Below are 230,686 nucleotides of genomic sequence, written 5' to 3'. Positions count from 1 at the left end.
TGGCGCTCGCCGAGCAGGCGGAGGATGTGCATCTCTTCGCTGCGAGGTTGGTCAGGAAGTACCGGGGCACTGAGCCGGAGTTGGCTGAGCAGGTGGCGCTGCTGCTTCGTGCCAGCCCGCATCGGGCGGGTGCGCTGCTGCGCAGATGAACTCGCCTTTGCTGCCGGACGCGGGGCCATGATGGCTGCTCATCCTGCTAGCGGCGTAAGCGTGACCGCATTAATAAACATATTTGCAATAGAATTCAATTAAATTTCCTGGCAAATGAATTAGAGTGGAAACGTGAAATTAAAATTTAAGGAAATAAAATGCGGGCAATAAAATTAAATAAGTTATCTTTAGGTTTATTAGGAATTTTCAGTCTGACGTTAATTCCTTCCCTTAGCATAGCTAAATCTCAAGAGGGCCAAGTTCTATTTAAAAACAGAATGACCGGCAGCCATGTGTTATCTGAAAATGATGTTGGAGTAGGTATTAATTTTTCTGATCAAGAAGCAGAAGAAGCTCAGCGTTATTGGACTCCAGAAAGAATTGCTTCAGCAATACCATTAGATTCAGATCAAGATTTGAGTGCTGAAAAGAACGTTAAAGAATATTTGAATGAAAATAAAATTAATAATCAAGGAAGCTATGAGGCGGTTTACTGGATAGGCCGGATATATTTTGATGTCCGCGGTCGCCAATACTCTTGTACAGGTGCGTCAATTGAATCCGATTCAAAAAGCATCGTCGCAACCGCTGCACATTGCCTCTATGAAAAAGGAGAATGGTCAACTCGTGTAGTTTTTATACCTGCATGGGATGGTGTGAATAAACCTTTATTAACTTGGGGAGCTATCTATTATCAAGTCTCGCGTGTATGGAGATATGAAGAAGACCGTGGACATGATGCAGCTTTCATTAAGTTTAGGCCACTTAATGATTGGTACGGCAAGAAAGAGTATCTTGCTGATAAAGCGGGAGCTCAAACGCCTAGCTTTTCATTAGGGAAGTCAGGGCTACATTATCAAGCATTTGGCTATAAAAACTTAAGTGGATTTAACAATACTCCACTTTTCACTTGTCAAGGTGAAGGCAGGCATTTTTGGGGAATATCGAAATATCCAGAGCTAGAGATACCGGGTTGTACTGTTCCTGGGGGATCTTCTGGTGGACCCGTTTATCACACATCTAAAGAAGGACCTAACGGAAATCAGGTCGGAGTGATCACGGAACAGAGAAAGGCAAAAGATGGGACTCCCTTGCTAATTTTCGTTCCTTGGGGAGAGGTTGAGTATAGTCTTTATAAAACGGTTGATGATTTTGGGAGATAATAAAATATCCTTTGTAAAACATAAGATTTGTAATCTCTGCATTGTTGTCATAATTAAGCTTGATGTTTAAGGTTACCCGCACAATGGACCAACAACGAATGGGAATACTGCATGCTAATTGGTTTGGCATCTAATGGGGTTTCTCCTGTTTTTCCCTGTGCACGGCGTCTTTATTACCTCAATAAAACTGATGCAGTCGTATCCTGCCGGACGCGGGGCCATTGAGGCCGCTCAACCCGCGAGGCGCTGGAGCAGCGCCTCTACCGGCACCTCGCCACTACCCAATACAACCAGAGGGGCTATATATAGGGGGCTATATAGTCTGTCAGACCACTTAAAGCTTAAATTTGAATCAGACATCTCAGGATTTTTTTGTGTTGTACTTGTCGTAATTCGAAACAAAAAAGTCCTATTTCAATGATGAGAATAATACCTTGGCTATCGATTTATCGGCTTCTGTTATTTCTATTGATCTCTGGAGGGTTTATGAGTCAGTTTCAGAAAAATCCGTTTTATTTTGGTAATACAGTTGTTTTTACCTTGCTTGTGTTGTTGTCCCTGGGAGTCCAAGCAACGCCAAGGGATGAGGTAATAGTGAAATCAATTTCTAAAGAGGAGCAAAGTGCTGCTCTCAATTATTGGACGGATGAGCGGATTGAACAAACATTGGCACAAAATAAAGCCTATGATTTCAAACCAGATCGGGTTGATCCCGCTGGAGGTACCGAGATGATGTCGACAGGGCGACTATTTTTTATTCGTAACGGTCGTAATTCGTTTTGTACTGCGAATGCTGTGGAATCGGCGACGAAAAGCGTTATTGCTGACGTGTTAAAATCGAACATTTGGTATTTTTAGCCCACTATCGTAAAGGGGAGTGGGCTGGACGTTTTCCTATACGTAATGTCTTTACGGTGGTCGGTTGGGATGCACGTGAAGAAGATGGATTTGACTTTGCTTTTTTGAGTGCTGCATACGATAACTACGGAACTAAGGTCGGAAATCTCGTTATGGCATCACCAATTCGATTCTTCGCCCCACCATTGCTCGGTAACTTCTATATGTATGGTTATCCAGGTGCGATCCAAGGAGGCGAGTTTCCTTACAAATGCTCAACAGTACATCCCATTGAAAATCCAGTGCTCAGGCCAGGCCCGGAGTTGCGTATTGGTAGCAACTGTAGAGATTTTTCTGGTGGGACTTCGGGGGGGCCTGTGATGCAGACATTACCAGACGGAACATATCAAACAGGAAATGTGAAATCCTACATATCAAGTTCTGGTTCGGTTGCATTTACTTATTGGGAGACTGCTGCTCATGGTGCTTGGGATCGGGCCCAACACGACGAATAGTTTTGTAGGATATACCACCAGCGGCAAGTACGTTTTGACTGTCTTTTCCCTCATATTCCCTCATATCTTTAGTAATCATGTCGGAACGTGCTTGCTTTAAACATTATCCGCTCACTCTATCATTACTGTTCCACCTCATAACCTAACCAATTTAATGTGTGTAATTCGAGTCGCCCCTCCAAACTAGGTGCGACTCCCATTGTTTGTCTCTAGTGGGATTGTTGGCAGCAGATAAAAACTTTCTACTGTAAGGGGTTGCTCATTGGCCTATTTCCAGTAATCCAAGCAGGTTAGATCGTTAGAAATCTCACCATATATCCACAAGCCAGATACTGAAACCCCTTACATCGCGTTGCCGCATCTTCTGATATCAGCGCCCCCGCTTCATGCGGCATCTTAACCCTGCCGGACGCGGGGCCATTGAGGCCGCTCAACCCGCGAGGCGCTGGAGCAGCGCCTTTTCCGGCAGCTTAGCCGCTTTGATTAACGAAATATTTTTGTAAAGAAATCACGTTAAACGAAACTCGCTCTTGATATTGCGTTTATTAATGAATTGGCCGTGAGTTTTACGGCTATAACTCAACGTTGCAGAGAGATTGCAGCAAGGTGCCTTAAATTATTTAGAGCGAGCGCTATTTCTGCGAAAGGTCCGCGCGATGCGGAGTTATATGGGGTTGCCTTAGTGATTCAGTTAACTAGAAAAAACAAGGGAAAATAAAGCCAACATGTACCACTACACCGAATCAGGCCTAGGTAATGTGTGGTTACGCAACGGGTTTACGGTGCACAAGACACCCTATGGTGACGGCATTGCTATTGATAATTTACCAAGTCTTCATAGAAGCCTTTCCCTAGCGCTGGCGCTAAAACCGGCCACCCTTTCAGGTTCCGAAATCCGTTTTATGAGAAAGGAACTCGAGCTATCGCAGCCCGAGTTCGCGGCTCGTCTGGGTACGAATGTTCAGACGGTTGCGGCCTGGGAAGAGGGGAGGGCGGCGCTTCCAGATGCCGCAGACAAAATGATCCGCGTTCTAATCAATGCGCATTACAAAAGGTGATGGGTGGATCGGTTAACCCCAAACCCCACGGGGGGAATCCAAAGGCGTTTCCACTCCGCAATTTCTCATTTCCATCAAAAATCCCCTGAAAATAACAATTAGTAATTTTACTCATTGCGGAGTGAAAATTTGTATAAGTGATTGATTTATAATATTAAATAAATACAGTATGCATGTATGAATCCCAACATGCCGATACTCCACACGTACTCGAAGCCATCATGCAAGTTTTTCCAGAGGTTGCTGTGCTTGTTGATTGGGCCAATCAGAACATGAAGTCCAAGACTTGGGATAACAGCAAAATTACCGCCCATCACGGCATTATTTTGACCATTCTGTCCGAGAAAGAGCGCAACATTTACGACTTAAATGTCGTGACCCGTAACGGTTGGCGTGACGTGTACATTGAGGCCGAGGAAGAAGCCTAGGGTGAGTCTGTGTCTGGAAGCAACAACCAGGTGTTACCAAATATGCAGAATGGTGATGTGGTGTCATGCGTAAAGGCGACACGCATGGATGCTAAGACAAAAGCCCCAAGCCGTTTCACCGAGGGCACGGTGAAACGTGCTATGGAGAATATCTACAAGTATGTTGTGGATGCCGGGCATAAGAATCGGCAAAAAGACTGGTACCAATTTCTGATCGTGCAGTGGCTATCTCACTTACTCGCAAACGTATCCCGACGCCAATGGAAGACCCTAACTACACCATCCAACGTAAGGAGACATGAGTATGAACATTCCAAAGATTTATAACGAAAAAACTGGTTCTGATGACGCGATGAACGTAACGGACAATTTCCGTGAAAAGTTGATCAATGCCGAGACTCCAGGCTTTCAGGCCGAATGTGATCCGAACGAGGCAGATTGCGCAGGTGTGTTTGTAGAGGACGCATTGAGCGAGGAAGATGCGCTTGATACTGCTATTGATCTAAACGACGCACAAAGTGGTGATGTGCCGGTGTTCATTGAGTACGGCGAAGGTCTTGATGTTCCCAAGAACTTCACCAGAGTCAATGCGTATGAGCTGCTAGGCAAACGGCAAGGAGAATCCGTCAAAGATGCCTTGGAGCGTTCAAATCCTCAATGACAATCATGGCGTGGGATTTTTTGCTGATAGTCGTTGTAACCTTAGTGAAGGTAGTCCTTACGGACGGATATTTGCGGTTTCTGTCTAGATTTAAAACTGTTCACCGGAAGGTAGATGGTGCCATCTGACTGTGTGGTCAGTTGAGTAACACCAGCATCAATCCCTCGATTAAGGTTGGAGGGGTGAACCGGTTCAGTGATTTCATCGGCTGTTTGGATGCTGACATACCACTTGCCGCATGACTGGTTGACGGTAACGTCCTTCACCGTGCCCAAGACATTACGGCTGTTGCGATAGCGTATCTTCTTGAAACGTTGGAAATCGGTCCGTTTGGCGAAGAGGTTGGCGTAGGCATGTCCCCAATCCTTGAGTGACTGTTGCAGGGATGAACTGGAGCATCAGTGCGCCATGCAGTAAGCCGCTTGCACAACCCAGCATAGCCAAGCTTCTTCTAACCGCTCGACTTACCGTCTTGTTGAACATGAAACGGTACGAGCCATGCAACGCATGTGCGGCTCCTGATGGCTATTTGGCCTGAGTTCGTATTTGAAGGTTCTCGGATGACTATAAAATATTTAGATTGGTAAAAATAAGATTTTTTCATAATTATAATGTGAATTATATCACATAAAAATGCATGAACTAAAGAGTGTTTTTGTTATGTCGATTAAAGGAAAAAATTGAGGAATAAATTATGCAAAAGATTAAAAATAAATTTATTGTTAGAACGATCTTGGCAACAACCGTAACTACTGTCTTGAGTGCCTGTGGTGGTGGATTAGTTCGTATAGATACACCTACACCGACACCCACACCTACACCCACACCGACACCCACACCGACACCCACACCGACACCCACACCGACACCCACACCTACACCCACACCGACACCCACACCGACACCCACACCGACACCCACACCTACACCCACACCTACACCCACACCCACACCCACACCCACACCTACACCCACACCTACACCCACACCTACACCTACACCCACACCTACACCCACACCTACACCCACACCCACACCCACACCTACACCCACACCTACACCTACACCCACATTGCCCCCACTGCAACCATCATTAGCTGCGAAGATCGGGCGGCATCTTGAATTGACTAATACAGAAGCCGCGCATGCGCTTGGTTTGACGGGCAGTGGCTTTATTATTGGTATGGTTGACACCGGCGTGAATCGTAACAATATTGCGTTACAGGGGAAGGTGATTCGCAACGGTGTCTATAATTTCTATACGGATTATCACGCCCCCTCGGCTCCGGACGATGTTGACGATCATGGCACCTTAGTGGCGCAGCTAATTGCTGGTAAACCGGTTGAACACTGGCCTGGTGGCATCGCACCAGGTGCCTCCATCTTCTCAGCGCGTGTTTACCCGTCTGAAGAAGAATTTGAAGCATACATCGAAGAACAAATGGCATCCTCACACATCGTGGATACTTATGAAGCAGAAGCATCGAAGATAAAGCTTATTAATGCTGACATGATTGCTGCGGGAGTGCGCATCCAAAACAACTCATGGGGCCATTCGAGGGCTGGAATGTGGACAGATCCAAAGATCACGAATTTGTTCGCGGACACATACCGTGACTTTGTGATCGGCAACAATGGTTTGGTGGTATTCAGCACTGGTAACGAAAAGCTATCACAACCAAACGGACTTGCCAGACTGCCGAGCTTGCTTACGGCGGAGGGCTCCCCATTGGCCGCCGATCTGGAAAAGGGATGGTTAGCCGTCGCTGGACTGGACAGTTTTGATCACCCCGACCAGTTGGGTTCCTACTCCAATCACTGTGGTGTTGCAATGCACTATTGCTTGGCAGCCCCAGGTAATGTCCTAGTCATTGATTCCAACGTGACTACCACCCCTATTGGCAATGATGAATACAAAGAACAACGCGGCACGTCCTTTTCAGCGCCTTTGGTATCTGGTGCAGCGGCCTTGGTGTGGGAGGCATATCCATACTTCACCAATGACCTAGTGCGTCAGACATTGCTTGGGACGGCCACCGATCTTGGTGCTCCTGGTGTGGACGAAGTATTCGGGTATGGCGCCCTGAATGTGGGCAAAGCGGTGCGTGGGCCCGCCAAGTTTGATTGGGGCGATGTTAAAGTCAGCTTCAATGACAGCCGTTCGACCTGGTTCAATGATATTAGCGGCGGCGGTGGTTTGATCAAAGACGGTACAGGAACCTTGGTGCTTGCTGGCAGCGCCAACCAATATAGTGGAGCGATCCAAGTGCTTGGAGGCACACTCCAGGTAAGCAGCCTAGGTGAGTCGGCGGTGAGCATTGCCCACAGTGCGACCTTGATTGGCAGTGGTCGCTTTGGTGGTGCAGTGAGCAATGCAGGCACCTTAGAGATTGGTACAGATGGCCTAAAGGTTCAAGGCGATTACACCCAGTCTGAGACAGGGCGTCTTGCGTTGAACGTGGGTGATCAACTGAGCGTTGCAGGCCATGCCACCCTCCAAGGGGGTGAACTTCAGGTGCTGGGCAAGCGCGATTATGTGAGCTTGAATACCTCCTACAGCGTGTTACATGCGGATGGTGGTTTGACCGGGACGTTCTCGGGGTTGACCTGGGGTCCGGCGGTGCTGCTGGGAGAAGGTCAGCTTCACTACGGTGCCAACGATGCTAACGTGACCCTGCAGCGCCTGGACGTCAATGCGGCGGCTCGTGCATTGGGGATTGTTGATACTGTTGCGCAGGCTTCTGCCCGACGAGTTGAGCAAGCGTTCCGTGAAATTGACATTCAGCAGGCCCAAGGCCGCGGTCAGTTATCGACTTCCTTTATGGCGGCGGCGGCGGCCCTGCAACAGTCTGGGAGCGCACAAATGGCATCGGCTTCGCTGCATAGTTTGTCCGGTCAAGGGCATGTTGCGGCAACGGCGTCCAGCTTTGATGTTGTTGATGCGGGACGACGCAGCCTTGCCACCCGTCTGGGTGAGCGCCCATTGGGCGAACGTACGGTGACGTGGCGTCAGTCATTGGGTGGTTCTGGTCATGATGGGACTGCTGGAGGCACATTTGCACTGTCTGGCTGGTTGCTTGGGCGCGATACACAACTGGCCTCTGGCGACATTGTGGGTTTTGCTTTTGGTCAGTCTGAGGCCAGTCCATCCGGCAGCGTGTCAGGGCTACGTGGTCTTGACAGACAAGTGCAAGGGCGTATGTATGTACAGCGTAGCCAAGGCCCCTTGTATGTATTGGGTCAGCTTGGTTTTGGCAGTTTTCAACGCCGTCTGGACCGGCAGTTGCAATTGGGTCATTGGAGTGACTGGGCAAGCAGTCGCTACCGTGGTCAATTTTTCAGTGGGAGTGTAGAGGCTGGGTATCATTGGCGCCGTGGTGCATGGGCCTTGACGCCGTATGTGGGTGTAGATCAAACGCAGCTGAAGACGGATGGATTCCGTGAGCAGGGAGGGGCGGGCTTTGGCTTACAGGTACAGGCGTCCCAAGCTATTCGGAGCCAGTTACTGGCTGGTGTTCGTACTGAATTAGGGTGGCGTGGAGTGAAGCTACGTGGCTATGGTGAGTGGCAGCAGACCTTGCGTCAGAGTGGGTTGAATCCACAGGCTAGCTTTACGGCGACATCGTCATGGACGCCCTTGGTGGCATCCCCCTGGTCTAGTCGTTCTGGCGGACTTCTTGGCTTATCAATGGTCTGGCCCGTGGGGATGACGGCAGGAGAGTGGAGCATGGGTGTAGAACACTTCTTTGGTGCCCGTAAACGCAGTGATAGCTTGGGTTTGCGTTATCAGCTGAGTTTCTAGTCTGAGTATGGAAGCCGATGCACGGTAGTGCCGTGCATCGGCGGTGTTTAGTAATGCGTGTGCTAGACAGAGCTGTACATTGCGTGCCTCGCGTGCGAGTAGCCCATAATGGCCGTTTGAAATCCAGCGCATCATCAGTTGCTTCAGTTACATCTTGGAGGAATTTTGTGCGTGTTTGACGGCTCTGCTGATGGTACTTCCGCTACCACAGCCCACCGTCTTTTGCACCACACTCCACGTAATGCCGCTTCAAGGTCGATCCACATGTACTACGCCCAAGCATATTGGGCAACGGGTACAACGAGTTGCCGATCTAAGCAAACATGCAGTAGCCATTGAGACCTTGCCTTCACTCCACAAGCACCCTTTCAGGCGATCGGGCATCACGCTATTCACTGCGGATGCGCGTGTCTCTGAATATCCAGGCCCAATTCAGCGGGTTTAATAATCAAAGCAGCAAACTAGCGATAAGTGTCCCCTCCTGATCGAACCGCGGGCGAGGGGCTCCTGGCCCACGCCATCTCAAGATGGTGGCTGGCTAACACGATTGTTGGGTCTACCCCAAATAACAAGCAAGGCTTAGCGTGCTTTATTTTCCGTTTTCTGAGACGCCCCCATCGGCGAGAAAATTTTTTTTAATTCTTTACTTTTATTTAACACATGAATCACATTTAATGCATTAAAAATGCACTTGACATCTATAGTTCTAATGAGAGTTATAGGCTCATTAGATCACCATAGAGGGCGAACTCAAGTAAAAAACCCTTAACACATATGGAGTTGTGACAATGCGTGAACTCAACGTTGCAGAGCTTTCGTTAGTGGCTGGTGCTGGTGCTCCTGAGCATAGCTGGTGGGACGATTTTAAAAACTGGGTAAGTCAGAACTCTATGCAGGCCAGTATCAGTCCTGGTGGAGGAGGGGGAGGAGGGGGAACAGCTAACATTTACGATGCTATGATCGCATGTACTAACCAAGGTGGATCATTCCAAGGAAGTTCGTTTAATACCTCAGTATCTGCTGGTGTTGGTGGGCGTCCGGGAGCTTCGGCTAGCGTAAACATCGGCTATTCCAGCGGATCGTGCATAATGCCGCAGCGGCGTCACTGAGAGCACAGCGTAACGTCAGCTTTGTTTTTAACCTGAGTGGCAAGCCACTCAGGTCATTTCAGATAGATATTCTGAGACAGATAAAAGTGCGATGGCTGAGTGGACATCGTTATCTCTGCTTTGAAATTTCATTTCTCAAAATCGTAGTCATCCATGGATGACGGGACATATGCGAATAAAAACCGGAATAAAAAAAGCACTGATCCTGATGCTTTCTGTAGTGCTGGTGTCACTGGTTGCAATCGCCGCGCATCGGTTTTATATCCGCCTTCCACAGTCCAGACTGTTTTATGCATGGAAAAAAGTGGATGAAGTGTATTACGACAGAACGTTTGCTGGCTTTGACTGGCCTGCCGTCTTAGCGACCTATAAAAAGCATCTGCCTCGGTTCGACTGGGATGGGAGAGAAACCTCTCCATTTATTCACAATATGCTGTCGCTCCTTGAAGTCTCTCATTTGCGGCACATTCCAGGTTTTATGGCTCCAGAAAAAATTAAGGAGGAAGCTGTATTAGCAAATTATTTCCCAGAACTGCGTGATATATCAGGAATGGTTCTGGTGCAAGAAACATTATTCAAGATGTCAAAAGTACTCTCCTTAGAGACCTGGTCCCCACTGTATGCGCATGGCGTCCGTGTGGGCGACCGTATTCTTCTAGACACACTTGATACTGATATTTCTGATAAGAATAAACCTGTGCGGCTGTATTGCTATCACATTAATACAGCAGGGGTAAAAAAAGAATTTGAGTTCGACCTCCCGGCACCACCTCTTGGCGCGCAACAGACTGCGGTGCCTGCGGGGGATCATGTGCTGCACATCGCACGCTTTGCACGCTTTGATCAGGGCGAAATACAAGCGCTTAAACACGTGATCGAGGATCGGAATTCACCGATGACCCAGTTACATTATATTCCTTTAGGGGCCGTTACTACGCGTCCTCACCTCATCAGAACTAAAGTCATTGATGTGGTTAAAGATTCAGAAGCCGATAAAGCAGGTGTTGAAATCGGATCCTTCATTGGGGACGGAACCGATCCTAAAACAGAGTCTAAAAATATAGGCGGGAAAACAGTCGTAAAAAGCAATGGTATTTATAAAATGATCCTCCCTGATGGTAAAAAAGTCACTTTCTCTATTAATAAAGAAATTACATTGAGTAACTTTGAAGGAATCCGTTCCGCACAGCTGATCGGCCAAACACTGGTTATCGCATTTAATGAGATGACCGATGAAAATACCCAATGGGCATTGCAACAGATCAAAAATACCCCTGCAACAGCGATCGTTCTGGATTTACGCGACAACACCGGAGGTTCATCCATCGCAGTACCGAAGTTATTGGCTGGATTTTTAGCTTCTGGAACCCGCATCGCAACCGAAATACGAGGTAAAAAAACCAATGAAATAAATGTCCCTACCGGATATACACCGACTGATAAACCCATGGCGGTGTTAATTGGTCTAGTCTCTGCCAGTGGGGCTGAAGTGACGGCAAGAACCCTGCAATTTCACCGCCGTGCGCGTATTTACGGCGCCCAATCCTCGGGACAGGTACTCATGTCCCGTTTTTATAAACTGACTGATGGCTCTTATATACAAATTCCACATGCAAATTTACTAGATCCAGCAGGGAAGCCGCTTGAGTGGTATGGCGTCATGCCGGATGTGAAAAAATGGAAAACCTTAAGTGATGTGCGTGCCGGGCGTGATCCAGTGTTGGAATGCGCCTTAACGGACCTGTCCGGCGGACAATGTCACTAATCCTGCGCATACTGAGTACCTCCACACCCAGCTGTGATCTCACTCAATGCAGCGGTATGTAATATCGGCACTACATCTCCGGAAGTTTATTTATTAAATAATAGGAATCCATGGATGAAGGGGCATATGCGAATAAAAACCGGAATAAAAAAAGCACTGATCCTGATACTTTCTGTAGTGCTGGTGTCACTGGTTGCAATCGCCGCGCATCGGTTTTATATCCGCCTTCCACAGTCCAGACTGTTTTATGCATGGAAAAAAGTGGATGAAGTGTATTACGACAGAACGTTTGCTGGCTTTGACTGGCCTGCCGTCTTAGCGACCTATAAAAAGCAGCTGCCTCGGTTCGACTCGGATGGTCAGAAAACCTCCCCCATCATTAATGACATGTTGTCGCTGCTTGAAGTCTCTCATTTGCAGCACTTCCCAGCGTTTCTGGTTCCAGAAGAAAAAAAGAAGACAGCTGTATTAGCAAGTTATTTCCCAGAACTGCGCGATATATCAGGGATGGTGATGGTCATGGATATGTTACCCAGGATTTCTAGAGTACTGTCTCTAGAAACCTGGTCCCCACTGTATGCGCATGGCGTCCGTGTGGGCGACCGTATTCTTCTAGACACACTTGATACTGATATTTCTGATAAGAATAAACCTGTGCGGCTGTATTGCTATCACATTAATACAGCAGGGGTAAAAAAAGAATTTGAGTTCGACCTCCCGGCACCACCTCTTGGCGCGCAACAGACTGCGGTGCCTTCGGGGGATCATGTGCTGCACATCGCACGCTTTGATCAGGGCGAAATACAAGCGCTTAAACACGTGAGTGAAGATCGCAATTCATCCATCACCCAGCTGCATTATATTTCTTTAGGGGCTGTGACCACGGCGCTTCACCTCCCTAAAAATAAAGTCATTGATGTGGTTAAAGATTCAGAAGCCGATAAAGCAGGTGTTGAAATCGGATCCTTCATAGGAAATGGAACCAATATTAAAGCAGGCCCTGAAAATATCGGTGGGAAAAAAGTAATAAAAACCGATTCGAGGTATGAAGTTGTCCTCCCTGATGGGAGAAAAGTCACCTTCTCTATTAATAAAATAATTCCTAAATTGAATGACATTGAGGGAATCCGTTCCGCACAGCTCATCGGAAAAACACTGGTCATCACATTCAATGAGATGAGCGATGAAAATACCCAATGGGCATTGCAACAGATCAAAAATACCCCTGCAACAGCGATCCTGCTCGATTTGCGCTACAACACAGGAGGTTCAGGCATCGCAGGAGAGAAGTTATTGGCTGGATTTTTAGCTTCTGGAACCCGCATCGCAACCGAAATACGAGGCAAAAAAACCAATGAAATAAACGTCCCTGCCGGATATACACCGACGGATAAACCGACGGCGGTGTTAATCAGTCTGTTGTCTGCAAGTGGCGCGGAACTAGCGGCAAGAACTCTGCAATTTCACCACCGTGCGCGTATTTACGGTGCCCAATCTTCGGGACAGGTACTCACGTCCCGTTTTTATAAACTAACGGATGGGACGTATATGCAAATTGCGGATACCAATTTACTGGACCCAGCAGGGAAGCCTATTGAGTGGTATGGCGTGATGCCGGATGTGAAAAAATGGAAAACCTTAAGCGATGTGCGTGCCGGCCGTGATCCAGTGTTGGAATGCGCCTTAACGGACCTGTCCGGCGGACAATGTCACTAATCCTACTCATACTAAGTACCTCCACACCCAGCTGTGATCTCACTCAATGCAGCGATTTTATTTATACGTTCTAATCTAAAAATAAATTTATTTTTGATGATTGGAAGAAAATTTAAGTGATAAGTAGGGTAGGGATGTAAGCGGTTTCAGTGGGTGTGGATCGCAATGTTTATCCTATGGCTGATGTATTCAGGGGGATTACAATGGCAACGTTTTTTAGTCAGCCATAAGGGCCAGCCGGTGTCATTGATCAAACAAGAAGACTTTATCCAGTCCATCGCTGATGCGCTGCAATACATCAGTTACTACCATCCGGTCGATTACATCAAGAATCTGGCTTTGGCGTATGGGTGCGAGAAATCGCCCGCCGCTAAAGATGCAATGGCGCAGATTTTGATTAACTCACGTATGTGTGCTGAGGGGCGCCGCCCGATTTGCCAAGATACAGGGATTGTCACGGTGTTCCTTAGCATCGGGATGGATGTACGTTGGGATGACGTCACGATGGATGTGGAAGAGATGGTGAATGAGGGGGTTCGCCGTGCCTATCGTCATCCGGATAACACGCTACGTGCGTCTGTGCTTGCTGATCCTGCCGGCAAGCGCTGCAATACGAGGGACAATACGCCAGCAGTCGTTAACGTCAAGGTTGTTTCTGGGGGCCATGTTGAAGTGATTGTTGCTGCCAAGGGAGGGGGATCTGAGGCCAAGAGCAAATTTGCAATGCTAAATCCATCGGATTCCATCGTTGATTGGGTTCTGGACACTGTGCCAACCATGGGGGCTGGCTGGTGCCCACCAGGGATGCTTGGGATTGGTATCGGTGGTACGGCTGAGAAAGCGATGCTGCTCGCTAAGGAAGCGTTGATGGAACCGATTGACATCCAGGATTTGATGGTACGCGGCCCTTCCAATCGTGCTGAAGAATTACGCTTGGAGTTGTACGAGAAGGTCAATGCTTTAGGGATCGGTGCTCAGGGGGTGGGCGGTTTGACGACGGTATTAGATATCAAGGTCAAAGATTATCCAACGCATGCTGCCAATTTGCCGGTAGCGATGATCCCTAATTGTGCGTCCACACGCCATGCGCATTTCACATTGGACGGTAGCGGTCCTGTTGTTCTGGAACCGCCGTCATTAGAGGATTGGCCTAAGTTGAGCTATCTCCCGGAGTCTGCACGGCAGGTGGATTTGAATACGATCACCAGGGATGAGGTGGCGCAGTTCAAGCCAGGTGAGGTGTTGCTACTCAGCGGCAAATTGTTGACGGGACGAGATGCTGCGCATAAGCGCATCGTTGAGATGCTCAACAAGGGGGAGACATTACCAGTTGATTTCACGAATCGCTTTATCTACTACGTGGGTCCAGTGGATCCTGTGCGTGATGAAGTCGTCGGTCCTGCGGGTCCAACCACAGCAACGCGTATGGATAAGTTTACGCGTCAGATGCTGGAGCAGGGCGGGTTGCTCGGTATGGTGGGCAAGGCCGAGCGTGGTCCTACTGCCATCGCTGCAATCCGTGACAACAAAGCCGTGTATCTGATGGCGGTGGGAGGGGCGGCTTATCTTGTCTCCAAGGCGATCAAAACGAGCCGGATACTGGCTTTTGAAGACCTTGGCATGGAGGCAATTTATGAGTTTGAAGTCAAGGAGATGCCTGTAACAGTGGCGGTTGATTGCAACGGTGAGTCGATACATACAACTGGGCCGCGTGAGTGGCGAAGCCGGATCGGGAAAATTCCGGTTGTTGTGGAGTAGGAATGGCGCAACGCTTGGAAGCACTGGAACAGTGGGTTCATTGTCAGGTGGTGCGTTCTCTACGGTGTTGCATCGGGTTGGTGCGTCATGTGGGCGACAGGGTGAGGCTGGCCACATGACGCGTTTTATGAGGCAGGTCAGCAGGCGAGGCTGGGAACACAATGGTCGATGTGAGATGCCATGTGCTCTGCATTGTTGTGTTGATGAGATATTGCCCGGGGAGGAGTCCCCGGGTCCAATGTTCTGCTTTTAGCCGTTATGCAATTGGTTGGATATGGGGAATCAAGCAATTACGGATCGCCTCTATTGTTTTTGCATCATGGCGTGAGTTTCTTCGTTATCACATGGATCTCAGAGAGTTGCTCTTCCGAGATGGGGGAGGGTGCATCGGTCATCAGGCATTGTGCGCCGGTGGTCTTTGGAAAAGGAATAACATCGCGGATTGATTCAGTGCCGGCGATCAGTGCGGCGATGCGGTCAATGCCAAAGGCAATCCCTCCGTGTGGTGGGGCACCATAATTCAGTGCGTCAAGGAGGAAACCAAATTTGGCGCGTGCTTCATCTTCAGTAATGCCGAGTAGTTCAAAGACTGCACGTTGCATTTCCGGACGGTGAATACGGATAGAGCCGCCGCCAATTTCGTTGCCATTGAGTACCATGTCATAGCCGCGGGACAAGGCTGTCCTGGCGTGTGTGCGTAATTCGTCAATATCGTTAATGGCTGCTGGTGCAGTGAAGGGGTGATGTAAGGCAACGTAACGCTGCGCTTCTTCGTCCCACTCAAACATTGGAAAGTCGGTGACCCACAATGGGCGCCAGTCTGCGGTGATTAGGGCGAAATCTTTGCCGGCTTTCAGGCGTAACGCGCCCATGAAGTCGGAGACTTTGTTGTAGTTTCCAGCACCGAAAAACACGATGTCGCCTTTCTCCGCTCCGATGTGTGAGAGTAGTGCAGCAAAGGCATCCTCGGAAAAAAATTTAGCGATTGGCGAAGTGATTTCGCCTGTAGGGGCGAGTTTGGCGTAAGCAAGTCCTGTGGCACCATACTTGGCTGTGTAGGCGGCATATTCATCAATTTGCTTGCGCGACAATACTGCGCCTCTGGGGATACGCAATGCGGCAACACGACCGTTGGGATGCGCAACGGCATTGGTAAATGGGGTGAAGGTGCTGTCAGCAACGAGTGCGGCAACATCAATCAGTTCTAGATTGATGCGCATATCCGGTTTGTCAGAGCCAAAACGGCGCATTGCTTCCTTCCATGTCATGCGGGGGAACGTTGTATCAAGCTCGATCCCGGCGACCTCTTTGAAAACTCTCCGAATCATCTCTTCAACAAAGTCCTGGACGTCACGTTCGCTTACAAAAGCAAACTCCATATCAAGTTGGGTGAATTCAAGTTGGCGATCCGCACGCAATGCTTCGTCACGGAAACAGCGTGCGATTTGATAGTAACGATCGAAACCAGCCACCATTAGTATTTGTTTGAAAAGCTGTGGTGATTGCGGTAAGGCGTAAAATTCGCCCGGGTGCATTCTGGCGGGAACAAGAAAGTCACGGGCTCCTTCAGGGGTTGCTTTCGTTAGGATTGGCGTTTCAATGTCTTGGAAACCGTGCATGTCCAGATGGCGACGTAGTGCCTGTACCAGTTTGATACGCGTACGTTGCATACGCTGCATTTCCGGGCGGCGCAGATCCAGGTAGCGGTATTTCAGACGTATATCTTCGCCTGGGTTTTCGTGAGCATGGAACGGTAAAGGTGCAGCCTTATTGAGTATCTTGATTTTTGTAGCAATCACTTCGACCTTGCCGGTCTTGATCTTATCGTTGACCGCATGACGGGCGTGCACAACGCCTTCAACTTGTAGTACATCCTCATAACTCAAGCCACTAGCAACCCTGAACAGTTCTGAGTTGTTTTGGTCGATGGCACGTGAATCTACCGTGATTTGTACGATCCCTTCGTGGTCACGTAAATCGATAAAGCAAACTCCACCCAGGTTACGGGCCACATCGGTCCAGCCAGCAAGGGTAACGGTGTGGCCGATCAATGTTTCATTAATCAAGCCGCAGAAATGGGTACGCATCGGAATTCCCCAATGAACGATCGACTCAGAATGAAGTCGGATAGCTGCATATTCTGCGGCTCACGCTTCACCTCGGCAAATTCTGGCTGGTGTCTGGGGCGCAAAACATGGGTATCTTTGAAAATAGGATAGGCTTAAATCAACTAAAGGGAATGCCCGCCGTAATCTTGGGGATTCTTGAATATCAAAAAGATCACTTACTTTATGCGTTGAGCGTCACACATTATCGTTATATACGTGTTGGCATCCGGTCATTTGCTATCTGGTGCTGTTCCCGTTGGTAGCCTAGGTCATAAATGAAATGCTGCCAAAGGGCTTGTTAATACAAGCAATATTGGAAATGAAGCTGATACAACAACTGCAATGCTGATAGACGCCTGTGCTCTTTGAAGTTCGTTATCAAGTTGAAACAGCTTATTGTCATAGCGACGTTTGCTTATGATTGCTGTTAGATGTTTCTATCCCTCTTGTTTCTATCCCCCTGATTTTTCAAACTTTGACTCTAAAGTTTCTATATGAAGAAAGCTGTTATCTTGTTATCCGGAGGTATGGACTCTGCTGTGGTCACCGCCATCGCCCAATCGCAGGGATTTATGGTGCACGCTTTAAGCATACGTTACGGTCAGCGCCATACTTCCGAGTTGGACGCAGCCGTACGGATCGCCAGGGCGCTAAACGTGGTTGCACATAAAGTTGTGGACGTGGATCTACGCAGCATCGGTGGTTCGGCACTGACTGACGACATCGAAATACCAGACGCAGGTGGCGAGGGTATTCCCGTGACCTATGTGCCAGCACGTAATACCATCATGTTGTCACTCGCATTAGGTTGGGCTGAAGTCATCGGTGCGGCCGATATATTCTGCGGTGTTAACGCCGTTGATTATTCAGGTTATCCCGATTGCCGCCCGCAGTTCATCACGGCCTTCGAAACGCTGGCTAATCTGGCAACCAAAGTCGGCGTTGAGGGGACTCAGTTACACGTACATGCGCCATTACAGTTTCTCAGTAAAGCGGAGATTGTTCATGAAGGTCTGCTGCATGGCGTGGACTTTGGATTGACCGTGTCTTGTTATCGTGCAGATGTCGACGGGCGCGCTTGCGGGCGCTGCGACGCTTGCAAACTACGTGTGGCCGGATTCGCTGATGCTGGTGTTGTCGACCCGACTCGCTATATGGAGTTACCCTGCTCGTTACTCTTGCTGTAAAATAGACAGCTGCATTTCAATGTGCGGAAGATTGTGGTCTTGGGCCGTTAGCTCAGTCGGTAGAGCATCGGACTTTTAATCCGCTGGTCGCTGGTTCGATTCCAGCACGGCCCACCAGTTTAATTGGCTCGTTCGCAGAGTCCGTTGTTTCTACTTTTGCCGTTGCATTTATCAGGTTTAGTATTGATTGCCATACCTGCCTCTGTGCTCTTGTTTCTGCTTGTTCTTCCAGCACTTTTACAACTATCTCGCCATTGAGTTTTGCTATGGCTGCTAGTTCTGCTGCGTGTTTTTCGGTTATCACTCCGCCTTTTCGCCATTTGCTAACTGCTGATCGGCTGACACCTATTTTTTTTCCTAGCGTTTCTCCATTTGCCGGAATGCACATTGATATTGCTTTGTCAAGTAGTATTTTTTTAGCTTTCATGTGGATTGGTAGTTGACGCATGTTGAATTCTAGTTTACAACGTAATTGTGGAGTGATACTCCACATCACCTCCTCATTCATCCTACCCTGGATGGGGAGGTATTCTAGGCAGGGTAGGAGTGTTGAGATGTTGAAAACTTTTAAGCGTTATCCAGCTGAGGGGGTGTCTTTTAAGTCTTTGGGGGATCAAAGCCAAGTATCTGCGGCTTCTAAGGTTTCTGTTACTGATCAGGAGCGGGCTTCTAATGCGTCTTCGGGTATTGGTTTTTTTAATTGCTGGTATTGAAAAAGTATTAGGTGACTTGATTATAGCTCAAAGGAATTTTGACACTTTAGGTTTTCGGGAATGTGATATAGGGATGTTTCATAGAAGGCGTGATATTACTGTTTGTATTCTGGATGCTTGTAGCAATTTAGAGTTTCTTCTTAAGAATATAAGAGAGTATAAATAGTCTGTTTATTCAAGGCGCTTTCGCATGTCTAATCTATCAGTTTTTTATAGTGATTCTCTTTCACCTCAGCAGTATATTTCTCTTATGACTGCATCTTTTTCTACTATTGAATCTAATATTGAGATTATTCAAGGTGTTTTAGTGCGCATGTATCGTATTACTTCTAAGGTTTCAAATGAGTTTATATTCGATAAGATCCATTTAATGTATATTAATACAATGGATATTGTTTCTGAGCTTGAAGAATTGAAACACCGTTTATCTTCTCTTTCTTATGCGGATTACTGACACTGAGCGGGGTGCACGTATGGCATTAAATATTGCTGAGATGTACGTTCATCAGTTGGAACTTTGGCCAGATAGTTTGTCTCAGCAGTTTGATTTTTGGATGTCTGTCCGTGCTGCAGCATTAGAACAACTGGATGAGTGTTACTTATTAAGGCAATCATTAGTATGATTAATGTCTTTATTCTTTTTTTAGTGGTTATTTCCGGTATTCTTAATCTTTGTGCTGCACGTTTTTTAACTAGAGAGCGTCAAGTCCATGTTTTTGTTTTTATCTCTTCCTTTTATTCTCTTATTGTAGCTGCTGTTATTTTGTGTTTTGAAATTTTTAAAATTCTTTGGTTTCATCAATGATCAATTTATGGAATTGCGAGAAGCTGAGTTTTGAATGTCTCTTTTTGGTTAGGGTGGCTATTGTTGCAGTTCTTTCTATTCTTTGTGGGGCCTTGGCATGCTTTTTCATCTATCTAATTGTTTGGTTGTTGTTTTCTCCCTTTAGCTGGGTATTAATTCCCATATCGTTCGCTTTTTTTTGTCTATTACGTTATTCAAAGCATTCATAATCAAATATAGTTTTCTTGGGTGAATTTTTGATGGTGCATTTTATTCGGAGTGTGTATTCAAAATATGCTTTGATTCGGTCTTTTTTTTATTTTCCGTTTGCTACGCTTTTTATTAATTTTCTCTTTTCGTGTTTTTTGTTGATGTTGGCGTGTGTTTGTTTGGTTTTATTAGTTCTTGTTCAGCCAACTTCTGGTTTTCAGGATTATTTTTTTGCATTCTGTGTCTCATTCTTTGTCTTCACCTGTTGCTTCATTGTGTCTTTACACTTTTGCTTTTTCTCTCTGCAATTGTGTTTTTAGAACCTGTCATCTTCTCTGTTGGGGATTATGGGGGCGTCGTGATTCTTTGGCCTTTAATCGTTCTTAATTTTTATGTGGAGGTGTTTAGTGTCTCGTCGCTCTTCTTCTTCTGATTCTGCGGTTTATGTTAATTTTTTGGAGCGTGAGCGTCGTGCTGATGTTGAGAAGGCTGCTCGCTTATATGAGACGCGTCGCGATCGTGTAGAGCCGTCTTATGTGTTTCCTGCTCCGTCCGGTGAAAAGAGGGTTGGCCCGAACAGTAATACGGGCCAAAAGGGTGTTGTTGGGTCTTATCCTGTTTCTATCGATTATTTGACGGTTGTTTTTAGTTATGCCCGTTTGGCAGAGGCGGGTTATTTTGATGAGCCTCGTTTTCTTCTTTACTTGTTATTTGGTTTGAGCGTTGATGATGTCATCGTGGGTTCTCATACCTCTGTGCGTTGGCATTTTTATAATTCAAGTGCTTCTATTATAGATTCTAATGGGGATCTGGTTGGCAAGATTGGTTGGGATGGCAATGCGGATTCGTATTGTATTAGTTTGACGGGTTCGGCTTGCCGTTATATTCATGATTGGTCAAAGGTGAAACGTTCATTGGCTTCTTTGGATGCGCGGATTACTCGTTGTGATGTGGCTTATGATGACTATGACGGTATATTGGGGACGGTTCGGCATCATGAGGCCCTTGCGCGTGAGCATTTAGCTCCTGCGGGTGGTTGTTTGTTGTTTTCTTCTGGTGGGACTCCTCCGCGTACGCGTTTTCTAGATGATCATGGAGGCGGGTCTGGGTGTACGTTGTATGTGGGGCAACGTGGGCATAAGCAATTGTGCATTTATGAGAAAGGCAAGCAGCTTGGTGTGGCTGAATCTCCCTGGGTGCGTTATGAGGTGCGTTTATATGCCAAGCATGCTGTGATTCCTTTTGACTTATTAGAGGAACCCATGCGTTATTTGCGTGGTTCTTATGATTATTTGTGCCAGTTATTTTCTTCTGTTGTTGTTTCTCCTGTGAGTCGTATTCGGACGGTGGTAAAGCATGTGGAGGCGACAGGTGAGGCGTTGGTTCGCTGGCTGCGTCGTCAGGTCGGGCCTGCGTTAGGGGTGTTGCGTCAAGCGTTGGGGTGTGGGTTTTCTGATTTTATTGTTGATCGTGTGGAGCGTGAGGGCTTGCCTTCTCGTTTTCGGCGTATTTGTAGGGGAGGGGATTTGCTTGCGTATTTGCGAGAGACGTTAATAGATTGTTCTGTGGGCGTGTGTGTGTAAGTCATTATGGATTTCTTTAAATTTAATTATTAGGTGATTTATGTCTATTGTGAGAGTGAAAGATAATGTTCTTATTGAGCGTTCTGTAAATACTAAGACGGGGCCGCAGATTTTTCGGGAACAGCGTGCTGCTGTGGTGATGGGGGGCGCATATGAAACTGTATTTAGCTTGAAGTTGGGTTCGGCACCTTTGTATCCCCCTGGTGAGTATTTAATCCATCCTGATTCTTATGGGATAGATGATTATGGAAACTTGGTATTAAGACGTCTTAAGTTGATTTCTTTATCTTCTGCATTAAAGGAGTTTGCTAGTAAGGAACCTCTTTCTGTTGTTTCTTCTAAGGTGTCCTGATTAGTGTCGTGTTATCGTTTTTTGTTTTAGTTATTTCTTTGTTTTTGTGTTGGTGTGTAGAGTTTTTTTTTGTTGTTTTTTGTTGATTATGTTTTTTTTCTTGTCTTGGGAATGTTTGTTAAGTCATGGCCCTCTGCGTCTCTTTAAAAGCTGATGGTACCTTGGTAGCTACAGGTCAAGGTGTGTCTGACTGTACGGGGTATGTATTGGTCAGCGGGTCAGAGTATGGGGTTTATCAGTTGGTGCAACGTGTGTTTGAGGTGCCTGATATAAAAACTGTTATTCAGACCTCTACCACTGTGGCTTTTACTGTGATTGGTTGGTATGTCGTGGCGCGTATTATCGGCACCGTTGCGACATTTTTTGATAGCCGATAATCAATAAACGAGGTGATGTATGGCTGATATTTTATCTGGACTCGATGTTAAATCGGCGGCGGCGGCTCTCATTGGTGCTGCTGCTTTAATTGCATTGGTAGGTTTTACTAAGTGGGGTGCGAAAAAAGTCGCTGGTTTCTTCGGTTAAATTATTGGAGCGACACTTTTTGTGTCGCTCTTCACCGGCTGGTGGGGGTGTGTGCTTTGATGATTACTTTATTCTCTTGTTTCTTGGGTGCTTTATGCGGATGGGCTGCTGTTAAGGGGCTGGATGCTTCATGAGTATTTTTCGCATACTCGTTTTTTTTGTGATTCTTTTTATTTCTCGTTTTAGTTTTGCTTGCGAGATTGGTGAGCCGCATTGGGACCCTGGTCAGTGTTTAGATAGGGGCGAGGCTTATGCTATCGCTAGTGCAAGTTATCAGATGTGGCGTTCTAATCAATTGAAGGATAGTAATATTCCTGGTTTGCAGGTGGTTGATTGTCCTATGACTGATGATGGTCATATTATTGGTTTTGGGGGGTATACCACTGCGCCCGGTTATCCCTCTTCTGATAGTTGTAGTAATAGTCTGGTCTATTTTCAGCGGGTTTATCCTGAGGGGAAAACTTGTCTTACGCGTTCTCCTAAATCACTTCTTGGTTTAACGCTTCCTTCTGGTGTGCGTGTTCCGTCTACGGCTTGTTATGATGGTTGTTCTTATGATTTGGATCGTTCTCATGGGATTATTGGTGTAGGACAAGATGACGGCAAGGTTAGGTATGTTTTGCCTGGTATGACCCCTAATGGGAATTTGTGTGTTCTTTCTCCGCCAGGTTCTTCTTCTGAGTCTAGTCAGGATACGCCTCCTGTTCAGGATGTCGTTAAAGATGAATGTACACATATGGGCACATTAACGCAGTGTGTGAGGCCGGACGGTAAATATTGTGCTACTTCATCGACTGGGCATCAGTATTGTTGGAAACCAGGTGAGGTGGGAACTCAGATTGCTTCTGATGGTAATCATGCAGCAACATTGAATAAAGTTGATGTTCCAGTTATTGCTCCTGTGGACGCGCCTAAGGATAAGGGTGATTGGCGTGTAGATGGTAAGGGCACATCTACTCAGATTATTAATAATACTTATAACAATTATAATACAACTACATTTGCTTCTACTGGTTCTTCTGGTGGCGGTTCTAGCGGTGGTTCTAGTAGTTCTGGTGGTCAGAGTAGTGGCGGCGGTAGTGATAAGTCGGGTGGCGGTGATAAATCAGGTGGTGATAAGGATACACCTGGTAGTGGTTCACCTTCAGGGACTGGTGTTCTTTATAAACGTAATGGTAAGACATTGGATACCGTCGTATCAGGATATCAGGCTAAGGTAAATGATCTTCCTTTTATTTCTGGTATTTCTTCCTTTTTAACCATTTCCGCATCTGGGGAATGTCCTATATTTACGTTGTCTGCTTCTGCGTATTGGCCAGAAATGACATTTGATTATCATTGCAGCGGTGTTTTTTTGAGTTTTTTGAGGTCCGCTGGTTATATTATTTTTGCGATTGCTTCTTATTTTGCTGTTCGTATTGCTACCTTGCGTTAGGTTGGAGGAATCATGTTTATATTAAGGGTTGCGTGGTTAACTGATCTTACGCAGTGGATTTGGGATTTAATCACTAAGATGTTTCTTGCTTTAGCTGATTTTGTCTCTGATGTTTTTGTTTTGTTTTGTGATTTTTGTTTTTCATTGATTTTATTTGTTGTGGGTGTATTGCCTTGGCCTGATTTTCTGAAGCAGCAAAGCTTGGGGGATATGTTAGGTAAGGCTGGTAGTACAGTCGTGTGGTTTGCTGACGTATTTCAGTTATCTAATTCTATGCGCGTGATTAGTGCGGCGATTGTTTTTTCTATATTTAGGCGTTTGTTGACTTTAGGTATTTGGTGATGTTGGTCTTTAATGAGGGTGTGCCTCGTTCTGGGAAAAGTTACGATGCAGTGAAGCATCATATTCTTCCTGCTCTTCGTGAGGGGCGTCGTGTTTATGCACGTTTGAATGGTTTGCGTGATGTCAGAGGCTCGTATTCGTGAACTTCTTTTTGTTGTCAATACGGATGATGTATTAAATACATTCGTTTGTTATCGTGATGAAGTTGACGGCGAATGGTGTATTGAAGATAGTTTTAAGGATGTGTTGATCGTTATTGATGAGGTGCATGAGTTTTATGTTGAATCTCGTGCACCGTTAGCGCCTCAGATAGAGAATTTCTGGGCGTTATTGGGTCAGAATGGCGGTGATGCAGTGCTGATGACGCAGTGGATTAAGCGGATGCATCCTGCGATTCGTGCACGTATTGAACGTAAGCATAGTTTTCAGAAATTGACGGTTGTTGGTCTCAAGAATCGTTATCGTGTGACGTATTACCATACTGTGGCGGCAGGTAAGTTTGAAAAGGTGGGGAGTCAGACGTTTAAATATGATGCGTCTATTTTTCCTCTTTATGATGGGTATGCCCCAGGGGCACGCAATACGGAGGTGTATTCTCAGGGTAAGAGAACAGTCTGGGCAGTGATGCTAATAAAGGCTATTTTTTTCTTGGCAGTTGGTGTTGTGGGGTTTCATTTTTATTCTCGTTTTTTTCGGAGTACTAGTCTTTCTGCTCATGATGTTTCTAGTTCTTCCTCTTCGGGTGTAGGACAAGTGTTTAAACCTGGTCAGGTTGTTTCTGGTCCTGTGCATCAAGACGTGTCTGCTCCTGTGGTACCTCCTGTTGATCCTTTGTCAGATTTGGGGCCTGAGCAACGTTATATTTTTGATCTTAATGCTAAGGGTCGGTTGCGTTTGGCTGTGCTTGCCCAGGTGGGGCATGAGTATCGTGCTTGGGTGCAATGGATTAATACGGAGAATTTGGTGATTGAGCAGCTTGATTTAGAACAGTTGCGTGCTTTGGGTTTTGATGTCTCTGTGCATTCTTATGGGGTTCGTATTTCTGTCCTTAGTCATGTTTTGGTAGCGACAGCATGGCCTTGGCGGGAGCCTGTTCGTGAGACGGACCCGCGTTTATATAATTTATCTCGTGATCAACAGGGCGCAGGGAGTATTGCGAGCGCAGCGAGTGATGCGAGCGGAGCCCCTGCCGTTCAGGGAAGTATGATAGAGAAGGGGAGCGTGCTATGGGGACGTTTCCGGAATCACCTGGCTATGAGCATCGTGATGATTTAGGGCGTGTTTCTTCGTTTTCGCGTTAGTTTTTTGGTCCCTATAAAAGATTTTCATTCATATTTTTATTCTTCTGTCAATAACGCAACTATCATGCCATTTATGATTCATTCATAATTCATTTATTTTATATTCATAATTGTATATGCAGGGGAGGGCAGCCTGATTTTTTATTGATGTAGTTCTCAGATTAGTGAAATAGTTTGATAAATAAGGTTGCTGCTGTCGCTCCTGCTGCAATCAGGCTACTAGCTACTACTACTGCATACCATTTTGATTCTGTTGTGAGTTTTAGGGTTTCTTTCATCATTTTTTGTGTGTGTGCGTTTACTTCGTGAATTTCAGCTTGGATCTTTGCTGTTTCTGAGATCAATTTTGCAATTTGTATTTTTTGCTCATCTATGATCTCTGCGTTGTGTTCTTTTTGGGTCATTTTCATCTTTTCTAGTGTTTTCTTTACATAGTGTAGATCACTAAGGGGGTGTAGGGGGCTAGCCCCCTACGGAGACGTTTTGTGCTTTTGTTGGCGTTGTATCAGCACTTGCCTTAATTGGATGATCGACGCGGTTTCACTGGCTGTGTGCCTTCTTTTACGCAAAACCGTTTTTTTTGAGGTGCGTTAGTGATGCGCTGCGGATCGGACGCGGCACAGCCGCCTTGTGGAGCTGCTGCTCGCGCTTCCTGGTGTGACTAGCTTTCCGTTGATGAATGCGAATCCTGTCCAGTTTCCTGTGAGGACTTGGTTGGGTATTTCATCCTTTATGTGGCTGTCTGTATGGCTTGTATGTTTTTTAAGCTGTTTAGTTTCTTTTGTATCCCTTTTATTAGTGCGTTTTTCTTTTTTTTCTTTTTTCTTTTTTCCCTTTTTCCCTCACTTCGCATAATGCATATTATGTCCGCTGGAGAAGATGGGTACGAGAACTAGCAATTAGTCTCAAAAAGAGACATACAGGGACACCACTAGCGCACGCACAATGACTAGCAATGAGATTCCAAATCAAAAACTAACAGGAAACTGGACAGGATTCGCATTCATCAACGGAAAGCTAGTCACACCAGAAAGAAAAGCCATTGAAGAATGGCAACTGAGATGGTTATCGCTGACCTGCTCACTAGCGCAAGAATGGCAAAAAATGATGGAAGAAGCGCGAGCGGCAGCGCCACAAGGCGGCTGTGCCGCATCCGATCCGCAGCGCATCACTAACGCATCTCAAAAAACGGTTTTGCGTAAAAGAAGGCACACAGCCAATGGAACCGCGTCGATCATCGTATTAAGGCAAGTGCTGATACAACGCCAACAAAAGCGTAAAGCGTCTCCGTAGGGGGCTAGCCCCCTACACCCCTCAGTGATCTACACTATGTAAAGAAAACACTAGGAAAAATGACAATGACCCAAAAAGAACACAACGCAGAGATCATAGATGAACAAAGAATACAAATTACAAAATTAATCTCAGAAACAGCAAAGATTCAAGCTGAAATTCACGAGGTAACCACACACACCCAAGAAATGAACGCACACATCAATGAAATGAATGCACGTACACAAGAAATGAATGCACGTACACAAAAACTAATAGAAGAAACACTAAAAGTATCTAAAGAATCAAAATGGTATCCAGTAGTAATAGCTAGCGGACTCATGGCAGCAGGAGCGACAGCAGCAACTTTATTTATCAAACTATTTCACTAATCTGAGAAATACATCAATAAAAAATCAGACTGCCCTACCCTGCACATACAATTATGAATATAAAATAAATTAATTATGAATGAATCATAAATGGCATGATAATTGCGTTATTGACAATCCATCAAAAGTATGAATTACTTTTCAGATTATGAACAATTCATAAACTATTGACAAGATGTAAGATATATGCATCTATTGACATCGACAATAAACTATGGTAGCAAAATCTCATGGAAGCGACCCCGCAGAAGAAAAAGACACACTACGCACCTCAGTATTGACAGGCATCACCGGACCAGATGAACCAGACTGCTGCACCGCAGCACGATCCTGAACACGTTCACGATACGGATTGTAAACAGGCCCAGAGCGTGCAATACGCCGACATTCAGCCTCCAAAAGATCATATAGCGTGCCCTGCTCCGTGTAACACGTACAAGATGCCCCCTTATAATGCCCCTGGGCATCCAAACCTTCACCGCCAGACATACAGATCAATTGAGGGTCCGCCGTCAAAGAACGACTGTCAAAAATAGGAGCCGTCCACGGCATCGTAGGAAAACGCGGCAAATGATCTCGCGCATAAGCAACAGCTGTTGCCCAGCGCGGAGCTTGCCCTCCTCCTACAGTCCCCCCAGATGACCGGCTGGCAGTCCCCACCGGCTTCGCAGGCTCCGCCTTTTGTGGGGACTGCTGGCCAAACAACGTGGTGCCAATAGCATCAGGACGCAAACTACGCCAGGCATTCCACACACAAACAAAAAACAAAACAGCACACAAAGGAATGAGAAGAAGCCGCAAGGGAATACGAGACTTGATCGTATGAATCTCAGCAGACTCATACAAACTATAGACATGCTTAGGAAGTGTACGCACCTGGTGGCGTGAAAACTCACGATTAGAGACAGAGTTCACATTCTCCACCATCTCATCCCACTCCCACACATCAAGAAAACGCGTACCAAAACGACGCTTAATAAAGGTATGACGACCAATTAAACCGTGAACAAAAGAATAGAGCTGCTTATGAGCTTGCTGTGTTGTCCATACAAAATCCAAACCGCGATGACGATGCTCGGCAAGCGCCCGCACATGATCTGGCGTAGTCTGACGCATACCGCTACCACCATACTTCATACCGAACCACTTCCATGCTTCATCCACAAAAACTAGAGAACCATCAGGAACAACATAATTGCCATAAGCATCCTTAGCATTCCACTGTGAAGGATCATCAAGCACAGTAGCAAGACCAGGCTGAAGACCATCAATACCCGCCGCAAATAACGGACGTGCACCAATCTTGGCTTCTGCCTCTAGCATCTCAACCATAATGGCTGTTTTCCCACCACCAGGAAGCGCAGTAATAACATGAATAGGCATAACATTACCCCGCTGGTGGAATAAACGGCTCATGCTTTGGAGAAGCTGGAGGAGCCACTCCATAACCTCGCTTAAACAGATACAACCGGCCATTGAGCATGGCAAACCTACTCACATACGCAGAAATAATCATCGTCAAAGCACGATCAAAGTTAAGAAGACCCAAAGCCCTTAAAGCTAGTTCGCCAAACCGCCCGCCAGCAGTCCCCACACTATCGACGTACGTATATAACTGCTCAACTAGGGGAGAAATTACAAAATGATAAGACCCCCAATTAATGCCCAACCAGACAAATGCAGTAGCCACAAAATAGCCCAGCTTGGACTTGCATAAATTAAACAGCCCTGTTAGCAGAGCCGCCAAAAAAGTAGGCATTACCGCTACTCCTTAGAAATACCGCTAATAATCCGAAAACTAGACAGCGCAGAGAATAAAAGAACCAGCCTGCCACCTACCTGAAAAAACTGGCACAAAGGCGAAAGATCAATCGTGAGCTCACTGCCGAACACATCCACAGTTAAAGGCTCAAAACACGAGCGGGAATACCCCCGCCCCTGGTCATCAAACTTTGAAGCGTCCTTGTCATCACCTCCTGCTGAAGACCCATCCGAAAAAGCTGAAGATGGCTTGCCCTCATCCCCCGTATCAACAACACCATCCTTCCCTGTTAACGCATCTTTTATCGCTGCCACATTGGGATCCCTATCACCACTACCGCCCGAGGCTACTCCTGTAGCACGCTCCACAGCGCACGCCGTACGCCACTGCAAAACTAACGAACTGTACTCCATCGCATCGCATTTCTTGCCAGTACATACCGGAACAGAGTCACACCCGCCACCGCTCACCTTTACATCAGGACGCAAATTGCACTCAATACGCCACTGAATACGCACTTGACCACACAGCACCGGATCACCAGAACACGACGGAGCAACATCACACCCACCAGACCACGAAAAAGAAGACCTCCCCTCATCCCCATCCTTACCGGATTGCTCATCATCTGGCTTACCATCGCCGTCTTTATCCCGCTTACACGCACCATCTGCACCGCGAGCCTGACCACTAGGACACGAGTCAGAAGTTTTCACGCAAGTCCCATCAGGAGCACGCATCTGGCCCAGAGGACACTCCTTACGATCAAATTCGCACTCATGCCTAACAGGGTCCTCCAACATCCCATCAGGACATTTATCAACACAGACACCGCCTACGTTTTTCTGATCCAAAGAACATTGAGGCTTTGCCGGAACACAATCCCCATATCCTTCCACAGCCGAAACGGCACCAGACCCGCCCGATTTATATACATAACCAGGATGTGAAAGACAGTCGTCCTTATAATTCAACGCATCACATACTGTTCCTGTATGAACCGCAATAATTCTATGCGTCGCAGCATCAGCATGCATCACAACTTCACAAGATGACGAATTTGCAGACGGCTTCCAACCAACAAAACAAGAACGCGTGCCATTATTAAAATTAGAATAATAATTATCAGAAAAGGTATAGACATCATTCTGCTTTTCAGAACAAGACGTATAATAACTATAATAATCGACAACAGCAGAAGGACTATCCAAGACAACTACATATTGCCTATCACCAGTCTTAACACGCCCAGTATTTGTATAGCCACTCATACAAAGCTGATACTGAAGATTACTTTGAGCAGCCCCATAGGCTTCTGCTTGATCTGAAAATATTCCAGATGCAGGAGTAGCAATAGGAGCAGAACACTTAGGCGCGGCGAACACACTAGAACAAAAAACAAGAAAAAAAAGAAAAATAACACGACGCATCGCGGCTAGTCCCAAAAAATAATCATGCCCGCAATACACAACGCGAACAAAAATATAAAACCAAACACGATACGCCCCCTTCTCCCTGGGAAGGGGCATTATTCAAAACACCCCTTCCCCGCCCACCTCAACACAAACAAAAAAAAATAAATACGCCTTAAAATGCCTTTCTAATCCATTTGTAAACATGAAGAAGCACAGTAACACTGAGAACGGCAATACCAATTTGCCCCACAGGGCCTATTGCTGCCTTAATTGCCTCGATAATTGCACCTACATCAATTCCAGACCCGCCCGCATCAGCCGCAAAAACAGCAGGCGAAAATAACAGAGAAACAAGACCACCCCAAATAACCGACGGCCTAGCTACAGATAACACACGTTTTAACATATTCAACCTCAAAATAGTCTACGTAACACACGAAACACATACGCCACAGCCCATAACAACAAGATAGCAGCACCGATGGATTGCGCATCGGCAATACTCAACTCAGGGAACATCGACGGCTGAGGCACCCACACGACGGCAGCACATTTGCCGCTCACTGCATCTATGTCCACATCACGACATGCAGGAACAAGCAACACTGCCACCGCCATGTTCAACTCTCCTAAGCGACCTTAGAAGAAACAAGAGAAACGGATTCCTTACTAGCAAACTCCTTTAATGCAGAAGATAAAGAAATCAACTTAATACGTCTTAATACCAAGTTCCCATAATCATCTGTCCCATAAGAATCAGGATGGATTAAATAATCACCGGTGAAATATAATGGATCAGTCCCCAACTTCAAGTTAAATACAGTTTCATACGCCCCTCCCATCACCACAGAGGCACGCTGTTCCCGAAAAACCTGCGGCCCCATCTTAGTATTCACAGAACGCTCAATAAGAACAGTATCTTTCACTCTCACAATAGACATAAATCACCTAATCATTAAATAAAATAAAATAAACCCTCACTAACTCACACACACACGCCCACAGAACAATCCACTAACGTTTCTCGCAAATACGCAGGTAAATCCCCTCCCCTACAAATACGCCGAAAACGAGAAGGCAAACCCTCACGCTCCACACGATCAACAATAAAATCAGAAAACCCACACCCCAACGCTTGACGCAACACCCCTAACGCAGGCCCAACCTGACGACGCAGCCAGCGAACCAACGCCTCACCTGTCGCCTCCACATGCTTCACCACCGTCCGAATACGACTCACAGGAGAAACAACAACAGAAGAAAATAACTGGCACAAATAATCATAAGAGCCACGCAAATAACGCATAGGTTCTTCTAATAAATCAAAAGGAATCACAGCATGCTTTGCATATAAACGCACCTCATAACGCACCCAGGGAGATTCAGCTACACCAAGCTGCTTGCCTTTCTCATAAATACACAATTGCTTATGCCCACGTTGCCCCACATACAACGTACACCCAGACCCGCCCCCATGATCATCTAGAAAACGCGTACGCGGAGGAGTCCCACCAGAAGAAAACAACAAACAACCACCGGCAGGAGCTAAATGCTCACGCGCAAGGGCCTCATGATGCCGAACCGTCCCTAATATACCGTCATAGTCATCATAAGCCACATCACAACGAGTAATCCGCGCATCCAAAGAAGCCAATGAACGTTTCACCTTTGACCAATCATGAATATAACGGCAAGCCGAACCCGTCAAACTAATACAATACGAATCCGCATTGCCATCCCAACCAATCTTGCCAACCAGATCCCCATTAGAATCTATAATAGAAGCACTTGAATTATAAAAATGCCAACGCACAGAGGTATGAGAACCCACGATGACATCATCAACGCTCAAACCAAATAACAAGTAAAGAAGAAAACGAGGCTCATCAAAATAACCCGCCTCTGCCAAACGGGCATAACTAAAAACAACCGTCAAATAATCGATAGAAACAGGATAAGACCCAACAACACCCTTTTGGCCCGTATTACTGTTCGGGCCAACCCCCTTTTCACCGGACGGAGCAGGAAACACATAAGACGGCTCTACACGATCGCGACGCGTCTCATATAAGCGAGCAGCCTTCTCAACATCAGCACGACGCTCACGCTCCGAAAAATTAACATAAACCGCAGAATCAGAAGAAGAAGAGCGACGAGACACTAAATACCTCCACATAAAAATTAAGAACGATTAAAGGCCAAAGAATCACGACGCCCCCATAATCCCCAACAGAGAAGATGACAGGTTCTAAAAACACAATTGCAGAGAGAAAAAGCAAAAGTGTAAAGACACAATGAAGCAACAGGTGAAGACAAAGAATGAGACACAGAATGCAAAAAATAATCCTGAAAACCAGAAGTTGGCTGAACAAGAACTAATAAAACCAAACAAACACACGCCAACATCAACAAAAAACACGAAAAGAGAAAATTAATAAAAAGCGTAGCAAACGGAAAATAAAAAAAAGACCGAATCAAAGCATATTTTGAATAGACACTCTGAATAAAATGCACCATCAAAAATTCACCAAAAAAACTATATTTGATTATGAATGCTTTGAATAACGTAATAAACAAAAAAAGCGAACGATATGGGAATTAATACCCATCCAAAGGCAGAAGACAAGCACCAAACAATTAGATAAATGAAAAAGCATGCAAAAACCCCAGCAATAATAGAAACAAGTATAGAAATAGCCACCCTAACCAAAAAGAGACATTCAAAACTCAGCTTCTCGCAATTCCATAAATCAATCATACTAATGATTGCCTCAATAAATAACACTCATCTAATTGATCTAATGCCGCAGCACGCACAGACATCCAAAAATCAAACTGCTGAGACAAACTATCTGGCCAAAGTTCCAACTGATGAACGTACATCTCAGCAATATTTAATGCCATACGTGCACCCCGCTCAGTGTCAGTAATCCGCATAAGAAAGAGAAGATAAACGGTGTTTCAATTCTTCAAGCTCAGAAACAATATCCATTGTATTGATATACATTAAATGAATCTTATCGAATATAAACTCATTTGAAACCTTAGAAGTAATACGATACATGCGCACTAAAACACCTTGAATAATCTCAACATTAGATTCAATAGTAGAAAAAGATGTATTCATAAGAGAAATATACTGCTGAGCAGAAAGAGGATTATTATCAAAACCTGATAGCCCAGACATATCACACATCCTTAGACACAAGAGATATATCTATAGATGGTATTTTATTAACAAGAAACTCCAAATCATCACGAGCATCTAGAAAACCAACAACAATATCAAGCCATTTGAACAACACTTCCTTATGAGTGTCAAATCCTGAAAAATCTAAAAGGTGAAAGTTATCTAAAGCTGAGTTCAAGTCATCCATTACTTCCTTAATACCAGCAAGTAAAGGACCGACTCTAGGGGACAGATCACAAGAATCAGCCTGATCAGTCACCGGAACACCAGAAGGCGCAGATATTTCGCTTTGATCACCCAAAGACTTAAAAGACATCCCTTCAGCTGGGTAATGCTCAACAATTTTCAACATTTCAACACTCCTACCGTGCCCTACCCTGTCTAGAACACCTCCCCATCCAGGGTAGGATGAATGGGAAGGTGATATCACCCTATAGGTGATATCAGATAACGTAAACTAGGAGGTGATGATTGTCAACAGGCAGGTGATATGAGTACACTAAATAAATTGCTTGACAAAGCAAAAGAATCATGCTCAAGAAAAAGCGACGCAGCCATAGCAGAAGCACTAAAAGTATCGGGACAAACAATAATGCAATGGCGAAAAGATGAGCGAAGAATTACAGATGAACACCTAATGGCAGCGATAAAACTAGCGAAAGAAGACCCATCAATAGCAGTACTAATACGCGAAGAAACGGCAAGAACAGAAGAGGAAAAAAAAGCATGGAAAACACTATACAAACGACTAACAGCCACTGCCGCGACACTATTAATAGGCGCAGGAATCACCTGCCCTAACCCATCTCAAGCACAGTCAATAAGTGAAAAATTCAGCAATGAAAATTCACATAATGCATATTATGTCCATCAGGTGGGCGCTTATAAAGCGCGATGTTTAGCTTCACCAAAGAACGGGGTGTGATGACTGCAATCGTTTAAGCGTACTACTTGTAGTTGGTCAATATTCTTTCCTTCCAAGAGGTTCAGCGTAGTCGGTGCTTGATGGAAGCGCCATAAATGAGCCAATGGCAATCCCAGCACTCGACATAGGATCACTCGGTTGACTGCATCATGCGCAACGACTAATAAGATATCGTCAATCCCTAATCCAACAGCGGCGGTTGTTAAACCACGCCAGCTGCGTTCTAGGACTTGGTGCAGTGATTCACCGTTAGGCATGATGACTGTCTCAGGTGCTTTACGCCAAGCGTGCAGCCGTGTGGGATCCATTGCATGAATCTCAGTATCTAAAAGGCCCTCCCAGTCACCGTGGGCAATTTCTTTCAGATCCGGCTCAATCAATAACTGTGCTATGCGGCTTTCACCCAAGGCCAGTTGTGCAGTGTATTGGGCCCGTAGTAAGGGGGACGCCACGGCACGAGCAATGACTACATCCCGTAGGCGCTCACCAAGGGCACGCGCCTGAGCCTCACCAACAGAAGAAAGAGGAATATCAATTTGGCCTTGATAGCGACCTTCAGCATTCCAAAGTGTCTCTCCATGCCGAGCAAGCAAAATACGCATGCTATAAAAAGTCTCTTAATGATGGGAAAGCCGCCATCACCGCAATGACGGCGGCTGAAAGAATATCTGCTGTATTTTGCAGCAGTTTAACGATACAAATTCAATTCCTTTAGTAGGCGTGGTGCTGGTGCAACTTCAGTCATGATCCACTGTACATAACGACTATCAACTGCAATTGTTCGAGTCATCACAGGATCAAATACCCAATTACTACTGACAGACTCCCAATTACCGTCAAATGCTAAACCCACCAATTTTCCGTGGGCATCTAAGACTGGCGATCCGGAGTTGCCGCCAGTAATGTCCAAGTCAGATAGAAAATTCACAGGGACAGTGCCAATACGCTGATCAGCTAAATTAGCGTAGCTCTTTGCCTTTATCGCATCAATCAGTGACTTCGGTGAATCGAACGGCTCGACACCTGTATTCTTTGCCATGACACCCTGCAGTGTCGTAAACGGTGTGTACTGGACGCCATCTTTGGGTGAATAGCCTTTCACGTGGCCGAAGGTAATACGTAATGATGAGTTGGCGTCTGGGTAAACAAATTTGCCATGACTCTTGTTGTAGTCAGCTAAGGCTTGCAAGTAGATCGGACGCGCTTTAAGTAGTTCTCCAGTACGGATTTTATTCTGACGTTCAATCTCCAGTAATGCTGGCATGATGGCCACCGCATAACGGATCGCTGGATCTTGACTGCTTTCGAAGGCTGCACGGTCGGCATTAAACCACTTCAGCCTTTCCTCAGAACTGCTTAATTTGGTGTCATCCAAGCGCTTGAGGGTTGCTGGGATGCCATCTCCCAACCAAACATCAATTGCAGCCACACGCTGTTTGACAGGAAGCTTGTTGTATTCGGTGAGCCAGTATTGCTGCATCTGGCGATCCATTTCCGGTAAGTAACGTCGCTCCATCTGCTTTAAGTTGCCTTCAATGGTTGGCAGATCGCGCTCCTGATATCCCGCTTCACGTTGGGCATCAGATTTTGTGCGCTCGATTGCCAAGCGATATAGGTTCACCGCTACACCAATGACACCACTTCCGTTGAACTGACCCAATACAAAATCACGATCCTGATTTGCTTTGTATTGTTCTGTCAGATCAACCAATGTTTGATGCGCAGCCAATGCTTCGTGTCCACGTATGCCCTGCTGTTTCAACCAAGCTAATACTGCTGTTTCTTCACTCTGTTTCTGACCTATAGCATTAATGCGTCGGAAGCCATCCAATTGACCATCAAAGTTTTTCGATGTGTTATTCAATCCAGCTAAAGTGCTCGCATATTTCACTTGAATTTCTGGATTCTGTTTGCCAGCCGCCTCGATCAAAGCAATGAGATTCTTGAAATGCTGGCCAATCACCGGATAAGTCCACTGAGCAGTATTCTCAAATTCGGCCACCAAAGCATAACGATTGGTACGTCCTGGGTAACCAGCGACCATCACGAAGTCACCATCACCTAATGGTTGATCGCTAAATTTCAGCCAGTGTTTGGGACGGTAGCGTATGTTCTCTTTAGAGAAGCTCGCTGGTTTACCGTCTTTACCGACGTAGGCACGGTAGAAAGAAAAGTCACCGGTATGACGCGGCCACATCCAGTTATCGACGTCGCCCCCGAACTTACCCACACTCCCCTGCGGTGCGTAAACCAAACGCACGTCTTTGATCTCCAGGTTCTTGAACACTCTGTAGGTATTTCCACCAGCGAAACTGAAGAATTGGCAGCGATAACCCTGCTCTTCCTCGCATTTGGCGATTTCTTGTTTGCTGAATGTCTCCAATGCCGTCGTACGCTTGAAGGGGTCATTACCGGCAGCAGCCAGAGCAGCTTTAGCTTGAGCGGTGACATCGGTAATCTGCTCAAGCACGTAAATACGCGCATTCGGACCGGCACTGACTTCATCAGCCTGAGTCAACGCATTGAACCCTTCTTTGATTAAGTTCTTTTTAGGCGTGGAGTTCAACTGAATCGCACCATAAGCGCAATGATGGTTAGTGATCACAAGTCCTTCTGGTGAAACCAGACTCGCGGTGCAATTGCCGAGAGAGACCACTGCCCCCATGGGGTCACCTGTCAAATTGGACAATTGTTCTGGTGACAGTTGTAGGCCAGCCTGCTTTAGAGGGCCAGCAATTTCCGGAAGCTGTTGTGGAACCCACATGCCCTCGCCCGCATGAGTGGAGTCGATAGCTATCAATGTAGCTAAAACGAAAAGCGACAACAGGTTAAAACGCATCAGTAATCACTCCATGGCACACAGTAGGTATTGCAATAGTGTAACTCTGAGCGGAAGTCCATTGACTGCGAAGATATGAAAAAGTGGGCTGTTGGCTGAAAAAGATTCAACTGATTCAAGGGATTCGAGTTTGCTGAAACTACCGAGAAAAGCTTACTGAAGATAACATCTTCAACTATGTCGCTTAGAAGTATTTACTTTCATTCGACGTTTAATTTAGCCACACCTCATCCAGTTTTGTTCACTGTTATGTTCTAATTTACTTTGAAGCGGGGGTACCGTAGCCAAGCTGCGGTTGAGACACACCCTTCGAACCTGATCCGGTTTACACCGGCGTAGGAAAGCTTCGTGGACCGCGCCGCATGGCCACCCTGGCAGGCGTAAGGTGCCGCGCCGCCGCTTCGTCCCGTCACTCTCTGGACGAACCATCGTGAACATCACCACTGCCCTCCCCCTTCCCACCCACTTGCTGTCGGAGAAGGTGACTGCACCTTTACTTGGCGCACGCAAAATTTACGTTACCGGATCACGCCAAGATATACGTGTGCCAATGCGCGAAATCGCACTCACACCCAGCTCAGCTCGATACGGCGGAAACGAGAATCTATCACTGGTGCTCTATGACACTTCGGGAATTTACACTGATCCGCAAGCTACGATTGACTTAGCGTGTGGTCTACCTCGATTACGCACTGCTTGGATTGATGAGCGTGCCGATACCGTAGAAGCTAAGTTGCATTTCAAAGTACCTGAGTCGGTATCTGTCACCGCACCGCCTTTTCCTACACCGCCACAGCCACTGCGTGCACGTGACAATGTCGCGGTAACGCAACTGGAATATGCACGACGTGGTCTCGTCACTCCAGAAATGGAGTTTGTCGCTATCCGTGAGCAACAACGCCGTGAACAAACTGTCGAAAATCTTCGCGGCCAGCGCCATGCGGGTGATGCCTGGGGGGCTTTGGTTGGCACACCCATCACTCCTGAATTCGTACGTGATGAAATCGCGCGTGGCCGGGCCATTCTTCCTAATAACATCAACCATCCTGAAAGCGAGCCAATGATTATTGGCCGCAACTTTTTGACAAAAATCAATGCCAATATTGGAACATCAGCCCTGTCTTCCAGTATTGCCGAAGAAGTGGAGAAGCTGGTTTGGGCGATCCGCTGGGGCGCAGACACAATCATGGACCTCTCTACTGGCCGTGACATCCATGCTACTAGAGAATGGATTCTGCGTAATTCACCTGTTCCTGTGGGGACGGTGCCAATTTATCAAGCGTTGGAGAAAGTCGATGGACATGTTGATGCTCTGAGTTGGGACGTGTTTCGTGACACTTTGATCGAACAGGCCGAACAAGGTGTGGACTATGTCACCGTGCATGCAGGAGTCCTTCGAGACTTTATCCCACTGACTGCTTCACGTTTAACAGGAATCGTCTCGCGTGGCGGTTCCATCATGGCTAGATGGTGTCAGGCACACCGCAGCGAAAACTTCCTATACACGCATTTCGAGGAACTCTGTGAAATCATGCGTGCCTACGACGTGGCATTCTCTCTGGGTGATGGATTGCGCCCAGGCTGCATCGCTGATGCGAATGATGCAGCTCAATTTGCTGAATTGGAGATTCTTGGCAAGTTGACCCACATCGCCTGGAATCACCAAGTACAGGTGATGGTAGAAGGTCCTGGACACGTCCCAATGCAGCTAATCAAGGCCAATATGGATAAGCAATTAGCCGCCTGTGGTGAGGCACCTTTCTACACGCTAGGTCCATTAACTACAGATATCGCCCCAGGTTACGACCACATTACTAGTGCAATTGGCGCGGCAATGATCGGCTGGTATGGGACAGCGATGCTATGTTACGTGACTCCCAAGGAGCACCTTGGCCTGCCTAATTTGCAAGATGTCCATGATGGCATCATCGCCTACAAAATTGCGGCACATGCGGCTGATCTTGCCAAAGGGCATCCAGCGGCACAGGCACGTGACGATGCACTCTCTAAAGCACGCTTTGAATTCCGCTGGCAAGATCAATTCCATCTCAGCTTGGATCCAGAAAAAGCACTGGCACTGCATGATGAGAGCCTCCCTAAAGAAGCGCATAAACGAGCAGCATTCTGTTCGATGTGCGGACCGCAATTTTGTTCAATGAAAATCTCTCAAGAGGTCCGTGACGCTTCCTCCAGCGAATTGTCAGATGCAAATACGGATATCAATACCAGCGACGGCATCTAGCATTCACTGTGTCTTTGGCATCGGAACGAATGATCTTTTCCGGTGTCAATCACTTTATGTTCTAGATTGACTCTCATTGATGTTCATTACACTAAAATTTCTACCCTTTCCTACCCTAATTTTTCTCGAAGAACGCACACCATGTCTCCCGCCTTCGGTACCGAAACGGTGATCCATGTCCATCACTGGACCGATGCCTACTTCAGTTTCATTACTACCCGTGACACTGGATTTCGCTTCGAAAACGGCCAATTTGTAATGATTGGTTTGGAAACAGAAACAAGACCGCTTTTACGCGCTTACTCCATTGCAAGTGCCAACTGGGAGGAGCAACTGGAATTTTTAAGCATTAAGGTAAAAAACGGCCTGCTGACCTCACGGCTACAACACATCAAACCTGGAGACAAAATTCTGGTTGGTAAAAAACCCACCGGCACACTATTGATTCACGATTTACATCCGGGACGCCATCTGTATTTACTGGGGACTGGTACTGGGCTTGCACCCTGGCTCTCAATCATCAAGGACCCAGAAACCTATGAGCGATTTGACAAAGTCATCCTGACTCATGGTGTGCGCTACAGTAAGGATCTTGCTTACCGTGACTACTTCGAAAAGGAACTACCGCAGCATGAATTGCTTGGCGAGACGATTAGCAAGAAGCTTCTCTATTACCCTGCGGTAACCCGTGAGGACTTCCCTAACCGTGGCCGCTTAACCCACCTGATTGAAAGTGGCGCGATGCAAAAGACGCTTGGTTTACCAATCATTGATCCGGCCAACGACCGTTTCATGCTATGTGGAAACCCGCAAATGCTGGCTGATCTACGCACCTTATTGAACGCACGTAGCTTCAATGCCTCAGTACGTATAGGTAGCCCCGGCGATTACGTATTTGAACGTGCTTTCGTTGATCAATGAGTATTCCCTCCCCCTTCCTCCCCTAAGGCACGAACGATATGCACCTCCAATTGCTCCGGTGACTTGATTGGCGAATAACGGGCAATGGGTTGCCCGTTGCGTCCGATCAGAAATTTAGTGAAGTTCCACTTAATCGCGGCCACACCGAACAAACCACGGCGGCGGTGCTTCAACCATTGCCAAAGTGGATGTGCATCTGCTCCATTGACTTTGATCTTCGCCGCCATTGGGAAATCCACCCCATAGGTCAGCGTGCAAAACTCAGCGATTTTGGCCTCATCCCCAGGTTCCTGCCCAGCGAATTGATCGCATGGAAAGCCAATAACAATCAAACCTGCATCGCGGTAACGTTGCCATAGCATCTCCAACCCAGCATATTGTGGAGTAAAGCCGCAACGCGATGCCACGTTGACCAATAACAGTACTTGTCCACGCCAATCTGCTAATGCTTGAGGCCGTCCGTCAAGACGTGTGAAAGTGAATGTGTAGATACTGCTCATAGGAAACCTATCTCACGATAGAAGTGACAGTTTGCTAGCAAAAGTATGGCTTACATGTGTGTGCATCCTGGTTGAGTTATTCTGAACTCTAACAACCGCCAAGCATGTTTAGTTCAGTGGATATATAAATAATCTCAGTACGTTGCAACAGCCTAAAACGACATCACCAATACAGATATCATGCCCTACTGATTGTTATTCATTTATGCGAGAAAGTCATAGAAAACGCAGGGTCAATATTGGAATTCATTCATCCATGTATTACTTATTTTCGTAAAAAATTTATCGTCAAGATGAGTTTGACATGAATCTCATCTTTGGTGATGCTCATGTTTTATTCATATAAATCAGTGACCATTCCTTTTCATCCTGAATATACGAGAGATCTTCAATGAGCGTCGACACTACCGTGAAAAACAGGGTGTATCCTGCGATACCACCAACACAGCTTCCAGAATTTGAAACTATTTTTGGCCATCCTAAGCCACTCTGGATGTTATTCATGGCCGAGTTCTGGGAAAGATTTGCGTTCTATGGCATCCGTTGGGCACTCACACTATACATTGTCACTCAATTCTTTGATGGAAATGCTATTGGCGAAGGGAATGCAAACAGTACATATGGTGCTTATTTAGCGTTGGTTTATGCCAGTGCGATCTTTGGCGGCTTTATAGCAGATCGAATTATTGGTTATCAACGTTCAATTATTATTGGTGCCGTTATCATGGCTTGTGGACTATTTCTGATCACAGTACCAAGTAGAACCATGTTTGAGATAGGCCTAGCGACTATCGTGATTGGTAATGGCCTTTTTAAACCCAATATTTCGTCGTTGGTTGGGCAATTATATGCTGAAGGTGATACACGTCGTGATCGTGGTTTTACCATTTTTTATATGGGCATCAATGCTGGTTCTCTTATCTCCCCACTAATAACGAGTTGGCTTGCAGGACAAGTATTCGGTACACCGATGCAACAAAACTACAAAGTGGTGTTCATCGCATCAGGAATAGGTATGTTTTTAAGCCTATTGTGGTTCTGGATAGGAAAGCGTCAATTAAAAGGGATCGGTTTATCACCAAAAGGTGGGGAAAGTATATTCCGGACGTTTTTAATCGTCTTTGGGGCACTATTGGCTATTCCACTAGCCTATCTATTATTAGCCAAATTAAACGCTACAACACTGGCATGGATTCTTGGCCTGCTTTTTGCTGTTTTGGCAACATTATTGATAGTAACCGCATTACGTAATGGGAAGATTCAAAGAGATCGTGTCATCGCAATGCTGATTATCTTTGTTTTTAATGTCATGTTCTGGATGTTTTTTGAACAAGCAGGAAGTTCTTTCAACTTTCTTGCAAAAAATATTGTGGATCGACAAATATTAAGCAATTGGGAGTTCCCTGTTGGATGGTTCCAGTCAGTGAATCCACTTGCCATTATTTTACTTGCTCCCATCATTGCGGTTATTTGGTCATTACTTGATAAATATAGAATAGAACCCTCGATTCCACGTAAGTTTAGTTTTGGTCTGATGTTTAATGGATTCGGATTCTTAATCCTAATGTATGCACTATCTAACCTTTTGAATGCATCTAACATGATTCCCTTCTGGTCACTCATCGCTGTCTACGTTATACAGACAGTAGGTGAATTATGCCTTTCTCCTATCGGTTTATCGATGGTGACCAAATTGGCACCGGTACGTTTGGTCGGTTTTGCAATGGGCGGGTGGTTCTTATCCACTGCAATAGGTAACAATCTTTCCGGTGTTTTCGCAAGTTTTGTGAGTGGTGAAGAAGGGATGACTGTCAGTTCAGCGTTGCGTGGCTATACCTTCGGTTTCTGGTCACTCATTGGTTCCGGAATACTGCTTTTTCTAATCTCTCCTCTGATTAATCGCTTGATGCATGGAGTTAAATAGTCGAATAAAACATGATTCGACGATCTTCGCTTTGATGAGCACTCGCACCTACAATTCTTCTGTAGGTGTGAGTACCGGCATCGTTACAAATCACAGGTAAAACGCGTAATGAAATGGTGTTGTGTTGTGGATACCTAAGATATTTTTTCACCAGGGGTATTTTATAGTAGGGACGGTAAGTCACTGACGATTTTTTGACCACGTCGCGATGCCAGACGATCCGCTTGCCGAGTGGGTTCTGGTAGACGATAGCCGGTAAGACAGCGCTGGGTCCATGTAAGCGCGCTATGAAGTGAAACTTTATGGCCTGGTGAAATAATCAGCGGTTTGCAGTGCATCTTGCTGCGCAATGCCCAGCCAACCTGGGTCCCATGTAATAGGATCGGAGTGTGCTCACCGAAGGCGGTACCTGGTTCGACAAAGTCGCCAACGAGGCGCTTTTTAGCTACGCCGATACAAGGTAGGTTGGTCACTAAGCCAAAATGCGCGGCGATCCCGAGCCGACGTGGATGCGCGATTCCATGTCCATCTACAAATACAAGTGCTGGAATTCGTGACAATTGGGTCAGAGCTTGCAGGAGTGCAGGCAACTCGCGAAAGCTGAGGAGTCCAGGCACATAGGGCATTGACGTTGGTACACGTACGACATGGGTTTCTAACAACCTTAAATCGCCTGCATTCATTAAAACAGCAGCAGCCCGTGTCGTGCGTCCTTCGTCCTCAAAGCCAACGTCAAAACCAGCCAGTAATGTTGGTTCAGACAATAGATTAGGCTCGTCCTTAAGCACAATGCGTTCGGCCATATCGCTTTGCAAGCGTCGCGCCTCGGTAATACTGCCATCCCAGGCTGCAAAGATAGAATCAATGGATGAAATCTTCATAAATACCATCATGCCTATATCAGATATTAAGAGCGTATACAGGCAATCTCGACCTGACGTTACAATCATGTTTTAGATACTTTCAATTCAGGAAAGCCGCATGACTCGTAAACTTGTATTGCTACGCCATGGACAGAGTCAATGGAACTCAATGAACCGTTTTACTGGCTGGGTGGATATAGGGCTGACCGAACAAGGTCATCAAGAAGCCACTATGGCTGGTCATCTGATGAAAAAAGAAGGACTAGAGTTTGATGTCGCTCATACTTCTTTACTTAAGCGGGCGATCCATACATTACAAGACGCACTTAAAGCATTGGACCAGGACTGGTTACCAATTTATAAAAGCTGGCGTCTCAATGAGCGTCACTACGGTGCTCTACAAGGCCTTGATAAAATAGATACCGCAGCTAAACATGGTGAAGAGCAAGTCAATATTTGGCGCCGCTCCTATGACATCCAGCCGCCACCGATTGATCTAGATGACCCAAGCCATCCAATGCGAGACCGCCGTTACGCCGCTTTGGACCGCAAAGTATTACCTGTGAGGGAATCGCTGAAAAATACACTCGAACGAGTATTACCGTACTGGAATGATGCCATCGCACCACAACTAAATGACAACAAGACGGTACTTATTAGCGCCCACGGCAACTCATTGCGTGCGTTGTACAAGTACCTTAATAAAGAAAGTGATGAGAAAATCCTAAATGTCAATATCCCTACTGGCATTCCACTTCTATTTGAACTGAGCGATACACTACAAGTAGTGAGTTACCGTTACCTTGGCGATCCAGATGCAGCACAACGCGCTGCCGAAATGGTAGCAAACCAAGGTAAGGCGAAGTAATACGCAGTTTTTCACGATCACAATAAATACAGGCGTACTACCGAAACGCTAGACTGCAATAAAAACTTTGACTAAGCAGTTGTGGTAGGTATCGGAGTATTTTGCAGTTTCCAAAAGGAGTAGTGAATCACCTCAGCGTCCCGGCTCGTCGTTCCATAACAACTTGTGTAATTGCAACTGGAAGCGTACTCCTAGACGGTCGGAAATAATCCAATCAGCGAGTAAAGTGGGTGCTATGTCTTGCTTGCTCGGAGAAAACCAGACCATACAACGTCGTTCTAATTCATGCTCAGCAACACAAGTACGTGCCCACTCATAGTCGACACGGCTGCATAGCACAAACTTGATTTGGTCGTTGGGGGTTAGTAACGTCAGATTGGGCCAGTGATTGCGATGTGCCTCTCCAGATCCAGGAGTTTTAATGTCGACTACACGCGATACCCGTGAATCAACTGCAGCAATATCGAGCGCACCTGAGGTTTCTAATGAAACCTCAAAGCCGGCATCACATAATTTTTCAAGTAATAGCAAACAACGTTTTTGAGCAAGTGGTTCACCCCCAGTGACACAAACGTGACGCACACCATAACTGCGCACCTCATTAACAATAGTGTCGATACTGCGCCACTCACCGCCGTGAAAGGCATAAGAAGTATCGCAGTATTGACAGCGCAGTGGACAACCCGTCAGGCGTACAAATACTGTTGGCCAACCAACGCTATTAGCTTCGCCTTGGAGGGATAAAAATATTTCGGAGATCTTTAACTGTGACCTGGTGGCATTCATTAATTGATTATTATGCCGCTCTGGTCATTCAAAGCGATGAAAAAAAGATACGATTATTCAGCGCATTGCCTGACTTAACTTCATTGATTGTAAGCGCTCTTGTGCTAGACGCGCCGCATCGGTACCTGGATATTGGGATAAAACCTGCTCTAAAGAATGCTGTGCAGCATCATTTTTCCCCTGATTAGCTTGGCATAAGGCCTCTTTAAGTAAGCTTCCTGATGCTTTATCGTGGGTTGGATAACGGCTAAGTAAAGTGCGAAACTGAGCTTCAGCAGAGACGAAATCATGCATGGCATAGTAACTCTCCCCAAGCCAGTAAAGAGCATTAGGGGTGTAAACTCCATTCGGGTAGAGCTGTAAGAAACTCATAAACAACTCGGCGGCATCAGCGTATTTACTGTTCTTTAAAGCGTCAAACGCAACATTGTAAGCAATGCGCTCTTCGTTACTGATGGTTAATGCACTCGCATCGCCATGTACGTTAGGCGATTGCTCGCTCATTGCTATAAGTTGATTAGAGTGAGATGGGGAAACTTGAGAAACCGGGTTAGCTGGAACCCTAGATGGCTCTCTGACTGAACCACTTTCAATAGGCTTCAAGCGACTGTCTAAATCCAGATACTGATCCTTGGATTGTTGCTTCAGCTGCTCATAGCCATGCTGCATCTCTTCAATGGAACCTTGCATCTGACGAATCTGCGAGCGCAAATCATTGATTTGGTTAATTAGATCGATATTAACTTGCGGGTCAGAAGCGCGCTGCTCTAGTGCCATGACACGGTCGGCCAAGCTGGACATCTGAGCAGAAGAGGGCGCGACGGTCCCGAGGGCCATCGCGACGACACAAAATGTAGATCCCCCCAAACGCATGGCTTACTTCGCTGTATAAACGATTTCAACGCGCCGGTTACGTGACCAGCAACTTTCTGTTGATTCAGTGCAAACCGGACGCTCTTCACCGTAACTAACAACGTTCAACTGCCCCGACGAAGCACCATTCGCCTGTAATGAATACAACACAGAGTTACCCCGCCGTTCACCTAGAGCTATATTATACTCACGCGAACCGCGCTCATCGGTATTGCCCTGTAATGTGATGTGTGCAGAGGGACGGTTGCGAAGATATTTTGCATGGCAACTAAGAACCGTCTGAAATTCTTTTTTCACATCATCTTTATCAAAGTCGAAATAGACGACACGTTGACGCAAGCAAGCATCGGTATCTAAGTCAGCAGCTGTGTAAAGCCCAGAAGAATCGGTTGGCGCCGTAGCGGTGGGTGGTGTGGGCGTAGAAACAGTTGGTGCCATAGGTTTGACAGGCACATGTGGTTGCTCCTTAACTTTTTTTGAACAAGCGACAAGCGCGCTGGTAGAAAGCAATGAGATTAGGAGAAAACGTGTGGAATTATTCATAAAGATACCTATGGTAGCTCCCAAGCCAATGAGTGGTTAACACATCAAAATATTAACATTATTTATTAATGTACGCTCCGGTAAGGCCCCCAAGCAGGCTCTCTTACATCACTATCAACCGATACTAGGCGCTGGCGCACACGCGCATCCGCAGAGACTGCATAAAGTACTCCACGGCCTCCTTCACGTGCTGCATAAAGGACCATACTTGCATTGGGAGCAAAGCTCGGAGATTCATCCAATGAACCAGTAGATAAAGTGTTCCAAACCGTAGATCCCGAACTTTGGTCCATCATTGCAATTCGGTATACGTTACCGCTCCCTTGTGCTACGACAATCTTCTTGTCGTCATAGGAGACGCTAGCACTAGCATTGTAGTTGCCTTGAAATGTAACACGTGTCGCTGCGCCTCCAACAGAGGCGACTTTATATATCTGTGGACGCCCACCGCGGTCAGAAGTGAAATAAATAAATTTCCCATCTGACGACCAAACCGGTTCAGTATCAATTCCGAAACTATTGGTCAACTGAATTAACTGTTTGCTAACCAAGTCCATGACGTAGATTTCAGGATTACCACTTCTTGACAGAGATAAAGCGATTCGATGGCCATCGGGAGCAAACGATGGTGCAGCATTGATACCCCGGAAGCTTGACACCAATTCACGGGAACCTGTAGCAATGTCTTGAATGTAGATTGAAGACCCCCCTTTCTCAAAACTAACGTACGCCAGTTTCTTACCATCAGAGCTCCAATCAGGTGATAACAGTGGTTCGGCTGAACGCACGATGGTTTGTGGATTGTAGCCGTCTGAGTCAGCAACCATCAGTGCGTACCGCATTGCTCCGTGTGAACCACTGGCAGTGACATAAGCAATGCGGGTAAAGAATGCACCGCGCAAACCGGTAATTTTTTCGTAGATTGCATCGGCCATTTGGTGTGCAACGTCACGCATCGCGCTAGCGCGTGCAGTCATCGCCAATCCAAGCATTCGTTTGCCGTTGCGAACATCGAATAGTTCATACTCGACACGGTAAGTCCCTTGCCTGGCATCAAGCACACGACCAACCACGATGTAGTCCTGTTTCAGTGCTTGCCAAGTCGGAAATCGAATCTCGCTTCCATGAGTAGGGCGCTCAGTAATTTGCCCTAGAGGCAACGTACGGAACTGACCTGAACGGTTCAAGTCAGCAGCAACAACACCCGAAACATCCGTAGCTGGAGCACCTGCACTGTCATGATAAGGCATAGGTAAAACTGCAATAGGAGTCGCTGCGGTGTTGCCGCCAACGATATCGATCGTCAACCCCTGTTGCTGCGTCAGAGCTGATAAGGGGAACAATAAACCGACCAACATGGCCAGCCAGCGTGGAAATTTCGTCATGTGTAGATCTATAACTTTAAGAAAAATAATGGATGAAAATTTAAACGGATGCCCCAGAACGAATATTTTAGCAATCGTTAACAACAAAAGCGTGAACGCAGCCATTGGAAATGATGACCAAGATGTGCAAACGCGACAAGTAGAGATCAAAGTCAGTCACTAGCTAAAGAATATCGTTACTACATATCTCAGTATCTTGTTTATAGGGAAGATTCAACTGCCTGGCCAGCATCCATCGTTTTGCAAGAATGAGAACAGAAGGCAAGCTCAATGCAGCGAGTTTGCCTGTATCGAAGTCGCACCCAGTAGAAATGCAAACATTGCTAGAGATTACGGATTTATTCAGTGGTCTTCAGGAATAAATTTGAAATACACATCACGCTCAAATACCGGTTCAAAACCACGATAAGGTAGCGGCTGTGCGCGCATCACCGCACTCTCAATCGAACGCCGTCCTGCATCATCGTACGGACAATCGGGTGCGACCTCAGCACTAAGTACACGCCCACCAGGTAACTGGGTAATGTGAATCATGCACTTCTGACCGAGAGGAACGGAGGGGGGGCGGCTCCACTGGCCACTCACTGCCTGCTGAATTGCTGCCTTGTACTTATCACGCAGCCCTTTATTGTCAACGTTTTTCCCAGATCCCTGCACCCCGTTTGTGTTGTTGACTGGAGAGGGAGAGGATTGCTGAGAACGTTCAGCAGCTAGCTGACGCAACTTTTGTTCGGCTAGATCGGCCTGTTTAGCGTCGCTTTGTATCTGTGTTTCCAATTGCTCACGACGTTTACGCAATTCAGTCAATTTTTTCAGGCGATCAATCTGAGCATGCTCCTCAACCTGCTTCCGCATGATTTCTTGTTGCTGGCGGGCCAAACGCAACTTCTGCTCGGCTTGTTGCTGACGTTTGCGTTCCTCAGTGAGATCGATCTGCTCCTGACGATGCTTGGCTTCCTGCTCCCGTTTAGCCATCTCTTGCGATTCAGCGAGTGCGCTAACTTGTTTCTGATCAACCTTGTCAGGTTGGATAATGCGCTCCTGTGCCTCAGTCTGAGGTGAGGTAAGCGCATTCTGCGGCTGCGACGCAAAAATTGGTTGTGGTGGAGTTGTATCTTGCAGTGGTAGTTGCATCGGCATAGGAGCTTGAACTTGCAAGTTACGCAACGCTTGACGTGCAATACGGGTATCGTTAATGGATACATCCAAACTTGCTTCGATACTTGAATCAGCATCAGAAGAAGACACCTTATGTTGCGGGGACCATAACCAAGAAAGCAAAAACACCCCCCAATAAAGGCATGTAGCAATAGGGCCATCAGCACGGGCAACACAACCCCTTCGCGGCGCCGTGAGCGGCCCAAGCGTGAGTCAGCGTGCATTGGCCTCTGCTTGAGTCAGTAGGCTGACTTTCTCAATCTTGGCATCCTTGATTGCATTCATTGCGGCAATCACGTCCTTATAAGCAACAGCCCCATCAGCGGCAACCACGACACGCACGTTCTTGTCTTGAGAGACGACTGAAGTCAATTTTTTACCCAACGCATCCACATTTATGTTTTCAGGCTTACTTTTGGGTAACTGCAAAGCGAGCTTTCCATCACTATTGACGATGACTACAATCGGATCCTGCTTATTCTCCAGTGCCTTGGCGTTTGCAACTGGTAAATCTACATTGATGCTCAATGTCAACAGCGGTGCGGTGACCATAAAAATGACCAGCAATACCAACATCACGTCGATATACGGCACAACGTTAATCTCAGATTTGAGCTTGCGGCGTTTACGGCGATACATGCTGAACACTACTATCAGGCTCCTGCGTCGTGTGCGATATGGTTATTCGTCGATACCAACCTGCCGTTGCAGGATAGCGCTGAATTCCTCGGCAAAAGTTTCATAACGCACAGAAAGACGCTCCAAACGAGTGGTAAAACGGTTGTAAGCCCACACCGCCGGAATCGCAACAAACAAACCAACTGCGGTGGCAAACAGCGCTTCGGAAATACCAGGGGCAACCGCAGCAATACCTGCTTGATCGCCACTACTGATCATGTCATGCATAGTGACCATGATCCCAAACACTGTACCGACCAAACCAACGTAAGGTGCAGTGGAACCGATATTTGCCAGCAACTCCAAGTTCCGTTCTAGCTGATCCATCTCGCGCATGAAGTTAGTGCGCATCACCCGCTGAGCACCTTCTATTTGGATGCGTGGATCGAGTCGACGACGCTCCCGCAAGCGCGTGAATTCCCGGAAGCCGCCTTCAAAGATGGCTTCCAATCCACTAACCATGTGTTTACGACTGTTCGTGGAAGCATAAAGCTTACTGAGGTCAGTCCCAGACCAAAAACGATTTTCAAACTGATCGGCCTCACGGTTGGCCTGCTTAAATACCCGTGCTTTGCGAAAAATAATCAACCAGCTAGTGAATGATCCAAGCAACAACAACAGCACAATAATTTTGACGGGAATACTGGCTTTAAGCATGAGATCGATATAGTTGATCCCCCCATGCGTTGTTCCCGCGAGTGCTTGAGTTGCTACCCCGGTGATGTCTTGCGGCAAAGCTTCCACCGTATCCTGTAAGGCCAGGAGCCATGTCATCATCCGTTGTTCCTCGGTAATTCAGATTATGAGAGTTCTAAAGACTTCAATCGATCATATAGCGCACTGTTGATCGCACGAGGACGGAAACGTTTAGCCGATAATGCTGCAAGCTGAACTTCCGCCTCAAGTAACAACTCCCCGTCACGCCGGATCGACTGTGCCAACAGTAAGCTAGCATGCTTACAATGGATCAACGCCACAGACACTTCCAGCGCATCGTCAAGATACGCAGGGCGGAGAAAATCCAGACGCATCGCACGCACAGCAAACACCAAATCGTACTCTTGACGCATACGCTCTTGTCCATATCCCATCGTTCGCATCCATTCAGTCCGTGCCCGTTCGATGAAAGCCACGTAGCGAGCATGATAAACAACACCGTCAGCACCTGTATCTTCCCAGTAGACACGGGTCATCCAACTGAACTGTGGAGTAACAGTGCTACTCATAGTGGAGTTCTCATGGTTCAAAACAAATCTTCTGGATCAGTGAAAGCCGAAACTCGCTCACGAGGCTGCAGAGCGAGATGCTGGTAGGCCTTATCTGTGGCCATACGTCCACGTGCAGTACGTACCAAGAAACCTTGTTGAATTAGGTAAGGCTCAACGACATCCTCAAGGGTACCACGCTCCTCCGACAACGAGGCAGCGAGTGACTCGATTCCGACAGGACCGCCGTCGAAATACTCAACGATGGTGTGAAGCAAGCGTCGGTCTAGTTCATCAAAGCCTCCTTGATCAACCTTGAGCATCTGCATCGCTGCTTGCGCCACCTCAATTGTAATCTGCCCATCCGCCTTAACCTCGGCATAATCGCGTACCCGCCGCAACAAACGATTAGCAATGCGAGGCGTACCGCGTGCACGTTGCGCAATCTCAGCTGCACCCTCCGTAGTACAGTCGATATTGAGAATGCCTGCCGAGCGTCTTACGATCCTAGCAAGATCCTCAGGACTATAGAACTCCAAACGCTGGACGATACCAAAACGGTCGCGCAGCGGCGCAGTCAGCAAACCTGTACGAGTAGTAGCACCTATGAGAGTGAAAGGTGGCAAGTCGATCTTTATCGACCGCGCAGCCGGCCCCTCGCCAATCATAATATCGATCTGGAAGTCCTCCATTGCTGGATATAACACCTCCTCAACCACTGGTGATAGCCGATGAATCTCATCAATAAACAGCACATCGTAAGGCTGTAGATTGGTAAGCAGTGCGGCCAGATCTCCTGCTTTCTCGATCACTGGACCAGAAGTCACACGTAGCTTGACCCCGAGTTCGTAAGCAATGACATGGCTCAAGGTGGTCTTGCCCAATCCAGGTGGACCAAAAATGAGTACGTGATCCAATGCCTCAGCACGCGCCTTAGTGGCTTGGATGTAGATATCCATCTGCTCACGTACAGGTTGTTGACCGAGATAATCAGCCAAACGCTTGGGACGAATACTGACCTCAATCGCTTCATCCTCACGGGTGGCTGCGCTGTCGATGATGCGATCCATAAATAAAGTAAGGAAAGGTAGGAGAGTACGGAATCGGAAATGCTAGAGAATAAACATTACTCAGATTTCCACTTGCGTACCAAGTTCAACCAAACGGTTTCCTGGGATTCTGAAAAATGCGTTCGCTGGTGCCGCATTACGGTGCATCAATACGAATAGCTTGTCGCGCCAGATCGGCATGCCTCGATTAGCACTAGGAATAACGGTTTCGCGGCTGACGAAAAACGTCGTATGCATCGGATCAAAGTCAATTCCTGCATGATCCTTTGAACACATTAGCGCTGATGGCACATCCGGTGTTTCCATAAAACCAAAGCGTATATGGACGCGATAAAACCCGTTGCTGATCGGCTCGATCTTCAAGCGCTCACTGTTGGCAGCGTAAGGTATCTTCAACGTTTTAACAGTCAAGAACACATTGCGCTCATGCAATACCTTGTTGTGCTTAAGGTTATGCATCAACGCATGGGGTACCACCGTTGAATCAGCAGTCAAGAATACTGCAGTACCAGGCACCTTTACTGGCGGAGCAAGCATCAATCCAGGCAGAAAGTTGTCCAGATTGATCCCATCTTTGCGCATCTCCTCGTGAAGCAACTTACGACCACGCAACCAAGTGCGCATAAAGGTGAATATCACCACACCAAGCAATAATGGAAACCATGCACCGTCCATGAACTTGATAATGTTAGCGTAGAAGAACGCACCATCTACTGCGATGAACACAATAGCAATCATCAACAGCATCAGACGCGGCACGCGAGGATTAGCGCGGGCATAGATAATCATTAAAACGGTAGTAATCATCATTGTTCCAGTGACTGCAACACCGTAGGCACTCGCCATTGAGGTCGAGTCGCCAAAACCGATCACTGTTAAGATGACCAGCATCAGAAGAGTCCAATTGACCGTTGGTACGTAGATTTGTCCAATTGTGGACTGTGAAGTATGACGAACATTCATGCGCGGGATATAGCCAAGTTGCATCGCTTGACTGGAAAGCGAGTAGGACCCTGTAATCAATGCTTGCGAAGCAATCACGGCAGCAGCGGTAGCAAGCGCAATCATCGGATACAGCCCCCAATCTGGTATCGACTGATAAAAAGGATTACCGATCGCCGTGGGATTGCTTAGTACCAATGCACCTTGCCCAAGATAATTCAGAGCCAGCATCGGCAGCACAACATACATCCAAGCATGGCGGATTGCTTTAGCTCCAAAATGGCCCATATCCGCATAAAGTGCCTCACCCCCAGTCACTGCAAGAACAACAGCGCCAAGCACAAACATTGAATGCCAACCGTGTTCTAAGAAGAAATGCAGTCCCCACCAGGGATTAATCGCATATAGTACCTCTGGGGCCTGAATGATGTTGTATACGCCAACCACACCAATGGCAATGAACCAAAGAAAAGTAATCGGCCCAAAGGTTTTACCGACACGTTCAGTACCGAAGCGCTGACAAAGGAAAAGTAAGATCAATACTGCCAGAGTAATCGGCACTACGAACGCTTTCATATGAGGCTCAGCCACTTCCAAACCTTCAACTGCTGACAACACCGAGATCGCCGGAGTAATGATCCCATCGCCAAAAAACAATGAAGTACCAAAGATGCCCAAAATACCCACAATGTAGATCGAACGGCTACCAAATGGCATCGTACGCTGAGTCAGTGCAGTCAACGCCATGATGCCCCCCTCACCGTCATTATCGACGCGCATAATGACAGTCACATACTTAATTGTTACCACTAACATCATTGCCCAAAAGATTAACGACAGAATACCCAAAACCGTGTCATGGTTTGGAGCCAAGCCATAGTTGGGTGAAAACGCCTCCTTCAACGTATATAGCGGACTAGTACCGATATCACCAAATACGACACCGATTGCTGAAAGTATGATGGTACTATTGCTATTAGAGGTGATTGCTGCGCAATCACCTGAATGAGAAGAGGTAGACATGGCTAATAAGTAAAGTTAATCATTAATAACGTGAATGTAGAAAATAAACCAAGATCAACGTAATACGGTTTGAAGCGCTTTTTTGATGACAATAGCAACATCATCGCTCTCAGTACCGGCATCACGTGCCATACGTGCAGCCTCAGCTGGCTTATAACCGAGTTGCTGCAAAGCCAAGGCAGCTTCAGATACCGTATCAAGATTGAGCTTGCCTGAGGTGGAAATACCATTGTTGAAGTCTGCAGCACGGTCTCTCAACTCCACCAGCATACGTTCAGCGGTTTTCTTCCCAACTCCTGGGATAACCGTTAATGCATTAGCGTCACCAGCCTGGATTAACCCCGCAAATGTATCCACGCTGACGCTGGATAGAATCGCCAAAGCGATCTTGGTACCGATACCACTCACCCGCTGCAGGTGGCGGAATAGCCGCCGCTCACTTTCGCTCAGAAAACCGTACAACGCGGCACTATCATCCTTCTGCGTATAGTGAGTAAACAAATTCACCTCGTAACCGACGTCTGGCAATTCGCAAAAAGTGCTCATCGGCACCTCTAGTTCGTAGCCAACTCCACACACATCAACCACGAGCCACGGTGGCGTTTTGCTAGTCAAAACCCCTCGCAAGCGACCAATCATACGTGATGCTCTTTACAAAAAGCCGTATGCTCATCACAGGTCGCCGCTCTAATGAGGAGACCCCAAACCACCCACAGGCCTTTAATCATTTCCGGCTCCACGCCTGCTTCGTACTGACGCCTAAGCGCTGAGCAGTAGCACTCACATGAGCATGCGTAATAGCGACCGCCAATGCATCTGCTGCATCAGACTGTAACCTACCTTGCAGATTCAGCATGACACCAACCATATGCTGGATCTGTTGCTTGTCGGCACCACCGCGACCAACCACAGCCAGTTTGATTTGCCTAGCAGCGTACTCATGCACAGGTAAATCACGTAGCACTACCGCACTGATTGCCACACCGCGCGCCTGACCAAGCTTAAGTGCTGAATCAGCATTTTTAGACATAAACACCTTCTCAATGGCCACTTCCTTTGGGCTGTACTCCTCAATCACTGCGCTCAGACCCAACAACAACTGCTTCAGTCGCCCCGCAAAACTACTCTGACCTAGTAGTACCAATGGTGCATGGTAGACATGGTGACTACATCCATACTCATCGACATCAATGACACCAACTCCAGTGCGCTGTGATCCAGGATCAATACCGAGGATACGCGTCATCTGATAAGCGATACGAGAACACATTAAGACAAAGTGATCAATGATGGAAGAACAGTTAAGACAAAGATGGAGCGTATCCATAGCAATCAACATTGCGATGGATCTTGTAAGTATTCATCTCAACGCTTGCCCAACGTCACTTGATCAACGTTGGAATACACGTCCTGAACATCATCCAAGTCTTCCAGTATATCCAGGAGCTTACGTACCTGTATTGCAGTATCCCCATCCACCACAATGTCACTATCGGCACGGAAAGTAATCTCAGCATGATACGGCATCAAACCTAACGCAGCCATCTCTTCCTTAACACGTGAGAAAGCTTCTGGAGTAGTTATGACCTCAATCTCATCATCTTCTATGTAGACCATTACATCTTCAGCACCAGCATCAATTGCTGCCTCTGTGATACGCTCTTCATCAGCAATGGCATGAGCGTAGCTGAGTACCCCCAAACGCTTGAACATGAAGGCAACCGAACCTTCAGTCCCCATATTACCTCCACATTTGGAGAAAGCATGGCGCACATCAGACACAGTACGCAGCCGATTGTCAGTCAGACAGTCAACAATGACTGCAACTCCCCCTGGAGCATAGCCCTCGTAACGTACTTCCTCGTATTGAACGCCCTCCATCTCACCAATAGCCTTCTTTATTGCGCGTTCAATAACATCCTTGGACATATTCGACGCCAATGCCTTGTCTATCACCACACGCAAACTTGGATTGTTAGAGGGATCACCACCACCAGCACGAGCAGCGACACCAATTTGACGAATGATCTTAGTGAAAATCTTGCCGCGTTTGCTGTCAGAAGCATTTTTACGAGCTTCAATTGAGGGGCCTCGACCCATGGCCTTCAGGAGTGCGTTGATAATGGAAACGTAATTATAGCTGCCCAAGTATCTATGCGGTGTAAGAACTGCTCAGGCCACCTCCGCATCCTTCAAAGAACTCGTCATCGTTACGCTTCTTTTCCTTTCTATGTCACTTTTATAGTTCCTGGACTATCAATCGAAGTCGCTTCCAAAGTCACTTTAAAAGTATTGCGAATCTGATCAGTAGAAGGAATCGCACTTACATCCCATCGAATTAACCGTAATCCCGCATTTTCAATAGCTTTACTTTTATCAAAATCAGCCTTCTTGCGTGACTCTCTCAAATGTGTAGCATCATCCAATTCAATAACAGCTATAACGGAAGAATCCTTAGCGCACACAACAAAGTCTGCGCTCTTTTGATTAATACGATTGAACCAATGCCGTTGATGTCCTCTGCGGACACCGAGAAACCTAGATAATTGAACCTGACATAACACGATACGATCTGGCAATGCTTCGATTAAACGCCAATATAAAACTTGCTCAGGATCACTCATTACACGTTTAGGATAAAAAGGCCATTCAGAAGATTCGGAAGATAAAGATTCTTTCTTTGAAGACCCTGATGATTTTTTATTAAAAACAACAAAAAAGAATATTAATAATATAAAAAATAATAGAATTAAGATTATCACATACGCTCCAATCAATAATATAAAAAGGTTTCATATAACAATAATTTGACGCATCAAGCGTCAGGTTCAATATACCCTTCAGGCTTGGCGGCGCTGCGCTCAAATAAGAACTTATTGAGTTCCTCTTCAAGGAATGCCCTATGGCTTGGATTACGTGGAGATAACCTGTTTTCGTTGATAAGCATGGTTTGATGCGCCAACCAAGCAGCCCAGCCAACCTTGCCGATACAGGCAAAAATCTTTTGGCCCAGCTCACCAGGATAAGGCACGAAGTCCAAACCTTCGGTATCGCGTTTTTCGTATTCACAGAAGATGATGCGCTGCATAGGAGAATGTGTAGCAGTGACTGTTAATAAAAGCTCATAGCTCATTGAGCAATTTGCGGATTGGAGCGGGTAATCCAAACATGGGTAGACTCGTCCGTGTGACCCAACGTAAACCATCCGTGTTTTCCAATCCCCGATGTAAGGCAACTTTACGCATGTAACGTGGCTTCAGATAAACGCGGTAGTGACTGAAAGTATGCACGATTGGGTCCAGCACTTTGGCTAGGTCATAGTCTGCATTGGTATGCTGAGCGCACCAAATACGCAACTCCGCTTCAGTATCAGCCTGCGGCAAAGTCCAAAGTGCAGCCCAAATTCCATTCAAGGGACGCCGTTGCAATAGAATTGCGTCATCATCATTTTGTAACAGCAACACAACGGCTTCACGCTCTGGCAACACTTTACTGGGTTTGGGCGTTGGTAAGGTCTCAGTCAAACCCTCACGCCAGGCTACACAACCATCTTGCAATGGGCAGATTAAACATGCTGGCCGCAACCGGGTGCATACCGTAGCACCGAAATCCATCTGTGCTTGAGTGTAGTCGGCAAGACGTCCTGTTGGTGCTTGCAGCACATACGCTCCGGCTAGTTCCCAAAGCTCTTTTTCGATCATTGATTGACCTGACCAACCAACGATGCCATGCAAGCGTGACAGTACACGCTTGATGTTGCCATCCAAAATCGGAGCACGGTCGTTCCATGCTTGAGACAGAATTGCAGCCGCAGTACTGCGGCCAATACCGGGTAGTGCTTGCAAAGCATTCTGGTCATGTGGTAGGTCGCCACCATGCAGCTCAACACAGCGCTTGGCGGCGACATGTAGATGACGAGCGCGGGCGTAGTAACCTAAACCAGCCCAATGTGCCATGACAGCATCGGTATCTGCTGCTGCCAACTCGGGCAGCGTTGGAAAGCGTTCTAAAAAGCGTAGAAAGTACGGAATGACTACGGAAACCTGAGTTTGCTGCAACATGATTTCCGAGATCCATACCCGGTATGGCGTACGAGGGTGCTGCCAAGGTAGATGATGGCGTCCATATTGATCGAACCATGTCAGCAAGCGCTGGGCGTAGAGGGCAATCATGTAGGCTGGCCTGCGAGTGGGTAAGCTAAGTGAGTAGGGACTCTATGGCATTACCTGAAAATGTGCGGGCTTGCATGCGGGAAGACGTGTCCAGATATCTTAAGCATTTCCTAATGTTTTTGGCAGTAGCGCGTCTACGAATGCCTCAGGGTCAAAAAAATGCATATCTTCCAGCTGCTCGCCTATGCTGATGAAGTGGATTGGAATGCCAAATTCACGTGCCAACGTGAAGACTACCCCGCCCTTGGCAGTGCCATCAAGCTTGGTTACCACAATACCAGTGACGTTCACGGCAGCATGAAATTGGCGTAATTGCGAAAGCGCATTTTGCCCAGTAGTACCGTCAATCACCATCAGTACTTCATGTGGTGCGGTGCTATCAAGCTTACCGAGCACACGGCGGATTTTGCTCAACTCGTTCATTAAACCAATTTGGGTATGCAGGCGGCCTGCGGTATCGGCGATGAGCACCTCAATGCTACGCGCCTTGGCTGCTTGCAGCGCATCATAGACTACCGAAGCAGCATCTGCATTCGGTCCTTTTTGTGCGATCACCGTAATACTATTACGCTCGCCCCATGCCTGTAACTGCGCGACAGCGGCAGCACGGAAGGTATCACCGGCAGCCAACATCAAGCTGTAGCCATCCCTCTTGAACCACTTCGCCAACTTGCCGATTGTTGTAGTCTTACCAACACCATTGACACCTACAACAAGAAACACAAATGGAAGTGCATCGCGTTTGACGATCAGTGGTTTAGAAACAGGACGCAGTATCGTGATTAATTCATTACGTAATGCAGCTAACAGTGTTTGGATATCAGCGAATTCACGTGCTTTCATACGTTTACGCAAACCGTCAACTATTGCATTAGTCGTAGACACGCCTACATCAGCCGTAATCAACGCGGTTTCAATCTCATCAAGCAGATTTTCATCCAAACGCGGGTTATTCGAGAATAAAGCATTGATGTTCCGCGCGAAGAGACTGCCACGTAGGCGCTCACGCCAATTGGGTTTATCCACCGAAACTGTTGGGGTACTCGCCCCCGATGTGTCGTTGCAAGTGGAGATTACTAGCTCTGTAAAGGCACTACTCGTAGAGTGGGTCAGTAACGCAGGCTGATCTGCTGAAGATAGCAATGGCGTGGTGCTAGTTTGCCCTTGGTCTGGAGCCTCATCCAACGAAGGAGCTTTTGGAAAGGCAGCAGCCATCTCTTCAGCACTGTATTTGCTCCGCTCGTTGTCGCTGATGGCATTGGTGGGCTTCTTGCGGCGTAGAAAGCTTAACATTGAGCAGATGCATATGCGGACTTAAACAAGCCACCATGGTATCACTCACCGGAGGTCTGCACCTCGCGACAACAAATAAAGTCTTATAGATTTTTGATCAATATCAGAAAAAGGGTTGATCCATGATGATTTGTACATACTGATGGTTCGAGATAGCGATTACATAAAATCGGTTAAAAAATAAAATTTTCAAGTACGTAAATTGAAAATTAGTTTTGTGATTTTATTAATTATTTAGATGAATTTTGTTTCATGAATATGTGCCAACTAGACCGCAGTTTGAACCCATCAACGGATGCTAAGAAAAAGAGGCCAAACTACTTTTTGATAACAAAAAGACTATAAGATTCGTAAGATTCGTTTAGTCGTAATCAGAAAAGGTTAAGGATGGATACTTAACTAAACCCTTATTATGGAATTCTCAATACTAGACAGAGTCTAGCCTCAACAACCCGTACCACAATAAACCTATAATTTCATAGTCTTTTTAACAGAGACAACTAAATCGCTTAAAAAGCTCTATCGAGTAATCTATTAAAATTCAACATCATTACTCCCTAGGAATTAATATCATGCGCTTTGCCATTAATCTGATCGTAAGCATGCTGTGCGCACTACTCCTGGCCGGATGTGGGCCGGTGCGTCGTATTTCCGAACCCACTGTTAACATCCAACAGTTGAGCGTAGACAAGAAAGACATCTGGTCGATAGATCTACGCCTACAAAATTACAGCAATGTCCCCATGCACTTCCAACGTGCGATGCTGTCACTGGAAACGGGCAGCCAAGTGGCTGGTACTTTGGATGTAAAAATCAGCTTATTGATTGGTCCAGAAAGCGTGGATGTGACTAGCATTCAGCTGCAGCCAAGCGCTCTAGGGAAGATTGCCGTCGCTGATGCTCTAGCTGGTAACCATTCGCTTCCCTACAGGCTGAAGGGCAAGGTATGGGCAACATTGGAAGGCAGCAACAAGCCACGTGAGTTCGAGATTGATACGCGCAACATGCTCAACATGGCCCCCGGCCTGCCTGGTGTGCTTCGCTAAAGCTTTAGAAGGTTTGATAGCTGGAATAATGACAAGCTGAGTAAATCAAATCTATTGCGCACTTATTGATCATCTCTGTGATGATCCAAGCGACGCCGTTGGGCGTCTCAAGAATCTAAAATAAGCCCCTGCCCTGCTGACACCTCGCTAATCATGACATGAATGAAATTAAAAAAATCCGATAGCAAAAATGCCGTAAGAGATACATAAACTGCCACTAATCGAGTAGAAGCATAGTTCTCCTTATGCAGCCAGACATTCAGACTATACGCGCTGATCGACGCAGAGCTTAACTATAGTTACTGTGCTAAGTGTTTCTCCCCTATTGCAATCTCCCAGTAGTGCTTCAATGCGTTTCCTTTCACTAGATGCTTATGGCCGTGTACTCGACTGGATCAGTTGGCAAGACGCTGCTTGTTTGTACGTGCGCAATGCTGTGTCTTGGACTCTTGGGGATCCATGCCTGTCAATCCACGGTGGCATTTCGCGTTTGACTGGTAAACGCAGCGTGATCGCGTTGCATCCAATCATTGCTTCACGCGGTCACGCACGTACGTACGTACCGGTTCCAACCCCAGCACTGACCAACCAAGCCCTGTTCGCCCGTGATGACCATCTATGCCTGTATTGCGGTCAGCAATTCAGCAGGTTCCAGCTGACGCGCGACCACGTTATTCCGATTTCCAAAGGTGGCTTAGATACATGGGAAAACGTGGTCACCGCCTGCTTTCATTGTAATTCACTCAAAGCTAACCGTACCCCACAGCAAGCAGGTATGCGATTATTGGCAGTGCCATACCGCCCGAGCTGGATCGAACACCTGATCTTGTCTAACCGTAATATTCTGGCCGACCAAATGGCCTTTCTGAAGGCACAGTTACCCAAGCGTTCCAAGTTATCCCGCAACTAGCAAGGCCGCAGTAACCGGATGGTCGGGTCCGTTTTCATGCTGGAGTATTTCAGCTTGACAAAGAGATACCAGCATTCAGAAACAGCGATGGGATCCGGAACAGGAACAGGAACAGGAACAGGAACAGGAACATTGCAGCATTCAGTAAACGCGAATAAAAACCGACGACCTGATGCAGAACTTGAATGTTGTATTCGAGAACGTGGCCTAGGCTCATCCTCATGAACCGGAACCGGCTTCCGGAAGACTGAAGAATTCACGTGCGGCGACTGTACTACGAGCGGCGCAGGTAACCACATCTTCCCCACGGTTGCGCGCTAGTTCGGTAACGATATGAGGGAGAAACGCCGGCTCATTACGGCGATCCTTAGGCAACGGTCGTAATGTACGTGGAAGCAAATAAGGTGCATCCGTCTCGATCATCAAGCGTTTTTCTGGAATATGGCGCACCAATTCCCGCAGATGCATGCCACGGCGCTCATCGCATAGCCAGCCAGTAATACCAATGTACCAATCATGATCTAGGTAATCGAACAGCTCCTCATGCGTGCCAGTAAAGCAATGCACAACAACCGGGCCGAGACGACCCTCAAAGCCACGCATGATCGCCATAAAATCGTTATGCGCTTCACGTTGATGTAAAAACAACGGCTTCCCATTCTCACTAGCCAATTGCAATTGCCGCTCAAACGCGTGTTGTTGGGTCCGATACGGACAAAAATCTCGGAAGTAATCCAAACCGCACTCGCCAACTGCCACTACTTCCTTATGTGTATGCAGCATCCGTAATTCTGCGTCGCATTCATCGGTATATTCAGCAGCACAGTGCGGATGTACCCCCGCAGTGGCATATAGCAAGCCAGGATGACGCTGCGCTAATAGCAACGCAAGAGATGAATGTGTGCGATTGCTCCCGGTCACTACCATCTGCACTACACCTGCCTCATAGGCACGCTGTAACACTGCATCGCGATCGTAATCAAATGACTCGTGGGTAAGATTGGCGCCGATGTCGATCAATTGCATCTAACAAATAAAAACCTGAACACAGAGTCGCAGCATTGTACGGCATGCTTTAGGTGCTTTCTGCTATCCATAGTGAAGTAGGAGCGTGCTGTTCTAAGACACAGAAGATGAAGTTGATCAGCATTATCGAGAATGCTCGCACCACCAACCGTAAACAGAATGCACATTCGCGCTTCTCCTTATCGTCCTCGCCTGCCATCTGCAACACGAGCTTAGCAATTCCTTTGGCTTCTAACGAACAGCTTGGGTAGATCGACCACCCCATGAAGAAAATTAGTTTGGGTAGTTGAATTAACATGTCATACTGATGTACCGTTACACAATATCATTATGATCAATTTATTCTTTAACCATGATTAAAATACTAACAACTACTACAGATGTACCTCTAGATGGAAGTGATCTAAGAGAAAATGCCTTTTTAATCTATCGAAAACTGTTAAAAAATTTTGATAGCGATCAATTGATGCTTTTAGAGTCTTTGGGGATAAATTCGGTTGACTCTCGAGTTTCGATGGTAGGCATAAACCCGATAATTACTGTTAATGTAAAAAATAAGACGATATCAATACACAGCAATCCTAATCACTGTCCGTCTATCAACTCGTCGATAAAAAGATGGTATGGCAATTCCTAAAGGAATTTGAGAAAAACTTTTCTCAAGTACCGACGCATCAATGCGGAATTATGGCTTTCTCCTGCTTTTCTTATGAAACCATCCATTACATAGAAACAATTCCAGAAACTGAACTCAACGATCAAGATGACCATGATATAACTTTAATACTTTACCAATCACAATTAGTAATTGAACAAAACAAGGCTGAACTTATCACCTATTCTTTCCCTGGTGTTGAGGATTTTTACGTTGCGAATATTATTGATGCAATCACATGCATGACTGATGTTGAACAAGTACAAGATAAAAGTATTGATTTTGAAGTAATACAAGAAACAACACGTCATGACTACCTTGATAAAGTAAGAAAAGCATTACACCATGTTACTGTCGGAGATATTTACCAAGTACAAATAGGACAGAAGATCCAAGTAAAAGCAGAGACCACACCACTTGATGTCTATCGGCGATTACGGATATTAAATCCTTCACCCTAAATGTATTTATTTAGTATAAACGGTCAGACAGTCATTGGCGCCAGCCCTGAGTTATTTTTGCGCATCAGTACGGATGAAGAAATTCTCATGCGTCCGATTGCTGGCACATTAGGAAAAAGAGAGGGACGCACTCTTCATCATGCAACACAACATTTGCAAGCTGACAACAAGGAAGTTGCTGAGCACATGATATTAGTTGATTTATGTCGTAATGATATATATCGCGTCTGTACTCCAGAATCACTCAAAGTTTCAGGCGTATTGGAGATTGAAGAATACTCGCATGTATATCATATGGTTTCGACAACCAAAGCAATGTTAAAACAAGGACTCGACAAATACGATGTGATGATCGCATCGTTTCCAGCGGGAACCATGACTGGAGCACCGAAGGTTCGGGCCATGGAAATCATCTCAGAGCTTGAGGATAGCCAGCGCGGTAAATATGCCGGTGCGCTCGGCATCCTAGGCATTGGATCCAACTATATCAATACTGCACTTTGTATCCACTCTACTGTCTTAAAAAACCAAGTCTATACCTTGCGCGCATCTGCAGGGATTGTTTCCGACTCTCAAGAACAGTCTGAGTACTTAGAAACACTTCACAAAATGGGATCTATGTTTAAAGCAATTACTGGGGAAGAAATTTCATGCCATATCGAGTCATCGTCGTAGATGCTTATGACAGTTTTGTTCATATCTTGGTCTCATATTTTGAGCAGCTCGGTTGCAAAGTCACTGTATTGAGAAAAGATGATCCAGGATTGTTAGCACTTATTGACCCACTTTATAGCGACATAATCGTACTAGGACCAGGACCAGGACATCCATCACAATCAGGTTACGATATCATCCTAAATAAAAATTCAGGACGATTACCTGTGCTTGGAGTATGTTTGGGCCATCAAGCGATTGGCCTATATTATGGGTGCATTATAGAATATGCTAAAAATCTGATGCACGGCAAAACAAGTCTGATCAAACACGATGGTCAAGGTTGTTATGTCTCCTTAAATAGTAGAACGTTGAAAGTCATGCGTTATCACTCAATCATTGTCGCAAACAAAGATATTCCAAGTCATATGGCCGTGACGTCTTACTCAATAGACGATAATTACATTATGGGGTTACGACATCAGAGTTTGCCAATCGAATCAGTACAATTTCATCCGGAAAGCATTGCTACCGAATGTGGCTTGGATTTGATAAAGAACTTTATTACTACTTATACTTTTAATAAGAAAGGATGCAAATATGAAGAACTACACTAATCGTGAAAAATTGAACGCATTTCAAAAGCGTTATGACCCTATTACTACAGCTTATCGTGACCTAACGCTGACAGAAAAAACTCTTCAAAAGTGGAAAGAAGAACAACTCAAAATTGTTATTGCACATGTAAAAGAAAACTCTCCTTTTTATCGTGATCATTTACGTGATATAGAACCATCAAAGCTCACATTGAATATATTACATAAATTACCATTCACAACTAAGAATCATCTACGTGAACAGATGCAGCAGATTCTTTCCGGCTCTCTGAATGATGGCCTATACTACTACGAAACTACAGGAACTACGGGCGTAGCGACACCTTGTCCACGTGATCAAAAAGAAAGCTATGCAAGTAATCTCCAACTATAATATGCCTATGAAGATATACTTAAAGAGATTTTCCCTACCGATCATAAACCAATTCTAGGTATTCTCGGCCCAACTGAAATCCATTCATTCAGCGATACATTGGGTTCTATCGCTTTAAACATTGGCATCTGTCACGCTAAGATCTGGCCAGGCTCCCCTGTGATAGGTTTTGACAAATGCCTGAGCCTCATACGAGACCTCAAGGTAGAGATTATTGCTACTTCACCTGGACAGGTAATGACTTTGGCAAAGGAAGCAATGAAACGTGGGTTAGACCCGAAAAAAGATTTTCACGTTAAAGTCTTTATGCTGAGCGGTGAATTATGTACACCGGAGCTAGCTGAAAATCTGGAAAATTTATGGAATGCAAAGATTTACAATAGCCTGTACGGCTCTCAAGAAGCCTTTGTCATTGCATCTTCAACACCAAGTGGTTTGTTACGTCCACATTTACCTAACTATATCTTCGAGTTAGTTGAACCAAACACCGATAAATATCTTGGTGAGACTGGTGAGGGTGAACTAGTTGTGACTTGTTTAGTTGATGGTCTTAAACCACTCATGGTCTTAAACCACTCATCCGTTATCGCACTGGTGATATTGTGTCAATTAAGAGTGTAGCTAATAAACCATTTTTTGAAAAATATACAATAGATGTGGTGGGACGTGTAAGTGACTCTATCGAATTAAATGGAAAACATTTTAATGCAGCTCAAATAGAGTCTAGTCTTATAAAAAAGCATACGTGGTTGTCTTGGTTACCAAATTTTGCTCACTCGTTCCAATAATAATAAAGATTCAATAGTTGCCAAATTAGAGATACCTAATTTATCTCCACAAGAGCGACAATTATTAATAATAAAAAAACAAAAAATATTTTAGAGTACTTAGGTTGTCAGAGTACCGTGATGATTGTAGAAGATTTGTCTGACCATGTTAACCTTGGTGGTTGGATTAAATGGAAAGCTGCACGTTTAGTAGATACACGTCAGATAAATGGAAATTTAGAGCCTGAGGTTGAATTAAGTACTGGGCAATTAATGGAAAGACTTAACTCCTTATGAATATAGTTGTTCAAAGTGTATATGACAACACTCAAGAGTTCGAGATAATAAAAAAGTGGCGCGAGAATTATATTGGTATAAATCCCGCTAACGGAAATGATTTTGAATATTGGGAGTCTATTAGGGAGGATTGCTCTTATTCTTTTTATTTTTATTATGAAGATCAATTGGTTGGGGGAGTTCGTTTAACACCTTTAGGGCATGGAATAACTATGGGAGAAAGACAACTAGATCTGTTAAGATTTATTTCTGTACCGCTTGAAACTTTAGAGGTCAACAGACTTGTTATTGAAGAGCGAGCACGCGGAAAGAAAATTATGTATGAATCATTGCAATATTGCTTCCATTGGGACTCACGCAATACAACTCATTCTGAATTAATAGCGCTGTGTTTACCACATATGGTTCCCCTATATCGTCAAGTAGGAGCAACAATGATACATGACAATCTGCAAAGTAAAGAAATGCCAGAAAAAGAATATTCACTAATCAGCATTAATCTGAAGGGGTTATAATATGCCGAATTTTAAAAAACAGCTTGAGAATTCAGTTTCTCGTGAGTGGCAACATATTAAGAATGGCACTTTCTGGAAAAAATAATTTCTGAACCTGTTGATCCAAGACTCTACCAATTGATGATGGAACAAATATACCATTATACCCGTCATAATTCAGTGAACCAAGCGGCTGCAGCCTATAGTACTGCTCCAGAAAATCGCAGGTTGTTACGTTTCGTCTATAAACATGCATTAGAGGAGTTAGGGCATGAGCAAATGATAGTTCATGACCTGAAAAGCATAAATTTGTATAATGAAGGATTTGAGAATCATCGTCCTTTACCTGCAACTCAAGCTCTGATTTCATATTTATATAAAGTTGCGCTCGATAAAGGGGCGGTGGCTAGGCTTGGATATAGTTATTGGGCTGAAAATTGTTACGGTCATATTGATCCGTTACTTAGAAAATTTTCTAATGACCTCAACCTAACTGAAAATAATATGAGTTTTTTAGTTGCACATTCATAAATTGATTCTAAACACTCTGATGAAGTTAATGAAGCTATTTCATTTAGTGAACTTACAAAAGACGAGGAAGAGGAAATTATCAACACTGCTGTGACTACGCTCTATTTGACTGGTCAGATACTCGAACAGGTGGCTCATGAATATAGTCTTACTAGTGCTAAACATAAAGAACTTATCATAATTTGATTTCAGATAATGTTTACCGCAACCTGGCTAGGTGAGCGGCATACAAACTCCTCAAGGTACACAAAATGAAAATTTGCATCCTAGTAGGATCTAATCGACGTAATGGAATTAGTAGACAAGTCTGTGGGCTAATAAAGCAATATATCAATTGCCGAGCAATCGTTTCCTTCATTTTTCTGGCAGAAAAACGTATAGAGTTATGCGATGCTGATAATAATTGTTCTAACAAGAAATGCTCCCTAAATGATGATATGGAATATATCATTAAACAGATGATTGAGGCAGATGGCATCATTTATATGCCGGTGATGCATGCGTACGGTACTAACAGTTGCTTTAAAGCATTTTTGGAGCGATCTGGTTATGGGTATTTTCGTACAATGGGAAGACCATTAAAGGACAAGGTAGCGTCAGTAATTGTTATTGGTCGTCGTTACGGACACACTGCGGTTTACTCTCAGATCGTCCTTAACATCATGCTTAATAAAATGATCCTTGCTGGGTCAGGTTTCCCCGTCCTATTCATGGGTATGCTTGGTCAGGCATCAGAGGATATTGAAGCTCTTGAAGCTCTTGAAGCTCTTGAAGCTCTTGAAGCTCTTGAAGAAACGCTCAACCGAATGATTTCAATTTCCTATAGGCTCAGGGTAGGATTGTTCATGGAGGCTCCTGCGTATGCTTAGTAACTGAATTTTTGGAATATTATTAATCCTTATGCTGATTTTTTCTCTACAAATTCTTAAGTCTAATTATAAAAAATTAACGTACAAAAGTCTTTATTTATAGACTTAAGATAAATTATCTTAAAAACTCATGAGCAGCATCACGTATCGTCATTAACTTACCAATGTTGTATCACCTCAAACCGATAAGTTAGTAGCTTATTTTTTTTCTAAGAAAATCTTTTATATTATTATCCTGAAGATTGGCTGCTCCTCTTGTTATCTTTGTAATGCTTACTCCTAGTTTACTGGCAACTTCACGTTGTGAGTTGCTAGTGTTTAGAAGCTCATTATAGATACGAATACGGTCAATGAGGTCCTCCATTTCGCTCCTAGTTAGAATGCACTCCAAAATGAGTTTCATATCGTCAGTAGAATCTGTCTTACACAAAATTTTAATCAGCATTTCAAATGCTTGTTCACGTGACATAATCGACACCTTCTGAGATATAAATATAAAAATCTATTTTTTAATAGCTTTAAAAAAATAGATAAAGCTAATTATTCTAAAGATATTATAATCATATCGTAAAGTCGTTCCTGGCACGCTCAGGGATTCAATAGCCAGGAAGCATCTGCAGAACAATCTGAATCGAAAGAAATGCGTGAAAATGATCACATATTTTGTTTTCATCTGTATTTTGCTTGACAGGGTGTTAGATTCTGTACTCCATCGCAACCAGATGATCTTTGGAGAGATAGCATGTTTTTTTTGAGACAAGGTCACTTAACACTCTGCTTGATTGCTGCATTGCTTGCTTCGTCCCCATCTTTTGCTTCGACACAACCACAAACCGCGCCGTTCACACTACCGCCACTCCCCTACGCTGTCAGCGCGCTGGAGCCGGCGATTGATACGCAGACCATGACGTTACATCACGACTTCCATCACAAGGCCTACGTAGATAACCTCAATGCTGCAATCAAGGATATACCGACACTCTCCGGAAAAACGCTGGAGCAACTTCTGGCCATCGCATCCACGTTGCCGCCAGTGGTACGAAACAACGCCGGCGGCCACTGGAATCACAGCGAGTTCTGGAAGATGATGGCTCCGGTTGGCAAGGGAGGGAAACCATCGGCAGCGCTGGAAGCACAAATTAAAAAGGACTTTGGTTCACTAGACGCTTTCAAGGAGCGCTTCAACAAAGCCGCAACAGGTCGTTTCGGCTCGGGCTGGGCTTGGATGATATTGACCAGTAGCGGACTGCAGATCACATCAACACCCAATCAGGATAACCCACTGATGGATGTGGTAGAGGTACGCGGTCAGCCATTGCTAGCCTTAGATGTTTGGGAGCATGCGTACTATCTCAAGTACAAGTACAAACGTGCTGATTATCTGAACGCTTGGTGGACAGTTGTGAACTGGAATGAGGTCAACCATTTATTCGAAGTGGCAAAAAAGGATCAACATAAGCGAATCATTAATCCCCAGCATTAACACTGAACAACACAGAATGATTGCTCTATCTTCAAGCAAACTCGGACTTTCATCCTGAGTCAGACATGCAATCACCAGGCGGCCGATCATAGTATCAGGCCGCGTTGGTGCCTAACCTGACTTCACGTAACATCTTTTCTACCCCTGTTTGCGCTTTCTTCCTCATTACGGAGACAATGCGAGTCATCACCCGTGATAGATACGGTAAAAGCAATAATAGAAAATACGAAATAACTTGTGTTCCCTGGAATTAATTCGAAAAAATAATACTTATCTGAAATTATAAATATCCATTTCATAAAATACTGACTTACTCATGTCTGGGTGCTCTAAAGCACTGCTGCTTAGCATTAGCCTCACGTTGATGCATACATAACGTCAGAAGCAAGTCATATCGACTTCTTGGAAGAAGCGCATAATATGCGTGAAATTAGCATAAGGGAGATCGTAGTGAACCACGCCGTTTTATCTTCGTGTATCGATAAATGCGGCGACTGTTTCGCCTCAGAAGCAGCGCGTATAAAGTTTGACAATGACATTGAGGCGATCTTCGAACTCAAACGCAAACGAAACGCTGTCATTCTTGCGCATAATTACCAAACTCCAGAGATCTTTCATGGTGTTGCCGACATTGTGGGTGACAGCCTCGCATTAGCCCGTAAAGCAATTGATGTCGATGCCGATGTGATCGTCCTTGCCGGAGTGCATTTCATGGCAGAGACCGCAAAACTGCTGAATCCAGAAAAAACCGTATTGATCCCCGATAGGGAGGCAGGTTGCTCTTTAGCGGAGTCGATTACACCGGAAGACGTAGCCTTATTACGTCAGGCGCATCCTGGCATTCCTATTGTCACCTATGTGAATACTTCAGCAGCCGTAAAAGCGGCTTCAGATATCTGCTGCACCTCAGGTAATGCCAAAAAGGTGGTGGAAGCACTTGGTGTTCCCAAAGTTCTGATGATTCCAGACGAATATTTAGCACGCAATGTTGCCAAAGAAACGGAAGTCCAGATCATTTCATGGCATGGCCATTGCGAAGTCCATGAACTTTTCTCAGCCAGCGATATCTTGCAGCTTCGCGAAAATCATCCAGGTGTCACCGTACTCGCCCATCCCGAATGTCCGCCGGATGTGGTGGCAGCAGCAGATTTTGCAGGCTCCACAGCAGCGATGTCCGACTATGTCACTACTAAGCAGCCCAAGCGAGTCGTACTTCTCACAGAATGCTCAATGAGCGATAACATCGCCGTCCATCATCCAGATGTTGAGTTCATCAGCTCCTGCAATCTTTGCCCGCACATGAAACGGATCACGCTTGCCAATATCCGAACCGCCTTGGAAGAAAACCGTCACGAAGTCACGGTAGATGCAAAAATTGCAGACCCCGCACGACGCGCCGTTGAAAGGATGTTGGCGATATGACCAACGAGCAAGATGGCTAAGATAGTGGACTGTTTTGCAGACCGCCCCATCATCGTTGGTAGCGGGCTTGCTGGTCTGATCGCAGCACTGACCATTTCTCCTGAACCCTCAGTGCTTGTCACGCGCAGCGCCTTGGGCGCAGAAACATCAAGCGCATGGGCTCAGGGAGGAATGTCGGTCAGCCTTAGCCCAGATGACAACCCCAGCCTGCATCTTGCCGACACCTTGGCGGCTGGCGATGGTCTGTGTGATGCAGTCGCTGCAGAGAGCATCATCTTGGAAGCGCTTGACGCTTTTCATGTCCTACAACACTTTGGCATCCACTTCGACCAAGATAGCAACGGCCATCTGGCGCTTGGACTGGAAGCAGCCCATTCCCGTCGCCGTATCGTGCATGTTGGGGGCGATAGATCGGGTACAGCGATTGTCCAAGCATTGACTGCGTGTGTTCTCAACGATCCCTCAATCACCGTGCTTGAGGGCCTCGAAGCACGACACATTCTGATGGCTGATAACGTGGTCTGTGGCTTGCTGCTTGCCAACCCGACATCCGAGATTGTGTTGCCTTCGTCAAGAATTCTTCTAGCAACAGGCGGCATTGGCGGGCTTTATGATGCGACTACCAACCCAGTGAACAACTTTGGTCAAGGTATCGCGATGGCTGCACGTGCTGGCGCCGTGCTGGCTGATATGGAATTCGTACAGTTCCATCCGACGGCCCTCCATTGCCACAACCGCCCGCTGGCGCTCGTCAGTGAAGCTGTCCGTGGTGAAGGTGCAGTCCTCATTAACGAACGTGGCGAACGCTTTATGGCGGATATTCCTGGTGCCGAACTTGCAGCTCGTAACATCGTTGCACAGGCAATCAGCGCCGAAATAACCCGCGGCGGCCAAGTATTTCTCGATGCCAGGCAAGCATTGGGAGCACGCTTCAGCACCCGCTTTCCAACCATCACCGCACTCTGCCACAAAGTAGGTATTGACCCTGTACACATGCCGATTCCAGTCTGTCCCGCTGCTCATTACCACATGGGCGGTATCGCAACCGATCGCCAAGGCCGCAGCAGCATTCCTGGCTTATGGGTTGCGGGTGAAGCAGCGTCTACAGGCTTACATGGAGCAAATCGGCTTGCGAGCAATTCACTGCTTGAGGCCGTCGTCATGGGGACACGTGCAGCCCGAGATATCACATCCCACAACACACCCCACCCCCTCGGAACAATCCCTATCACCCCTAAAAAGCCTGATACCACACTGATCCGGCCGATTGTCTCTCAGTGCCTTGGCGTACTTCGCCATGCCGCGGATATGCATCGTGCTATTGCTGCCCTCTTGCCTTTTGTGGAAGGCGAAGAAGAATCTTCAGATCCCGCCATCGTTGCATTGCTGATCGCCATCTTTGCACATCTTCGCACCGAATCACGCGGTGCCCATGCACGCACCGATTTCCCTCTCAAACATGACACAACACAGCGGCGCAACATGACACTTGAGGATGTTCTTGAAATCGCCCACTCCCGTATTGCACAACGCAAAGAAAAGATCTCCTGACATGAACCTCGTTTCTCTTCCACGTATCATCATTGAACCGATGGTACGCCATGCGCTTGCAGAAGATTTAGGACTTGCAGGCGACATTACCTCAGCCGCAGTTATCCCTGAAAAACATCGTTCCACAGTGATCATCGTGGCGCGTCAGGCGGGAGTCATCGCGGGATTGGATATGGCCGAGCTGGCATTCCAGCTCATTGATGCCGAACTTGTCATGATGCGGCATGTGCATGATGGCATGAAAGTAGAACCGGGCGATGTGATTGCTACCATCACCGGTTGCTCACGGGCATTGCTCACTGCCGAACGTACAGCACTCAATTTTCTGAGCCATCTCTCAGGCATTGCAACAGCGACTGCATCGATCGCTACAGCCATTGCAGGAACAAAAACAATCGTTGTCTGCACACGTAAAACGCTCCCGGGAATACGTACCTTACAAAAATATGCAGTCCGGGCCGGTGGTGGCATGAACCATCGATTTGCTCTGTACGATGCGATGTTGATCAAGGACAACCATATCGCAATTGCAGGCAGTGTCCGCGAAGCACTGCGCCATGCAAAAGCCATGGCCGGTCATCTGGTGAACATTGAGATTGAGGTCGATACTCTTGAACAGCTACATGAAGCGATGGAAATAGGAGTAGACGCGGTCTTACTTGACAATATGCAGCCCTCCGAATTGCGAGAGGCGGTGAACATTGTTGCAGGGCGAGCGATCACCGAAGCATCTGGACGCATTACTCCAGAAACAGCGATCAACATTGCCGCTTCTGGTGTCGATCTGATCTCTGTCGGCTGGATCACTCATAGCGCCCCCATCCTTGATATCGGCCTAGATTTTAAGAGTGCTGCATCAGATCGATAAAATCGAGGTCGAAATCCTATTGGATTCTGGTATTAACTAGTACGGTGCCGTAGGCATTACCACCGACAACACATATCCCTGCCCTTCCCTCTTGATACAACATGATTGCTTTGCCATCCGATGAAGGCAACATTGATACGAACCCATCGGTCATCTTGGTGTCCTCTCAGAAAACGGAAAATAAAGCACACTAAGCCTTGCTCGCTATTTCCAGCGGCGACGGCTCTGGCTAAGTACGAGCTAAGTCTGCCTGCATAGCTTCTCCCCATCCCCATCCCCATCCCCATCCCCATCCCCATCCCCATCGCCATCGCCATCGCCATCGCCGCAACCGGCATGGTCGCCTACGCCACCAATAGCGGCATGGAAAACGCCCCCTTGGCGATCAACAAGGCCAAGATTGTGATCACTCAGGCCGTCATCGTTGCCGAACAACACGCCAACGGCAAGGCATCACGCGCCGGGCACGAGAACTCGGAGCAGATCTGGGTCTATGACGTGGAAATGGAATCACTCAACCAAATTCTTTTTCTCTCCATCAATGCCCCGGAGCATCCCGGCGCCCTGACATTGATGGTGCCTATTTCCCTTGGCGAGTGGTTCATTTGGACGGTGCCACTCCTGATCGGCATCGGCTGGCTACGCGACAGTGAGAACACCTGCAAGACGATGCTTGTCGCAACCGCATCGGGATTGCTCGGCCTATTCCTCATTCCCAAGCGATCACCTGACCCTGTGCTAGGCAATTGCTTTTAGCCTCGCGCTGCAAAGAGGTCCGCGAATCGCAGGCACCGGGTTGACCTTGTTAGGTATTCCCATTGCTTGGGCACGCATCTACCTTGGGGTTCACTTCCCGTTCGATCTCAGCTTGTACATCAGCACCTGGGGATTCGCTTCGGCTTCCAGCCATTCACGAGGAGCCACTACCGACAGGCCGTCCAGTTGCTGACCGAGCTGACCAGGCAGACCAACAAGGGCATCGTGCTGAGCAGTATCTTGATCGAACACTTGCGGCGGCAGTTGAGCGGGCAAGCGCCGAGGCAATCATCCGCGCGAACCGGCGCATCTACGAAACATTGGCCGAACCGCTGGCGGAGGTGCATCGTCAGCGCCTTGACGATCTACTCAAACGCTGCGACAACGGCAAGATGACCTGGCTTCGCGGCACATGCTGGAACACATCGAACGCCTCAAGGCATGGCAGACACTCGACCTGCCGACTGGCATTGAGCGGCAGCTCCATCAGAACCGGTTGTTGAAAATTGCCAGCGAGGGTTGCCAGATGACGCTTGCTGATCTGGCGAAGTTCGAGCCGCAGCGTTGCTATGCAACCCTGGGGCATGGCCACTGTCACTGACGAAATCATCGATCTGCACGACCGCATCCTGGGCAAGTTGTTCAACGCCCCCAAGAACAAGCATCAGCAGTAGTTCCAGGTGTCCGGTAAGGTGATCAACGTCAAGGTGCGTCTGTGCGGCCGCATTGACCAGGCGCGGATCAATGTTAAGCAAGCAGGCCGCGATCCGTTTGCCGCCATCAAGGACCGTCATTGTCCTGGGATGCCTTTGTCGAGAGCGTCACCAAGGCGCAGCGGCTCGCGTAACCGGAAGATTTCGATTTTCTACACCGCATCGGCGAGAGCGACGCGACGCGCCGAAATTCCTCGACGTGCTCAAGCTGTGGGCTGCACCTGCCGCCAAGGATGTGCTCGACGTCATCGACGTGCTGCACGGTATGAACAGCGACAACGCGCGCAAGATGCCCGCCGATGCGTCGACCGGGTTTATCAAGCCGCGCTGGCCGAAGCTGGTGATAACCGACACAGGCTTTGACTGAGGTTACTAGGAGCTGTGCGCGCTGTCATAACTGAATTCGCTGCGCTGCGGCAACATCTGGGTGCAAGGCTCGCACCAATTCAATGACTTTGAGGACTACCCGGTGCCGCCCGCGACATTCGCCAGCCTCAAGCAGGCCAGCGAATTGCCGCTGGCCGTGGCCACACTCCTCACTTCGCGCACCTGAAATCGGGCGACCAGGCCAAGGACAAGAGCCTGCTGCTGAGCACGATCCTGGCCGATGTGATCAAGCTGGGCTAGACCAAGATGGCAGAATCCTGCCCCGACACCATCTACGCCAAACTGGCTTGGCTGCAAGCTTGGCACATTTGCAACGAAACCTATGGGGCGGTGCTGGCCGATCTGGTCAACGCGTAATTCCGGCATGCATTCGCCGAACACTGGGGCGACGGCACCCCGTCATTATCGGACGGCCAGAACTTCCGCACTGGCGCAAGGCCGAGAGCACGGGCCGCAGCAACCTGAAATACGGCAGCAGCCCAGGGTGGATGTTCTCTATACCTACATCTCCGATACCCGCGTCAGAACGGCCTGGCCGTGGTCCTGCGTGAGCTAGGGCGCATTGAGTGCACGCTACTGGCTGCAAAACGTGGAGCTGCACCTGAGCACATCAATCTGAATGGTGATTACCTGTGGCGCAACAGCGCAAAGATCGGCGCTGGCAAGTTTAGACCACTACGACTGTTGCAACCGGATTAGCGTGCTTTATTTTCCATTTTCTGAAGCAACCGTCGATGTATTCATTGAACTGCCCCTGTTGAATAAAGCGTAGTGTTGAATAGGGAGCAGATTGGTTTGTAACGATTTCTATCTTCTCTATTGTTGGTGATCCTAAAAACCACGCGATGCAATCGTGAATTGAGTCCATAAGAAAATGTAGTGACTTGGTCCGATGCTCGCAGTGCATCGCGTGGTTTGCCTCTGATTGAAGGGAGCGCGATGTGTGGCAGGCTTACCACAAGGAAGCATTTTGAAAAGTTGTAGGGAAAATGGAGGCTGTTGGGCAATCACCGGTATCCAGTCTGTGGTGTATGTGGCTTGTTGCAACGTTGTTTGGCACGATGCATATCCATGATGAGGATGGGTAATCCATAGACCAATCATGATTGCGGTATCGGGCAGATACCAGACAAGTTAATTTTTCGTGTCGGTCATGGGGATTGAGGGATCAGTAAGGGTTACTGCGCCTAGGGTTGTAGGTAGGCCAAGTAGATAAGAATTACCTGGGATGTGGGCTGTTTTTATATGAAATCAATTTTTTAATATGAAAATGCGTATTGCAAGTTGGAACGTTAATTCACTCAATGTACGTTTGTCTCAGTTGCAGCAGTGGCTGGTGGAGGCTGCGCCTGATGTGCTTGGCCTTCAGGAAACGAAGTTGGAGGACCATCAGTTTCCAGAAGCAGCGTTGGCGGCATTGGGCTATGTCAGTGTGTATGCGGGGCAGAAGACGTATAACGGTGTCGCACTTCTGGCACGCGTGGCGTTGGAGGATGTGCAAGTCGGTATCCCGGAGTTCGAGGATGTGCAGCGACGGGTGATCGCTGCAACTGTGGATGGGATACGCGTTGTCAATCTATACGTGGTTAATGGTCAAGAGGTTGGGACAGACAAGTACGCTTACAAATTAAGCTGGTTAGATGCGGTGTACCACTGGCTGGCCGAGGAGCTGCAACGCTATCCCCGCCTTGTGGTTCTGGGTGATTTCAATATTGCTCCTGATGCCCGGGACGTCTACGATCCGCAGGTATGGAATGAGGATCATATTCTCACTTCGACCACGGAACGTGCGGCACTGGATAAGCTGTTAGGACTGGGGTTGCATGATGGTTTTCGCTTGCATCACCAGGATGCGGGGATATTCAGTTGGTGGGATTACCGGCAAGCTAGTTTCCGGCGCAATAGGGGCTTACGTATTGATCTCACGCTTGTTTCGGAGGCGTTGCGCGCGCAGGCGGTGGCTTCTGGAATCGACCGCGTGCCTAGAGGCTGGGAACGACCCAGTGATCATGCTCCAGCGTGGATTGAATTAGCTTTGGCGGTGTCTTCATCACCTTAGGCGTTCGGTGTTGAGAGACCGCCCGAAAACGTCAATGGGAGGTGTGTTATCTCACGCAATAACGACCACGTTTTGATGTCATGCAAGTGCGGTAAGTACGGTGTGTGAGCGTTACTGGCAATGGGGCAATGTACGGTTGTGGCTGCGCGGGCGGACGCGTTGTGAGCGGGGGGAGCCGCAGGCACGGCTTGTCTTCAGCAAGGCATTAGGGTGGGATCCAGAGGCACTGCCGTTAGGCAGGGATGTGCGTGGCCGTCCTCGTTTTGCTGGACCTTTGTCAGTCTGGGATATCAGTTGGAGTCATAGCGGCGACTATTTGCTATTGGCCTTGGGTTATAGGGGATGTCTGGGCGTGGATTTGGAACGTGAGCGCTTTCGGCCACATTTGCTCGATCTGGCGCAGCGTTTTTTCCATCCGAACGAAACGGCGGTATTGGGTACATTGGATGAGCCAGCACGGCAGGCGTTGTTCTTCCGCTTGTGGTGTGCCAAAGAAGCCATTCTGAAGGCTCACGGTGCTGGTATTGCGTTTGGTTTGCACCGCTTACATTTGGCTGAGGATGAGGGACATCTGATGTTGGTGGAGTGTGATGCGGCATTGGGCGCAGCCATGGCGTGGAGGATATATGAGTGGCAGGCTGCACCGGGCTATCGTGCGGCATTGGCTTGGCGTCCGTTTGCCACAATTGAGTAGAATTGCCCATGTCGAACAGCGCTGCACTAGGCATTTAGAAAATTATCCGCTTGTTGCAGGAGCGGAATAACATGCGATCGCGAGAAGCCAGCTGTATTTCAGGAGATGGGAGCGGCAAGGTGCGCCACTGTCATCCATAGCTTCCTCAATGATCTCTTTCCGTGTGCTCGATATAGGATCTCCATGTTTTTACTGGGGCATGTTCTAAAACGAAGCCAATTTACCGATGAATGATTCTTCTCTTTCCCCAGAAGTGACAGCAGACTTGGAATATGGTCTGGATATCTTGGAACTGGACCGTGCCTATGTTGTTCCGCTGTTGGCCTATTTGACACTGCTCATACGCTGGAACCGTACCTACAATTTAACTGCGATCCGTGATCCACGGGAGATGGTGGTCCGTCATTTGCTCGATTCGTTGGCGATACAGCGTTATGTGACTGTCGGCCGCCTTGCTGACCTTGGCTCTGGTCCGGGATTGCCTGGGATTCCGCTAGCGATTAGTTGCCCGTCTCTACAGGTGACATTGGTGGAAAGCAATGGCAAGAAGGCGCGCTTTCTACGGGAGGTGGTGCGTCAACTTGGTTTGAGTAATGTGGGTGTGTCTGAGGTGCGTGCCGAGGCGTTGGACGAAGCTCTCATGTATGAGCATCTCACTGCACGTGCCTTGGATACATTAAACGGCATTGTTACGGTTGGCGGGCATCTGCTCAAATCTGAGGGGACGTTGCTGGCGATGAAGGGTGCCTATCCTCATGAGGAGATCGCCATGTTGCCACCCCATTGGGTTGTCGAAGCAGTACACCGATTGCAAGTCCCCAAGCTAACCGGAGAGCGGCATTTGGTGATAGTACGGAAGAGATAGTGTTGTCTCAGCTCTTCCACATAGTGCCTTTGCGACTTCGACCACGTGTTCTGCAGTGATATTAAAATGTTTGTACAACACATCCGCTGGGGCTGATGCACCAAAGGTGTCCAGGCCAATCACGGCACCATGTAACCCTACGTATTGCCACCAAAAACCAGTGACGCCAGCTTCTATTGCAACACGCTTGTGGACTTTCGATGGGAGGACCGACTCACGGTAGGTGGGGTCCTGACGTTCAAACACATTGGTCGATGGCATCGAGACCACGCGTGTTTTTAGCTGCATCGCATCAAGTGTCTTTTTCGCTTCGATCGCTAGGCTGACTTCCGAGCCGGTCGCGATCAAAATGATGTCTGGGATGCTGCTCGCCGCGTCAGCCAAGATATAGCCACCGCGTGCAATCTGCTCAAGTTGTGCATCATGGCGCGGTTGGTGCGGCAAGTTTTGGCGGCTGAACACCAAACAGCTCGGGCCGTTATTGCGAGTGATCGCCGCCTTCCATGCCACTGCAGATTCAACTGCGTCACAGGGACGCCACACGTCATTGTTCGGGATATAGCGCAGTGCGGCTAAGTGTTCAACAGGCTGATGCGTTGGACCGTCTTCGCCAAGTCCGATTGAATCATGTGTGTAAACGTGAATCACATGTGCTGGGATCAATGCACTCATACGCACTGCGTTGCGGGCGTAATCACTGAATACTAGAAATGTCGCGTCGAAGGGGATAAAGCCGCCATGCAATGCAAGTCCATTTGCGATGGCACTCATCCCAAACTCACGTACGCCGTAATAGGCATAGTTGGCGTTGGGGGCGTCGCCAACAACTGTTTGGCTCCCTTTCCACAACGTTAGATTGGAATGTGCCAAGTCAGCCGAGCCACCAATTAACTCGGGAAGTAAAGGTGCAAATGCTTCAATCGCCATCTGCGATGCTTTACGGGAAGCAATGCAGGGCCCCACAGCGTGAACTTTGGCAATGTAAGCATCCAATTGGCTGAGAAAATCAGTAGGTAACTCAGCGTGGGAGCGCCGGGTTAATTCAGCTGCTTCCTTAGGATACTGTCGGGCATAGTTGTCGAACGCCTGCTCCCACTCAGCTTGACGTAGCATGCCTGTGCCGTTAGCACGCCAACCATCGTAAATCTCGGACGGAATCTCGAACGGGCCGTATGGCCAATCCAACATCTTACGCGTGGCCTCCAGTTCCTCCGCTCCTAGTGGGGCACCATGCGAAGATTCTTTACCAGCTTTATTTGGTGAGCCAAATCCGATCACGGTACGGCAGCATAGCAATGAGGGCTTGTTCTCTTGAGCAACGGCGGCTTGGATTGCGGTTGCGATTTTTTCCGCATCATGGCCATCAATATCGCGGATTACATGCCAACCATAGGCTTCGAATCGTGCTGGAGTGTCTTCGGTAAACCAACCCGCAGTATTGCCATCAATAGAAATATTGTTGTCATCCCAGAAACAAATCAATTTGCCTAAGTTCCAGGTACCCGCCAGCGCGGCTGCTTCATGTGAGATACCTTCCATGAGACAGCCGTCGCCCATGAACACCCAGGTGCGGTGATCGACAATGAGATGTTCCGGACGGTTGTAGCGTTGCGCTAGAAGTTTCTCGGCCAAGGCAAAACCCACTGCGTTAGCAAACCCCTGACCAAGCGGCCCAGTAGTCGTCTCAATCCCTGGGGTCTCGCTACGCTCAGGATGACCAGCTGTTTTGCTATGCAGCTGACGGAATTGCTTGAGTTCATCTAACGGCAGGTCATAGCCACTTAAATGCAGCAATGCATATTGCAACATCGAGCCGTGACCGTTGGAAAGAATGAAGCGGTCACGGTTAAACCAGTTCGGGTTGTTAGGGTTATGGCGTAGGAAATCGTTCCAAAGAACTTCAGCGATATCTGCCATTCCCATCGGCATGCCCGGGTGCCCAGAATGAGCAGCTTGTACTGCATCAGCGGCAAGGAAACGGATTGCGTTGGCCAACTGGCGGCGTGTGGGTTTGGTCATGATGCATCGACGGTAGAGAAAGGGGCATCGTGAAAGTCATACGATGCCCCACTATTGTCCCACAGTGACACGATCTCAGATCAAGGCCCACTGATTCCATAAGCCACTAAGCACTTCCTTCTGCCTGAGGCTCGCCTCTGCACACCAATGTAGTCAATGCTAGATCGCCAGTCACATTTAATGCAGTGCGGCACATGTCCAGGAAGTGGTTCACCCCCAAAATCAGCCCAATACCGACAGGATCAACCCCGACCATGGCACAGATGAGTGCCACCACTGGAAGCGAGCCGGACGGTACACCAGCGGTGCCGATGCCACCCAGGATGCATACTGCCATGACCATCGCTTGCTGACTAAAACTGAGGTCCACACCAAAAAATTGCGCCAGGAAAATGACGGTCAAACCTTCAAACAATGCCGTGCCATTTTGATTAGCAGTTGCACCAATGGTCAGTACGAAACGCGAAATTTTTTTCGGTAGCTTCATATCGTCAGCAACACGCAGCGCGGTTGGCAAAGTGGCATTGCTAGAGGCTGTAGAGAACGCCATCAAGGTTGCTTCTTGAGTTTCGCGGAAAAAACGCAGCGGTGAACGCCCCGCCCACCATACTGCTAAACCATAGGTAACAAACATATGCAGCGACAACCCCAGGACCACAACACCGACATAAGCCGCCAACCGTATCAACAACTCTAGGCCGAATAACGACGTCAAGTTGAACATAAAGCAGGCTACTGCATAGGGTGCAAGACGGATCACCAGTCCAATCAAGACCATCGAAACTTCAAATACACCCTCAATAGCACGCTTCAGTGTCTCTACCTTCTCCTGCGGCACCAGAACCATACCAATGCCAAACATGATCGTGAAGAACATCAGCGATAAAATGGCATCGTTGCTGGAAGCCGCTGCGACTACGTTGCTCGGTACGATTGATAACAGCATATCCATGCCGTGGATTTGGGTATCTGTGGAATCGACGATCTGGCGGCTACGCTCCGCATTTTCACTAAGCAGCTGCTGCGCCAACTGCGGATCGACACCCACACCTGGTTTGAGTACGTTGACAAGCACCAATCCGATTAACACAGCCACGGATGAGAGCACAACGGTATAACCCAGGGTACGCCAACCGATGCGACCGAGTGCGCTGATGTCCCCCATTTCGGCCACGCCGACCACGAGTGCCGAGAACATCAAGGGCACAATCAGCATGAAGATCAGATTGAGGAATAACTTGGAAAACGGTGTGGTGAGATAATGGGTGGCATGTTGCACCCAAACGACATCAGCACCAACCCAATAGTGCGCAGCCAAGCCGATTAGCAAACCGCCAAGAAAACCTATGCTCATCTTCCAGTGCATTGGCAGGCCGGAATGAGAAGCAGCAGCAGATGAAGTCATCAATTCTAGCCTCTCAGGCAAAGATGGAAGCGAAGAGTAGCAAACATTATCGCTAAACCACACACGCAATCACACTCACACTGATACAACAAAGGCAGGATTAGGAATAATTTTGTCGGTACAGGGAATGATTAAAGGTTTGAAAGCCACAGTGTTGCTTGCCTTGCATGCGGTGTACTTGGGCATCCGCAAGCAAGATGATGTGAGCTTCATCATCCTAAAGAACTAGAGGAAGCTACCGCATGTGTGCGTGGTAAAAAGCAATGCTGGCTGTGCCAAGAGTATCCATTTGCTCTCTTCCTGGGCTTCAGCATCCAAAATGAGTTTGCACTATGAAGTCGCGCTAATCTTTGTTTTTTTTATGATCGCTATGTTGCAGATAAAGCAAATTCTTTCCAGATGCTGATCAAAGTGCCTTGTGCCACTGCTGAAGTTTCTATATTTATGATTCCCCTGAATGTTTAGATCGAATTCAAAAAATGCGGCATACCAAAAGTATGCGATGGCTGGCTCTTTTCACTCCACCATTGCAATTCAAGGACTGGCTGGCCGCATGTACCTGAGCCTGTGGATATGGAACTCTCTATATCGCCACTCAAACCTGCAAGCGAATCGCGCAGGTCACTCCAGTCCCTCCCAGTCCGCAATAGCCGTTGGGATGTTTTGCAAGATATTGTTGGTGCTCATTCTCAGCATAGTAGAAAGGTGGTGCCGGATGGAGTATCTCTGTCGTAATTGCAGTGTAACCAGCAGTATTTAGTTGTTGCTGGTAAACCTCTCGGCTGGCTGATGCTGCAGCATATTGCTCAGATGTAGTGCAATGGATCACAGAACGGTACTGGGTACCGATATCATTGCCCTGGCGCATCCCTTGTGTGGGATCATGGGATTCCCAAAATGTCTGCAACAACTGCTCAAATGAAATAACAGTGTGGTCATACACTACCAAGACAACCTCTGCATGCCCCGTCTCCCCAGAACAGACTTCACGATAAGTCGGATATGGCACCCCGCCGCCAGCATAACCTGCTGCTGTACTGAATACTCCAGGCAATTGCCAAAACAGACGTTCTGCACCCCAAAAACAACCTAATCCAAATTGGATCAGCGCCAAACCCGGGAAGGAATCGCATAGTGGATGGCCATTGACGTAATGGCGATTATCCAATGGCAATGGTTCAGTACGTCCTACCCGAGATTCATCAACGCGCCCTAGATGCTTGAGGGCTTCGATTGTCATTACCATGATGTAACCTCGATCGAATATGTTCATGCTGTGCAGCAATGTGCAGACAGGCTTGCAAACCCTGTTACAACGCGAAACGGAAACACGGCACAGATACCGACCATTAGGGGCATTTACCCTCTGGCATCGCTGAGCTATGGTGATTAACGATCAGCCACTTTCCATCACTCTTAGTGTAAGCGAAGCTGTAGCGTGCCTGCACGTTACGTTTGCTGCCATCCTTGTTGGTCAAAACGAAGGTATAGACACCAGCATCCAATGCATTGTTCTTGTCCAGAAGATTCACTTTACGGTAGTTAATGTATCCGTGAGGTTTAAATTCTAAAAAGTACTTAAAGTAGTCAAGAATTTCAGCTGGAGTGCTACGGACCTGGTTAGACATGGTTGGCAACAGCACAGCATCTGGTGTGTACAACTCAGCAACATTATTTGGATTTCCTGTGGTTAAGGCAGCATTCCAACGATCAAACAGTTGAGCAACCTCACGTTCCTCAACGTTGGAAACCAATGGCGCATTTCCTTTGTAGCACTTTACGTTGCCTGCAAAAACCGGAAAGGCAAAGAATGAAAGTGATAGAGAGAGCAAGATACGATACACGGGAGATCACCCTGAATTATTTATCGTAATTAGCTTAGCTAAAAGATTTAACGTTTTCCAGAGCACCAAATTAAGATTAAATCCAATCCAACAACACTAGTACTCCTAATTAATTTAGTTAGGATATGCATATTAGAGGTTGTATATATGCAGAAAAAAATTTCAATACCGCTGCACATTAGCAATCGCTTTATAGGAAACAAGCACCAAGTCGAAATTAACGTATGAGGTATCAGTACATCTCACCTGCCCAATCAAGATGAACTTCGGATAGGTCGATGAGCACTCACTAAATATTATGGGCATGTTTCCCCTCAGCATCGGCACGCTGATGGCACACCACTTGGCAATCTGGAGTGCAGTAGCATAAAGATGAGTCGTGTTACAACTGGATATAATGCGATGTTGTAAGTCAAACATCATACGTTTCCTGTAATGTGTTTTTTTTTTCAAATAGGCTTGATAGCGGCAATGCGACTGAGTTATCTCCAATGGATGGTATTGATGGTGCTATTCTTGTACGTGTACATGCGTGGTTTCCAGCAATTGTGCCGCTGGATTTGTTATCGTCTTTACTATGAACCTATTGGCTCCCATCTACAGTTACCCTACATTATTGCGCTTGCCGATCTACGGTGTCGGCAAGACCCAACCACCACTTGATTTATGGAACAGGACACCATGGCAAAAATCGCCAAGAACGTGAAGGCTGCTCCGAAGAAGGCAGTGAAAAAACAAACCGCTAAGCCGGCCACCATCAAACCGATCAAAGAAACACTGAGTAAATCTGCTTTGGTAGCTCACTTGGCTGAATCCAGTGCATTGGCAGCCAAGGATGTACGCACTTTACTGGGTGCTCTGGAGAATACCATTCATGCCTCACTGCATAAGAAGGGAGTTGGTAGTTTCACCCTACCAGGTTTGTTGAAGATCAGTACGGTCAATGTGCCTGCCAAGCCAAAACGCAAGGGAATCAATCCTTTTACCAAAGAAGAGCAATGGTTTGCTGCCAAGCCAGCTTCGGTAAAGATCAAGACCCGCCCGTTAAAAAAGCTTAAAGACGCGACACTTTGATGACTTACGCAGTAAAGCGATTGGGGCGGTCTTGGCCATCTCAATTGCTTTTGAGGTCACCTTGTCCTCTGCAAGCGCTGTTTTTTTGTATATGAATTTTATTCTAGTAAAAACTGCTCGCCGTTAAATTTTGTGTAGAGAAGAAACAATTGCACAAAAAAATACATGAGAAATTTTATATGAGTTCATGAAATAAAAAATAATAGTGATTATAAAATAATAAAATCTTATTTCTTTTATATGCTATTCTAAGAAAAATAAAAAATCACTTAACCTGCTTCAGAGCAAGAATAGCTTATAGCGCGAATTTAATTACAAATTTGGAAACAATGGCCACATTTAAAAACTCAATTCAATTGTAGAACTTAAAGGTAGTCGTTATATCAGTTGCACACTGCACACGGTTCACATATGGGTTTACCGATGGTATTGAAACGAAGTATGGTAAGTCCAATAGATCATGACCTATTATTACGTTATGTGCGATTTTTTGAATGGGCTTTCAGAAATGAGTTCACTAGTTGCAGCAAATGCTATTTCAGTGATGATAAAGTCGGTCCCTGCATCAATCATGCTGCTCTGGCACCTTATGCTAGGTTACTTCAATGGCACATGACACTGATACAAACATCTGGTTAAGATTTCCAGCTGATTCCTTTACCTAATTATTCTTGGAGTTTTACGTGATCTCGCGTACCGCCATTTTGGCTGCTGCCATTAGTCTATCGCTTGCTGGTTGTTCTTCCAAAGAATCTTCCGCAATCCCTGAGAAAACTACAACCACACCTCAAATGCCAGTTACTACCAGCAATCCACTGTTAACGGCCAGTTCCTTACCGTTCCAAGCGCCACCGTTCGATAAAATTAAGGACAGCGATTATTTGCCCGCGTTCGAGGAGGGAATGAAGCAACATCTGGCTGAAATCACCAAGATTGCTGAGAATCCCGATGCACCGACCTTCGAAAACACTATCGAAATGCTGGAGCACAGCGGCACAACCTTGGATAGGGTCTCACGAATTTTTTTCGGTCTAGTACATGCTGACACCAATGATACGCGCCAAAAGATTCAGGAAGAAATCGCGCCTAAGCTGGCTGCACACCAGGATGAGATTTATTTGAATCCCAAGCTGTTCACTCGGATCAAGTCAATTTACGATCAGCGTGACACGCTTAGTTTGGACCCATTACAGAAACGTTTGGTCGAACGTGATTATGAAGGATTCGTACATGCCGGCGCTCAGTTGCCTGAAGCAGATAAAACAACTTTACGTAAAATCAACGTAGAAGAGAGTACTCTGTCCACACAGTTTCACGCTAAGCTAGTCGCCGCCACAGCGGCAAGTGCCATTGTGGTTGATGAAAAAAATAAACTTGATGGACTGAGCGAGGGCGACATTGCTGCAGCAGCGGAGGCTGCCAAGGCGCGTAAGCTCAATGACAAGTACGTACTCGCATTACAAAATACCACTCAACAACCTATATCAGCTTCGCTGAAGGATCGTGAATTACGTGCTCTGGTGTTACAAGCTTCAGAAACTAGGGCCGAAAAAGGTGACGCTAACGATACCCGCCAAATCGTGCAGCGCCTAACTCAGTTACGTGCACAAAAAGCCAAGTTACTCGGTTTCCCAAACTATGCCGCTTATAACTTGGCAGATCAGATGGCAAAGACCCCTGAAGCAGCGCTAAAACTACTCAACGATACCGTGCCTGCGGCTACTGCAAAAGCACGTAAAGAGGCTGCCGAAATTCAAAAATTGATTGATAAGCAACGTGTCAATACTAAAGCGAATCACTTTGAGTTGGTTGCCTCTGACTGGGATTTCTATGCGGAGCAGGTGCGCAAAGCCAAGTACAATTTGGATGAAGAGCAAATCAAACCGTATTTTGAGCTCGACAACGTGCTGCAAAACGGTGTTTTCTACGCCGCCAATCAGTTATACGGGATCACTTTTAAGGAGCGCAAAGATATACCAACTTACCATCCGGACATGAAGGTTTACGAGGTGTTTGACCATGACGGCGGCTCGTTGGCACTGTTCTACACTGATTACTTTAAACGTGACAGTAAATCCGGTGGTGCTTGGATGGATGTGTTCGTTGAACAAAATGCGATCACCGGGACCAAACCCGTGGTCTACAACGTTTGCAACTTTACTAAGCCTGCACCTGGCCAGCCGGCACTATTGAGCTTCAAAGACGTGACCACCCTCTTCCACGAGTTTGGCCATGCGTTACACGGGATGTTTTCGAAAGTGAAGTATCCTTCGTTGGCAGGCACCTCAACATCACGCGATTTTGTTGAATTCCCGTCGCAATTCAACGAACACTGGGCCTCTGATCCAAAGGTGTTTTCACATTATGCCAAGCACTACCAAACCGGTGAGTCCATGCCACAGAGTTTGGTGGACAGTATTCGCAAGGCAAAAACTTTCAACCAGGGTTACGCAACTACCGAGTACCTTTCAGCCGCACTTCTAGACTTGGCTTGGCATACCTTGCCAGCCGATGCGCCACTGGAGGATGTGGACAAATTCGAAGCCGATGCACTGAAGAAGTACAAGGTCAATCTGAAAGAAGTGCCGCCACGCTATCGCACTAGCTATTTTGACCATATTTGGAGTGGCGGCTATTCGGCAAGCTATTACGCTTACTTTTGGTCTGAAGTGTTGAGTGATGACGCATTCGAGTGGTTTAAGCAGCACGGTGGTCTAGACCGTAAGAATGGCGATATATTCCGCGACAAAATTCTCTCGCGTGGCAACAGCATTGAGTTGGGCGATTTGTATCGGCAGTTCCGCGGCCAGAATCCGAGTGTGCAACCACTGTTAGATAACCGTGGGTTAAAATAAATGAGCTAAGTGCTCGGCAGGACGAGATGGTATCCATCTCGTCCTGATTTCTAAATATGATCGGACAGCAAAATTTCTAACTTCAATTTAAGTAGAAATTCACACCACTATTAATTGAGCAATTATAAGAAAATTTAGATTTCTGAACGAAAGTCGGAACGTCATATAGGTACGCTTCAAAGTGAACATTGCCATTCTTATACACAGAGTATCGCATGACTTGCTGAATCGGTTTGCCAGTAGTTTGTTCAACAACTAACTTAGCTTCGGCGAATGACAAAACATCGTTGGTGAGCCGATATCCTTCGATAGGTGAACCACCACGCGTGCTACTAGGAAGCGTACCAACCTCCGGAGTACAGTAGGATAGGTCGATCGAAAATGAAACAGGAAGGCCATGATCAAGCGCTTTAATGATTTCTGATTGCTTATTAAGTGGTAATGGAAATGGCAGTGCGATAGCCGAGCTTACAGGTAACAACGATAACAATAATGGGCAGAAAAAAGTAATGCGTTTCATCAGGACATTTCCTTAAATTTTAGTTAGGTGGTGACATAAAAGCAGTTCACCGAATTTAAGAATATATAAACTCAATGATATTCCCATGTGAATCTTTAATTAATATTTTTATTGCGCGTAATAAATCACACTCCTTCTGAGATAAACATAAAAATTATTAAATGAAGTAAAAATGAAATAGTAATTTAAAATTCAAAAAATTAAGGGGATTGAGGGGCTGAAGCATATTATCCAGGACACTTTATTAATAATTTTCATGATATTTCGTAGTTAAAGATGATCAAAATAAAAATCCATTTTCTAGTAAATTCTAATTAAAATTATAGATTTATTGCATCTTATTGAAGTTTTGAATGAAATAGCACACTAGTGGCAACCTATACAATCACCCTCAACTAGAACAAAAAAGTACGTTATTTAAATCTCTCCTTAAAGGATCATAGGGCTATAAGATTAATAAATATCCACTCAGATAATAACCTTTTACCTCATGTATTTTTCAATGAATAATAAATCTTATTTTTGATATTTATTGAGCTATTAGTGCACAGTAAATTCTTTGTCTTTCTACGGAACTGGAATATCCACTTATTAAAAAAGGAAATCGTGATTCGTGACGCATAAAAAAGGGGCCAAAAAATAATTTCCATTAAAGAATTCTACCTTTTTACTAAAAGGTATATAACAATCAGCTGCGTTTGTCTTACCTATGGCTGTTAGTCACCATGACTGCACAAAAAACTCTTTCCGAATGGCTTGCATATATCCAACAACAACACCCGCAGTCAATCTCTATGGGCTTGGAGCGCGTGAGCGCTGTGGCCAAGTCAATGGGGTTGGTCCATCCGGCGCGGCACTGCATTGTAGTCGGAGGGACTAATGGCAAAGGGTCGACAGTAGCGTTCATTGAGGCGATAGCGCGCGCGGCAGGTTGGAAAGTCGGCACCTACACCTCACCCCACCTACTGCGGTACAACGAGCGAGTACGCATTGATGGCAGAGAGGTTGATGATGCACTCCTGGTCGAAGCTTTCTCCAGGGTTGAAGTAGCACGCAAACAAACTGAACTGACTTTTTTTGAGTTTGGCACTTTGGCTGCTTTCTGGTTATTTTCGCGCGCCGTGCTTGATTTGGCGATACTGGAAGTGGGACTAGGTGGGCGCCTGGATGCAGTCAATTTAGTCGATGCCGACGTGGCTGTAATTACCACTGTGGACATCGACCATACCGAATGGCTAGGTAGCGATCGCGAGGCCATCGGTAAAGAAAAAGCTGGCATTATTCGAAGTTGGAAGCCAGTGGTGCTGGGTGAGCTTGACCCGCCATCAAGCGTTCTGCGCCATGCCTACTTACTTGGTGCCAATGCGATCCGCGCTGGTAGCGATTTTTTCTACGAAAAAATCAATGAAAAGCACTGGCGCTGGTGGGATGTTTCACTATGCATGGAGTTACCCTTGCCTGCACTCAGTGCACCAATACAGCTAGCCAATGCAGCCTCTGCAATTGCTGCGTTGCGTGCGCTGCCACGAACTCTACCATTTGAAGCTTGGAGCGACGGTATAGCAAAAGCAACGATTGCTGGACGGTTACAAGCATTCCAGATAGGAGCTATTCAAGTCTTGCTTGATGTCGGTCACAACCCGCAAGCTGCACAGGTACTCGCTTCTGCGCTGCGTACTCAACCGATACAAGGTAACGTTACCCATGCAGTCTATGCTGCGCTGGTCGATAAGGATGTGCTAGGAGTCGCTACTGCTCTGGCTGAGATAGTGACACATTGGCACTTGGCTGGGCTGGATTGCTTACGTGGGCAATCGGCTGAATGTTTGGCTGGACGACTTGCAGAAATATCAGTGGTACCTTCCAGCCTTTCCGGAAGCGTTACCGAAGCATTACAGCAAACGTTACAAACTGCGGCTCCAGGTGACCGGGTACTTGTATTCGGCTCGTTCCATACCGTAGCTGAGGCTTTGCTACTGCTTGGTTCATTTGACAAGAGTGAAGCATTGCCAGTAGACGTATAATCTATAACGCTTTAATTTTAGTGTGGTGCTTTCCAACAGTGGACATTGCTTTGAAACAGCGACTGATCGGTGCCGTCATTCTAGTGGCGCTCGCCGTAATATTCTTACCGTTGCTGATCAGGGGGCCCGCCCCTGATAGTGGTGTGGCCGATGTGCCCCTAAAAGCGCCATCTGCCCCCAACGACGCCAAGTTCGAAACTCGTGAATTGCCTTTACCCTCACCCACTACTACAAGCAATACCACGCAAATAGGTAATGCACCACTGCAACCGCCCCAAAACATAGTAAAAGAAAGCTCAGATGTCCTTGACGCAAAAAGAACATTGCCACCTGACGTCGCAGCCGGTAACTATGCGGTTAACTTTGGGGCCTACTCCAGCCCTATTGATGCTAATAAGGTGATTGTGCGACTTAAACAGGCTCAATTGCCGGGATTCAGTGAAAAGACTCAGGTCAACGGTGCCGCTGCTTGGCTCGTACGTATTGGCCCATACGCTGACCAAGCACAGGCCGAAGCAGTGCGTCTGGAGGCAATCAAGATACGAAGCGACGTTAACGCACGTGTGGTTGTTTTAGACGCAAAGGCGGAAAGTCCCGTCGCTAAGCCTCAGGTGTCAAGTACACCTTCACAATTTAAATCAACCTCTTCTGTACCGGTACAAACTCAAACTTCTAAACTACCGGTGAAACACACTCAACCTCCTGCTACTGGCGCTACCGCAGCTGCTACTAAATCGTCCTCCTCACCTACCAAGACACCCGTAACATTCCCCATAGCACCTAAGACTAGTATCGGTTTCGCCGTGCAATTAGGTGCATTTGTTCGACTCGAAGACGCTAATGCCTTGTGTGATCGTGCGCGTGCAGCTGGTTTCAATGCATTCGTCGAGCAAGTCAACACTGATCAAGGTTCACTACACCGTGTCAGAGTTGGACCAGTGCCTAAACGGGAAGCTGCGGATCAACTTAAAGCGCAAGTGGCGGCTAAAATCGGCATTATCGGCATGGTACGGTCACACCCTTGATTACCAATGTCCCTACAACTCCATGAAAGGCATTCGTACATGATCGGCTACAGTTCACCGTTATTAAAGCTGCCGCGATGATTGATCTGATCCTAGCCATCATCATCTTGGTTTCCGCATTATTGGGCCTATTACGTGGCTTTGTCAGCATTATAATAAGTACCTCCTCCTGGCTACTGGCCAGCTGGGCGACATTTGAGTTTGGCAATACAGCGAGTCATTGGCTAGCAAGCCATGGTATTCCATCGACTACTGAAATATTGTGTGGTTATGCGTTGGTGTTCATCGGGACTTTGATGACAGTTGGCGCAGTGGGTATGCTGATGCACGCTGGGATCAACGCAATACGTTTAAACAACATAGACCGCATATTCGGCTTTGCCTTAGGGACGTTTCGTGGCGGCTTCATTGCTTGCTTACTGTTACTGATGATTGGCTACACTCCATTGGCGCATGAACCTGTTTGGCGCAACTCGCGATTGGTACCATTACTACAACCTGGAGTCTCATGGATGCGTGCTAAGTTACCGCAGCGTTCATCTCCATTAACACCGCAGCGGTTGCCATTGACAAGGCCAATGATAAACAGGATGGGTTCAATCAACATATCAGTATCAGACGATAATCAACTGATCAGCCGTGTATTCCCCCCTTTGTCTAGTAATGAACACGATAAATCGCATTACGTCCCAGTCCAACCTATCATCTACAAGCCAACAACCACTTATTAGTAACTATATGTACACTGGAGAACATAATCTCCTGAAAATCTAAAGTTCACGGCCCAGCACCTACAAACTCACAGTAATGCAGTCCCAAGAAGCTGCAGCGGAGAACTCTCAATCATGTGCGGTATCCTCGGTATCGTTGGCAATCAAAACGTTGCTGGCCAACTCTATGACGGTTTGACTGTTTTGCAACATCGTGGACAAGATGCTGCAGGCATTGCCACGGCCAGTGGCACTCGCTTGCGCGTTCAAAAGGCCAATGGTTTGGTACGAGACGTATTCGATGAGCAGCGTATGGCGGTCCTTGATGGGTGTATTGGGATTGCTCATTGCCGTTATCCAACTGCTGGTTCTGAGGGGATGGATGAGGCACAACCTTTTTACGTCAACTCACCGTACGGCATTGCTCTAGCACATAATGGAAACCTTATCAACACAGAGGCGCTACACCAACAGGTGTTCGAAGCGGATCGACGTAACATCAACACCGACTCTGACAGCGAAGTATTACTTAACGTATTCGCATATGAGTTAGATGCGCAGCGTATGCTCACTCCAGAAGCGGCAATTCGTGCTGTAGCAGGAGTACATCGCCGCTGTAAGGGCGGCTACGCCGTAGTGAGCATGATATTAGGGCTGGGACTTGTTGCATTCCGCGATCCACACGGTATCCGTCCGTTGGTGCTGGGAAAGCGTGTACATACCGAAGGTGATGAATATATGGTCGCTTCCGAATCAGCTGCACTCGATATCCTAGGGTTTATACGTATACGCGATGTACGTCCAGGTGAGGCTGTGGTGATTACTGCACGTGGCGAACTGTTTTCAGAGGTCTGTGCTACACCTACCAACCATACTCCATGCATTTTCGAGTACGTTTACTTCGCACGTCCGGATTCGATGATCGATAATATTTCAGTACATAAGGCACGCATGCGTATGGGTGTGAAGTTAGGTGAAAAGATCCTGCGCTTGCGCCCGAATCACGATATCGACACCATTATTCCGATACCGGATACCTCGCGGGATGCAGCGCTGGAAATATCTAACGTGCTCGGCGTAAAGTATCGCGAAGGTTTCGTTAAAAATCGCTACGTTGGCCGTACTTTTATCATGCCGGGACAGGGAGAGCGAGTTAAGTCAGTACGTCGTAAACTTAACCCAATCCATCTGGAGTTCCGAAACCGCGTGGTGCTGTTGATTGATGATTCAATTGTTCGCGGTACCACCAGCCGCCAGATTGTCCAGATGGTAAGAGATGCTGGTGCACGCAAGGTGTACTTAGCAAGTGCTGCGCCACCTGTGCGTTATCCAAATGTGTATGGCATTGATATGCCAGCTGCAGATGAATTAATCGCACATGATCGGACTGAGCAGGAAATACAATCCCTTCTTGGCTGCGATTGGTTGATTTACCAAGATTTAGAGGATCTAGAAAACGCTGTGCGTGAGGGAAACCAAGAAATCAAGCAATTTGATTCCTCATGCTTCAATGGTCATTACATCACTGGAATTGAACGGGGCTATTTAGATCGCATCCGTCAACTACGCTCCGATGAGGTAAAGCGAAAATAATACAATTAATATATTTTTCGATAATAAAATTAGTCTAAAGCTAATTACCTATCTCAAAAAAAGCGGCGAACCCAGCCCCCCGGCATGGATCCACCGCAAAGAAATATTATTCTTATATTAAGAATAACTATGTTTCTAAAAGGCTATGCTATATCGCTATATTAATAATTGGAGATCCATGAATCCTGGGGAAATTAAAGTATATATACTTACCCTAATGATTATACGTGGTCTCATCGAAGAATCAATAGTTCATCTCATCAACTCAAGAGATTAGAGGGCTTTAATTATTTCTTTAGCAGGTGTTTAGTGTCTAACTCTCGTTCCATAAAGCGAGTAAGAGCAAATCAATAGCTACGAGTGCAAAATGTATATACCGAGAGACAATCTTTTATTTGTAAAACGAAAAAACACACCCTGAAAAAACACGCCCTCTTGGTAATCTTTTCAATTACATAGAAATTCAAAACACATTCATCCCACCACATGTTAAATGTGGCCACAAACATTGCGTAAGGCATTTTCAATTGTATCTAGATCAGGCAATAGCGCTTGAGTTTCACTAAGAAGTACACGCATATGTACTCCCTGCGGTAATATCTCCTCAGATGCATCCGCAAGTAGGCTGTCACGTGATACCGAAATCAACTGAGGGAATGAGCCAGTAAGTAAAGCAAAATAAGGCAGGTCAGAGTGACAGCCAAGCGCCTTCATTAGGATCACCTTATTACTCTGGGTAGTCACTTCCTCATCCAGGCCGATAAAGCGAGCAAAGGAAACCAACGGTACCTTCCAGGCGTACCAAACAATTTTGCCAACTAACCAAGAAGGCACATCGTTCAACGACTCGACCGACACGCCCGACATTACCTCAGCCACCACCGCATTTGGTAATAGCACTCGTTCGCTACCAGTCTGTATAAGAATTCCATGGATTTCATCTTGGTTGATATAGCTCATTGAAGGTAGTTTCCTTACATATCAATGTTTAGTCGGCCAACGTGCACTTAAAGCATGTGCTAGTTGGGTAGGATTACCGGAAAATTGTCCATCAAGCTCGATAAGCGACGCTGCTGTGGGATCGTAACAGCCGGCACTTGCCTGACCTGCAACCCATCCCCCCAGATTGGCAAACGCTAATATATCTGGAACCACGGTCGGACTAGCACCACTAAGCAACAGCACTGCGCTATTCGTAGGGGATAATTTTTCTACCAGGAGGGCCGTTGAATTTTCTGAGGACATACAGAACACAAAGACATCGTTGCTCAATGAGATGCCCAGATTATCCCGAAGCACATAAATACGCCCATCTTGAATGCGATGACCAGATTCAGCCAGATCAACTGGCAAAGTGGAGACTCGTCCCATTTGGCGGACTAGATTAATGTATTGACCACCATCCAGCCCATCCATTTTTATCAACACTGGATGTTTGAAACCAGCGGGTAATGCGGCGAGTAGGCGCCGGATCGCATCGGGCCCACCGATACCAGCCAGCACTAGCACAGCACCGAATGAAGGCGGCGGCACACAACTCTGAGCTAGACTAAATGTCTCGGAGCGAGTTTGGTCAACGATGACTTCATCGACCAATTGCCAACCAAGCGTCCAAGATCCTAGTGGTGCTAATGGAGCTGCTGGCAATGGTGCTAGTACCGGTTCCTTTGTTGAAAATGAGGTCATTAATTGTTCAGTATTTGAGGCCAACTCGGCATCATCAGTGGGTATTTCCAGGGATATCTCTGCTGAATCATCGACATGCAAATTTTCCAGGTTAGGTGCTAGATCCATTGCAGGATTTGCTTCAACATTAATAGCTTGTGGCAATGCATTGTCTTGACCTTGTAACTTCGCTAGCAAGTGCCGACTCCAACGTTGTGCCTCCCAACCTTGACGACGAGCAATCAATTCGGCCTCATCGAAAATCACAGTCAAGCCAGGCTGCTGCAGCACCACATCTAACGTCTCTAGCGCCTCTTCTATTACTGGTTCAAGGGCGATTACCACAACTTCTGGTGTGACCCCAAGCAAAATTCGTATGTCAAGTACACGAGGATCCTCCTCAAGTACAAGATCAACACCTGCTTGTATTAACACTTCACGCAAGCGCTTTCTCGCCGAGCCAGCACACCCCAGTAATGCAACCAACTTACCTTGGACGCTATCATTCTCGGACACGAACAACCCCTAATAAATCATATACATTTTTCATCAAATCAAATTCTTGGTAAGGTTTCCCAAGATAGCGCTGCACACCAATTTCAAAGGCACGTTGACGATGTTTGTCACCGCTGCGAGAGGTAATCATTAGAATAGGTATACTCTTGAAGCGATCATCAGCGCGCATAGCAGCGACTAGTTCGTAACCATCCATGCGTGGCATCTCAATGTCCAACAACATCAAGTCTGGGATGCGTTCTTCAAGCAGTTCCAGTGCTTCAATACCATCGCGAGCAACGCTAACACTGAAGTTATGGCGTTCCAATACGCGGCTAGTTACCTTACGCATGGTGAGCGAATCATCGACTACCATGACCAATGGCATCTGAGACTGAGTAACCGGTGCTTCTTCAACCTCCAAATGTATCGGCTGATTTAAATAGCGACGCACCAAAGGCGCTAAATCCAGAATAACAATCACACAACCATCACCAGTGATCGTAGCTCCATAGATCCCTGGTACCGAAGCGATCTGCAATCCAACCGGTTTGACCACAATTTCCCGATTGCCAAGCACCTCGTCGACTGCTACTGCAACGCGCAAATCACCAGTGCGCACCAATAATAATGGCACCTGTTGGCGATCAGCATGAATTCCAGGCTGCCCAATCAGGAAACCTAGGTCATACAATACGTACTGTTCTCCATCGTAATGGTAGCTTTCATGGTCAGATTTGTAGCGCTCATGTGCAATCCGTCCGATACCAATCACTGAAGCCACCGGAACTGCAAAGGTGCTCTGACCAATCCGAATGAATACTGCCTGGGTCACAGCTAGTGTCTGCGGTAGACGCAGAGTGAAGGTTACGCCGTGACCGCGTACTGAGTTGATGCTAACCGAACCACCGAGCTGACTCACTTCGCTACGTACGACATCCATACCAACGCCACGACCAGCAAGCTGATTAACCTCATCATAAGTAGTGAACCCAGAGGTGAAAATAATTCCATCCAACTCTGCATCACTAAGATTGACATCTATCGGAATCAAACCACGCTGCTTGGCACGACGCTGAATCGCATCTCGATCCAAACCAGCTCCATCGTCGGAAACCTTTAACAGGATTTCAGAACCTTCGCGTTGCAGCTGAATCGTGATCTTACCCTCATCAGCTTTTCCAGCAGCGCGGCGTTTCTCAGGCATCTCAAGACCGTGTGCTACCGCATTGCGCAGCATGTGTTCTAATGGCGCTACCATACGATCTATCACGTTGCGATCCAACTCACCGTGAGTACCTTCCAGCACTAAATGCACATGCTTGTTAGTATCGGCTTCAGCTTGACGCACCACACGACGCAAACGCGGCAAGATGCTATTGAAAGGCACCATGCGTGCACGCATCAGCCCATCTTGTAACTCTGAGCTAACCCGAAATTGCTGCTGAAGTAGGCCATCGTATTGACGTGCCAGCTCGTCGAGTACCCCTTGTAGACCCGTCAAATCAGCTGCAGATTCGTTTAACGCACGACTGAGTTGTTGCAAAGTGGAAAAACGGTCCAATTCCAATGGATCGAAGTCACGTGAAACTAGGCTTTTTTCGTGTTGGTAACGCGCTACAATCTGCGCTTCAGTTTCCAAATCAAGTCGACGTAACTGATCGCGCAGACGCGTGTTGGTACGACCCAACTCAGACATCGCATTACGGAAAGCACTTAAACGCTGCTCCAACTGCGAACGATAGATAGCAACTTCGCCAGCATGGTTGACCAAGCGATCAAGAAGATCAGCACGTACGCGTACCTGCTCCTGAACCAAACGTTCCAGAGAGCTGTCCTCGTCTTGACCTTCCAAAGGGATTGGCAACGACAGCGGAGGGAGTATGGCAGGCGTATCTGGAAGAACCTGTGATTCTTTATCAAGAAGAGTATTTGAAGAAACATCAGCAATTAAGGAAAGCTCGGCAACCTCACCAAAGTTTGACATGCCATCATGCGTAGCACCCTGTGTACGTGCTTTGAGAGTTGCGACCAGATCGCTGGGCATTGTCACAACGCGATGTTGGCGCGTCTGTGTCAACATCTGATGCAAATAATCAAAGCTGTATTCCAGCAAGCGCATATCATCACGATTGAGCATAATGTAATCAGCCATGACTGATTCCAACATCGATTCAATGCTATGACCCAGATCACCAATCGCATTGATCCCAGCCATACGTGCTCCGCCCTTAAGCGTATGCAAGTCACGTTGTAAACCAACCAATAACTCACGGTCTTGTGGAGCTTCATGCAGCTTTGCTAATAAATTGTCACAATGGTCAAGCAGGTCGCTACTCTCCTCAACGAAGAGATCGACCAACTCAAAAGCTGGTTCATCAAAAGCCAGCAACCCAAGTTCATCAGCAGGTGACTCGTTACCAGAAACAAGGTCGTATTGATGTGCTGCTACATCTAAGTTGCTGTCAGCTGCCACCACATCACTCATTGTCGATGCGGCCACATTGTTGTATTGATGCGCTACCTCATGCTGAGGTCTATCAACAATATGCTTTTCTGGCTCGACTACAGCACTTAATGGCTCAAGCACATCCAAGTTAACACTTAAATCGTATACATCAGTCAATACATCGTTACTTAGCGACACATCCTGTGTTTGCTCCGGGACACTTTCAAGGTTTTGTTCTGCCACACTTTCAAAGTACTGCTGTTGCGACTGGCCACCATCAGGCATTGTCGTCACTAATTCAGACAAGCATGAGACCAAAGACACAAACGAAGGAATACGCGGTGAATCACTCCGCAACGCAGTCAAGGTATCGGCAATCGCTGTTGCCATTGCCGATAACACACCCACCCCTTCAACGCTTGCTTTTTGGTGCTTAGTAAGCAGGCGCTTAATATAAGTCTCCGCAGACTGCATAACCTGGGTAATTTCCGGCATCTTAGTCATAGCGAAAGCACCATTCAACGTGTGTACGGCACGTAGTAATGACTCGTTGACTGAGTAAGATTGGCCAGCAGCAGTATTTAACCAATCCTTGATAGTATCCAAATGGTTAGCAATCTCGGCTTCAAGGATTTCACGCAGTACACTGTCCACGAAAAAAGGCGCGCCCCCCTCAATCAGCTGAGGTACCAACTTTAATGTGGCTGAGTCGTCAGCAATGCTATCTGGCGACGTATAGAACGCCTCCTCACCTGATGCAACCAAATCAATCAGCGCCTGAGTTGCTTCTAAATCAGTGCTGATCGAAGCCTTACCACGTAAAGCGGCATTCATCTCCGGAAGTACCACTTCACAGGCACGTTCGACCAGTGCGACAACAGCCGGACTCGCTGCACGTGAACCATCCAGGACACGATTAATCAGGTTCTCGATCTTCCACGCAAAATGACCCAAGGTGAGAGCCCCAACCAATCGGCCACTTCCTTTGAGGGTATGAAACACACGACGGATCTGACGCAAACTGTCCATGTCATCCGGCGCAGTACCCCAGATCGTCAGCAAGCGCCGTAGATTACCCTGCTCTTCATCAAGCTCCTCAAGAAATACATCCCGGATATCACTGTCGATAATCACCCCAACATCATCTTCGAAACCTCCAGACGATAGCGGTGCAACAACAGTAGGTATACTTTGGATAACCGTCTCATCGTCAGGCATGGATTCAGTGGGCAACTCGCTGCGTCGATCTCCTTCGTATAGATCAGTAACAATGGGCTGCATCGGCTCCCCCAGCGATGCGTCGAAGATGTCGGCGCTTTCTGGCTCAACTAATGTAAGTAATTCTGATACCGCCTCCTGAAAGGTAACCGTTCCATCTTCAACCACAGTCAGTTCTGGTAGCGCTTCGTTAGGTGACATAGATTCTGTAGCCACAGCAGATAAAGTCAGCACATCTGTACTCTGTTGGGAACCAACGCTATCCCCCTCTTCAGCAGGGATGGGCCAGTAAGAGAGTGCTTCCAGACTGTTACGTGTGATTTCGAGTATGTCCTCACGTCCAGGACGTCTCTCACGCAACGCTTCTAAGTAGTATTCCAAACTGGCCATCGCATCAGCCAGAGTGTCCAGCTGACGAGCAGCAGGCACACGACGCTTGGTAATTAGCTCACACTCGATATAACGGCGTACACCCTCCAGATAGCTTGCAGCTTGTGACAACTCAAGAATTGACAACGCACCGCCAACTTCGCTGAGCAAACCTGGGACCTTAAGCAAGCGCGCTTGGTCCCAATTACTCTCAATGAAAGCAATAAAGCATTCACGGGCTGCAGTAAAATTGCTAATCGCCTCATGCGCCAGAACATCTAACGTCCGACGTGTTTCTGCGTTTGCCAGAACCACATCCGCATCAGTCTCTGCACCCAAGTTGGCGACTTGGTTGTCCAAGGAAGCATCGACATGGAGCAATGCGCCAGCGATCTCCAACAACAGCGCCTCATCAGCTTTCTCATCAGATTCAACAATACGCAATAACGCATCACGCTGTTGCAGGACCAAGCTGCCAGCCATGCCCAAACCCATCATTGCTAAAGTATCAGCAACACTACTCAGTACGGTAATCTGCGTCCTTAAATCAGTAACATCGCCACCGATACGCAGATACAGATCCAAAGCTTCTTTGACTCGGAGCAACTCTTCCTTGACTGCACTGGCAGCTGTATCCAACAGTTGGCGATTACATCCAGTCAGACTGCTACGTGCATGATCAAGTTCAACCTCAGTGGCATTGCGCACCTCAGGGTCGAAAGCAAATAACACATTCTCATTCAATCTTGATTCGCCACGCGCAGCACGGATCTCGTTAAGCAGAGGCAGAAGAACAATTGGAATATCACGATGACCGTTCTGCAAGCGTTCCAGGTAATCAGGCAGCAATAGAGTGCCGCGCATCAGTACTGCACAGGCTTCCTCGCGATCATTGACTCCATCGACTTGCATCACCTTAGCTAGCCGTTCCATTTCCTCGGCCACCATTGCGGGAGCATATAATTCAAGCATTCGCAAGGTACCCTGCACCTGATGCAGGTAATCAGCGCAAGAAAGTATCCGACTAGTGTCTACAGGGTTCTCAACGAATAACTCAATCTCCTGGCGTGCTTGGCCCAAAGCTTCATCTAGATCAGGCTTTACCCAGCCAAGCACAGCATGGCTCATCGCATCACGAAGTGCGTTCATCGAAATTCCCCTGCCACGCCACCGTTCAAAGAATGAGGTGACCACATATTTCGCTTTGATATGATGCTGTACTTCAATCTGCTCATCCTTTCCAAGCCGAGAAGCATTCAAGCTGGCAATTTGAAGTTGGCTGCTGATCGACGCAATTCAGCAGCCAACCCAGCTAAACGACCGATCGATTCAGCAGTCTTCCCAGCACCTTGTGAGGTCTGAGAAGTAATTTGGCGAATTACACCCATCGTTTGAGTGATGTCAGTAGCAGCAGCTGCTTGTTGATGAGCAGCAATGGAAATGTTTTTAATTAAATGGTTAAGCGTGTTAGATACGTGTTCAATCTCAATCAATGCAGTACCTGCATCTTCAGCCAAGCGCGCGCCAGATACTACTTCAGCAGTCGTCTGCTCCATTGAGCTAACAGCCTCGTTAGTGTCAACCTGAATTGCCCGTACCAAACTCTCGATGCGACGGGTTGCACTAGAGGTGCGTTCAGCTAAACGCTGGACTTCATCGGCAACAATGGCGAAACCACGTCCTGCTTCGCCAGCAGAAGCTGCTTGCACTGCTGCATTAAGCGCCAAAATATTGGTCTGTTCAGAAATATCGTTAATTAATTCTACGATTGAACCAATCTCTTGAGACGACTCACCCAGACGCTTGATACGTTTTGAGGTTTCCTGGATCTGATCGCGGATTTGGTCCATGCCCTGGATAGTTTCACGGACTACACCAGCACCCTCTGCTGCAATCACAACAGAACGCTGCGCTACTTCTGCCGATTCTGCGGAGTTGCGTGACACCTGTTCGATACTAGCCGCAATCTCGCTAATTCGCTCTGAGACTGTGGTGATTTGATTGGCTTGATGGCCTGCGGCCTCCGCCAAGCGCATCGCAGTGGTTTGAGTTTCATGCGCCGATACCGCAACCTTAGCCGAAGTAGTATTGATCGTGGCGACCAATTGACGCAGTTCATCAACAGCACAGTTAATCGCGTCGGCTATCGCCCCAGTCATTTCCTCGGTGACCGAAGCCTTCACGGTTAGATCACCTTCACCTATGGAAATAATCTCTTCCAGCAATCGCATGATTGCCTGCTGGTTACGGCTATTAAACTCCACCTGAGCTTGATAACGCCGCTCTTGTTCACGTGATCGGGAAATCACCGTACTCCAGGCCAGACCAACAATCGACACTACAGACAGCAACCCAAATATCACAGTGAGCCAGAAATTGGGGAAAATACGTTTATCACGTACCGAGCCAACCCCAAATGTCGAAAACGCATTAAATAATTTATTACTGTCCTCCAATAATTTACCTGAGCCATTCACCAATGCATCGACAGAAGATTGCGCAGCAAATAGTTGATGCGAAGTCGCCAGGATATTATCAACGTCCTTTTTCATTGTTATCCACAGGGACTGCGACTTTGTCAGTGCTGACAGCGTGGCATCATTGCGAACAGGGGATATCCCTAACTCCTGATTGCCATTGCGCAAACCTTCCAGCATCCTTGTGAACATCACAGAATCCCGCGCCAGCGCATCGCCGGCTGCGGCTGCCCCAACCCCGGAAGCACGCATCTCAGCGACACGCCGCGCCATAGTGCCGGCCACTACTACCTGCTGCAGTGTATTGTAGAACTGCGAGGGTGGCGCGCCACTAGCAGTCATCGCACGTACCACCTCGTTTAATTGTGCCTGAAGCTGAGGCACATTACTCACGAAGCGATCAGCGTTACTCGCTAAAACCAATGTTGCCGATTCGCTATCAATTAACTGCTTTGCATTCTTACTCAAGGGCTCCCAAGTATTTTTCAGTTGGAACAAAGCATCAGAAACCGAACTTTCATTGTTATAGCGGGCCTCAAGCTTCTTGACAGTATCTTCAATCTTGCTTTTGATTTCCTTAAAATTGGAAAACGCTTTTGAATCTCCAGCGACCGCTTCGCGCCCCTGACTAACCAACTGCTGCGACAACACCTGCAAGTTAGCCACATCGGCACTGGCCCCAGCAAGCCGCCTGCCTTGCCAAGTTGCCACACCGATATTGGCGCTAAATACAATCATCGACAATAAGAACAAACCAATCCAAAAGTTGGTACTCGGGCCGTCAAACTTTTGGCTGTTGCGGACATTCGGGGAGCTACCCATGTTCGACCTCAATCTAAATATGCAAGACGGGACCGCCAATCAGGCAGCAGCCTGTCTAAATTCAGGTGTCCGCGATAGCAGCGAAAGCGAGAACACGCACCAGGACTGGCCGTCAACCAAAAACACACGTTCAATAAAATGAGCATAACGCCCTTGGGCGAGATCACCGATCTCGATGGCATTACTCAATGAAAAACTACGCTGTCCATAGAGGTCATCGATAACCAGTGCTGCATTATCAATCCCTAAGCGCATGATGAGGACACGCTGCCCCTCACGTAATACGGTACGCTGTCCTTCCAAAAACTGTTTAAGATCAATCACAGGTAATAGACTACCTCTCAAATTACCTACGCCTAACAACCAAGGCTGAGCACCCGGCACTAATGTCACCGTAGGCATTGGGACAATCTGAACAACCTCACTAAAGTCAGATACTAAGTTTCTGCTTCCAATACGATAGCCAACACCGCGCCAAATATCGACCGAAAAAGGCTTTTCAGGCAACTGCATGCTGTGTAAGAGACTACGCCGTTCGTAATCATCAAGAATATCGAATGGGAAACGCATCAGATGAACAGTCAGGTTAAACAGCTAATTTTAAAGGATTAACATATGTACGGATGGCACTTAACAACTCCTCGCGTGTAAAAGGTTTGGTCAGATATTGTTCGGAACCAACCACACGACCGCGCGCCTTATCGAATAAGCCATCTTTAGAAGAAAGCATGATCACTGGAGTCGACTTAAACAAGTTATTGTTTTTTATCAACGCGCAAGTTTGATAACCATCCAAGCGCGGCATCATAATATCGACAAAAATAATCTGCGACTTCTGATCAGCAATTTTCGCTAAGGCTTCAAAGCCATCAATAGCGGTAACCACCTCACACCCTTCACGCTTAAGAAGCGTTTCAGCGGTACGTCTTATGGTTTTTGAGTCATCAATGACCATCACCCTAAGACCTGCGAGTTCCTTGCCGCTAGCAACACTTTTAATCATTGCCAATATCCTCATGCGCACAGCGCTCTGAATCTAAATACTGTGTACTGCAATAGCAGACGCAAACAGTAACCGTGAATGAAAATGTGCTGACAGTCAAGAAAAACAACTAAAAACTGGCAAGCACTGGCAATTGCCGTATAAACGAGGAACCTAGCATCGCATGCAAGCACCATATAGGGCAAAACAGGCACACTATTAGCTCCCTAAACTCGCTAACATCGGCATCTCTGTTTCAAATCAGGTTGACCTTTAATGCCGTTGGACGTCGTTGTTGTGATGGACCCCATCACAGGTATCAAAATCGCCAAAGACACCACCTTTGCATTGCTGCTGGAGGCGCAGCGTCGCAGCCATCGCCTTCATTATGTGCACCCTGGTAGCCTCAGCTTAAATGAGGGGCGTACCTTCGCGCAAACCGCACCGCTTCAAGTACGCGACAACAAGACCGACTGGTACACCTTGGGGGAGTTCAGCGAGACTCAACTCGGCCAAGGGCAAATAATCCTGATGCGTAAAGATCCTCCAGTCAATGCTGAATTCATCTACGACACACAGTTGCTTAGTATCGCCCAAGCCGCTGGTGCTCAAGTGATTAACCACCCACAGGGCCTACGCGATCTCAACGAGAAAATAGCCGCGCAGCTATTCCCACAATGTTGCCCACCAACTCTTATTAGCCGTGATATGAGAGCACTGAAGATGTTTGTTCAGAAGCAAGAGCAAGCGATTCTCAAGCCACTAGACGGGATGGGTGGGCATTCGATATTTCGCAGTAGCAACGGCGACCCCAATCTCAATGTGATCCTGGAAACGTTGACAGATGGCGGACGCACACTGGCAATAGCGCAACGCTATCTGCAACAAATTATCGAAGGCGACAAACGCATCCTACTGATTGACGGAGTCCCTATAGACCATTGTTTGGCTAGAATCCCACAAGGTGACGAATTCCGCGGCAACATGGCTGCTGGAGGCCGCGGTGAGAGCCGCCCCCTCAACGAACGCGACCGCTGGATCGCCGCTCAAGTCGGGCCAGAGATGCGACGCCGTGGCATGCGTTTTGTCGGAATCGACGTGATCGGCGACTACTTGACTGAGATAAACGTCACAAGCCCCACCTGCCTACGCGAATTAGACGCACAGTGCGGCCTGAACATCGCTGGACAACTGTTCGATGCAATTGAAACTGGAGGCTGATATGGATGCGGTCAATACAGCCCAAATCCGGGAACGTCAACGTCTGAACACAACACTGGTTCTGTCGATTCTCATACACCTTGCGCTGATTCTAGGAGTAGGCTTCGCAGTCACCGACAAAGCTCCCTTAGTCCCCACCCTGGATGTCATCTTTAGCCAAACAAGTACCCCACTGACGCCCAAGCAAGCTGATTTTCTAGCTCAAGCTAACCAGCAAGGCGGCGGAGATCAAGATAAAGCGCAACGCCCGCGCGACAGCCAACCTGGCGTGATACCCCAAGAGCAAGTGGGAATCGCCCCACAAACACAACGCGCAACACAAGCACGCGCACCAGAACCAATCCAACCGAACGTCATCACCAGCCGTTATGGCAAACAACCGCTTCCAGTACAGCAAACACGTCTTCAAGATCGACATTCACAGCCTAACCCCACCGATGCAAAACGTGAACAACGGAATGCAGAGATGGCACGCTTAGCTGCTGAAGTAAACCTACGCTCAGAAGAGTATGCCAAGCGCCCAACTCGCAAATTTATCTCAGCCAGCACACGCGAATACGCTTATGCAAACTACCTGCGTGCATGGGTTGATCGTGCCGAACGAGTCGGCAATCTGAACTACCCGGACGAGGCACGGCGACGTCGGCTCAGCGGCCGTGTGATTATCACTGTGGGCATACGCCGTGATGGCAGCGTAGATAGCAGCAGAGTACTGATTTCTAGCGGCTCCCCACTGCTGGATGCGGCCGCATTACGCATCGTCCAACTAGCACAACCATTCCCGCCACTTCCCAAGACACAAGACAATGTCGACATCCTACATGTGACCCGCACTTGGCTATTCCTACCTGCCGGCAGCTTGCATGACAATCACTGACATGACACGCATCCATGCGCATTTATTTATCATAAATTTATTACGATGCTTGACCATGCCAATGCCACTTTTATAAAACCTGTAACCTTTGCAGCCTCTGACATCGTTCCAGGGCGCGTAAAAAATGAAGTTTTCCAAAGATTTCTTAAGCCGTTCTTATGGAATAACCAGCATTGATATGATTCAAATGGATTCTATTCTTTCAAGAACAACTCACCTCAATCCCCATAAAATAAAATTACGTTGAATCCAATAGTTTGAATCGCACAGGCATAGAGGCCAATGCTAATTTTTCATTAGAGAGGAGAATACTCGTGGATTATGTAGATATATTGTCAGAAAAAACGATAACGATACTAATCTTTATATGTTTACTCGTTTTTTCTGCTATCTATATCTCTTGGCGAGTAAACTCTTTCTACCCTATTCATATGCGCTTACTACGCTTATTTATCAGCAAGAGTGATATTGAGGACGCAGTTATCAGCAAACACTTATCGAATCAAGCGGCTTTAATTACTTTTCGTATGGCTTTTGGTATTCAGTCTCATACCTTGCGTGATGCAAAAAAAGTAGCAAATTTCGCAGAAAGTAAAAATATATCATTGAATCTTATTGGGAAAGCGGGTGCAGCATTTGATCTGAATACGTGCAGCATCAACAAGAAAAAAGTACCAAAGAGAATTTCATGTGTTTTATTATTCATACTCTCAATGATTTTAATCTTTGCAGCACTCATGTCTGGAGTATTCGCAACAAGCAATCGTCTTTTGGGTCAACTAAATGAAACAGGCACTTGGATTTTATTATCTGAGAATGAAGCGAAAATCGGATCTTCTTTTTTTAATTTACTTGGAAGAAATGAAACTATAAATATACAAAATTGCAACGCTAAAGAGATCGTTACAGAAAAAAGACTCAATAACAGAGACCATCAAATCATTTGCGGCATATGGAATAGTGCATCCATAAAAAAGTCACTCCAGAAAAGTATCAACGGGCAGCAGAAAGCCCTGATTATTTTGATGATAGTACTCCTTTGGTTCTTTATAGACTTAATCAACACCACAAAAAATTGGTATTGTGCAATTCAACTAAATTCCATATTGGGCAGTAAATCATAACCATCCGTTTTACAACTTAAATAGTTACCAAGCCAGGCCAGCCAAGCTTTCATTAAAGAGCGCCTAAGAAACGCCGCATCAACGGCCCCGCCTTCCCGTTGCACTGTCGCTCATCCAAGGAAGAAATAACAGGGTGGGAACCATTTGAGACATGCGCAAAAAATTAGACATGCATCTCAAAAAATCATCAAAATAAAGCTATATCAATCCACTTAGAAATACTGAATCACAGTGCTTATAGACCTCATCTTGAGACCCAAGCTATACATACTTTTGACCCCATAAAAAACTGCAACTCTCAATCAATTAGACAAGTGTTCAATGGCCGCAACACAACACAGATACTCCCCTAAGCGTTGCAGTAACGCTAAGCGGTTAGCACGCAGCATCAGATTTTCATCGTTAACCATCACCTTGTCGAAGAACTCATCAATGGGTGGCCGTAACCGTGCCAGACATGTAAGGACACTGACATAATTTTTGCAATCTAATGCACTGCGGGTATCGGTGATCACACCTTCCAACGCCACGAGTAACCCACTCTCTGCTGGTTGATCGAACAATGTCGCATCGACTGATGCTGGAATCTTAATTTCAGCCTTACGCAAAATATTACGGATACGCTTGTTGGCAACTGCCAGCGCCTCTGCCTCTGGAAGAGCAGCAAATCTGCCGATTGCATCAAGACGGCGATGAAAATCGTATAAAGAGACAGGTTTAAGCTCAGCGACTGCATTAAAGTGCGTTGTTGGAATGCCCTTATCCGCATAGTAACCACGCAAACGCTCTACGATGAAATCGTAAAGCTCTTCAATTCTTGCAGATTTCTCATCACTGACCTGGGGCACCGAATGCTTAACAGCCGCTTCTTTTTTCGACTGTTTCACTGATTCCTGTGCATGACGCTCCTGCTCAATCGTCGTCGCAAACGCGACCCAGTCTGACGCTTGATCCAGTAGCACTTTTAAATCCAGATCGAACCGACTCTCAATAATTGTTCTTGCCAATCCCAACGCATTGCGGCGTAACCCAAAAGGATCCTTGTTACCAGTTGGCTTCATTCCCACAGCAAAACCACACGCCAGCGTATCCAGACGCTCGGCGAGTCCGAGCACCTTACCCAACGGCGAACGTGCGATCTCATCACCAGAAAAGCGAGGCCGATAAGCATCCTCAATCGCCATTGCGACCTCGGGTAACTCACCACTAATCAAGGCATAGTGATGACCCGCAACTCCCTGCAATTCCGGAAACTCATTGACCATGCGAGATTGCAAGTCGTTTTTACTGAGCAACGCAACACGCCTGGCAAGCAATGGATCTACCCCAATCTGTGGCGCAATCGCTTCAGCCAGTACCAGAACTCGCGCAACCTTGTCAGCCAGCGTACCTAACTTCGCATGATAGGTGACCGTCCTTAGTCGCTCTCCCATTGCTTTCAAACCTTGCTTGAGATCCTCATTGAAGAAAAACTTAGCATCAGAAAAACGCGGACGGATCACACGTTCATAGCCCTTTGCGACCTCAGCAACATCATTGGACTCAATATTGGCAATACCGATGAACTTCTCAGTCAACTTCCCCAAACTATCGAGTACAGGAAAAAATTTCTGATTCACCTCCATTGTTTGGATCAACGCCTCCTGCGGCACCTCAAGAAACACACGCTCAAAGCTACATAGCACCGCCGACGGCCATTCCACCAAATTCACCACCTGCGCCACATTATCTTCAGTGATCCGCGCGACTCCACCAACCTGACGCGCTACGGCCTCAATCTCAGCAACAATGCGAGCACGACGTGCGGCAGGATCCACCAACACATAAGCAGCCTGAAGAACATCAATATAATTCTGCGGACCACTCAGCGACACCGGCTTGTCATACAAAAAGCGATGACCACGACTGATACGACCAGCCTTCACCCCCATAATCTCAGCCTCAACCACATCCTGCCCAAAAAGCATCACCAACCAATGGACTGGACGTGCAAATAGATATTCATGAGCGCCCCAGCGCATCGGCTTGGGAATAGGCATCCCCGCAATTGCTTCAGTCAATATTCCTGGCAACAACGCATCCGTACGCTCGCCAGGCACCACCACCCGATGTACGAAACGCTCGCCCTTGGTATCACGAATACGCTCCAATGTCCTCCAATTGACACCACATTTAGCAGCAAACCCCTCCAACGCCTTCGTGGGCTTACCTTCGGTATCAAACGCAGTATTCAGATAAGGGCCAAACAATTCGCGATACTGCTTTGGCTGCTCCACTGCCACAGCCGTGAGTAACACAGCAAGCCGACGCGGAGTCGACAGAGACTTGGCCTCACCATGATCGACCACAATGCCGCGCCTCTCCAACCCAGCCAGCACCCCCTCGAAAAATGCTCGCGACAAGTTCGGCAAAGCATTGACCGGCAATTCCTCGGTCCCAAGTTCGATCAGCAGTGGTTTTAGTTCAGTCATGACAATAGGACCTTGGTCTCCGTTTCTTCCGCGAATGGCAACTAGCGGCGCACCACAGTGATTCGAAACGGAAAACGGATAAAGGAGGCAACTAGCGCCTCAAGTTCGGAAAACCCAGTTTCTCACGCTGAGCGTAATAAGCCTTCGCCACCTCTTGTGACAGTGTACGTATCCGAAGAATGTACCGCTGGCGCTCAGTGACAGAAATTGTGCGACGCGCATCAAGTAAATTGAAGCAGTGACTTGCCTTGATCACCTTCTCATAGGCAGGGAGTGGCAAAACAGCCTCGACCAATGATTTAGCCTCGCGCTCGCAAGCATCGAAAGTGTGGAGTAACTCAGTCACATTTGCGTGCTCGAAATTGTAAGCGCTCTGCTCCACCTCGTTCTGGTGGTAGACATCGCCATACGTCACTGGCGTACCATCCGGGCCATACGTCCACACCAGATCGTAAACGTTATCGCAGCTCTGCAAATACATACACAGCCGTTCCAACCCGTAAGTGACCTCACCCAAAACGGGCTTACATTCCAGCCCGCCAGCTTGCTGAAAATACGTAAACTGCGTCACCTCCATGCCATTGAGCCAGACCTCCCAACCAAGGCCCCAAGCGCCCAATGTCGGGGACTCCCAGTTGTCCTCAACAAAGCGCACATCATGCACCAACGGATCGATACCCAAGGCCTGTAATGAAGCCAAATACAACTCCTGAAGGTTGTCAGGGTTGGGTTTCATTGCAACCTGATATTGATAATAACGCTGCAAACGATTCGGATTTTCCCCATAGCGGCCATCGGTCGGACGCCGACTAGGCTGCACATAAGCAGCATTCCACGGTTCCGGACCCAACGCACGCAAAAAGGTGGCCGGATGAAATGTCCCGGCCCCTACTTCCAGATCTAGCGGTTGAACCAACACGCACCCCTGCTCTGCCCAGTACCGATTGAGAGTCTGGATCAAACCCTGAAAGGTTGTGCTGGTAGAAATAGACAGTACACCCCGAGAATCAGACATGCAGCAAACGCCTTATGAAAGCAGGACATTAGTATACTCACCGAACTGCTGCACTATTTCATGACCAAGATACTTATTGAGTCACTCCCAGCCCATGCAGAGAGCACTGGTATCACCCCTAAAATTCCGACCGACAACCGTACATCATCAATGACTGTAGAGTCTGAACCTCAATGAAGCACTCAGGCTCAGAGCGAGATCAGAACAACTCACCTGTTGATCTCACGGACGACTCGCATTCCTACTAAAACGCATCATCTCTCACAGCATCGCAAACCAACCACGCCCTTCAACACGCCCGCTCCCTCCCCTAGCCACGATAAGCGTTGCTAATCGGATAACGTCGCTCTCGTCCAAACGCACGCTGAGACACCTTCGGACCCGGCGCTGCTTGATGACGCTTCCACTCATTGATCCTTACCAAATTCAGCACATAGTCAACGACACCCGCCGCATAACCAGCGGCGATGATGTCCTCACGTGACTGCTCTTGATCCACATAGAGAGACAAAATGCCATCAAGCACCTCATAGGGTGGCAGCGAATCCTGATCAGTCTGCTGCGCCCGCAACTCCGCCGAAGGCGGCCGATGAATCACCCCAGGAGGGATCGCTAATACATCGCTAACCCTATTACGCCACTGAGCCAACTCAAACACCTGGCTCTTATAAATATCTTTCAACGGCGCATACCCACCACACATATCACCGTAGATCGTCGCATAACCAACCGCATATTCACTTTTATTGCCCGTCGTCAACAACAGCCCACCGAACTTATTGGCCAACGCCATCAAAATCACCCCACGGCTTCGCGATTGCAGATTCTCCTCCGTCGCATCTGGAGCCATTCCCGCAAACAACGGCCCCAATGCGGCTAACAACCCCTCAAATACCGGCTCAATCGCCACCGTTTCCAGCCTAACCCCCAAACTATGACACTGCTCCGCAGCCAAATCATTGGACAACTCAGCCGTATAACGCGACGGCAACCGCACCGCAGTCACCTGATCAGCACCGAGCGCATCGACAGCGATCGCAAGCACCAACGCCGAGTCGATCCCCCCCGACAGCCCCACCCAAACCTTAGAAAAACCATTCTTACGGCAATAATCCTGCACCCCACGCACCACCGCACGCCACACGAGCGCATTGATGCTCACCTCCGACTCCACTACCCATTGCAACGGGACGAAACGGCGCTCAGAACGCATATAGTCCACCACGAGCCACTGATCGGAGAACGCTGCCGCCGCAGGATGCACCCGGCCATGACCATCAACCACTACCGAAGCACCATCAAAAACCAACGCATCCTGACCTCCCACCACATTGAGATATGCAATCGCTGCACCCGTCTCACGCGCACGCTCGGCTAACAACGCATCACGCTGCGCGTGCTTCCCGCGCTCATAGGGTGAAGCATTCGGCACCAACACCAACTCCGCACCACCACACACCGTATCGGCCAGCGGCTCAGAGAACCATAGATCCTCACAGATCAACACCCCAACCGGCACCCCTTTTACTTTGAACACACAACGACTGCCATTGGGATCAACTTCAAAATAACGGCGCTCGTCGAACACCGCATAGTTGGGTAACTCACGCTTCCGGTAAGTCTGCTCAACCTGGCCGTCACAAAGCACACTGGCCACGTTGTACACCACACTCCCCGCACTTTGCGGCCAACCAACCACTGCAACAATACCGTGCGTCGCCGCTGCGATGCGTTCAATCGCCACCTGACAATGCGCTAGGAAACCCGGACGCAACAGCAAATCTTCCGGCGGATAACCACTGAGCGCCAACTCTGGGAACATCACCACATCAGCGCCGTGCTCATCCCGCGCCTGCTCAATCAACGCGATGATGCGCTCAGCATTTTGCGCCACAGCACCCACAGGAAAATCAAACTGCGCCATCGCAATACGCAGAAATTCGGACATATCTCAATAACCTTATGCATATCCCTCTTGCACACCGGCAAGAACAGTCAACGCCCACTGAATGAATAGAGCCTGCACACCCACCACTTAGTAAAGTCACAGAACTAAACGGACCCACATTATTTCAGAAGCCCAGGCAAAGTCGCTCCATCTACATCAATGGCACGACACCCTATGCAAAAATAATCCAAGCCCCAGCATGTCCCATCCCGCACTTCACCGACACAGCGACTACAAAAATGATGATATGACCGCCCTAATCACCTCACACCAAACACCCTATGGCCTACATACAGCGCACAAGCCACAACACCTTGCCGATAAAACATCCCTCTGCCTCAAGAGCAAGCATGAATAGATAAATGACCAAGCATCTACACCTAGGTTACTGCGCACCGTATCCCCTCTCTGACACACCATGCGACTAAACCTCAATCGCCACATAGATCACCTTATGGCTGCTCGGACGCAGACATACCCCACTCATGATTGACTCCACACGACACAGCAGCAGACAGCTTTGATTGATCACACACTGCCGCGCCCACCAACCCATACCGCTGAAACCTGCAACCCATTGCAAAAACCACATTCCAGCAACTAAAAACTGCCAGCACAGCTATCACTCTCATGCGTAACATCGCCAGCCAACACATGGCAGGCCAATCATTGATCACCGCTAACACCGGAAGACATCACACACGGCATAACAAAAATTAGAGAATAAAACGCATCACCGCATCTTTAAGAAAACATACCCAAGTGAAACCACGCAACGCACAACACCTGTCATAACCTCATCGTGCTTGTATGAAACAGTGATTGCCTCAAAATACTGCACCACTGAGCCATCCACACCATAAACACTGGATTCCCATGCCGCATCCTTGCCTCTCCTGTGGCGCCTGCTGCGCTTACTTCCGCGTCAGCTTTCATTGGAGCGAAGCCGATCCGGCACTAGGCGGCAATGTCCCGATAGAACTCACCGAACCACTGCGTATCCACGAACGGGTCATGCACGGCACCTCACAAACACATCCACGCTGTATCGCACTGGATGCGCAGATCGGGTATCGCAGCCGCTGTACGATCCATGAGCGGCGTCCCTCCGTATGTGCTGCCGTCCCTGCTTCCCTGGAATTCGGCACACGCAGCCAACAATGCGACACATCACGGCGAGCACACGGACTACACCTGCTGACCGAAGCCGACTGGGCAGGCGTGACCAACGCAGAACGCAACCCACTGCCGAACGAGTAAACAACATCACCGCAACCGCCAGCAACACCCGCAGGATGATCCAATCATGCCCCTCCCATGTGCCTGCTTTTCAAAAAAATAGCGACCCACAATCACGATACAAGCAACACCAACACCGGCAATCAGTCATGCCCCTTGATCCGCAAGCACCAATACGGCGGCGACCTTCCCAGCACCGCACCACAACACCCAGCAACGCAATACAGGCAAGCGCCCTTATCCCTGATCGCGACTTCCTGCCTCCCCCTACCTCTTGAGCCTCACTACACACTTACTTAATCACGACACTGCATGGCGCGGCACACAAGCACTACCGACAGGATTGCCCGCAAATAAACACAATCCGCCACACATGCAATTGCACCTATTACTATGGGTGCGCATCAAGAAACGCACGAATCGCCGGCACCAGGACACTGCTCTTATCTTCCAGAACATAGTGACCGGCATCATCAAAAACTTGCACCTGCGCACCCGGCAAAGCAGCGCAGAATTCATCCAAAAAATGATGATCAAACACAATATCCTGCATCCCCCAACCAATGAACGCAGGACGATCAGCAAAGTTGGGCAGTGCCTTGCCGGTAGCCTCTAACAACGGCCAAGCACGATCACCTGGAGCACACGGAATATCCTGCATAAAACGGATGATCGAAATCCGATTGGCCCAACTGTTATAGGGTGCCAAATAGGCACGGCGCACCGCACGCGGCAACCGTGTTTCCACCCCCAACCAGGCCGCACCCAGTGCAAAAGCATTCAACCCACGAACCATCCATTCACCAAACCTCCAATCACGCCCCAAGGCAATCTGCCACGGCATCTTCTTAGACATCGGCATCGGAAATACTGCCGTGTTGGTAATCACCAAGCGCCGCACTTGCACAGCATGCGCCAACGCCCAGCCAAACCCGATCATGCCCCCCCAATCGTGTACTGCCAGCGTCAACGGCGTGACATCGTCAATACCCACATGACGCAACAACGCATCCAAATCATCCACGCGAGATTGCAACGTGTAATCGTAACGTGGCACCACACCCGGCGCGTCCCCCGGCTTATCTGACAGCCCCATACCAATGTGATCCGGAACGATACAACGATACCCATCACGCAACGCTGCCACCAAGTGACGCCAGTAATAACTCCACGAAGGATTGCCATGCAGCATGACCACCACCGCTGCGTCACGCGGACCTTCGTCCAGATAACGCATCCTGATTCCCGGACGGACCTCAAAACACTGCGAGAGAAAGGGGTAATCGTGATAGCTCATACGTGACGTAACCGATCCAATGTGAAAACGCCGTCTGTTTCTAGACGATGCTCTAATACTCGCAAGTGATGGAACACCCGCTCACCGCGCTGTCGGCCCACGATAAACACCCGGCCATACTCCGGATGGACCGCAGCCGCTTTTTCTACCTCCCGCGGCTCCCCCCACAGATGAGCCCCTTTGACTTCCAACAATGCAATCTGTCCATGCGTATTACGCTGCGTCATGGCCACAACAAAATCAGGGTAAAACCCTTCCCCATCGTCCCAACGATACAGCGCCACCGATTCGGGACGGCGTACAGGATTACGGTGCCACCAATGCACCAATGGGCTTGCATCAAGTTGCTGCGCCACTGCAGTTTCATCTTGATTGAGGCCCTGTGGAAATACCCCATACAGCCCGCGCTGCGCCCTCTGTAGAGGCATATCGCTATGCAACTCAGCCGGCAGCGGCACTGCGACATCAGCGACTTGAGCATGGCGGAAACGTCGGTAGGCCACTCGTAGCAACCCAGGATGACGGATCAATACCAGCTCCAATTGCTGCAACAGCAGCTCCTCATCCTCCGGAGGTTCAGAACCGCTCTGCTCAATGGCCTGACGAAACTTCTCCAGCAAACGCAACTGCAACTCCCGGTCATTCGCCTCAGACAAACGTAACCGTATCTGCTCCGCCTTTTCGGCGACCGCTACCGGAGCCAGCGTCGCCCAAAGATCAGTCTGGCACTCCTCCTCACTGTGCTGCACGCCGGAGAACAGCGCCGATTCAACACGCATCACACGCTCACGGACACGAAAACGGCTCGCCAGTACAGTGTCATTAAAATCGATGAAATCCATTAGCTGTGCCTCAAAATCTGCAGGAGGATCAGGCAAGCGTTCACTACGCAACATGGCAGGTGCATCTTCACGACGTCGGTAGTGTTTGAACACGCCCTGCCCCATACACAGTAATGCGTTTACAGTCGATGTTGTTGATGCGGCGGCATCCTTTCGCGGGTGTCCCGGCTGAGCGCCGACCCATTCCAATATCCCCTGAGCGGCACGCGTCCAGGGTTCCCATCCTTCCTCAATGAGTGGGTCACCGAGCGCATCCGGCGCCATCTGTGAAGTGCGCTCCACCGCATCCAACGCCACGCCCTGGGGCGAAACCAGCAGACTCAATGGTTCACCACTACGCACCACTTGTACGTGCGAGTGCTCTCCAATGACAGTAACCACGGTCTGCGTGCCCAGCTCGGGACTCTGGGTCGTCAATGTATTGATCTGCTGCCCTGCGTCTAGCAAGCCTTCTTGAGACTGCGCATTAGATAAGAAAACGTATCCGTAATCCAACGACTCCGGAAGAGTCACGCGCCCTTGCAGCAACGCATGCTTGCGCACGATACGGCCAATCACCTGGATACCAAATGCAGGGTCCCGAGCACCACGCAATGCTGCCAAGGTAAACGCACGTGGCGCATCAAATCCCAAGGCCACCGCCATCTTAAAAATCAGCACTTCCACAGTAGGATCGTTGGCCAGGGATAACAACGCTGGATCCGGTTCATCGGCCGTATGTATCCGTACTGCTTCGTGATCAAAGTGCAATTGCTCCGTCAAAAAACGCCGTGCCTCGTCTTGTGCCGCACGGCCATCCGGCACCTGCACCAACATCAGCGGCGTCAACGCCACACCAGCATCAGCCAGTAGACGCTTGATCATCCGATGTGTTTCGGCACACTGACGCAAGGCCAGGTGTTCAAAGTCAATCAATTGTGCCGCATCCCCATCTTGCGCAATGAAGCGCACCATACGCACGCCGTATTTGAGCAACCCAGCCTGCACCGCATCGAAACGGCTGACCATCGCCCACTCTGCCGCTTGGCCTACCATGTAACCCGTCGCACGCTCAAATGCCATCACATCTGCATCACGCGGCGTGGCCGTCATCAGCAGCGCGTAATCTGGCGCCAGAACAGACTGAAAAAAGAGACGCGCTTGATGGCCAGACAGCGCCGTATGGTGCGCCTCATCCACCACACACCCAATGCGGACGCCCTCTTCACGCGCCAACGCAAGCAACACATCCAGTGACATACCGCTGTCGCCGTGGGTTCGCGCCCGACGGCCTTCCGTATTGCGCACCGCCACAGCGGCCCAGGTGACGACAAAAACACCACCACTACGCACCGTTTCCCAACAACGATCTGACTGTAGATCGAACACATCCAGTTCCGGCGCCTGCGCCGCAATGACCTGACGCGACTGCTCCACAAGTCCAGAGAACGGCGCAAACCAAAACCACAGAACGCGCTCACCTGTGGCGGACACACGGCGCATTGTTTCCACCGCGATCAATGTTTTACCCGCACCGGTGGGGGCGCACAGCACGGTTACGGCATCGTTGCAACGTGCCTGAGTCCATTGCTCCGGTGGCGCACCGGCAAGCTGTTCGTACAAACGACGTACTTGGTTAAAACGGGCAACGATCCCCGCACACAAGGTTTCCTGAAATTCTTTAAGCGTGGCAGGCATGATTAATCTCCGAAGCATCACCGCAGCGAGGGAGGAACCAGCAAGCAAGACACTCTGCACAAACGGGCAGTGATGCTGGCATGCGGTGAAGAAATGTTTTGGGTTGATCGTGGCGGTGTTTCACCATGTCGCTCAGTACGATGCGGTCATCAGCAACGATGCAGGGATCCCGAACATTGTTGAGCATGGCAGGCCTGTTCAACGTCCGAAGCGTGCGCGCAAATATTGGGGAATCGGCAAGCAAGACAGCCCCCCGATGCGTTCGGTTAAACGCTCCGGCGCCCAGCTATACAGCATAGCCCCAGCTGTCGCACCAGCCAGCCATGCATCCAACCTTGTGATGGAAGACACGCGGAAATCCGCCAAGTAAGCCAGGACATCGCCAGATTCACCATCCACAGTAAAACCACATGCCGGCCACGGTGTCAGTGGTTTGCCATGCAGCAGTTGCAGCGCATGCCACACTTCGGCATGGTCCAATTTCATAGTAAGACGATGCCGCGGAATCCGGCGTGCCCGCAGGTAAGCAAAACCACCGCCCAACCCGGGGACTGCCTGCCCCTTGGTATTGGTATAGCCGCCCAGCACGCGCCGGAGGCGCTCAGCGCAAACATCACGGCATAGATTTTTGTCTGGTTGTGCTTGCGTCGCTTCGGTGTTGCTGATCAGGATGAATTTGCGGTGACCGCCATCTTCGGCGTTGAGTTTGGCGACGGCCTGCCCAAATGTTCCAGATCCTGCAAAGAAATCGAGCACTGTATCTCCAGGATTACTGGCAATACGCAAAATCCGCTCCATCAGTTGTACTGGCTTTGGCGTAGAGAAAACATCACTCGAAGACTCAAACTGCAAGACATCAAGCAATTGTTTTTTTGCATCCTGTGTGTGTCCCACATTGCTGTAAGTCCAAAGCGTTTGAGGAACAATGCCTTGCTTGACTTCATTAAGAAAACGTTTGAGCCGTGGCGTGTTATTACCATCCTTTCCCCACCAGATGCGATTGTCGGCATCAAGCTCAGCAAATTTTTCTTTTGATATCCGCCAATACATCCCGGGTGGCGGGCCTGAAATTACCCGATTTGAAGGACAGGTAATCGGATAAGTTCCTAAACTGTAGAAATTCCTTGCCGATAAATCGCCAGAAGTCCAAGGGCCACGCGGATCGTTGTCTGGGTTTTTGTATGCCTTATCCTGCGTCTCGCTACGCGGTAATGGATTCGATCTCCATAAAGTACGGTTTCTTGCAAAAACGAGGATGTATTCGTGATCATCAGAAAAATGTTGAGCTGTATTCTTTGGAGAAAAAATCTTCTGCCAAATTACATTGGCGATGAAATGATCATGTCCAAACACCCGGTCCATCAACATCCCCAAGCGGAATAATTCGTTGTCATCAATACTGACAAAAATCACGCCATCATCGGCAAGAAGTTCCTTGGCCAGCTGCAAACGGCGATAGATGAATTCCAGCCACAGTGAATGGCGGTAACGGTGCGTCTTGTCAATGAAACAGTCGTTGTAGACAAAGTCGCGGTTGCCGGTGTTGTACGGGGGATCGATATAGATACAGCGGATCGCACCGCGGTGCGTCATGCGCAGGGCGCGTAAGGCGTCAAAGTTATCGCCCTCAATAATCAGGTTGGGCCAGGGGGCAGCGCCGTGGCTCAGGCTGGTATCCAATGACAAGGCTACGTAATCATCGTTCACTGCCGCATCTGCTTCGATCTCGTCGCGCTCCCACACCAGTCCCAATTGACGTTCGGCGTCTCGCCGCTGTAGCAAGCGGATCAGTGCGTCGCGATCCAGATGGTCGTATTGACTCGGCATTGGGGTGTTATTTCACTCAGGCCACCTGACAGGTGGGCAGTTAAGGAACGTCGTTAGATCGCAAGGTGAATCAAGGGGTGATCAATGCACAGCGTTTGTTCTGGTGCCGCTGGCGGGCGTATCACATGTATCTCATCTGGCACGTTGAGGGGAAAGCCACCGGAGAAGTCATGTTGTCAGCCTTAAGATCTTCTGCATTACATCATGTCCTGGAGTGTTGCTAGCGTGGCTTAACAAGTACCACTTAGGAGTACCACTTAGGGGATGGGGATCGCAGCAACACGCCAAAACACCAAAGCTGGTTTATGCAGGATGCACTGTTCTCCGGTGCACCGCTGCATTTTGAAGGATGCTCTAAACGGTTCCAAGGAGGCGCAAGCAACATCGGTATGGTGCAGATCCGTACAGAGAAAATGACTTGCCTGGATCCAAGCCATCGAAACGCCTGTCTTGAGGTGCCACCACATTTTGATTTCCAAGGCAGCAGAAGTGCGGAGGTGGCGCCCAGATACGCTTGAGAACAATGTCTTGAGGTGGGCACGACTGTATTTTCCATGCGTGCGGTTGCATTGAGCATTGATCTGTAAGGAATGAACATGCTGGGAAAATCCGAAAGATTCTCAGTCATTTCTACAAGATCAAGTGCCTATCGGCCCATTTTGGAATCACCACACAACTTCTGCCATAGAACAATTCAGCCCCGAACCAATACCCAGCAAGGCAATGCGGTCACCTTTTTTGAGACGGCCCAGTTCCTTGAGCTTACTCAGCACAATCGGCACAGAAGCGGGGCCGATGTTGCCGTACTCACGGAAAATGGTCATCACCTTGGCGGGATCAATACCGAATGACTTGATAAACGCCTCAGTGTGTGGGCGGCTGACCTGGTGGATAACAAACTGATCCAACTCCTCCACCGCCCAACCCAGCACTTGTTTGGCGACAACAAAGGTTTTCTTTGCTAGTTTGATCCCCTCAATGAGCATCAAGCGGGTGTCAGTAACCATGCGATCCAGATTCCCGCAACATAGCTTGTTCCATTCAGTCGCAGAGCGGGTCACTCCCCCTTTGTATTGAGGTGCATCAGGCACCAAAGCGGTACGCGCCAGTACCATCGCCACCGCACCGCACCCCAGGGTTAAGGCCGCCATTTCCTCGCGGAACTCCTGCTCGGTAACACCTGGGGCACTCATCCGCTCAAGCGTTTTTTCATAAACACGGTTAGCAGTCTCGGCGTTAACCACCAAGGCATAATCAATGTCCCCACGCTCCAGCATTTGTCCCGCAATGTCCATGCCGTTTAGGAAGGCCAGGCAGGCATTGGCCACATCGAAGGCAATGCATTGCTCGCCAACACCAAGGTTGCCGGAGACAATCGAAGCAGTGGACGGTTCTAGGTAATCGCGACTCACCGAAGTGTTGACCACCAAGCCGATACGGTCCACAGCCACCCCTGCATCCTGCAATGCTTTACGCGCTGCCATCGTTGCAACATCGGAGGTCTGTACGTTGGTATTCCACAACCGGCGTGCATTGATGCCGACAATATCGGCGAAGACATCGCTTTTAATGCCAATCCGCTCAAGCATCGGTTGCAAACGGGCGTTAATTTCCTGCGACGTGAGTGTACACGGGGCATCAATGTGAGCCAGTCCCGCAATCGAGACATTATTGAAGAGCATAAAATGAGTACGCTAAAGTAAATAAAAAAATAGAGCCAGATTCCAAAAAGAGGTTTCCGGCAGTTTAATTAAAAGTTACTTTAGCGATTAAACGCTTTTAATGCACCTTGATAGTGTTCCAGACTAGTGCCACTACCACCTGTGCCGCGTTGTGACATCAGCGACCACCGCAACGGAACGCCACAAATCGCTGTGTACCGTCAACAGGCTGGCCCAGCGCTTGAACTGTATTGGCGTTGATTGAAGGGGCTTCATTACGCGCCAGGGTTTCCAACTCATCCTGCACACGTAACGCATTCCGTGTATAGAACCCAATTTTATTCTTGACGGATACCGTAATTTCACCCTGTGATTGGCAGTCACTCGGCACCGTCCCCCAGGGCAATACACGCACTGTTTTTCCAACTGATTCAATCGGGACCCAGGTGCAGGCAGAAAGAGTGGTCACAAAACACAAAGCAAGGATCAAAACACGCATAGGACAGTTCTACAATAAATGCATCGAAGTGTTTGATTGTGCCGTAATCGTCGAACTTGGCAATGGTGGTATTACCTGTGGTTAGAGAATTCAAGCTCAAACCTTCAGAGCGTCACCATCATTGATGCGTTACTCTGCTCATTAAGATGCGCCGAACAAATTAAACAGTGGCTGCCTCGACGCTGACGCTACACTGATCTCATGTCCATGCCTCTCTACGATGTGCTGCTGTACCAGCCCGAAATACCCCCCAACACCGGCAATGTCATCCGCCTGTGTGCCAATACTGGCGCGCGGCTACATTTGATCGAACCACTCGGTTTTGATCTGGATGACCGGCAACTCAAGCGTGCTGGATTGGACTATCACGAATACGCCCGGATGCAGGTACATCCCAACCTGAGCAGTGCACTGGCTGCAATCGCACCACGACGCCTATTTGCGCTCAGTACACGTGGCCAAGTGCGCTATGACACCCCGACTTTCCGCACGGGAGATGCTTTTATTTTCGGTCCGGAAACCCGCGGTTTGCCAGACACTGTGTTGCATACCATCCCGGAGTCTCAACGCCTGTATTTACCGATGCAACCACAAAGCCGCAGCTTAAACCTCTCCAATGCCGTCGCGGTGATGGTATTTGAGGCATGGCGGCAACAGGGTTTTCAATGACAATGACAATGACAATGACAATGACAATATTGTGCTGATCTTGCTCATGAGCAACACTACGTTAAGCCAGTGAAGCTAAGAGCGTGCTTTTATTAACTATTCCTAAATAAGATGATGTTTCAATAAGTGCATGACTAAAAATTTGCAGTAAAATTTCCCTAAAAAAAATATATAATTAGAGAGTAATAATGAAATCAGAAAACGACAATGCTGATTACAGCATTATTCTCTCTCAACTGAGAATCGCGAGACTTTTTGGGCACAACTTACTGGTTCTTAAAGATAATTCTGGTAAGTTAATATCAGAAATAGACGGACTGGCAACCAGCAAAAACGGGGAAACAAAACCTGTTGGGTATTTGCCTTCTGACAGACTTAAAGCGTTTGAGTTCAAGTCTGCGTTATTATATAAAAGCTCACAGGCGCAGATAGCATTGATCAATGCGAATAAGGAAATCTGTCTGAATAAATGGAATGTTGCATTAAACGCAATTACTCTTATCAATACAAAAAATCTCCCCTATCCTATATTTGGGCTCGGTAAAAATAGTAATTCAGTAACCAGTACACTGATAAGATGTATGGATCTGCATGAACCCCAAATACCCTCCGGGGGGATTGCCCCATTTTCAGGGGAAATACTGCTTAGCGAAGCAGAAATAGAAAAACTCCAGAGCGCGTTGATCTCAAGGTAAAAACAGGAAAACGCAAATTGCGGACACAGACTGTTCAGGTACCCCTTAGAAGCTGAAGCACTGGTAAGAAGTAGATTGCTACGACCTATGAATTAACTTCGCTGCTGCATATTTGTCGACACTCACATCTGCAGTGAGTAGCCTGATGCCATCGACAATAGCCTGTGACATCAAAAGCATCTTCATGTAGTGGAGGCACAAGGTGACAATGGCCAACGCAAGATTGCTGTAGATCGGCAACTGGTTGTACCCGTTCTCCAACAAGCTTCTGCAAAGTACACCTGGACCCATCTTGAAATCGTTGCGGTCCAAACCCCAAATACGGCAATCGCTTTCACTTAAAATTGGATCAGGCGGACGTGACGCGCCTGAAAAAGCATATCAAGGCAACTAGCCTCAACCATCACTCGTCTTTCAGAATATCTCCTACTTGGCCTACCCATCGGCTTTGGAATAACTTTCAAAGCGGCAATAAACCTTTGTTCTTCCATAAAACAAAACCGTTTGACCTGGAAAGAGTCCGGTGCGTTGAGAGCAATGACCCAGGCATTCCAGGATCCCATCCTGACACTGGGAAGACCTACAATGCTACCTCACTCCACTCCCGGCGGTTTTGCTTTATGGCATCCGATTTTCTGCCCGTGCATCGTGCACTGTTATCTGTTTCCGACAAAACAGGGTTGGTCGAGTTGGCACGCGTGCTGCTGGCCTACAACATTGAATTACTGTCTACCGGTGGGACCGCGACAATCATCCGCGAGGCTGGTCTCCCAGTGCAGGATGTGGCCGACCTGACAGACTTCCCGGAAATGATGGACGGCCGCGTAAAAACACTGCACCCCGTGGTACACGGTGGTTTGCTCGGACGTGCCGGCATCGACGACGCCGTGATGGCCAAACACGGCATCGCACCAATCGACCTGCTGATAGTGAATCTGTATCCCTTCGAACAGATCACTGCCAAAAAAGATTGCACGCTGGCCGATGCAGTGGACACCATTGATATTGGTGGCCCGGCGATGCTGCGCTCGGCGGCAAAGAATTTCGCGCGTGTGGCTGTGGCAACGTCACCGGATCAATATCCTGATCTGCTTGCTGAACTGCAGGCGCACCACGGCCAGCTTTCCGCCGAAAAGCGTTTCGCATTGGCCGTGGCGGCGTTCAACCACGTTGCCCAGTACGATGCGGCCATCAGCAACTATCTTTCGAGCGTGTCCGACATGCACACAACGTTGCCGTTGCGCCATGAATTCCCAACTCAGTTAAACAATACCTTCGTAAAGATGACAGATCTCCGTTATGGGGAAAATCCGCATCAAAGCGGTGCGTTCTACCGCGATGTACATCCGCAACCTGGGACGCTGGCCACCTTCAAGCAACTCCAAGGCAAGAGACTCAGCTACAACAATCTGGTCGATGCCGACGCCGCATGGGAATGCGTACGTCAATTCGAAGCGCCGGCCTGCGTCATCGTCAAACATGCCAACCCTTGTGGCGTCGCAGTCGGGACGGCGTGCAGTGATGCTTATGAAGCAGCGTATGCCACTGATCCGACGAGTGCATTTGGCGGCATTATTGCTTTTAACCGCACGTTAGATGCGGTCACTATGCAAAGCATTCTAGACCGTCAATTTGTCGAGGTATTGATTGCGCCGTATTACGATGCAGACGCCCTCGCCTATGCGACCAAGAAGGCCAATGTGCGCGTGCTGCGTATCCCCAGCACTGGCGCGATGAATCGCTATGATTTCAAACGGATCGGCTCTGGACTATTGGTGCAAAGCGCCGACAGTCTGAACATCCATTCGGGTGCACTGAAGGTGGTCACTCAGCTTGCTCCCACCTATGCACAACAACGTGATCTGTTGTTTGCATGGCATGTCGCCAAGTATGTCAAGTCAAATGCCATTGTTTACGCCAAGGATAATCGCACGATTGGTATTGGCGCCGGACAAATGAGTCGCGTGTATTCAGCGCGTATCGCTGGTATCAAGGCAGCCGATGCACATTTGGCTGTCACAGGCTCAGTGATGGCCAGCGATGCGTTCTTTCCATTCCGCGATGGCATTGATGCCGCTGCCGCGACTGGAATCAAGGCAGTGATTCAACCGGGCGGTTCGATGCGCGATAACGAGGTGATCGCGGCGGCTGATGAACACGGCATTGCCATGGTCTTCACAGGGATACGGCATTTCCGGCATTGAACGGAAATGGGTTCCGCGGATGCTTGACAATGTGTTTTTGGCTTGAATAGCTGCATATGACACAAGTACTGCAATGCATCCGATGCAAATAGCAAAACCAACCGTGACAGACCAGGACGCTTCCCACAACACCATTGATGCGAACGCCATGCTGCAATCCACTTCTCTCTCCATTCTTTCATTTCATTCCCTATGAAACTCCTTGTTATTGGTTCTGGTGGCCGTGAACATGCGCTGGTCTGGAAACTCGCCCACTCTCGACGTGTCTCTGAAATCATCGTGGCGCCCGGTAACGCAGGCACTGCTACAGAAACTAAATGCCGTAATGCACCCGTCCAGGTCACCGACCTGGACGGGCTGTTGGCGTTGGCACAGCGTGAAGCGGTGAACATCACCGTGGTAGGTCCTGAAGTGCCACTAGTAGCGGGCATTGTTGATTGCTTCCGCGCCGCCGGGATGCGTATTTTTGGGCCGACAGCCGCCGCCGCACAGTTAGAGGGCAGTAAAGCCTATGCAAAAGACTTTATGGCTCGTCACGGTATCCCCACGGCGCGCTATGCGGTGCATACCAATGTCGACGCTGCAATCAGCGATGTGCGGCAGCAGGGTGCCCCCATCGTCATCAAAGCCGATGGGTTGGCGGCAGGTAAAGGTGTCATTGTGGCGATGACCGTGACCGAGGCTGAAGCGGCCATACGTGACATGTTGTCCGGCAATGCGTTCGGTCATGCAGGGGCACGGGTGGTCATTGAGGAATATCTTGATGGAGAAGAAGCCAGTTTCATCTCAATGGTCGACGGCACACACGCGCTGCCGATGGCCACCTCGCAAGATCATAAGCGCGTCAGTGATGGCGACATAGGCCCGAATACGGGGGGCATGGGTGCTTACTCACCAGCACCAATCATCACGGACGAGATCCATGCGCGGGTGATGCGTGAGATCGTTAACCCAACCGTGGCGGGGATGATCGCTGACGGTACGCCGTTCATGGGATTTCTTTACGCTGGTCTGATGATTGATGTCCATGGCGCTCCCAAAGTCATTGAGTTCAATGTACGTTTTGGGGATCCGGAAACTCAACCGGTAATGATGCGTTTGCAATCAGATCTGTTGGATCTGATTGAAGCGGCACTCAATGGCGATCTTGACAAGGTGCAGGCGCAGTGGGACCCGCACCCATCGCTAGGTGTGGTGATGGCGGCACGGCCGTATCCTGAAATGCCTATCACCGGGGAGGTCATCTCTGGCTTGGACGCGCTCCCAGCCAATGTGAAGGTATTTCATGCGGGCACCGCTCTCGACGTGGCGGGACGCGTCGTCACGGCAGGTGGGCGTGTGCTTTGTGTAACCGCACTCGGAAGCAATGTGTCCGAAGCACAGCGGCATGCCTATGGCGGTGTGGCATCGCTGCATTGGGCCAACGCATTCCAGCGCAGTGATATTGGCTGGCGCGCCATCATGCGGGAGCACACTGTACGTTGAGCGTCCATGGCCCTGCGTGACTCAGGAGCAGAATCGGTTTGTATCTATATAGGACCTGGGAACGGCTTGCTCATGAACGCGCGCTGGCTAGCAACACTACCCTGTCCAGCGGCGCGCTTTGGACTGTGTCCGATGTTGTTAGCCATTGTTAGCAGAGAAATGATCACTCCATCTTAGGCAAGCACAACGGTATCCATAAAGTGCACAACCCTAGCTGCGATCCCAATCACAATGCCATCCAGATTGAACTGAAATTCTGCCTAGTAACAGATGTATTGCTGTGGCTTACATTGAGGCATCACGCGATACTATTTCCACGCCGTCACAACGAGACTACTTAAGAGGCTCATTTTCTGGAACTGTAAGTATGAAAATTGAGTGCATCGGCCTGAAATACGCACAACCGTTTTACAACGCCCATCTCAAGAACACATCAGCCTTCCTCGTTCGTTTTCAGAGTCAAGAGATCAGGGAAACACGGGTTTTCTCCTTTCCGGTTTTCTTAGTCCCTCTATGCGATTTGAATCCAAATTTCTGGAAAAACCGGTTTGAGCAACTCCATTAGATCCTGGATAAGTAACCTTAAGTTCGGGTTCAATCATCTGTGGACACATGAGAAAACCAGCTACTTCCTGCGCGTGCTGATCGCACTGTCGGTCACAGTTGCTATGTGCTGGAAGACGAACCACCTGGATGCAGTCGGAAGCCTTTTCTTGGGAATCATTGCCAGTGCTATCGCAGAGACTGACGATAACTGGTTAGGCCGTAGCAAGGCGGTGTTGCTATCGCTTTTGTGTTTTGTTGGCGCCGGTGCCAGCGTGGTGTTTTTATTCCCGCATCCAGGATGGTTGGTGCTGAGTATGGCGATCTCAACGTTCACGTTGACTTTACTCGGTGCACTCGGCGAGCGTTATGCCTTGATCGCTCAAGCTACTGTGGCTTTAGCCATCTACGCAATGATCGACGTTGACCGTGGCGGGGATCAGCCGTGGCATGGTGTCACGTTATTGATGATCGGTGCTACTTGGTATGGTGTGCTATCGATTCTATGGGTCCTGTTATTTGCCAACCGCCCAGTGCGCGAACGGCTGTCACGATTGTTTGAAGAGTTAGGCCACTACCTACAACTTAAAGCCGATTTACTGGAACCAGTGCGGCAAAGCGATTTATATGCCATACGCTTGGCGCTGTCTGAGCAAAACGCACGCGTAGTCACCGCACTGAACGATGTAAAAGACGTGATCATCTCTCGGTTCGGTCGCTCTGGTCGGCCCGGCATGCGCTCTGGGGTGTACTTTCGACTGTATTACATGGCTCAGGAGTTTCACGAACGCGCTAGCTCCTCACACTATCCTTATGAAGCGCTGACCGAGGCATTTTTCCACAGCGACATCCTGTATCGCTGCCAACGCCTGCTCAGCCTTCAGGGGATACTCTGCGCCGGATTGGGGAAAGCAATCCAGCTCGGTCGTCCGTTTATTTATGGTGATGATACGAGTCTGGCCAGCGAAGATTTATACAAGTCGCTAAGCTTCTTAAAAACCCGCACCAAAGCAGCACAAAAGCGCTTACTGGGTGCGCTGGATCTGTTAGTAAGCAATCTGCAAACAATCGAGCGACGTCTCTTTGAAGCTGCACAGTTGGATACCGCCACCGAGCAGATGGACATGCGCTTAAGCGATTCATCCCCACACAGTTTGAACGAAATGATGACACGCCTGGGGGAGCAACTCACCCCCAATTCGATACTGTTCCGACACGGTCTACGTATGGCCATCGCATTAAGTGTCGGCTATTTGGTGGTCCATTTGATGACTACCATCAATGGCTACTGGATTCTATTAACGACTGCCTTCGTCTGCCGCCCCCACTACGACGCGACGCGGCTGCGCTTGATACAGAACATTCTGGGTACGTTGCTTGGATTGCTGGTTGCCTGGGTGTTAATGCAATTGTTCTCCAGCATCACATTACATTTGCTGTTTGCTCTGCTAAGTACGCTTGTCTTTATCCTCACCCGTACCGAACGTTATATGGTTGGCACGACTGCGGTTACAGCGATGGCGCTGTTCTGTTTTAGCCTCATCGGCGATGGCTTTGTAATGATCTGGCCGCGTTTGTTGGATACCTTGATCGGCTGTGCGATTGCTGCTGCTGCGGCATTCTTGATCCTTCCTGACTGGCAAGGCCGACGGCTGCATAAGATCTGCGCTCATGTGATTAACACTTGCAAGAATTATCTGGAAAAAGTCCTCGAATATTATCGTGATCAGCCCGTTGATGACCTGGAGTACCGTATTGCACGTCGCGATATGAATAATGCGGATGCGGCCTTATCAGCAGCGCTAGCACATATGCTGCGTGAGCCTGGGCGCTATCGCCGCAACCTTGATACTGGATTCCGCTTCCTGGCACTTACCAACACGTTACTAGGTCATCTGTCGGCGCTAGGGGCACATCGCGCACCACTGGCAGACATATCAAACACAGCGCAGTTAGACGAAGCGAGTGCTTATGTAGGAGAAGGATTACAAGCCATAGCACGTGCATTGGAGAAACGCAAAGCCCCTTCTATTATGAAAGAAACACAGATCGAACAAGAGTTGATTGATGCACTGGAAGCCATCAAGGAATCTGAAGACCGCACCCGTCACTTGCTCGCGATTCAGTTGGCGTTGCTATTGCGATTGTTACCGCAACTACGTGCCGGAGTCACTGCACTGATGCAGCCGGCACCGACTGAAGACAATCCGGATCTGGCCACCACGTAAACCATCTGTTCAGCACCTGATGGAGGAATAATGCTCTGCATCACTGATCAAAAGCGACTGTATGGCTTTCCCACTCCAAGGGTGCTGAGAAGATTGGAAAGTACTCGACCAGGAACGCCGATAGGTGACGATAGACATAAAGTGTTTGATCAGTATGCCTAATACAGTCAAGTGAAGCAGCTAACAATCACTAGCAATATCAGTAGTGCGATCCACAGCAACAGCACTCGCCACACCAGGTTCATTGCATCGCGCAACTCAGGCAGGTGCCGCCACACCGACACTAAACCAGAGTTGTCATAGTCATCCAATTCCTCGCGCACCTCGCCGCGTACGCTGGCGCGCGCCACATCACCGAGGAAAGCAAGCCCAAAATTAAAACGGTTGCCGCCTGCTTCACGCCAAGCACGAAACACGGTATCAAAGTTACCTACAAGCGCCATCGACAGTGCCATTAGCTGCGCCACTGGCCATTCCATCATCGACAAAAAACGACTCGCCCCGCGTCTGTTAGCAGGAGACAAATAGGCCGACAAACGACTCTCCACCGCCAGCGCAGTCAATCGGTACAAGACCGCACCAAAAGGCCCCAGCAACAGAAACCAGAACAACAGTGCCAACCAACGTCGTAATGCGTTGAGCACCACAGCTTCAACCAACGAAGGGATATCCTCATACAAGCTCCCCCCGGCTGCCTGTAGTTTTTTCACTGCCAAGTGTCGAGCTGACGCATCGTTGGCATCAATCACTGCTTCAACATCGCGATCCAGATCACGGGGGCCCCAGGTCCAACTCACCACAGCCACCCCAAACAGCAATGAAAACAGGCCATGCCAAACACCGTCCAACCACCATTGCAGCATCATCACCCCAAATAAGAGTGGTGCCAATGCTAACCACAAGCCGTATGAGGTCTGCCATAGGTCATATGTCTGGGGCAGACGACCAATCCAAGCCAGCCAGCGGCCGAACCAGTCGAAAGAACGCAATGCTGCTACCTGGACGGGAATCAGATGCCCCAAGGCAAGCGCGACAATCACTGCTATCACTGTAATGAACATAGATGAAGTTCCTCCTGGCACGATTCTAGCTGAGCTATCTACGACAACCATCTCCTAGGATTCATAGCTGTCTGCACATTCAGCCAGATATGCATTACGCAGGCATACCACAGGAGCAGCAGGCACAATGAAAACCGACAGCAGTAAAGTAATTATCCAGAGGCCTTCAGCACTGTATCCGTGCTTGCATTCATAAACTTAAGGCCCTACTTTCGCGAAGATCACAAGCCCAACTAGCCTGATGCTCGTTCACCACTCACTCACACTCTCTGCCTGTCATCACGTGCTCAGAGAAATCCTGTAAAAAACAGCTATCAATCAATCTTGCGATCTCTTTCCAAGTACTTAAGAGAAGAAGATCTAGAAAAGATCACCGTGAGAAGCAACACAACATGCCTTACCAAATGTCCGATTGGCTTTTCTCACCAAAGCCGATTGCATCGTTTCAGCACAATTATGGCAAGCAATGCGCCGAAGTCAGGATCAAGGATCATTAAGCCCTTTGCTACACGTTGCTGAGCAAACAATATGAACCTTTAGCTATATCACCCGAAATTAGATTCAAGTAATGCTACAGAAGATCAATCAAACGACACAATTCCCGTTGCCAATTTGAAACATCTCGACTAGTAAGTACGACAATAGGTGCAATTCATTACAGAACCATGCACCAAAAAAATAGGACGGGGGAAACTACCCCCCCGTCCTAAACGTTTTCATTGCTGAAAACCTGTATTTACCACTGATAACCCACACCTGCACCAATACCCACTTGACTACGGGTATTTGCACTACCGCTGAACTTGAATACCCAACGTCCGCTTTCAGAAACCGAAGAAACACCCACCGCAATGGCAGATTGCCCTCGGTAACTACTAACGCCTACGGAGGTCATCCCGCGTCCCGGAATATAAGCCTGTGGGAGATTTGCTGTTGCAATTGCTGCCGCCACACCACCGTCAGTATCCCTACGAAGACTCCCTACAACCCCATCCGTATACTGTTTGGCAGTGATCAAGCCTTGATTGAGTTGGCTTACATTGACCGCATCAGTATCAGCAGTGCCAGCGGCTACATTCGTCACCTGCCTCTCAGAACCAGCCGATCCCACAGAAACAGTGTTTGCACGGTCGGCTACTGAATGGTTACCAATGGCAACCGCATTGTCAGCAGACGCACTGGCTTTATTACCCATTGCAATGCTATCGGCACCAGAAGCGGTGGCACCGACACCAATCGCTGTTGCATCGACTCCAGCTGCAATAGGAGTGGCACTATTGTTCACGCTGTTCACCTTAACGAAAGTCTGCCCTTCGCTAAGGCTTTCTATCTTGTTATCAACATAACGATTGGCATCTTGAGCCACTTGATCAAGCTGACGCAAATTCACCGCATCCGTCGCTTCTTTGGCATCAGCCACATTACTCACTGTGCGGGTTTCACCCTTGGAAGCATCACCTACCGAAACAGTTCCCACCGTATTGTTCTGTACGCCTGAATATTTACCGGTGTAACTCTCTGCCCCACGCGCACCATCTTTTGCACCATCGCCCAAGGCCACGCTACCATCAGCGCTGGCAACTGCGTTACGACCGATCGCCGTGGAGCCTTTCCCACTAGCCGCCGCCCCTGAACCGATTGCTGTCGCTCCTTCAGCGGATGCAAGCGTGCCAACACCAACGGCTATAGACCCAGTGCCTGTCGCACCATCACCATTGTAGTTACCTCCTTGGGTACCACCATCATATGTACTGTAGTAATGGACTGATTTAGCGCCGGAGCTCGCCATTGCAGTATTAAGTTGGCTAAGATTAACAGCATCCGTGTCCGCAGTACCTGCGGCAACATTCGTTATCTTTTGGCTGCCAGCATTAATACCAGAACTGGTCACCGAGGGACCATCCGTAATAACTAATCCCATCGAACCCAACGTCACGCCACTCCCCACTGTCACACCATTGGTCGTCATCACCGTGTCGCCAACGGTCAATTTGTCCAGCTTCAAACTGCTGGACAGATTGAAAAGCACATCATTGCTGCCGCTTTCTTTGCTGATAACGATGTTTCCATCGGTATTCTTCAGGTCTACCGACTCACCCGGCGCCACATTACTACTGTTGGCTCCAGAAGCCAGCAAATTCCACCCCTTACTGGCCGTACTGCTCACCGCTTGCAACTGGCTAAAGTTGACGGCATCGGTATCTGCAGTACCTGCGGCAACATTCGTTATCTTTTGGTTACCGGCGCTAATGCCCGAGCTGGTCACAGACGGACCATCTGTAATAACTAATCCCGTCGAGCCCAACTTCACGTTACTACCCACCGCCACACCATCGGTCGTCATCGCCGTGTTGCCAGTGGTCAAACTGTCCACTTCTAAAGCAGTGGCCAAATTAAAAGTCACATCATTGCTGTCGGTTGTTTTGGTGATTAAGAGGTTCCCATCACTATTCTTCAGATCCACCGACCCACCCGGCGCCACATTACTACTGTTGGCTCCAGAAGCCAGCAAATTCCACCCCTTACTGGCCGTACTGCTCACCGCTTGCAACTGGCTAAAGTTGACGACATCGGTATCTGCAGTACCTGCGGCAACATTCGTTATCTTTTGGTTACCGGCGCTAATGCCCGAGCTGGTCACAGACGGACCATCTGTAATAACTAATCCCGTCGAGCCCAACTTCACGTTACTACCCACCGCCACACCATCGGTCGTCATCGCCGTGTTGCCAGTGGTCAAACTGTCCACTTCTAAAGCAGTGGCCAAATTAAAAGTCACATCATTGCTGTCGGTTGTTTTGGTGATTAAGAGGTTCCCATCACTATTCTTCAGATCCACCGACCCACCCGGCGCCACATTACTACTGTTGGCTCCAGAAGCCAGCAAATTCCACCCCTTACTGGCCGTACTGCTCACCGCTTGCAACTGGCTAAAGTTGACGGCATCGGTATCCGCAGTACCTGCGGCAACATTCGTTATCTTTTGGTTACCGGCGCTAATGCCCGAGCTGGTCACAGACGGACCATCTGTAATAACTAATCCCGTCGAGCCCAACTTCACGTTACTACCCACCGCCACACCATCGGTCGTCATCGCCGTGTTGCCAGTGGTCAAACTGTCCACTTCTAAAGCAGTGGCCAAATTAAAAGTCACATCATTGCTATCGGTTGTTTTGGTGATTAAGAGGTTCCCATCACTATTCTTCAGATCCACCGACTCACCCGGCGCCACATTACTGCTGTTGGCTCCAGAAGCTAGCAAATTCCAGCCCTTGCTTGCTGTATCGCTCACCGCTTGCAGCTGACCGAAGTTGACGGCGTCTGTATCCGCAGTACCCGTTCCAACATTGATGATCTTTTGGCCGGCAGCATTAATGCCCGAACTGATTACCGAGGGACCTTCCGCAATCACTAATCCTGTCGAATCCAAGGTAACTCTCTTGCCCACCGTCACACCATCGGTCGTCATCGCCGTGTTGCCAGTGGTCAAACTGTCCACTTTTAAAGCAGTGGCCAAATTAAAAGTCACATCATTGCTGTCGGTTGCTTTGGTGATTAAGAGGTTTCCGTCACTATTCTTCAAATCTACCGACTCACCCAGCGCCACATTACTGCTGTTGGCTCCAGAAGCAGTCAAATTCCAACCACCACCCACAGATTCAGCAAGCAACTTCAGCTGGGCAACATTCACCGCATCCGTATCTGACCTACCTGCCGCCAATCCTGTAAGTTGACGTGTCTGGGAGGTGCTAGAGGTTATATTACCGATACTGACTGCCCCCAGCGTGCTTCTCCATATTGAAGTGGAAAGAGTCGAGGTGCTCTTGGTGACCGGATCATAGCCAGTAATGCCAGAAGCGGTCGCAGCCAGCGAGCCTTGTCCCAGTGCCACACCTCCTCTTGTGGTGACACTGCTTGATGCACCAAGCGCTATCCCATTGGCAATTGATGTCAATGCTCCATTACCTATCGCTATCGCAAAATTGCCTGTAGTGGATGCACCGGTCCCTATAGAAATCGCATCTTGAGATTGCGAACGGGCCGTAGTACCAATCGCAATCGAACGCAGTCCCTGTGCTACAGTGGCGCCGCTGGTATTCCCGTCCGTTTGGGAACCTTGCCCTGAACCGATGGCAATCGAATCTATGCCAGCCGAGCCATTCATGGTAGCAATGCTGCCTAGGCGCATAGAATAAGTTGCACCAGAAATATCGACTAGCCCGAGTTTACCCTCATTGACATATAAGGACCCACCAAGAACCAGGTTTCTATAGTCATAAAACAGGGAATACTCTGTTTGTGTGAAATCTGGCTTGCATTTATCGTTAGAAGCACTATGAATGAAGGATGTCTGACTACTGTCGCCCAGTATTTCTACGCAATTTTCAGTCGAGTCGGAATTTACATAGACTTGAGCTGATACTTTCCCCGTATATCCCGTTGAGGCTGCAAGCACTGTCAATAAGACAATATGCAACTGCCTCCGGTCGTGCGGTTTCGCGCTACGCTTAGCTGTCATCGCATTGTTGGAACGTCGTGGCTGCGTACCTTTTTTACTTGAAGCTGCTGATGTCATCACTGCGTGTTGCAGCGACCGACCGATCTTGTATTTCGGCAAAAATAATGGATCAACACCTTCGATTCCACCCAACCGAACCATGGGCAGTGCAGTATGAATTTGCATAACAATACTCCTTAACTTTGGCTCGGCAACACCGAGCATTTGAGACTATGAATTACTGTGGATTTTAAGAACTGCCAATAGAATTAAGATTGAGCAAATTTATGGAATTGATTTTCGTTGCCTATATGGCTCTCCTAAACATTGCAATTGTACACAAATAAATGTGATGAATGTACGATTTTAGTATCGAGCTGTTAATTGGTGATACAAGAAAACAATTACTGAGAAATAGATCTTAAACAGATGTACGCTTATAAGATTGACCATAACAACCACTGCTTATAGTTATCGAGAAGTCAAAAGTAAACACGAGTCGCAACACAGCAATCTACAAGCAGGCGATAGCTTAATTATCAGATAGAAATAGACCAACCACTCTCAGCATCCTCAACAATATAATCACATCCACCAACGTAGAATACTGCATCATCAATACCACAAGGTCAGTTTGAAAAAATCCCGTACTGATACAAATATAGTCAGTATTTAAATTGACATTTTCCAAGGATCTCCCTATTCCAGCCACTTACTTAGATCACCTTTCCAGAAATCGGTATGAAGCCTTCTCAGATTGCTTATTCTTTTGCGATCCATAAACTATTTCATGAATATTTAATTCATCTCCAAATCAAACGCATTTTCAATGTGACATTATTGTTTTTATATAGTATTCAGGTTGATCCGTCGTTGAATACCTGATCAAAAAATCCATGAAAGTGAAAATAACGTCAAAATATTATTAATAGTAATATACCTGCACGAATGAGGTTCACTTGACTGGATCTGTCATAAACACAACCTGCCATCTATAATCAGCACTTCTAAAATTCATTATCAGCCGTATTTAACATGTACCCCCTTACCTTTCAAAGAGAGTGAGTTCAGGTACCATGCATGTTACACATACTGTTTGCTCATCATGGACCATTCCAAACAACAAAACGCATCCATCACCCAAGCTCAGGCAGAAGAGGCCGTACGCACACTTCTACGTTGGGCCGGCGAAGATCCCACTCGTGAAGGCTTGCTCGACACACCACGCCGTGTCGTTGAAGCATACGGAGATTGGTTCAGCGGTTACCGCGAAGATCCTCATGACTACCTGCAACGCACTTTCGAGGAAATCTCTTGCTACGACGAGATGATCGTACTACGTAACATTACCTATGAAAGCCACTGCGAACATCACATGGCACCCATCATCGGTAAAGTTCACGTTGGCTACTTGCCAAACGGCAAAGTCGTCGGCATCAGCAAATTAGCACGCGTTGTTGAATCCTATGCGCGCCGCTTCCAGATACAGGAAAAAATGACTGCGCAAATTGCAGCATGTATCCAAGACACATTGACCCCACGTGGCGTCGGTGTCGTGATTGAAGGTGCACACGCATGTATGACTACCCGAGGTATACACAAGCGTGGTGTATCAATGGTCACCTCAAAGATGCTCGGCACCTTCCGCGAAGACGCACGCACCCGCGCCGAGTTCTTACAGTTCATCGAAGTAGGTACCAACGTGATCGACTTATGAATGACTGCGGCCACATCGGCAGCTACCGTTCCCTTCGCTACCAAGCACTCTAGAAGCTGTGGTTTCTGCCGATCAGGTTCCTAAAATCATCGGATTTTTTTAGGAATCTTTTACTTGTTATCCGGCAACGTGCGCCACCTGGCTGCTCGTGTACCTCACGTGCGGCCACAGCACATTGACTAATTACATTAAAAACTTAAAAACGCCATAACTTTTCTCCGTATGACCATGCACCACACAATTCGATTCAGGTGTAGTGGCCACTCAGAAGACGCAACCTTGAGTACACGAGAAACACAACAAAACCGCTACGCTACCTACATCACCCAAGAAGACTACAGCCATACAAGCAGCAGTTCGAATGCAAAACTATGGACATAACGCGATCACGTGCAAGCCAAAAGCAACATCAACGACACACTCAGACAACAGCACAGCCGTGCAACAGACAAACGTATGAAAGCACCAAAGATCGAATACACACCTCCCCAATGACATCAAAACAAGCCCGCATATTCAAACCACAGCACACCATAAAAAAATACCGATATATCTCAGCTTAGAGAGGCATACCTCAAAGTATCGGCGTCACTTCGGCTTCACTCCTGCTGCACGCTATGATTCATTGCCTGACCGCATCCATCTGGAGTACACATGAACCCGATCCGCCCATTCCTGGACAAGACACCACAACTGGGTTGCACCGTATACATCGATCCAACCAGCACCGTGATTGGTGATGTCGTCCTGGGCGACGATGTCTCGGTATGGCCACAGACAGTCATCCGTGGCGATGTCAACCAGATACGGATTGGCGCACGCACTAACATCCAGGACGGCACCATCATCCACGTCAGCCACCACAGCCCCTATAACGCTGCCGGATATCCAACCCTCATTGGAACAGACGTCACTATCGGACACGGCACCATCATCCATGCCTGCACCATTGAGAAGCTATGTCTCATCGGAATGGGTGCCTGCATCCTGGATGGAGTCACCATCAAAAAATACGGCTTCGTCGGTGCCGGAGCTGTCATCAGCCCCAACAAAATCGTGGGTGAAGCAGAACTTTGGCTCGGTAACCCAGCACGCCTAGTACGCAAGCTCAGCGACAAAGAAATCGAAAGCCTGCACTATTCGGCGCAGCATTACGTCAAACTGAAAAACCGCTACTTAGATTTAAGCGCAGAAACCACGACTACCCCCTCTGCCTAGCACTCACGCCACATAATACCCTCATCACTGCCACACCCAAGGCTCCATCACCGACAGCCGCTTAAGGGGAACATCGCTGTAGGTCGATTCAGATTCCCGATACATCCACACATTCATGAGCAATGGAACAACGCCTCTCCTCGCAACCGCCAAAATCCAAGCACCACCACAGTTTCTCCACAGCATGCGCTCAGTCACACACACTGCATTGCGCCCCATCGAACGGTGTCAGTGTCTCCCCCATTCTTGAGAGACCAAGCCACACATCCAACGCCAACACCTCCGGATACGATATGTCCATACCAACAGGCCACCAATGCCACGGAAATAATACCCTGCACCGATTCGGACATTTTCAAAACAAAGCCATCTGCGGCGCAAAGAAAAACATAGCCGAACGCTTATTCAAAATACATGACGACAAACATTGCAGCAGTAATTACCTATCCAGCTCAATGACATTTGAAGATCCCAAATACCGCGACATTTGCGCGAAACGTGCATCTCAAACACTCAACAAACTTTCAAAACCCTTAAACTAAAGTACGTTGGCGGACTGCCTCAAACAACGTGACCCCTGCTGCCACCGAGACATTCAAACTTTCGACCTCCCCTGGCATTGGAATCCGTGCAAGCACATCACAGTGCTCACGCGTCAAACGACGTAAGCCGTCCGCCTCGCCACCCAACACCAACGCCACGTTGCCACGCAGATCCAATGCATACAACGAAGTCTCCACCTCGCCCGCAAGCCCATAGATCCATACATCCTGCTTCTGCAATTCGCGCAAGGAACGTGCCAGATTGACCACCGCAATGACTGGAAGACGATCCGCCGCACCAGACGACGTTTTGCGTACCGTCGCATTGATACCAACAGACTTATCTTTGGGGATGATCACCGCCGTCACCCCAGCCGCTGCGGCACTACGCAGACAAGCCCCAAGATTATGAGGATCCTGTACTCCATCCAGCACCAGCAACAATGCTTGACCTCCAGCCGCATCAACTAAATCTTTTAGATCATGCTCCTCCCAGAGACGAACAGCCGCATAACGCGCGGCCACCCCCTGATGGCGTACCCCACCTCCAACCCCATCCAACGCTTGCGTAGTCACCCGGCGCACCTCAATTCCCTTGCGCCGCGCATTTTCCTCAATATCAAGCAACCGTGAATTCTTACTGGCAGCCTCAACCAGCACCTCACGCACGTGCTCAGCATCATTCTCAATAGAAGACACGACGGCGTTGATGCCAACAATCCATTGGTTTTTCTTATTCATAGCGTAATGAGATCCAGAGCTGAAAAAAACGAACTATCGTAAGCATTGATCTCCACTAGGACCAACAACAGCGCGCATCTAACGGCCTTTACTGCCCATCACAAAACAAAAACTGATATCAACCACACTGCATGCCACATTCAAAAAACAATTGGAAAATCTTCATCTCAAAAATAGCAGCGGCACTCTTGCTTCTTTTTGACTCCAACGGACTGATCAGGACTACAAGCTATCCAAGAAGGCTGCCTTGAACAGCCAACAGGAATATGGAGAGACCAGCGGATCGTCCCGCCGCACATCCACACCCATCCAACATCCCGCGATTAGCGACACTCCAAACCACAGTAACGCCTCCCCTGCTCGCCAAGTGCGACACAGCACCTTCAAACCAACTGCGGTCAGCCCCAAACATCAATGTGACGTCACATACAACCGCTTCGCCCGCAAAACCTCAACAGATCACCGCGTCTTGACGCCCTTTTTACGCTTGGTCGTCGCCTTGCCACGTAGCACCGGAGGCGACACCTCCCGCGTAACCTGCTCATGCATTGACTGGTCAACCAACCGGAAATCGATCTTACGCTCCTCCATACTGGCTTTAAGCACCAAGACACGCAGGCGATCACCAAGCCGGAACACACGGCCACGACGCTGACCAACCAGCACCTTGCGAATCGGATCAAAGGAATAATAATCCTGCGGCAATTGGGTCACATGGACCAACCCTGTGACCTTAGACTGCTCCAACTCCACGAACAAACCGAAACTGGTGACACCACTGATCACACCATCAAACTCACTGCCAACATGCCGTTCCATCCATGCAGCACGATAGCGCTCATCCACCTCGCGTTCCGCCTCATCGGCGCGACGCTCACGACTAGAACACACCAATGCCAATGCGACCATGTCACGCGGCGTATACAGGAAGCAGTCCGGTGCAGCACCACTGAGCGCATGCTTGATCGCACGGTGCACCAAAAGATCAGGATAGCGCCGAATTGGCGAAGTAAAGTGCGCATAGCCATCCAGCGCCAAACCGAAATGGCCGCGATTGTCAGCCGAATACACCGCCAAACTTTGGCTGCGCAACAACACCGACTCCAGCAATGCCGCCTCTGGACGCTCCCGAACCTTTTTCAGCAACTTAGTAAAGTCACCGGGCTGCACCTTCCCCCACGCCGGCAAACTGAGCTTAAATTCTTTGAGAAACTCCAACAAATCGGCGTATTTACTTTCCGGTGGCCGCTCATGGATGCGATACGGTGCCTGTACCCCCGCATTGAGCAAAAAATGCGCGGCCTGCACATTGGCAACAATCATGCATTCCTCAATCAACTTATGCGCATCATTGCGCATCAACATCCCGGCCTGAGTCACCTCGCCGCGATTGTCCAGCACAAAACGGACTTCCGATGACTCAAATTCAATCGCCCCCCGCTGAGCGCGCGCCTTGGCCAGCACCTGATACAACCGATGCAACTGCTGCACCTGCGGCAACAACGTACCAATCTGCGCCTGTGCCTGCGCATCCTCCTCACCCACGGCCTTCCAAACCTGCGTATACGTCAGACGCGCATGCGAGTTCATCACCGCCTCGTAGAAGGATGAAGACTTGACCTCCCCCTTGCGATCGATCTGCATCTCACACACAAAACACATCCTGTCCACATTGGGCTTCAACGAGCAGATTCCATTGGACAACGTCTCCGGCAACATCGGCACAACAAAGCCCGGGAAATACACCGATGTAGCGCGCGTGAGCGCCTCTTCGTCCAGCGGCGTCCCTGGACGCACATAATGCGAAACGTCGGCAATCGCCACGACCAAACGAACCCCCCCACGATTGGATTCGCAGTACACCGCATCATCAAAATCTTTCGCATCCTCACCATCAATTGTCACAAGGGGCAGCGCACGCAGATCCACACGTCCGCCAAGCATCCCTGGAGTTACCGTCAACGGCACCGCCGCCGCCGCATCCAACACGTCCTGTGGAAACACATGCGGCAACTGATGACCATGAATAGCTGTCTCAACAACCAACGACGGAGTCAACGCCTCACCAAGCACCGCCAAAATGCGCCCAATCGCCGGACGGCGTGTGTCTGGAGGCACAACCAATTCACACACCACCAATTGCCCTTCCGATGCACCGCCGATGTGCTCCGGCGGAATCTGCACGTTACGCTGCAAACGCTTATCGTCCGGCTCAACATAAGCGATGCCAAGTTCATAGAAAAAACGTCCGACCAGACGGCTCATCCGACGTTCCAACACACGTGCAATCATCCCCTCACGGCGACCGCGACGGTCAATGCCCGTGAGATTCACCAGCACCCGATCACCGTGCATCACCTTGCGCATCTCGAAGGGAGGTAAAAACAGATCGTCCCCTCCCTCATCCGGCTTGAGGAAGCCGAAACCATCCGGATTGGCAATCACCGTACCAGCGATCAGATTAGTATGTTGCACCGGCGCAAAACCACCACGGCGGTTCTGCACTAACTGACCATCACGTACCATCGCACCCAGACGGCGCCCAAGAATCTCAATGCGATCAGTCACCCCGAACCGATCAGCAATCTCCTCCGCCGTCTGTGGGCCATCGCACGCATCCAGCAAATCAAGGATCGCCTCACGACTCGCAATCGGCTCAGCATAGCGTTCGGCCTCACGCGCCGCATGCTGATCCTGAAAAGGCACTGATGCTGCAGCCCGAGCTGAACGTACTGATGCCTTCTTAGTAGAAGGCGCTTTGGGTGCCTGCTGCCTGGGAGCATTCGGTTGACGTAACCGCTTTACTGGCGACAACTTGGCATCTTCCTGTTGCTTAACGTCAGCACCCTGCTTCTTCTTGTTCGAAGGCACCTTGACCTTGGATTGAACCGAGACACGCTGACGCTTTGCAGCAGCAGACGTAGTGGTAATTGCAGTATGTGGCGCTTGAGCGCCCTTAGTGGTTTTTTTCTTCATGACCACCCATGTTACCTGTGAGCACGCATCACGTCCGCTGAAACAGTCACCTTAGATAGGCTAATTCAGTAAAAATCATTCACAGCCTTCACTTGTTCAAGCTGTGGAATCAATACACACTCCAGCCTCAAAAGACTGTACGTGCGCTATAACCCCTAGGATATGCCTATTACAAACACTACTGGTCTAATAACGGCGAATCCTGAGCCACGCTTTGAACCGCACTAGATGGCGCCGAAAGTAAGCGCAACCCCAACTGTTGCTCAACCTCATCGGCCAGTGTCACCAATGTTCTTAATCGTGATTCATACAACCGGGTAAACCCCGTATGCAGCGGCCGCAATGCCTCAACATAACCAATATCGTCACCTCCCAGACTGCTCAACAAAGGACATAACAACAACAAGTACTTATCAAGCCTTACCTGAGAATCCTCTGAGACGATCACCTGTGCAGCACGCACTAGCCAATCACAGATGCGCTTCCGATACTCAGCCGCCTGAGCATACGCAACCTCGACCTGATCCAAATCCATCTCCGGATTCCAAGCCAGCACCAACACCAACTGAGCAAGCGCATCCAATGCCTTCACCTCCCTTCCCAAATCATGCAACAGATGCAACAGACTCCACTGCATATGCGCCTGCTTCCGCTGCACCTCCGGCAAGACCTGCAATGCCAACCACAAGCGGCGCGCGAACACCCCTGGGACATCATTCAACACCAATGGGCCTTGATCGACACCAAGTAACAGGCACTCAGTGCGCAGCATAAGAACATCAGGAAGACTGCCATCATGCAGCGGACGACTCACACCATGATCAATTAATACCAACACCATCTCTAACCAATAACGTCGCTGCTGCTGTTGTATCCGGCGCTGGCTAGCCTGCTGCCAGGATTCACGTAACTGCTCCAGTCGATTGATACATGCCTGAGCATCCAATGTCTCCCAAGGAGCACATTGCGCAGTGGCAGGATTCAAGTCTTCCGCAATCAACAAACCACCACAAAAACGCTCCCAAGATGCATCGTGGCACGCCAAGACACTGTGCGAAGCATGTGCTAAAGAAGGGAGTGCGGTTTGAATGCACAAGCTGGCCCTGATCCAATCAGGGGGGAGACGGGGAAGAAACAGCGCCTGTAAAAGACTGCGTCGGCAGTACCACAGTACAGCACCCAACACACTCAAACAGACGATCACGATCCCCACCCATAGCATCATGCTATCCCCACGCGGCAACAACCCACGCGCGCGTGCAACATTCCACAGCAAGCAACCACCAACAGCCATCACCAACAGCCAGCCAAGAATGAGGCCATACCACTCACGCATGGCCCCTTTAGACAACCTCAACAACGCAGGTTCACGATCCTTGAAATCAGTCATGAGCGTTCCCCTAATCACTACTCAAACAAGATGCTATGCCGAGTAACCCGCCAGGGGCAGCCAAGTCTACAGAAAGCACTTTGGGATTTATCAACCACTCACCCAAATATGCCATCGCGTATACACACCCAAACGGGCGCTGGATTCAGGACAGAAACTCTACATTCAGACTAAATACAAACAAAAACAAATAACCAGGTGATTTCTGTTAACTGAATCAATTCCATGCCATCCTTGGCCTTCGCGGCAACATGCACACATAGAGAGGACGGCATCCAAGCACTACACCGCAACAATCCACAAGAAACACACCGAGCCATCAACCGGCCTTACCCATTGTGCCGATCACTCCTTCAACATCCCGAGCGGTAATCGAACCAAGGAATTGCTTAGCGACAGTACCATCAGGAGCAATTAAATAACTCATTGGCAAACCACGCGGCACCGCGAAATCTTTAGGAGGGTTCGAAACATCAACGAGAATGATCGGATAAGCAACAGGATGCGACCGTAAGAACGTCAGAATCTCCTCCGGCGTACTGTCCTCGTAAGCAAGTCCAACCACTTCAACGTCCCTCCGCCGCCGGTATAACGCCGACAACTCGGGCATCTCCTTCAAACATGGCTCACACCACGTAGCCCATACATTCACCAATACCCACTTACCACGATGCGCAGCCAGATCGTATGGTTTGCCAATGACCGTCTTCCCCTGCAATCTCGGACGGTGAGCCATGCGCTGCTGCGTGGCAGGATCTGCAACCCCTGCGCTGGACACCTTCTGCACAGCAGACACAGCCGATGCTTCAAGCAAGCCCGGGCAAACAACGCACAACACCGCGTAAACGACACCCAACACACGTAAGTTCATACAGTATCTCCACAGCATTGACAGAGACCATTCACCATACAATGGTCGAATAATACGATGCTTCCATCGTCCCAAACCAAATAATACAAACAACCACTGCTACTACTTCCGACTGTACAGCAATACCGAAGAGACAAAACGCACGCATCAAGCGTTAGTGCAGCAAACTTCCATCACCGATACAAAATTAGAACAAAATAATAAGAACGATTTATTCGGATCGACAGCCAAAGACCAAGGGCAAACATCCCAGAAAGACACCAAACAATACTCAGACCACGTTGCATAAAATCCACAACATATTGAGGCAAGTCGCGGCAGTGAGTGTGTTGGAGCGACGGAAATTAGCAAACATAAAATTTGGCTATTTATTATGTTTACTTGCATACAGATAATCGTTATTCGCATCCATGAAAAACTCCGCTGAAGCGGGATGGGCTAGTTCATAAATCACCGATAACAATGCATCCAATGCAGGGTTTGACGCCGTACGAATCCTTGCCTCTTTCATTGATGCACCGATTAAAGAATAGTTTGGTGTGACGGTTGAGATTCATCTGTATAGGACTGTGCATCTTAGTCGCTTTGAAGCATAGCGATGTACGCATTCGCTATCTGATCGAATAGGGAAGGATCGTAGTGTTCTGAAAGCGGAAGTCCGGCTGAGCTGGGCTGAGGCACAATAAATGTTTGATAGAAGTTTTGGCGCTGTTCCGGCGTTGCAGCAGAGGGACAACAAATCGCTCAGCGAGTGTATCAATGCGTAGACGAAGTGGTGAAGCCAACGCAGTGAGTATTAACGTAGGCAACTTGCAAGGTATGATGCATGCATAATCATTTATCGATAGGTCTGCATTCCCCTTTCTGTTCCGGCCACAGAGAATGCCCCATCATCTCAACACCTTAAGTGCAGACTGACGACCAACATCGAAAATAATCACTCTTGCACACGGCCTAACATACACACAGCAGTTGCCAATACCGCTGCCCTCTGGATTCACTCATGAATACTCCCACACACACTCACCCACATCCGTTCGGCTCCACGGCAACGATCCGCTGCGAACGTGCCGCTGCCGAACTGCGTACTGGTCGGCCTGTCCTGTTGATTGATGCTCATGCGCGTCGGCATGCGGTCATGGCTCTGGATAGCATGACCGCTCAAAGCTTTGCGACATTTGCGAACGCTGTCGGCAACACTCACTACCTATTCCTGACTCCAGTACGCTCCAACGTGCTCGGCCTGGAGGCTCCCCAAGGCGCACGCATCCCACTGGCGACCCTGTCCTACGACAGCCTGGCCAAGCTCGCCTACCTGCGTCAGCCAACACGCCCAACAGCATGGGCGCCTGGAGACATCATGGATGCAGCAGCGACAGAGATCACTCGACTTGCCCTGCTCCTGCCAGCAATCGTCGCCGCCCCATTAACCCAGCATACCGAACATGCCTTTGCAGATTGCCAAACACTTGACTTAGCAGATCTCGATACCGCTGCCGCGTGCGCCTCCACAACAGAGTACGAATTGGTCACACGTACTCCGGTGCCACTACGTGATCTAGGCATGAGCGAATTCATCGTATTCCGTGGTGGCATTGCACAGCGCGACCAAGTTGCGATCCTGATCGGTCGACCCGACCTAAGCAGTGCAGTCCCCGTGCGCGTGCATTCCTCCTGCCTAACCGGTGACCTCTTTGGCTCGCTCAAGTGTGACTGCGGCGACCAATTGCGTCATAGCTTGGCCACACTAAAAGCCCTTGGCGGTGGTGTGCTGCTGTACTTGGACCAAGAAGGACGTGGAAACGGAATTGCCGCAAAAATACGCGCCTACGGCTACCAACATGTAGGACTGGATACGATCGACGCAGATGCACAGCTCGGATTCGGTCCGGACGAACGCCGCTACACCGGTGCAGTGATGATGCTACGCGCGCTAGGCATCACCCGGATACAACTGCTATCCAATAATCCCGCAAAAGCAGAGCGCTTACGCGCGGCAGGAATCATCGTCAAGCAACGCATCTCGGTGATAGGACAGATCACCAAACAGAACGAACACTACCTGCGCACCAAAGTCAGCCGTGCCGGCCACGACCTGGACATAGATGCCTTAATCATGACATCACAGAGACCTCAAGACCCATCGGAAACTGTCGATGGAGAGACCGTAAAACCCATCGCAAAAACCGGCCACGCATAATGCACCTATATTCCCTTCCACCCTGACGATAAACACCATCTCATCTCCTTGGTGACACTCGACAACAGCATTACCGTGGCATTGCCTGCACATACTGCCGCTGTACAACCACACCAAGTCACCTCATTCACCCATGCTTATGCTCTGCTGATGATCTAAGAAGTCACACGCCAGCGCCCACAGCGACCGTACCCACTTACCACAGCAACAGTAGGTACGACATTACGATTCATCGACAGTCGTCGCACTACATGCGATTGCCACAGTACATGAACTGTAGCGGCGCATTGATCGCAGCACGACGTGACATCGTTTGCACGACTGAGCATACGGACGCACACGCATCACGCACTCCACATACACACACCAACAACAGACAGGTAAGAGCGCAAACATCTCTCGTAACATCAAAGCACACAGCAACACTCACAGCCACGCAGGCCCCCAATAGCCGATGCGTTTACGCAGCTTGAACTTACGCCATAGATTCAACGGCTTGGTGCGGCGATTACGTCCTCCCTCAGCGACGAAGGCATCAATAGCCTCAAGGACGCGCTCACTAGAACGGCCATCCCAGTATGGATGGATCGCATCCGCATAGGCACGGATGGCAGACAGCAGTTCCGGCGGACGGGACAAGGCACGCCGGATCGCCGACTCAAACTGAGCGGGATCATCAATATCGATCAGTTGTGGCCCAGGATTCCTGTTTTTAAACGTTACAACTGGCTTGCAGGTCAACAGGAACTCGTTCAGCGCCGAAGAAGTGTCGGAACACATCATGTCGACATGCGGAAACAGCTCAAGAATATTGTCATTATCGGAAAAACACAGATGCTCGCTCTGCAGCGCACGATAGCGCGCGACCACATCTGGATTCATCTTCGGATGGAACGTCACAATCCAACGCCACTCACCACGCAACGACAAACGCTTGATCTCATCGTAAAGGATGTCAGCTGCGCTCCACGATGGCGAGAACGTCGAATGATAGAGAATCACTGGTGGCTGGCGTACTGGAACCAATGCTTGGCTCATCTCACCCATAAACGGATCGATCTTTGGCCATCCGGTCTGCTTCACTGCAAAGTGGCCGAGCCTGTCGGCCAGCTCACCGAACGCAGCAGTATCACGCGGGCCAGTAGTGCAATACAGATCAAAGAAACCACGGCTATAGACATGACGCGGTTTGCCCGCATTGAAGCCATGAAACACCTCAACCTTCACACCTGGAAAAAAATGCGGCACCGCATTACTACTGGTGATCACCGCGTATGGCTTCCAGAGACGCACCTGCGCCACACTGAGTAACTGCTCGTCAGCCGCAAGGTCCTCTGCGCCTGGACCATCGAAGAACCATGCTGCCTCATCACCACGCGCCCGAATCGCTGCCTGTAGCGGACGCAGAATCGCCAGTGCATAGCGTTCTGATCCGTACAACAAATAGTGCTTCTTGTTCATTCATGCTCCAAACGATGCTTACACAATTGTGTGCGCGCCTGTTGGATCGAATCAGGATTGCGCCGCATCTCGTAGTAACGCATCCGCTTATAGAGCGCATAACTGGCAGCCGTCTGCGCCACCACAAACCCACGCCAACCATCGAGTATCGCCAAGCGGAGCACATAATCCTTTAAGAAAGCAGCCACAAATACCAACGGCGCTTGCCACATACGCGCCGACCGCGCTTTGCTATTCCAGTCCAACGCTTTTAACTCGGCATAACGCAACACCTTCAACTGCTTGTGCACCAACGTCGGATTGTGCAGATGATGGAACGGAGCAACAAACTCAGCGCTGCGACCATCAAAACACAGCGATTCATGAACACGCACTTCAGTCCAAAAGGCGCGGCGACGATGATACACACGGGCCAAGTGCTCCCCCACCATCGGCCGGTACCAACGCATCGGTGCCCCCATGTACCAGGTACTGCGGCGCAGCCAAATTGCGGCTAATGGCTTCTCACGACCTTCATCCAACAGCAACTCCGGCAAACGCCGCAAACATTCTTCACGTAGCAAGTGCGACAGAAATTCGTCAGCATCAAGGACTAAGATCCAATCATAGGTCGCTTGCTCAGAAGCAAAATTGCGTTGCGGTCCAAACCCCAACCACGCCTGCTCGACCACACGAGCGCCATGAGCGCGTGCAATCTCCACCGTTTCATCCGTACTGCCACAATCCACCACGAGTTTTTCGGAAACAAACGGCACACTGTCCAAGCAACGTGCGATATTGGCCGCCTCGTTGTAGGTCATCACCACCAAACTCATGGGCAACAACACGGCAGACTCTGCCTGGGGACTGTGATCCTCTCGCTCCATTCGCATCTATACTCTTTTCAGGCTGTTCTGATAAAGAATCAGAATTATAAAGCGCCCCGCAACTTCACCTCACGCAACGCCAAACCAATACACACACCAACTGCCACCGCATAAAAACTTGTACTCATCTGATGCGAAAACATCGACTGGGTCATACCACATAACATGTAAGACACCACCAGCATCACTCCAGTCGCTGCTGGGCCACGAAAACTCTTACGGCCACCCGCCGCGTACAGACGCAGTAGCAACACAAACGGCACACCATAAATGGCCAAAATCGCCAACAATCCAGGGACCCCCTGAGTCGCCGCCCATTCGGCAAGATCATTATGAGCGTGCCGTAGATGGCAACGCACCAACCACTCATCACCACGGCATACCGGTAACAAGGTCATCGCACGATCAAACTGCCCGATCCCAACACCCATCAATGGTTTGCTCAAGAACGTGGCATAAGCAACTTGAAGGCGCTCCAGACGCGCGCCTGTGGAAGAATCACTGTCACCGCTCTCAAGTCGGCGTATATCGGCCTGGAACTCCACCAACCGCATCTGCTCAGTGACTTGCGGTACCTCCAAAGCCAATGCACCTCCACCTAGCACCAAACCAGCTAGCAACAATAAACGAACACGCAAGCTGGCCCAACGGACACTCATGGTCAACACAAGTAACACCACGGCCATTGCTAACAAAACCCCACGGCTACCACTGAGCACAATCACAGCACTGCACGCCAGTAACACCAATGACGGCAGTAACCAACTTTGCTTAGGGCGCGCGAACACCACCACAATGGTCAGTGCCATAGTGACGTCGGCAAGCACAATGGCATTCACCCAACCTTCTGCACGCGTCTCGCCACGCAATATCTGAATCACTGCCAGCAGCAGAACCCCAAATACACCTAGAGCAGCGCCACACCACAACCATTGCTTGCGAGGTCGCAACGCATACACCCAAAGAGCGGACCAAGGCAACAGAAGAAAGCGTGTCCTGATATCTAAATCACGCAACCCCAGGTGCATGACGATGATAGACAGCAACGACAACAGCAACACACTCAGGGCTAATAAAAATAAAGTGCGCAGCGGCGCCGCAATTTCCGACGTGGCACGACGCAATCGGCCAAAGTACAACACACTCGTTGTCACCAGCACGAAGCCAAAAGGGGCAAGGCCGACTGGCAGACAGATGGCTAAAGCACCAAATAAAAATAAGCCAAGCTCAGCACCAATACGCGCCCAAGCCAAGCCACGCTGGGATTTTAGCATTGTAAACGTCGTCAACAGAGGAGGATCCCGGTTAGGGCGTAACTAAGTGAATAATCTCACAAAAAAAGCCGCTTACACTGTCCATCATATAGCCACTACAGCAAGACCGTATAATCTTAAATAGATAGAAAATCGTAGTAACGGTCAGTCAAAACACGCTCCTTTAACAACCGTTCCAAGCAAGCAATCAGTAACACCCAAAGGTGTCTTGCTCCAGAGACTGAAGAAAGATCACTTACAGCACATTCCTGACCATACCAACACCATTTGATTCCCACATCTGCACACAGCCGCACACCATCAAAATGCAATATTCTCGAAAATAGGCCCCGCTTAAACAAGCGACAATGGCGCTGTGTTGTTCGGTCTTGAAGCATCAGTTCACATAACACATTCAATTGAATTGGATAGTAACTTGATGCCCCTGATAGATAGTTTCACTAACTTAATCACAATAGAAAGCAGTGCGAACACACCGCATCGAATGTAAGCGCTATATCTGCGCCCTTTCATACGAGAACAGTGTACGTGAGCAAACTTTCCGAACGCGTTCGTGAGGCACGCAATCTATGCAGTCTGACCCAGGAGGCATTGGCCAGTGATCTTGGGGTTACACCCAGTGCGGTTGCCCAGTGGGAGATGGAGCAAGGGACCAAGCCATCTGTAGAGAACCTGATTGCCTTGGCGCGCCGTACCGGTATGGCTTTTGAATATCTTTCCACAGGTCGAGGCAAACCTGATTGTGGGAAACCGATCAGCAGCATCTCCGAACCAACACCGACCTACCAGAAATTCGATTCACAACAAAAGCTGTTGCTGGAACAATTTGCCAAACTCACGCCGCGTCAACGCAGCGGGCTGCTCGAATTGCTGGGAACCCCATTTGACACACTGCGCCGATGAGGCCGGAACATGATTCAATAGGATTTCGGAACCCTCCATCATCACACTTCGATGAATCAGCTCCCACCATCCCTGGTTAGATTTCTCCGCCCACAACCACCCCCTTCGCCAACCACAAACAATGCACCATTGGTCGAGACGGGAATAGCAACACCCTCTCCTGAAACAATGCCTCAACAGGTCTACTCGCACATACCAAATGCAAGCCCTGCTGAAGCACCAACCTTTGCACATCCAATAGAAAACGTCTTGGCGACGCAGCGTAACCGTCGCCTGAACGCTCTACTGATCACCGTCTTAACCTTCACACTGGTGTTGCAGTTATTACTTGCTGACCGCGCACGTTTGGCCAGCAATGCTGCATGGCGGCCCTTGCTTAACACACTCTGTACCGTTCTGCGGTGCTCATTGCCGGCTTGGCATGAACCGACAGCCTTTACAATGCTGCAACGTAATGTCCAACCCTTACATGGGTACCCTGGTGTCCTGGAAATAGAAGCGACCTTCCGCAACGATGCACGCTGGGAACAGGCTTGGCCGTACTTGCAACTATCGCTGTCCGATGCCGACGGAAAAATCATCGGCAGTAGCACCTTCACGCCGACAGAGTATCTAGGTCACCCTCCACGTCCCAATGAGAGGCTAACCCCCGGTCAAAGTGCCCATATCGTTTTCCGTGTACATGAGCGGGAAGCAAACACTGCTGCCTTCACCTTTGAATTTCGCTAAAACACACGTGGCATAAGCAACGGTCACGCGCTAGACTTGCCCTCCGCAAAGCGCCTGCCAGACGTCCAAAGCCCGGAAATTTCCGTTGAACGTAGTACCCTCCCGTCCCGAAGTCAGCCGTGGCTCCCCAAAGTCCCCCCTACGTGAACATGTAGCTCAAGTGGTGCGCCGTTATTTGCGTGATCTTGATGGCTGCGATGCCAATGATCTCTACAACATGGTGCTGCGCGAAATGGAGATTCCTCTCTTGGTAGAAGTACTGAACCATTGTGAAGGGAATCAGAGCCGTGCTGCTGCACTGCTTGGCATTCATCGCGCCACACTACGTAAGAAACTCAAAGAGTACGGATTAGTTTGAGGTGGTTCTGGATACGATGTTCAAAACTGTAAAGATACACATGCAGCTCTGTACCATCGGTTCGTTATGTTTCTCCATCGAACAAAGACGGGAGCAGCAGCAGAGCCCCCATGCATTGCCCGCATTGCAGCCAGCCAACGGCATCAAGTCACCGAAAAGGATAGGAAGCGAAAGTAATTTATTCCTTCAAACACGTCATCCACCCATAACGGTCTGGCAAACGGCCGTACTGGATGTCGGTCAGTTCCTTGCGCAACGACAGAGTAACTTCGCCAGGTGGTGCGTTGATGTTTCCGACCGAAAAACCCTCCGCTTTCAATTCACCAATTGGAGTGATCACAGCAGCCGTACCGCAAGCGAATACCTCGCTGATCGCACCGGAAACCACGCCCTCTTTCCACTCCTCAATTGCTACCTTACGTTCCTCAACACACATCCCTCGATCACGAGCAAGCTGCAAGATACTCTCGCGGGTGATACCTTCGAGGATGCTGCCAGACAACGCTGGTGTGACCAAGGTGCCGTCTGTGTAGACGAGAAACACATTCATCCCTCCCAGCTCCTCCAGGTATTTGCCCTCAACCGGATCAAGGAACAGTACCTGAGAGCATCCCTGGGTCTGCGCGACCTGTTGCGGCAGCAAGGAGGCGGCATAATTGCCACCACACTTCACCGCGCCCGTGCCCCCTAGGGCAGCACGGGCACAGTCTGTCGACAACCAGATCGACACGGGAGTAACGCCTTTAGCGAAATACGGGCCAGCAGGGCTGGCGATCAGGTAGTAAGAGGCGTGCTGCGCAGCACGCACGCCTAAGTACGCTTCTGTGGCAATCATGAAGGGACGAAAATAAAGGCTGGTTTCTGGTGCTGAAGGAACCCAGCGGGCATCCACTGCAATGAGTTGACGCAAAGATTCTGTAAACAGTTCCACCGGCAACTCTGGCAGCACTAATCGTTTGGCCGAACGCTGCAAGCGGCGAGCGTTGGCCTCCGGGCGGAACGTCCAGATCGAACCATCAGCATGGCGATATGCTTTGATTCCTTCGAAAATCTCTTGCCCGTAGTGCAGCACAGCAGCGGCAGGATCTAGCAACAATGGCCCATAGGCGCGCACCTGGGCGTCGTGCCAATCATTGTCCTTATCCCAGGCGATAGCAATCATATGATCAGTGAAATGAACACCGAACCCTGGCGCTTGCAGGATCATAGAGAGCTCTTCATCAGAAGTGGTAGACAATGAGCGGGCAATATCGAACGAAATGGACACTAGAAAATTCCTGTTGAAGCAGAAGCAAAAGGGCAGAAGGAGCAGGCAGCAACGGATCGGAGCAGGCAGCAACGGATCAGGGAAATCTAGATTTCAAAACATACCTGTCTCAAGACGCGCACTTTCAGACATCATGTGACGGCCCCAAGGCGGATCAAAGACAAGTTCGACATTGGCTTCAACAACCGTTGGAATCAACTCCAATTTGGAACGCACATCGTCAACCAATATGCCGCCCATACCGCATCCCGGAGCCGTCAAGGTCATTTTGACCTGTACGGTACGTTGGCCATCGTCGCGATGTCCCAACATTGCTTCATACACCAAGCCTAAATCAACAATATTGAACGGTATCTCCGGGTCGAAACAGGCGCGCAATTGCTGCCACACGAGTTGCTCTACTGCTGCGTCACTGGCATCGTCAGGAAGTTGCAACCCTGGGGGTGGCTCTTTGCCAATCGCATCGCCATCTTTACCAGCAATACGGAATAAATTGCCATCGACAAACACTGTATAGCTACCACCCAATGCCTGAGTGATGTAACCATAGCTGCCCGCTGGGAGGGTGACGAAATCCCCCTGCGGCACCATCACGGCTTCACAATCACGTTCAAACTGAACAGGTTCGCTGCTACGGGAATACATACATGGATAGAGAGCCACGCCATCAAGAGGCAAGAGAGCGATTGTATCGTGTTCGCGCGCCTTACTCGGCAGTGTATGTCCGAGTCCGAAGGGAAACACCGTATCCTAAGCTTTCTCCAAGGAAGTCATGATGCCCCCACACTCCACGCCCAACAGGGCCGTACACTGGCTTTGGCCTCCCCTATTGCTCCTTGGGTGCAGTATTGCCCTCATCGCCTGGATACTGATTGCCCTTGTCAGTGAACATCAAGCCGGCTGGTTCGCATTTGCTGTAGCGCTTGATGTGGCCGGCATGCTCCATCTAGGTACGCTGCGTAGAGGTTGGTTGCGCCTTAGTGTGGCGCTGACCGCAACCCTGGGAACGATCTTGGCCGCAAACTGGGGTATCGCCGCAACTCAAATCGGTATCGTCATGGGCTTAGATCCATGGTCTTCTGCATTGAAGATGGGCCCACATCTTGCATGGACCTTGTCAACATTGGCCAATCAGAGCTTTGACCTGATTTGCTATGCCGCTGCCTTCCTATTGAGCTGGGGTTTGGCACGTCGATAAGCCCAAACGCAACTAGACACACCAACCAGCGAAGACACTGACGGATTGTTGAGAAACTGTAACAGGCCGGTGCTATACCCCATGGCCATTCTCCCCACACATCCTGTGTCTCGGGAATGCTCGCTTCAACATCGAACCAAGTCCCCACCTCCATCTTACAAAAGCGGTTGGCATCAACATCATCGAATTCCCCCATCAGGCTCCACTGCTCAAATTCAAATTGCACTCTCCGGTGAAGATAGAGAGCAACAAGCTGATCTCAGGAATGGTCTAAAAACGATTTCTCCACGTTTCGACAATCTCCTGCAATGTGTCATACAGGAGAGTAATCGCCAGCTTTACGGCATCCCCATGCAGACCGAGGCTACCGAACGTTTTCAGTAACCCCTGTTGAAATACATGTAAACAAGATTTGGCAACGATCCGGCGACACGTTTCAGCCAGTTCATCAACGCCTGTCCTATTCTCGCACTCATGCAACAGAATCATTGGCAGATAATGCTGCCAAAGCTGACGTATGAACTCCTCATCGCACGCGGCAATTAGAAGGCCATTCAAATGTTTGTGCAATTCCTTTCCAGCAAGGAGATGCGCCGTTGTGTTTCAGCAATGCGACGCTCCACAATCCCGACCTGACATCGGTGTTGCATCAGGAACTCGAGAAACGCCTGCTCCAAGCTCAAAAAGATCGAAAATTGTGCTTAAAGTCGGACATCAGGCGCTTAACGATCTCTTCGACCTTCCCCATGAGTGCTAGATCAACAGGAGTGCTACCAACGTTAGTATCGCAGGCATCAGTCAATGCATTAAGCAAACACCTGACCGGGGGAGTCTTTCGCACGAACACTCCGTCTATTAATGAAATACGCCAATAATCGATCTAACAGCTTCTGGGGATGTGCTTCTACTTGGCTTGCAGCAACGACAGCACAACAAGTATTTCGTGTTGACTCAGCAGCCGCTGCGCAACGTCAAAGGACTTTCCCGCGCCGAGCACACGTCTGCTGTAGTAACCCGGGCAACGTCTCCAATAACATCTCCTGATTACCGTTGAGATGTCCGCAAGAAACATCTTCACACTCATGCAGGCGGTAGGCAACCTGGAACCACTCACGATTGCGTTCCCAAAGTTCCATGAATTCCAACGCGCAAAAAAAGGCGTATTGTTTACCGTGTTTCTCCGGCTTCGCCCCTGCCTCAACGGAAAAATACTTGTCTCCTGCATCACTGGTAATGGCGGTCTGAAAATTTGCGCCAGGTGCTCAATCTTAGCCAACTGTTTGTCGAATATCCGATACACGCGTACGAGCGGCTCTCACAGATCACGCTCACACCGCCGATGCCAGCTCACAAGCGCCCAAAGCCTTATACACTGCCACACCGAGATGCTTAGGACCGAACGGATTACAGTTGGCATCCAGTTCGACTTCCCCCAGAAATCACCCCAAGCGCCAGTCCAAACAAGCCAGAAGTTGCGTATATTCACGCGACAACGAAGCGAGCCACCTCAGCACGTTCAAACAAAACCGTGTCAAAGCACTTGATGCAACGAACGAAAACATTAGCGATCCTCAGCAAGGCCAAGACACACATCTGCTCCAACAATCGGCTCACGCTCGACAATACTACAAAAACTGGACGTAACCTTTATGCAGAAAGGCTCCCCCAGCGTAGCAGGCGTCAATAAAACCAACTAATCCAGCATCCCCCCCCTATGCATGGGAAGCAGAGTCATCAACTCATCAAAGAATCTCCAGCACGGTGCAAACGTAACCGCCCTAAGCACATCAATGTGGAAAGCTCCTCTGGAGCGGTCACACACAAACGTCGACCACGATGATTAACAAACATCAATCGTCCTGAAATTGGGCTAACCCAAGATAATTGGCCACTTTGGATACGACCATCAATGCCAATAAAGTCTAACCAGGTCCCCAGGGGAAGCTCACGAAAATAGGAAGGACTCGCAGTATTCAACTCGGATGTAGCCGACGTATCCGGTACTGAGATGAACGTATCAAAACTCTGAGTCTGCGTCGATGTGGCAATCACTGACGATTGTGGCGTGGCCGCCGCCAACACATGCTGCAAATTGGCAAACCCAGCTTCAGCTTCAACCAGAGTCATCCCAGCAATACAGAAAGCCTCCAATATCCCAGCACGCTCCTCATACAACCAAGGTCGTTCCGGGATGCTTCCCTCGCTGGCCTGACGCCACTGGACCAGCAATGCATCTCCCAATGCCAGGACTGCCTTAAGCGCTTGGCCGTTATCATCATTAAGCAACGCAACCTGCTGTACATGAGCACACCAGATGCGCCTAAGAAAATGTTCAATCTGTTGAGGCAACACATGTCCCAGAAGGCACTGCTTCAGTGCATCATCAGCAACCCGTTGAGCCTGTTGACGTCGCTCTTCGGTGATCTCACATTCAGCCACATGACGCTGGGTATTCCGCGTTTTGGCCACATACTGCTCATAATGCATACTCAATGCGGCTTGCTGCGTCTGGAACAAAGTCACATCATCATCGAATTCACGGACTACCGTCTCTACAGTCTCGCGCACCTGCATCAATAACGCATGCTCAGCTGGATCCTCCCCCTTGTTGCCATTGCAAGCATCGACTAACAACATCAGTAACCGCCATACCGGATGGTGATCAGTCTCTAATAAACAACTGTCACGCAATGCAACCTTCGCAACCGGCACCAACAAGTGCCCAATCCACACACGCGATTGTGGATATAAGCAACTATCACGCAACATCGCCTCGAACAGCCGTCCGACCACATCAAGCCTATGTTCATCCTCAGGTTGGATGTATATCCCGGATGGATCTGCCACACCAAGTATGGCCGCCGCCTTCAGAATCTGCTCACGCAAACCCCTCGCCAATCCTAGACCAGTCTCGACCACCGCCTGATAACTCGCCTGTGCCGAAGTCTGCAAGAGAGAAAGCGCTGATAGCAATTCACACGGAAACAATACGCGCGCGCCCTGCGACACCTTGTGCGATGCTTGCCGCACATCGCGCAGCTCCTGCAACACATGGCTCAACTTAGTCGACATCTAGTGGGCATCCTGAAATATTTGCAACTTCCACGCCACCGCTCCAAACAAGCAGACGTACTCCTCAATTCAATCGGCAAAGGCATGCTAGATGAAGTCCTACTGATCTCAGAAACGAAAAACTTGTTCATGTACTCCTGAACACATCCAAAGAGACGGAACAACAAGTCCGTCTATACTTGAGTAAATCGACACTCAATAATCGAGACAATGAACACACTTTATCCCCTACACGCTTTGGATGCACGTCGCTCAGTACCCTCACGCCAGCTCAGCGAGCCAGGTCCAGATACGGCAACGCTGCGACGGATCCTACAATCAGCAGTACGTGTCCCCGATCACGGAAAGCTTGTGCCATTTCGGTTTCTATCTATTACTGGTCACGCACGTGAAGCGCTTGGTGAATTTTTGGTACAACGGACCCTGCAACGCGATCCAGATGCGCCGCAGACCATACTGGACAAAGAACGCGAGCGCTTTTGCCATGCGCCTGTAGTCATTACGGTAGTCGCACGGCTACAACCCACTCATCAAGTACCTAAACAAGAACAACTACTGACAACAGGCTGCGTTTGCTTTGCACTGCTGCAAGCCGCACAAGCCTACGGCTTTGGTGCTCAATGGCTCACCGGCTGGATGGCCTATGACCGCACCGTCGCCGAGTATCTCCATCTTGGTCCACACGAGCACATCATCGGCTTTATCCATATCGGCACACCACGCCTAGAAGTCCCTGAACGTGAGCGTCCGGATGTGGACGCATTACTCCATAACTGGACACCGTAAGCGGAACCGCATCATTTTTGACAAACCATGCCACGCATAAATTTGCCTACTCAATCTGAGTACACGTACATATCCGCAATAGCATTACCATTCAGGGACAGGCCCTGTTAACCAGCAGTGCCCTGCACGCAACCACGCACGTTCAAACACATGCAAGCAGATTCCAATATGATGAAGGTTATGTGCGTAGCATGATTCTTTGACCCTATGACTTTACGGCCACTCTGACAAGCAACCGCTCTGATCCCGTGCTCCCCTTCCTCACTCATCAAGATTTCACAGCAATGAATTCATCCAACAACACCCCACGCGTGCTCTTCGAAGGAAAGTACCAGCGCATGATCGTGAACGGCACTTGGGAATACTCTGAACGCGTCCACCCTGGTGGCCTGGCTGCAATTATCCTGGCAGTCATACCGGAAGATCGGATTATCTTCGTCGAACAATTCAGAATCCCCATACAGCAACGCACTATCGAAATGCCTGCGGGATTAGTCGGCGACATTGATGCTGGAGAATCGATTGAGCAAGCAGCCATCCGCGAACTAGAGGAAGAGACCGGCTGGACCGCTGACCATGCGGAAATATTGCTCATCGGCCCAGTATCGTCCGGAGCCAGCAGCGAGCGTATCGCTTTTGTACGCGCCACTGGATTACGTAAAGTCAGCTCCGGAGGTGGTGACATTGACGAAAACATCGTTGTACACGAAATCCCAAGTACACAAGCCGCAGCGTGGTTAGTGGAAAAGATGCATGCCGACTTTGCGATGGACCCAAAACTATGGGCGGCCCTATGGCTGATTGATCACGCCCTGGACGGCACCCCCATCAAATAAGCCCCCTACTCAATCCCCACACCACCGCAAGAAGCAACAATAACCCGAGTCGCATACGGGAAAAGACTGCTCATATACTCAAACATTTAGTTTTGCGAATGCCCCAGCCACATCAAACACTTCTCACTGCACCGCAGCCATCTCCGCCTCGATTTCATCAGCTGAGCGTGGTAACACTCCTGTCAGCACACAATGCCCATCTTCCGTAATCAATACATCATCCTCGGTACGTATACCAATGCCGCGCCACTTCGGGTGGACAGTCGTATCGTCCGGAAGAACGTATAACCCTGGCTCAATCGTAAATACCATGCCAGGCTCAAGTAATCGAGACTTACCATCAATGCGATAGTCACCAACATCATGCACGTCCAAACCCAACCAATGCCCAGTCTTGTGACGATAAAAGCGCTTGTAACTCTGATCAGCCAAATTATCCTCCAACGTGCCATGCAACAGACCAAGCCGCAGCAACCCCTCAGTCAATGTCTGCACCGCAGACAAATGACCAGCCTCATATGGCAACCCAGGCCGCGCCTGCGCTAATGCAACATCATAAGCAGCACCGACCAGATCGTATAGCGCACGCTGGGCAGGACTGAAACGACCGTTGACAGGAAAAGTACGGGTAATGTCAGCAGCATAACCGCGGTACTCTGCACCGGCATCAATCAACACTAAATCCCCATCACGACTGCATTCCGCATTGGCACAGTAATGCAATACGCACGCATTAGCGCCAGCAGCAACAATACTTGTATACGCCGGACAACTGTCAGCAGCTCGGAACACACGCTCAAGCTCAGCCTGCAACACATATTCAGAGACGCCAGGATGCGCATAGCGCAACGCGGCAAGATGCGCTTCGACACTGATATCAGCTGCACACTGAAGCAACACAATTTCATCATAAGATTTGAACAAACGCTGCTCATGCAGCAGATGCCCCAGGTCTATAAACTCGTGTGGAGAATCCGCAGCGTAGCGCACCTGATCACGCACACGATTGACCCAACCAATCAACCTTAGATCAAATTCAACATCACGACCGAAATGATAATAGACATGGGACCTACCTTCGAGCAGACCGGGTAAGATTTCGTCCAAATCATCAATCGGATACGCATCATCCATGCCGTACTGCTCGATTGCGCCATCGTACCCGGAACGTGGACCATCCCATGCCTCGCGCTCAGGATCGCGTTCGCGACAGAACAGCAGGACTTGACCATGGCAACGCCCTGGCACCAGCACCAACACCGCATCGGGCTCGGGAAAGCCGCATAGGTACCAAAAATCCGAATCCTGACGGTACGGATAATGAGTATCACGGCTACGTACCCGCTCAGGCGCAGCAGGCAGCACAACGATGCCCTGGGGACCAACCATCTTCATCAATTGACGGCGACGACGCCCATATTCGGCAGGGGCAATGCCTGTATGTTTCTTCACGATTCGATTCAATTAAGACGCTGAGGAGCGCACGGACCAATCAAACAGTCCCCATGCAGCAACAACACTGCCACACGCACGAATTCTTCAATCTCTTCCAATGACCCATCCTCCTTCTCTTCATTCATGTCGAAGTCGTCGACTGATGCTTGGGCCAACTTAGCTAGATCACGCAGGATCTCATCACCTTCCGCAGACAGTACCGAACGGCAGTGAGCCGCCAAGCCAAAGCCACCCAGAAAAGCACGACACCACTCAAATAGAGCGTGGGCACGTGCGGCCAAAGTCGCTCCATCATCGGCCAACAGTAATTGAAAGGCGAAATCAGGATCCTCCAATTGCGACGCAGTGGCCTGATAGAGCCGTTCAAGCACACTCCCTTTGGGAGGCGCAGCCACTCCCGCATCGGCTAGAATCATTGCCAACCAATCAGGCCCATTGCACCCTCCACCGGCTAACAAACCGGATAGGCTGCCATGAAGCTCTGGAGCAGTGACAGACAAACCCATCTGCTGGCTTTCTTGTTCCACCGCAATCACTTCAGGAAGATGCATGGGAGATTCCATTTAAAGCGGGCAGTAAAGATCTTTATTTAAGCTCATGATACTGCAGACTCTGAAGATTTCCAGTGTAACAACTTTTACATGGACATACGCAGGCCTACTCGTTTCTTGAAAGCTAATCGAACGACAGATAGAGGGCACTCCCCACACGTGCTTGACCAACACTCCAAACGGCACCTAGTCTTGCACGCATGGATCAGCCTGATGCCCTCACCGAACTCCACTCTCTAGCAGCGCAGCTAGAGAGGCTGATCGAATACTGTCAACGTTTAGCTGAGGAAAATCACAATTTGCGCTGCCAGCATCATCAGATGATGCTTGAACGTCGCGAACTTCTAGCAAAAAACGAACAAGCACGCTCGCGCGTTGAAGCAATGATTACACGTCTTAAGACCCTGGAGCAGCACACGTGAGCGATACTGAACCGGTCAGCATACGCATCCTCGACCGTGAATATACCGTCGGAGTTGGCATCGAAGAACGCAAGGGCTTAATCTCTGCAGCACAACTGCTCGACGCACACATGCGTGAGATCCGCAGCAGCAACCGCATGGCATCCATAGATCGCATCGCAGTACTTGCAGCACTCAACTTAGCTCACGAGCTGCAACAACTACATGAAAAACACGCGGATAGAGAGCGTGTATTGCTGACAGCACTGGATACACTGCAACAGCGCCTGAAGAATGCGATGGATACATCCCATTGACTGTTAACGTCAAAAGCTATCATTTAGCTCAATGTAAAATAGACTACAAAAATGCTTCACGATGGATATAATCACTAAGCGTTCTCTGCTGTGAACGACGGCGCGTGCAAACATTTAGCCTTGTCCCTTAATCACGACCAAGGAGGCGCGACGATACCGGGAGTGCAAGTCTGCCTTAGGAGCGGAAAGCCCAATGGTATTTCAACGCCGCCACTTGAACCACTGGTTCAAGGTCGTTTCGCGAGCATCGTCATAGCGGAGAATGCAATGCTTGCTTACAAACAAAATTTTGTAGGTGGCTCTTCATTTTTTGAAAAAAATTCTCCATTCATCTGAAAATTAGTTAAATCAAGCTGAAGCATTCACCATCTGACTCAACACTATTGGAACACTCATCCCTATCGTATCGCCCCCCAAAGCCTCCAAAGTCAGTCAAGCCATCTGAGATTTAAACCCAATCAGACAGTTGTTGTTTGCTCCAAACATCCAAACCGATGACTGACAACCGCTCCATCCTCCGTCAACACATGCGCGCACGCCGACATGCAATCCATGAACACGCACGTCTGGCCGCTGGTGTAACACTGGCAGAACACCTACTAACACTCCCATTCGCACCCCAATCCGGCGCAGTAGCCGGTTACTGGGCGATGAATGGAGAGATCCCCTTGCATCACTGGCAAACCAGACTCCCTACACAAGTACGCTATTGCTTACCAATACTGGCAGGTAAAACATTGCGCTTTGCACCGTGGCACCCCGGACAACCCCTGAAACAAAACAGCTACGGCATCCCCGAACCAGACGTGACACTGGATGAAACCCTAACTCCAGAAACGATGACACTGGTAGTCACACCGCTGGTCGGCTTCGATACTCAAGGACATCGCCTCGGAATGGGCGGTGGCTGGTATGACCGCAGCTTCGCATTCCGCAATCGCCAGTCGCCCCCTCCCTGGCTTGTTGGTGTTGGCTTCACAGTACAGCAAGTCAGCGCACTGCCAACTGAAGCCTGGGACATCCCCGTCGATGCGATCTGCACTGAACTGACCACACTCCTATTCACCACTACTGTGTCCACATGAGCACACGTCACTACTGGTTAATGAAATCCGAACCAGATGCTTTCTCAATTGATGATCTACAGCAGGTTGGTACCGAGCCATGGAACGGCGTACGCAATTACCAAGCACGCAACTTCATCCGCGACAAAATACATATCGGCGACGGTGTGTTGTTCTACCATTCCAACTGCAAGCCCCCGGGAATCGTCGGCCTCGCCAAAATAGCAAGCGCAGCCTATCCGGACGAAAGCCAATTCGACCCAAACTCCGACTATTACGACCCCAAAGCCAATCGAGAGCAGCCCCGCTGGTACTTGGTAGACATCGCATTCGAGCGCAAACTAGCACGCACCATCACACTTGAAAATATCAAACAATATGCCAAAACCCTCGGTGAAGGCTTTCCACTGATCACACGCGGCAACCGGCTTTCCGTATTCCCGGTCACTACGAGCCAATGGAAATTGCTACTGTCACTAGAGTGAACTCAACACAGCCAGCCAATGCCTGTGCGCCTTCCCACATCCCCATCATCATTGATAACCCCATGAGCGAAGCAAAACGGCGCGCCGCCGAAAAGGCCATCGAATACGTCGAGAACGATATGATTATCGGCGTCGGCACCGGCTCAACAGTCGCCTACTTCATCGACGCACTAGGACACACCCCAAAACGCATCAAAGGTGCAGTATCCAGCTCCGAACAGAGCACAGCACATTTAAAACAACACGGAATTGAAGTCCTGGAACTCAATCATACCGGAACACTCCCACTCTATGTGGACGGTGCAGACGAGTGCGACCCTTACAAACGCCTTATCAAAGGAGGCGGCGCATCATTAACACGCGAGAAGATCATCGCTGAAGCAAGCAAACAATTCATTTGTATCATCGACCCAAACAAACAGGTAGCAACACTAGGCAAGTTCCCACTACCCATCGAAGTGATCCCAATGGCACGCAGCTTGGTTGCAAGGCAAATCATGGCACGTACCGACGGTCAACCAGTATGGCGTGAAGGGGTCATTACAGATAACGGCAACGTTATCCTGGATGTACATCACTTATGCATCACCGACCCGGTAAAGCTAGAGCAAGAACTCAATCAAATCCCAGGGGTCGTCTGCGTCGGCCTGTTCGCCCGTCGCTGTGCGGACCTAGTTATCATCGGCAGCGAACCGCCGCACATACTCTGAACCCTCCCCCATCGTCTTAAACACTATCCCCATATAATGCATAAACGATCTATAGCAGTGAAAAGTACGCGCTGCGTTCAATGTCAAATCCCTGCAAAGCAAACCACTAATTAATTGAAACGGATTGCTCTGTCAGGATCTAATACACCAATGAACCCCATAAACAGACTCATACCCCGAAATACATTCACCATCATTGCAACCCACGATTAACACACCACCATTGCATCGTATTCAGGCATACCTACCACCCTCACTGCCCCAGAAATAGAACACTGCCTACATATTCCTCTTCTTACCTGGAAAAAAATGAAATGAGGGGTAGGGGGTACTGCATATAAATCAACATTGCACAGCCGCTCAAAATGCTTCATTGCCATAACGCACCTCCAGACCAAGCATTGAACACAATGTCAACATAGCCTCATCATCACGGCTCAGCGCAATCCAACCAGCATAACTATTTCCATCCGTATCCCAATTCCACAGCGTATAACCATGCTCACGTAAACAATCATAAGCAAGGGCCATCAATTGAGGAACATCGCTAACAGTAAAAAAATCGTCGTCATCTAAATCCCCTCCCCAATCAATACGCAAATTCCAACGCGCGACCAATTCATCCACCGCGTCTACGAAAGATTTAATGTCCTTTCCCTCAGTATAAAATCCTGAGCGCCAGTCGATCACATCCTTCAATGCCCAAAGCCAAGCCTGAACACAATCACTGCCCAGATCGAGATCTGCCACTCTGTCCCGCCACGCATTGAATTGACTGAACACAGCATCCCGATCCCCAGGATTGATCAACACCAGCAAATTCCAAACCCCAACGGAATCATCATCGGTATCGTCAAAATCCTGAAGCAGGCTATCCTCATCCTCATAATCGACACTGTTATCAGGCATCAGCGTACTCCACAACAGAGACATTGCAGCCTGTCCACCGCAACGACAGACCCAACAAATACAACGATCTTTTGCTTTCTTCCGCACCGTTGAAAGCAGTCATTTAACCTGCTACCAACGATGCAAAAATGGCAAGCACAAGACACATCAACACCAATCAATACTCGTCGCACGTGACACCTCAACGACACTAAAGCAGGCAACCGCAACGTACATTTCAACAACACTAAACACGACACCATCAAAGAATGTGTGTTATCGATAAGACATCTACAGCCATTGCACCCAATGACACCACAACTCAAACATCAAACTCCGCGCTACTACCTTGCAACAACACAGATGCATTCCATCCAACATAGCCCCCTGTTCAACTAACTGCGCCTGCGTGCCTCAATCAAATCCAAATTACGCACCATCCGTTGCAACAACTCATCGGAAATATTGTGCTCACGTGCCAACCTAAACAACTCATCACGCTCAGCGGCCAAACCCACCTGACGAAAGCGCCGTACAACCTGCTCGAATACCTTGGTTTCTTGTGGATCGACATTGGCCAGATCAACGGCCCCAAGCTTGCGTTGATACAATTGGCTGACCTGATGAGCAGCCTCATTGTAGCGCTCAGCATTAGCACTATCCTCAACCAACCTCTGACGTAGCCGCTCCACTGCCTCAAGTGCAGCCTGAGCCGATACTCTACGCGCGAAATCCTCTTCCTTGTCATAACTACTCTTCTCGGGAAGCTCCAAACCACGCAGCAAATACGGTAAAGCCACACTCGCCAGTAACAGCGAAACCAGAATGACTGAGGCGGCCAAAAAGATTACCAACTGCCGTGCCGGCAACGGCGTACCATCCGGCATCAACAACGGCAATGTCAGCACCCCGGCCAAAGTAACCGCACCACGCACCCCAGACAACGACATCGCCACCACAATCTGCCACGGCGGACTGATACGCTGCTTGCCGCAACACACCGCTTTAAACAAATTCCACTGCAATGACAACCACACCCATAAAAAACGCAACAACATCAATCCGGCGCTAATCACAGCAACGTCAACCAGTAACCATCCCACATTCATATACCCAGCTTGCTGTGCACTGTGAACGAGATCATCAAGGATTCCAGGCAATTGCTCGCCGAGCAGCACGAAAATAATGCCATTGAAAGTAAACTGCACCGTTTCCCACACCGCCCAGCGCTGTACCCGTATCGTCGCCTGAGCATTCCCACTCAACTCGACATAACTCATCGTGATTCCGGCAGCAACTGCCGCCAAAATTCCCGAAGCCTGCATACTCTCAGCCAACAGATAGGCAGCAAAAGGAGTCAACAGATTGAACAGAATCGCCGCCGCCGGCTCCCCGCCAAAATGACGCCAAACCCACCTCTGTACTCGACTGAGCACATACGTTGTCGCTATACCCAAACTCAAACCGACCACAAGCACCCAAACAAAAGTCAGCGAAGCAGTGGCCAACGAAAAATGCCCAGTCAACACAGCCGCAACTGCAAATTGGAAACAGACCAGCCCAGTCGCATCGTTAAGCAGCGACTCGCCTTCCAAAATATGCATCATGCGCTTGGGAATGGGCACCCTTGAAGTAATCGAAGACAGCGCAACAGGATCGGTAGGCGACAAAATCGCCGCCAACGCAAAAGCCAGCGGCAGCGGCATTGTCGGAATCATCCAATGAATCAGAAAACCGATACCCAATACAGTAAAAACCACCAATCCCAGCGCTAACTCGAGAATCACATTTTTATCGCGGAATAAACCTTGCTTAGGAATGCGCCAACCATCCAAAAACAGTAGCGGCGGCAAAAACAGTAAGAAAAACGCCTCAGGCTGTAACTCATAACCACCATCAAAGACACCAGAGATCACCGCACCAAGCGCAATCTGCAACAAAGGCAACGGCATTGAAAATGGAATAATACGTACCAGGTAACCACTGGCTGCCACGACTAGCAACATCGCAAGAACGATTTGAATCGAATGCATGCAAGAAACCATGAATTGTGAAAAAAATGTCGCAGCCATACCACGCATAGCAGCCGCCAACATTAGCGATTCTGCTATCCCCAATCATTCAGATGACACCATATTCATCTTTCTGATTGAACCACTGCACCGAAGATAATCACCACGACTGATATCACTCCATTCTCATTCAACGCACTGAAGATATAACCTCAGCAACCACCTCCATCATGAAGCATCTTTATGAAAACATCGGTGATGTCTCGCTGAACCTCGCCCTCTACATCACTACAGAGACTCTACATACACCGCCATCACTCTATGTGACTCACATCAATTGATGCATATACCTGTCTCAAGTAAGCAATCACACTACATTTATGCTGATCAATAGGCATTCAACACGCCACCTTGCCCCTTGCACTGATCACATCTTCGACCAGTCCACCACTGAAGCAGCCCACGACATGATGGCTCCCCAATGTACAGAAGGCGCGCATGTGGAGAAGTTCATGACATACCCATTCCCCATCCCTGCTTACAAGCTTGGGACGTTCACGATGACTATGCGTTGCCCAACATTACCCTGACTCATACCAAACGAACAACGAGGCCAGACTCATCACCAAACGCACGCCAGATGCAAGGTACCTGAACCACAACTGACAGAACAAATTTTCCCGCTTACCACTACACCCAGGCAAAGAAACACCCCATTGCGCATCAATAGCTGGCGCCCAGTATGACCACTATTGTTCAGACAGCTATTCAACAAGAAACGGGACAGCAAACAATCCAATAAGAGGCATACAGTCAGAATTTCGACCAATCCATCGTCCCACCTGAAACAGGCTAGATCTACAACGTAAAGAGCGCCCAGCTTATCTCTATTTGCAGCGCTGCTGCAGGCGGGCCACTCTTATAACAAGGTCACTCTATGAGTAAAAAGCTTGATGCATTCAAGCGCAATAACGAGCTTACTGTGTTGGCTGCATCGGCAAGTGAATGTGAGCAGAGTTTGGGGCATTTGATCCGCTTTCCGATGATGCTGCTGGATAAATGATTTTCCAAAGAACTGCACGTCGGCCTTTTGCATCCGTTGAAGAAAATCCTACGGCAATGGTGCCATCAGCGGAGAGCGCCTCAATTCCGGATGATCCTGCATTATCACTTTTAAATGTTCCCAAATCCGTTTTAGTTTCCCAATTCTCCCCTGACCAAATGATTGCATGAATGGTTTTAGAGTCAGTTTCGGAATATCCGGCGGCGATCTTCCCATCAGCAGAAAGTGCAATCACTTGCGAGTTACCTAAATTATCGCTTCTTAGTGATCCTAAGCGTGTTTTTGTTGCCCAGTTTTCTCCTGACCAGATGGTTGCTTGTTGGTAAACCTCTTTGGTAACAGTATCAATCTCAGAAGTCCCTGCTGCAATTTTTCCATCATTAGAGAGTGCATTGATCTGGGCCTTTCCTAAATTATCTTTTCTTAACGTTCCGACGTCGATTTTCGTTGCCCAATTATCACCTGCCCAGATGACTGGGCGTTGATAAAAATTACTAGTTACATCTTCTTTAAGATCAGACTCAGAGTTTCCTGCAGCGATTTTCCGATCAGAAGAGAGTGAACTAACAGAAGAACCACCAGAATTATCGTTTCTTAGCGTTCCAAGATCTGTTTTTGTCGCCCAATTGTTACCTGACCAAATGGTTGCACGTTGAAAGGGGGTTGCTGATTCAGAAGTTCCCGCAGCAATTTTCCCATCGGCAGAGAGTGAGAAAACAATAGAATTACCTGCATTATCGTTTCTTAAGGTTCCTAGGTCAGTTTTGTTCTCCCAATTTCTTTCTGACCAGATCGTTGCGTGTATGTATGCTCCTCCCTCTTTCTTAAAGGATGAAAATCCAGCGGCAACTTTTCCATCGTTAGAAAATGCCCAAATCTCAGATCTGCCTAAATTTCCAAATATTAATGTCTTGACTTTTGTTTTTATGCTCCAATTTTTCCCTGAGTGTATAGTCGCATTGGACTGGGAAGAGGAAGGGAAAGCACCAGATGGCCCTGTAAAATCATAATTCCACGCCATGGTCTTTCCATCTCTGGACATTGCATTGGAAATGGCATCCACAGTCTCCTCCGACAAAATAAGCTTCTCTGATACGTATGGCTGAGTTGCATAAACGGCACCGGCACTTCCTATCAATAAAACGGAGATAAGTGTTGCCAATATTATTTTTTTATAACCTTTTCTTTTCATAAAATATCCTTGAGCATTGTGCGCCTTCCAATCAGTGATTCTGAAAAATAACTAAGATGTATATGTAATCATCTTGAGACTAATATTTCATAATAATCCAATGTTATCTAACTGCCAGCTTCCTGATTACTAAGCGGCGTTGCAATACCATTACTCCACGCATTCCTCTCCACAGATCCTACGCACGATGCCGCCCAGCTTTCTGTTCTACGACTTAGAAACTTTCGGTCAGGACCCCCGTCGTACCCGCATCGCACAGTTTGCCGCAGTACGGACGGACACCCAATTAAACGTCATCGAAGAACCAATTAGTTTTCTCGTCAAACCCGCCGATGACCTGCTCCCCTCACCCTACGCCACACTCATCACCGGGATCACTCCGCAACACGCACAACGTGAAGGCATCAATGAAGCAGCAGCCTTCGCGCACATTGCAATGCAGATGACACAACCACACACCTGCTCACTCGGCTACAACACCCTACGTTTCGACGACGAATTCATCCGCTACGGGCTATTCCGTCACTTCTACGACCCATACGAACGCGAGTGGCGCAACGGCAATTCACGGTGGGACCTGCTGGACATGCTGCGACTCATGCACGCAGTACGCCCAGAAGGCATCCACTGGCCAACACGTGAAGACGGTGCCCCCTCATTCAAACTCGAACACCTAGCCCTTGCCAACCATGCACGCGAAGGCACAGCACACGAAGCATTATCAGATGTTTATGCCACCATCAGCATGGCGCGTAAATTCCGCGCCGCACAACCGCGCCTCTGGAATTACGCACTGCAACTGCGTGACAAACGCTTTTGCGCCAACCTGCTCGACATCACCTCAATACAACCAGTACTGCATATCTCACAGCGCTATCCTGCCACACAACACTGCGCCGCCGCCGTGCTGCCACTGACCACACACCCACACATCAACAACCGCATCATTGTTTTCGACTTGAACGGCGACATAGACACACTGCTGCGCCTGTCTGCAGAAGACATCGCCGACCACCTGTACACCCCAGCCCTGGATTTACCCGAAGGCGAGCAACGTATCCCACTGAAAGAAGTCCACCTCAACAAAGTACCGGCCCTGATCGCCTGGAACCACCTGCGTGCATCGGACTTCACACGCCTTGGCATGGACCCGAGCATGCTAGAAACCAAAGCGGCACAACTGCGCGCATGCGGACCAGATTTGGCCGAAAAAGTCCGCAACGTTTTCAGCCATACCTACAACACCGCCAACGACGCTGATGCTTCACTGTACGACGGCTTCCTCACCGAAGAGGACCGCCGCCTCCTGCCACAACTACGCGCCTCCTCTCCTGACACCTTGGTAACGTTCGAACAGCGCCTTCGCGATCCACGTCTCATCGAACTGCTGTTCCGCTACCGCGCACGTAATTTTCCAGAAACCCTCTCTTGCGACGAACAGACACGCTGGGACACCTATCGGCGACGCCGTCTGACCACCGACACCGGCCTATCAGAACTCACCTTCGACCAATACCACGCCCAAATTGCGGAATTACGGATAACGCACTCCCAAGATGCCACCAAACAGACCCTATTGGACCAACTCGCCGCCTGGGGCTCCGAACTATCCCGAACCCTATGACCACATACTTCACCGACAACAGCTTCAAGTACTTGCAGGAACTGGCACACCACAATGACAAGATATGGTTTACCGCACACAAACCGCAGTACATCGAACATGTACAGACACCCTTTCTACGTCTCATCACTGACTTGCAACCCTGCCTGGCTGACATCAGCGAACACTACCGCGCCGATCCACGTCCCCAAGGTGGTTCCCTATTCCGTATCTATCGTGACGCACGCTTCTCCAAGGACAAGTCGCCATACAAAACCTGGCAAGGTGCACGCCTGTTCCATGCCCGTAGGCGCGAAGTGCCAACCCCCTCCTTTTACATACAACTGCAACCGGACGAAAGCTTCGTCGGTGGCGGAATATGGCAACCAGCATCAGACACACAACGCCGTATCCGCCAATTCATCTTTGACAATCCCGCCAGTTGGCACACCTCTGCACACGCCCCCCAACGACGCCGTACATTTACCCTGTACGAAGACGAAAAACTCATCCGGGCACCACGCGGCTTCCCCAGCGATTTCGCCTTTCTAGATGACCTCAAGCACCGCAGCTGGGTACTTTGGCGACCGCTGGAAAACACCCTCATGACCGGACCGCACCTGCGCCGCACCTTGGAAACAAGCTTGCACCTACTGGCACCATTCATAGACTACCTCTGCGCCGCACTGGACCTTGAATTCTGAGATCAAAAGAAACCGGCCTACTTCGCCATCCAGTCTGGCACAGACCAGCTCGCCGTAAAGGCACCTCACACCAGCCCCCTTCGGACCATCAGTGACATCCCTCGATCACTGTCCACAACCATCACTGCCCCATGCCACATAACCGCTACTATCAAGGCCCATTAAGCGACCACTTCGACGGCCTACGCTTCTTCAATCCAGGCCAACCCAACACCGACAAACCATTCAGCGATCTGTTGCGCTGGCGCTGGGAGAGTCGCCACCTGCCCCCTTGGCGCGACGTACCACCCACCCACGTCGCTACCCCCATCGCACGCAGCCAGCACCCCATCATCACCATGATTGGCCACTCCAGCGTGCTGATACAAATTGCAGGACTCAACCTACTCGTTGACCCCGTATGGTCCGAACGGGTCAGCCCACTCTCCTGGTTGGGTCCGCGACGTTGGAACTCCCCTGGTATCGACTTCAACGCATTACCGCCCATTGATTATGTACTCATCACCCACAACCACTACGATCATCTGGACCTGACCACCCTGGCACGCCTCCAGATAGCTCATGCCCCCCAAGTGGTCACCCCACTGGGCAACGATGCCATCATCCGCAAGCGCGTCCCTGACCTGCATATACACACCCTTGATTGGTGGGATTCAATACAACTGACAAACGAACCCACCAAAATCAGCGTCGTCCCCGCCTACCACTGGTCGGCACGCGGCTTACGAGACAGGCGCATGGCACTGTGGGGCGGCTTCCACCTACACACACCCCAAGGGAGCCTCTACATTGCTGGCGACACCGCCTATGGGAATGGCAGCATCTTCCACGCAATAGCGCAACGCTGCGGTGCTCCAGATCTGGCCATCCTGCCTATCGGCGCCTATGCGCCACGCTGGTTCATGCACAACCAACACATCAATGCCGTAGAAGCCGTGCAGATTATGTGCGACGTAGGCGCACACCAAGCCTTGGGAGTGCATTGGGGCACCTTCCGCCTGACCGACGAAGCCGTAGAAGAACCACCTACCCTCTTAGCTCAAGCCCTAAAAGCCAAAGGCATTCCTGCAACCCGCTTCATTGCGATGACACCCGGTCAAATAAATCGGTGGAAAGCTTCCGAACGCTAATAATGCAGTTGATTGGGATAATGCTGCCCAATGTTGGTATGCAAATCCTGGAGCTGATCTTGATAAGTTGAAGCCGTGGATTGCTACGGAGATCATGAGTCGGCAAGTTCCGGCACTTTCTCCAGAAAAAGAATTTGCAGAGACGTTACGAAGCATGGGATGTCTCGTGAGTGGTGAACATCCCTTCATGGACGCTAAGAAATACCGTATTGAGGTCGAAGGAGACAAAAAGGGGGGAAAGGCTGGTTTTTATGTCGCTTACCTCGACGGTCACCCATACGGCTATATCAAGAACAACCGTACTGGCATCGAATTGAAGTGGAAAAGCAAAGGGTACTCGCTTGATCCAGAGCAAAAGGCCGCAATGCAAGCGGAGGCAACCGCAAAATTGGCTGCACGCGCAGAGCAGCAGCAGCAAGAACAAGAGGCTGTCGCGCAACATGTCGTAAAGCAGATGGATGATCTTGTGACTGTTATCGAGCCGACGCCCTATCTAAAAGCTAAAGGCATTACGCCACAGGCTGGTATATACACTGACAGTGATGGCCAGAAGACCTACATTCCAGCTATCGATTCGGATGGTAAGCAATGGACGATGCAATACATCCAAGAGGACGGTACAAAGCGATTTGCAAAAGGGGGGCGTAAGGAGGGTTGTTTTCACCCCATAGGGGGTCTTGCTGCTATCGCAGCAGCGCCCGTGATCGTCATTGGCCAGGGCTATGCCACTGTGGCGCAAGTGTCTCAGGCATTGGGTTATGGGACCGTTGCCGCATTTGATGCTGGCAATCTGGAAGGTGTTGCCAAAGCATTGCACAAGTCTTTCCCAGACAAGCCTATTCTGATTGCCGGTGACGATGATCAGTCTTTACCTAACAATCCAGGAAGGACCAAGGCTCAAGAGGCAGCGCGTGCTGTAGACGGTACGGCGTTCTTCCCAATCTTCGCGCCAGGTGAACAGGCGGATAATCCGAAAGGCTTCACCGATTTCAATGATCTTGCCACTAAGAGTGCGCTCGGTATCGAAGCGGTTGAACGGCAGGTACATGCGGCTGTTAGCAAGGCTATCGATAATCATCAGAAACGTGTTCAGAAGCAGACTCAACAACAAGGGCAACAAGGGCAACACGAGCAGAAGCAGGAACGTCGACGGCTTCGCGTTCGCTAGCAGCCAGCCAAGAGGTGGGGGAGCAGCCGACCGGCGAAGAAGTGCGCGAGGTGTATGTATCCGATCAAAATGCAAAAGTGCATCATTGGATAGATGTATGGTCTTCTGCGCGGCTGAAATGGGTTTACGCCCCTTGTACTTGCCCGCATCCTTGGCGCGGGCTACGCCCTCACGCTGGCGCTCCAACATCATCTCCCGCTTGAACTGCACCACGCCACCCAGCACGGTCAACATCAGCTTGCCCGTGGGTGTGTGGGTGTCCATCCCTAGGTTCAGCACGCGCAACCCAACTGACTTGCCATCCAGCGTCTGGATCACCTGCATCAGATCTGCCACCGACCGCGCCAGCCGGTCGAGCTTGGTGACCACCAGCACGTCCCCCTCACGAAGGAACTCCAGCGCCGCCTCCAGTTGCGCACGTTTGCCCACCGCCCACCGAGGAGACTTGCTCCTGGAACATTTTCTTGCATTCAACGGCTTTAAGTTCTTGGAGCTGGGCATCAAACCCGGCCATCTGGTCAGCCGTGGACGTGCGCGCGTAGCCGACAATCATTTTTCAATCACATGAGTTTAAGATGTTGTGATGGTTTACCGATCAAAATTGATTTCCGGTTTCAGTGATAGGTAAATCGCGGGGTTCCAGGCCCTATCTTCTGTGGCAAGGCATGATCTTACGTGTACAACTAAAAGCTATGCTTGCTTGAATGACTCGAAGGTTCAATCCAGCATGCCCAGCTCCTCACATTGAACATGCGTTCTTGCAAATTCATCGGACTCCAGCACAACCACACATCGGCATACAAAACAAGGGATCGAAGAATCCTATATGCCGTCCCTGAGAGTAATTAGAGACTCTGAGTAAAGACACGATCAGCCCTTATTGGGAAGGGCCTTGGCTACAAGTATGCTGCAAAATAAAACTAAGGATGCAACACATCAAGCTCAGGAAGCATTATTACGCTTTCCTGGTCATTTGGATCACTACGTGCGACCAGTACAACGGCTGGTTCATTAGAATTGTTATAAGGCTGATGTGGTACACCAGCCGGTATGTAAAAAAAGTCGCCCGGCGCAACAATCGCATGTTCCTCCAATCTTGAGCCATACCAGACGTGCGATACACCCGTGAGCGCATAGATTGCTGTTTCGTGGCCTGCGTGCATGTGGGTCTTTGCTTTTGCACCAGGAGCAATGGTGACGAGCTGAAGATTGATTACCGTGGCACCAACAGTCTCGGCAGAAATCCCAACTGCATAGTCAAGCCCTTGTTTTCCGATGAAAGGCTGCTGTGCACGCAACAACCTGCAAGTAGAACGTGTTTCTCCAAGGTGAGCCTTCATCAATGAACTCCGCAGATGTAAGTATCGCAACGATTGTAAAAAGAAAAATAAAACATACACCGAACGAACAGGATAATCATTTAGATGACCCCAAAAGAAATGGATAGCACATAATAAAAATCATCGAGCCATTATCGTCTGTCAGCACGTGACTCATGCGTCGTTACGGCAACACCAAGCTCTCACTATGATTACCAAAAGCGTTCAGTTTTCCGTGATATACAGATACATCCCACCCACTTTACAGAACGCGTACAGCTTTCACTGTCTTATGATCCCAAACCCCTAGCATGCAGCTAGAGCAAGTCTTAACAGCGGCTCATCCCGGATCGTTGGCAACGCCATGCGGAACATGCCCTGCCGCCACACTTTGATGCTGGTGGGCACTGTCAATATTGTGCTGCGAATCGTCGAAGAAAATATCCGCCCCAAAAGCTTCCAGAAATGGCCCCTTATGCCGTCCCCCCAAAAACAGCGCCTCATCCAAACGCACGCCCCACTCCCGCAGGGTGCGGATGACCCGCTCATGCGCCGGCGCTGAGCGCGCGGTGACTAATGCCGTACGGATCGGTGAAGCTTCACCGGATGGGAATGCAGCCTGTAATGCTTGGAGCGCAGATAAAAAATTACGGAACGGCCCACCGGTTAACGGCTCACGTGCACGTTCACGCTCATAGCGACCAAACGCCTCCACGCCTTGCTCGCGAGACATACGCTCCCCCTCATCACCAAAGATGACTGCATCACCATCAAAGGCAATGCGCAGTTGCACTGGTAAGGAACTACACACGTTGTCGGTAACAGCCGCCGCCTCCACACGTTCACCCAGCCTGCGGGGCATGATCGTTGCTGCAGCAATACCATGCTCCAACGCACGCCGTACTGATACCGGGTTGGCCGATAGAAACAAATCCGTACCAAAGGGTTTGACATAAGGCCATGTCGCCTCACCAGAGGTGAAAGTGGCACGCACAATTCCAAGACCGTAGTGCTGAATGGAATTGAAGATACGCAAGCCAGTGTCAGCAGAATTACGCGACAACAAAATCACCTCAACCCGCGGAATATCGCCCCCTTCTCCCCAATTCAATGCCAGTAACTTACGGACGACGGGGAACGCGACACCAGGTTGTAGGACATCATCCTCATGTGCGCGTTGATAGTGAGCATACGCATCGACACCATCGCGCTCAAACAAGGCATGCCCCTCTTCGAGATCGAACAAGGCACGTGAAGTCACCGCAACGGTCAGCAACCTATGAGAATGATCTGGCATATACAACGTTCATGATGTGGAAAGAACAACTCAAACATTCCCTTCTTCCTGAACTGGCATCCTGGTCAGAGAGGCGAGAAATGGCTCAGAAAGCAAACTGCTCGCTGAAGATACGCTCCTCAAGATTATGCTCAGGGTCAAACAGCAACGTCACGCGCTGCTCGGTCGATTCACGGATCGTGACCTCAACAACATCGCGAATTTCATGGGAATCGGCGGTCACACTGACGGGACGCTTATAAGGGTCCAATACACGCAAACGAATCTCCGTATCGGCCTTAAGGATCGCACCGCGCCAACGTCGCGGCCGATACGGAGCAATCGGTGTCAACGCCAACGTATGCGATCCCAACGGCAAAATGGGGCCATGTGCGGAATAGTTGTAAGCGGTGCTACCGGCCGGAGTCGCAACGATGACACCATCACCGGTCAATTCATCAATCCGAGTTTGGCCATTGAGATCAATACTGATATACGCCGCCTGATGCGTTTGACGCAGCAACGACACCTCGTTATAGGCAAGTGATTCGACACTGACACCAGATTCTGTCTGTGCCATCATCTGTAACGGACGCAGTTTGGCCGGTTCAGCACGCTGCAAGCGTTCCAGCAGGTCATCATGATATTGATTCATCAGAAAACCGACTGAACCAAGTTTCATACCGTATACCGGCTTACCGCTTGCCCCATGACGATGCAAAGTCCGCAACATGAAGCCATCGCCTCCCAAAGCACACAGCACATCGGCCTCTTCAATCGAACAATCACCATAACGGGCCATCAACTCCTGGCGTGCCCGTTGTGCCGGTTCAGCGGTACTGGCCAGGAACGCAATGCGAGGTGCGGCAGTCATCATCATCTCCAAAGATCAAGCCCTTCAGCATACTGCAAGCACACGACCCATTTAGAATTAAAGAGCACAGCAGCGGCCACGCACTCAAGCACCATGCGCAGCAAGCTGCCCTAAACGCTGTACCGCAACCGAGAGCGTTGGGTAATCCAGCGTCTTCTGCTCGTTCAATTCAGCCAACATCGACAGTGTGAAACGCAAACTGCTGTCATCACGCCCAATCCATTGGTCAACCTTTTCCTCAGCACTCATTCCAGGCATTGCCAACACATGCCCGGACAAAGAGCGCTGGTGCGCTGCCAACTCATCACGCAACACGCCGCGCGCAATCGCCTGCCAGCGGCCAGTCACTTCCAGTGCATCAATGTGTGCAAACAACCAGGGCAACCCCAATGCAGCACCCAAACAGAAATGCACCTTGGAAACCTCCACGGGGTGAAGCTTGGACATATGTGCTAATTCAATCATGTCAAACGCCTGTCCCAAGAAACACAGTTCAGACAGTTGCTGAGCCAACGTCTGGGAAAGCCCCTTCTCCTTCCAGTCCTGCAAACTAGCCTCGTACGCCGCACGTTGCATCTCTGGCAACACGGCAGCCACCGGACGGATAGCGTTGAACGCCCCGCGGTAACGCTCCACCACCACAGCAATATCCGGCATCTGGCCAGGACGCAACAGCAACCAACGCACACATGACCACTGCAAACGCCAGATCACCTCTAATGCATCCATCTGCACCGACTCGGGGATCCGTCCATCCAATGCATCAATCTCAGCCCACAAGGCACGAACACCCAACGTCTCGCGGCTCATCGTGTAGGCTTTGGCAACCTCGCCAATACTGCGCCCGGTGTCCTCCTGCATCCGCATCAGGAACGTTGCTCCCATGCGATTAATGGTCGTATTCGTTACCGCCGTCGCGATGATCTCGCGTTTCAAACGATGCTGCTCCATCACATGGGCATAAGCCTTCTGCAACGGCTCCGGAAAGTAGCGTTGCAATTCCTGTGACAGATAAGGATCTTCAGGCACATCAGATGCAAGCAATTGCTGAAATGCAACCAGTTTGGAGTACGACAACAACACCGCAAGCTCCGGCCGAGTCAAACCCAAACCACGTGCCTTACGTGCTGATAACTCAGCGTCCGATGGTAGGAATTCGATCTGCCGATCCAACAATCCCTGCCTCTCAAGGGTACGGATAAAATGCTGTTTGGAACCAAGACGCTTGACACTCATCCGTTCCATCAAGCTCAACGCCTGATTTTGACGGATGTTGTCCCACAACACTAACTGCGCCACATCATCAGTCATTGACGCCAATAGCGCGTTGCGCGCATCGAAACAGAGCGTCTTGGCCTGCACGACATCATTCAGCAGAATTTTGATGTTGACCTCGTGATCAGAGGTGTCTACGCCGGCAGAATTGTCGATGAAATCCGTGTTGAGCAACACACCGCGCTGTGCCGCCTCAATGCGACCAAGCTGGGTTAACCCCAAGTTGCCGCCTTCACCGACGACCTTGCAACGTAGCTCAAGGCCATTGACGCGTAGAGCATTATTGGCACGATCACCAACATCGGCATGCGTCTCGCTGCTCGCCTTGACATAGGTACCGATGCCACCATTCCAAAACAGATCCACAGGTGCTTTGAGAATCGCGCTGATCAACACATTCGGAGAGAGTTGCTTGATCCCTTTATCCAAACCCAGCACCTCGGCCACCTGCGGGCTAATCTGAATCGACTTCAAAGTACGCGGATAGATGCCGCCGCCTTTGCTGATCAACGTGGCATCGTAATCGGCCCAACTGGAGCGCGGCAGCTTAAACAAGCGCTCACGCTCGGCAAACGAAAGAGCTGCATCCGGCATCGGATCCAAAAAAATGTGGCGATGATCGAAGGCTGCCACCAAAAGACTATGACGCGACAGCAGCATGCCGTTACCAAACACATCACCAGACATGTCACCAACGCCAATGCAACGAAAATCTTCATTCTGGCAATCACGCCCAAGTGCACGAAAATGGCGCTTGACTGACTCCCAGGCACCACGGGCAGTGATGCCCATGCCTTTGTGGTCGTAACCGACCGATCCACCCGAGGCAAATGCGTCACCCAGCCAAAAACCATGCTCCAACGCCAAACGATTGGCGATATCAGAGAACGTTGCAGTGCCTTTGTCGGCCGCAACCACCAGATACGGGTCATCCTGATCGTAACGTACCAACTGCGCTGGCGGCACGATCTGACCATCGACAATGTTATCCGTCAGATCCAGCAGGCACTGAATAAACAGTGTGTAACATGCAATGCCTTCGGCCTGGATCGCATCGCGATCAGCAACGGAAGGCAAGCACTTCACGAAAAATCCGCCCTTAGCACCCACTGGAACAATGACGGTATTTTTCACCATCTGTGCTTTCACCAAACCGAGTACCTCTGTGCGGAAATCTTCACGCCGATCAGACCAGCGCAAACCACCACGAGCCACAGGACCAAAACGCAGATGAATGCCTTCCACACGGGGGCTGTAAACAAAAATTTCGCGGTATGGGTGCGGCTTGGGCAAATCCTGTATCTGCGTGGAATCAAACTTAAAGCTGATACAGGAACCCAACGGCCCCTGCTTGCCTGTTTGATAATAATTGGTACGCAAGGTCGCATCGATCACACCAACGAAGCTACGCAGGATACGATCTTCGTCCACATTGGCTACATGATCCATCAGCTTAAGCAGCACCGCATGGACAGTCTCTCGATAGACGTGACGATCACTGAAACTCGCTTCGAGCATTGGCTCCAGTGCTTTTAAAACAGCTGTATCGCCATCGGCCAGGGCCGTTAACTGCACTCGACGCTGTAGTTGATTGTCCTTCCATCGTTTGGGGGCATCGTCAATCGCCGGGTTGAAACGGGCGTCGAACAGTTCCACCAACACTCTCGCCAACAGTGGATACTGTGCAAACGTCGCTTCAACGTAACTTTGTGAGAACGGGACGCCAGTTTGCAGCAGATATTTGCAGTAGCCACGCAGCAACGCCACCTGACGCCAATGTAGACCGGCGGCAAGCACCAAACCGTTAAAGCCGTCATTTTCAGCATTACCATCCCAGATCCGCACGAACGCTTCAACGAAAGCCATCGCCACAGCAGTAACATCAATGACACCGACAGCAGATTGGACTTCGAAATCCTGGATGCACATTGGAACAGGGGCAATATGCAAGCGGTATAGCCGTTCAGAAATCACCCGTAACCCGAGATTCTCCATCATCGGTAATACATCTGAAAGCGGGATACCGTCCAAGTGACGGTACAGTTTCAAACGCAGCCCAGGTGAATCGGCACACGATAAAGCATGCAAGCTCAAACGCAGATCGTCAGCACCTTGCAATGCCGCCAAATGTTCGACATCCACTGCCGCAGACTCGATGGAAGACTCTTCCAAGTAATTCGCCGGCAACGCACGTGCATAGAGCGCGGCCATGCGCAAGCCGACATTCTCGCCGTGACGCGTTACCAGCACTTCACGGAGCGCGTCTTGGCCGTTACGCAGTAAATGCGCCACACGCTCTTCCAATGCCTGAGCATCATCGGGTTCCAACACATAGCCACTTTGTGGCCTGATGATGAGATGCAATTGTGCCAATGGTGACAATTCATTCACTATCACTGAAGAATCAATGTATTCGCCATGCAAAACATCCTTGAGCAATGCCTCAATACGCGAACGTACATCCTGATTGAAGTACTCGCGCGGCACATACACCAGCGCTGAGATAAAACGCTGGTACTTGTCGCAACGCAAAAATAAACGGCTGCGCACACGATGATGTAAGCCGAGAATACCCATTGCAGTGCGATACAGTGCTTCATCACCAGACTGAAACAGCTCTTCACGCGGGAGCGTCTCTAGAATGTGGCGCAAAAGTTTGCCGCTATGGCTGTCCAACGTCAGGCCTGACTTGTTCATCACGTATTGGTAACGCTGGCGTACGAACGGGATCTCCCAAGGGCGGCAGTAATATGCACTGGAGGTAAACAAACCCAGGAAGCGCCGCTCACCGATCATGCGTCCTTCAGCATCAAACTCCAGTACACCGATGTAATCCATATATCCGCCCCGATGCACCGGGGAACGTGCATTGGTCTTGGTCAAAATCAGTGCATCATCTTGGCCGGCAGATTGACTCAGACGGTAAGCTGCAAAACTCGCCATTGGGCGTGGCGGTGACACATCCTGGGCACGCATCAATCCTAAGGCAGTCTCCTGCAACGATGCCAACACGGCTTCTGCACCATGCTTGGCAACGCTGTATTCACGGTAACCGAAAAAAATAAAATGATCTGCCGCAACCCAGCGTAGAAATGCCTGCATCTCATGCCGCATTGCCTCGTTCGGCACACAGCGCATGTCCATAGACTCGGCTAATCTCAGCATGTGCTCACGCATGGCGCCCCAATCAGCCACAACAGCGCGTACCTGATCCAAGGCCTTGCGTATTGCCTTCTCGACCACCGCCATTTGCTCCGTCGACTGGCGATCGATCTCCAACACCATGAACGATTCAGCGATCCCCTCCCCCACCGCAATCAGCCTATCTTCATTGTTTCGAGTCAATTCGATCACCGGATGAAAGAGCAAATGCACACCAATGCCCAACTCCGCCAAAGTCATGATGACTGTGTCTACCAGAAATGGCATATCCTCGTTAACAATCTGCAACATGGTGTGGGAGCTGTCCCAACCGTGGACATGAATCGCAGGTTTACACGCACGCACGTTCGCCGTGCCACTACTGCGTACACGTGCAAACTCCAACATGCCCATCACCAATGCAGCCCACTGTTCCGGCGTACGCCTGGCAAACTCATCCGTTTCCATCCGGCAGTAAAAAGCGGCCCCGAGCCGCTGTACATCCGATTGCATGGACACCGGACACTGCTCGCGCAGTACGGCAAACACAGACTCCAGGTTAACCATGCATCTCGGCTCAACATCGCCAACTAACGATTGCTTAGCAGGATCCTGGGCAGGTCCTTTGACCGATGTCGATAAAGACTTCTTTGAGACCATCACTCAATCACAGATGTTCATTGACAATATCAAGATTGTAACGACACGCAAATTAGATCGCCTTGTGCATAACCAGATAGGGTAGGGTTTAAAAGCATGATCTGGCCATGATCACTAAGACCACCTCGCGTTTTGAAAGCCGTAACGCATGTACTTGCACCACTAGCGAAAGTATCCGAGCACCAACTTACGCACTGTTGGAGATGACCGACGCAAGCAACAAGAGCGCCGATTCATGCAATATCATTCGCACATTACTGCTCTGCCTACGCATGCCAGCATCACCACTGATCTGTGAATGAGGTGTGGGCCGCTCTCCATCAGTAACATCAGGATTCGATAAAAAAGTGCATGCTTCAACCATAAAACACCAAGACACTTTAAAATTCAGGAATCCATCGGCATCTATAGCGTTACCAACCCGCTCATCAACCCAGCAAAACGCTTTAACGCAATCATGACTTCTGACTTCCACAGCATGGGAATCTCCTTAAACTTTAAAGTTGAATCTGGCATCCAAAGTGCACCAATCGCAAGGAAGATATCGACCTATTCACCTTTAAAAAGAAGAGCCAATTATATATGAAATCAAACTGATAGGTATAGTTGATCCCTGATACTCATTGGACTTGGCATCGCATGCAAGGCTTTCACGTCAGTATCTACCGATCAACTGCCTGGGAAGCGCTCCACTTCGGGATCGCCACAATACAAACGGAGAATTTTTCAGAAGCATGCAATACATAAATAAAACGTGTCTGCAACAACCAGGGCATATTTCTGTGTCAGATCAACTCACAACCTCGGAGCCATTCCCGATGACTGTCCCGTTACGCGTACTCGGCTTGGTCTACACCGTCTTGCTAACACTTACCGCATGCAGTAAGTCCGAACAGCCGCAGATGCCAACACCAGAAGTTAGTATCGTCGAAGCAAAGCCGCAAACAACTCCCATACAACTTGATTTAGTCGGACGTCTATCCGCATACCGCTCCGCAGACGTACGCGCACGCGTGGCTGGAATATTACAAAAGCGGATATACACCGAAGGCACCGAAGTAAAAGAAGGTCAGCCGCTGTTCCAAATCGACCCTGCGCCATTTCAAGCCACGCTGTTAGAAGCACAAGGCCGTTTAGCTGCAGCAGAAGCCACGTATAAAAATGCCAAAATCGTCGCTGACCGCGCCCGCCGCTTGTCCCCTGAGCAATACATTTCGCGCTCGGATGTAGACAATGCCGAGGCAGCAGAACGCACGGCAGCCGCCAGTGTCGAACAAGCACGCGCCGCAATGCAGAGCGCACGCATCAATCTCAATTACGCCAACGTCACTGCCCCAATCAGCGGTCTTGCTGGCCAACAGCGAGTCACTGAAGGAGCTTTAGTTGGATCTGGGAGCAGCACCCTACTCACAACCGTTGATCAAATTGATCCGTTGTACGTGAACTTCTCAATGAGCAATGATGAGTTGATGCAACTACGCCAAGCACAGCACCAGGGAAGTGTGCAATTGAGTAGCGACAATACATCGACCATCGACGTACTCCTCAGCGATGGCAGCAAATATCCACACCAAGGGATATTGGATTTCTCCGGAGCAACTGTTGATCCGAGCACCGGCACAGTCTCACTGCGTGCAGTGCTTCCAAATACTGATCATCTCCTGCTGCCCGGAGCCTTTGTCACATTCAAAGCCAACCTCGGCCAGCGCAACAATACGATCCTGCTACCCGGTGCAGGGGTACAACGTGATGCGAACAGCGCTTACGTCCTGGTGATAGACAAAGATGGCAAGGTCATCCGCAAGAACGTGACCACGACAGGGATGAAAGATAACCAGTGGTTGATTACTGCTGGACTCTCCAGCGGAGACCGTGTGATCGTTGATGGTCTCCAGAAAGTCAAAGAAGGCGCTCCGGCCAAGGGTATCCCCTGGAAACCAGATCCCATTTCCAGCAGCGCACACGCAGCAGCCAAGACACCCACTCACACCGCTAAGACCGAACAATAACGGACACATCCACCATGCCAAAATTTTTCATTGAGCACCCAATCTTTGCCTGGGTGGTGGCGATCATGATCTCACTTGCGGGTGTGATCTCGATCTTCAACCTTGGCGTCGAATCTTACCCGAGCATCGCTCCACCCCAAGTGACCATCACTGCCCATTATCCTGGTGCAAGTGCAGACACACTTGAAAAGTCAGTCACTCAAGTGATCGAACAGCAACTGACCGGCATTGATCACCTGCTGTACTTCAGTTCCAGCTCAGCCTCCAACGGGCAAGCCACAATCACCCTCACTTTTGAAAGCGGCACCAACCCGGATATTGCCCAAGTACAGGTCCAAAATAAGGTATCGCTAGCCACTCCCCGCCTTCCCAGTGAGGTGACCCAGCAAGGTGTGGTGGTGGCTAAAGCTAACGCCGGCTTCCTGATGGTGGCCGCACTACGCTCAGATAACCCTGCATTCGACAAAGACGCATTGAACGACTTTGTCGGCACACACGTGCTTGAGCAAATCTCGCGAGTGCCTGGTGTCGGCAGCACCAATCAGTTCGGTGCACAGTACGCAATGAATATCTGGCTGAATCCAGAAAAGCTGCAGGGCTACCACCTGTCGGCAAGCCAGGTGTACAACGCAATCAGTACCCAGAATGTGCAATTTGCTGCTGGTTCAATCGGCGCTGATCCGGCACCGGCCAATCAGAGCTTCACCACAACGGTCACCACAAAAGGCCGCTTCACCACGCCTGAGCAATTCGAAAACATCATCCTACGTACTAATAATGACGGCAGCACAGTACGGCTGAAAGACGTGGCGCGCGTCAAGATAGGCGCAGAGAGTTATGGCATTGACTCTCAGTACAACGGTAAACCCGCTGGTGCCTTTGGTGTACAACTGCTGCCTGGTGCCAACGCGTTACAGGTTGTTGAAAGCATACATACCAAAATGGACGAGCTGCAAAGCACGTTTCCGCAAGGCGTCACTTGGTTCACTCCTTATGAAAGCACCACTTTTATCAAGATATCGATCAAGGAAGTGGTGAAAACGCTGGCCGAAGCGATTGTCTTGGTCTTCCTTGTGATGCTGATCTTTCTGCAGAACTTCCGTGCGACGATCATCCCGACCTTGGTGATTCCGGTTGCCTTGCTCGGTACCTTTGCAGGCATGTTAGCGATTGGATTCACTATCAACCAACTCACCTTATTTGCAATGGTGCTAGCTATCGGCATCGTAGTCGATGATGCGATCGTGGTCATCGAAAATGTCGAGCGCATCATGACCGAAGAACATTTAGAACCTAAAGCCGCTACGCAGAAAGCAATGACACAAATCACCGGAGCGGTGATAGCCATCAGCATCGTGTTGACAGCAGTATTTATCCCTTCTGCGATGCAACCGGGGGCCGCTGGAGCGATTTACAAACAATTTGCACTGACAATTGCGATGTCAATGGGTTTTTCAGCATTCCTGGCGCTCACCTTCACGCCCGCACTATGCGCGAGTTTCCTGAAATCTAGCCACGGACAAAATAAAAATTGGATCTTCCGTACCTTTGAGAAGTACTACGAGAAACTCTCGCACCGCTATGTCCGTCTCATCAGCAACACACTCAAGCGTACTCCACGCTGGACAGCATTTTTTGCGGTACTCGTCGTCCTCTGTGGCTTTTTATTTACACGGATGCCTTCAAGCTTCCTGCCTGAGGAGGACCAAGGCTTCGCGCTAGCGATTGTGCAGCTTCCACCAGGCGCCACAAAAACGCGTACGAACGAAGTATTCACTCAGATGCGCGCTGTATTGGAGAAAATACCGTCCATCGAAGGGCTCATGCAAATCACTGGCTTCAGTTTCGTTGGCTCAGGTGAAAACGTTGGAATGGGCTTCATCCGATTAAAACCCTGGCAGGAACGTCAGGAGACCGCCGATCAACTGATTCAGCAACTGAATGGTATGTTCTACGGCATCAAGGGGGCGCAAATCTTTGTGGTCAACCTTCCCACCGTACAGGGGCTTGGCCAGTTTGGTGGCTTCGATATGTGGCTGCAAGACCGCAACGGCCTTGGCCACGAAGCATTGACTCAAGCACGTAATGTGGTGCTCGGCAAAGCGGCACAACGCCAGGATGTGATGGTTGGTGTGCGTCCGAATGGGCTGGAAAACTCTCCTCAGCTGCAATTGACTGTTGATCGTGTACAAGGAGAGTCGATGGGTCTGTCAACCAGCGATATCTACAAAGCAATCCAACTAATGCTGGCTCCGACCTACGTAAACGACTATTTCTCTGAAGGTCGTATTAAACGCGTCAACATGCGTGCCGATGACATGTACCGCACCAGTCCTGATTCACTACGCAATTTCTACACACCCAGCAGTTCTGCTACCGATGTCAATGGCCAACCATTGATGATTCCGCTCAGTAACGTCGTAAAGGCCGATTGGATATACGCAGCACCATCGCTCGATCGTTATAACGGTTATTCGGCAATCAATATTGTTGGAAACACAGCCCCTGGTACATCATCCGGACAAGCAATGAAGGTGTTGGCAAGTATCGTTAACGACGATCTGCCGCATGGGTTTGGCATTGATTGGAGCGGGATGTCCTACCAAGAGATCATCGCTGGCAACGCAGCAACGTTACTACTGGTGCTGTCTGTTGTCGTGGTGTTCCTATGCTTATCAGCACTTTACGAAAGTTGGTCAATCCCCGTGGCTGTACTGCTGATCGTACCCATCGGTATACTCGGTACAATCGTGTTCTCCATGCTTCGTGGCTTACCGAACGATCTGTACTTCAAAATCGGCCTGATCACGGTCATTGGTCTTGCTGCAAAAAATGCAATCCTGATTGTGGAGTTCGCAGTTGCACAACGCGCCACTGGCAAGACACTGCGTGAGGCGACCATTGATGCAGCACGTTTACGCTTCCGCCCAATCCTGATGACATCCTTAGCGTTCATCCTGGGTGTGCTGCCGCTGGCAATCTCCTCGGGTGCTGGCGCTAACGCGCGACATTCAATTGGCACTGGGGTGATCGGGGGCATGACATTCGCAACCATCTTCGGAGTGATCTTTATCCCACTGCTCTTTGTCGTGGTGCGACGCATCATCGGCGATAAGCTTGATGAGCAATCCAAGGAATACCTTGAAGCGCAATCAAGCAGTGGACATCTTCAGAATCGCTGATTCTGATCGTTTGAACAGCACTAGGAAGCAAGCCCCGGTCATAAGACAGGGGCTTCGTGCTTTCTGGAAAGAAATGAAGCCTACAACTCGTTGCGCAGACGGCGGTAACCCTCAACAAGCCGGTTATTGGTTTGCGCCACATCTTCAGAAAACTCGGAGGCAGCCACAGTAACTCTTGGTATTGTGCCAAGGTCGGTACTTGGCCCAATACGCTCGGTGGAAGGGACGTAGAAGCCAGGAGGCAAATCACACCCATCAACCACAGCATTGTGCCGAACGACGCAACCATCACCAACGACACAGTTGAACAACACACTGTTGAAGCCAATGAACACACGCTCACCGATCGTACACGGCCCATGCACGATCGCCCGATGCGCAATTGAAGTACGTGCACCGATCGTCACCGCGGCACCAGACTTAGAATGAATCACCACCCCATCCTGGATGTTGGCACCAATACCAATACGAATTGGATTAATGTCTCCCTCAGCCGTAGTCTCATCCGCACGGATGACTGCATACGGGCCAATAAAAACACCAGCCTCAACAATGACACAACCACATAAGATGGCAGTAGGATCAACAAAAGCACTTTCATGAACATCTGGCAGGTCTCCCCGCGGATTTTTACGGATCATATGACAGCGGTTGTGGTGAGAATCAGAAAGGGCTACTGCATGCCTGTTGAGTTGAACATAGATCAGTTCGATCACTCATCTGCGGTACTGGCAACCGCATCATTAGGATGCAAGCTCTCCAAGTGCCTGACATGTACCCTGAAAGCGGAATAATGGATTGCTAATCCGTGTTGCAAACGGCGCGTAGCATCTTCCACGTACATCAAGTTAGCGCCATTGAGACGAGCAAACGCCTGTTCATCGACACGTCGTACCGCTGCCTGTACAGGCGTGGACAAGATGCGCTCGGCACAGTCGACTAATGCAGGAAGCCCCAATTCAACTGCCTGCTCAGTGAGTGCAACCTCAATACGTGCCAGGCTACGCTGACTGTGTGGTGTGGCATACGAACCATTGGAGCGCAACCAATCAGCAACAGTCTCAGGCGACAATGCAGACACCTCCACGTGTTCTTGTAGAAATGCATCGGCCAACATCTGCCGCGCTAATGCCGCCGAACAAGGACACGTCGACGAATATGCGACCTCCACACACAACCAGAATTGGACGTGCCCAGCAGAATATTCGGCACGCAACCACACCGGATAGCCACGCCAACCAGACAAATCGTTACTCACCAACGCCGGCACACGTCGCAGCCAATCGAAATACCAATCCACACGCGCGGCGGTAGACGCACAATCAGCATGACTATTCACCATCGCGGAGAGCAATCCGCAAATACCCACCGGTGTCAGTGGCTCAACCGCATACGTATCCAACAGGCGATACAAGCGCGACATATGAATCCCTTTGACTCCCATCGCAGGTAAATCAATCTGTGCTCTAGCACGTCCAATCACATGTTGGCCACCATCGGCTGTCGTCAACTGTACTGGTACTACGATTCCATCCATGCCAACCCAACGCAACGGCGCAGCGATTGCGGGGCTGTCATGAACAGCAACATCAGGAATAGAAGTGGACATCATTGAGAACTCGCAACATACATCATGGAAAAAATCTCACCTGCACAAGCCACAGATCGAACGTCGATAGTCATCGGTATCACGCATGAAGCCGCTCTCAACCACTGCTGCGCAAGCAGATGCAACCGGGACACCTTACTTAGCCACGTGGACACGCTGGTGTCCGAACTGCACCCAAGCAGTGCTGCTTAGACGCCTAACATCATCCCTGGGACCAATCGCAACCACCCACAGCACCTCGCGCAAACAGAGCCTTCGTAACAAAATAGCGACATGACTAGCCGGCCAGATAACGTCATTCATGTCACGATTGCGCATTCCACGCAGCGTACACATGGACACCCATCACACATAGATACTGCAATTCAATCAATGACAAGAAACTGGGCACAGAGTTAAGTTAACGCCGCTGGAAATATGTTATAAAATAACACAATAAATCCGAGTAAATACTGTCAAACACCACATTTTCACGGCTGATCATCTGTGATGAATCCATTAATTCCCAATACCTACGAAGCTTGGCGTCACTGCATAGAACACCGCTGCAACATCCCTCTGACTCAGACTTATATTGAGGAACGCTTGGCTGCATTAAGTGATCCGAACAATTTCCACACTCAGCAATTCATACGATGTTGGGGGGAAACACATTTACGACAAATCACGCATTGGTTCACGTTAGCGATTGAGTCTGAACGGCACACCTCTCGCCATCTCCCGGGCCCAATATCGGAAAAATAATTACTTGCACCACAAAATCATGATTTCCTCAAAAATGATACTGGCTGCTTACACCAGATATCTCGCATCTTCTAATACTGTATTTATGTTTTCGCCCGTAATCTAAACACACAGGGAGACGAAGCGAACACAACATGCCGACTTTAATCCTGTGTAAAAACTCAACCAACCATCTTCGATACGGTTAAATACACGTCCGATCGGACTGTCACTGCATCATCTCCCTTGGGCCATTGTGGATCGAACCACACACACTAAAGCATCAGGGGGCCTGCCCCTACTCTTCTAAAATCAACGGTTTAACAGAAAGCTGCTCGAAGCGATCCTCACATACACCTGATGTCCTAAGCTTTATCTAGCAGTTAACATCACGTGCAATGGTTTACACAAAGCATCCACAGAAAAAACGCGCTACAAATAAAAAAAACCTCAAAAACCCTTAGTCATTGATTTCACCTGTCTTGCCTAGCACATTTATTACGCCCTGCTTGCGTCCCTTTTGACTCAGCACCCCTGACTTACTCGCACACAAAGGCAATGCACATGACATGAAGCTTGCCGCATATTGGAGCAGACGCAACGCTAGTTCTTGAAGTTCTGAAATTGCAGCACGTGTAGATCCCTGATAGCACCAAAACACAATCAAAATGTAACGACATCAAGGCCGGCAAACAAAAACAACCTGGACAAAAGCTGAGATATCTACATAGATACCCACCCGAACGCATTCGAAGACTAAAACCCGAACCCAAGAAACACTGCATCCCTGCAAAGAAACAGGCAAAATCCTCCGAACAACAACACTCCAGCAAGATACATATCTACGACACACCTGCTTGTGGACACACTACAAACATGTGCGACTCAACAGCAGCCCGCCGCCCCATTCATCCCTAGAGACTGGAACGGGATAACGGCTCCAAAGAGCCTGAACACGTGCCTGGCATCAGATCAGTAGATGCAATGCCATCTACCCATCCACCGAATATCATCACAACTGGCTATGCAACCGACAACGATTAACTGATGAATGGTCTCTTTGATACTTATCATATTCGCCGCGCCTTTTCCCGCGCGGCCCACAGCTACGACACCAACGCCGTACTCCAACACGAAGTTGAACAACGTCTACTCGAATCTCTGGACTATCTCGGCGACCGCATACCGCGCGTAATACTTGATGTAGGAGCCGGCACCGGACGTGCCAGTATCGCAATGAAAAAACGCTGGCCTAAAGCACAAGTGATCGCACTCGATCAAGCAATGCCGATGTTGCAAGAAGCACGGAAACGCAGTCACTGGTGGAACCCATTAGCCCTGATCTATGGCGATGCACGCACCCTGCCAGTGGCAGACGCGAGTGTCGATGTCATCTTCAGCAACCTATGCCTACAGTGGATCGAAGATCTACCAACAGTATTCGCCGGCTTCCGCCAAGCACTACGGCCCGGCGGCCTACTGCTGTGCTCCCTCTTCGGCCCAGATACCCTCATCGAATTGCGCCAAGCATTTGCTCAGGCTGATGCAGTGCCGCACATCAGTCCTTTTCCATCAATGCCTCAGTGTGGCGACGCACTCGTATTGGCTCATTTCCAAAACCCGGTACTAGACCGCGACCTATTCACCCTGACCTACGACGACCTATCAGCCCTGATGCGCTCGTTACGTGCGATCGGTGCAACCAACGCATTGCAAGAGCGCCGTACTACCCTGACAGGGCGTGGACGCTTCGCAGCCACCGCTGCCGCCTATGAAACATTGCGCAACGCTGATAACAAACTCCCAAGCTCCTGGGAAGTCATCTACGCCTGCGCTTGGGCACCAACATCGGAACCAATGACCAGAGAAAACAACCATGAAATTGCCAGCATCCCAATCAACTCCATTCCAATTCGCCGCCGCAATTCCAGCTAAATAGCACAACCACAAAACCCGCTCCTTACGCTACGATCACCCTTCTCATCAATACTGCGATACGTGCTCTCTACATGATCAAATGGTCTTTGATAATCCTGTTTGTCGTATCAGTCCTTTACACCCACTTCAGAGGCCGTGTTCGCCATCGTTTAAGACGACAGCTATTTGACCACTCCACCTTCATGGCACCTATTAATGCACTGATGTACCTATGCTCACGCATACCCACCACACCGTTCATCGACCCCGCCACGTTCTTCCCCGAGCTGATGCCCTTACGCACTCAATGGACTACGATCCGCGATGAAGCACTCGCATTACAACGCATACAGAAGATACGAGCGGCCGAAGGCCATACCGACGCAGGATTCAACTCGTTCTTCCGACGTGGCTGGAAACGCTTCTACCTAAAGTGGTACGGCACCACACATCCATCTGCTATCGCGCTGTGTCCAAAAACCACAGCACTGCTGAAAAACATCCCTGCAATCAAAGCCGCCATGTTCGCCGAACTGCCGCCAGGTGGTGACTTGCGTCCACACCGCGACCCATTCGCAGGTTCAATGCGTCTGCACTTAGGGTTGGCAACCCCAAACCACACAAGCTGCTTTATCGACGTCGACGGTCAGCGCTACAGCTGGCACGACGGCGAATGGGTCATGTTCGACGAGACCTACATCCACTACGCACGTAACGACACAGAGCACAATCGCATCATCCTATTCTGCGATATCGAACGCCCAATGCGCTGGCGTTGGGCACAAGCATTGAATCGCTTCGTTGCCAAACATCTACTCGCTGCCGGCACCTCACCTAATCAAGCAGGTGACCAAACCGGCGGCATCAACCGCATGTTCCATCACTTCTACGCATTACGCCTGAAAGCAAAAGCACTGAAACAATATAGCAACACCCTGTACCAAACGATCAAATGGAGCCTGTTCACCCTATTTGTCATTGGCATCTTCCTGTTGTGAACCACAGCACCCGCAGCCCACGCATACTGAAAAAAACACACTAAACTGCGATCTCATCGGCACTTTCCCTCATCACCTCATCCTTAACTTAGATCACATAACGACGTAAGACACACAACGCACCATAAAAATCATGAATATCGGACAATGTGCTCTCAAAAAATCTCAGCATAGCCCCTAAAAAAATCCACTGAAAAAAAGCAAGTCATGATTCCTACAGCTTAAAGCTGTACTGTGATTTCAGAAGTCTGAGAAAGCATTGAGGGAATAATGGCGTATGACGTATTCAAATAGAACTCCACCTACTCAATTCGCCTGTATCACCAAATCACGATGAAAAAAGTACACCTCTTGCAGCAAAAAGCGCCAACGGGTGTGCAAACTGCGGAAACGCGTGCTCGGCGTCGCCGAAGCCAACGCATCAATATCCAGCTCCCGACACAGTCGTAACGCACGTGCCATATGTAACGGATCACTCACCACAATAGCGCGTCGCAACCCATAAACACGCATGAGCTGACGCGCCTGGATCAGGTTCTGACGGGTGGTCCGCGAAACAGTCTCGATAAGAATCGCCCTGGATGGCACGTCGTAACGCAACGCATAACGGCGCGCTACTTGCGATTCAGCAAAGCGCGCACTGCTCCCACCAAAGCCACCTGTAAAGATCAACGTAGGCGCATAACCGTGCTGATACAGATACAAACCATGACGGATCCTTTCCTCAAACACAGGTGATGGCTTGGCGTCATAGGCAGCAGCACCAAGCACAATAATCACATCAGATGATGCCGCTTGGTCACGTTGCCCAATCCAGACAATCCAACCAGCGACTGCCACTAACCAGAAGAACACGAGCACCACCAAAACGCAGATCCATTGCCACCAGCGATAGCCTGTAATACAACGACTCAAGACACCACCAAAACGCTCACGCCGCAGATGAAGAAACCGGCACTACACCCACATCCAAAAAAACGTGCAGAAATGGCTGCATGACACAACCAAGCAACATCACACCACAGTGCTCTGAACTCACCGCCCAGTCCGCAACCAAAAACATATGCGTGCAGGAGCAGCATCCCCGTCAAGCTCCCTATACATGATTTGACCGACAAGGCAAAAGATGAATAGAACATAATCACTCGCGCCAACGGGATTCACGTCGCCGCCGTTAAGCACCACCGCCACGACAACCATAACCGACAATGAAGAATAACGAGATATCAATGCAATTCCATCTATTTTTAAGATCCAATGCTATTCAGACTGAACGGCCATGCACCCTTTGATGTGCAGAAATACCCTTGGACAAACATCGCTCCACCAGACATTTTCACCACTGTGGTAATAAAACTCGAACACCAAAACACCAACACCAAGTACAAACACATCACCCAACACCGTCATATCTACTTAGAAACAGCACCTGGACACACACATATCACCGCACTGCCCCATGAATTTAATGCCCCACTACGTCACTATCGAAACAAGAACACCCCGATGAAAGCCCGTCTGTTCCTGCCCATCCTAATCATGTCTGCGATCAGTGGCTGCGCAACGTACACTTATAGCAATGGCTACTACCACGGCACACCAACGGTGGAGTACCACTACCCACCAAACTATTACTACCCCCACGGCTATGGGATACATGATTTATTCAATTATCCGATACCACCCATCTATCCCCGAGACTTCTATCGCACCCACATTCATCTCCCCTACCAGCAAAGACCCCATCATGACCCAAGCCGACCACTGCCACCAAAACAACCCATAAAGCAGGAGCAGCCCAACCATATCGAAATGAGATTACGTGACAAACAACGCATTTAGCGCAATCAGCACTTGCATCTCAGGGAGCATTACCTACATCGTGAACGCGTTGTGAACTCCAGCATCTGTTTCTGACTTGGTGTTACTGAGCGTTTAATGTCGGCACCCGGCAGGGAAACTTGGATCCCCCCTATTCCGACCCCTGTCGGGAGTCGGCACCTCATACAACAAAAGCCTTCTTCTGAATATTGCTGATCAAGACTTGATGTTGCTCTGATCAAAACTAGAATTAATGAAGATATGCCCACATTGTGTGGACACCATGAAACATCAAAGGCTGGCAGCCCTCTGACCTGCCAGCCCCTTGCTTCCCCACCGCACGCGTGGCCAGCCCCTATTCCAATCCCGACCTTTGCGCCTGTAGCCGCAAATGCTGCGGCAGGTGCAACAATATAGAAAGCATAAAATGTGCCAACTCTAAACAAGGCATTTCTGAAAGTCACACAAAACACATAAAATTCCATCCAAGCTGCCTCCCTACTCCAAGCAGCCACTTCGAGTCATCCCGCCCATCCTTCTCCACTACCGCCATTGCACACATGACTGATTCCTTCTATCGCTACGACGTTATCGTCATCGGTGCTGGCCATGCCGGTAGCGAAGCCGCTCTGGCTGCCGCACGGACCGGAGCACACACCCTATTGCTGACCCACAATATTGAAACCATCGGTGCAATGAGCTGTAACCCAGCCATTGGTGGCATCGGCAAGGGCCACCTGGTTAAAGAAATCGACGCACTCGGCGGAGCAATGGCACACGCCGCAGACGCCGCTGGCATCCAATGGCGCACTCTCAACGCATCCAAAGGTCCGGCCGTACGCGCGACGCGCTGCCAAGCAGACCGCTCCTTATACCGTGCCGCAATCCGGCAGATGATTGAAGGCCAGGCACGCCTCAACATATTCCAAGCAGAAGTGGACGACCTGCTGTTTGAAGGGGACACTGTATGCGGTGCGATTACACACACCGGGTTGCATTTCAAAGCGCCTGCCGTCGTCCTTACCGCCGGCACATTCCTTGCCGGAAAAATCCATATCGGACCAACCCAATACGCCGCGGGGCGCATGGGCGACCCGCCAGCAACCATGCTAGCCGCCCGCCTGCGGGAACGTCTATTGACAGTTGCACGGCTCAAAACAGGGACCCCACCACGGATTGATGGCCGGACGCTGAACTACACAGCGATGCAAGAACAACCAGGTGACGCCCCACGCCCTACCATGTCCTTCATAGGAAACTCAGCTTCCCATCCCCCTCAAGTCAGCTGCTGGATTACTCAAACCACCGAACGCACGCATGAGATCATCCGGGCCGCCCTACACCGCTCGCCGCTATACAGCGGGCAAATTGAGGGCACCGGCCCACGCTATTGCCCATCAATTGAAGACAAGGTGGTGCGCTTCGCCGAGAAAAATAGCCACCAAATTTTCGTTGAACCTGAAGGGTTGAACGTCATCGACATCTACCCGAACGGCATCTCAACCTCATTGCCCTTCGACGTACAGTTAGAGCTGGTACGCAGCATCCGTGGGTTCGAACAAGCACACATCACCCGCCCCGGCTATGCCATCGAATACGACTTCTTCGACCCACGCGGACTCAAAGCATCACTGGAAACCAAAGCAATCGCTGGACTGTTTTTCGCTGGACAGATCAACGGCACCACCGGCTACGAAGAAGCAGCCGCCCAAGGCCTGCTGGCTGGACTCAATGCCGCACGCCATGTGCGTGGGCTATCCTCCTGGACACCACGCCGCGACCAAGCCTACCTGGGTGTTCTTGTTGACGATTTGATCACCCATGGCACCAACGAACCGTACCGCATGTTCACCAGCCGAGCAGAGTACCGATTACAACTGCGCGAAGACAACGCCGACGCACGCCTCACCGCAATCGGCCGTGACCTAGGCCTCGTCGACGATGCACGATGGGCACACTTCAACGCGAAACAGGAAGCAGTCGCCCGTGAATGTGGACGCCTGTCCGCGCTGTGGGCCACACCAGGCAACGCCCTAGGTCGTGAAGTCAAAGAAACCCTGGGAGTGACGCTCAGCCGTGAAACCAACATCATTGACCTTATGAAGCGGCCGGAACTGGATTACGCTGCACTGATGCGCGTCCCCTCCCTGGGTCCTGGCGTCGATGATGCCCAAGTCGCTGAGCAAGTCGAGATCAGCGTTAAATACGCTGGTTATTTAAACCGCCAGTCCGAAGAAATTACCCGCCAGCAGCGCCACGAAGCAACTGCAATCCCACTTGAATTCGACTATGCCGCAGTGCGAGGACTCTCCACAGAAGTCTTACAAAAGCTGCAACACATACAGCCACAGACAGTGGGTCAAGCGCAACGCATCCCGGGGATGACGCCTGCAGCAATCTCGTTATTACTGGTACACCTGGAACGCATGCGTCGCAACCGCGTCGCCTGATTCCAATCGCATCACTACACCTACCATGGCAAATAGCTATGCGTCACCGAGGTTGACGAAGCATTGCACCCACCAGGCTGTGGCTGGAGAGACTCCCTACAGAAGTCTTACAAAAGCTGCAACACATACAGCCACAGACAGTGGGTCAAGCGCAACGCATCCCGGGGATGACGCCTGCAGCAATCTCGTTATTACTGGTACACCTGGAACGCATGCGTCGCAACCGCGTCGCCTGATTCCAATCGCATCACTACACCTACCATGGCAAATAGCTATGTGTCACCGAGGTTGACGAAGCATTGCACCCACCAGGCTGTGGCTGGAGAGACTCCCTACAGTAGCTGACATTACGTCAGGCAGGACGCAAGCCGAAATCATCCTTGATGGCATGTGCTCGGCAGCACCGCAACGCCTGTAAGCAATTCAGACGCTAGCGAAGATGGCTGCTGCGGTTACGTCGATCTTCGAGGCACGGCCACACGAAAACCAACGCACAGGCAGCCACTCGGTAATGCCACTGCTACGGTCATGTTTAATCACGTTGTACAGCGAGCGAATGAGTGGACCCGCACGCCACGCCTCCACAAGCTCATCAATTAACGGCTGCGTGTGAACACCAAGGCACCACCCATGAGCAAGATAAACAAGCTTGAGCACTTGCAGAGGCGTGAGCACGGCCCCTCTTGTGAGGCCTTTTGCAAAAAGTAATTCGCGATGGTGGTGGCATGCCCATCACCCCCATTAGTTAAGGTAAGGGCTTCCCAAAACACCAGGAAGTCCCTTCCCCCTCTAAAATAGAGTCCGCAGAGACTGGCGCGCACAGCCATTAAAACCCTGCATTCTCGTAGAACTAAAGTAATTGATATTGCATCTATGTTGCTGGTCCTGCTAATGTCGCCCGACCTTGCAAAGGTTGAAGTCCCCCAGTTGGATCCTCGTGTCCCGCTCCAGATACAGGTGAATCACCGTACTCGTAAGAAACATATTTCCGATACAACCACGTTCTCAGGCCTGGTGGCAGAATGGTCATGCAGCGGATTGCAAATCCGTGTACGCCGGTTCGATTCCGACCCAGGCCTCCAATACATCGTGGTATTGAAGTTTTTTCAGGTTCTTTGCTAACTGCACCCCTTGCTTTGCAAGGGATGCGTTTTGCCCTTCATCAAGCCGCAGCAGGCCCATACAACAAATTCGACTTGACTGCGGAACTGGCCTACTTGCTGACGACACACACGCGTTTTATTGAAAACCACAATCTAAGTCGCCGAGCAACCGCAGCGCGTCGCGTTCGTGCAGCCTGTACGCAGCAGATCGCACAACGATCATAGGGCTAGATATTAGTACGAAACGACGGGCAACCGCGTTTCTTTCAGGCCAAAATCCATTGAGTATTGAAGATAAAACCGATTTCGTACACGGCGCGGCGCTACGCAATTCAGCAAAAAACGATACGACGCAGCGGCTTGCCCTCATAAAAACACCCTAGCTGATGTGGGTTAAGAGCGTGATCACCGTGACGCCACCCCCAACGCAATGCTGGCGTTGAAATTTCCAGACATCCGCTCACCAGGCCATAGATCCAGCACCGGCGGTGCCGTGTCTGGACTGACGGGGACGGCCGCGGCAACGAGCAAGCGCAAGTTCCCCGTTGTGACCAGCGATTGAATCTCCCAACCAGCCGACACCTGGGCAGTCACGGTTGACGAGGTAGTGATGTTCAGCGTGGCCGCGGCGAGCACCACATCACTCATGGCGGTGAGCGCACCAAGAGACGGCACCCGCACTTGGTGACTGCCCTCATGGGTCCACGATGGCAGCGCGCCGGTGATCCGTAATGGGTGTGACCCTGTATAGCGGTGATAGCCAACAATGAGGCGGGCGTTGTCGCGCTGACCCCAGGTATCGACGCAACCGGCATCACTTTTTGATGCGCGTTTCTGGTAGATCGATAAGTACTGATCGTAGTCCCGCCCCGCATAGCCTGCTGGACCAGACGCCACAGCCACCAGCGTGAAGCCGGACGGAATGACCGTCAGCCCAGAGCGATGCATCACAAAGGCCAGCAACACATCACCATCAGCAAGGACGGCAGGCGCGGTTTGCGTGACCTGCGTGGACACCGCAGGAACGAAGCCAGCCCACTGGGTGAGCACCGCAGGGATCCGCTTCACCCGTCGCACGCGTGTATTAAAGTCACCCAACACCGCAACACACTCCAGGCACCGCCTCAGTGAGGTGAGGTGCTGTCAATGCTCGAAGAAACACAGGGGGCCGGATCATCAGAACTTCCCCGTCACACCGAAGATATCCAACGTGTTCCCCACCGCCGGTGCAGTCACTGCGGCGACTTTCCAGGTATGGTTTTTCTGCATGTAATGCACACGGTTGCCGTTGACGTCATGCTGGAATAATCCGGCTAACGCCACCGTGTTGCGGCAATCGGTCGTGGTGCCCGCGGCGGCACTGACGCTGCCCACTAGAACGTCTACGTCGGTACCGGCGATCTGCACATAGAAATTCACCACGATAGCGGCAGTGTCGGTGTTACTGATTTGCAAGGCGCGCAATTCCTCATCATCGCCGCGTTCACTGCCGACGGTAAACAGCGTGACCTTGCCTCCTGCACCGGTCGCGTGACTGATCTGCGCTGCAAAGTTACCGACGCTTTGCACGAAGGATTGTTTACTGGATTTGGCCATGCGTTAGAGTCCCCCTCCAAAAAAGTAATCATCGTTGCCACCCCCACCGCCTCGGAGGTCGATCCCGTCCCCCTCAGCGGGCCAGGCGCTACCGTCGTACACATAAATCAGCCCGTCATCGCTGACCAAATAGGCCGCACCTGCGGTGAGCCGATGAGGTAGATGTGCGTAATCGGCCACCACACCGGCCAGCACAATGCCCGCGCGTGTGTTGGTAATCACACCGTTGCTGATATCGATCCCTGCCCCGCCCTCGTACACAGGGACACTGAACACCGGCACCTCTGGGTTGCTCACATCAATCATCACGCCGTGACCGGCATTAGCCGCCCCCAACGGCGTGCCCGCCTTCATGTAAGGCAGATCGTTCCAGGCAGTGAGGCCATCACCGATCTTCAATTGTCCCGTGTCGGTTTCTAAACCAAATTCACCGCCGAGCAGACGCTCATTACGCAGCCTCCATGTCGCCGCCCGCCCACGACGCACCACAAAGCGATACTGCAGGGTGTCAGCCATCCAGGTTACCTCCATCCACAATGACGCCCTCAAACACCGGCATGGCCTCGGCAGCACTGATCGTACTGTCCTGCGGCGGCGGATCCGTCGGTGTGTACACAAAGGCATGGCGATGCGTGTGCAGGCTCGTGCCGCCGTTGTCGATGCTCCATAGCTCCATCGTCACCTGGCCGGTGGTGTTGAGTGAGACGGTGGCGCTGTCGGCACCGATCCTGGTGTGCTCGATCAGCAGCACCCCGCGACTGTCTGTGAAGCGCAGCCCGTAGCGTTGGTTGCGTGGCAAGGTGACACTGCCCATGCGGTCGTCAACCAATTGGTCGGCTTGGGTGAGGCGCGCACGGTGTGCCCACATCACCACAAACTCCCCAGACACTGCCTCAGGCCAATCCGCCGCGGCGATGGTCACGTTCCCAGGGGGATAAGGCCGCGCGGCGCGTCCTACAAATGTCAGAGGGAGCGCGGCAGCATCGGCTAGCGACAGCTGCGCACTGCCGGTATTGGTCAGTAATGCCACGTTGACCGTTTCGCCGTTGACATACTCGGTCAGATCAGCAGCGGCGTTGTCTTCGTAGAACCAGATGCGCTCGTCGGCTGCATGGATTGCAGCAACCGTATCGCCACAGCCGCGCCCCAGGGTGATACGCAGCTGGCGACCGACAGGCGTCATGCGATCCACGCGCACGATTTCGCTCCCCCACAGTGCCGCACTGCCAATGGCAACCTGGTCCAGCCGATACGGATCGGTGAGGCTAAATTCAGTCGCAATGCGGGTGACATCACCGGCAACGATGCGTGCACAGGGGCACCATTGGCCATCACCAGCCACCCGATACTCACCGGTACCAGCATCAACTTGCAGCGTGTAATTGCGGCTGGTGGCAGGATCGTGTGCGACGGCGAGCAGATAACTGGCGTCCGCCGACAAGGCACTCAGATCGCGACTGGGCAGCGAGCGCACCAACTCAATGTAGGGCGCTTCAAAGACGTGTTGTGAGGTGATCGGCAGCGGCGGTGGCGCGGGCGCTGTCCCTCGACTGGCCGCCATCTCCACACTGAAGGACACAGGCAGGCGGTAAATATCCTGCGTCAACAGCAACGTGATTGCACCGCTTTTCAGCGAGCCACTTTGTGTGCTGCCAACAATGCACACCATGTCAGCAATCCCACGTTTGGGACACTGCAAGCGCACATACTGATTAGGCCGCAGTGCATAGGCAGCGCGTGTGGTTTTCAGCTCGAAGGTACGCAGTGGGGTGACGCTGGCACGCAATTCCCGTGCGGCGATGCGCAGCGCCAGTGGTGCGGTTGGAATTTCCGGAGAGTCAATCGTCTGGTGAATGACACCATAGGCCTGTATCAGCGCCAGATCCTGCACCGGCGGCGTCGTGATGTCGGTTTTCTGGTCGGGGTCAAAATATTTGACCGACACGCTATTGACCGCATTGTCGAACACCGAGGGATGTTCCCTCCATTCCAGAATGTCATCGTCGGTGAGGATCGGCAGCGCCTCCAGCGTATAGAGGCCGTTAGCAATGTCCAGGTGCAGCTTACCGTCCGTGCGATCGCGCGACACGCTACAGCCGCCGAGCCGTTGAATGCGGGTGCTAAAGGCATCGGCTGATTCGGCAGCCGGATCAAAGCAGGTACAGATGCCAAATCCCTGGCTGTGGTACCAATCGGCGCCTGCGCGAAAGCTGGCAGCGTCAATCCCCTCCAGCGGCTCACGGCCCATCTCAGCATTAGTGTTGGCATAGTAGAGAACGTGCGCGACATTCATCGCCAACAAGCCCGTGAACATTGCTGAGCGGATCAGGCCCACCATAGTAGTCGCATCACCGCCCAGCACCACCGCCGACGTCGTCCCAGGGACGTTGTGGACCATATCGGTATACGTCGTGTTGGCCAGATCGATAGTGATGCCGTAGCACCGCAGGTGTGCCACCTGATCCACATCCGCACGCGCGGCCTGGGCAAGGGTGGCTGAAGGCGGGTCCGGCTCGCCATCGGTCATGAAAAATGCCACGCGGACTGCATTGGATGACGCTGCGGCGTAAAAGCTGGGCATGTCCATCGTACCGGCGGGAAAGTACGTGCCATACAACGCCTGGCGTGTGGCCACCCATGATTTCAGCTCCGCAATGCCCTGTGCAGTGCAGTTGCGCCGTAGAAGTGTCTGGCGATGATCAGGGGCATCACCGAACCCAACCAGCATGATGTCCACTGCGGTGCCGCTGGCGATGGACTGCCCCAGCTGATCAAGCGCCGCGTTGAGCGCGGTTTTCATGTTGTCCAGCCGCGACCGACCATTGCCGCCGACATAGTCCATGGAGCCGGACAAGTCGATGGCAAAATACACCGCCACACTGGGGGGCATCTGCATCCCGATCGCAGCTTTTTCTGGATACCAGCAGGCATCATGATCCCAGCCCTTAAGGATTCTGCGAATCTTGTAGCTGGCCGGTCGTGGATACGGATTCATCGCCCCGTACTTGCCGCCCTTCCACACCACAGTGGCAATGCCGCGCCACGCGGGCACCTGGGGGCCGAGCGTGGCAAGCAGATAACTGTGAGGCATCTGGTCGGCCTTGCCGAACAGCACATCGATGTCACCGACGATCCCGCCTTGATCTTTCTCGCCACCGAACAGGTGAGGCGCATCCACGTGGACCGTGCCGGTATCCGTGAGTTCCCCCGACCAGGCAGTACGATCCCCACCACGAAATTCTAGGAAAGCATCCAACGGGCCAACACCAAGCCCGTGATGGAACATCGGCAAATACCAGTAGCCGATGGTGGCCTTTTTCGACTTACCGCCCATCAATATGCCCCTGCTCGCACTGCTGCGCCCACGCCACCAGTGCGTTCGCCAGCGCATCCTTGGTTGCAGACAACGCCTCGGCAGCAATGCCGTTGCGTACAAAGTCACTCCAATCCAAGCCGTGATCCATGAAGAACTGGCGCGCCCCACCGCGGCAAAAACCAGCACGGCGGCTGAAATGAGGGATGGTGAACAAATGCTTGGTGGTGACGGTAAGTCCGGTCATTTCTTACCGCCCCACGCGCGGACTTCGCGGCGTAACTCCAGACACGTGCACGCGTTGCCGTCGATCGCCCCACATGTGCAGGTGTATCCATATGGCTCGCCAGACACGCAGCGCCGTAGCGGCGTGATGCCCTGCTTCTTCAGATGGACGAAGAAGGAGACACGTTCTGCGTCGCCAAGCAGGTCACTATGGATACGAGACATGCCCCCAGCCGCTGGTTTATGTCTTTCCAGAAGTGAGGTGGCCGAGTTATGCGGTACCCCGCAACGCGCTCGCCAAGCCGCTTTTCTTAGGAAGAACGGCATTCGGCATTATCTGGATGCGTATGACTGGCCGGTCGTGCTGCGTGCTTCGATTGAAGAGATACCGACGACTCCCATCGTTGCGCCTGTTTGGAAGTCTAATAAGGTCGCTTGATGGGACGTAAGCCAATCAAAGCAGGTGCGATTCCGAGGTTTCGCGTGCGCCCTCAGAAGTCCGGCGTGGTGTATTACTACTACGATCATGGCGGCAAGCCACGCAAAGAGACGCCACTGGGACGCGACTACGGGTTAGCCATCAAGCGGTGGGCTGAGCTGGAGCATGCGCAGATCACTCCTGCCATTGCGGTGACGTTCCGCCATGTGGCCGAGCGTTACCGCGCTGAGGTGACCCCGACAAAGGCGTATAACACCCAGCGCGTGGAGCATCGTTGTTTGGCTCCACTCCTGAAGTTTTTTGATGACCCACCCGCGCCGTTTGAGGCTATTAAACCAGTGAATATCCGTCAGTATCTGGATTGGCGCACCTCTAAGGTGATCGCCAATCGTGAGGTGTCCGTGTTTTCGCATCTTTGGAATTGGGCGCGGAGTAAGGGAATTACTGATCTTCCTAACCCTTGTGGGGGCATCCGGCGTAATAAGGCGACAGGTCGCGATGTATATGTAGACGATACGACGTACCGCGCTGTGTACCAGGCAGCGGACCAAACGCTCAGGGATGCGATGGACCTCGCCTATCTGACGGGGCAGCGTGTGAGTGATGTTGTGTCTATGGATGAGCGCCATATTGTTAATGGCGCTTTGGAGATTTGCCAAGCTAAAACGGGAGTGAAATTGGCGATTGCGATTACGGGTGAATTGGCAGTTTTAATAAAGCGTATTTTTGATCGCAAGCGGGGGATGAAGCTGCGTAGTACACGTTTGATTGTGGATGAAAAAGGCTTGGGGTTGAATTGGAAAAAATTAGCTTACAGGTTTAGGAAAGTACGCGCTGCCGCAGGGATCGCCAAGGAGGTATTTCAATTCCGCGATCTACGCGCCAAAGCGGCGACCGATAAGGCAGATTTGGCGGGGGACATCCGCCAAGCACAAGCACAATTAGGGCATGCGTCGGTGACGATGACGGAGCACTATGTACGCAAGCGCAGGGGGGCGAAGGTGACGCCGACGCGGTGAATTGCGGAGCATTGCTAATATTGCGGAGCGGGCATATTTTTTAATTCATTGATTATATTAGATATTCATGCATTAATTGGGTCGATTATTGATGCAACATCCGCATCCGCCAATGTGATGACACAAAGCCTCCAGCAACATGTCTTATCCACCACCTCCCCCGACGACATGAATCCCACCCTCAGTCAACGCAGCCGGATCAAGTAAGCGCGCCAACTCCACAGGGTTTAGGTTGCTCTCCTCGCAGGCGACCTCAAGCACTGGCCGGTGCTCCTTATAAGCACGCTTAGCAATCACCGCAGCTTTCTCATAGCCAATGATCGGATTCAACGCTGTCACCAAAATCGGATTCCGCTCCAGCACCTCCTGCACTCGATCCTGACGCACCTTCAGGCCAACGATGACTTTATCAGCCAACAGCATCACCACATTTCCAAGCAACGTCGCAGACTCCAATAGGTTGTAAGCAATCAGCGGTAACGTCACATTCAACTGAAAATTGCCACTCTGCCCAGCCACGGTCACTGCAGTGTGATGGCCAATCACTTGCGAGGCGACCATCACCACTGCTTCCGGAATCACCGGGTTTACCTTACCTGGCATGATCGAACTTCCCGGCTGCAACGCGGGCAACTCAATCTCTCCCAAGCCAGCAAGCGGTCCAGCGTTCATCCAGCGTAGATCATTAGCAATCTTCATCAACGCCACTGCTAACGTATTGAACTGGCCGGATAACTCAACCAAATCATCTTGCGCTGCCAATCCTTCGAACTTATTGTTCGCACTCTCAAAGTGAATCCCTGTCAATGCTGACAGTACCTTCACCGCATTACGGCCGAAATGTGGATCCGTATTGATGCCGGTACCAATTGCTGTCCCTCCCAATGGCAGCCGATGCAACCGTTTCAGGGTGTCATTCAAGCGCGCCTCTGCAGAGACAATTTGTGCCGACCAGGCACCGAATTCTTGAGCGAACGTCAGCGGCATCGCATCCATCAGGTGGGTACGGCCGGTCTTCACCACACTGCCCAAACCACGGGCACGCTTGTTAATCATTTTGCGTAAATGCTTGAGCGCTGGTAATAATCGTCCCTGAACCGCCAACGTTGCGGAAATCCGAATCGCTGTTGGAACCACATCATTAGAACTTTGGCCAAGGTTGACATGGTCGTTGGGGTGGATAGGCCCCTTGGTGGCACGCATGGCCAGCGTCGCAATCACCTCATTAGCGTTCATATTCGACGAGGTTCCTGAGCCAGTCTGGTAAATATCGACTGGAAATTCCGCATCATAACGGCCCGCAGCGACATCCAATGCAGCGGCCTCAATCTCCTTGGCCATTGACTTTGGTAACAGCCCCAGCTCAGCGTTAACCTTCGCCGCAGCCGCCTTGATAAACCCCAATGCGTGGATAAATCCCTGAGGCATTGACCGCCCGGAAATCGGAAAGTTCTCGATAGCACGTTGCGTCTGCGCGCCCCACAACGCATCAATCGGCACCCGTAGATCACCCATACTGTCGTGTTCAATTCTGTAACGATCACTGTTGCTCATCTGCATCTCCACGGATCAGTGTTCCGCTTGATACGGAACGGAAAAGCGACAAAAACTGCACTCATGAATTGACAGCACACCCGCAAGATACTCCCTTAATACGGTTAGACAACGTTTCACATCACCATATGTAGCCAGCCGGGCCTCCTTAGGTCCTGCAACGCCCCACCAAACACGATCAGAAAAACCGCGAACAGCAGCCAACATACGCACCTTGGGCCACGTTGTCCTAGAGGCTGTGTCCTATCTCTCTTGCTCCCCTTCCCTGGTGCAGTCAAGGATTTTGCATCGCGCGGGGCATCCATGCTGTGAACTTCCATCAATCCCGTGCTTGGGCACTTTCATAACAACCTGATCGGCATGGTTTGCAGACACTGCCAAAGCCGTACCTAAGCAGGATCACAGGATCACAGGATCACAGGATCACAGGATCAGGAATGGACCATATTCCAACCCAGAAAGGGCAGACAGGTGCAGCGTAGAATAGTGGCGCTCCCGCTTCCCTCAATTACGGCCATGTCACATTTACCCCTACTTGCTTTGTCGCCACTGGATGGGCGCTATTTGTCTAAAGTCGATACATTGCGGCCAATTTTTTCAGAATACGGCTTGATCAAATCCAGGGTGAAAGTCGAGATTGCATGGTTACTGGCGTTGGCCGCAGAACCAAACATTGTCGAGTTGGCGCCGTTCTCCGTTGCCGCGCAAACACGTCTGCGTGTGTTAGCAGACGGTTTGACCATTGAGCACGCCGCACGTGTGAAAGAGATTGAGCACACCACCAATCACGACGTAAAAGCAGTGGAATATTTCATCAAAGAGCAGCTTAAGGACGATATAGAGCTGCGCCGCGGACTGGAGTTTGTCCATTTCGCTTGCACCAGCGAGGACATCAACAACCTGTCCTATAGCTTGATGTTGCAACAAGCCAGAGATGACGTACTGCTCCCGACACTGGACGGTATCGCTACACATCTGCGCACCTTGGCCCATGCTCAGGCCGCACAACCGATGCTCTCACGCACCCACGGGCAAACCGCCTCCCCTACCACGCTGGGCAAGGAAATCGCCAATGTGGTAGCCCGTTTGGAACGCCAGCGCCATCAGATCGCCACGATTGCACTGAGCGGAAAGATCAACGGTGCTGTAGGCAATTACAACGCACATACCATCAGCTATCCGGAGGTCAATTGGCCTGCATTGGCACAACGTTTTGTTGAGAGCCTGGGCTTGGTCTTCAACCCATACACCACACAAATTGAGCCGCACGACACCATCGCCGAGATCAGCGACGCAATCCGCCGCGCCAACACCATTCTGATCGACTTGGCACGCGATCTTTGGGGCTATATCTCGTTGGGTTACTTCAAACAAAAGCTCAAGGAAGGTGAAATCGGCTCCTCAACCATGCCGCATAAAGTCAATCCGATTGACTTCGAAAATGCTGAAGGCAATTTCGGCGTGGCCAACGCATTATTTGAGCATTTTTCGACCAAGCTGCCGATCAGTCGCTGGCAACGTGACCTCACCGATTCCACCGTACTACGCGCACTCGGCACCGCGTTTGGCCATACTCAGGTGGCTTTAGATTCTTTAAACAAAGGGCTACACAAGCTCAGCCCAAATCCAGAACGCATTGACGCTGACCTGGACGTGGCATGGGAAGTGCTGGCCGAAGCAGTACAGACAATCATGCGCCGCCACAATCTACCCAACCCCTACGAGCAACTGAAAGCGCTGACCCGTGGTCAGGGCATCACCGCCGATTCGATGCGCGCTTTCATCGAAACCCTGGATCTGCCAACCGAAGCCAAACAGCGGCTGCACGATTTAACTCCAAGGGCTTATACCGGTCTGGCGAAGCAGTTGGCACTGAACATCTAAGTCAGTCGAAGAAGCGTGATGTAGGGCCATACATTGCAATGAATTTCCCAGAATATTCCGTCCGCACATCACAAATATCCCCATCAATTGATCATTCAAAAAGCCTCAACGCACCGAACATATCGCACAACACGTACAGCGCACGCTGACTCATTCCAAATCCAATACAGATGAAACGTTCCGTCCCTTTATTCCCGTTTGAAATTCAAGCAACCGATCAATATCCATTAGGCATGCCGGAGGAATATTTCCTGCATCACTATTGGCAAAAGCGCCCACTGCTGATCCGCAACGCGTTTCCTGACTTCCACAGCCCAGTGACTCCCGAGGATCTCGCCGGACTGGCTTGCGAAGAGGGTGTTCTCTGCCGCCTGGTCCGGCACAACCGCAACACCGACACCTGGGAGGTACGTCACGGACCTTTCCAAGAAGAGGAATTTCCCAAACTGCCTGACCATGATTGGACCCTGCTGGTCCAGGATGTAGATAAGTGGGACCAAGATGTGCGCGCACTCCTGGAACATTTCCGCTTTCTGCCACGCTGGCGGATTGATGACATCATGATTAGCTTCGCCGCCACTCACGGCTCGGTTGGTGCGCATGTCGACCAATACGATGTTTTCCTACTCCAGGGCCAAGGGCATCGCCATTGGCACATCGACGCCAGCGTCGCGATGGGTCGCAAGGCACCGCCTCTGGATTTCCGCAATGACGTAGACATCAAATTGCTGCGCCAATTTACTCCAACTCACGAATGGGTGTTGGCACCTGGTGACATGCTCTACTTGCCGCCACTGGTCCCACATCACGGGGTCGCCGATGATCCATGTTTGACTTACTCGTTGGGCATGCGTGCTCCATCTTCAGCCGAGTTAATTAGCGACTGGCTGGACACACTCATCAGTGAGGCGGACGAGGCAGTACGTTACCAAGATGCAGACCTCACACGACCCGAGGACCCCTACGAAATCGACGCCGCCGCGATGGATCGTGCGATCGCTGCTCTGAATGCATTGAGGATGCACGAGGATCCGGAGCAACTCGGCAATTGGTTCGGCCGTTTCATCACCACTTACCGCAGCTCCAACACGATCGTGCCTTACACGACAACACCACAGCGTGAGACGTTAGAACATGCCCTTGCCAGCGGTAGTGAACTCATACGTCATCCGTGGTCGCGTACCGCTTGGCGCCGTGCCAGCCGCGATGCCACATTGTTCTGTAGTGGCCTGGAATTCACACTTACATCTCAGGATGCACAACGCTTGGCCGCCGCCGAACGCATCGACATCCACGTTTACACAGCACTCTCCGAACGCGGCCGCGCCGCATTATTCGATCTCGTGGGGCAAGGCCACTACCAACTTGATGACAACACTCTGGACAACGACGCAAGCAACAAGGAAGCCTCCTCCGCGACACCCTGTCCCGAAGACTGATTGATATCCATATGCCCAATGATGGCTTAGCACACTGCTGAAGCACAGCGATGAGGAGTGCCACGATATAGTTAATGTATCGTGGCACGATCACAACCCTGTACATGAAGAGTCCTGCATCCCCACACAAAACACTGTGTATAACCGGCGGAATGGTATTGATAGAAGCTGCACGTTGCGATGGCAGAAACGACGTAAATCCAACACCTCCATGATTGAATTAACCATCGTGGGGATGGACGCGCAGACGACTAAGAACTCAGAAATAATCGGCGATCAGCACTCAAGCATCCCCACAGTAACTTCAATAACAGACTGTCTCCAGCATGGAAACATGGCAGCACAATTTCCAACAACACACTTCTTCAGCCTGGCCATCCATGCGTTTGGATCACGCGTCCAAAGATAAATACGAGCTGCTGTGCGATGCCGTTTGCGGAAATACTTTAATATGAGGCGATGAACAACAACAGCAGGAAAATTGCCCTCATGGGAGATCCAGTATGAACATACTAAAGTGATGTAATACTCAGACTTTCTTGCTAGGATCCGTGAGCATTTAAATGGGGTGGCATCTTCGTTACCGGATACATTGCGTCATCCGTTGGTTTATATGTAGCAACGATACCGTCACTCTAAATTGAGGCTGCGGTCATGCAAGCCTCCTCTCTTCAAACATCTGTTCAGGCACATTGAAATAAACAGCGCTTGCAGAGCAAATCGCATTGCACAACAGAATACAGAGTCGATTTGTACTGTTCCTATAGAATGCTGACACAAGACAAATAACGTAGCTGCAAAGCATGTCTTTACCGGAAGCAGATTAATTCTAATTTGAGAAAAAGCACGCAAGAAGGCTTACACATCAAGGTGCAAAACGCACCCTCGTTGATCAATCACATCGACACACATTCCGCGTCGTACCATCACACAAGCGCTGTGTGCAGAACATCGTTAGACAAGCATCGAAGCGATCATGCAGCGTCGCTCACCACGAATGACATCGCAACAAACCCCAGCAGGTGCACGTTGCACTTGCTCTGAGCACCTCAGCAATGGATAAAATCCATTGGAGGAACGTGCAATTACCACCTCCTTAAGGATTCATAGGGTTATAATTCAGTTCAGTGACTCTAGGACGTCGATTAGACATATCCTTGCATTGCAGACGTAGCCAACCCCCATCGACCCGACTAAGCATCGTGGACAATCTAATCAAGCAGTTTACCCAATCCTCTCCTCTGGCCGGCGGCAATGCCGCCTACATTGAAGATCTTTACGAGCAATGCCTTGTCTTGCCCAATAGCGTCGATCCCAAGTGGAAAGCTTACTTCGACGGTTTTAAGGGACGTGATGCAGGTGACATCCCACACTCGGCGGTCATCGCTCATATCACCGACACAGCCAAGCAAAGTGTCAAGCAGGGCCCAAGCGACGAACGGGAACGCAACATCGGCCGTCTCATCACTGCTTATCGCTCACGTGGCCATCTTGGTGCCCGAATCGATCCACTGGGGCTGACTCCGCCGAGTAACCCACCTGATCTAGATCTGCCATTTCATAATCTATCGCAAGCCGATCTCGATAATGAATTTAGCACGGGTGGCATCGGTGGCCAGCCACGGATGAAGCTACGCAATCTGCTCGCACACTTAAAAGCAACCTATACCGATACTATCGGCACAGAATTCATGCATATCTCTGAATTCGAACAGCGCCAGTGGATCTATCGACGTCTGGAAAATGTCGGCGGCAAAATTGCTAGTAACGCGACCAACCGCAAACGCATCCTCGAGCGTCTGACCGCCGCAGAGGGCCTGGAACGTTATCTGCATACGAAATATGTAGGACAGAAGCGCTTCTCTCTGGAGGGAGGTGATGCATTGATTCCGTTGATGGACACCTTGGTGCGTCAAGCCGGCAACAATGATGTCAAGGATATCGTGGTCGGTATGGCCCACCGCGGCCGACTAAACGTGCTGGTCAACACGTTGGGCAAAAATCCACGCAAATTGTTCGACGAGTTCGAGGGCAAGTTCGAGCACGCCCATCACGACCGCGCTCACACCGGTGACGTGAAATACCATATGGGCTTCTCAGCTGACATCGCCGTCAGCGATGGCAAGCAAGTACATTTGGCACTCGCCTTCAATCCATCGCACCTTGAAATCGTTGATCCAGTCGTTGCAGGGTCAGTACGTTCGCGTCAAGAGCGCTTCGGGGACACAGAACGCAAAACCGTGCTACCAATCCTGATCCATGGCGACGCTGCATTCGCCGGCCAAGGTGTGGTCATGGAACTGCTCCAGATGTCGCAGGCACGTGGCTTCGCAGTGGGCGGCACTCTGCATGTGATCATTAATAATCAAATCGGCTTCACCACAAGTGCGCGGGATGACGCTCGCTCCACTCCATACTGCACTGATGTCGCCAAAATGATCGGTGCACCAGTGTTCCACGTTAACGGTGACGATCCAGACGCCGTCGTTTTCGTAGCGCAACTGGCCTACGAATTCCGCCAGCAATTCAAAAAAGACGTAGTCATTGATCTAGTGTGCTACCGCCGCTGGGGACACAATGAGGCAGATGAACCGGCTGCAACGCAACCAGTGATGTACCAGACCATCCGGAAGCACAAAACCACCCGCGAGCTTTACGCAACCAAGCTAGAGGGCGAAGGCGTCATTGCTGCAGGCGAAGCCAAAGCAATGGTAGATGACTACAGAGCCAAACTGGACTCAGGCAAGTTCACCACTGAGCTTGCAAGCAAACACACGGATGAATTCGTCATCGACTGGTCCAAGTACCTGTCCGGAAAACTGGAGGATACGGTCAAGACCAGCGTGAAGCGTCAGACGCTGAACAAGTTGGCCGCACTCATCAATACCATTCCACCCACTGTGGAATTGCACCCACGTGTCGCCAAGATTTATGAAGACCGCATCAAAATGGCTGCTGGCGAACAGCCGTGTGACTGGGGCTTTGCCGAAAATCTGGCCTATGCCACGTTGCTGGCTGAAGGCCACAAGCTACGCTTGGTCGGCCAAGACGCCGGACGCGGCACCTTTTTCCACCGCCACGCCATCCTGCACGATCAAAAAACCGACAGCTATTATCTGCCGCTGCACCAACTGGTCAGCAACCCGGACGATGCGACGGTAATCGACTCGCTGCTCAGCGAGGAAGCCGTTATGGGCTTTGAGTATGGTTACTCGACCACCGATCCCAACACGCTGTGTATCTGGGAAGCCCAGTTCGGCGATTTTGCCAACGGTGCACAAGTGGTCATTGATCAATTCATCGCTGCCGGTGAGGTCAAATGGGGGCGAATTAGCGGCCTGTCGCTATTCTTACCGCACGGTTATGAGGGCCAAGGTCCGGAACATAGTTCCGCACGTTTAGAACGTTTCCTGCAATTGTGCGCACTGGAAAATATGCTGGTCTGCGTGCCCACCACTCCAGCGCAAGCATTTCACATGATCCGTCGACAGATGCGCATGTCCACGCGGAAACCGCTGATCGTCATGACGCCTAAATCACTGCTACGCCACAAACTGGCAGTCTCCACTTTGGACGAACTGGCTAACGGTAAGTTCCAACACATCATCCCAGACGATGCAGCTGACCCTAAACACGTCAAGCGCATCGTTATGTGTGCCGGCAAGGTCTATTACGACCTATTCGAAAACCAGCAGAAACGAAGCCAAAACGACGTAGCCATCATACGTATCGAGCAGTTGTATCCGTTCCCGCGTGCGTTGCTGGCCAGCGAACTAAAACGCTTCAACAAGGCTACCGATGTCGTTTGGTGCCAGGAAGAGCCGCAAAACCAAGGTGCGTGGTACCAAATCAAGCATCACCTACAAGCCGTATTGGCACATGCTCAGAGGCTTCACTATGCCGGCCGCTCAAGTTCTCCATCTCCAGCCGTTGGGCACATGGCAGAACATATGGCCGAGCAAGAAAGCCTCGTTGCCGATGCACTGTTGAATCCGTTCAACAATCATGTCGCTGAATAATCATTCTTCACAAGAACAAGAATCCCTAGGACACATCCAGAATGAGCACCGAAGTTAAAGTCCCGGTATTACCTGAATCCGTTTCAGACGCCACCATTGCCAGCTGGCACAAAAAAGCCGGTGAGATTGTCAAACGCGATGAGAACATCGTCGACCTGGAGACCGACAAAGTTGTATTGGAAGTCCCCTCCCCTGTCGACGGCGTCTTGAAAGAAATCAAATTCGACGCCGGCAGTACTGTCACCAGTAATCAAGTTCTGGCAATCATTGAAGAAGGCAGCATCGTTACTGCACCCTCTCCAGCACCCTCTCAGGTGATTGATCAGAAACCGGTTGCTGTATCCGCTCCAGCCGCCAAATCCAACGTTGACAGTCTGCCTCCAGGTGCTCGTTTCACGGCAACGACCGAAGGTATTGACCCAGCCCAGATCGAAGGAAGTGGGCGCCGTGGTGCTGTCACCAAAGAAGATATCATCAACTTTGCTAAGCAAAATGGAGCCGCCCGCGCCAGCGGTACGCGTTTAGAAGAACGCATCCCAATGACCCGTATCCGGCAACGCATCGCCGAACGCCTCATGCAGTCGAAGAACTCCACTGCGATGCTGACCACCTTTAATGAAATCAACCTGGCCAAAGTCTCAAACATACGCAAAGAGCTACAGGAAGAATTCCAGAAAGCCCACGGTATCAAATTGGGCTTCATGAGCTTTTTCGTGAAAGCCGCCGCCAATGCACTACAGCGCTTCCCCTTGGTCAACGCATCAATTGACGGTACAGACATCATTTACCACGGATATAGCGATATTTCGATCGCGGTATCCACCGATAAAGGCTTAGTCACGCCAGTACTGCGCAACGTCGAACGGATGTCTTTCGCCGACATTGAGCATCGCATCGCCGATTACGCCAAGAAGGCACGCGACGGCAAATTAAGTCTAGAAGAGTTGCAGGGAGGCACCTTCACCGTCACCAACGGTGGCACCTTTGGCTCATTGCTCTCGACTCCAATCGTTAACCCGCCACAAAGCGCGATTTTAGGGATGCATACCATCAAAGAGCGCCCCATTGCTGAGAACGGCAACATTGTGATTGCGCCAATGATGTACGTGGCACTGTCATATGATCACCGCATCATTGATGGCAAAGATTCGGTTCAATTCTTGGTGGACATCAAAAATCAATTGGAAGACCCCGGGCGGATGCTGTTCGGCTTATAAGGAAGAGATTCACACATGGATGCAACATTGATCGCTCTTATAAGTACGACAGTCATCGCGATAGCAACCGTCGTCGCCGCAATCATCAATACCTTTGGTCATATCAAAGTCTCACGTGAAAGCGAAGCAAAGGAAAAATTGAGAGACGACTTAGATCGACTCAAGATTGAAAACGACTATCTGCGAAAAAATCTGGTGTACTTACTGCGTCAATGTACTGGCTACCACCAGTTGGAAGACATTTATTTCAAGCAGCGACATCCCAATGAGAGTGATACAAAAAAATCCATTTATCGACGGCAAGCAAATGATCTATGCGGCATTTATCCACGAATGAGTAAAAAAGAATGCCAATAATACATAGACAAAATAAAAAGCGGTCAAGATAACTACTCATTGATTGACGTTGCAATCAAACAAGAACAGGAAAACAGCAATGAGTGAACATTACGACGTCGTTGTTATCGGAGCCGGTCCAGCTGGCTATCACGCTGCAATCCGCGCCGCCCAACTGGGTCTGAAGGTCGCTTGCGTCGATGCAGCACTCGGCAAGGACGGTAAGCCAGCGCTTGGAGGCACGTGTCTACGCGTGGGATGCATCCCTTCCAAAGCACTGCTGGACTCTTCCCGCCAGTACTGGAACATGGGACATCTATTCAACGAACATGGCATCAGTTTCAAAGATGCCAAGATGGATATTGCCACGATGATCGCCCGCAAAGACAAAATCGTGAAACAGTTCACCGGTGGCATTGCGATGCTCTTCAAAGCAAACAAAATCACTCCCTACTATGGATTTGCCCAATTGCAACCTGGCAACGTGGTCAAAGTGAAACAACACGAGGGTAAGAACATCGAACTGAAAGGCGCCAACGTGATCCTGGCATCAGGCTCGGATTCCGTTGAACTGCCATTTGCAACGTTCGACGGTGAAACGATTGTCGACAATATCGGTGCCCTGGACTTTACAAAAGTCCCAAAACGCTTGGCGGTGATCGGTGCCGGAGTCATCGGTCTGGAATTAGGCAGCGTATGGAAACGCCTAGGTGCGGAAGTCACTATTCTTGAAGCAATGCCAAACTTTCTAGCTGCAGTTGACGCCGATGTCGCCAAAACCGCCGCCAAGGAATTCAAGCAACAGGGGCTGGACATTAAACTCGGCGCTAAGGTCTCCCGAACCGAAATTTCAAGTAAAAACAACAAAAAAGAAGTCATCGTTACCTACACTGACGCCTCCGGTAAGCAGACACTCACTGTCGACAAACTATTAGTGGCTGTCGGGCGCAAGGCCGCAACCAAGGGATTGCTTGCAGATGGCACGGGGGTACAGCTCAACGAACGTGGCCAGATCGTGGTGGACGAACACTGTCATACCGGTGTCGACGGTGTCTGGGCCATTGGCGACTGTGTACGCGGCCCGATGTTGGCTCACAAAGGCTTCGAAGAGGGGATCGCAGTAGCTGAATTGATCGCGGGCCTGCCAGGCCATGTGAACTTTGAAACCATCCCATGGGTCATCTACACAGAGCCGGAAATCGCCTGGGTTGGTAAGACTGAGCAAGAACTCAAAGCAGACAACATTCCTTACAAAGCTGGATCCTTCCCGTTCGCCGCAGTCGGTCGCGCCGTTGCGATGGCCGAGCCATCTGGTTTTGCGAAAGTCCTAGCACATGCAGAAACTGATCGCGTGTTAGGTTTACATCTGATCGGTGTGAACGTCTCCGAATTGGTACATGAAGGGGTATTGGCTATGGAATTTAGTGGCTCAGCTGACGATCTCGCACGGATCTGCCACGCCCACCCAACCTTATCGGAAGCAATCCACGACGCAGCTATGGCGGTCAGCAAGCGCTCAATCCATAAAGCAAACTGATCTCCCTCAAGTAGCTCCGCATTAGGCATCGTTCTAAGGACTCCAGAACGATGCCTTTTTGTGCTTTTTACTCACATCCGTGTCCTATAGCGTCCTCCTAAGCCGTCAAGAATAAAAGCAATAACCATCTCCGCTAAGGCAAGGATGGAATCTAGTAGCTGTATTCACACGCCTGATACTCCCTTCCCTGCCACTTCATTTAGACAATGATTGCATCAGGCTTATGCAAAACAGCACACTACGGAAATAAAGCATTATCATGGCTACTAACAAAGTAAGTAGGAATAGATCGAACACTACTGTGTTAATGAATACAATGCCATTCTGGCTACTTTGAAAGAAAATATGCGTTATTCAGAAAAAATAAATACACAGCATTTTCAACAATCCGATTAATAGCTCCAGAAAAAATGTAATCTTTGAAGATAGATTGTCAGATTAAAGAATTTAACTTAAGTAGCGCCACCATAAATTTCAAAAAACTGTTTTATATTTATATTCAATCAAACTTACCGTCTCACCCATGCCAATCAAGGTATGACAAGCTGTAAATGCTTCTGTCACCAAGCAATTGTGATTGAAATCAGGTAGAACTTGGTCATCTCAACACGCTGTCTGTCAATCCAATGCCATGATGTCATAGCAGAACAAACATTACAGCGATAAAAACAATACTGAATGCCACATCGCTATGAAGTGGTGAGCAGTCATGAGACGACGAACAACCATAAAGTAATCAGAGACTCGAGAAGTGAGACCCCAGTGCTGGGTTTCCGCTAATTATTCAAAAATTCATTGGACGAATTCTTTAAATGAAGCAATCTTAAATAAAGAAGAATGCAAACCGTTAAATATAATCGATTGCAACCACATGAGCCGTGATCATCCTTCTTTTAACTATTATTTATACTGTATGGTCTAAAAGCTATGCCCCTTAATTATGCTCATTACACACAAAAGAAAGCCCTCTGCAGAGGGCTTTCCTTAAAACTGCTTTAACGGCGAATTTCCCATCTGCAAACATCACAGTAAATCATGCGTATGCATTAACGCAACACCACGCGACCACTAACCAAGCGCACGTAAGCCTTCTCAGTGACACCACCCAAATCAGCTTGGTTGACCACAATCACACGGCCATCGTCCATACGCACCTGGATATCGTAGCTATCTTTGGTGACATTGTTCTGAATCGTACTGCCCGCTAAGGCACCCGCAGCAGCCCCACCCAACGTGGATATGTTTTGATTACCTTTACTTCCTCCAGTCTTCTTGGAGATCTGGCGTCCAGCCACTGCGCCGACAACGCCACCGATCACGGCACCGACACCCGTCGGAGCAGAGCGGTTGGACTGCACAACATTGATTCGAGTCACAACACCACAGTCAATGCAACGCTGTTGGTTATAACCCCCACCATACCCACCGCCATAACCAAGCCGAGCTGTATTGCAACCAGCTACAGTAACAGTTGCAAGCAGAGCAAAGGGGAGGATACGTATGTTCATTGTCAGTTCTCCATATTAAATAAAACGGCCTAGCCGCCCCACGATCCTCCACACAAAGAGATGAACATAACGCAAATCATGGCAAAAGGCGGATGGTAACGGTTAGGTCAAAGTGGCCTAAGCATCTCAATGCATGTGCATCTTTCACTGCCGGTCGACTCAGTCAAGAAGCGTGCCATTCATGCATTACCTGTATCAGCAAGCGTCGCAGAGTATAACTGACCTAGCGCCACGAGCGAAACAGAGCGTGATATCGATATGATTGCACAGTTACACAACTCCCCCAGCACCGTATCAATGCCCTGGACTTTTCCAATTAGATAGTTGTTTCCGAAAAGCACTATCAAATCATATGCAAGCATTTATACATCCAGGACAGCATATTGGTGCTGCTTTTAGTATGCCATCCGCTTTACATCACCCAATAGGCAACACGTACTCCATCCCCCCTAACGATCAATCCGTAGATGGTGACACATGGCAAGCACCATCGAGATAGGAAAAATGAACGCACAGATTGGCCAAGACCGAAATGTAGAGCGTTGTGGCAACTCCTCTCCCAGGAAGAGAACTCATGAAATGAGCGCTCTCCACTCAGCAATAAGCCTCATAACAGCATCCATATTAAAGACCTGTGCAACTCCATAGACGCTCTATGACAACAGCTGCAACTGAGCAGCTTACTCCTTTCAAAAACATCTATAGAAATATTTAACACCCGTTATAGGGGGAATCGAGTGGTAGAGACACAAGACAAGGAAATACATGACATGAGGAATGAACACTGGGGCGAACGCTTCTCCGGTATCGATCGGCTATATGGCCTAGGCACGGTTGCACGGCTGTCGACATGTCGTGTGGCGGTCATCGGAATAGGTGGAGTCGGTTCGTGGATTGTCGAAGCACTTGCACGCTCGGCTATAGGGTACATGAGCTTGATTGACGCAGACGATCTCTGTATCTCCAATACCAATCGCCAGCTACCTGCACTGATAGGTCAATACGGAAGGAACAAAGCGCAGGCAATGGCTGAACGTTGCCGTGCAATTAATCCCAGGATCAACGTGTCAGCAACAGAGTTATTTTTGGCAAGGAGCAACATGGAAGCACTGCTTGGGGAAAATTTCGATTTGATTATTGATGCTTGCGACAGCTTTCGGATCAAAGTTGAAACTATCGTTTCCTGTCGGCGCCATAAACAACCCCTGATCACCGTTGGTGCTGCAGGGGGACGTACTGAACCGACTCTAGTGCGGGTACGCGATATCTCTCGAACGGAACACGATACGCTGCTTGCTTTGATCCGTAAGAAATTGCGTAGCGAATTCCATTTTCCCAAGAATCCGAAACGCTATTTTGGTGTGCCCGCAGTGTATTCATTGGAGAATGTGAAATATCCACAAGCTGACGGTAGCGTCTGTGGAATACGACCATCATTAATCAGCAACGCAGCACTGAATCTAGATTGCAGCACAGGCCTTGGCGCAGCAACTCACGTCACTGGTGCATTTGCCTTTGCTGCAACTGGCAAAGCAATTGAGATGTTACTCACACCAAAGAAAAGATAAGTAAGGATTCACATTCGCTCTTGTTCATTACGCTGTACTTGCGGGGTAACGAAATAACACGGAAACACGCGATTAATAAAAAGTGAATAAAGTGACAATAAAAATCCAGGCCTTATTACGCACCGAATCTCTCAAGGCAATTCAATTCCAGGTTCGGCAGGTACAGCGGGAAACTTATATTGACCAAGCTTTCCACGCGGGGGGATATAGAAAAGCGCTGCAACGCCACGTTGCTAAAAGATGTAGATCAATGATGGAGCCTGGGCCGCATTCAGTCATAGACCAGAGGCACCACACAGGCAGATATCCGTCACTGCAACACTGCATCCAGACGACATGAGGCAATATTGACGCGCTTGTCACTGAAGAAGCGTTTTTATCGCCAACAGATTAGTGCTCAGGCGGATGGATTTTTTCCTGCCTGCGTCTGGAAGCATCGGCAATCCTGGCTATCGTGACCAGAATGGCAGAAAACGCCACAACCGGTAAAAAAAGGGGTTTATTATCAGTGACAACAAGCATAAAAACCAAGCAACATAAACTAAAAATGTAGGACTTCTGATCTAAACCGTGAATCTTCATGAATATTTCCCTTTGCATGGATCGCACAATACCAAGAGGGGCCCAGAACGGGTCCTAGACCCCTTGAAGGAGATCAATCCGAATTCAAAAAAGATAATGCCCCATCATCGCGCCGTGCATGCCGCCACTCACCGCGCCTGCAAACGCACCAACAGGGCCACCAGCCAGAAAACCAAGACACGCGCCGATCGTAACACCCATAGCAAAACCTTGGCTAGTACCACCGTGGGTACCAACGACGCATTCAATCTCTTCGATTTTTAACTCACGCATTGCATTACTCATTGATAGCACTCATCCATTCAGAGGAAATACAGGGCAGCACATATGCCACCACCAATCAGTGCCCCGAAAGCACAACCCACAGGACCACCAACAAAATGGCCAGCAAGGGCACCTGCTCCGGCTCCTTCCAGGAACGCGGCAGCAGCGCCACCCTGACCATCAACTTTTAAAGCTTCTTCATACGTCAACTCTCTCATCACTCGACTCATTGACATTAAGATGCACCCCGACCGTGTGCGTGGACCGATGATACCTAAGCATCGGCTTTCTATTTCCTCCAATGCTGCGATCATTGACTAAACGCAGCTGCTTCTTGGAGAGAGGTATTTATATCACTACTTTTTTCAAAAGTGAGATTAATTTCAAAAAATATCCGGGTTAATTTCAAAATAGACGCTGTAGCACTTACAAAACGATCAGGCCGCTGTCGTATTCAGTAAAACAGGGTTTTCCTGTCCGATAAGACTGAGCAGTAACTACGCTGCAATGCGCTGCTAAGGACAGCTTGCTGAATATGGAAACAACATCGTTCCAATTGCTGCCGTGACCGGCCAAATGGTCTGCACGAGAAGCCTCCATACCACACAAAGCGTCCCTTTATCAGGCAGGGAGATACCCTACCAGACGGAACGGTACAAGGGCCCAGAAGAAGGACGAATCAGCTCAAGATACCAATGCGCGGAATTACCCGCACGGCCAGATGATGCTCGAATCGAGCATCACATGTATGTATTGCAAGACATTAATTGCAGCAATTAGGTTAAAACAGAGTGGAATCAGAAAAACAAGATAAAGATAGCACTGCCAGAAAGGAGCAGAGTACTTTGCAAAGGCATGGTTCTTGATCTCCTCTACAAGGTTTAATCCATATTCCCACTTTTTTCTCTGTATGAAACGGTATACAGCTATTCACAGACGAACGCGCCGGTCATGCACGGTACCGAGTATCGCCCAGCACTGTGCACTTGATGGGAACCGGGTCAACGCGTTCCGTACAGAACAACGGTTTTGCCGCGCGCATGTAACAGACCATCCGCTTGCAACTTCTTAAGCACACGTCCAGCCATTTCACGCGAGCATCCAACCAGACGCGCAAGCTCCTGACGTGACACCCTCAACTGTGTACCCTGAGGATGACTCATTGCCTCTGGATCGCGAGCCAGATCATGTAAGGTGCGCAAGATCCGATCCCCCACATCCAGAAAAGCCAGACGACTCGCCTTACGGGTGGTAAGCAATAAACGCTTAGATAACTGCATACCTATCGCATACAAAATCCGCGGCGCATCACTCGCTAAACTGCCTTGCAACAGCTGGTGCAAGCGCTCGTAACTTACCTCAGCCAATTCACACTGAGTCCGTGTACGTAAGATGACTTCACGAGCATCGGATTCGATGAATAAACCCATCTCACCCACAAACTCACCTGCTCCGAAATAGCCAAGAACCAGCTCACGATGATCGTCTTCCTCGGCGATGATGCTGATAGACCCGCTGATAACATAGTAAAGGGTTCCAGCAGGGTCACCAGGCCTAAACACATCCGTTCGGTTGGGGTAGCGGCGTCGATGACTGTGAGCCAAGAAGCGCTCGATCGCCGCATTGTCGAGAGCTAAAGGCGGAGTAGCGTTACGTACCGTTGTCACACTCGTAGTGTTCCCTATAGTCATATTAGGTCCGCATTCCAATCCGCTAAGCTTAGCGGTCTTCATTGCCACGCGTAAACCATCACTAGCAATGGCATTTCGCTGCTGAGAACTTTGCCGCATAATTTCTTCTTCCCGCTTCTCTCTTATTCCAGGATCAGCCGACATGGTCAAGCCATTGCCTCGCCTGAGGTTACAAGGATTCAACAACCTCACCAAGGCGCTGAGCTTCAATATCTACGACGTATGCTACGCACGTACCGAAGAGGAGCGTCAGCGTTACATCGATTATATTGACGAGCGCTATGACGCTGATCGCCTGACTCAGATCCTAACCGACGTGGCTGAGATCATCGGGGCTAACATCCTCAATATCGCCCGACAAGATTACGATCCCCAAGGAGCCTCAGTCACCATTTTGATCTCCGAAGAGCCTGTAATCGATAAAAAGCAAGCAGGCAAAGAATTGATCTCCGATGCAGTGGTTACGCACATGGATAAGAGTCACATCACGGTTCACACCTATCCTGAGACCCATCCACAGGAAGGGATCGCAACTTTCCGTGCTGATATCGACGTGGCAACCTGCGGGGTCATATCGCCACTCAAAGCACTGAACTATTTGATCGAAAGCCTGGAGTCAGACATCGTGATCATGGATTACCGTGTACGCGGCTTCACGCGTGACGTAAAGGGAAAAAAGCATTTCATTGACCATAAAATCAACTCGATCCAGAACTTTCTTTCCAAAAGCATCAAGTCACGCTACGAAATGTTCGATGTGAACGTGTACCAGGAAAATATCTTTCACACAAAAATGCATTTGAAAGACTTTGATCTGGATCAGTATCTGTTTGAAGAAAAAGCAAGGAATCTTTCATTCAAGGAACGCATGAAAATAGAAGCATTACTCAAACTTGAAATTGAGGAGTTATTTCACGGACGCAATTTGGCCGAATAAGCGTTTTGGAACTTCGTGACAAGCCCTGTGAACATGTCAGGGTTGTTTTTCTCCTTGTGAGTCATGCACAACGCCTTAGCACACTTCTACGTCAATATTAGGAGAAGTGAAGACAAAACCAAGCCGAATCAAATATAGATAATCAGCATGACTAGTCATGTCCCAAGCTCAAATTCGGTAAGCAACGACTTTCATTAGGCGTGCCGCCCACGCCATCGCCCCTGTAATCGGTGAAGGTAACAAACGCGCCCCAGCGTGGTCAGCTTGGTCAGCGTGGCGGGCCTCCTCCACCTTCATCACACGGAGGATCTCGCGGCTACGCGCATCGCTCTCCGGAAGAACCTGCAAGTGTTTCTCCAAATGTGCCTCAACTTGACGCTCTGTCTCGACCACAAACCCCAAACTCCACGGATCACCAAGCAATCCAGCAAAAACACCCAAGATATAACTGCCGGAGTACCAAAACGGATTGAATAAGCTTGGTCTGCTCTCCAATTCATACAATCGATCTGAGCACCAAGACAAATGGTCAGTTTCCTCTTGAGCCGCTTTCAACAAGTGCCGACGCAACTCCTGCTTGCGCGCAACCAAAACCTGACCAAAGTACAGCCCCTGGGCACAGATCTCGCCAACATGATTAATTCGCATGAGTCCCGCAGCATGCCGACGATCTTTGGGGGACAGTAACAGATTAGGAAAAGCGTTGGCAGGACTGGGACGCTGCGCAACTGGATGACCGAAAACCACCTCAAACACACGCTGAGTTTCTATCAACAATGAATCCAGATGGCTGTGGCGGCGTGTCGAAAGAGTAGCGTCCATGTGCAACATTGTCACAGCATCACTATTCTCTTGCCAACACCGTACTTGGTACTTGCACATAATGCCAACCTTCAAGTAGGATCCACGAAGATTCTTGTAATTCCAAAAACTATTCCAACAGCTTTTGTTGTATTACAACAAATAATTTTAACAACGCGCGGCAGAGTTCCTTCGAGTGCATCCGGTGGAATGAGCCCGACAACCATATTAAGATTCCTTAATGACTACGTTCACTGCAAAAAACGAGACCGTACAGCGTGACTGGTATCTTGTTGACGCCGAAGGCAAGACCCTCGGTCGCCTTGCAACAGAGTTGGCGCGCCGCCTACTCGGCAAAACGAAACCTGTCTACACTCCCCATGTTGATACAGGCGATTATCTTGTCGTGATTAATGCCGAGAAGGTCGTTGTTACAGGCAAAAAACTCACTGATAAGTACTACCACCGCTTCACCGGATATGTAGGCAATCTTAAGAGTGAGAGCCTCGGACAAGCGCTGCAACGCCATCCGGAGCGAGTGCTTGAGATCGCAGTCAAAGGCATGCTTCCGAAAGGGCCACTAGGCCGCGCTATGTACCGCAAGCTTAAAGTCTACACGGGCTCCAAGCATCCACACACCGCGCAGCAGCCACAAGTTCTGGACATATAAATCAATGCCTATCACACAAAACTACGGCACTGGTCGCCGCAAATCCTCCACCGCCCGCGTATTTCTACGTAAAGGGTCAGGTAATATTAGTGTCAATGGTCGTCCTCTGGATGAGTTCTTCGGTCGGGAAACCGCACGCATGATCGTTCGCCAACCACTTGAATTGACCAAAAACGTCTCAAACTTCGATATTTTAATCACTGCAACTGGTGGCGGTACAACTGGCCAAGCAGGAGCGATTCGTCTTGGTATTGCAAGGGCATTAGTAGAATATGATACGTCACTGAAACCTGAGCTGCGTAAGGCTGGCTTTATGACTCGTGACCCACGTGAAGTCGAACGCAAGAAAGTAGGCCTACACAAAGCCCGCCGCGCCACCCAATTTTCTAAGCGTTAATACTAAAGCTCCCTTCCCCGCCATCCGAGCAGTTCTCGGGTCGGGGAATAGCTCATTGAATGTGGTGGTCCATCTATACATTGTCAGCACCTCACGTTGTTTGAGCCGCTGTTCCTGGTGACTCTATTCGCGTTATTACGCGCGGTTGCTGTCAGACATCCACAATAGGGCCTTCATCTGATAAGCACATTGGAAGATGTAAGAGTCTCTTTACCCTTACCTAGCATCTTTGTAGTCACGCTCGCGATGACCTGTGTAAATTTGGCGCGGCCTGCTGATTTTCATCTCCGGGTCGACTTGCTGCTCAAGCCAATGAGAAACCCACCCTGCGGTACGCGCGATGGCAAACATCACTGTAAACATTTCCAAAGGAATGTTGATGGCTTTGTAGATGATGCCCGAATAAAAATCAACGTTAGGGTACAACTTACGCTGCACAAAGTAATCATCCTTCAGCGCTGCCTCTTCCAACTTTAATGCTACTTCCAGTAGCGGATCGTTCACACCTAACTCACCAAGAACTGTGTGTGCCATCTCACGGATGATTTTCGCACGTGGATCAAAATGTTTATAGACACGATGGCCGAAACCCATCAAACGGAATGGAGAGTTTTTGTCCTTGGTTTTCGCTTTTGCAATAACCAAGTCAACATTCTTAGCATCACCAATCTCCTCCAACATCTTTAACACGGCCTCATTAGCGCCGCCGTGTGCCGGTCCCCACAACGCGGTGATACCCGCGGCAACCGATGCATAAGGATTAGCGCCAGTCGAACCCACCAAACGGACTGTTGATGTCGAAGCGTTCTGCTCATGATCAGCATGCAAAATAAACAGTAAATCCAGAGCTTTGATCACGACTGGATTCAACTGCAGCGGTTCACTAGGCACTTCAAACATCATATGCAAAAAGCGCTCGACATAACCAAGATTGTTTCGTGGATAACGGATCGGCCAGCCAATCGAGTAGCGATGCGCTGCCGCTGCAAGCGTCGGCACCTTAGCGATCAAACGAATTGCAGCTAAGCGACGTTGCTCAAGATCGTTCAAATCAAGGGTATCGTGGTAGAACGCCGACAGCGAAGCCACCGAAGCAGCCAACATAGCCATTGGATGTGCATCATAATGAAAACCGCCAAGAAAGTTCTTCAACGACTCATGCATCATCGTGTGATGCGTAATTTCATCATCAAACTTGGCAAACTCGTCTTTTCTCGGTAACTCACCGTTCATCAACAAATAAGCGACCTCCAAAAAACTGGAGTGCTCGGCTAACTGCTCAATCGGATAGCCGCGGTACAACAACACACCCTTTTCACCATCAATGTAAGTGATGGCAGACTTACAGCTTGCAGTTGCCGTAAAACCAGAGTCGTAAGTAAACAGCCCGGTTTCCTTTGTCAACTTGGCAATATCAACGCAACCATTACCTAACGTGGGTTTCAAAACCGGTAAAACGAGAGAAGTCTCACCAGCATTGAGCGTGACCTTATCAAGATCGGACATAGCGTGGGCTCCTTAACAATGGAAAGACGCCCAAACGGCAAACCGTAAGGGCGGTTGTTAGGTATCAAAGAATAATGCGCTTGAGCTATTACAGACATCCACAAAAAAAGATGTATGCAAAGGAAACCACCTTAATAGTTGAGCGCTTATAGATCCGCCTCTTGGGTTATCCTTAAAACGCTCATGCAATCTGCGTGAATCGCAAAATACATAAAAAATAGGCAACTTAACGTGCGTAACGCTTTTTAAACTTATCAATACGACCACTCGTGTCCACAAGTTTATGCTTACCTGTATAAAAGGGATGCGAGGCCGAGGATATTTCAACCTTGACCAACGGATACTCCAGTCCGTCTTCCCACAAAGTAGTTTCCTTAGTCCCCATGGTGGAACGGGTGAGAAACTTGAAATTGGAAGTCACATCGTGAAAGACAACTTCACGATAAATTGGATGAATTTCGGGCTTCATAGCTCACACCGTAAGAGCTGCTAGACAAGGCTGCAAGTGTAGTCATGCCAACATCGGAAATGCAAGAAACCCATATTAGATCTGCTGATGAGTCGAATTAGCCCTCAAATTACAGCAGAAAAATAACAACTTAATCATCTACACTGCTTTCACAGCATAGTACAGGACTTCGAATCTCATCAATCACAACAAACGGCTTTCACGCTCACAAGTAAAACAGACCTGTGCCGGGGAGATAACCGCTTCCCTCAACAAAACACAATTTCATAGTTTTCGATCACGAAGCTCCAATTTCTTTGACACATTGCACTAATGGAAATGGGAAATTAGTTAAACCAAAGCCATCAATTCCCAGAGTTTTGTACAACCAAAGACACAAGCGGAACAATCTCTTTACTTCCTCACAATAATTTTTTGCATGAACACACCTGCCCCGAAGCTGCCCATATCGCAAATTGGCTAGCTGAACGTATTCAACAGCGATTGAGAGCAGAAGGTACTGCGGTAACATGCAGACACACTACTCAATCAGACACCTACATAGCACGCTGCTGACTCAGAGTAAGAGCAACGTTATTACGCAAATACACTGGCTCTACGCATTCTGGAGCAACACCCTCGCCACGTGACAACACCGATATTGCCAAAGCCAAGACATCACCTGCGTGCGGCATAGCAAACGCATCAGTAGCTGCCAACCGCGACGCCAGACACCGCTGCAGTAAGCCATGACTTGCTGCAAGGCCGGTACCGACTGCATGCCAATCACGATCACTTCCCGGTAATACGATGCTATCCGGTACGCAAACACCTTCTGGGCCACTCGGCACCAGTATGCCGTTACATCGCACGAAAATTGCGGCATATACCTCACCCATACGAGCATCAATGGTCGCCAGCACACGTGGTGCATCGGGCAAGGCACGCATGGCAAGGACGTGCAGAGTCGAGATGGGTAATAAAGGCTTATCCAAAGCCAACGCAATCCCCTGGGCCAGACTGATCCCCAGACGCACACCAGTGAAGGCACCTGGGCCGCACCCAAGTGCAATCGCATCAAGCTGCCGACGACTGATGCCCGCCTCGGCCAAGAGCTGCTCAGCCCATGACAATACGAGTTCAGCATGGCGACGAGGCGCAATTTCAAAACGCTCCAAAACACACCCATCGACCTGCACGGCAACCGAACATGCCTCAGTGGACGTTTCGAAGGCAAGCAGCTTCATGAAAGAGCAAGAAACCTTAAATAATCCGCAATCTTAACACCAACATCTAAGCATCCCTGACTCCAAAATAACAACGGGTAAGTAACCCACAGACTCGCGCTTAACTCCGACACGACCGGAAAAGCTACCGACCTTTGTACAGTACCGCGGTCTGAGGCAAGTCAAACAACTCCTTTGGCAATTCCTTGAACATGCTAGAAAACCTCTCCAGAAATGTCGTCATCGCAGAACTGCGTCGCCACACCATGGCGATTCGGCGACTAGGCTGTTTGTCCAAAGGAAAATTAATCAGACGAATACTTTCCGAACAGACTACCGGCGGCTTGACTGAGAGCAACGGCAGCAGCGTGATACCCACATTAGCAACGACCATCTGTCGCAAAGTCTCCAAGCTCGTAGCCTGAAACTCCGACTTCTCCGATGCACCCGTCATATGGCACACATCTAATGCCTGCTCACGCAGACAGTGGCCATCTTGCAGTAACAACAAACGTTCGTCGGCTAATTCTTCCATCGTCATCTCACGACGTGTAGCCAACGGATGCCCCTCTGGGACTGCCAACACGAACGGCTCCTCAAACAAAAATTCTGTGTGCAATTGTTCATCATGTAACGGCAATGCCAACAACGCTGCATCCAACTTACCTTCACGCAACTGTGCGAGCAATTCGTCACTTTTCTCCTCAACCAGCAACAGTTCCAATTGTGGAAAACGATAACGGATACTCGGTACTACGTGGGGCAACAAATACGGACCGAGGGTTGGGAAAATACCCAAACGCACGGCACCAGCCTCCGGATCACGGCTACGCCGCGCAGCTTCCTTCATTTCCTCAACCTCGGCAACAATGCTACGCGCACGGATCGCCGCTTCGCGCCCAGCCGGGGTCATCATGACCTTACGCGGCGCACGCTCGACTAACGACACGCCAAGCTCGCCTTCCAACTTCTTGATTTGCGTAGATAGCGTCGGCTGACTGACAAAACATGCAGTTGCAGCACGGCCAAAGTGCTTGTAATCGGCCAGAGCAATCAGATATTTCAAGTCACGCAGGTTCATAAAGCCAAACCTCGCGGCAAAGGAGGGAATGTAATTCCACACTTAGGTATTGCAAC

198 protein-coding genes, 2 tRNA genes, 1 other RNA gene, 9 pseudogenes and 1 riboswitch (1 of these 211 cut by a window edge) are annotated in these 230,686 nt (G+C 49.4%); of the genes and pseudogenes, 105 read left to right on the top strand and 105 right to left on the bottom strand.

All coding sequences use genetic code 11. From position 1 onward, the window contains the following. From F7G16_RS08535 to F7G16_RS08505, 6 genes and pseudogenes are all read left to right on the top strand, one after another. A protein-coding gene (locus F7G16_RS08535; RefSeq protein WP_012382581.1) for a hypothetical protein crosses the window boundary here: on the top strand, nucleotides 1-149 show its 3' portion. Its footprint begins 49 nt before the window's first position; only the last 149 of its 198 coding nucleotides appear in the window; its start codon lies off the left edge, out of view; its stop codon occupies nucleotides 147-149. 159 nt (nucleotides 150-308) lie between these two features. Beyond that, nucleotides 309-1,313, top strand: a complete 1,005-nt coding sequence (locus tag F7G16_RS08530) for a trypsin-like serine peptidase (RefSeq protein WP_072866373.1) — start codon at nucleotides 309-311, stop codon at nucleotides 1,311-1,313. A 486-nt stretch (nucleotides 1,314-1,799) separates the two neighbouring features. Next, nucleotides 1,800-2,665, top strand: a pseudogene (locus F7G16_RS12670) (trypsin-like serine peptidase). A 725-nt stretch (nucleotides 2,666-3,390) separates the two neighbouring features. Further along, complete coding sequence (locus tag F7G16_RS08520; RefSeq protein ID WP_004089713.1) at nucleotides 3,391-3,723, top strand: helix-turn-helix domain-containing protein; 333 nt, start codon at nucleotides 3,391-3,393, stop codon at nucleotides 3,721-3,723. A 173-nt stretch (nucleotides 3,724-3,896) separates the two neighbouring features. Then, nucleotides 3,897-4,151 (top strand): hypothetical protein, encoded by a 255-nt coding sequence (locus F7G16_RS12810; RefSeq protein WP_004089715.1) that lies wholly within the window; start codon nucleotides 3,897-3,899, stop codon nucleotides 4,149-4,151. A 304-nt stretch (nucleotides 4,152-4,455) separates the two neighbouring features. Continuing rightward, nucleotides 4,456-4,812 (top strand): hypothetical protein, encoded by a 357-nt coding sequence (locus F7G16_RS08505; protein WP_004089718.1) that lies wholly within the window; start codon nucleotides 4,456-4,458, stop codon nucleotides 4,810-4,812. A gap of 41 nt (nucleotides 4,813-4,853) precedes the next feature. On the opposite strand, the gene F7G16_RS08500 is transcribed toward F7G16_RS08505, so the two are convergent. Beyond that, on the bottom strand, nucleotides 4,854-5,078 hold the full coding sequence (locus F7G16_RS08500; RefSeq protein WP_012382580.1) for a transposase: 225 nt from the start codon (nucleotides 5,076-5,078) through the stop codon (nucleotides 4,854-4,856). A 428-nt stretch (nucleotides 5,079-5,506) separates the two neighbouring features. Between F7G16_RS08500 and F7G16_RS08495 the strand changes: the two genes are divergently transcribed. The 4 genes from F7G16_RS08495 to F7G16_RS08475 all read left to right on the top strand — a co-directional run bounded on the left by F7G16_RS08495 (nucleotide 5,507) and on the right by F7G16_RS08475 (nucleotide 14,962). Beyond that, complete coding sequence (locus F7G16_RS08495) at nucleotides 5,507-8,614, top strand: S8 family serine peptidase (RefSeq protein WP_164874265.1); 3,108 nt, start codon at nucleotides 5,507-5,509, stop codon at nucleotides 8,612-8,614. 1,266 nt (nucleotides 8,615-9,880) lie between these two features. Continuing rightward, nucleotides 9,881-11,488 (top strand): S41 family peptidase, encoded by a 1,608-nt coding sequence (locus F7G16_RS08485; protein ID WP_038232051.1) that lies wholly within the window; start codon nucleotides 9,881-9,883, stop codon nucleotides 11,486-11,488. Between the two features lie 114 nt (nucleotides 11,489-11,602). Next, nucleotides 11,603-13,204 carry a S41 family peptidase gene (locus F7G16_RS08480; RefSeq protein WP_004089729.1) on the top strand — a complete coding sequence of 534 codons (1,602 nt, stop codon included), beginning with the start codon at nucleotides 11,603-11,605 and terminating at the stop codon, nucleotides 13,202-13,204. Between the two features lie 240 nt (nucleotides 13,205-13,444). Continuing rightward, complete coding sequence (locus F7G16_RS08475) at nucleotides 13,445-14,962, top strand: fumarate hydratase (protein ID WP_011097863.1); 1,518 nt, start codon at nucleotides 13,445-13,447, stop codon at nucleotides 14,960-14,962. 317 nt (nucleotides 14,963-15,279) lie between these two features. On the opposite strand, the gene aspS is transcribed toward F7G16_RS08475, so the two are convergent. Then, a complete protein-coding gene (aspS, locus tag F7G16_RS08470; RefSeq protein ID WP_004089732.1) occupies nucleotides 15,280-17,049 on the bottom strand; it encodes an aspartate--tRNA ligase in 1,770 nt (589 codons plus the stop codon). Between the two features lie 515 nt (nucleotides 17,050-17,564). On the opposite strand from aspS, the gene queC reads away from it, so the two are divergent. Both queC and F7G16_RS08460 read left to right on the top strand, forming a co-directional pair. Next, nucleotides 17,565-18,257: a 7-cyano-7-deazaguanine synthase QueC gene (gene queC, locus F7G16_RS08465; RefSeq protein ID WP_004089734.1), complete on the top strand. Its 693-nt coding sequence runs from the start codon at nucleotides 17,565-17,567 to the stop codon at nucleotides 18,255-18,257. Nucleotides 18,258-18,298: 41 nt separating this feature from the next. Beyond that, nucleotides 18,299-18,374 (top strand) — tRNA-Lys (locus F7G16_RS08460). A 1-nt stretch (nucleotide 18,375) separates the two neighbouring features. Here F7G16_RS08460 and F7G16_RS12805 read toward each other — a convergent pair. Further along, nucleotides 18,376-18,492, bottom strand: a pseudogene (locus F7G16_RS12805) (DUF3693 domain-containing protein); the annotation flags it as partial. Nucleotides 18,493-18,523: 31 nt separating this feature from the next. On the opposite strand from F7G16_RS12805, the gene F7G16_RS12290 reads away from it, so the two are divergent. The 11 genes and pseudogenes from F7G16_RS12290 to F7G16_RS08405 all read left to right on the top strand — a co-directional run bounded on the left by F7G16_RS12290 (nucleotide 18,524) and on the right by F7G16_RS08405 (nucleotide 25,502). Next, nucleotides 18,524-18,700 carry a hypothetical protein gene (locus F7G16_RS12290; RefSeq protein ID WP_225621731.1) on the top strand — a complete coding sequence of 59 codons (177 nt, stop codon included), beginning with the start codon at nucleotides 18,524-18,526 and terminating at the stop codon, nucleotides 18,698-18,700. Between the two features lie 111 nt (nucleotides 18,701-18,811). Continuing rightward, complete coding sequence (locus F7G16_RS08450) at nucleotides 18,812-18,970, top strand: hypothetical protein (RefSeq protein WP_155274696.1); 159 nt, start codon at nucleotides 18,812-18,814, stop codon at nucleotides 18,968-18,970. Nucleotides 18,971-19,160: 190 nt separating this feature from the next. Beyond that, nucleotides 19,161-19,424, top strand: coding sequence for a hypothetical protein (locus tag F7G16_RS08445; protein ID WP_004089743.1), 264 nt, complete (start codon nucleotides 19,161-19,163; stop codon nucleotides 19,422-19,424). Further along, nucleotides 19,411-19,593, top strand: a complete 183-nt coding sequence (locus F7G16_RS08440; protein WP_004089744.1) for a hypothetical protein — start codon at nucleotides 19,411-19,413, stop codon at nucleotides 19,591-19,593. The genes F7G16_RS08445 and F7G16_RS08440 overlap by 14 nt, the downstream gene beginning before the upstream one ends. 778 nt (nucleotides 19,594-20,371) lie before the next feature. After that, a complete protein-coding gene (locus F7G16_RS08435; protein WP_011097861.1) occupies nucleotides 20,372-21,547 on the top strand; it encodes a replication initiation factor domain-containing protein in 1,176 nt (391 codons plus the stop codon). 40 nt (nucleotides 21,548-21,587) lie between these two features. After that, nucleotides 21,588-21,899, top strand: coding sequence for a single-stranded DNA-binding protein (locus F7G16_RS08430; RefSeq protein WP_011097860.1), 312 nt, complete (start codon nucleotides 21,588-21,590; stop codon nucleotides 21,897-21,899). 125 nt (nucleotides 21,900-22,024) lie between these two features. Next, complete coding sequence (locus F7G16_RS12285) at nucleotides 22,025-22,276, top strand: hypothetical protein (RefSeq protein WP_004089393.1); 252 nt, start codon at nucleotides 22,025-22,027, stop codon at nucleotides 22,274-22,276. A gap of 19 nt (nucleotides 22,277-22,295) precedes the next feature. Next, nucleotides 22,296-22,424 (top strand): hypothetical protein, encoded by a 129-nt coding sequence (locus tag F7G16_RS08420; RefSeq protein ID WP_011097859.1) that lies wholly within the window; start codon nucleotides 22,296-22,298, stop codon nucleotides 22,422-22,424. 130 nt (nucleotides 22,425-22,554) lie between these two features. Further along, the gene (locus F7G16_RS08415) at nucleotides 22,555-23,859 is read left to right on the top strand and encodes a hypothetical protein (protein WP_011097858.1); all 1,305 of its coding nucleotides are present in this window, start codon (nucleotides 22,555-22,557) and stop codon (nucleotides 23,857-23,859) included. Nucleotides 23,860-23,871: 12 nt separating this feature from the next. Next, nucleotides 23,872-24,201, top strand: coding sequence for a hypothetical protein (locus F7G16_RS08410; RefSeq protein WP_011097857.1), 330 nt, complete (start codon nucleotides 23,872-23,874; stop codon nucleotides 24,199-24,201). After that, a pseudogene (locus F7G16_RS08405) lies at nucleotides 24,201-25,502 on the top strand (zonular occludens toxin domain-containing protein). The gene F7G16_RS08410 and the pseudogene F7G16_RS08405 overlap by 1 nt, the downstream one beginning before the upstream one ends. A gap of 161 nt (nucleotides 25,503-25,663) precedes the next feature. Here F7G16_RS08405 and F7G16_RS08400 read toward each other — a convergent pair. Continuing rightward, entirely contained in the window at nucleotides 25,664-25,912 is a 249-nt protein-coding gene (locus tag F7G16_RS08400) for a hypothetical protein (RefSeq protein WP_004091326.1), read from the bottom strand. Nucleotides 25,913-26,447: 535 nt separating this feature from the next. On the opposite strand from F7G16_RS08400, the gene F7G16_RS08390 reads away from it, so the two are divergent. Together F7G16_RS08390 and F7G16_RS08385 are read left to right on the top strand one after the other, a co-directional pair. Then, a complete protein-coding gene (locus tag F7G16_RS08390; RefSeq protein ID WP_011097848.1) occupies nucleotides 26,448-26,795 on the top strand; it encodes a hypothetical protein in 348 nt (115 codons plus the stop codon). 59 nt (nucleotides 26,796-26,854) lie between these two features. Next, a complete protein-coding gene (locus F7G16_RS08385; RefSeq protein ID WP_011097847.1) occupies nucleotides 26,855-27,166 on the top strand; it encodes a hypothetical protein in 312 nt (103 codons plus the stop codon). Between the two features lie 228 nt (nucleotides 27,167-27,394). Here the strand turns inward: F7G16_RS08385 and F7G16_RS08380 are convergent, their stop codons facing one another. From F7G16_RS08380 to F7G16_RS08335, 10 genes are all read right to left on the bottom strand, one after another. Further along, nucleotides 27,395-28,549, bottom strand: coding sequence for a zonular occludens toxin domain-containing protein (locus F7G16_RS08380; protein WP_038232934.1), 1,155 nt, complete (start codon nucleotides 28,547-28,549; stop codon nucleotides 27,395-27,397). Between the two features lie 4 nt (nucleotides 28,550-28,553). After that, on the bottom strand, nucleotides 28,554-28,925 hold the full coding sequence (locus F7G16_RS08375; protein WP_011097845.1) for a DUF2523 family protein: 372 nt from the start codon (nucleotides 28,923-28,925) through the stop codon (nucleotides 28,554-28,556). Between the two features lie 5 nt (nucleotides 28,926-28,930). Further along, entirely contained in the window at nucleotides 28,931-30,358 is a 1,428-nt protein-coding gene (locus F7G16_RS08370) for a virulence factor TspB C-terminal domain-related protein (RefSeq protein WP_011097844.1), read from the bottom strand. Between the two features lie 157 nt (nucleotides 30,359-30,515). Beyond that, entirely contained in the window at nucleotides 30,516-30,749 is a 234-nt protein-coding gene (locus tag F7G16_RS08365) for a major capsid protein (protein WP_012382572.1), read from the bottom strand. Nucleotides 30,750-30,757: 8 nt separating this feature from the next. Next, nucleotides 30,758-30,961 carry a major capsid protein gene (locus F7G16_RS08360; RefSeq protein ID WP_038232929.1) on the bottom strand — a complete coding sequence of 68 codons (204 nt, stop codon included), beginning with the start codon at nucleotides 30,959-30,961 and terminating at the stop codon, nucleotides 30,758-30,760. A gap of 11 nt (nucleotides 30,962-30,972) precedes the next feature. Continuing rightward, a complete protein-coding gene (locus tag F7G16_RS08355) occupies nucleotides 30,973-31,284 on the bottom strand; it encodes a single-stranded DNA-binding protein (protein ID WP_011097842.1) in 312 nt (103 codons plus the stop codon). Nucleotides 31,285-31,328: 44 nt separating this feature from the next. Then, nucleotides 31,329-32,504: a replication initiation factor domain-containing protein gene (locus tag F7G16_RS08350; protein ID WP_041581123.1), complete on the bottom strand. Its 1,176-nt coding sequence runs from the start codon at nucleotides 32,502-32,504 to the stop codon at nucleotides 31,329-31,331. Nucleotides 32,505-33,097: 593 nt separating this feature from the next. Further along, nucleotides 33,098-33,280: a hypothetical protein gene (locus tag F7G16_RS08345; RefSeq protein ID WP_038232921.1), complete on the bottom strand. Its 183-nt coding sequence runs from the start codon at nucleotides 33,278-33,280 to the stop codon at nucleotides 33,098-33,100. Further along, the gene (locus tag F7G16_RS08340; protein WP_038232919.1) at nucleotides 33,267-33,530 is read right to left on the bottom strand and encodes a hypothetical protein; all 264 of its coding nucleotides are present in this window, start codon (nucleotides 33,528-33,530) and stop codon (nucleotides 33,267-33,269) included. Before F7G16_RS08340 ends, F7G16_RS08345 begins: the two co-directional genes overlap by 14 nt. A 1-nt stretch (nucleotide 33,531) precedes the next feature. Then, on the bottom strand, nucleotides 33,532-33,885 hold the full coding sequence (locus tag F7G16_RS08335) for a hypothetical protein (RefSeq protein ID WP_038232916.1): 354 nt from the start codon (nucleotides 33,883-33,885) through the stop codon (nucleotides 33,532-33,534). Nucleotides 33,886-34,023: 138 nt separating this feature from the next. On the opposite strand from F7G16_RS08335, the gene F7G16_RS08330 reads away from it, so the two are divergent. Continuing rightward, complete coding sequence (locus tag F7G16_RS08330; protein WP_011097837.1) at nucleotides 34,024-34,458, top strand: DUF3693 domain-containing protein; 435 nt, start codon at nucleotides 34,024-34,026, stop codon at nucleotides 34,456-34,458. Here the strand turns inward: F7G16_RS08330 and F7G16_RS08325 are convergent. Both F7G16_RS08325 and F7G16_RS08320 read right to left on the bottom strand, forming a co-directional pair. Continuing rightward, on the bottom strand, nucleotides 34,416-35,060 hold the full coding sequence (locus F7G16_RS08325; protein WP_004572916.1) for a histidine phosphatase family protein: 645 nt from the start codon (nucleotides 35,058-35,060) through the stop codon (nucleotides 34,416-34,418). The genes F7G16_RS08330 and F7G16_RS08325 overlap by 43 nt on opposite strands. 86 nt (nucleotides 35,061-35,146) lie before the next feature. After that, entirely contained in the window at nucleotides 35,147-37,222 is a 2,076-nt protein-coding gene (locus F7G16_RS08320) for a S46 family peptidase (RefSeq protein WP_172632655.1), read from the bottom strand. A gap of 336 nt (nucleotides 37,223-37,558) precedes the next feature. Then, nucleotides 37,559-37,657: riboswitch (TPP riboswitch) on the top strand. 70 nt (nucleotides 37,658-37,727) lie between these two features. Here F7G16_RS08320 and thiC point away from each other — a divergent pair. Together thiC and F7G16_RS08310 are read left to right on the top strand one after the other, a co-directional pair. Beyond that, entirely contained in the window at nucleotides 37,728-39,539 is a 1,812-nt protein-coding gene (thiC, locus tag F7G16_RS08315; RefSeq protein ID WP_011097836.1) for a phosphomethylpyrimidine synthase ThiC, read from the top strand. A gap of 141 nt (nucleotides 39,540-39,680) precedes the next feature. Further along, nucleotides 39,681-40,460: a ferredoxin--NADP reductase gene (locus tag F7G16_RS08310; protein ID WP_004572912.1), complete on the top strand. Its 780-nt coding sequence runs from the start codon at nucleotides 39,681-39,683 to the stop codon at nucleotides 40,458-40,460. Here F7G16_RS08310 and F7G16_RS08305 read toward each other — a convergent pair. Further along, on the bottom strand, nucleotides 40,454-40,960 hold the full coding sequence (locus F7G16_RS08305; RefSeq protein ID WP_004572911.1) for a glutathione peroxidase: 507 nt from the start codon (nucleotides 40,958-40,960) through the stop codon (nucleotides 40,454-40,456). The genes F7G16_RS08310 and F7G16_RS08305 overlap by 7 nt on opposite strands. A 391-nt stretch (nucleotides 40,961-41,351) precedes the next feature. On the opposite strand from F7G16_RS08305, the gene F7G16_RS08300 reads away from it, so the two are divergent. Further along, nucleotides 41,352-42,884 (top strand): peptide MFS transporter, encoded by a 1,533-nt coding sequence (locus F7G16_RS08300; RefSeq protein WP_004572910.1) that lies wholly within the window; start codon nucleotides 41,352-41,354, stop codon nucleotides 42,882-42,884. A gap of 161 nt (nucleotides 42,885-43,045) precedes the next feature. Here F7G16_RS08300 and nfi read toward each other — a convergent pair whose 3' ends face one another. Next, the gene (nfi, locus tag F7G16_RS08295; protein WP_011097835.1) at nucleotides 43,046-43,765 is read right to left on the bottom strand and encodes a deoxyribonuclease V; all 720 of its coding nucleotides are present in this window, start codon (nucleotides 43,763-43,765) and stop codon (nucleotides 43,046-43,048) included. A gap of 100 nt (nucleotides 43,766-43,865) precedes the next feature. Here nfi and gpmA point away from each other — a divergent pair, with 100 nt between their 5' ends. Then, nucleotides 43,866-44,615: a 2,3-diphosphoglycerate-dependent phosphoglycerate mutase gene (gene gpmA, locus F7G16_RS08290; protein ID WP_004572908.1), complete on the top strand. Its 750-nt coding sequence runs from the start codon at nucleotides 43,866-43,868 to the stop codon at nucleotides 44,613-44,615. 132 nt (nucleotides 44,616-44,747) lie between these two features. Here the strand turns inward: gpmA and queE are convergent, their stop codons facing one another. The 17 genes and pseudogenes from queE to ftsY form a co-directional block, all read right to left on the bottom strand. Next, nucleotides 44,748-45,401, bottom strand: coding sequence for a 7-carboxy-7-deazaguanine synthase QueE (gene queE / locus F7G16_RS08285; RefSeq protein ID WP_004572907.1), 654 nt, complete (start codon nucleotides 45,399-45,401; stop codon nucleotides 44,748-44,750). Between the two features lie 57 nt (nucleotides 45,402-45,458). Further along, on the bottom strand, nucleotides 45,459-46,274 hold the full coding sequence (ybgF, locus tag F7G16_RS08280) for a tol-pal system protein YbgF (RefSeq protein ID WP_004572906.1): 816 nt from the start codon (nucleotides 46,272-46,274) through the stop codon (nucleotides 45,459-45,461). Nucleotides 46,275-46,277: 3 nt separating this feature from the next. Next, entirely contained in the window at nucleotides 46,278-46,817 is a 540-nt protein-coding gene (gene pal / locus F7G16_RS08275; protein WP_004572905.1) for a peptidoglycan-associated lipoprotein Pal, read from the bottom strand. Between the two features lie 65 nt (nucleotides 46,818-46,882). Then, the gene (gene tolB, locus F7G16_RS08270) at nucleotides 46,883-48,202 is read right to left on the bottom strand and encodes a Tol-Pal system beta propeller repeat protein TolB (RefSeq protein WP_011097833.1); all 1,320 of its coding nucleotides are present in this window, start codon (nucleotides 48,200-48,202) and stop codon (nucleotides 46,883-46,885) included. Nucleotides 48,203-48,544: 342 nt separating this feature from the next. After that, nucleotides 48,545-49,584, bottom strand: a pseudogene (gene tolA, locus F7G16_RS08265) (cell envelope integrity protein TolA). After that, on the bottom strand, nucleotides 49,574-49,999 hold the full coding sequence (tolR, locus tag F7G16_RS08260) for a protein TolR (protein ID WP_014607736.1): 426 nt from the start codon (nucleotides 49,997-49,999) through the stop codon (nucleotides 49,574-49,576). The pseudogene tolA and the gene tolR overlap by 11 nt, the downstream one beginning before the upstream one ends. A gap of 42 nt (nucleotides 50,000-50,041) precedes the next feature. Beyond that, a complete protein-coding gene (tolQ, locus tag F7G16_RS08255) occupies nucleotides 50,042-50,815 on the bottom strand; it encodes a protein TolQ (RefSeq protein ID WP_004572901.1) in 774 nt (257 codons plus the stop codon). Nucleotides 50,816-50,838: 23 nt separating this feature from the next. Beyond that, on the bottom strand, nucleotides 50,839-51,264 hold the full coding sequence (gene ybgC / locus F7G16_RS08250; RefSeq protein WP_004572900.1) for a tol-pal system-associated acyl-CoA thioesterase: 426 nt from the start codon (nucleotides 51,262-51,264) through the stop codon (nucleotides 50,839-50,841). Nucleotides 51,265-51,281: 17 nt separating this feature from the next. Beyond that, nucleotides 51,282-52,313, bottom strand: coding sequence for a Holliday junction branch migration DNA helicase RuvB (gene ruvB, locus F7G16_RS08245; RefSeq protein ID WP_004572899.1), 1,032 nt, complete (start codon nucleotides 52,311-52,313; stop codon nucleotides 51,282-51,284). Nucleotides 52,314-52,373: 60 nt separating this feature from the next. Further along, nucleotides 52,374-54,278: a potassium transporter Kup gene (locus F7G16_RS08240; RefSeq protein WP_004572898.1), complete on the bottom strand. Its 1,905-nt coding sequence runs from the start codon at nucleotides 54,276-54,278 to the stop codon at nucleotides 52,374-52,376. Between the two features lie 54 nt (nucleotides 54,279-54,332). Beyond that, nucleotides 54,333-54,917 (bottom strand): Holliday junction branch migration protein RuvA, encoded by a 585-nt coding sequence (gene ruvA / locus F7G16_RS08235; protein WP_004572897.1) that lies wholly within the window; start codon nucleotides 54,915-54,917, stop codon nucleotides 54,333-54,335. Nucleotides 54,918-55,002: 85 nt separating this feature from the next. Continuing rightward, a complete protein-coding gene (gene ruvC, locus F7G16_RS08230; protein ID WP_011097831.1) occupies nucleotides 55,003-55,524 on the bottom strand; it encodes a crossover junction endodeoxyribonuclease RuvC in 522 nt (173 codons plus the stop codon). 119 nt (nucleotides 55,525-55,643) lie between these two features. Further along, nucleotides 55,644-56,378, bottom strand: coding sequence for a YebC/PmpR family DNA-binding transcriptional regulator (locus tag F7G16_RS08225; RefSeq protein WP_004572895.1), 735 nt, complete (start codon nucleotides 56,376-56,378; stop codon nucleotides 55,644-55,646). Nucleotides 56,379-56,506: 128 nt separating this feature from the next. Then, nucleotides 56,507-57,040: a DUF2726 domain-containing protein gene (locus F7G16_RS08220; RefSeq protein WP_228446171.1), complete on the bottom strand. Its 534-nt coding sequence runs from the start codon at nucleotides 57,038-57,040 to the stop codon at nucleotides 56,507-56,509. Nucleotides 57,041-57,093: 53 nt separating this feature from the next. Then, nucleotides 57,094-57,366: an oxidative damage protection protein gene (locus F7G16_RS08215; protein ID WP_011097829.1), complete on the bottom strand. Its 273-nt coding sequence runs from the start codon at nucleotides 57,364-57,366 to the stop codon at nucleotides 57,094-57,096. Nucleotides 57,367-57,400: 34 nt separating this feature from the next. Then, the gene (mutY, locus tag F7G16_RS08210; protein ID WP_004572892.1) at nucleotides 57,401-58,450 is read right to left on the bottom strand and encodes an A/G-specific adenine glycosylase; all 1,050 of its coding nucleotides are present in this window, start codon (nucleotides 58,448-58,450) and stop codon (nucleotides 57,401-57,403) included. A 99-nt stretch (nucleotides 58,451-58,549) separates the two neighbouring features. Then, complete coding sequence (gene ftsY, locus F7G16_RS08205; protein ID WP_004572891.1) at nucleotides 58,550-59,743, bottom strand: signal recognition particle-docking protein FtsY; 1,194 nt, start codon at nucleotides 59,741-59,743, stop codon at nucleotides 58,550-58,552. 572 nt (nucleotides 59,744-60,315) lie between these two features. Between ftsY and F7G16_RS08200 the strand changes: the two genes are divergently transcribed. Together F7G16_RS08200 and F7G16_RS08195 are read left to right on the top strand one after the other, a co-directional pair. Then, nucleotides 60,316-60,789 (top strand): LEA/WHy family protein, encoded by a 474-nt coding sequence (locus tag F7G16_RS08200; RefSeq protein WP_004572890.1) that lies wholly within the window; start codon nucleotides 60,316-60,318, stop codon nucleotides 60,787-60,789. Between the two features lie 349 nt (nucleotides 60,790-61,138). Next, complete coding sequence (locus F7G16_RS08195; protein ID WP_004572889.1) at nucleotides 61,139-61,699, top strand: HNH endonuclease; 561 nt, start codon at nucleotides 61,139-61,141, stop codon at nucleotides 61,697-61,699. A 49-nt stretch (nucleotides 61,700-61,748) separates the two neighbouring features. Here F7G16_RS08195 and F7G16_RS08190 read toward each other — a convergent pair whose 3' ends face one another. Both F7G16_RS08190 and F7G16_RS08185 read right to left on the bottom strand, forming a co-directional pair. Beyond that, nucleotides 61,749-61,922, bottom strand: a complete 174-nt coding sequence (locus F7G16_RS08190; RefSeq protein WP_161594829.1) for a hypothetical protein — start codon at nucleotides 61,920-61,922, stop codon at nucleotides 61,749-61,751. Next, nucleotides 61,919-62,725: a TatD family hydrolase gene (locus tag F7G16_RS08185; RefSeq protein WP_004572888.1), complete on the bottom strand. Its 807-nt coding sequence runs from the start codon at nucleotides 62,723-62,725 to the stop codon at nucleotides 61,919-61,921. The genes F7G16_RS08190 and F7G16_RS08185 overlap by 4 nt, the downstream gene beginning before the upstream one ends. A gap of 618 nt (nucleotides 62,726-63,343) precedes the next feature. Here F7G16_RS08185 and F7G16_RS12800 point away from each other — a divergent pair. The 9 genes from F7G16_RS12800 to F7G16_RS08145 all read left to right on the top strand — a co-directional run bounded on the left by F7G16_RS12800 (nucleotide 63,344) and on the right by F7G16_RS08145 (nucleotide 68,443). After that, nucleotides 63,344-63,841 carry a glutamine amidotransferase gene (locus tag F7G16_RS12800; RefSeq protein ID WP_004572886.1) on the top strand — a complete coding sequence of 166 codons (498 nt, stop codon included), beginning with the start codon at nucleotides 63,344-63,346 and terminating at the stop codon, nucleotides 63,839-63,841. After that, nucleotides 63,842-64,516 (top strand): chorismate-binding protein, encoded by a 675-nt coding sequence (locus F7G16_RS12795; RefSeq protein ID WP_004572885.1) that lies wholly within the window; start codon nucleotides 63,842-63,844, stop codon nucleotides 64,514-64,516. Next, on the top strand, nucleotides 64,492-65,112 hold the full coding sequence (locus tag F7G16_RS08165; protein ID WP_004572884.1) for an anthranilate synthase component II: 621 nt from the start codon (nucleotides 64,492-64,494) through the stop codon (nucleotides 65,110-65,112). The genes F7G16_RS12795 and F7G16_RS08165 overlap by 25 nt, the downstream gene beginning before the upstream one ends. After that, nucleotides 65,096-65,485 (top strand): phenylacetate--CoA ligase family protein, encoded by a 390-nt coding sequence (locus F7G16_RS12275; protein ID WP_004572883.1) that lies wholly within the window; start codon nucleotides 65,096-65,098, stop codon nucleotides 65,483-65,485. Before F7G16_RS08165 ends, F7G16_RS12275 begins: the two co-directional genes overlap by 17 nt. Before the next feature lie 159 nt (nucleotides 65,486-65,644). Next, on the top strand, nucleotides 65,645-66,106 hold the full coding sequence (locus F7G16_RS12270; protein WP_330848576.1) for an AMP-binding protein: 462 nt from the start codon (nucleotides 65,645-65,647) through the stop codon (nucleotides 66,104-66,106). 287 nt (nucleotides 66,107-66,393) lie between these two features. After that, complete coding sequence (locus F7G16_RS12265) at nucleotides 66,394-66,549, top strand: hypothetical protein (RefSeq protein WP_157291836.1); 156 nt, start codon at nucleotides 66,394-66,396, stop codon at nucleotides 66,547-66,549. Further along, the gene (locus tag F7G16_RS08155; protein WP_011097827.1) at nucleotides 66,546-67,064 is read left to right on the top strand and encodes a GNAT family N-acetyltransferase; all 519 of its coding nucleotides are present in this window, start codon (nucleotides 66,546-66,548) and stop codon (nucleotides 67,062-67,064) included. The genes F7G16_RS12265 and F7G16_RS08155 overlap by 4 nt, the downstream gene beginning before the upstream one ends. 159 nt (nucleotides 67,065-67,223) lie before the next feature. Continuing rightward, nucleotides 67,224-67,574 carry an iron-containing redox enzyme family protein gene (locus tag F7G16_RS12260; RefSeq protein ID WP_228762620.1) on the top strand — a complete coding sequence of 117 codons (351 nt, stop codon included), beginning with the start codon at nucleotides 67,224-67,226 and terminating at the stop codon, nucleotides 67,572-67,574. Between the two features lie 251 nt (nucleotides 67,575-67,825). Continuing rightward, on the top strand, nucleotides 67,826-68,443 hold the full coding sequence (locus F7G16_RS08145) for a flavodoxin family protein (RefSeq protein WP_038232890.1): 618 nt from the start codon (nucleotides 67,826-67,828) through the stop codon (nucleotides 68,441-68,443). A gap of 190 nt (nucleotides 68,444-68,633) precedes the next feature. Here F7G16_RS08145 and trpR read toward each other — a convergent pair whose 3' ends face one another. Next, nucleotides 68,634-68,912, bottom strand: a complete 279-nt coding sequence (gene trpR / locus F7G16_RS08140; RefSeq protein WP_004572878.1) for a trp operon repressor — start codon at nucleotides 68,910-68,912, stop codon at nucleotides 68,634-68,636. A 273-nt stretch (nucleotides 68,913-69,185) separates the two neighbouring features. On the opposite strand from trpR, the gene F7G16_RS08135 reads away from it, so the two are divergent. The 4 genes from F7G16_RS08135 (at nucleotide 69,186) to nadC (ending at nucleotide 73,767) form a co-directional block, all read left to right on the top strand. Next, nucleotides 69,186-69,926, top strand: a complete 741-nt coding sequence (locus tag F7G16_RS08135) for a superoxide dismutase (protein WP_004572877.1) — start codon at nucleotides 69,186-69,188, stop codon at nucleotides 69,924-69,926. 420 nt (nucleotides 69,927-70,346) lie between these two features. Continuing rightward, nucleotides 70,347-71,348 carry a quinolinate synthase NadA gene (gene nadA, locus F7G16_RS08130; protein WP_004572876.1) on the top strand — a complete coding sequence of 334 codons (1,002 nt, stop codon included), beginning with the start codon at nucleotides 70,347-70,349 and terminating at the stop codon, nucleotides 71,346-71,348. A gap of 12 nt (nucleotides 71,349-71,360) precedes the next feature. Further along, complete coding sequence (locus tag F7G16_RS08125) at nucleotides 71,361-72,899, top strand: L-aspartate oxidase (protein WP_004572875.1); 1,539 nt, start codon at nucleotides 71,361-71,363, stop codon at nucleotides 72,897-72,899. Nucleotide 72,900: 1 nt separating this feature from the next. After that, nucleotides 72,901-73,767, top strand: coding sequence for a carboxylating nicotinate-nucleotide diphosphorylase (gene nadC / locus F7G16_RS08120; protein WP_004572874.1), 867 nt, complete (start codon nucleotides 72,901-72,903; stop codon nucleotides 73,765-73,767). Nucleotides 73,768-73,783: 16 nt separating this feature from the next. On the opposite strand, the gene F7G16_RS11950 is transcribed toward nadC, so the two are convergent. Further along, complete coding sequence (locus F7G16_RS11950; RefSeq protein WP_155561256.1) at nucleotides 73,784-73,921, bottom strand: hypothetical protein; 138 nt, start codon at nucleotides 73,919-73,921, stop codon at nucleotides 73,784-73,786. Between the two features lie 182 nt (nucleotides 73,922-74,103). Here F7G16_RS11950 and F7G16_RS08105 point away from each other — a divergent pair, with 182 nt between their 5' ends. From F7G16_RS08105 to rsmG, 5 genes and pseudogenes are all read left to right on the top strand, one after another. Continuing rightward, nucleotides 74,104-74,523, top strand: a complete 420-nt coding sequence (locus F7G16_RS08105) for a phosphatase PAP2 family protein (protein ID WP_012382560.1) — start codon at nucleotides 74,104-74,106, stop codon at nucleotides 74,521-74,523. Nucleotides 74,524-74,607: 84 nt separating this feature from the next. Continuing rightward, nucleotides 74,608-75,977, top strand: a pseudogene (locus F7G16_RS08100) (Tn3 family transposase); the annotation flags it as partial. A gap of 916 nt (nucleotides 75,978-76,893) precedes the next feature. Next, a complete protein-coding gene (gene xth / locus F7G16_RS08095) occupies nucleotides 76,894-77,682 on the top strand; it encodes an exodeoxyribonuclease III (protein ID WP_011097821.1) in 789 nt (262 codons plus the stop codon). Between the two features lie 100 nt (nucleotides 77,683-77,782). After that, a complete protein-coding gene (locus F7G16_RS08090; RefSeq protein WP_004572866.1) occupies nucleotides 77,783-78,376 on the top strand; it encodes a 4'-phosphopantetheinyl transferase family protein in 594 nt (197 codons plus the stop codon). Nucleotides 78,377-78,602: 226 nt separating this feature from the next. Then, a complete protein-coding gene (gene rsmG / locus F7G16_RS08085) occupies nucleotides 78,603-79,241 on the top strand; it encodes a 16S rRNA (guanine(527)-N(7))-methyltransferase RsmG (protein WP_004572865.1) in 639 nt (212 codons plus the stop codon). On the opposite strand, the gene tkt is transcribed toward rsmG, so the two are convergent. The 4 genes from tkt to F7G16_RS08065 all read right to left on the bottom strand — a co-directional run bounded on the left by tkt (nucleotide 79,200) and on the right by F7G16_RS08065 (nucleotide 84,509). Continuing rightward, entirely contained in the window at nucleotides 79,200-81,260 is a 2,061-nt protein-coding gene (gene tkt / locus F7G16_RS08080; protein WP_004572864.1) for a transketolase, read from the bottom strand. The genes rsmG and tkt overlap by 42 nt on opposite strands. 106 nt (nucleotides 81,261-81,366) lie before the next feature. Next, nucleotides 81,367-82,665 carry a dicarboxylate/amino acid:cation symporter gene (locus tag F7G16_RS08075; RefSeq protein WP_004572863.1) on the bottom strand — a complete coding sequence of 433 codons (1,299 nt, stop codon included), beginning with the start codon at nucleotides 82,663-82,665 and terminating at the stop codon, nucleotides 81,367-81,369. A gap of 595 nt (nucleotides 82,666-83,260) precedes the next feature. Then, nucleotides 83,261-83,911, bottom strand: coding sequence for a peptide-methionine (S)-S-oxide reductase MsrA (gene msrA, locus F7G16_RS08070; protein WP_011097820.1), 651 nt, complete (start codon nucleotides 83,909-83,911; stop codon nucleotides 83,261-83,263). 103 nt (nucleotides 83,912-84,014) lie between these two features. Next, the gene (locus F7G16_RS08065) at nucleotides 84,015-84,509 is read right to left on the bottom strand and encodes an SgcJ/EcaC family oxidoreductase (protein WP_011097819.1); all 495 of its coding nucleotides are present in this window, start codon (nucleotides 84,507-84,509) and stop codon (nucleotides 84,015-84,017) included. A gap of 681 nt (nucleotides 84,510-85,190) precedes the next feature. Here F7G16_RS08065 and F7G16_RS08060 point away from each other — a divergent pair. Together F7G16_RS08060 and dcp are read left to right on the top strand one after the other, a co-directional pair. Beyond that, entirely contained in the window at nucleotides 85,191-85,583 is a 393-nt protein-coding gene (locus F7G16_RS08060; protein WP_004085448.1) for an HU family DNA-binding protein, read from the top strand. A gap of 686 nt (nucleotides 85,584-86,269) precedes the next feature. After that, nucleotides 86,270-88,438 carry a peptidyl-dipeptidase Dcp gene (gene dcp / locus F7G16_RS08055; protein ID WP_038232005.1) on the top strand — a complete coding sequence of 723 codons (2,169 nt, stop codon included), beginning with the start codon at nucleotides 86,270-86,272 and terminating at the stop codon, nucleotides 88,436-88,438. Between the two features lie 82 nt (nucleotides 88,439-88,520). Here dcp and F7G16_RS08050 read toward each other — a convergent pair whose 3' ends face one another. After that, complete coding sequence (locus tag F7G16_RS08050; protein ID WP_004572855.1) at nucleotides 88,521-88,958, bottom strand: VirK family protein; 438 nt, start codon at nucleotides 88,956-88,958, stop codon at nucleotides 88,521-88,523. Nucleotides 88,959-89,683: 725 nt separating this feature from the next. On the opposite strand from F7G16_RS08050, the gene folC reads away from it, so the two are divergent. The 4 genes from folC (at nucleotide 89,684) to purF (ending at nucleotide 94,310) form a co-directional block, all read left to right on the top strand. Further along, nucleotides 89,684-90,982: a bifunctional tetrahydrofolate synthase/dihydrofolate synthase gene (gene folC, locus F7G16_RS08045; protein WP_004572854.1), complete on the top strand. Its 1,299-nt coding sequence runs from the start codon at nucleotides 89,684-89,686 to the stop codon at nucleotides 90,980-90,982. Nucleotides 90,983-91,020: 38 nt separating this feature from the next. Next, nucleotides 91,021-92,007: an SPOR domain-containing protein gene (locus tag F7G16_RS08040; RefSeq protein WP_004572853.1), complete on the top strand. Its 987-nt coding sequence runs from the start codon at nucleotides 91,021-91,023 to the stop codon at nucleotides 92,005-92,007. A gap of 77 nt (nucleotides 92,008-92,084) precedes the next feature. After that, complete coding sequence (locus F7G16_RS08035) at nucleotides 92,085-92,738, top strand: CvpA family protein (protein ID WP_004572852.1); 654 nt, start codon at nucleotides 92,085-92,087, stop codon at nucleotides 92,736-92,738. A gap of 114 nt (nucleotides 92,739-92,852) precedes the next feature. Continuing rightward, nucleotides 92,853-94,310, top strand: coding sequence for an amidophosphoribosyltransferase (gene purF, locus F7G16_RS08030; protein WP_004085453.1), 1,458 nt, complete (start codon nucleotides 92,853-92,855; stop codon nucleotides 94,308-94,310). A gap of 489 nt (nucleotides 94,311-94,799) precedes the next feature. Here purF and F7G16_RS08025 read toward each other — a convergent pair whose 3' ends face one another. The 6 genes from F7G16_RS08025 to F7G16_RS08000 form a co-directional block, all read right to left on the bottom strand. Continuing rightward, nucleotides 94,800-95,270 carry a chemotaxis protein CheW gene (locus F7G16_RS08025; RefSeq protein WP_004572851.1) on the bottom strand — a complete coding sequence of 157 codons (471 nt, stop codon included), beginning with the start codon at nucleotides 95,268-95,270 and terminating at the stop codon, nucleotides 94,800-94,802. Between the two features lie 21 nt (nucleotides 95,271-95,291). Continuing rightward, nucleotides 95,292-96,491, bottom strand: coding sequence for a chemotaxis protein CheB (locus F7G16_RS08020; RefSeq protein ID WP_004572850.1), 1,200 nt, complete (start codon nucleotides 96,489-96,491; stop codon nucleotides 95,292-95,294). Continuing rightward, nucleotides 96,478-101,655 (bottom strand): Hpt domain-containing protein, encoded by a 5,178-nt coding sequence (locus F7G16_RS08015; RefSeq protein ID WP_004572849.1) that lies wholly within the window; start codon nucleotides 101,653-101,655, stop codon nucleotides 96,478-96,480. The genes F7G16_RS08020 and F7G16_RS08015 overlap by 14 nt, the downstream gene beginning before the upstream one ends. 107 nt (nucleotides 101,656-101,762) lie before the next feature. Continuing rightward, nucleotides 101,763-103,805: a methyl-accepting chemotaxis protein gene (locus F7G16_RS08010; RefSeq protein WP_004572848.1), complete on the bottom strand. Its 2,043-nt coding sequence runs from the start codon at nucleotides 103,803-103,805 to the stop codon at nucleotides 101,763-101,765. A 39-nt stretch (nucleotides 103,806-103,844) separates the two neighbouring features. Then, nucleotides 103,845-104,375, bottom strand: a complete 531-nt coding sequence (locus tag F7G16_RS08005) for a chemotaxis protein CheW (protein ID WP_004085458.1) — start codon at nucleotides 104,373-104,375, stop codon at nucleotides 103,845-103,847. Between the two features lie 16 nt (nucleotides 104,376-104,391). Next, the gene (locus F7G16_RS08000; protein ID WP_004085459.1) at nucleotides 104,392-104,808 is read right to left on the bottom strand and encodes a response regulator; all 417 of its coding nucleotides are present in this window, start codon (nucleotides 104,806-104,808) and stop codon (nucleotides 104,392-104,394) included. 255 nt (nucleotides 104,809-105,063) lie between these two features. On the opposite strand from F7G16_RS08000, the gene gshB reads away from it, so the two are divergent. From gshB to F7G16_RS07985, 3 genes are all read left to right on the top strand, one after another. Beyond that, entirely contained in the window at nucleotides 105,064-106,008 is a 945-nt protein-coding gene (gene gshB, locus F7G16_RS07995) for a glutathione synthase (protein WP_004572847.1), read from the top strand. A 1-nt stretch (nucleotide 106,009) separates the two neighbouring features. Further along, nucleotides 106,010-106,885: an energy transducer TonB family protein gene (locus F7G16_RS07990; protein WP_012382557.1), complete on the top strand. Its 876-nt coding sequence runs from the start codon at nucleotides 106,010-106,012 to the stop codon at nucleotides 106,883-106,885. Nucleotides 106,886-107,199: 314 nt separating this feature from the next. Further along, entirely contained in the window at nucleotides 107,200-108,009 is an 810-nt protein-coding gene (locus F7G16_RS07985; protein WP_011097814.1) for a DUF6216 family protein, read from the top strand. A gap of 302 nt (nucleotides 108,010-108,311) precedes the next feature. Here the strand turns inward: F7G16_RS07985 and glyS are convergent, their stop codons facing one another. The 3 genes from glyS to F7G16_RS07970 all read right to left on the bottom strand — a co-directional run bounded on the left by glyS (nucleotide 108,312) and on the right by F7G16_RS07970 (nucleotide 113,443). After that, nucleotides 108,312-110,480 (bottom strand): glycine--tRNA ligase subunit beta, encoded by a 2,169-nt coding sequence (gene glyS / locus F7G16_RS07980; protein ID WP_004572844.1) that lies wholly within the window; start codon nucleotides 110,478-110,480, stop codon nucleotides 108,312-108,314. A 91-nt stretch (nucleotides 110,481-110,571) separates the two neighbouring features. Further along, nucleotides 110,572-111,495 (bottom strand): glycine--tRNA ligase subunit alpha, encoded by a 924-nt coding sequence (gene glyQ, locus F7G16_RS07975; protein WP_004085463.1) that lies wholly within the window; start codon nucleotides 111,493-111,495, stop codon nucleotides 110,572-110,574. 310 nt (nucleotides 111,496-111,805) lie between these two features. Next, nucleotides 111,806-113,443: an NAD+ synthase gene (locus tag F7G16_RS07970; RefSeq protein WP_004572843.1), complete on the bottom strand. Its 1,638-nt coding sequence runs from the start codon at nucleotides 113,441-113,443 to the stop codon at nucleotides 111,806-111,808. An 876-nt stretch (nucleotides 113,444-114,319) separates the two neighbouring features. Between F7G16_RS07970 and F7G16_RS07965 the strand changes: the two genes are divergently transcribed. Beyond that, the gene (locus F7G16_RS07965) at nucleotides 114,320-114,703 is read left to right on the top strand and encodes a YkgJ family cysteine cluster protein (RefSeq protein WP_004572842.1); all 384 of its coding nucleotides are present in this window, start codon (nucleotides 114,320-114,322) and stop codon (nucleotides 114,701-114,703) included. A gap of 370 nt (nucleotides 114,704-115,073) precedes the next feature. On the opposite strand, the gene F7G16_RS07960 is transcribed toward F7G16_RS07965, so the two are convergent. From F7G16_RS07960 to F7G16_RS07935, 5 genes are all read right to left on the bottom strand, one after another. Then, nucleotides 115,074-115,979 (bottom strand): alpha/beta fold hydrolase, encoded by a 906-nt coding sequence (locus F7G16_RS07960; protein ID WP_004572841.1) that lies wholly within the window; start codon nucleotides 115,977-115,979, stop codon nucleotides 115,074-115,076. After that, complete coding sequence (locus tag F7G16_RS07955) at nucleotides 115,976-118,498, bottom strand: DEAD/DEAH box helicase (protein WP_004572840.1); 2,523 nt, start codon at nucleotides 118,496-118,498, stop codon at nucleotides 115,976-115,978. The genes F7G16_RS07960 and F7G16_RS07955 overlap by 4 nt, the downstream gene beginning before the upstream one ends. A gap of 198 nt (nucleotides 118,499-118,696) precedes the next feature. Beyond that, a complete protein-coding gene (locus tag F7G16_RS07945; RefSeq protein ID WP_004572839.1) occupies nucleotides 118,697-120,325 on the bottom strand; it encodes a site-specific DNA-methyltransferase in 1,629 nt (542 codons plus the stop codon). 665 nt (nucleotides 120,326-120,990) lie between these two features. Next, complete coding sequence (locus F7G16_RS07940) at nucleotides 120,991-122,007, bottom strand: 3-oxoacyl-ACP synthase III (protein ID WP_004572837.1); 1,017 nt, start codon at nucleotides 122,005-122,007, stop codon at nucleotides 120,991-120,993. 157 nt (nucleotides 122,008-122,164) lie between these two features. Further along, nucleotides 122,165-122,485: a DUF4156 domain-containing protein gene (locus F7G16_RS07935; protein WP_004572836.1), complete on the bottom strand. Its 321-nt coding sequence runs from the start codon at nucleotides 122,483-122,485 to the stop codon at nucleotides 122,165-122,167. A 201-nt stretch (nucleotides 122,486-122,686) separates the two neighbouring features. On the opposite strand from F7G16_RS07935, the gene F7G16_RS07930 reads away from it, so the two are divergent. The 5 genes from F7G16_RS07930 to yccS all read left to right on the top strand — a co-directional run bounded on the left by F7G16_RS07930 (nucleotide 122,687) and on the right by yccS (nucleotide 130,309). Beyond that, on the top strand, nucleotides 122,687-123,154 hold the full coding sequence (locus F7G16_RS07930; protein ID WP_004085473.1) for a tRNA (cytidine(34)-2'-O)-methyltransferase: 468 nt from the start codon (nucleotides 122,687-122,689) through the stop codon (nucleotides 123,152-123,154). 188 nt (nucleotides 123,155-123,342) lie between these two features. Beyond that, nucleotides 123,343-123,849, top strand: coding sequence for a hypothetical protein (locus tag F7G16_RS07925; RefSeq protein WP_004089511.1), 507 nt, complete (start codon nucleotides 123,343-123,345; stop codon nucleotides 123,847-123,849). A gap of 620 nt (nucleotides 123,850-124,469) precedes the next feature. Further along, nucleotides 124,470-126,053, top strand: a complete 1,584-nt coding sequence (gene purH, locus F7G16_RS07920; RefSeq protein ID WP_004089506.1) for a bifunctional phosphoribosylaminoimidazolecarboxamide formyltransferase/IMP cyclohydrolase — start codon at nucleotides 124,470-124,472, stop codon at nucleotides 126,051-126,053. A 192-nt stretch (nucleotides 126,054-126,245) separates the two neighbouring features. Further along, the gene (gene purD / locus F7G16_RS07915; protein ID WP_004089504.1) at nucleotides 126,246-127,538 is read left to right on the top strand and encodes a phosphoribosylamine--glycine ligase; all 1,293 of its coding nucleotides are present in this window, start codon (nucleotides 126,246-126,248) and stop codon (nucleotides 127,536-127,538) included. A gap of 548 nt (nucleotides 127,539-128,086) precedes the next feature. Then, on the top strand, nucleotides 128,087-130,309 hold the full coding sequence (yccS, locus tag F7G16_RS07910; RefSeq protein ID WP_011097809.1) for a YccS family putative transporter: 2,223 nt from the start codon (nucleotides 128,087-128,089) through the stop codon (nucleotides 130,307-130,309). A gap of 167 nt (nucleotides 130,310-130,476) precedes the next feature. Here the strand turns inward: yccS and ampE are convergent, their stop codons facing one another. Continuing rightward, nucleotides 130,477-131,370, bottom strand: coding sequence for a regulatory signaling modulator protein AmpE (gene ampE, locus F7G16_RS07905; protein ID WP_004089498.1), 894 nt, complete (start codon nucleotides 131,368-131,370; stop codon nucleotides 130,477-130,479). A gap of 736 nt (nucleotides 131,371-132,106) precedes the next feature. Further along, a complete protein-coding gene (locus F7G16_RS07900) occupies nucleotides 132,107-136,054 on the bottom strand; it encodes a YadA family autotransporter adhesin (protein ID WP_014607716.1) in 3,948 nt (1,315 codons plus the stop codon). Between the two features lie 919 nt (nucleotides 136,055-136,973). Between F7G16_RS07900 and folE the strand changes: the two genes are divergently transcribed. Together folE and F7G16_RS07890 are read left to right on the top strand one after the other, a co-directional pair. Continuing rightward, nucleotides 136,974-137,585: a GTP cyclohydrolase I FolE gene (folE, locus tag F7G16_RS07895; protein WP_004091133.1), complete on the top strand. Its 612-nt coding sequence runs from the start codon at nucleotides 136,974-136,976 to the stop codon at nucleotides 137,583-137,585. A 654-nt stretch (nucleotides 137,586-138,239) separates the two neighbouring features. Further along, entirely contained in the window at nucleotides 138,240-138,803 is a 564-nt protein-coding gene (locus tag F7G16_RS07890) for a gamma carbonic anhydrase family protein (RefSeq protein ID WP_004091135.1), read from the top strand. Between the two features lie 533 nt (nucleotides 138,804-139,336). On the opposite strand, the gene rlmB is transcribed toward F7G16_RS07890, so the two are convergent. The 4 genes from rlmB to F7G16_RS07870 all read right to left on the bottom strand — a co-directional run bounded on the left by rlmB (nucleotide 139,337) and on the right by F7G16_RS07870 (nucleotide 145,323). Then, a complete protein-coding gene (gene rlmB / locus F7G16_RS07885) occupies nucleotides 139,337-140,086 on the bottom strand; it encodes a 23S rRNA (guanosine(2251)-2'-O)-methyltransferase RlmB (RefSeq protein WP_004091141.1) in 750 nt (249 codons plus the stop codon). A gap of 459 nt (nucleotides 140,087-140,545) precedes the next feature. Continuing rightward, nucleotides 140,546-142,957, bottom strand: a complete 2,412-nt coding sequence (gene rnr / locus F7G16_RS07880; RefSeq protein WP_409233958.1) for a ribonuclease R — start codon at nucleotides 142,955-142,957, stop codon at nucleotides 140,546-140,548. 283 nt (nucleotides 142,958-143,240) lie between these two features. Next, a complete protein-coding gene (locus tag F7G16_RS07875; protein WP_004091144.1) occupies nucleotides 143,241-144,452 on the bottom strand; it encodes a hypothetical protein in 1,212 nt (403 codons plus the stop codon). A gap of 319 nt (nucleotides 144,453-144,771) precedes the next feature. Continuing rightward, nucleotides 144,772-145,323 carry a TlpA family protein disulfide reductase gene (locus F7G16_RS07870; protein ID WP_004091145.1) on the bottom strand — a complete coding sequence of 184 codons (552 nt, stop codon included), beginning with the start codon at nucleotides 145,321-145,323 and terminating at the stop codon, nucleotides 144,772-144,774. Between the two features lie 1,003 nt (nucleotides 145,324-146,326). Between F7G16_RS07870 and ribA the strand changes: the two genes are divergently transcribed. Further along, a complete protein-coding gene (gene ribA, locus F7G16_RS07865) occupies nucleotides 146,327-147,523 on the top strand; it encodes a GTP cyclohydrolase II RibA (RefSeq protein WP_004091147.1) in 1,197 nt (398 codons plus the stop codon). A gap of 426 nt (nucleotides 147,524-147,949) precedes the next feature. Here the strand turns inward: ribA and F7G16_RS07860 are convergent, their stop codons facing one another. From F7G16_RS07860 to F7G16_RS07850, 3 genes are read right to left on the bottom strand one after another with little or no spacing between them, the layout of a single operon-like run. Continuing rightward, nucleotides 147,950-148,984, bottom strand: coding sequence for a CDP-glycerol glycerophosphotransferase family protein (locus F7G16_RS07860; protein ID WP_004091149.1), 1,035 nt, complete (start codon nucleotides 148,982-148,984; stop codon nucleotides 147,950-147,952). Further along, on the bottom strand, nucleotides 148,981-149,856 hold the full coding sequence (locus F7G16_RS07855) for a glycosyltransferase family 2 protein (RefSeq protein ID WP_004091151.1): 876 nt from the start codon (nucleotides 149,854-149,856) through the stop codon (nucleotides 148,981-148,983). The genes F7G16_RS07860 and F7G16_RS07855 overlap by 4 nt, the downstream gene beginning before the upstream one ends. Before the next feature lie 38 nt (nucleotides 149,857-149,894). Then, nucleotides 149,895-151,124, bottom strand: a complete 1,230-nt coding sequence (locus F7G16_RS07850; protein WP_004091152.1) for an O-antigen ligase family protein — start codon at nucleotides 151,122-151,124, stop codon at nucleotides 149,895-149,897. Nucleotides 151,125-151,652: 528 nt separating this feature from the next. On the opposite strand from F7G16_RS07850, the gene F7G16_RS07845 reads away from it, so the two are divergent. The 3 genes from F7G16_RS07845 (at nucleotide 151,653) to fis (ending at nucleotide 153,114) form a co-directional block, all read left to right on the top strand. Further along, entirely contained in the window at nucleotides 151,653-152,027 is a 375-nt protein-coding gene (locus tag F7G16_RS07845; protein WP_038232338.1) for a helix-turn-helix transcriptional regulator, read from the top strand. A 168-nt stretch (nucleotides 152,028-152,195) separates the two neighbouring features. Continuing rightward, the gene (locus F7G16_RS07840) at nucleotides 152,196-152,756 is read left to right on the top strand and encodes a DUF3426 domain-containing protein (RefSeq protein ID WP_014607711.1); all 561 of its coding nucleotides are present in this window, start codon (nucleotides 152,196-152,198) and stop codon (nucleotides 152,754-152,756) included. 85 nt (nucleotides 152,757-152,841) lie between these two features. Next, nucleotides 152,842-153,114 carry a DNA-binding transcriptional regulator Fis gene (gene fis / locus F7G16_RS07835; protein WP_004085493.1) on the top strand — a complete coding sequence of 91 codons (273 nt, stop codon included), beginning with the start codon at nucleotides 152,842-152,844 and terminating at the stop codon, nucleotides 153,112-153,114. 178 nt (nucleotides 153,115-153,292) lie between these two features. On the opposite strand, the gene F7G16_RS07830 is transcribed toward fis, so the two are convergent. Together F7G16_RS07830 and sufT are read right to left on the bottom strand one after the other, a co-directional pair. Next, nucleotides 153,293-154,381 carry a branched-chain amino acid aminotransferase gene (locus F7G16_RS07830; RefSeq protein ID WP_011097801.1) on the bottom strand — a complete coding sequence of 363 codons (1,089 nt, stop codon included), beginning with the start codon at nucleotides 154,379-154,381 and terminating at the stop codon, nucleotides 153,293-153,295. A gap of 93 nt (nucleotides 154,382-154,474) precedes the next feature. Further along, nucleotides 154,475-155,026, bottom strand: a complete 552-nt coding sequence (gene sufT / locus F7G16_RS07825) for a putative Fe-S cluster assembly protein SufT (protein ID WP_004091163.1) — start codon at nucleotides 155,024-155,026, stop codon at nucleotides 154,475-154,477. 130 nt (nucleotides 155,027-155,156) lie between these two features. Between sufT and F7G16_RS07820 the strand changes: the two genes are divergently transcribed. Beyond that, entirely contained in the window at nucleotides 155,157-155,579 is a 423-nt protein-coding gene (locus tag F7G16_RS07820) for a hypothetical protein (protein WP_004091165.1), read from the top strand. Nucleotides 155,580-155,849: 270 nt separating this feature from the next. Here F7G16_RS07820 and F7G16_RS07815 read toward each other — a convergent pair whose 3' ends face one another. The 4 genes and pseudogenes from F7G16_RS07815 to F7G16_RS07800 form a co-directional block, all read right to left on the bottom strand. Beyond that, the gene (locus tag F7G16_RS07815; RefSeq protein ID WP_014607710.1) at nucleotides 155,850-156,137 is read right to left on the bottom strand and encodes a hypothetical protein; all 288 of its coding nucleotides are present in this window, start codon (nucleotides 156,135-156,137) and stop codon (nucleotides 155,850-155,852) included. Between the two features lie 121 nt (nucleotides 156,138-156,258). Beyond that, complete coding sequence (locus F7G16_RS12255) at nucleotides 156,259-156,420, bottom strand: DUF1631 family protein (protein WP_012382551.1); 162 nt, start codon at nucleotides 156,418-156,420, stop codon at nucleotides 156,259-156,261. A 130-nt stretch (nucleotides 156,421-156,550) separates the two neighbouring features. After that, nucleotides 156,551-156,715, bottom strand: coding sequence for a hypothetical protein (locus F7G16_RS07805; protein WP_012382550.1), 165 nt, complete (start codon nucleotides 156,713-156,715; stop codon nucleotides 156,551-156,553). 625 nt (nucleotides 156,716-157,340) lie between these two features. Next, nucleotides 157,341-158,651, bottom strand: a pseudogene (locus F7G16_RS07800) (DUF1631 family protein); the annotation flags it as partial. A 210-nt stretch (nucleotides 158,652-158,861) separates the two neighbouring features. On the opposite strand from F7G16_RS07800, the gene F7G16_RS07795 reads away from it, so the two are divergent. After that, nucleotides 158,862-159,437, top strand: a complete 576-nt coding sequence (locus tag F7G16_RS07795; protein WP_004091174.1) for a nitroreductase family protein — start codon at nucleotides 158,862-158,864, stop codon at nucleotides 159,435-159,437. Nucleotides 159,438-159,721: 284 nt separating this feature from the next. Beyond that, nucleotides 159,722-160,273: an NUDIX hydrolase gene (locus F7G16_RS07790; protein WP_038232884.1), complete on the top strand. Its 552-nt coding sequence runs from the start codon at nucleotides 159,722-159,724 to the stop codon at nucleotides 160,271-160,273. Nucleotides 160,274-160,396: 123 nt separating this feature from the next. Here F7G16_RS07790 and F7G16_RS07785 read toward each other — a convergent pair whose 3' ends face one another. Both F7G16_RS07785 and F7G16_RS07780 read right to left on the bottom strand, forming a co-directional pair. Continuing rightward, nucleotides 160,397-161,725: an aminopeptidase P N-terminal domain-containing protein gene (locus tag F7G16_RS07785; protein WP_012382548.1), complete on the bottom strand. Its 1,329-nt coding sequence runs from the start codon at nucleotides 161,723-161,725 to the stop codon at nucleotides 160,397-160,399. 8 nt (nucleotides 161,726-161,733) lie between these two features. Further along, nucleotides 161,734-162,291 (bottom strand): YecA/YgfB family protein, encoded by a 558-nt coding sequence (locus F7G16_RS07780; protein ID WP_011097797.1) that lies wholly within the window; start codon nucleotides 162,289-162,291, stop codon nucleotides 161,734-161,736. A 188-nt stretch (nucleotides 162,292-162,479) separates the two neighbouring features. Between F7G16_RS07780 and F7G16_RS07775 the strand changes: the two genes are divergently transcribed. The 6 genes from F7G16_RS07775 to rpiA all read left to right on the top strand — a co-directional run bounded on the left by F7G16_RS07775 (nucleotide 162,480) and on the right by rpiA (nucleotide 165,256). Further along, nucleotides 162,480-162,701 carry a TIGR02449 family protein gene (locus tag F7G16_RS07775; protein ID WP_004091178.1) on the top strand — a complete coding sequence of 74 codons (222 nt, stop codon included), beginning with the start codon at nucleotides 162,480-162,482 and terminating at the stop codon, nucleotides 162,699-162,701. Further along, on the top strand, nucleotides 162,698-162,997 hold the full coding sequence (locus tag F7G16_RS07770) for a cell division protein ZapA (RefSeq protein ID WP_004091179.1): 300 nt from the start codon (nucleotides 162,698-162,700) through the stop codon (nucleotides 162,995-162,997). Before F7G16_RS07775 ends, F7G16_RS07770 begins: the two co-directional genes overlap by 4 nt. Nucleotides 162,998-163,076: 79 nt before the next feature. Continuing rightward, a non-coding RNA gene (ssrS, locus tag F7G16_RS07765) (6S RNA) lies at nucleotides 163,077-163,263 on the top strand. Between the two features lie 228 nt (nucleotides 163,264-163,491). Beyond that, a complete protein-coding gene (locus F7G16_RS07760) occupies nucleotides 163,492-164,082 on the top strand; it encodes a 5-formyltetrahydrofolate cyclo-ligase (RefSeq protein ID WP_004091180.1) in 591 nt (196 codons plus the stop codon). After that, entirely contained in the window at nucleotides 164,079-164,546 is a 468-nt protein-coding gene (locus F7G16_RS07755; protein ID WP_004091182.1) for an EVE domain-containing protein, read from the top strand. Before F7G16_RS07760 ends, F7G16_RS07755 begins: the two co-directional genes overlap by 4 nt. Before the next feature lie 62 nt (nucleotides 164,547-164,608). Continuing rightward, complete coding sequence (gene rpiA / locus F7G16_RS07750) at nucleotides 164,609-165,256, top strand: ribose-5-phosphate isomerase RpiA (RefSeq protein WP_004091185.1); 648 nt, start codon at nucleotides 164,609-164,611, stop codon at nucleotides 165,254-165,256. A 360-nt stretch (nucleotides 165,257-165,616) separates the two neighbouring features. Here the strand turns inward: rpiA and F7G16_RS07745 are convergent, their stop codons facing one another. The 3 genes from F7G16_RS07745 to F7G16_RS07735 all read right to left on the bottom strand — a co-directional run bounded on the left by F7G16_RS07745 (nucleotide 165,617) and on the right by F7G16_RS07735 (nucleotide 170,411). After that, nucleotides 165,617-166,165, bottom strand: a complete 549-nt coding sequence (locus tag F7G16_RS07745) for a DUF6630 family protein (protein ID WP_004091187.1) — start codon at nucleotides 166,163-166,165, stop codon at nucleotides 165,617-165,619. Between the two features lie 374 nt (nucleotides 166,166-166,539). Next, nucleotides 166,540-168,216, bottom strand: a complete 1,677-nt coding sequence (locus tag F7G16_RS07740) for a Na+/H+ antiporter (protein ID WP_413790127.1) — start codon at nucleotides 168,214-168,216, stop codon at nucleotides 166,540-166,542. Between the two features lie 917 nt (nucleotides 168,217-169,133). Further along, nucleotides 169,134-170,411, bottom strand: a complete 1,278-nt coding sequence (locus tag F7G16_RS07735; protein ID WP_012382545.1) for a hypothetical protein — start codon at nucleotides 170,409-170,411, stop codon at nucleotides 169,134-169,136. 187 nt (nucleotides 170,412-170,598) lie between these two features. Here F7G16_RS07735 and sbcB point away from each other — a divergent pair, with 187 nt between their 5' ends. The 4 genes and pseudogenes from sbcB to F7G16_RS11940 all read left to right on the top strand — a co-directional run. Next, a complete protein-coding gene (sbcB, locus tag F7G16_RS07730) occupies nucleotides 170,599-172,035 on the top strand; it encodes an exodeoxyribonuclease I (RefSeq protein ID WP_004091195.1) in 1,437 nt (478 codons plus the stop codon). Further along, nucleotides 172,032-172,718, top strand: coding sequence for a DUF2461 domain-containing protein (locus tag F7G16_RS07725; RefSeq protein ID WP_004091197.1), 687 nt, complete (start codon nucleotides 172,032-172,034; stop codon nucleotides 172,716-172,718). Before sbcB ends, F7G16_RS07725 begins: the two co-directional genes overlap by 4 nt. Before the next feature lie 131 nt (nucleotides 172,719-172,849). Then, nucleotides 172,850-173,848 carry an MBL fold metallo-hydrolase gene (locus F7G16_RS07720; protein ID WP_004091201.1) on the top strand — a complete coding sequence of 333 codons (999 nt, stop codon included), beginning with the start codon at nucleotides 172,850-172,852 and terminating at the stop codon, nucleotides 173,846-173,848. Beyond that, nucleotides 173,823-175,016 (top strand): annotated as a pseudogene (locus F7G16_RS11940) (zincin-like metallopeptidase domain-containing protein); the annotation flags it as partial. The gene F7G16_RS07720 and the pseudogene F7G16_RS11940, both read left to right, overlap by 26 nt. Before the next feature lie 195 nt (nucleotides 175,017-175,211). On the opposite strand, the pseudogene F7G16_RS12790 reads toward F7G16_RS11940, so the two are convergent. The 5 genes and pseudogenes from F7G16_RS12790 to F7G16_RS07695 all read right to left on the bottom strand — a co-directional run. Next, nucleotides 175,212-175,517 (bottom strand): annotated as a pseudogene (locus tag F7G16_RS12790) (recombinase family protein); the annotation flags it as partial. Between the two features lie 419 nt (nucleotides 175,518-175,936). Next, complete coding sequence (locus F7G16_RS07710; protein WP_004091208.1) at nucleotides 175,937-176,356, bottom strand: cupin domain-containing protein; 420 nt, start codon at nucleotides 176,354-176,356, stop codon at nucleotides 175,937-175,939. 319 nt (nucleotides 176,357-176,675) lie between these two features. Beyond that, nucleotides 176,676-177,632 carry a 5'-nucleotidase gene (locus tag F7G16_RS07705; RefSeq protein WP_004091210.1) on the bottom strand — a complete coding sequence of 319 codons (957 nt, stop codon included), beginning with the start codon at nucleotides 177,630-177,632 and terminating at the stop codon, nucleotides 176,676-176,678. Between the two features lie 85 nt (nucleotides 177,633-177,717). After that, nucleotides 177,718-178,485, bottom strand: a complete 768-nt coding sequence (locus F7G16_RS07700; RefSeq protein ID WP_011097790.1) for an NAD kinase — start codon at nucleotides 178,483-178,485, stop codon at nucleotides 177,718-177,720. 84 nt (nucleotides 178,486-178,569) lie between these two features. Continuing rightward, nucleotides 178,570-183,561, bottom strand: a complete 4,992-nt coding sequence (locus F7G16_RS07695) for an NAD-glutamate dehydrogenase (RefSeq protein ID WP_038232879.1) — start codon at nucleotides 183,559-183,561, stop codon at nucleotides 178,570-178,572. Nucleotides 183,562-184,379: 818 nt separating this feature from the next. Here F7G16_RS07695 and F7G16_RS07690 point away from each other — a divergent pair. Together F7G16_RS07690 and F7G16_RS07685 are read left to right on the top strand one after the other, a co-directional pair. Beyond that, nucleotides 184,380-185,570, top strand: a complete 1,191-nt coding sequence (locus F7G16_RS07690) for an efflux RND transporter periplasmic adaptor subunit (protein WP_038232877.1) — start codon at nucleotides 184,380-184,382, stop codon at nucleotides 185,568-185,570. A gap of 14 nt (nucleotides 185,571-185,584) precedes the next feature. Beyond that, on the top strand, nucleotides 185,585-188,752 hold the full coding sequence (locus F7G16_RS07685) for a multidrug efflux RND transporter permease subunit (protein WP_038232875.1): 3,168 nt from the start codon (nucleotides 185,585-185,587) through the stop codon (nucleotides 188,750-188,752). 80 nt (nucleotides 188,753-188,832) lie between these two features. On the opposite strand, the gene F7G16_RS07680 is transcribed toward F7G16_RS07685, so the two are convergent. The 3 genes from F7G16_RS07680 to F7G16_RS07670 form a co-directional block, all read right to left on the bottom strand. After that, nucleotides 188,833-189,393, bottom strand: a complete 561-nt coding sequence (locus F7G16_RS07680) for a gamma carbonic anhydrase family protein (protein ID WP_012382543.1) — start codon at nucleotides 189,391-189,393, stop codon at nucleotides 188,833-188,835. A 71-nt stretch (nucleotides 189,394-189,464) separates the two neighbouring features. Next, nucleotides 189,465-190,361 carry a GTP cyclohydrolase FolE2 gene (gene folE2 / locus F7G16_RS07675; protein ID WP_172632653.1) on the bottom strand — a complete coding sequence of 299 codons (897 nt, stop codon included), beginning with the start codon at nucleotides 190,359-190,361 and terminating at the stop codon, nucleotides 189,465-189,467. A gap of 135 nt (nucleotides 190,362-190,496) precedes the next feature. Beyond that, nucleotides 190,497-190,664, bottom strand: coding sequence for a hypothetical protein (locus F7G16_RS07670; RefSeq protein WP_155274695.1), 168 nt, complete (start codon nucleotides 190,662-190,664; stop codon nucleotides 190,497-190,499). Nucleotides 190,665-192,131: 1,467 nt separating this feature from the next. Between F7G16_RS07670 and bioC the strand changes: the two genes are divergently transcribed. After that, nucleotides 192,132-193,019: a malonyl-ACP O-methyltransferase BioC gene (gene bioC, locus F7G16_RS07655; protein WP_004091225.1), complete on the top strand. Its 888-nt coding sequence runs from the start codon at nucleotides 192,132-192,134 to the stop codon at nucleotides 193,017-193,019. A gap of 74 nt (nucleotides 193,020-193,093) precedes the next feature. Further along, nucleotides 193,094-193,999: a lipid A hydroxylase LpxO gene (gene lpxO / locus F7G16_RS07650; RefSeq protein WP_011097782.1), complete on the top strand. Its 906-nt coding sequence runs from the start codon at nucleotides 193,094-193,096 to the stop codon at nucleotides 193,997-193,999. Nucleotides 194,000-194,305: 306 nt separating this feature from the next. On the opposite strand, the gene F7G16_RS07645 is transcribed toward lpxO, so the two are convergent. Further along, a complete protein-coding gene (locus tag F7G16_RS07645) occupies nucleotides 194,306-194,914 on the bottom strand; it encodes a YdcF family protein (protein ID WP_011097781.1) in 609 nt (202 codons plus the stop codon). Nucleotides 194,915-195,343: 429 nt separating this feature from the next. Here F7G16_RS07645 and F7G16_RS07635 point away from each other — a divergent pair, with 429 nt between their 5' ends. The 3 genes and pseudogenes from F7G16_RS07635 to F7G16_RS12555 all read left to right on the top strand — a co-directional run. Further along, nucleotides 195,344-195,841 (top strand): hypothetical protein, encoded by a 498-nt coding sequence (locus tag F7G16_RS07635; RefSeq protein WP_228446169.1) that lies wholly within the window; start codon nucleotides 195,344-195,346, stop codon nucleotides 195,839-195,841. A gap of 539 nt (nucleotides 195,842-196,380) precedes the next feature. Next, nucleotides 196,381-198,270 carry a tRNA uridine-5-carboxymethylaminomethyl(34) synthesis enzyme MnmG gene (mnmG, locus tag F7G16_RS07630; RefSeq protein WP_011097778.1) on the top strand — a complete coding sequence of 630 codons (1,890 nt, stop codon included), beginning with the start codon at nucleotides 196,381-196,383 and terminating at the stop codon, nucleotides 198,268-198,270. 92 nt (nucleotides 198,271-198,362) lie between these two features. Continuing rightward, nucleotides 198,363-198,506: pseudogene (locus F7G16_RS12555) on the top strand (hypothetical protein); the annotation flags it as partial. Between the two features lie 187 nt (nucleotides 198,507-198,693). Here the strand turns inward: F7G16_RS12555 and F7G16_RS07620 are convergent. After that, on the bottom strand, nucleotides 198,694-198,945 hold the full coding sequence (locus F7G16_RS07620; protein WP_011097777.1) for a Panacea domain-containing protein: 252 nt from the start codon (nucleotides 198,943-198,945) through the stop codon (nucleotides 198,694-198,696). A 333-nt stretch (nucleotides 198,946-199,278) separates the two neighbouring features. On the opposite strand from F7G16_RS07620, the gene F7G16_RS07615 reads away from it, so the two are divergent. Further along, nucleotides 199,279-199,352: transfer RNA gene (locus F7G16_RS07615), tRNA-Cys, on the top strand. A gap of 63 nt (nucleotides 199,353-199,415) precedes the next feature. Continuing rightward, nucleotides 199,416-199,598, top strand: a complete 183-nt coding sequence (locus tag F7G16_RS12785; RefSeq protein ID WP_014607701.1) for a hypothetical protein — start codon at nucleotides 199,416-199,418, stop codon at nucleotides 199,596-199,598. A 180-nt stretch (nucleotides 199,599-199,778) separates the two neighbouring features. On the opposite strand, the gene F7G16_RS07605 is transcribed toward F7G16_RS12785, so the two are convergent. The 6 genes from F7G16_RS07605 to F7G16_RS07580 all read right to left on the bottom strand — a co-directional run bounded on the left by F7G16_RS07605 (nucleotide 199,779) and on the right by F7G16_RS07580 (nucleotide 204,732). Next, nucleotides 199,779-200,441: a hypothetical protein gene (locus F7G16_RS07605; protein ID WP_228446168.1), complete on the bottom strand. Its 663-nt coding sequence runs from the start codon at nucleotides 200,439-200,441 to the stop codon at nucleotides 199,779-199,781. A gap of 108 nt (nucleotides 200,442-200,549) precedes the next feature. Continuing rightward, entirely contained in the window at nucleotides 200,550-200,969 is a 420-nt protein-coding gene (locus F7G16_RS07600; RefSeq protein ID WP_004087259.1) for a hypothetical protein, read from the bottom strand. A gap of 3 nt (nucleotides 200,970-200,972) precedes the next feature. Beyond that, nucleotides 200,973-201,485, bottom strand: a complete 513-nt coding sequence (locus F7G16_RS07595; RefSeq protein ID WP_004087261.1) for a hyaluronate lyase N-terminal domain-containing protein — start codon at nucleotides 201,483-201,485, stop codon at nucleotides 200,973-200,975. After that, the gene (locus tag F7G16_RS07590; RefSeq protein ID WP_004087263.1) at nucleotides 201,478-204,303 is read right to left on the bottom strand and encodes a phage tail protein; all 2,826 of its coding nucleotides are present in this window, start codon (nucleotides 204,301-204,303) and stop codon (nucleotides 201,478-201,480) included. The genes F7G16_RS07595 and F7G16_RS07590 overlap by 8 nt, the downstream gene beginning before the upstream one ends. Then, the gene (locus tag F7G16_RS07585; protein WP_004087265.1) at nucleotides 204,293-204,529 is read right to left on the bottom strand and encodes a hypothetical protein; all 237 of its coding nucleotides are present in this window, start codon (nucleotides 204,527-204,529) and stop codon (nucleotides 204,293-204,295) included. The genes F7G16_RS07590 and F7G16_RS07585 overlap by 11 nt, the downstream gene beginning before the upstream one ends. Then, nucleotides 204,526-204,732: a hypothetical protein gene (locus F7G16_RS07580; protein ID WP_225621672.1), complete on the bottom strand. Its 207-nt coding sequence runs from the start codon at nucleotides 204,730-204,732 to the stop codon at nucleotides 204,526-204,528. The genes F7G16_RS07585 and F7G16_RS07580 overlap by 4 nt, the downstream gene beginning before the upstream one ends. On the opposite strand from F7G16_RS07580, the gene F7G16_RS07575 reads away from it, so the two are divergent. Both F7G16_RS07575 and F7G16_RS07570 read left to right on the top strand, forming a co-directional pair. After that, on the top strand, nucleotides 204,731-204,946 hold the full coding sequence (locus tag F7G16_RS07575) for a DUF4224 domain-containing protein (RefSeq protein ID WP_012382539.1): 216 nt from the start codon (nucleotides 204,731-204,733) through the stop codon (nucleotides 204,944-204,946). The genes F7G16_RS07580 and F7G16_RS07575 overlap by 2 nt on opposite strands. Further along, nucleotides 204,946-205,965: a tyrosine-type recombinase/integrase gene (locus tag F7G16_RS07570; RefSeq protein ID WP_011097774.1), complete on the top strand. Its 1,020-nt coding sequence runs from the start codon at nucleotides 204,946-204,948 to the stop codon at nucleotides 205,963-205,965. Before F7G16_RS07575 ends, F7G16_RS07570 begins: the two co-directional genes overlap by 1 nt. Before the next feature lie 144 nt (nucleotides 205,966-206,109). Here the strand turns inward: F7G16_RS07570 and F7G16_RS07565 are convergent, their stop codons facing one another. Then, entirely contained in the window at nucleotides 206,110-207,519 is a 1,410-nt protein-coding gene (locus tag F7G16_RS07565; RefSeq protein ID WP_011097773.1) for a class II fumarate hydratase, read from the bottom strand. A 516-nt stretch (nucleotides 207,520-208,035) separates the two neighbouring features. Here F7G16_RS07565 and purB point away from each other — a divergent pair. From purB to lpdA, 6 genes are all read left to right on the top strand, one after another. Continuing rightward, complete coding sequence (gene purB / locus F7G16_RS07560) at nucleotides 208,036-209,403, top strand: adenylosuccinate lyase (protein WP_038232871.1); 1,368 nt, start codon at nucleotides 208,036-208,038, stop codon at nucleotides 209,401-209,403. A 170-nt stretch (nucleotides 209,404-209,573) separates the two neighbouring features. Continuing rightward, a complete protein-coding gene (locus F7G16_RS07555) occupies nucleotides 209,574-210,842 on the top strand; it encodes a ribosomal protein uL16 3-hydroxylase (protein ID WP_038232869.1) in 1,269 nt (422 codons plus the stop codon). Between the two features lie 1,202 nt (nucleotides 210,843-212,044). After that, entirely contained in the window at nucleotides 212,045-214,861 is a 2,817-nt protein-coding gene (locus F7G16_RS07550) for a 2-oxoglutarate dehydrogenase E1 component (RefSeq protein WP_038232867.1), read from the top strand. 41 nt (nucleotides 214,862-214,902) lie between these two features. Then, nucleotides 214,903-216,078, top strand: a complete 1,176-nt coding sequence (gene sucB, locus F7G16_RS07545) for a dihydrolipoyllysine-residue succinyltransferase (protein WP_004087876.1) — start codon at nucleotides 214,903-214,905, stop codon at nucleotides 216,076-216,078. Between the two features lie 15 nt (nucleotides 216,079-216,093). After that, a complete protein-coding gene (locus F7G16_RS07540; RefSeq protein ID WP_004087875.1) occupies nucleotides 216,094-216,435 on the top strand; it encodes a hypothetical protein in 342 nt (113 codons plus the stop codon). 79 nt (nucleotides 216,436-216,514) lie between these two features. Continuing rightward, nucleotides 216,515-217,951: a dihydrolipoyl dehydrogenase gene (gene lpdA, locus F7G16_RS07535; RefSeq protein ID WP_004087874.1), complete on the top strand. Its 1,437-nt coding sequence runs from the start codon at nucleotides 216,515-216,517 to the stop codon at nucleotides 217,949-217,951. A gap of 1,046 nt (nucleotides 217,952-218,997) precedes the next feature. Here the strand turns inward: lpdA and F7G16_RS07530 are convergent. Continuing rightward, on the bottom strand, nucleotides 218,998-219,459 hold the full coding sequence (locus tag F7G16_RS07530) for a glycine zipper 2TM domain-containing protein (protein ID WP_004087873.1): 462 nt from the start codon (nucleotides 219,457-219,459) through the stop codon (nucleotides 218,998-219,000). A 770-nt stretch (nucleotides 219,460-220,229) separates the two neighbouring features. On the opposite strand from F7G16_RS07530, the gene F7G16_RS07525 reads away from it, so the two are divergent. Further along, a complete protein-coding gene (locus F7G16_RS07525) occupies nucleotides 220,230-221,027 on the top strand; it encodes a tRNA threonylcarbamoyladenosine dehydratase (protein ID WP_004087872.1) in 798 nt (265 codons plus the stop codon). Between the two features lie 666 nt (nucleotides 221,028-221,693). Here the strand turns inward: F7G16_RS07525 and F7G16_RS07515 are convergent. From F7G16_RS07515 to crp, 4 genes are all read right to left on the bottom strand, one after another. Further along, a complete protein-coding gene (locus F7G16_RS07515) occupies nucleotides 221,694-221,894 on the bottom strand; it encodes a hypothetical protein (protein ID WP_004087870.1) in 201 nt (66 codons plus the stop codon). Between the two features lie 17 nt (nucleotides 221,895-221,911). Beyond that, nucleotides 221,912-222,103, bottom strand: coding sequence for a Blp family class II bacteriocin (locus F7G16_RS07510; RefSeq protein ID WP_243857828.1), 192 nt, complete (start codon nucleotides 222,101-222,103; stop codon nucleotides 221,912-221,914). A 196-nt stretch (nucleotides 222,104-222,299) separates the two neighbouring features. After that, nucleotides 222,300-222,473: a hypothetical protein gene (locus F7G16_RS07505; protein ID WP_225621606.1), complete on the bottom strand. Its 174-nt coding sequence runs from the start codon at nucleotides 222,471-222,473 to the stop codon at nucleotides 222,300-222,302. Between the two features lie 401 nt (nucleotides 222,474-222,874). Then, nucleotides 222,875-223,564, bottom strand: coding sequence for a cAMP-activated global transcriptional regulator CRP (gene crp, locus F7G16_RS07500; protein WP_011097770.1), 690 nt, complete (start codon nucleotides 223,562-223,564; stop codon nucleotides 222,875-222,877). A gap of 142 nt (nucleotides 223,565-223,706) precedes the next feature. Here crp and speD point away from each other — a divergent pair, with 142 nt between their 5' ends. Then, entirely contained in the window at nucleotides 223,707-224,501 is a 795-nt protein-coding gene (gene speD / locus F7G16_RS07495) for an adenosylmethionine decarboxylase (protein WP_004087867.1), read from the top strand. A 168-nt stretch (nucleotides 224,502-224,669) separates the two neighbouring features. Here speD and coq7 read toward each other — a convergent pair whose 3' ends face one another. Further along, nucleotides 224,670-225,323, bottom strand: a complete 654-nt coding sequence (gene coq7 / locus F7G16_RS07490) for a 2-polyprenyl-3-methyl-6-methoxy-1,4-benzoquinone monooxygenase (protein ID WP_011097769.1) — start codon at nucleotides 225,321-225,323, stop codon at nucleotides 224,670-224,672. Between the two features lie 220 nt (nucleotides 225,324-225,543). On the opposite strand from coq7, the gene rplM reads away from it, so the two are divergent. Continuing rightward, a complete protein-coding gene (gene rplM / locus F7G16_RS07485; protein WP_004083669.1) occupies nucleotides 225,544-225,972 on the top strand; it encodes a 50S ribosomal protein L13 in 429 nt (142 codons plus the stop codon). A 4-nt stretch (nucleotides 225,973-225,976) separates the two neighbouring features. Further along, the gene (gene rpsI, locus F7G16_RS07480; RefSeq protein ID WP_004087865.1) at nucleotides 225,977-226,369 is read left to right on the top strand and encodes a 30S ribosomal protein S9; all 393 of its coding nucleotides are present in this window, start codon (nucleotides 225,977-225,979) and stop codon (nucleotides 226,367-226,369) included. Nucleotides 226,370-226,585: 216 nt separating this feature from the next. On the opposite strand, the gene F7G16_RS07475 is transcribed toward rpsI, so the two are convergent. The 4 genes from F7G16_RS07475 to F7G16_RS07460 form a co-directional block, all read right to left on the bottom strand. Continuing rightward, a complete protein-coding gene (locus tag F7G16_RS07475; protein WP_004087864.1) occupies nucleotides 226,586-227,875 on the bottom strand; it encodes a citrate synthase in 1,290 nt (429 codons plus the stop codon). 226 nt (nucleotides 227,876-228,101) lie between these two features. Next, nucleotides 228,102-228,344 carry a type B 50S ribosomal protein L31 gene (locus F7G16_RS07470; protein WP_004087863.1) on the bottom strand — a complete coding sequence of 81 codons (243 nt, stop codon included), beginning with the start codon at nucleotides 228,342-228,344 and terminating at the stop codon, nucleotides 228,102-228,104. A 536-nt stretch (nucleotides 228,345-228,880) separates the two neighbouring features. Continuing rightward, nucleotides 228,881-229,570, bottom strand: a complete 690-nt coding sequence (gene tsaB / locus F7G16_RS07465) for a tRNA (adenosine(37)-N6)-threonylcarbamoyltransferase complex dimerization subunit type 1 TsaB (RefSeq protein ID WP_004087862.1) — start codon at nucleotides 229,568-229,570, stop codon at nucleotides 228,881-228,883. Nucleotides 229,571-229,694: 124 nt separating this feature from the next. Further along, nucleotides 229,695-230,630, bottom strand: coding sequence for a LysR substrate-binding domain-containing protein (locus F7G16_RS07460; protein ID WP_004087861.1), 936 nt, complete (start codon nucleotides 230,628-230,630; stop codon nucleotides 229,695-229,697). Nucleotides 230,631-230,686 lie beyond the last annotated feature (56 nt).

The sequence above is a fragment of the Xylella fastidiosa genome (genome assembly GCF_011801475.1).
Lineage (GTDB): Bacteria > Pseudomonadota > Gammaproteobacteria > Xanthomonadales > Xanthomonadaceae > Xylella > Xylella fastidiosa.
Note: the sequence above shows the minus strand (reverse complement) of the source record. Positions and strands in the feature narration are given on the sequence as shown.

What these genes read in the sequence shown, in the direction of transcription:
- nadC (WP_004572874.1), top strand. Translation starts at nt 72,901, where the DNA reads ATGAACCTCGTTTCTCTTCCACGTATCATCATTGAACCGATGGTACGC.
- F7G16_RS08050 (WP_004572855.1), bottom strand. Translation starts at nt 88,958, where the DNA reads ATGAAACGCATTACTTTTTTCTGCCCATTATTGTTATCGTTGTTACCT.
- tolQ (WP_004572901.1), bottom strand. Translation starts at nt 50,815, where the DNA reads ATGATGACATGGCTCCTGGCCTTACAGGATACGGTGGAAGCTTTGCCG.
- F7G16_RS08530 (WP_072866373.1), top strand. Translation starts at nt 309, where the DNA reads ATGCGGGCAATAAAATTAAATAAGTTATCTTTAGGTTTATTAGGAATT.
- F7G16_RS07680 (WP_012382543.1), bottom strand. Translation starts at nt 189,393, where the DNA reads ATGATCCGTAAAAATCCGCGGGGAGACCTGCCAGATGTTCATGAAAGT.
- F7G16_RS08430 (WP_011097860.1), top strand. Translation starts at nt 21,588, where the DNA reads ATGTCTATTGTGAGAGTGAAAGATAATGTTCTTATTGAGCGTTCTGTA.
- F7G16_RS08005 (WP_004085458.1), bottom strand. Translation starts at nt 104,375, where the DNA reads ATGCGTTTCCCATTCGATATTCTTGATGATTACGAACGGCGTAGTCTC.
- F7G16_RS08135 (WP_004572877.1), top strand. Translation starts at nt 69,186, where the DNA reads ATGTTTTTTTTGAGACAAGGTCACTTAACACTCTGCTTGATTGCTGCA.
- bioC (WP_004091225.1), top strand. Translation starts at nt 192,132, where the DNA reads ATGAATGGTCTCTTTGATACTTATCATATTCGCCGCGCCTTTTCCCGC.
- F7G16_RS07755 (WP_004091182.1), top strand. Translation starts at nt 164,079, where the DNA reads ATGAGCACACGTCACTACTGGTTAATGAAATCCGAACCAGATGCTTTC.
- F7G16_RS08300 (WP_004572910.1), top strand. Translation starts at nt 41,352, where the DNA reads ATGAGCGTCGACACTACCGTGAAAAACAGGGTGTATCCTGCGATACCA.
- F7G16_RS12785 (WP_014607701.1), top strand. Translation starts at nt 199,416, where the DNA reads ATGCGTTTTGCCCTTCATCAAGCCGCAGCAGGCCCATACAACAAATTC.
- F7G16_RS08185 (WP_004572888.1), bottom strand. Translation starts at nt 62,725, where the DNA reads ATGCAATTGATCGACATCGGCGCCAATCTTACCCACGAGTCATTTGAT.
- purB (WP_038232871.1), top strand. Translation starts at nt 208,036, where the DNA reads ATGTCACATTTACCCCTACTTGCTTTGTCGCCACTGGATGGGCGCTAT.
- F7G16_RS08480 (WP_004089729.1), top strand. Translation starts at nt 11,603, where the DNA reads ATGAAGGGGCATATGCGAATAAAAACCGGAATAAAAAAAGCACTGATC.
- F7G16_RS07940 (WP_004572837.1), bottom strand. Translation starts at nt 122,007, where the DNA reads ATGCTCTTCAATAATGTCTCGATTGCGGGACTGGCTCACATTGATGCC.
- trpR (WP_004572878.1), bottom strand. Translation starts at nt 68,912, where the DNA reads ATGTCACGTGAACAAGCATTTGAAATGCTGATTAAAATTTTGTGTAAG.
- F7G16_RS07670 (WP_155274695.1), bottom strand. Translation starts at nt 190,664, where the DNA reads ATGAATGACGTTATCTGGCCGGCTAGTCATGTCGCTATTTTGTTACGA.
- purH (WP_004089506.1), top strand. Translation starts at nt 124,470, where the DNA reads ATGGCATCCGATTTTCTGCCCGTGCATCGTGCACTGTTATCTGTTTCC.
- F7G16_RS08365 (WP_012382572.1), bottom strand. Translation starts at nt 30,749, where the DNA reads ATGTTAAAACGTGTGTTATCTGTAGCTAGGCCGTCGGTTATTTGGGGT.
- F7G16_RS08190 (WP_161594829.1), bottom strand. Translation starts at nt 61,922, where the DNA reads ATGAGGATGAGCCTAGGCCACGTTCTCGAATACAACATTCAAGTTCTG.
- F7G16_RS08375 (WP_011097845.1), bottom strand. Translation starts at nt 28,925, where the DNA reads ATGCCTACTTTTTTGGCGGCTCTGCTAACAGGGCTGTTTAATTTATGC.
- F7G16_RS08025 (WP_004572851.1), bottom strand. Translation starts at nt 95,270, where the DNA reads ATGAGCTATATCAACCAAGATGAAATCCATGGAATTCTTATACAGACT.
- F7G16_RS12800 (WP_004572886.1), top strand. Translation starts at nt 63,344, where the DNA reads ATGGTATGGCAATTCCTAAAGGAATTTGAGAAAAACTTTTCTCAAGTA.
- F7G16_RS07760 (WP_004091180.1), top strand. Translation starts at nt 163,492, where the DNA reads ATGACTGACAACCGCTCCATCCTCCGTCAACACATGCGCGCACGCCGA.
- F7G16_RS07935 (WP_004572836.1), bottom strand. Translation starts at nt 122,485, where the DNA reads ATGCGTGTTTTGATCCTTGCTTTGTGTTTTGTGACCACTCTTTCTGCC.
- F7G16_RS12265 (WP_157291836.1), top strand. Translation starts at nt 66,394, where the DNA reads ATGATTGTAGAAGATTTGTCTGACCATGTTAACCTTGGTGGTTGGATT.
- tkt (WP_004572864.1), bottom strand. Translation starts at nt 81,260, where the DNA reads ATGACCAAACCCACACGCCGCCAGTTGGCCAACGCAATCCGTTTCCTT.
- glyQ (WP_004085463.1), bottom strand. Translation starts at nt 111,495, where the DNA reads ATGTCTGATTCTCGGGGTGTACTGTCTATTTCTACCAGCACAACCTTT.
- F7G16_RS08240 (WP_004572898.1), bottom strand. Translation starts at nt 54,278, where the DNA reads ATGTCTACCTCTTCTCATTCAGGTGATTGCGCAGCAATCACCTCTAAT.
- F7G16_RS08355 (WP_011097842.1), bottom strand. Translation starts at nt 31,284, where the DNA reads ATGTCTATTGTGAGAGTGAAAGATACTGTTCTTATTGAGCGTTCTGTG.
- ruvB (WP_004572899.1), bottom strand. Translation starts at nt 52,313, where the DNA reads ATGGATCGCATCATCGACAGCGCAGCCACCCGTGAGGATGAAGCGATT.
- F7G16_RS08390 (WP_011097848.1), top strand. Translation starts at nt 26,448, where the DNA reads ATGACTAGCAATGAGATTCCAAATCAAAAACTAACAGGAAACTGGACA.
- F7G16_RS08225 (WP_004572895.1), bottom strand. Translation starts at nt 56,378, where the DNA reads ATGGGTCGAGGCCCCTCAATTGAAGCTCGTAAAAATGCTTCTGACAGC.
- ftsY (WP_004572891.1), bottom strand. Translation starts at nt 59,743, where the DNA reads ATGTTAAGCTTTCTACGCCGCAAGAAGCCCACCAATGCCATCAGCGAC.
- F7G16_RS07840 (WP_014607711.1), top strand. Translation starts at nt 152,196, where the DNA reads ATGCCTCAACAGGTCTACTCGCACATACCAAATGCAAGCCCTGCTGAA.
- F7G16_RS07710 (WP_004091208.1), bottom strand. Translation starts at nt 176,356, where the DNA reads ATGAAGGCTCACCTTGGAGAAACACGTTCTACTTGCAGGTTGTTGCGT.
- rpsI (WP_004087865.1), top strand. Translation starts at nt 225,977, where the DNA reads ATGCCTATCACACAAAACTACGGCACTGGTCGCCGCAAATCCTCCACC.
- xth (WP_011097821.1), top strand. Translation starts at nt 76,894, where the DNA reads ATGCGTATTGCAAGTTGGAACGTTAATTCACTCAATGTACGTTTGTCT.
- F7G16_RS08345 (WP_038232921.1), bottom strand. Translation starts at nt 33,280, where the DNA reads ATGCGGATTACTGACACTGAGCGGGGTGCACGTATGGCATTAAATATT.
- msrA (WP_011097820.1), bottom strand. Translation starts at nt 83,911, where the DNA reads ATGGTAATGACAATCGAAGCCCTCAAGCATCTAGGGCGCGTTGATGAA.
- F7G16_RS07515 (WP_004087870.1), bottom strand. Translation starts at nt 221,894, where the DNA reads ATGAGTAATGCAATGCGTGAGTTAAAAATCGAAGAGATTGAATGCGTC.
- F7G16_RS08450 (WP_155274696.1), top strand. Translation starts at nt 18,812, where the DNA reads ATGTTGAAAACTTTTAAGCGTTATCCAGCTGAGGGGGTGTCTTTTAAG.
- lpxO (WP_011097782.1), top strand. Translation starts at nt 193,094, where the DNA reads ATGATCAAATGGTCTTTGATAATCCTGTTTGTCGTATCAGTCCTTTAC.
- F7G16_RS07690 (WP_038232877.1), top strand. Translation starts at nt 184,380, where the DNA reads ATGACTGTCCCGTTACGCGTACTCGGCTTGGTCTACACCGTCTTGCTA.
- F7G16_RS07575 (WP_012382539.1), top strand. Translation starts at nt 204,731, where the DNA reads ATGCCCCCAGCCGCTGGTTTATGTCTTTCCAGAAGTGAGGTGGCCGAG.
- folE (WP_004091133.1), top strand. Translation starts at nt 136,974, where the DNA reads ATGGACCATTCCAAACAACAAAACGCATCCATCACCCAAGCTCAGGCA.
- F7G16_RS11950 (WP_155561256.1), bottom strand. Translation starts at nt 73,921, where the DNA reads ATGACCGATGGGTTCGTATCAATGTTGCCTTCATCGGATGGCAAAGCA.
- F7G16_RS08370 (WP_011097844.1), bottom strand. Translation starts at nt 30,358, where the DNA reads ATGCGTCGTGTTATTTTTCTTTTTTTTCTTGTTTTTTGTTCTAGTGTG.
- F7G16_RS07460 (WP_004087861.1), bottom strand. Translation starts at nt 230,630, where the DNA reads ATGAACCTGCGTGACTTGAAATATCTGATTGCTCTGGCCGATTACAAG.
- F7G16_RS07930 (WP_004085473.1), top strand. Translation starts at nt 122,687, where the DNA reads ATGTCCATGCCTCTCTACGATGTGCTGCTGTACCAGCCCGAAATACCC.
- F7G16_RS08325 (WP_004572916.1), bottom strand. Translation starts at nt 35,060, where the DNA reads ATGCGTATTTTGCTTGCTCGGCATGGAGAGACACTTTGGAATGCTGAA.
- F7G16_RS07775 (WP_004091178.1), top strand. Translation starts at nt 162,480, where the DNA reads ATGGATCAGCCTGATGCCCTCACCGAACTCCACTCTCTAGCAGCGCAG.
- nadA (WP_004572876.1), top strand. Translation starts at nt 70,347, where the DNA reads ATGCGTGAAATTAGCATAAGGGAGATCGTAGTGAACCACGCCGTTTTA.
- F7G16_RS08505 (WP_004089718.1), top strand. Translation starts at nt 4,456, where the DNA reads ATGAACATTCCAAAGATTTATAACGAAAAAACTGGTTCTGATGACGCG.
- F7G16_RS07525 (WP_004087872.1), top strand. Translation starts at nt 220,230, where the DNA reads ATGAGGAATGAACACTGGGGCGAACGCTTCTCCGGTATCGATCGGCTA.
- F7G16_RS07540 (WP_004087875.1), top strand. Translation starts at nt 216,094, where the DNA reads ATGGATGCAACATTGATCGCTCTTATAAGTACGACAGTCATCGCGATA.
- F7G16_RS07595 (WP_004087261.1), bottom strand. Translation starts at nt 201,485, where the DNA reads ATGGCTGACACCCTGCAGTATCGCTTTGTGGTGCGTCGTGGGCGGGCG.
- speD (WP_004087867.1), top strand. Translation starts at nt 223,707, where the DNA reads ATGGTCAAGCCATTGCCTCGCCTGAGGTTACAAGGATTCAACAACCTC.
- F7G16_RS12285 (WP_004089393.1), top strand. Translation starts at nt 22,025, where the DNA reads ATGGCCCTCTGCGTCTCTTTAAAAGCTGATGGTACCTTGGTAGCTACA.
- F7G16_RS08200 (WP_004572890.1), top strand. Translation starts at nt 60,316, where the DNA reads ATGCGCTTTGCCATTAATCTGATCGTAAGCATGCTGTGCGCACTACTC.
- F7G16_RS07470 (WP_004087863.1), bottom strand. Translation starts at nt 228,344, where the DNA reads ATGAAGCCCGAAATTCATCCAATTTATCGTGAAGTTGTCTTTCACGAT.
- F7G16_RS08360 (WP_038232929.1), bottom strand. Translation starts at nt 30,961, where the DNA reads ATGGCGGTGGCAGTGTTGCTTGTTCCTGCATGTCGTGATGTGGACATA.
- sucB (WP_004087876.1), top strand. Translation starts at nt 214,903, where the DNA reads ATGAGCACCGAAGTTAAAGTCCCGGTATTACCTGAATCCGTTTCAGAC.
- F7G16_RS07965 (WP_004572842.1), top strand. Translation starts at nt 114,320, where the DNA reads ATGCCGCATCCTTGCCTCTCCTGTGGCGCCTGCTGCGCTTACTTCCGC.
- coq7 (WP_011097769.1), bottom strand. Translation starts at nt 225,323, where the DNA reads ATGGACGCTACTCTTTCGACACGCCGCCACAGCCATCTGGATTCATTG.
- F7G16_RS08155 (WP_011097827.1), top strand. Translation starts at nt 66,546, where the DNA reads ATGAATATAGTTGTTCAAAGTGTATATGACAACACTCAAGAGTTCGAG.
- F7G16_RS08440 (WP_004089744.1), top strand. Translation starts at nt 19,411, where the DNA reads ATGCGGATTACTGACACTGAGCGGGGTGCACGTATGGCATTAAATATT.
- F7G16_RS08010 (WP_004572848.1), bottom strand. Translation starts at nt 103,805, where the DNA reads ATGGGTAGCTCCCCGAATGTCCGCAACAGCCAAAAGTTTGACGGCCCG.
- F7G16_RS07695 (WP_038232879.1), bottom strand. Translation starts at nt 183,561, where the DNA reads ATGGTCTCAAAGAAGTCTTTATCGACATCGGTCAAAGGACCTGCCCAG.
- ruvC (WP_011097831.1), bottom strand. Translation starts at nt 55,524, where the DNA reads ATGACGCGTATCCTCGGTATTGATCCTGGATCACAGCGCACTGGAGTT.
- F7G16_RS08305 (WP_004572911.1), bottom strand. Translation starts at nt 40,960, where the DNA reads ATGAGCAGTATCTACACATTCACTTTCACACGTCTTGACGGACGGCCT.
- F7G16_RS08335 (WP_038232916.1), bottom strand. Translation starts at nt 33,885, where the DNA reads ATGTTGAAAATTGTTGAGCATTACCCAGCTGAAGGGATGTCTTTTAAG.
- pal (WP_004572905.1), bottom strand. Translation starts at nt 46,817, where the DNA reads ATGAATAATTCCACACGTTTTCTCCTAATCTCATTGCTTTCTACCAGC.
- F7G16_RS07780 (WP_011097797.1), bottom strand. Translation starts at nt 162,291, where the DNA reads ATGGAATCTCCCATGCATCTTCCTGAAGTGATTGCGGTGGAACAAGAA.
- F7G16_RS08330 (WP_011097837.1), top strand. Translation starts at nt 34,024, where the DNA reads ATGAGTACACTAAATAAATTGCTTGACAAAGCAAAAGAATCATGCTCA.
- F7G16_RS07600 (WP_004087259.1), bottom strand. Translation starts at nt 200,969, where the DNA reads ATGGCCAAATCCAGTAAACAATCCTTCGTGCAAAGCGTCGGTAACTTT.
- F7G16_RS07870 (WP_004091145.1), bottom strand. Translation starts at nt 145,323, where the DNA reads ATGAACTTACGTGTGTTGGGTGTCGTTTACGCGGTGTTGTGCGTTGTT.
- F7G16_RS08400 (WP_004091326.1), bottom strand. Translation starts at nt 25,912, where the DNA reads ATGAAAATGACCCAAAAAGAACACAACGCAGAGATCATAGATGAGCAA.
- nfi (WP_011097835.1), bottom strand. Translation starts at nt 43,765, where the DNA reads ATGAAGATTTCATCCATTGATTCTATCTTTGCAGCCTGGGATGGCAGT.
- queC (WP_004089734.1), top strand. Translation starts at nt 17,565, where the DNA reads ATGAAGAAAGCTGTTATCTTGTTATCCGGAGGTATGGACTCTGCTGTG.
- F7G16_RS07955 (WP_004572840.1), bottom strand. Translation starts at nt 118,498, where the DNA reads ATGCCTGCCACGCTTAAAGAATTTCAGGAAACCTTGTGTGCGGGGATC.
- rlmB (WP_004091141.1), bottom strand. Translation starts at nt 140,086, where the DNA reads ATGAATAAGAAAAACCAATGGATTGTTGGCATCAACGCCGTCGTGTCT.
- aspS (WP_004089732.1), bottom strand. Translation starts at nt 17,049, where the DNA reads ATGCGTACCCATTTCTGCGGCTTGATTAATGAAACATTGATCGGCCAC.
- F7G16_RS08495 (WP_164874265.1), top strand. Translation starts at nt 5,507, where the DNA reads ATGCAAAAGATTAAAAATAAATTTATTGTTAGAACGATCTTGGCAACA.
- F7G16_RS07900 (WP_014607716.1), bottom strand. Translation starts at nt 136,054, where the DNA reads ATGCAAATTCATACTGCACTGCCCATGGTTCGGTTGGGTGGAATCGAA.
- rsmG (WP_004572865.1), top strand. Translation starts at nt 78,603, where the DNA reads ATGAATGATTCTTCTCTTTCCCCAGAAGTGACAGCAGACTTGGAATAT.
- F7G16_RS07745 (WP_004091187.1), bottom strand. Translation starts at nt 166,165, where the DNA reads ATGCCTGATAACAGTGTCGATTATGAGGATGAGGATAGCCTGCTTCAG.
- glyS (WP_004572844.1), bottom strand. Translation starts at nt 110,480, where the DNA reads ATGACTGAACTAAAACCACTGCTGATCGAACTTGGGACCGAGGAATTG.
- F7G16_RS08215 (WP_011097829.1), bottom strand. Translation starts at nt 57,366, where the DNA reads ATGCAGCGCATCATCTTCTGTGAATACGAAAAACGCGATACCGAAGGT.
- F7G16_RS08410 (WP_011097857.1), top strand. Translation starts at nt 23,872, where the DNA reads ATGTTTATATTAAGGGTTGCGTGGTTAACTGATCTTACGCAGTGGATT.
- F7G16_RS07735 (WP_012382545.1), bottom strand. Translation starts at nt 170,411, where the DNA reads ATGAAAAGAAAAGGTTATAAAAAAATAATATTGGCAACACTTATCTCC.
- F7G16_RS08000 (WP_004085459.1), bottom strand. Translation starts at nt 104,808, where the DNA reads ATGATTAAAAGTGTTGCTAGCGGCAAGGAACTCGCAGGTCTTAGGGTG.
- F7G16_RS07945 (WP_004572839.1), bottom strand. Translation starts at nt 120,325, where the DNA reads ATGCCGAGTCAATACGACCATCTGGATCGCGACGCACTGATCCGCTTG.
- F7G16_RS07805 (WP_012382550.1), bottom strand. Translation starts at nt 156,715, where the DNA reads ATGGAACTTTGGGAACGCAATCGTGAGTGGTTCCAGGTTGCCTACCGC.
- F7G16_RS08485 (WP_038232051.1), top strand. Translation starts at nt 9,881, where the DNA reads ATGACGGGACATATGCGAATAAAAACCGGAATAAAAAAAGCACTGATC.
- F7G16_RS07970 (WP_004572843.1), bottom strand. Translation starts at nt 113,443, where the DNA reads ATGTCCGAATTTCTGCGTATTGCGATGGCGCAGTTTGATTTTCCTGTG.
- F7G16_RS08165 (WP_004572884.1), top strand. Translation starts at nt 64,492, where the DNA reads ATGCCATATCGAGTCATCGTCGTAGATGCTTATGACAGTTTTGTTCAT.
- F7G16_RS07855 (WP_004091151.1), bottom strand. Translation starts at nt 149,856, where the DNA reads ATGCGAATGGAGCGAGAGGATCACAGTCCCCAGGCAGAGTCTGCCGTG.
- F7G16_RS07580 (WP_225621672.1), bottom strand. Translation starts at nt 204,732, where the DNA reads ATGTCTCGTATCCATAGTGACCTGCTTGGCGACGCAGAACGTGTCTCC.
- F7G16_RS08415 (WP_011097858.1), top strand. Translation starts at nt 22,555, where the DNA reads ATGAGTATTTTTCGCATACTCGTTTTTTTTGTGATTCTTTTTATTTCT.
- F7G16_RS08145 (WP_038232890.1), top strand. Translation starts at nt 67,826, where the DNA reads ATGAAAATTTGCATCCTAGTAGGATCTAATCGACGTAATGGAATTAGT.
- crp (WP_011097770.1), bottom strand. Translation starts at nt 223,564, where the DNA reads ATGACTATAGGGAACACTACGAGTGTGACAACGGTACGTAACGCTACT.
- F7G16_RS07725 (WP_004091197.1), top strand. Translation starts at nt 172,032, where the DNA reads ATGACCACATACTTCACCGACAACAGCTTCAAGTACTTGCAGGAACTG.
- ruvA (WP_004572897.1), bottom strand. Translation starts at nt 54,917, where the DNA reads ATGATTGGTCGCTTGCGAGGGGTTTTGACTAGCAAAACGCCACCGTGG.
- lpdA (WP_004087874.1), top strand. Translation starts at nt 216,515, where the DNA reads ATGAGTGAACATTACGACGTCGTTGTTATCGGAGCCGGTCCAGCTGGC.
- F7G16_RS07590 (WP_004087263.1), bottom strand. Translation starts at nt 204,303, where the DNA reads ATGGGCGGTAAGTCGAAAAAGGCCACCATCGGCTACTGGTATTTGCCG.
- F7G16_RS07990 (WP_012382557.1), top strand. Translation starts at nt 106,010, where the DNA reads ATGGATGCGGTCAATACAGCCCAAATCCGGGAACGTCAACGTCTGAAC.
- tsaB (WP_004087862.1), bottom strand. Translation starts at nt 229,570, where the DNA reads ATGAAGCTGCTTGCCTTCGAAACGTCCACTGAGGCATGTTCGGTTGCC.
- folE2 (WP_172632653.1), bottom strand. Translation starts at nt 190,361, where the DNA reads ATGTCCACTTCTATTCCTGATGTTGCTGTTCATGACAGCCCCGCAATC.
- F7G16_RS07925 (WP_004089511.1), top strand. Translation starts at nt 123,343, where the DNA reads ATGAAATCAGAAAACGACAATGCTGATTACAGCATTATTCTCTCTCAA.
- folC (WP_004572854.1), top strand. Translation starts at nt 89,684, where the DNA reads ATGACTGCACAAAAAACTCTTTCCGAATGGCTTGCATATATCCAACAA.
- F7G16_RS07850 (WP_004091152.1), bottom strand. Translation starts at nt 151,124, where the DNA reads ATGCTAAAATCCCAGCGTGGCTTGGCTTGGGCGCGTATTGGTGCTGAG.
- F7G16_RS07875 (WP_004091144.1), bottom strand. Translation starts at nt 144,452, where the DNA reads ATGACTGATTTCAAGGATCGTGAACCTGCGTTGTTGAGGTTGTCTAAA.
- F7G16_RS08420 (WP_011097859.1), top strand. Translation starts at nt 22,296, where the DNA reads ATGGCTGATATTTTATCTGGACTCGATGTTAAATCGGCGGCGGCGGCT.
- F7G16_RS07565 (WP_011097773.1), bottom strand. Translation starts at nt 207,519, where the DNA reads ATGAGCAACAGTGATCGTTACAGAATTGAACACGACAGTATGGGTGAT.
- F7G16_RS08125 (WP_004572875.1), top strand. Translation starts at nt 71,361, where the DNA reads ATGGCTAAGATAGTGGACTGTTTTGCAGACCGCCCCATCATCGTTGGT.
- F7G16_RS08015 (WP_004572849.1), bottom strand. Translation starts at nt 101,655, where the DNA reads ATGAACGCACTTCGTGATGCGATGAGCCATGCTGTGCTTGGCTGGGTA.
- F7G16_RS08075 (WP_004572863.1), bottom strand. Translation starts at nt 82,665, where the DNA reads ATGACTTCATCTGCTGCTGCTTCTCATTCCGGCCTGCCAATGCACTGG.
- F7G16_RS08380 (WP_038232934.1), bottom strand. Translation starts at nt 28,549, where the DNA reads ATGCCTATTCATGTTATTACTGCGCTTCCTGGTGGTGGGAAAACAGCC.
- F7G16_RS08105 (WP_012382560.1), top strand. Translation starts at nt 74,104, where the DNA reads ATGGTCGCCTACGCCACCAATAGCGGCATGGAAAACGCCCCCTTGGCG.
- F7G16_RS07700 (WP_011097790.1), bottom strand. Translation starts at nt 178,485, where the DNA reads ATGACTGCCGCACCTCGCATTGCGTTCCTGGCCAGTACCGCTGAACCG.
- sbcB (WP_004091195.1), top strand. Translation starts at nt 170,599, where the DNA reads ATGCCGCCCAGCTTTCTGTTCTACGACTTAGAAACTTTCGGTCAGGAC.
- F7G16_RS07475 (WP_004087864.1), bottom strand. Translation starts at nt 227,875, where the DNA reads ATGTCCGATCTTGATAAGGTCACGCTCAATGCTGGTGAGACTTCTCTC.
- F7G16_RS07790 (WP_038232884.1), top strand. Translation starts at nt 159,722, where the DNA reads ATGAATTCATCCAACAACACCCCACGCGTGCTCTTCGAAGGAAAGTAC.
- F7G16_RS08060 (WP_004085448.1), top strand. Translation starts at nt 85,191, where the DNA reads ATGGCAAAAATCGCCAAGAACGTGAAGGCTGCTCCGAAGAAGGCAGTG.
- F7G16_RS08035 (WP_004572852.1), top strand. Translation starts at nt 92,085, where the DNA reads ATGATTGATCTGATCCTAGCCATCATCATCTTGGTTTCCGCATTATTG.
- F7G16_RS08520 (WP_004089713.1), top strand. Translation starts at nt 3,391, where the DNA reads ATGTACCACTACACCGAATCAGGCCTAGGTAATGTGTGGTTACGCAAC.
- F7G16_RS08195 (WP_004572889.1), top strand. Translation starts at nt 61,139, where the DNA reads ATGCGTTTCCTTTCACTAGATGCTTATGGCCGTGTACTCGACTGGATC.
- sufT (WP_004091163.1), bottom strand. Translation starts at nt 155,026, where the DNA reads ATGTATTCCCGTAGCAGCGAACCTGTTCAGTTTGAACGTGATTGTGAA.
- purD (WP_004089504.1), top strand. Translation starts at nt 126,246, where the DNA reads ATGAAACTCCTTGTTATTGGTTCTGGTGGCCGTGAACATGCGCTGGTC.
- F7G16_RS08320 (WP_172632655.1), bottom strand. Translation starts at nt 37,222, where the DNA reads ATGTGGGTTCCACAACAGCTTCCGGAAATTGCTGGCCCTCTAAAGCAG.
- F7G16_RS08385 (WP_011097847.1), top strand. Translation starts at nt 26,855, where the DNA reads ATGACAATGACCCAAAAAGAACACAACGCAGAGATCATAGATGAACAA.
- tolR (WP_014607736.1), bottom strand. Translation starts at nt 49,999, where the DNA reads ATGTATCGCCGTAAACGCCGCAAGCTCAAATCTGAGATTAACGTTGTG.
- F7G16_RS07960 (WP_004572841.1), bottom strand. Translation starts at nt 115,979, where the DNA reads ATGAGCTATCACGATTACCCCTTTCTCTCGCAGTGTTTTGAGGTCCGT.
- F7G16_RS07555 (WP_038232869.1), top strand. Translation starts at nt 209,574, where the DNA reads ATGAAACGTTCCGTCCCTTTATTCCCGTTTGAAATTCAAGCAACCGAT.
- rplM (WP_004083669.1), top strand. Translation starts at nt 225,544, where the DNA reads ATGACTACGTTCACTGCAAAAAACGAGACCGTACAGCGTGACTGGTAT.
- F7G16_RS07705 (WP_004091210.1), bottom strand. Translation starts at nt 177,632, where the DNA reads ATGCCAGATCATTCTCATAGGTTGCTGACCGTTGCGGTGACTTCACGT.
- gshB (WP_004572847.1), top strand. Translation starts at nt 105,064, where the DNA reads ATGCCGTTGGACGTCGTTGTTGTGATGGACCCCATCACAGGTATCAAA.
- F7G16_RS07505 (WP_225621606.1), bottom strand. Translation starts at nt 222,473, where the DNA reads ATGGAGGCTTCTCGTGCAGACCATTTGGCCGGTCACGGCAGCAATTGG.
- ampE (WP_004089498.1), bottom strand. Translation starts at nt 131,370, where the DNA reads ATGTTCATTACAGTGATAGCAGTGATTGTCGCGCTTGCCTTGGGGCAT.
- F7G16_RS07740 (WP_413790127.1), bottom strand. Translation starts at nt 168,216, where the DNA reads ATGGCTGCGACATTTTTTTCACAATTCATGGTTTCTTGCATGCATTCG.
- ybgF (WP_004572906.1), bottom strand. Translation starts at nt 46,274, where the DNA reads ATGCGTTTGGGGGGATCTACATTTTGTGTCGTCGCGATGGCCCTCGGG.
- ribA (WP_004091147.1), top strand. Translation starts at nt 146,327, where the DNA reads ATGAATACTCCCACACACACTCACCCACATCCGTTCGGCTCCACGGCA.
- F7G16_RS07820 (WP_004091165.1), top strand. Translation starts at nt 155,157, where the DNA reads ATGCCCCCACACTCCACGCCCAACAGGGCCGTACACTGGCTTTGGCCT.
- F7G16_RS07890 (WP_004091135.1), top strand. Translation starts at nt 138,240, where the DNA reads ATGAACCCGATCCGCCCATTCCTGGACAAGACACCACAACTGGGTTGC.
- F7G16_RS12275 (WP_004572883.1), top strand. Translation starts at nt 65,096, where the DNA reads ATGAAGAACTACACTAATCGTGAAAAATTGAACGCATTTCAAAAGCGT.
- gpmA (WP_004572908.1), top strand. Translation starts at nt 43,866, where the DNA reads ATGACTCGTAAACTTGTATTGCTACGCCATGGACAGAGTCAATGGAAC.
- ybgC (WP_004572900.1), bottom strand. Translation starts at nt 51,264, where the DNA reads ATGAGTAGCACTGTTACTCCACAGTTCAGTTGGATGACCCGTGTCTAC.
- F7G16_RS07585 (WP_004087265.1), bottom strand. Translation starts at nt 204,529, where the DNA reads ATGACCGGACTTACCGTCACCACCAAGCATTTGTTCACCATCCCTCAT.
- F7G16_RS07510 (WP_243857828.1), bottom strand. Translation starts at nt 222,103, where the DNA reads ATGAGTCGAGTGATGAGAGAGTTGACGTATGAAGAAGCTTTAAAAGTT.
- F7G16_RS07570 (WP_011097774.1), top strand. Translation starts at nt 204,946, where the DNA reads ATGGGACGTAAGCCAATCAAAGCAGGTGCGATTCCGAGGTTTCGCGTG.
- mnmG (WP_011097778.1), top strand. Translation starts at nt 196,381, where the DNA reads ATGACTGATTCCTTCTATCGCTACGACGTTATCGTCATCGGTGCTGGC.
- F7G16_RS12290 (WP_225621731.1), top strand. Translation starts at nt 18,524, where the DNA reads ATGGCTGCTAGTTCTGCTGCGTGTTTTTCGGTTATCACTCCGCCTTTT.
- queE (WP_004572907.1), bottom strand. Translation starts at nt 45,401, where the DNA reads ATGAATGCCACCAGGTCACAGTTAAAGATCTCCGAAATATTTTTATCC.
- F7G16_RS12795 (WP_004572885.1), top strand. Translation starts at nt 63,842, where the DNA reads ATGTATTTATTTAGTATAAACGGTCAGACAGTCATTGGCGCCAGCCCT.
- purF (WP_004085453.1), top strand. Translation starts at nt 92,853, where the DNA reads ATGTGCGGTATCCTCGGTATCGTTGGCAATCAAAACGTTGCTGGCCAA.
- F7G16_RS08310 (WP_004572912.1), top strand. Translation starts at nt 39,681, where the DNA reads ATGTCTCCCGCCTTCGGTACCGAAACGGTGATCCATGTCCATCACTGG.
- F7G16_RS08445 (WP_004089743.1), top strand. Translation starts at nt 19,161, where the DNA reads ATGTCTAATCTATCAGTTTTTTATAGTGATTCTCTTTCACCTCAGCAG.
- F7G16_RS07530 (WP_004087873.1), bottom strand. Translation starts at nt 219,459, where the DNA reads ATGAACATACGTATCCTCCCCTTTGCTCTGCTTGCAACTGTTACTGTA.
- rpiA (WP_004091185.1), top strand. Translation starts at nt 164,609, where the DNA reads ATGAGCGAAGCAAAACGGCGCGCCGCCGAAAAGGCCATCGAATACGTC.
- F7G16_RS07720 (WP_004091201.1), top strand. Translation starts at nt 172,850, where the DNA reads ATGCCACATAACCGCTACTATCAAGGCCCATTAAGCGACCACTTCGAC.
- F7G16_RS07860 (WP_004091149.1), bottom strand. Translation starts at nt 148,984, where the DNA reads ATGAACAAGAAGCACTATTTGTTGTACGGATCAGAACGCTATGCACTG.
- F7G16_RS07685 (WP_038232875.1), top strand. Translation starts at nt 185,585, where the DNA reads ATGCCAAAATTTTTCATTGAGCACCCAATCTTTGCCTGGGTGGTGGCG.
- mutY (WP_004572892.1), bottom strand. Translation starts at nt 58,450, where the DNA reads ATGATTGCCCTCTACGCCCAGCGCTTGCTGACATGGTTCGATCAATAT.
- F7G16_RS07795 (WP_004091174.1), top strand. Translation starts at nt 158,862, where the DNA reads ATGAACACACTTTATCCCCTACACGCTTTGGATGCACGTCGCTCAGTA.
- tolB (WP_011097833.1), bottom strand. Translation starts at nt 48,202, where the DNA reads ATGACGAAATTTCCACGCTGGCTGGCCATGTTGGTCGGTTTATTGTTC.
- F7G16_RS08340 (WP_038232919.1), bottom strand. Translation starts at nt 33,530, where the DNA reads ATGTCTGGGCTATCAGGTTTTGATAATAATCCTCTTTCTGCTCAGCAG.
- F7G16_RS12810 (WP_004089715.1), top strand. Translation starts at nt 3,897, where the DNA reads ATGTATGAATCCCAACATGCCGATACTCCACACGTACTCGAAGCCATC.